This window comes from Sediminibacterium sp. KACHI17, assembly GCF_040362915.1.
In the GTDB taxonomy this organism is placed as follows: domain Bacteria; phylum Bacteroidota; class Bacteroidia; order Chitinophagales; family Chitinophagaceae; genus Sediminibacterium.
Genome location: NZ_AP029612.1, coordinates 2,537,543 through 2,768,228, shown reverse-complemented (window position 1 = coordinate 2,768,228; position 230,686 = coordinate 2,537,543). Strand labels below are relative to the sequence as shown.

Below are 230,686 nucleotides of genomic sequence, written 5' to 3'. Positions count from 1 at the left end.
GGTTTCTTCAGTTTGGAGATGAGTGCATCACAATTGGTTCAACGTATTCTTAGTGCCGAGAGTGAAATACCATTGGAGAAAATATCACGCGGTAAACTGGAAGATCATGAATATGAACAGCTCCTACATAAAGGCATCAAAGCTTTAGAAAACGCGCCGCTCTATATTGACGACACTGCAGCATTAAATATTTTCGAATTCAGGGCTAAGGCCAGAAGAATGGTGAACAAGTACAATGTCGGCTTGATCATCATAGATTACTTGCAGCTGATGAGTGGCAGTGCAGACAGAAACTCTAACCGTGAACAAGAGATCAGTACCATTTCACGAAGTTTAAAAGCACTAGCGAAAGAATTGAGTATTCCGATCATTGCATTGAGCCAGTTGAGTCGTGCCGTAGAAACCAGAAAGGAAAGCAAGATTCCACAGCTGAGCGATCTTCGTGAATCGGGTGCCATTGAACAGGATGCTGATATGGTAATGTTCATCTATCGCCCTGAATACTATGAGGTAAACAGCAACGAAATGGGTGAAAGCACTAAAGGTGAAACCCATATACGTATAGCCAAACATAGAAATGGTTCTCTTGAAAATATCATACTCAAAGCAAACCTTGCTATCCAGAAATTTGAGGTAGCCGGTGATGATTCCAAGTTTTTGGGAGGTGGCAATTACAGACCATTACCTCCGGGAACATTATCCAATTCAAACACTGAACCTGATGGAGGTAAACTCTTTATCCAAAAAGGAAGTAAAATGAATGGAGGAGATTTTGATGAAGGTTTTGATAACGATGTTCCTTTTTAATTGGTGAATGTTGAATAATCTTTGTCTTCATGGCTTTACCTTTTTTTTATGAATCAACAGTTGCTGCATCTGCTTCTTTATTCGAACTGAGTGAAGAAACAAGCAAACATTGTATTCAGGTACTAAGAATGAGAGCCGGCGAAAGATTACAGCTTACCAATGGCAGAGGCGGATTATACACCGCACGCATAGCGCACGAGGATAAAAAACATTGTACCGTCAATATCGAGTCTGAACAACAACAACCACCCGCTAAGAAAAAAACGATCATTGCTGTTTCATTACTTAAAAATGCCAGTCGCTTTGAATGGTTTTTGGAGAAGGCAACCGAAGTGGGTGTCACAGAAATCATTCCACTCATCTGTACAAGAACCGAACATACCCGTTTCCGTTTCGACAGGATGCAGCAGATCCTGATTTCGGCCATGTTGCAAAGTCAGCAAAGCTGGCTACCTATTTTACACGAGCCCATAAAATTCCAGACACTGGTGCAGGATCATTATGCAATGAAAAAATTGATCGCACACTGTGAAGAAGATAAGAAAACGCCTATTCAATCTATACCGGCTTCTGAATCAGTCATCATGCTGATTGGCCCCGAAGGCGATTTTACGCCTGAGGAAATCAAGTTAGCACTGGATCAAGGTTACCAGCCGGTATCGCTGGGCGATACACGCTTACGAACAGAAACCGCCGCTATAGTGGCCAGCACTTTCTTATCGATACAATAGAAAATTATTCTAAAAAACTACTCGAAGAACATCCCGGAGACCACTTCCTTTTGTAAATTCATTACATGAGCAGGCATTTCTTTTTTTATTGCATACTTTCTTTATTACTGATACAATCTTGTAAGAATGGCAGGAGTAGAAAACCTGTTTTCAGAGATACTTCGATCACGGCTGCAACTTCCTTCAATGATCTGTTCATGGACAGTCTCGAACTCGATCAGTTCCTGAAGAACAATGCTACTTATCAGGATTATTCACAACAATTCAATGATTTTTATAAGGATCGAAACTATGCTTATGCATGGTTTGATAGCAGTGGACTATCAGAACAAGCATCCAACTTCAGAAACCTACAATTGAATTATATCAGGAGTTTTGAAGACAGCAGTTTATATCATCCTGAAATGGAACAACTGCTGAATGACCTGATCGCATCCGGCAAAAAAAATAAACCGGCAGACTCATTGGTATTAAAGGCTGAATTGCTGCTGACAGGACAGTTTTTCCGTTATGCAGCCAAAGTATATAAAGGAAGTGATATCGATGTTGCTGAACTAGGCTGGTTCATCCCTCGAAAAAAAATAGACCTGCATGCGTTATTGGATTCCGCGATCCTTCATAAAAATGAAGAAGCCTATGCTCCACAAAATGAGCAATACAAGAAATTACAGCAATATGTAGAACGTTATTCTTCTTTGGCTAAGCAAGAGACATATGTTTCCATTCCATCATTGGAAAAATCATTACGCAAGGGAGACTCCTCTGCTATTATTTTACAGATCAAAAAACATTTACAACTCATCGGTGACCTGAATGAAAATACCGAAAGCCCTTTATTTGATACAGCCCTTGTTATTGCCACAAAAAAATACCAGCAAAGAATGGGATTGACTGTCGACGGCGTGATTGGCAATAAGATGATCACAGAATTAAATGTACCGTTCAAGCAAAGACTGCGTCAAATTCTTATCAATCTTGAACGTTTAAGATGGATGCCTCCCGAAAAAGATACCAATTATATTTTGGTGAATATTCCGGAATATAAAATGCATGTGTACGATAGTGGGCAACTTCAATTTGATATCAATGTTATTGTAGGTACTGCTGCGAATAATACCGTTATTTTCACTGACAAACTTCAATATGTGGTGTTTAGTCCTTATTGGAATGTACCTGAAAGTATTGTCACCGGAGAGATACTTCCTGCAATGAAGAAAAATCCGGAATATCTCAACAAACAAAATATGGAGATCGTAAAACAGGGAAAAGTACCTGTGATCAGACAAAACCCGGGTCCGGGCAACTCACTTGGATTGGTTAAATTTCTCTTCCCGAATAACTATAATATTTATTTTCATGACACCCCCAACAGAAATTTATTTTCGCAATCGAGTAGAAGTTTCAGTCACGGGTGTATTCGCATTGCAGAACCCAAAAAAATGGCTGCCTATCTTTTGCGAAATGACAGTAGCTGGAATGATCGTAAGATCGACAGCGCCATGCATTTGAAAAAAGAGAAGTGGGTAGCCTTAAAAAAGGCCGTGCCTGTATTCATTGTATACTTCACCGCCTGGGTTGATAAAAATGGAGAATTGAATTTTAGAAAAGATATTTACAAGCACGACGAAAAAATGGCTAAAAAATTATTCAGATCATAAAGATCATTCGAATCGTTAGAATTACTAACGGAAGGACTTAAACTACTTTCTTACCTTTGTTGTAAACCCGCGACCATGCATTTGATTGAAGTAAATGATGCTGCTACTAAGAAAGAATTCCTGGAAGTAAGTGCTAGGCTCAACCAACATAACCCTGCATATATCAGACCTCTAGATAATGAGGTGGAAGCTGTATTTGATCCTGAAAAAAATAAACAGTTCAAATATGGTACTGCCAAAAGATGGATCGCTGAAACGGATGATGGAGAAGTAGTGGGTCGTATTGCTGCATTCACAAGTTCTAAATACATCAATAAAGGAACAGATTTCCCTACCGGTGGTATTGGTTTTTTTGACTGTATCAATGATCAGGCTACCGCAAATCTTTTATTTGATACTGCTAAACAATGGCTGCAAGAACAAGGTATGGAAGCCATGGATGGTCCTATCAACTATGGCGACCGAGATAAATGGTGGGGATTGATGGTAGAAGGTTTTGACAAAGAGCCCATGTATGGCATGTCTTTCAATCCTGATTATTATGAATCACTCTTTACAGGATATGGATTCCAGAACTACTATAATCAGTATTATTATTCGATGAAGGTAGATGATCCATTACCTCCACGTTTTCCCGAGAGACATGCGAAATTCAAAGGAAAACCCGGTTATGAGGCAAAGCATGTGAAATTATCGGAACTGGAGAAATATGCGGGTGATTTTGCTACCGTCTACAATGCTGCCTGGGCACAACATGGAGAAAATAAAGAGATCACAAAAGAACAAGTGATCAAATTATTCAAAACCATGAAACCGATCATGGACGAACGGGTTGTATGGTTTGCTTATTACAAAGATGAACCGATTGCCATGTTCATCAATATCCCGGATATCAATCAGTACTTCAAGCATTTCAACGGAAAATTTGGCATCCTACAAAAGCTTCATCTTTTGTGGATGAAATATACAGGTGTTTGTAAACGATTGACCGGATTGGCATTTGGGGTTGTTCCCAAATACCAGGCTTTGGGTATCGATAGTTTCTTAATCTATGAATGTGGTTTACTGATCCAAAATAAAGGATGGTATTTCGAATATGAAATGGGATGGGCCGGAGACTGGAACCCTAAAATGTTGAACATTTACAAAAGCCTGGGCGGCTCACAAAGTCGACGAATGGTTACTTTCAGATACCTTTTTGATCAAAACAAAGCTTTTGAAAGGCATCCGGAGATGGAATACAAATAACTAGAAAAGCTGCAAGCAGCAAACTACCGGCCACAAGGTCGATAACTTTTTTTACACATTCTGTTTGCAGCTTGACGCTTGCGGCTTATAGCTAACGGCTTCTCCTTATATTGCACCACTGATATGGACAATAAATTCATCGTTTCGGCGCGTAAGTATAGACCTCAGAATTTTAGTACTGTGGTGGGTCAGTCGCATATCACAACCACACTCAAAAATGCGATCAAGAATAACCAACTGGCCCATGCTTTTTTATTTTGTGGGCCAAGAGGCGTAGGAAAAACGACTTGTGCCCGTATTCTGGCCAAAACGATCAATTGTACCAATCCAACACCTGACGGAGAAGCCTGTAACACTTGTAATAGTTGCGTTTCTTTTGATGCAGGTACATCGTTGAATATCCATGAGCTGGATGCTGCAAGCAATAACTCGGTAGAAGATATCCGAACACTGGTAGAACAAGTTCGTTTTGCTCCTCAGGCCGGTAAATACAAGGTTTATATCGTGGATGAGGTACATATGCTTAGTGCCAGTGCCTTCAATGCTTTCTTGAAAACGCTGGAAGAACCTCCCTCCTATGCAATTTTTATTTTAGCAACTACGGAAAAACACAAAATTCTTCCAACCATATTGAGTCGTTGTCAGATTTTTGATTTTAAAAGAATTACCAATAACGATACGGTTGAACACCTTCAAGAGATCGTAGAAAAAGAATCGATCAATGCAGAGAAAGCCGCACTACAAGTCATCGCTCAGAAAAGCGAAGGCTGTATGCGTGACTCACTGAGTATCTTGGATAAGATCGTAAGTTTTACCAATGGCACCCTCACCTACCAGAATACACTGGAACATTTGAATATTCTGGATGAAGATTATTATTTCCGTCTGCTCGAATCCTTACAAAAACAAGACATGGCCGCAGCCATGATGTTGTATGATGAGATCAACCGCAAAGGTTTTGAAGGAGATATGGTATTGAATGGATTTGCAGAGTTTATTCGAAATCTACTCGTGTGTAAAGACCCTAAATCAGCTGCCCTACTGGATGTGGTAGAAGGATTACAGGACAAATACATTCAAACAGCTGCCAGCACCAGTCTTTCATATTTGGTAAGCTCACTCAATATTCTGAATGAAGCAGAGATCCAGTTTAAAATGGCCCGCAATAAACGATTGCATGTAGAACTTGCTATCATTAAACTGAACTTCCTCCAACAAGCCATCGAGTTGTCTTCTGAAAACGGACAAGTCATTAAAAAAAAACGACTTGATGGTCCAATAGCATTTCGAACAAAGGCCGTTTCATCCTTACAGGTAAGAACAAGCGCAGAGCAGGCTGCACCGAAATTATTGATCCAGGAAGAAAAGAAAGTTTCGCCTAAGACGGTGGCACCAACGCCAACTGCGCAAACAAATACGACACAGTCAACTCCAATCACTCGACCAGCTGTTAAACCGGCTGCAACAAATACCGGCGGACCTAAAAAAAGCTTGCTTGATGCATTGAGAGAAAAAGTTGGTGATCAGTATGCGATCGAAGAAGTAAAAGAAGCTGAGGTCCTCAATCTTGAAAAACTTACCCGCTGCTGGAATGAATACACTCAGAAACTGGAACAACAACAAAAACATTCTTCGGTAGGAACCTTTAAAATCGCACAACTACAGATAGAAGATGATATTCATTTCTCTGTGACCGTTCCTGCACTCACTGCACAGAAATTTGTAGAACAGGAAAGAATGATGCTGATCGATTTCCTGCATACAGCCTTCAATAACAGAGCTATTACTTTTAATGTGCTGGTAGAAGCCACAGAGCGTGAAGATGTTCCTATACATCTGAAACTCAACAGTAAGCAAAAATTTGAACGCATTGCTGAACAATATCCACTCATTCGGGAACTCAGGGATCGATTGAAGCTTGAGATAGATTATTGATGCTAGCCAATAGCACCTAGTTAATAGCAAATAGCAACGTTTTTACTTGTAGCCTGCAGCTTGATTTTTAAAGCCAACCAGTATTATCTTTTTATGTAACTTACTAAGAAAATTCCATGCCTAAATCCACTTTCAAATACACCAATAATGAGGTAACTGTTGTATGGAAACCGGATACCTGTATCCATAGCAGGATTTGTTGGACGCAGCTAAGAGAAGTATTTGACCCCGCAAAAAAACCCTGGGTGAATATGGAAGCTGCCACTACCGATGCTATTATTGAACAAGTAAAAAAATGTCCGAGTGGCGCATTGAGTTATTTTATGAATGCTTCAGGTGAAAACAGCAATGAACAAGATGTTCAATCAGCATCAGCAAGTATCATGAACATTGAGATCAAACCGAATGGCCCGATACTGATCACAACCGATTGTGAGATCACACACAGTGATGGAAGAAAAGAAATCAAACAAGGAACCACAGCATTATGTCGCTGCGGACAATCTTCAAATAAACCCTATTGCGACGGAACCCATAGGAAAGTAGGCTTTGAAGCGAAATAAATAATGAATATCCAAATTGGTTATTCATTATTCATCATGCTACTGTTCTATATTTTTTTGCTTTTGGCATACCCATTCTTTAACAGCCATTGCAGTACTTTATCTCTTTGATCGCCTTGTATGATCACTTCACCGTCTTTGACCGAACCACCGGTTCCGCAAAAGTTTTTAAGCTGTTTCCCCAGCTGTTCCAGATCATCCGTTTTACCAATAAAGCCGGTAACAAGGGTCACCGATTTGCCGGCACGTTGTTTCTTATCCAATAAAATGCGTAGCAACTGTTGGGCAGGAGCCATTGTATCCGCTTCTTCTTGCTGCTCAGGCTGAAATTGAAAATTCGGATCTGTACTAAAAATAAAACCGTTGCTGTCAGATTTGAACTTCTTAGACATACTTAGATTTTGGCAAAGTAACGGAAAACTGAGAACCATTACCAGGTTCACTTTTCACAGATAATTTTCCATGATTCGCCTCTACAAATTCTTTACACAATAATAAACCTAGTCCGGCCCCCTTTTCATTCTTGGTACCCGAGGTCGTAAAATGTGTATTGATCTTGAATAGTTTTCCGATCTGATCATCGGTCATACCAATACCTGTGTCAATGATATCCAGTATCATCTCATGATCCTGTTCACGACATTGAACGGTGATACTACCTCCTTCTTCCGTGAATTTAATTGCATTCAGCAAAAGATTTCGCACAATGATATCTACATGATGTACATCTGCATAAGCTTTTGCCATAACAGATACATCATTATGTATGACAATTCTCTTTTGATTTGCAGCACTCGTAAGCAGAAGACGATTATTCTCTATGATATCATATAAAGCACATACACTTGCCTGAACATCTGTTACCCCTTCCATCTGATTACGTGACCATAACAGTAAATTATCCAGTGTGGTATTTAGTGAAGTGATCTGCTTTCCCAGCGCATGTTTGATCTTTGCAAAAGCTTCTTCAGATAAACTTTGCTTATCCAATAGCTGCAACACACCACTTAATGATGAGATCGGCATCCTTAGATCATGAGAAAGAATGGAAAATATTTTGTCTTTCTGATAAGAAGCTTCTTCCAGTGCTGCTTTCTGTGATCGCAACTGTTTATTGGCAACTTGTTTGAACTGATTTCTTCTCCATGAGACCAGCCAGAGAGCCATAACAAGACCCACCACAACCAGTAACAAAAAGGTATATAAACGCTGGTCTCTGATCTTTTCATTCTGGGCTTCATCTTCTTTCTTTAAAAGATTGATCTCAGCCTGTTTCTTTTCAGTTTCGAAGGCAACCTGCATCTGGGCAAATCTGGCACGACTTCTTTCCTCAAAAAGTGTATCATTCAATGCAATATGAACAGCTTGTGATTCATACGCTTTTTTATAATCACCGATCTGCGCATAAGAGAGAGCCAATAGTTTTTGTATGGTTGCCTGCTCTCCTTTTGCCCCAAGTATTTTCGATACAGCGATCGCTTCCTGCAGATATGCGACAGACTCTTTCCATTGTTTTTTTTCCTGGTACGCTTTTCCGAGTCGATAGAGTGAGGTTTCAATGATGAAATTACTTTTCGCGGCTCTTGCAGCCGTCAAAGAAGCCAGGAAATAATCAATAGAGCGATCAACAGAGCCTTCATCAAAATACACATCCCCGAGTGTTCGTAAACTAAAAGCAATAAGATACTGATCCCCTAGTTTGGAATTATGTTCTAAAGCTGTATGTCCGAAAATAAGTGCTGAGTCTTTGATCTTACCACGATGTGCAGAGAATGCAATATTATTCAGGCTTCTACCCACCCCTAAAGAATTATTCAACTGAGCATGGATATTCATTTCTTTATGAAAATAATCCATCGACTCTCTGTACTTGGCTTGAGAGTTATAGATAGCACCCACATTTCGATACGATATCGCTAGTTGAGGGAGATATTGTAATGAATCATTGATATGAAGTGCCTGAAGCGCATAATCGAATCCCTTTGAGTAATCACCTTTACGATAATAAGCCCAGCCCATATTATTCAGCGCATTCCCCAGTCCACGTAAGTCTTTGATCTTTGCTGCTTGCTCTTTTGCTTTGGTTGCAAAATCAAGAGAACGATCCGCATCTTTATCAGATAACTCTTCTGCGATCTGATTCAACAAACTCACATAATTACTATCCTTTCCAATTGTTTTAGATATACGAATCAGAGAATCAGCCTTTGGCGTTTGAGCATTGATGATCCCACAGAGGAATGAAAGGAATAATACCGGCAGTAATTTTCTCATCATGGGGAAAGAAGGCATATTGACCTCGATATAGTCATTTGATAATGAACAAGATAGTTCAAACCTATTTATTTTCCAACTAGCTTATCCAACAATTACTGCTTTCAGACTTAGGTCCAAGCTTTGTGCCTGATGAATGAGTCCGCCTACACTTACATAATCAACATGGGAAGCTGCATACGATACAATATTCTGTAGATTGATACCACCGCTCGCTTCTGTTTCAAAACGACCATTGATCAATGCTACCGCCTCTTTTACCTGTGCAGGGGTAAAATTATCTAACATGACCCTGAATACTTTGCCCATGGCTTTAGCACAAACCAATTCCACATCTGCCAATGTCCTGGTCTCTACTTCAATTTTCAAATGGGGATGATATTGAGTTACATAAGCATGTGCTTTATCGATCGCCTCAATAATACCTCCTGCATAATCAATATGATTATCTTTTAACATGATCATATCATACAGTCCAAAACGATGATTGACACCTCCACCAATTCTTACCGCTTCTTTTTCCAATAAGCGGAAGTTTGGAGTGGTCTTACGGGTATCCAGTAATCGCGTATGATAGCCCTTTAGTAAGTCGGTATATTGACGGGTTAAAGTTGCTATACCGCTCATTCGTTGCATACAATTGAGCACCAGTCTTTCACAGGAAAGGATGGTATGAATAGCAGCGGTTACTTCAAATGCTATTTCGCCATCATGCATGATTTCACCATCATGTTTATATACTTTGATGATAGCAGCGGGATCTTGCATATTGAATATTTTCTCAGCGATCGCTACACCCGCCAATATACCATTCTGCTTGATCTTTAAAACTGCTTTTCCTTTTTGATCCGAAGGAATACAACTTAAAGTGGAGTGATCTCCTTCACCAATATCTTCTTTCAGCGCAGCTGTTACCAATAGTTGTAACTGTTCATCAAAATGATTCATATTGTAAAGCTAAAATATATTCGTAGACCCTCTTGAAATAATCAACCCGTTGTCTTACTTAGAACAACGGGCTGATCAGTAGGCAAATTATATTAACTGATACGAAGTGAAATAATCCGGAATTTCCCCGATTGTTGTTTTATCAAAACCGTGATATTATATCCTTTGCTGTTCTTATCGGAGGTAAGCAGCTTTCCTGCCAAGTAAGTGGTAGTTCCAAGATCGCGAGTAGACACTTTTTCGAAGCCAGTGATCTTCAAATCAGAAAAAAAGGTCCTTAGCGCAATAGATGCTTGATTCCTACTGATATTCTTGATCTCATCTTTATCCAAAAATTTAATGTCTACATAGTCATCAAAAGATTGACCAATTTCTTCTGTATCAGCCTTTTTAAATGCATTCACGATCTGATCCAGACTATTCTCCTGTATCACAAAAGACATGGCCAAGAATGCCAATCCCACAGTCAGAAAAAATGTTTTCATACAGTTTATTTTGTATTCACTCTTATAATTTGCCAAAAACATGCCAACTTTGAATGCAAGCAGGTTGCCTGCTAAAGTTAATGCCTAATCAGCAATTAATAAACCATATCATTTTATAATATGAATAAAAAAGTTATTCTGGTAATCATGGACGGGTGGGGTTTAGGTAAAATACCAACTTCGGATGCCATTCAACAGGCGAATGTTCCATTTGTATCTTCTTTATATAATCAATACCCAAATACTACCTTGATCACTTGTGGTGAAGATGTGGGTCTCCCCGAAGGACAAATGGGCAACAGTGAGGTGGGTCACCTTAATTTGGGAGCAGGTAGAATTGTGTATCAAGAACTCCAACGCATCAATGTAGCCGTAAAAACCGGAGAATTGGCTGGCAATGCTAATTTTTTGGAAACACTTTCCTATGCAAAGAATCATAAAAAGGCTTTACACCTTATTGGACTTGTGAGTGATGGCGGTGTACATTCTCATATCGATCATTTAAAAGCTATTTGTGATCTCTGTCAAAAAAATGAACTGACAGAAGTATTCATCCATGTATTCACTGATGGCAGAGATACAGACCCCAAAAGCGGACTCGGTTTTGTGAAAGAGCTGGAAGCACATCTCAAACATTCTGCAGGTACCATCGCTTCCGTTAGTGGGAGGTATTATGCTATGGACAGAGATAAAAGATGGGAAAGGGTCAAACTGGCTTATGATTGTTTGGTACATGCTAACGGTCCAACAGCTTCTAGTGCCATAGCTGCTATTGAACAAGCTTACGAAAAAGGTACTACAGATGAATTCATTCTGCCCACTGTTATCACCAATGAACAGCATCAACCCATTGCTACCATCAAAGAAGGAGATGCAGTGATCTGTTTTAATTTTCGGACTGATCGTTGCAGAGAAATCACAGAAGTACTGACACAACAAGCTTTCCCGGAACATGGTATGCAGCCACTTGAGTTGTATTATACTACGATGACACAGTACGACCAGAAGTTCAAAAAAGTAAATGTGATCTTTGAAAATGATAATCTGACAAATACCCTTGGTGAAGTATTGGAAGCCCAAGGGAAAACACAGATACGCATTGCCGAGACTGAAAAGTATCCGCATGTAACTTTCTTTTTCAGTGGCGGAAGAGAAGTGCCATTCGAGGGTGAAAAAAGAATCATGGTTCCTTCACCCAAAGTTGCCACGTATGATCTTCAACCCGAAATGAGCGCTATAGAGATCACAGATCAACTGATTCCTGAAATAGAAAAAGCAGAGGCTGATTTTGTTTGCTTGAATTATGCCAATACAGACATGGTCGGACATACCGGTGTATTCAGTGCCGCCATGAAAGCTGCAGAAACAGTGGATGCTTGTGTAAAACGCGTGGTGACTGCCGGACTTGCATCAGGCTATACTATCTTTTTGACCGCAGACCATGGTAATGCTGACTTTATGATCAATGAAGATGGTAGTCCAAATACCGCTCACACCCTAAACCCCGTTCCTTTCTTTATTATCGACAAAGAATGGAAAGGAAATATTAAACCCGGAAAGCTTGGTGACATCGCTCCTACGATTTTAACTGTCATGCAGTTACCTATTCCTGCTGATATGACCGGAAATGTCTTAATTTAATAGCTTTAAATAACCCTTATCAATCATGAAAATCATCAAAAAAATTTTATGGGTCTTACTGATCGCTTTAGTAGTGATTCAATTCATACGTCCTGAGGCCAATGCATCTACCGACACTTCCGGTAATATTAAAAATTTATACGCTGTTCCGGAAAACGTTGATGCTATTCTGGTAAAAGCCTGTAACGATTGCCATAGTAATAACACCGTGTATCCATGGTACTCAAAAATACAACCGGTAGCATGGTGGCTGGATGATCATATCAAAGAAGGCAAATCACACTTAAACTTTGATGCATATACATCTTATAATCTGAGAAGACAATACCATAAGATGGAAGAGGTAATTGAACAAGTGAAAGAAAATGAAATGCCGCTCAATTCCTACACATGGGTGCACAAAGATGCCAAGTTAACAAATGATGAACGCGTAGTTCTTACCAACTGGGCGCAGTCTGTAATGGATACCATGAAAGCCAAATATCCATTGGACAGTCTGATCAGAAAAAAGAAATGAGTTGTCTTTACTGCGTAAATGTATAGCGATCTTTTTTTTATTGTTGGTGTTATCTCCGCTGACGGGATTTGTATTGTTTCATCATCAGCAAAAACAAATTCGCATCAGTATCAAAAAAGACTTTAAAGCAAAAGAGCTCTCTACCGTTCACATCCGGCAGTTACGCTGGTACAAAAAAAATAAAGAGATCATTATTCACGGAACCTTATTCGATGTAAGTTCTATTCGTAAAGAAGCGGATGGAACTTACACCGTAACAGGTTTATATGATCATCAGGAACAGCAACTACACGCATTGATGGATAAGGCTACGCGTAAAAATAAAGGCGCAAGTAGTCTCTTGTCTTTTTCATCCTGTTTCATTAGTGATCAAACCGATTGGCCTTTTCAGCCATTAGATTGTAGTTTTCTTCTTAGCACTTGTTATCCTACGGATATCGTTTCCTGGAAACCACAGTTTCAACCAGACTTACTCACTCCTCCTCCCCAAGAAATACTGTTTAGCGAATTATTTTCTTAATTATTAAACAGTAAATCCATGCGAATGATTATGGCATGGACATGTACTTTATTGTCATGTCTATTATTTAGTATAACACTACAAGCACAACAACAAAAAAAAGACAGCAGTTCAATTACCGATGAAACAGTAAAACTGAATGAGGTAACGGTATATGCTAACAAGTTTGCAGAGAGATCCGGACGTGTTGCGCAAACTGTAAAAAGCATCAGGGATAAGAATACGTTGAATATGCAGCCCAATACAGGAGATATCCTGATCAATACCGGAACCTTATTTGTTCAAAAAAGTCAACAAGGTGGTAGCAGTCCGGTGATACGTGGTTTTGAGGCAAGCCGTGTATTACTGACGGTTGACGGAATCAGAATGAACAACGCGATATACAGGGCCGGCCATTTACAAAACATCATTACCATCGACAATATGATCCTTGACAGAATGGAAGTATTGTATGGCCCTTCCTCTACCTTGTATGGAAGTGATGCATTAGGCGGTGTGGTGAGCATGTACACTCGTAATCCGAAATTATCCGGAAGTAAAAAAACAGAGATCTCCGGAAGCAGCACTTTACGGTATGGGAGTGCTATTGATGAACAGAGGGGCAATATCATTCTCAATATCGGAGGAACAAAGTGGGCATCATTGACATCTGTTACCTACGGATCTTTTGGAGATATGAAACAAGGAAAGAACAGAAATAGTAAATACCCTGCATTTGGGTTGAAACCTTTTATTGTTCAACGAGTAGGAAATACAGATGTTGCTATTCCTAACCCTAACCCCAATCAGCAAACGCCTTCCGGATATGATCAAATAGATGTGTTACAAAAGTTCTTATACAAACAATCAGAGAAAATAGAGCACATTTTTAATTTTCAGTTCTCGAACACTGGAGACGTGCCACGTTATGATCGATTGAGTGAAGGAACACTTGCAGCCCCTGTATTTGCAGAGTGGTATTATGGTCCACAATTACGTAACCTGGCTTCTTATCATTTGAATATATCAAAGCAGGATGGTTTTTTCCAAGATTTGAAACTCACCACTAGCTTTCAGGACATAGAAGAAAGCCGCATCACACGCCGCTTCAACAACAATAACAAGGATTATCGTTGGGAAAGAATCAATGTATTCGGATTGAACTTTGATGCCAAGCATTATAGTGGTAAACATGAACTTCATGTAGGCGCTGAAAGTTATACGAACTTTGTTCGCTCAACTGCTGAGAGACGAAACATTGTTTCCGGCGCATTGAGCAGGATCACGACCAGGTATGCAGATGGCCCTACAAAAATGGCATCCAATGCACTATATGCACAACATACTTATAAGATCAATGATGAATGGACTTTGAATGATGGTATCAGACTGAATCTGGTAAAACTGGATGCGCGATTTGCTGACACTACACTTATGCATTTCCCTTTCAATAAGGCACAACAAAATAATGTAGCCGTTACCGGAAATATTGGTTTGGTCTATGCCACCAAAGATAATTTCAGGCTGGCTATGATCTTAAGCAGTGGTTTCCGCGCTCCTAACGTAGATGATCTTTCAAAAGTCTTTGATACAAGAACCGGAATCGTAGTAGTGCCCAATACCAGTATCAAACCTGAATACACTTATAATGGAGAGATCAGTGTTGCCAAACAAACAAGGGCTTTTTCAGTAGGGGCTTCTTTCTTCTATACCATTTTTAGAAATGCACTTGTATTAGATAAATACAAGTTCAATGGACAAGACAGTATATTATACAGTGGTGTAAGAAGTGCTGTTTTTGCAAATCAGAACAAAGCCAGTGCTTATGTTACCGGATTTAGTTTGAATGGATCTCTTACCATTGCCAAAGGAACTGCGATCGACGGTGTTGTTACGTATACTTATGGGCGCTATACCGATCAAAACAAAGTAAAGATCCCATTGGATCATATTCCTCCTGTGTATGGAAGGATCGGCATTAAAACCCAACAGCATCAATGGAATGCTGAGTTCTATTCTTTATTCAATGGCTGGAAAAGATTGAAAAATTATAATCCCAATGGAGAAGACAACTTGCAATATGCAACCGCTGATGGCATGCCCTCTTGGCTAACATTGAATTTTAGAGCGGGTTTCCATTTCAGCAAAAACATTCAATCAGTACTGTTACTGGAAAATCTAACCGATAAGAATTACCGCTATTTTGCCAGTGGTATTTCTGCTCCGGGAAGAAATATATCCCTCTCCCTGAAAGTAGAATTTTGATCCTTATCACTAGCTGATTGTATTCTTTTAAAGCCCGCTGATCTTTCATCAGCGGGCTTTTAGTTACTTTGCAGTATGCAGATCCGAAAAGCTTCTTACCTGATATCTAGTCCGACCTTCGATAAATGCCCCAAACCGGATAAACCTGAATATGCGTTTATCGGAAGAAGTAATGTAGGCAAATCATCGCTGATCAATATGATCACCGGACAAAGAAGTCTGGCCAAAACCTCTGCCACGCCCGGAAAAACCCAGCTCATCAATCATTTTGTCATTGAAAGCAGTGCAGCCGAAAAAGGGCCTCGTGAACAATGGTATCTGGTAGATCTTCCCGGTTACGGTTATGCCAAAAGATCTCAGAGTGACAGAAGAAGATGGGAACAGATGATCGAAGGGTATTTCAGAAAGCGAAGTAATCTCACACAGATATTTGTATTGATCGACAGTCGTCATGGCCCACAGAAAAATGATTTGGAATTCATCAGTCAGTTAGACAAATGGGGTGTTACATTTTCCTTGGTATTCACTAAAACAGACAAAGAAAAACCGGCTGTTGTAGAAAGAAATATCAAAGCATTTTTTGATACCCTTAGAGAGAGCTGGCAATTTCTGCCAAGACATTTTGTAACAAGTGCAGAAAAGAAAATAGGCAGAGAGGAAATGCTGGAATTCATTGAGCATTGCAATCAGGAATTTCAGTCTTCTTAAAACAACTCGATGATTGAAGTCTTGATAAGAATGAGCGATAAAAAGATAACACTCGTAAAAACAAGTGAGTCAAGGATCAAAGATTAGAGAGACGAGTACTCACACGGAACAAATGCATCATTCCGTTTAGCTATTTCTTCAACCAACTCAGTTCACGACCTTATCTGCACAGCAACTGCTGGCAAAGGCTTCGGGCTTAGCTTTGAAGGCAAATCCCATACCCAGGATATAACCCATGGCTTCACGCAAAGCATCATTACTTTTGAATTGCGGATTGGTGTTGATATCGGCGTGTACTTCCATATCAACATGATGCTCGATAAAGAGATCACAGAGTTCATAAGCGATCTCAATACTCTTAGCTACTTCAACCAGCATTCTTTCTTTGATGTGGTATTTCTGTTTGGTCTTCTCATTATGAATGTACATGAACCCACCATTGTGCTCGCGTAGAAAAACGATGACCGTTGCAAATTCGGTATCATCGCCCTTTACCTGGCTGTCGGTTCCGATACATACTTTGAGTTTGGTTCCATTGGCAGATTCGCGTTGTATAGCTTCTGCTACGGCTTCTTTGATGGGAAGGTGAATAGGTTCACCATTGAATTTTCTCCAACGCATATGTGGAAGGTTTTTGTAAGTTACCGATTAATCTGCTTTCCTTTAGCGAGTTAAGAATTTCTTATTATTCACAAGTGTGGATTAGTCCATGGTTGATAGACCATAGTCAATGGTAATAACAATTCATTGATTTTATTCCTCCTACTATGAACTATTGACCTTGGACTATCGACTATGGACCATGGTCCATGGACTCCTCTCCCGCAACTTTGTCACATTTTCAACTTTTGTACGGAAATTGAAGGTTAATTGCACTCAAATCTTATACATGAAAATTCTCCTGCATTACCTGAAACCTTATAAATGGCTGGTAGTACTGGCTTTGGTGCTGGCGGGTGTCAATCAGACCTTCTCGCTTTTTGACCCGATGATCTTCGGAAAACTCATCGACCAGTTCGCCAATAGCCCTAAAATAAACCCGGATGGCAGTTTTCGTACAGAAAGTCAGTTTATCAATGGCATCATGTTCATGTTGTTATTATTGGTTGGAACTGCCATGATAAGTCGAATCGCCAAAGCCTTTCAGGATTATACGGTGAATGTCATCATCCAAAAATTCGGAGCTAAGATCTTTACGGACGGATTAAAACATTCCATGCGTTTGCCTTATCAGGAATTTGAAGACCAACGTAGTGGTGAAACATTGTCCATCCTCACCAAAGTTCGTTCTGATACAGAAAAATTCATCGGTTATGTTATCAATGTGCTGTTTGGGATCATTGTGAGTGTAGTCTTTGTTTCCATTTATGCTACAAGACTTCACTGGTCTATCGTTCCTATTTATCTGGGTGGTGCATTGATGATCGCATTTGTGACAAACCTGCTCAGTAAGAAGATCAAAGTGATCCAGAAAAATATTGTGAAGGAGACCACCTCATTGGCAGGTTCTACTACTGAGAGTCTTAGGAATATTGAATTGGTAAAAAGTCTGGGGCTTACCGATCAGGAGGTAAAGCGACTCAATACCAATACCTATAAAATTCTTGGTCTCGAATTGAAGAAGGTAAAAAGCATCCGTTCATTGAGTTTCATCCAGGGAACAATGGTGAACTTTCTAAGACAGGTCATCACTTTTACTTTAATGTGGTTGATCTATCGTGATGTTTTGACGGTGGGTCAACTGATCTCTCTGCAGTTCTATAGCTTCTTTATTTTCGGACCTTTACAGGAGATCGGTAGTATCATCATGAGTTATCGTGAGGCGGAAGCGTCTTTACAAAACTTTCATAACCTGATGGGCAAAAAAGTAGAACCAAGACCTGATCATCCAAAACAAGTGGGCACGATCGAAGAACTCTCATTTGATCAGGTAGTATTCAAACATCAGACTGCACAGTACAAGGCCTTGGATGGCATCTCATTTGATGTTAAAAAAGGAGAAACGATCGCATTTGTGGGTCCATCCGGTTCCGGAAAAAGTACACTGGTAAAATTATTGGTGGGATTGTATCGCCCGCAGGAAGGGCATATCTATTACAATCAAGTGAATGGTGGCGATATGAATTTCGACGAATTGAGAAATCAGATCGGCTTTGTAACACAAGACACCCAACTATTTGCCGGTACGATCAGAGAAAATCTAAGCTTCGTATATCCGGAAGCTACAGAAGCAGAATTACTGGAAGCCTTATCAAAAGCCAGCTGTAACAATTTGTTATCAAGAGCTGAGAAAGGGTTAGATACAATGATCGGAGAAGGAGGATTGAAGTTGAGTGGTGGAGAAAAACAACGTTTATCCATTGCCAGAGCACTGCTCAGACATCCGCGTCTATTGATTTTTGATGAAGCTACATCTGCACTGGATAGTATCACTGAAGAAGAGATCACTAATACCATTCGAAATATATCCAGCGAAAAAGAACAGATCACTGTTATGATCGCACACCGATTAAGCACCATCATGCATGCAGACCGTATTTATGTATTGGAAAAAGGTCAGGTTGTTGAAACGGGCAATCACAGCTCGCTCATCAATGAGAAAGGTTTGTATTATGCGATGTGGAGACAACAAATCGGTGAGAGAAAAAATTTATCAGTTACTGTTTAAACAGGAAAGAAGAAATAGGAAATACTAAATGAGAAAAAGTAGATTTTTTTATTTCCTATTTCTTGTTTCTCATTGCTTCAGTCTCTTCCAAATTTCTTTTTAAAATACTCGATCACGGAAGGATCTTCCAGTCCTTCTATATCACTTAATTCCAACTCCAGGGCTTTGGTGCTCAGTTGTATTTCAATCAGGGAAAGAAATAAGGATGCTGCAAAGCAAATCAGGCTTACCGCAAATACGATGTTTGCAGCGATCATGAATTGTGTATAGATCAGGTACATACAAATAATACATCCTAAAAAGGTAACCACCCCCAATGCCTGCATATTCTTGATCAGCTTCAAACGATAACGGAGATTCTTGATCTGTCCATGAATGATGTGTTTTTGTTCATGGCTTTGGTACTTATCATGAAGGTTACGAATTCGATTGGATAAAGAAAGGAATCGATTGGTATATGCCAACATGATCAGACTGATAGCAGGGAATAATAGTGCAGGTGTGTTTAAATTGATCTCCATACTTAAAATTAAGAAAGAAGATCTATTCCAATAAAAAAGTATCCCGATATATATCGGGATACTTAATGCTCAAACTAAAACAAAACCCTGAGAAAAATTATTGAATGCGTGCTGCAAAACTTACTTCTACATCTGTTTCACCAAGGGTTACAGGATCATTTGCTCCTTTGGTACCAGGCTTGTGCTTAAGGGTAACTTTCACAGTACCAGGACCGCTTACAGCACCACAATTCCATCTGCTGGTAACACCTAATGGGCGACCATTCGGATCGGTATTCAATCCATTCACTGTAATATTCACACCAGTAGGCTCGAAATAAAACTGATGATCGTTGGCTTCTGCAATTACTTCTGTAGTGATATCTTCTGCCGGTGATTTACTTTCATTCAACACCTGAACAGTACAGTTGTATTGTTTATTAGGAGATAAAATGATCTGTTCATTCTGTGTTGGAGGATTTCCACCCGGACCATCAGCATCTTTGAAAGTAACTGTTGAGGTGGCTGTTCCACCCACTTCTGTAAACGTTAACTTCAATGTGGTAATCAATTCTTCTTCATTCTCCGGTTCTTTATCATCTTTTTTACAACCGGTTGCCACAAAGGTCACCATCATTAACGCTGCCATCAAATAAGAAAGTTGCTTTTTCATACACACTTGATTTTTAGAAATTATGATTTGGTTTTTGGTTCTATGGGAATTTTTATTTTCAGTCCAATATTTCTACCCATTTCATCGGAGAAATATCGGAAAGCATTCATGTATTCTCTGTATACAACATTCAATGCATTACTTATGGTAAGTGTAATTTGAATTTTCTGTTGTTTCGTTTGTAAAACGGTTCCGGCCTCAACTCCAATTAATGTATAGGCAGGTGGTGGCATCAGATAATCTGATTGCATAGACGTAGTTCCGTCAGGATTTACTACCGGAATATTCCCTGTGGCAGGCACACGCGTTTGTCTGCTCACATATTGAACAGATGGTTTGATATAGGTTTCTTTCCAATTCTTGAAATCACCCAAACTATATTGTAGTCCTGCCTCAAATCTGTCTGCCGGCATTTGTATCATCCACTCTTTTGTACTTCTGTTTTTAGCTCTTACAATAGAAGATTTGGCATCCAGTTGAAAATGAGAACTGATGGTATAAGCTGCACTCAAATCAAAACCATGCATATTCACAGGTGCTTGTCCAAAGCGGAATGTAGGGAAAGCACCTCTGATCGTGAGCTCGGGAGGAAATACCGGAAAGAGATAAATAAATCCATCTATTCTTTTCATATATACACCCGCATCAATATGCCATCTACCTTTATTCAATACCGTATTGAACAATACACTATTCGATCTTTCTGGTTGTAAATTCGCATCTCCTTTCTCTATTCTTGCTGAACCATGATGTAATCCATCACTGTACAATTCATTTACCTGTGGTGCTCTCCACGCTGTAGATGCATTGATGGTGAATTGAAGTCCATCAGCTACTTCGTAAGAGATCCCGGTATTACCGGAGAAATTATTGAATGTACGATCCCTAAATTGTACGCCACCATTCGAATTTGTATTCACGATGCTTCGATGATCGAAACGAAGTCCGCCCTCGATCAACCATTTTTTATAATTCCATTTCTCCACGATGAAAGCACCCAGATTGAATGCTTCATAATTGGGTATGAATAGGCGGTATTCATAACTGTTCCGCTGATAGCTGCCGGTAATACCTGCAGTACCTCTGAAATGACCGGTATTAAAATGATCCCAGATCAGATCGGTACCTAATGTTGTCATTTTCAGATCGAGTTGCGGAACATTGGCGCTGCTTTGAAAACGTCTCACATCATATTCTCTGCGCCAATTGTGTTGTAACGATAAGATCATATTCAGCTTACCGATATCGCCCGTATTGCGAAAGGCTTTTACTTTCACCAACTGATGCTGTACTTGCTGATAAGGTCTGTTGATCTTATAAGTGAACCCGATATTTCGAATATAATCCGGTGGTTCTTTGCTACTAATTGCTTGTAACAGATCTGTTACATTACCAATATGTGAACCTGAGAAAATGGCCAGTCTTGTATTAAAAATGCTATAGAAAAATTCCAATCCTTTTGTGGCCGAACGCCAACCCATTGCAGCAGAACCATTGAATTCTTCATTACCTGAATTGGCCAGCCAGTAATTCGGCGTTCTTGCATTACCACCTCGCTTGGCTGTTCCTTGTAAGCGCCAGGAAAATGCTTCATTCTTTTTTGAATTGCCTTCAATGATCCCTGATATTGTACCCTGACGATTATTTGAAAAAGCTGCTATGTTCAATTCACCACTAATACCGGGAACCGATCTTAAGAGTTTGGGTTCTACCAATACCACTCCCCCGATAGCATCTCCACCATAACGGATGGTGCTGGCTCCTTTTATGACAGATAATCGATTGGCAACATAAGGATCGATTTCAGGAGCATGCTCACTCCCCCACTGCTGCCCTTCTTGTCTGATACCATTGTTAAGTATCAAAACACGATTACTATGCAATCCATGGATCACAGGTTTATAAATATTGGAACCTGTTTGCAATACACTAACTCCGGTAATTTTTTGTAAAGACTCCCCCAGTGAAAGTCCGCGCAGTGCTTCTAAATCCTTGCCTTTGATATCTTGAGAAATTGCCGCACCTTTTGTACTGATGGTTCCTCGAACGGTTACATCAGCGAGTTCATTACTGGTATGTGGAAGAAAAAAATTGTGTTTGATATCATCTTTGAAATGTAGATGTTCAGATACGGGTGTACAGCTAACATGAGAAATGTTCACATCATAATTACCCGCACAGATACCCGCTATTTTGAAATTACCTTCTGCATCAGTGGTCTTGCTGATCTTCAATGCAGGTATTTGTACCAAAGCACCACTCAGGGGTAAACGAGTATCTGCATCAATGACTTTTCCGGAAAAAACAAGCGTGCATTGCCCCAGAACCTGGGCAGCACTTCCCCCGATCAGTAATAGGAGACAGAATAGCTGATATCTTAATTTTTGAAACAACGTTGTAAAAATAATAGGATTTTTTCATTTTTACATCATTGTTGCAAAAAATTCACCGATTATCTCACTTTTAACATTGCGCGCACCTGTTGAACCACCATATTCTGGAATCGGATATAGTAAACACCGGGCTGCAAGCGAGCGCCATCAAATACCACATTGTAATTACCGGCTTCATATTCTCTATCGACCAGATTCTGCAACACCCTTCCCATCGTATCAATGATTTGAATCAGTGTATGTCCGCCAGCAGTTTTAAAACTGATATTGGTAGACTGCGTAAATGGATTGGGATAATTGGTAATAAAATTTTCTCCAGACAGGTTAACCGATTTATTGCAAGCCAATGAATTGACAATGGGTAGTACCTGAAAGTTTTTCAACATGATCTGTTCGAGGTCATCAGCATCAACACAAAGCCATTTATTCAAGATGGTAGCATACACACTTCTGAAATCATATTGAAAAGGAAGATTATCATTGAAAGATGCGGTCACAGGAATATTGGGTGTATCACCAATGACACCTGCATCCACATTTTTTCCAAATACAAACATGGGAGCTGCAGATCCATGATCAGTTCCTGTGCTTCCATTGCTTTTGATACGTCTTCCGAATTCGGAGAAAGTCATTCCCAGCACACGATCTTCTACTTTTTGTAATTTCAGATCATCCTGAAAAGCCTTGATAGAATCGCTTACATTTTTAAGCAGATTCGCATGTGTACCTGTTGTATGATCCGTTGAGTTTACTTGAGCAGAGTGTGTATCGAAACCACCATAACTCACCATGTAGATCCTTGTTTTCAATCCTCCTGCAATCAATCGAGCAACGATCTTTAATTGTGCGGCCAATGAATTGTTAGGATATTCAGACTGTTGGGTTACTTTGGCAGAAGCCGCTTTGATGACTTCCGCATATGCAGTGGTTTGTTGTGCTACTTTACGGATATAGGTCAATTCTTTACCTGCCGGTGTATTCGGAGCCGGGTCCTGAACACCTGCGATCAGGTTGTAAAAATTACTTGGGTTGGAAATACTCATACCCATACTTACAGCGGGGCCTTGTAAAGCCAATGATGTTGCTGAACCGATCTGTATCGCCAAGGGATCCGGCATACTGCTATTCGGATAACCATTGGGAAAATTCGGATATTCATAATTCAGGTAGCGACCTGTCCAACCGCTATTGACCACTTCTTTACTATCGCTGGCACTCATCCAAATATCAGTAGCTCTGAAGTGAGAGAAATTGGGTTGCGGATATCCCACTGAATGTATCACACTCATTTTACCATCATTGTATAAGGATTGCATACCTGTCATAGCAGGATGTAACCCTACTTTATCAGTACCGGATAAACCCAATACTTTTTGCTGCGGTATGTACATATTGGATCTGGCACGGATATAATTGGGGAAATATTCAATTGGTATGACCGTATTCAATCCATCATTTCCTCCATTGAGTTGAACGATCACGAGCACATGATCAGTATCAGTGGTAGCAGGAAATAGACCTTGCATGAGTAATGATTCTGCGCCGAAAGCCTTTACCGTCATACCATTGATCAGTGAGGGCAACATCACCCCTGCAGGCACTGTATTGCGTAAGAAATCCCTTCTTCTCATAGTATTGGATTTTAAGCGAGTTGATACTCGGCGAGGTTCATTAAATATTTGAGCAGATCGCGGATATAATTCCGAACGGTAGTGGTATTGGCCATATCACCGGGATTATTGACAAACTGATTCCATGCATTGGTCCAATAATAATCTTCTGATTGTCCGCCCAATAAAATATCCTTTTTGATCTGTGCCTTTGAAGCATCAGATATATCTAATCGATACATCAGCTTTGTAAGATCATTGATCAATTGATTGGGATCTCCAGGATTGGTTAATGTTTTAGCGAATTCAGCACCATCAATGATCATACGTTTACCGCCGAATGTAAATCCATTCATCACCATTGTATCTGTAAACTGGTTTCGCTTTGGAAGGGTGTCACTATTGATCCATATTTCATAGAACTGTGGTTCTTGATAATAGGCTTTCCATCCACTCACATCGGGAGGATCTCCGATATTTTGTTGCAGATTGGCACACTGATTTACCAGATAATTCCAATGACCATAATTGATAGTGTACTCAGGCGCAGGTTCAAATGATATTTCGAATTCACGGCATAATCCAACAGCCAGATCTACCGGACTCTTTATTTGACAACCTCTGGAAAGTATATCATAAAAATGTTCGCTCATGAGTAAAGTGCGAATTACCGGAGCTACTTCATAATTGGCATTTCGGAAAATGACTGCTAATGGTTTGATGATATTGTTCTCAACGGTTTCATCAATATCATAATATACAAACCAGCGATAAAAGCGGCGACACATGTATTCAGCCACTTCATTGGTGGCAAAGATCATGTTCAGCAATGCATCTAATTCTTCTTCACCGGCGGTTGGTCCGCTTTTACCTACGATAACGGTATTGTTATAAAAGGAAGAAAATTGTTTATTGGTTTTATCGTGTCGATTATTATCAAAAAAAGAGGAAATCGTATTGGCATTGTTACGCCATCCTGTAAGTACACGTGCAGATGCGTGAACATCTTCTTCGGTATATAAAGAGCCGGGACCTTTACCACAACAAAATAATTCCTGTAATTCACGACCATAATTCTCATCCGGGGCAACGGCTTGATTCAATTGACCATTCAAGTACACCAACATTGCCGGATCAATGGTCACTGCCTTCATCAAGGCTTTAAAATTTCCCAAGGCAAAACTCCTGAGCATGGAATGATGCTTGTATAAAAACTGAGCATTCACATCTGTGCTTTCTGTAGCGAGATGATTATGCCAGAAGAGGGTCATTTTTTCACGCAGGTTACGATCTTGATTGATCATTAAGCCCATCCACCATTTTTTGAAAGAGCTGCGTCGCAAACTATTGACAGTTCCATCATTACTAGGATCATTCACCCAGGTATCTCCTTGTAAAACATTGGTATCTGGATTGGTAGCATTAGCAGGTGTTGCATATTCTTTCACCGGAGGTGAAGGAGGGTCAACCGGCAAGGTTAAGAGTTGATCAACGGCCTGGGCACAAGTCAGTGTTTTGAAATACGCAATATCACTTCTTTTAGCCCCAAATAATGCACGCTTCAACAGGTGAATCACTTCACTCTCGGTCCAAGGACCGGTATAAGGTGCGAGTCCGGTAGTGGGTGTCGGAATATCATCTTTCGACTGTGATAATTTGCCGCCGGAGGGTTTAGTTAAGGTTGCTTCCATACTCAGGCTTTATATAGGATCTTGAAAATCAAATCTTTCTGTTAAAATATGCTTTTGTACGCTCTTTTTTACTTTTCAGAAAGTTTTAATAATCACTTAATAAAATACCAGATACAAATCCATTGCACAATGCAGCATCAGAAAGTAAAATATGTCTATATTTAGGGTAAATCTATTTTACCCCTCATGACCGAGCAGGCTATCATTGCAGGCTGTTTACAAAACGACGCTGCCGCACAGCGCGAATTGTACAATCGGTACAGTCCTAAAATGCTGAGTGTATGCTATCGATTTGCACCCAGCAGAGAAGATGCAGAGGATATGTTACAAGAGGGGTTCATTAAAGTATTTACCCAAATACATACGTTTCAGAACAAGGGCGCATTTGAAGGATGGATCAGGCGCATCATTGTACATACTTGTATCAACTTTCTGAAGAAGCACAAAAAGTTCAATGAAAGTTTGGATATCAGTTATGCGACATCGGTGCATATCAAAGAAGAAACCATTCCTTCGATCATGCAAGCCAGACAGATCATTGAATGTATCAGGTTACTGCCGGTAGGATATCGAACCGTTTTAAACCTGTATGCATTGGAGGGATATAGTCATAAAGAAATCGGCATGATGCTGGACATTGAGGAAAGTACGAGCAGAAGTCAGTACACCCGTGCCAAAGCCATGCTGGAAAATATATTGATCCGTAAAAAGATCATTGAAGCACCTAAACAGGATTATCAATGGCTTGCCGCCTTTAATAAATCCTAGTTGCGTTTGAATATGGAGAACCAGAAGTACCAGGACGAATTTGAGCAGTTTTTACACGATGAGGTAAAGCAGCACCGTATGTATCCATCCGATAGGGTATGGACCAATATACGTACTGAGTTACATGGACATCGCTCATGGCCTGCACTTACTTTCATCTCCTTATTTATCATTACTGCACTTACATTAAGTACGGTCTTAAGCACACAGCAAAACTTTCATCCTCAGCCTTTATCGATCCCCAATATTGCCAAGGTTGAGCAAGAGACCATTGCTGCGCATAAAGCATCTCGTGAAAAGAGCCACCATTATTTCAATACATTGGCTCCGGTTAATATCACCATGAATACCATCGCTGCGATAGATTATCCCGATACAGATATGTTTGCGGGTAATAATAGTCTTTCGCAAACGGATATTACAGTGCTGAAAGAAAATATTCAACAGCAGACCATCAACAGAACCAAAGCTGCAGGCATTTTATCACTCTTGCCGAATTCATCTCTTGAGCATCCTGTTACGAATGCATTACAAAATGATGAAAAGGTTTCTTCAGTAACAGCAGAGTCCACTTCAATGAATGAAGTAACACCCGCAAAAGATATCAGTTTATTCCACGAAAACGATCCCGCTGCTGATGATTATCTAAAAGATTTCCATCATACGAAGAACCAAAGAATACAGCGTCCATCGGTTTCAAAATTTGGATTTCAGTTTTATATCACACCATCTACTAGTTACAGACGTTTATCTGATGATAAAGTAAGGGAGATCATTCAACCTGCAGTTGCTGCACTACCTGTTAATGCTCCACTCAATCAGCCTTCCAATGTTAATGAAGTAGTACGCCATCGTCCGGCCGTAGGTTTGGAAGTAGGTTTTGCAGTTTTATACAATATTTCGAGCCGACTAAAACTCAAAACAGGATTACAGTTAAATATCAGACAGTATCATATTGAAACATTCCAATCGCGTACGTATGATCCTACAACCATTTCATTGATCAATTTCAATGGCGTAGAGAATATCACTCGTTTTTCTCCTTATAATAATAATGTTGGCTATAAGCAAACAGAATTGGAGAATAAAGTATATCAATTAGCCATTCCGATAGGTATTCAGTGGGATGTGATCAAAGGCAAACACGTAGGTGTTAATATGGAAGCTTCTGTTCAACCTACTTTCAACCTGAATAAAAGTGTTTATCTTCTTTCAACCGATTACAGACATTATGCCGAGGGAAATGATCTTGTTAGAAAATGGAATATCAATACCAGTGTAGGTCTCAACCTCAGCTACAAATCAGGAAAAACAAGCTGGCAGATCGGACCGCAGGTTCGTTACCAGCACTTGCCTACTTATTCCAATAAATACCCCATCAAGGAATACCTGATGGATTATGGCATGCGTATCGGCCTAACAAGGGCTCTACAATAACCAACTACTATCTGTTTATCGGCCATCCGTCTTAGGCGGGTGGCTTTTTTATGTATGGTTTGAATAATTTTACCCGATGAAACAATTAATGGCACTTTTGATCAGTTATGCATTATTGGCTTGCGGGGAAAATGTACATACGCAAAATCAATTACAACCCTCTCCGGATAGTACCAAATTCTATCCAACCGCTTCATTTTTTGAAAACCAGATGGCGATCATTCCAACGATGAAGAAAAACATCGTTGTGGTATATACTAAGGAAGGAAAAAAAGATTCTAGTTTACTAACAAAAACAGCATTCGAAGAATTGGTAAAAGAATTCATAGCGAAGGATATCACTGGTACTGACATAAAAAAACATTACCGTGAAACGGTTTTCCAGGATGCAGCAACCGGTAGTTATACCCTTAGCTATACCGCCGTAGATACTACCGTAACCATTAAAGGGATGGAAGTATTATTGGATGAACAAAGCAATCAGGTTCAGCGTGTATTTATTCGGAGCATCTATCGAAAAGGAAATACATCGATCATGGAACAACACAACTGGAATACGAACAAAGGCTTTCAGATCATTCGCTCATTCACGAATATTCAAGGACATACTACGAATGAACTTACAGAAGTCAGATGGGAAGAATGAACTCATTGACAGGGAATAGGCAATCAGGAATAAGAAAAGTTTTATGACGCAACAGGAGTTTCAGCAGATAGCACATACAATACCTCTTCAACCCGGCATCTATAAATATTTTGATGCGGATGACACATTACTGTATGTAGGGAAAGCGAAAGAATTACGTAAAAGGGTGAGTTCTTATTTCTCGAAAACCTTCACTTCTTATAAAACCCATGAACTGGTTCAACGAATTCGACGCATCGAATTCACCATTGTAGATTCTGAGCAGGATGCTTTTTTATTGGAAAACTCTTTGATCAAAGAATACCAGCCTCGTTTTAACATCAATCTGAAAGATGATAAAACCTATCCTTATATCGTCATCAAAAAAGAACCATTTCCCCGCATCTTTCTTACCAGAAAAAAAATCAACGATGGATCAGAATATTTAGGTCCATTTACATCCAGTGGTAAGGTCAGGGAGCTGATCAGTTTCATCAGACAATATATTCCTTTACGTACTTGTAAATTGAATTTGAGTGATACACAAATCAAAAGAGGCAAGTACAAAGTTTGTTTAGAATATCATCTTGGTAACTGTAAGGGCCCCTGCGAAGGACTCCAGGATACTGCATCATATGATGAAGGATTACAACAGGTACGAAATATTTTGAAAGGAAATCTTGGCTCGGTGATCAACCACTTTAAAAAACAGATGCAAGCATATGCGCTGAATCTTGAATTCGAAAAAGCCGAGTTGATCAGAAAAAAAATTGAACACCTTGAAAACTATCAGTCTACATCTGTAGTCGTTAGTAAACATCTCAGCAGCCTTGATGTCTTTGCCATTTTAAAAGATGGAGATACTGCTTATGTCAGTTATCTCATGGTACAGAATGGAACAATCGTTCAAACACATACAGTACCATTAGAAACAAAACTGGAAGAAACAGAGGAAGAAGTATTAAGTTTTGCGATCAATAGGATGCGGGCGGATTTCAATAGTTTATCCAAAGAGATCATCGTTCCATTTGAAATTGAATATCCTGACCCAACAGTATCATTTACAATACCCAAAGGTGGCGATAAAAAGAAACTGTTGGACCTGGCACTTAAAAATGTAAATTATTTCCAGGAAGAATTACGGCGAAAGAAAGTATTACACCTGGAAGGACGTACAGACATGGAAAAGAAAAAGGTCTTGTACGAATTACAGGAATATTTGCATTTGCAGGAAACACCTGTACATATTGAATGCTTTGATAACTCGAACTTTCAGGGAAGTTATCCGGTATCAGCTATGGTATGTTTCAGAGATGGCTTACCCAGTAAAAAAGATTACCGGCATTATAATGTAAAGACAGTAAAGGGTATCAATGATTTTGCCACCATGAAAGAAGTGGTATACAGAAGGTATAAGCGATTATTGACAGAAGAAACATCTTTACCGCAATTGGTGATCATTGACGGAGGAAAAGGGCAATTAAGTGCAGCCATGGAAAGTATTCATGAATTGAATTTACATGGAAGCCTAACGGTTGTTGGATTGGCAAAGAATGAAGAAGAGATCTTTTTTCCCGGAGATTCTGCATCCATCAAATTACCATGGGATAGTGATGCACTAAAACTGGTTCGAAGAATACGCGATGAAGTGCACCGATTTGGAATCACTTTTCACCGAAATCAACGATCGAAAGGAACATTCAAAAATGAATTGGAACAAATAGAAGGAATCGGGAAACAGACAATTACTCTTTTGTTAAAAGAATTCAAGTCAGTGAAGAATATTAAAAACGCTGATAAGGAGCAAATTATTGCCTTAATAGGCAACAAAAGAGCTGAGGCTATATTTTCTTTTTTCGACGGAAAAGAGGGTCAGGATTAAAATAAAAAAGGGGTCAGGATAGAAATCCAACCCCGTTTTTAAAATCCAATATCCTATGAAAAACCGTGGTAAAGTTAAGGAATCCCTTCAATTAACCAATATTCAAATTTGAAAAATCATATTATAAGGTATTTTTAATCGAAAAGGGAGCCCATGGACTCCCTTTTCATTATAACAAGTTGATTATTAAGTATTAATACTGCCAGAGATCTTGTTCATAGTTGAACAAACGTTCTTTAATATTCTCTCCTTCCAGCAACCTAAATAATGGATCTCGGATCAAGGCACTGAGGAAGCGATCGCTAGGATTATTGCTGCTTGTTTTCACAATATAGCTTCCAAAAAAGCGGCTTTCGAAGAGTTCTTCCCAGGTCATTCTACCGGCATAATTCTTTGTATTATAGACATTGTATTTGGTCAGGGTTTTACGCAGATCAGGGTAATAGATCCAGAAAAGGGTTCTGGGTGTTGACTTACCATTGATCACCAGTTTGGCTACAGGTGCGATACCGATGATTCGAACAAACATGCGGCTGGCTTCTTTATCAAAGATCCATTGTTCTTTTAAACGGAACGTATAGATAGAATCAGGATTCGGAGCAAACTTGGTATCATAAATCACAGCGGTGTCTACAACATTCGGATTGTCTGCATTCTGTACAAGCTGTGTATCCAGACGTCCTTTCAGCATTTTAGTGATATCCTCGTAAGACATGGGTTTTGTAAAACGATCATCCCCACCTTCTGCTGAAAAAGGAACAACGCTGTCGTTCTTGATTGCACTCAATAAGATCGAGAAGAAACGCTGATCACCCAGATCATCTTTACCGGGATACATGAATGGCTGGTTTACTTTCTCACGAGCATCGATCTCTCTCCAGATGAATTCACTGAATAACCAGTCATCTTCACGAAGGTGTTCATATTCCAGTGGACGTTTTTCTCTTGTCTGACTGCGATCTGCTGCTGTTTCATTACGAAGACTGCGCGGAACTACTTCACCAAAACCGCCAACGATAGTGGTATCAACGGTTTTACCGGGTTTAATCGTAGCCGGGTCTACAGCAGGTTTATTGGCATTAGCTGTCGCTGCAGGCTTAGTAGTATCTCGTTTGTTAGCGAGTGAATCGGCCGCATTTCTGGGGCGATTATTATTGGGCCGCAGATTGAATTGTGCCATAGCAGTAGTACCTGCCAGCAATGAAACGGTAATGCACAATAAAAATGTCTTTTTCATAACCACTGCTTTATTGCAATATGAATGTAATATTCTGATCTATTTTTCTGGTTCCTCCACCCGGTTGTTTCAATTTGATTTCACCGATCGTAACCGTTGTACCTGGTTGACAGCGTTTAATCAGATTTTGTGCGTCGCCGGTGAATGAAGGACCATTTACTTCCGCAAACTCTGGTTCATCAAATCCTTTTCCTGTACAGATCAACATGTAACTCAACACCTCAAATTTTACGCCTTCGAAAACGAAATCACGCAAGTCAGCGATCACCCCTCTTTGAACACGAAATACATTGGCATTCATGGTTCCGCCAGCACTTCCACCAACTATTGCGATCGGGTCGGGTACACGTTTAACAGGGATAGCAATTCTTTGTGTATTCTTACCATCAGTAGCCACAACATTCACTGTGCCCAGTTGATTACAGGTTACAATGTATTGACCTGCTCCTGATTTTGTAAGTGTTGCACCTGCACCTTCAATACTCACTTTTACTTTTTCATCACCACCACCACCGGTAACACTCAACGGATTTTCAAGACCTTGATAAAATACGCGTGTTTTGTCTGTTGAAACCACCAATCCTGATGGAACACCGACAGTATATCGAACTTCTTTTTCAACCACTGAAGAAGTACCATCCGGTTTCAGGTAAGAGATACGTACTTTCTTCACACCTGCTCCGGAATTACTTACACGTGTTTTATATTCAGCAGCACCTTCTGCATTCAAAGGAACTGCAACACCATCTACAGTGATATTAGGCTTCGCTGCTTTACTGAATGCACCGATACCGGCTGTGATCACAAGTTCTTCTCCTGGCATCAGGTATTGAGAATTGGTTCCTGCAAATGCCTGAAACTCGTCATAAATAAGTTCTACCTGTCCGATCTGACGATGACAAAATTCAACCGCTTGTGATTCACTGTTTTTCACGTCATTCTGAAACTTACTCAGAATGGTGATAGCAGCTACTGTTGGCGTCATATGAAAATATCCATATGCCCAATCACCTTTACCTGCTTCGCTGGAAGTAGGCAATGGAGTCAGGTCAAGTGGTAAAGAAGCACTGATCTCTTTTGCCATTTCCGGATCAATTGCCAGTAATTGTTTTTTGAACTCAGTCAATCGATTGAACAACTCCTTTCCTTTTCCTTTTCCATTGGGTGGCTCAGAAATGAACATACGAGTTGCGGCATCCAGATTATCTTCTTTGTATGATTCTTTTCCATCCTCACCTACTGTCAATCCAGATTCTTCTTTCAATTCTTTTTTCAAAGCCTCCATATAGTTATACAAATCAGCTGCCAGCTTCTTAGCTTGTTGCGCTTTGGGTAACCATATTTGAGCTTTTTCTCTTGTTTTTGGATCTTCTATTTTTGCCTGGAAAGACCTGAATATCTCTTCATTTTTCTTCTCCACAATTCCGCTGGCCGTCATAAGGCTCCTGTCTACCGTTTTAAAGGCGTTCAGGATCTCAGATGATACATTCAGTGCCAACAATGCTGTAAGCACGAGGTACATCATATTGATCATCTTCTGCCTCGGTTCCTTGGGTAATGCCATTTATATAAAGTTTTCTATACGGTTTATAATAGGTTTTGGTAACAGGATATATTATGCACGTCCTTGCATAGCTGTTAACATATTGCCATATACCTGATTCAATTTACCCAGGTTATTTGCCAAAGCAGCAATTTGCTCTTTCGCCTTCATGGCATCATCTGCACTGCTAGACATTGCTGCAGAAGCTTGTGCCAGTTTACCATAGAATTGATTCAATGCTTTCAAATGGTTATTGCTTTCCTGTAATTCCAATTCATAAATGGTATTCAGAGAAGACAAATTTTTAGTCAATACCTGTACCTGCTCATGGAATTGTTTGGTTCCTTCTGAAGCACTATTGAAACCTGACAATGATTGTGTTGCCTGATTAACAGCTCCAGAGATAGATGAGAATGCGGTAGTAGCTTCTTTGGCTTTCGCAGAAAAATCTCCTGTTGATTTAACCACATCGCTGATCTCTCCCATATTATCTACTGTAGCTCCCAATTTTTGAAAACTGGCACTCAACTTAGATAAATTAGCCGGAGTAATATCTGCTTGCTGCAACATATCATCCAAACTTTTCAAAGCAGGATTGCCAGCAGCAACTGGTGCAGCAGCGGGCGCGCCCATATCAGGAGGAGGTAAAATTGCGTATACCACGAAAATCAACGCCTCTGTTGTAAGACCGATTTTCAGTGCCCAATCAGCCCAAGACAGGTGAAGGATTTTTGCCATCGCACCAAAAATTACTACGGAAGCACCCAGACATACAATTACGTTTACAATTCGGTTTGTTGCGGGAGAAACACCTGAAGCCATAATCTTAAGTTTAGTTTTTAATAGTTATTTGGTCCTGTATCGTTTGGAGGATATGGGACGGATTTTATTTTTTTGATTTAGGAGCCAAGTCGATCACACAACGAAAACCGATGTATGATTTTGCGGTATCCTGATATTCATAATTACGAGTACTAACCTGGAGATAATAAGCAATATCTTTCCAGCTACCACCGCGCACTACTTTACGTTTCATTCGAGGTAAATCTGAATCAGTAGCTTCGATACGAACATCCGGGCTGAGATCTGACATAAAGTTGTAAGAACCTTCATAGAAATAAGAACCCGTCCATTCTGCTACGTTACCGGACATATTGTATAAACCAAAGTCGTTTGCCCAGTATGCATCAGCTTTCACAGTATAAAATCCACCATCTTCAGGATAGTTACCACGACCCGGTTTGAAGTTGGCAAGTAAACATCCTTTTTTGTTTCTAAGGTAATAAGCACCCCAAGGGAAAGGCGCATTGGTTCTGCCGCCACGTGCTGCATATTCCCATTCTGCTTCACTAGGTAAACGATAATCACCATCTACCGCAAACTTTTTCTTCTCCAACCAAGAGTTCTGATAGTGTGTACGCCAGTGGCAAAATGCTACTGCTTGTTTCCATGTCACTCCTACTACCGGATAATTACCATAAGAAGGGTGTGCGAAGTAGCGCTTGGTCATCGGCTCATTGTAGGAATAAGAGAAATCTCTGATCCAAACCAAAGTGTCGGGATATATTTTCTCATCATATTTTACGATGAAATCTTTTCTTGGTCTGTCAGCATTCTCACGCTTAGCAGCTTCCGGCAAGTTGAAATATTCAACTTTGTATTTGAGTTTACCTGGATCGATCTCATTTCTTCCAAATAAACGATTATCCGGAGCCAGATTCAACTCATTCAACTTTTCAATTGTTGCCTTATCATACCTGATCTGAGCTACTTTTCTCCAATCTACTGCAGAAGTATCATCTTCTTTATTGATACCACCACCGTATAAGATCTTAAAAGATAAAGAGTCACGCACCCAGTTTACGAACTGACGATATTGGTTATTGGTGATCTCAGTTGCATCCATCCAAAAACCCGGAATAGACATCGATCTATTCCTGTTGGTGTAATTGAAACTGATATCCTCATCACTGGGTCCCATATGAAAAGTTCCCGGTGGGATGTATACCATGTTTCTTGGCGTTGCCATACTAGGTCTGGCCGTTGGCGCTACTCCGTGCAACATACCGTCATCAGGTAGTCCTTTTGACTTCTTGCCCTTATTCAGAAAACATGAGCTAAGGCTCAGCGTGAATACGGCCAGGGTAATAGTAGTTAAATAACCTTTCATCTGTTCAACTTAATTTATGACAGTGACAAATATAAGTTTAGAAGTGCAGTTAAATGCAGCTTCTATTTTAAAACCAATAATTTCACAAGGCGGGTAAAGATGATTCCAGTAATGTCTGAATTTTTGTTTTCACTAACTGAATGAGGCTTTCAAGCCACTGTCAGTGAGCAAATTACCGTAATTCTTGTTACACAATTGCTAAAAAGTCAACTATTTTATCAGTAGTATAATCACTACAAGTAAAATTCTGACATACATACAACAAAACACCGCCGTTTTTGGGCATTTTTCCCATTAATAACGGGAAACTCTCTGTTTTAGTTTCCTCACATTGGAGTATTTTATAGGGACTATATTTCTCCAAAACCTGAGATAGGTATTGACCCGCTCCCTCACCCACTAAAGCAACCTCTTTCCAGCCTGTAACCTCTCCCTGTATCACCAATGCCCATACACCAAAAGAAGTAGGATATTTCACGATCGCCTGTGACAATGATCCTGTCATTCGCTCCATTCTTTGCAACCAATGCTTTTGGTCGAATACTCTTCCTAGGTATTGCAGATTGAAAGCCATAACGGCATTGCCGCTGGGTGTAGCCCCATCATAAACTTCTTTCTTCCGAACGATCACATCATTTTGCCCTGTTCTTGTATAGAAATAATATCCCGTTTCTTCCTCTCCAAATTCCTGATTCACTTGCTCCAGTAATGCTTTAGCTTTCAAAAGATACTGACCCTCTCCTGTTATCTCCTGTAAAAAAATATAGGCCTGTATCAGGTAGGCCAGGTCATCCAAAAATGCTGGGATCGTGGCTTTGCCGGCTTTATAGGTATGCTTCCAACTATTCTGGCTCACATCGTAAAACCTGTTCTCCAAAAAAGACATATTCCGAACAGCGATCTTTTTATAGACGTCATCGCCCAATGCCGCATATGCTTGCGAAAAAGCAATATTCATCAATGCATTCCAACCCAATAGTTGTTTGTCATCCAAAGAGGGACGAATCCTTTCGCTTCTTTTTTTCAGTAATGTTGACTTGATCTGCTCCAATTTCATCAACCACTCTTCCTCTTTCATACCATTTTCTTCTGCAAATGAAGAAGGTTGTTGTCGTACATGCAGGATATTGGTATGCTCCCAGTTTCCTTCCTCCGTTACACCATAGTATGCGCAACATAAGGCAGCATCTGCTTCAGACAATTCAGTCTCGATCTCTGTTTTTTGCCAGGTATAGAATTTCCCTTCTACGCCTTCGCTATCTGCATCGAGTGCACTATAAAAACCTTCTTCCGGATGCATGAGCTCACGCTGTACAAAGGTTAATGTTTCGCGAATGGCTCTTGCATATTTGGGCAACCGTGTTAACTGATAGGCTTCACACATGGTGCTTACCAGCAATGCATTATCATAGAGCATTTTTTCAAAGTGAGGCGCCAGCCACTCGGTATCAGTACTATATCGGGCAAACCCACCTCCTAACTGGTCATAAATACCTCCATCGATCATTTTATCGATACTTAACAATGCTTGTGTCAGTGATTCTTGATGATGGTTCAAATAATAGTGGCGAAGCAAGTATCGAATTGTAGCAGTCTGCGGAAATTTAGGCGCATTCCCAAAACCGCCCCATTCTGTATCTGCCTGCTTGAGCATGTTGGCACTGATATCTTCGAGCATTTCCTGATTGAATGCCCCTTCTGTTAGAACCGACCCAACTCCGAACTGATTTGATTTGAAAAGATGTGCGGTCAGTTTTTCTGCCTGCTGATCAATCTCTTCTCTTTTTTCTGTAAATGCTTTGTGTAATCCACTCAACACTTCCTTCCATGATGGTCTGTTATGTGCACGAACAGGCGGAAAATAAGTGCCTCCATAAAATGGTTTCGCATCCGGTGTCAGAAAAACATTCAAAGGCCATCCGCCACTGCCTGTCATAGCCTGAACCGCATCCATATAAATGTGATCAATATCGGGTCTTTCCTCTCTGTCTATTTTGATATTGATGTAGTGCTCATTCATCAATGCAGCTGTTTCTTCATCCTCAAAACTTTCTCTTTCCATCACGTGACACCAGTGACAAGCCGCATAACCAATACTCACTAAGATTGGCTTTTGTTCTTTTTTTGCCAATGCCAATGCTTCTTCTCCCCATGGATACCAGTTTACAGGGTTATGCGCATGTTGTAAAAGATAAGGACTCGTTTCATGAATCAATAAATTGGTATGCTGATGTGTCTTTGACATGAGTAGTATTTAAAATAGTGCGTAATGAATGTGCATCGTGAATGATCCGATGCTGATTCATGGTATACATTCTACAAAAAACCCCTTGACCATGCAAGGGGTTTATAAAAAAAGTCTGATTTATATTATTTTTTTGATACCGTTGAAGCAAGAAATTGATCCAACGCTGAAACCATACTTGGTTTTTGTGGCGATGGTACTTTGATCTCAAGTTTCAGCCCTGCATCTTCTACTGCTTTAGAAGTATTATTACCAAACGCTCCGATAACAGTTCCATTTTGTTTGAAATTAGGAGAGTTATCAAAGAGGCTTTTCACTCCACTCGGGGTGAAGAAACAGATCACATCATATTCTTTCCCTTCTATCACTTCTTTGATATCATTACTGATCGTTCTGTACATGAATGCCAGCTGGAACTCACAGTTGTTAGACTTCAACCATGTAACGATCTCATTGTCTTGCTGGTTCTCACTGCACACATAAAGGAACTTTTCATTCTCTTTATGCTTATTGATCACATCGAACATGCTCTTATTGGTACCATCAGCACCATAAAAAACCTTACGCTTGCGATATAAGATGAATTTTTGCAGATAGAGTGCTACCGCCTCGGTGATACAAAAATACTTGGTGTCTTGTCCGATGGTCACTTTCATCTCTTCACAAGTACGGAAGAAATGATCGATGGCATTCCTGCTGGTGAATATCACCGCAGAGTACTGCATAATATCGATCTTTTGTTTGCGAAATTCTTTGGCCGGTATCCCTTCCAGCTTAATAAAGGGATGAAATACCAACTCTACCTTGTACTTACGCTCAAGATCGAAATAAGGCGATTTATCGCTTTCGGGTCTAGGCTGTGAGATCAGGATTCTTCTTGCGGTTTTGGTCGCTCCTGATTGTTTGGATCCGTTCTTTACCATGCTTGCTTTCTGAGATTTTGCAAAATTAAAACCTTCCGCCGATATAATCAGCCATCAGTTTATATAAAACCAATAGTGGCAATATCTCCACAGCACAAAGGTATAGGAAAAAATGTAAAGCATTCACTTTCAATGTGTTCCTGATATTCGCAAAGGATACAACATAGCGATAAAGTAATAATACGCCCGTTAGCCCTACAGATATTGTAAAAGCCACTTCCCGTAGTGATGAGGTTGAAAATGCCATCAGGAAGAGAAAAGGGACCAAACTGATACCCAAAACCTTGTTCACCAAAAAAACGGTGAACGTGTAATTCATGGCTGCTTCTCTGGAATTGAATACCCAACCTGCAAACTGCAAAAACAGAAATTTACCGAAATACACAATGGCCAACAATCCTGCCCCAAAGAAGATCACATGCCAGAATGGGTAATCCAACCATTCGCGATGACGTATGATCAGTGCCCCATAAATACTGGTGCTAACAATAAATAAAAGATTAGCGAAAACAGATCCCAGGTTATCCTGTAATAATTGATCTCTAGTTTGTTTTTGTCGGAGTGAGGTTTGAAAAAACAACACAAACAGGTTCTTAAAATAACGAGGAAAAACAGATCGTATGAAAGCTAGTAACAATAACACTCCCATCAACAAATAAAATAAGTCGTCCAATGTTCGTGTTTCTCTGAAATCTGAGATCATGAACATGGGCTTTGCAGATAAAGGCAAATAAGGATGTGTCAGGTATTTGGCATATGTGCTGGTATCATTCGTTTTCACAGCGACTACCGGAATTGAAGATCGAAAGCTATCCGTAACAGTTGAATCTATCACTAAAGATGCAGAATCTGTATCACCGGTATTCACTAGCAAAGAATCTTGTTTCAGCTGACTGCCGGATACTTGTCTTGCGGAATCCAAACGAACCTTTTGTTGAGGTTTATTATTGCGTGCAGGCGTATCGCTCTGTGCAACAACCATTACCTGAAATAACAAGGTGAGAATAAATACAGTGAGTTGCTTTGTCAGGTTCATTGAATGCAAAAATAAGGGAGATTGGGTTATCGGGTGATTAGGTGATCGGGTAATCAGGTTATCGGGTACTAGGTACTGGGTATTGGGAATTTGGGGGAGTGTTTTTAAGTCACAAATAAAATACATCCCAATTCCCTGATCACCCGATCACCCGACTACCTGATCTCCCAACGACCTAGTATCTGAGAATCCTATCTTTGCATGATGGCAGGCATTTATATTCATGTTCCCTTTTGCAAGAAAGCTTGTCATTATTGCAACTTTCACTTTTCAACACTGCAACAGCTGAAGCCTGATCTGGTAGCAGCTATTTGCAAGGAGGCTTTACTTAGAAAAGAATTTATCAAGGAACCTATCAACACCATTTACTTTGGAGGCGGCACCCCTTCCTTGCTATCTGATTCGGAATTAGATCTTATCCTTGATACGATCAAAACCCATTATACTGTTTCACCAACTGCTGAAATAACCCTTGAAGCAAATCCGGATGATATTGATGATGAAAAACTGATCCACTGGCGCCAGGCTGGTATCACCAGATTAAGTATTGGCATACAGTCTTTTTTTGAAGAAGATCTGCAATGGATGAACCGTGCGCATACCGCTACACAGGCAAAACATTGCATCGAACTGGCACAGACAGCCGGATTTCATAACCTGACCATTGATCTGATCTATGGCACTCCAGGACTCACAGATGAAAGATGGAAACAAAATATTGAAACAGCTTTAGCGCTTGGTATTCCTCATTTATCGTGTTACGCATTGACGGTTGAACCCAATACAGCTTTAGATCACATGGTACGTAAGGGAACAAAGGAAGAAGTAGATACAGATCATCAGGCCACTCAATTCAATATACTTACGCAAACCTTACAGGATGCAGGTTTTGAGCATTATGAGATATCTAATTTTGCCAAACCCGGATTTAGAAGTCAACATAATAGTAGCTATTGGCAAGGCAAACCTTATCTCGGAATAGGTCCTGCCGCTCACTCTTTTGATGGTCATCTTATCCGACAATGGAATATTGCCAATAATCCATTATACATAAGTAGTCTGCAACAGGGAATGGTTCCATTTGAATCTGAAACGCTTACGCCTGTTCAAAGAATCAATGAATACCTAATGACGAGCTTAAGAACCTTAGAAGGAATTGCATTGGATTTTTTAGAAAAAAATTGGGGAGAAGAAAGAAAGGAGGCTGTTATGAAAGCAGCACAAATGCATTTAGATCAACAAAATATACAGTTGCAAAATCAACACATCGTCTTAACAGCACAAGGAAAATTTTTAGCCGATGGAATTGCGGCAGATCTTTTTGTTGAATGATAGCCATTGTATGATACCGGATACAAGAAAATTCGGGTCGTGAAAACATGGGTTGGATACTTACAATGAGTAATCCGAAGCTAATTACTCATGACGCAGCAGTTTCCTCAAAAGATTGATCCCTATCACTGCACCGAGCAGTATCAGTAGTACCATAGGGCTTAATAAGGTGAATGAAACTGGCATGGAATAAAGTTACCAATTTTGTCAAACTAAAAAGCCTTCTATTTTCTTAAATCCATCAGCGGCAGAACGGTATTCCCATAATATCTCATAAATGGCTGAAGCTATGGGCATTAGCGCTTGAACGCTCTGGTTTGTACGGTAAATACATTTAGCAGCGTTGTACCCTTCCGCTACCATATTCAACTCCAATTGAGCTGCTTTTACAGAATATCCTTTTCCGATCATGTTGCCGAACGTACGGTTGCGGCTATACAAAGAATAACAAGTCACCAGCAGATCACCTAAATAAACAGATGCGGCATAGTTGTGTCCGGCTGCTGTTTCCACTCCTTCTTTCTCATTGAGTTTGCGTAAAAATGCAACCATTTCATTGGCACTGTTAGCGATATATACACTAAGAAAATTATCCCCGTATTCCAATCCATGAGCGATACCCGCACCCAATGCATAAATATTCTTGAGAACGGCTGCATATTGAACACCCACAACATCGTTGTTTACAACTGTATTAATGTATTCTGTTCTAAATGCATCGGCGATCTGCTGAGTAGTTGCTGCATCTTTTCCCGAAAATGTGAGATAAGATAATTTCTCTGATGCTACCTCTTCCGCATGACAAGGTCCCAGCAAAGCAATATAATTTTCTACCGGAAATTGAAAATGATTGAACAGGTATTCGTGCAACAATCTGTTATCAGTAGGTAAAATACCTTTAATAGCAGAAATGATTTTTTTTCCTTGAAGATCTTCCGGCTGCAGTTGTTCAAATACTTGTTCTGCAAAGGCAGAGGGTACGGCTATTACCAAAGCATCTACTGCCTGCACTACATCTTTCAGCTGACTGCTAAGGACTAATTGTGATGGATTGAAGTATGCAGCACTGAGGTAGTGAGGATTGTGTTTTCTCTTTTCGATGTACTGAATGGTTTCTGCATTCCTGACCCACCAGTAAATATTGCTTCCATTATCTGTCAGAATTTTGGCCAACGCTGTAGCCCAACTTCCACTACCAATGATTCCATATCGCATGCATCAAAGAATTGTTCCTTTGCGAAGATAGGAATTGTAGGGAATGCGTGTGGGGTATCGCCCATTGATCATGAAATGCTGAATGCAAGATCATTATTGAGCGAACAAAATCAGTATAGCTGATATTATAAATTAATAGCTCCGGAAGATGTCCGGAGCTATTAAAATCTTTATTTTCTTTATTTCTTATCTACCTATTCTTTTTTCTTTTCTTCAAACAGCTTATCCTTCGGTACTACTTTTACAAGATTTCCGTCTTTTAAGATCTTACTTACTGTGTTAAAGGGACCAGTCACCACTTGATCTCCATCATTCAGTCCTTCAAGGACTTCAATATAGTTGAGATCCTGAATCGCAGTCTTGACTTTTACTTTTTTGACTTTATTGTCTTTCTGAACAACGAATACGACTTCTTCTACCGCTTCATCATCAATACCGGTTTTATCATCAGTTGATGAACTTGTCTTGGATTTATCATTCTTTTCATCACTGTTTTTTTCACGAGTGGTCACTGCATTCAATGGAACCGCCAGTACATTTTGTTTGGTATTGGTTTGAATATCAGCACTTGCACTCATACCCGGACGAAAAGGAAATGCTCTGCCGGGAATCATCATATCCTTGTAACTATCCGGAATAAGTCGGATATGCACTTTATAATTAGTGACTTCAGTACTGGTTACAGCAGTACCGGTTGATTGAGTATTTGGGTTAGCGATTTTATACACCAATCCTTTGAACTTACGATTGGTATAAGCATCTACTTCTACCAATGCGGTATCACCTAGTTTTACTTTTGGAATATCATTTTCACCGACATCAACACGGATCTCAATGCTACGCATATCAGCTACACGCATCATTTCTGTACCGGCCATTTGCGCAGTTCCTACTACTCTTTCTCCCTTTTTTACAGCTAATAAACTAATGACTCCATCCATAGGTGCTACCAGGGTAGTTCTGGATAGATCTTTATTAGCTCTTGCCAACTGCGCCTCAGCACCCATAATAGCAGCCTCAGTTCCTTTCAGACCTTCTGTTGCTGCTTTGTAATTTGCTTCTGCTGTACGATACGCCTGCTCTGCCTGATCATACTCCTGACGTGAAGTTACTTTCTCTGTATACAATTTTCTTTGACGTTCAAAAGCAGCTTTTGCATTATCCAATATTGCTTTCAATCCAGGGATATTGGCAGTGGAATTAGACAGCTGTGCTTTAGCCTGCTCAACACCTGCGGCAAACTGATCTCGCTGGGTAGAATAAATATCTGCATAGATACGTGCAAGAACCTGTCCTTTACGAACACTATCTCCTTCATTCACATTCAATTCAATGATCTCTCCACTCACATCCGGACTAACTTTCACCTCAATTTCTGGATATACTTTACCACTGGCATTCACAGTTTCGATGATGGTTCTGAGCGCTGCTTTTTCTGCAGATACATTCAATCCTTCATCTTTCCCGATGACGCCTGTTTTTTTCAGTCCAATAAATGTACCCACAACAACCACTAACCCCACAATTGTCCACAAAAGTTTTTTGTTCATAATGATTTTCTTTTAGATCTGCGATACGTATGCTTGGGTTACAGTTTTAGCCCTTGACCTTTATAAAATTCCAGTACTTTCATTTTAAACACATAATCATACTGGTTACTCAATTGTTGCACTTTGGCACGAAGCAAGTTATTTTGATTCGTGATCAGATCCAATGATCCTAATAAACCTACTTCATAGCGTCTCAATGCAAAATCATATGCTTTCTGTGCATTCTCAACTGCTTTCTTTCCGGCATTGAATTTTTGTAACGCTGCTGTAGCATTATTATATGCGGTATAAATATCTTGTTTCAGTTTAAGATCTGCCTGCGTTTTTTGCAATTCAACGTTTCTAAGATCTAGCTTCGAACGCTGATAGGCAATTTTACTTTGTCCATTGTTAAAAATCGGAACCGATAAATTGATGCCGACATTCTGTCCAAAGTTGTTACTGATTTGATTGCTCCACCCATCCCATAATCCACCAAAACTTCTGCTTTGCTGATTGAAGCGATAGAGCGGTTCCTGAACATAATAATCAACATTGCTCACTGTAACTTTTGGTTCTGCACCAGTCACAGGGCGGTATCCCAAGAAAGTAAATCCGGTTGTTTGTTTAAAAGAGTTGGAAAAGTTACTGGTCAGATTCCCTCCGAAAGTAAGCGTAGGATACATCTGTCCTTTTGCTGCCAAAACTGATTTCTGTGCTGCTTTGATTCTGAAATCATTGGCTTTTTGCAGTGGCTGGGAAGTCATTGCTAATTGGTACACCAATTCCGGTTGTAAATCACCAAAACTTTCCAGTGGAATACTTTCTACCGGTGGAGTATCAATTTCAAAAGCGATTGCCGGATCAAGATTCAGCAATCCTTTGAGGTTTAAAATATTCAATTCATAATTGGTAACGGCTGTAACATAATTACTGCTATCATTTGCCAATTGTGCTTCAATTTCAGCCTGGTTCAATTCCGGCAAAACACCGGCTTCTACTCTTTTCTTGGTTATATCCAACTGTGATTGTGATTGAGCGATCTGTACCTGTGTTATTTTCACTTGCTCGCGCGCTGCCAATATCTGCAAATAAAAATTAGCCACATTCAGGGATACATCATTTGCTGCTCTTTCTACTTCCGCCAACGCTGCTTTTGCATTCAGATCAGCAGCTTGTAAAGTGTAACGCAGACTTCCGTTGTTATACAATTGAATACTTGCATTCATCCCAAAGTTCTGATACAGAAATTGATTGGTAGAGAACTGGTTCGTGGTAGGATCGATTGATCGACCAAAACGTACACCGGTTCCAGAATTCATATTCAATGAAGGGTATTGGCTCAGCTTCGCCTGTCGTGCCTGCAAGGCACTGATCCGCGCTTGTATATCAGCTTGCTTTACAGAAATATTATTCTGTGTAGCATAATCCACACATTTTCGCAGGTCCCATTTCTCATTGGTTGTCTGAGCCTGTACTTGTAATAAGATACCACATCCAAGAAGGGTCAATAGCTTCTTCATATATAACAAAAATAGCGGTTTCCCGAGCAGATCGGTAAATTTCTGATGGACGGGGATAAGGCAATAGATTCCGTTAATAAAATGTTATGAAAGGTCGTTTATTACATCAAAAGCCTGTTTCAAATCGGCCATAATATATTCCGGTTCCTCCAATCCCACATACAAACGAAAACTCCTGTGCAATGCCAGCTCCGGATTAAAGTCTGCCCGCTGCAGCCCAGCACACTTTGGAATGATCAGGGATTCATGTCCGCCCCAACTCACTGCCATTAATATGTGTTTCAGGCTGTTACAGAATTTCTCGATGGTTTCACAAGATTGGGTTCGAATGGTAAAAGTCAGTAAACCACAACCGCCTTTCATCTGCGTTTTCGCCAATGCATATTGCGGAAAAGAAGGATGTAATGGAAAAATGACCTCTTCAACACGCGGATGAGATAACAGGAAATCTATTACTAATTGAGTGGTGCGAGTGATCCGCTCCAATCTTGCAGGCAAAGTTCTCAGCCCTCTGATCAGTAACCATGCATTGAATGGTTGGATCCCCGATCCTATATTATTGTATTCACTATTAAAAATGCGTTCGATTTGTTTGCTGCTGCCACTTAACACCCCCGCCACCACATCACTATGTCCACTAATATATTTTGTAGCTGATTGCAGTACCAGATCGATCCCTAATTCATACGGTTTTTGATACAAAGGCGTACAATAACTGTTATCACAGATGGTTACAATATTCTTTGACCGAGCCAGTTTTGCAACTGCAGTAAGATCCTGCAGATCGAACATCCAACTATTGGGCGACTCCAGATAAATGATACGTGTATTCGGCTGAATTGCATTTTCAAAATTCTCGATCAGCCGTCCATCAATATATGTCACTGTTATACCGAACCGCGGAAGGATCTCATCAAACATCTTTCTTGCCCATGTATAAGGATCTTTCACACTGACAATATGATCCCCCGTTTTCACATTCGCTAAAACCGATGCAAAAATGGCTGCAGCTCCACTATTAAAGACCAAACAATCTTCCGCTCCATCTAATGCTGCCAGTTTCTTGCGCAAGATCTCTACAGTTGGATTCAACCCTCGACTGTACAACCACCCTCCATATTCATTTTCGAAAGCCTTACGAAGATCGTCGACTGTTTTAAAAGCAAAATTGCTGGTTTGCACGATCGGTGGCGACACCGCACGAAAATATTCATCACGATCCTCTCCCAACTCATTCAAGATGTATGAAATATCCATGTTGTTATACTTGTTGTTCAGGATTTGTAGTCCTGAATTTTGAAGTGAGGAAATAAATCAACATAAATCCACCCAATACTGCCAATCCTACAAGCGCAGTATCCGGTGTTTGCAAAGCGATACTGATACCAACAAACAAATACGCACTCATAAAGATCAATGGCATGATCGGATATAACTTCATTTTAAATATACCTGTACCATCCAAATGCTTGGTTCTTTTACGCAAAATAAAAATCGTAGCACTGGACGCAACCATGCCAAAGCAATCAAGGAAGATGGTAAAGTTGAGTATCTTATCAAATGTTTGCGCAAAAAATAAAATGACGATACACATGGCCGCAAAAACAGTTAGTGAGATCGTGAAGACCTGATTCTTCGGGTTTTGTCTGGAGAAAAATGCCGGCAAGGTCCGCTCCTGACTCATCGCATACATCACCCTTGGATTACTCATTAATAACGCATTGACATAAGCCAATACGCCGAAGAACAAGAAGAAAGAAAAGATATCTGCACCCCTTGCTCCAAATGTTTTTTCCATCACTACATAAGCGATCTCTCTTTCCCCTTTCATTTGATCAAAACCTACGATGGTATAATAACTTAGATTCACCAACAGATATAATCCAATAATAATGGCAATACCAATGAATATACCCCTTGGAATATTTTTTGCAGGCTGATTTACTTCATTTCCAAAATTGATGGTCTGCTGATACCCACCGTATGTAAAAGATACCGCAATTAAACTGATCCCTAAACTTTGTATCCAACTCATGGATTCACCGGTACTGGTAACTGCGTTAGATACAGTTACTGCAGTACTGCTATCATGTGGAAAGAACAATGCGAGTATCAATACTACGATCATCCCAATTTTGATCAACATCAAAATATTTTGCGCACGTGAACTCATACGAAGTCCCATAAGATTGATGCCATAGAAAAAAATGATCGCTACGCAACTGATCAGTGCTTTATGGGTATCATTCCAATCAAATCCGGGAAATAATTTGGTGATATAACCACTGCCAATCAGTGCAACGGCACTCAAACTCGCTGCATTACTAATAAGGATGATACAGTTAATGGCAAAAGCAATACTTGGATGATAAGCATAAGAGAATACTTTATAATAACCACCCGTTACCGGATACCGACTCCCGATCTCAGCATAAGTCAATGCTCCGCAGAGTGCTACAAATCCGCCCAGTATCCAGGCTGTAAAGTAAACAGAGGGTTCGATCGCATCTTTGGCACTTGTAGCCGCGGTTCTGAATATCCCCATACCGATCACCAGACCTACCACGATCATAGTGAAACTGAACAGATTGAGTTTTTGGTTTCCCTGCATAATAAATTGATATGGTGATAAATGTAAGGAAAAGATGGGTTATAGTTCATGGTCCATGGTCGATGGCTTATGGTTCATAGTAAAGAAAATAGGTTGGTATTTTTTTATTCTCTACTATCAACTATGGACTATGCACCATGGACTACCTCCACTTATCCCCTTTGCGTGTAAAACTTAATTTTCCGAAAACATACCAGCCCCTACTTTTGCTCCTGTATTTGGTTCTCGCTATATGCGGGATTAAAAGGGAAGTCCGGTGTAAATCCGGCGCTATCCCCGTAGCTGTAAGTTCTTGAATAGTGAGGAGTGAATAGTCAGTAGTGAATAGTGAGTGATACATTTATCACCAACATTCTATCACTCACTATTCACTACTAACCACTCACTAGAAAACGCTGTTGTTTCTACTAACCACTGTCTCCATAAGCGGGATGGGAAGGTTCAACAACAGAGAACAAGCCAGAAGACCTGCCAGACACAAACGTTCATTCACGGCTTTCGGGTGAAAAGCATGGAATGTAAATGCTGTCTGCAGCAGCTATTTATATTTCTCCGTTTTTTAAAATTTCCTGAAAGCTCATTGTTCAACCTTTTAACAAACAACAATGAGCAGAAAAATTACGCTCCTAGCATGCCTGCTGTCTGGCACTCAGGTATTTGCACAAAAAGACACTGTTACCCTTGATGAAGTAGTGGTAACTGCCAACAAAATAGAACAGAAACAAAGTACTACCGGCAAAGTGATCTCCGTGATCACCAAAGCGCAGATCGAAAAAAGTGGTGGCAAGACCATTTCCCAATTACTCAATGAACAAGCAGGTATCACTATCAATGGTGCTTTCAATAACACCGGTAGTGTTCAAACCGTTTATATGCGCGGTGCTTCCCCCGGAAGAACACTGATCATGATGGATGGCATTCCTTTGAATGATCCCTCAACCATCACAACAGACTTTGATCTCAATTTATTTTCTATCAACGATGTAGAAAGAATTGAAGTGTGCAGAGGCGCCCAATCTACTTTGTATGGTAGTGATGCCATTGCCGGCGTGGTGAATATCATCACGGTAAAAAAAGATGCTCAAAAAGCATTCAATGTAAAAGCAACTTTGAGTCAGGGTAATCTCGGTACTTCACGGAATAATATTCAATTGTATGGGAAGAAAAATAAATTCACCTACACCGCTCGTTACGCCCGATTGTTCACAAATGGATTTTCTTCTGCTTATGACAGCACAGGTATTCGCAATTACGACAAAGACAAATATGATGGTTCTGTTGCCAATGCTCAATTGATGTACCAGGCAAATGATCATTTATTGTTCAAAACATTTGTTATGTACAGTCAATATAAAACAGCGATTGATGCAGGTGTTTTCAATGATGATCGAGATTATAATATCAATAATAAATCATTGATCACAGGTACCGGTTTTCAATACAAAAAAGGTGTGCTGGCATTAACAGGTAATTATCAGTACAGTGAACTTCGACGCAACTATCGCAACGACAGTGCGCATAAAACCAGTACCATTTTTGAAGACAATACCTATAACGCCATTTCTCAATTTGCAGAATTATACAGTTCAGTGAGATTAGGTGCTGGCTTCACTTTACTCACAGGAATTGATTATCGCTATGGCTCTTATAACCAAGACTATTTCGCTATCAGTTCATTCGGCCCATTCAGAAGCAGGTTTCGTGATACTTCTATGTCACAAACGGCATTGTATGGTTCTTTGATCTATAGCAGTGCTGATAAAAAACTAAATATTGAACTCGGCGGCAGATACAATGATCATTCTCGTTATGGGAATAACGCTACGTATACGTTCAACCCATCTTATAGTATCAATGATGCTGTTCGTGTATTTGGTAGTATTTCTAGTGGATTCAAAACACCTTCTTTGTATCAGCTCAGTCTGAATGCAAATTTGAAAGCAGAGAAATCTGTGAACTATGAAGCAGGTATCAGTTATCAAGAAAAATCATTTGGAAGCCGATTGGTGTATTTCAACAGAAGAATCAACAATGGAATCGACTACAACTATATCACGTTCAACTATTTCAATTATGTAAAACAGATCGTGAATGGTTTAGAATGGGAAATGAATGCTAGACTTGGGAAAAAAGCAGGTATCACTGCCAACTATACATTGTTACTGAGCGAAGAATTGACCCAAAATCGTTTGACCACAAAAGACACCATTACTTATAACTATCTATTACGCAGACCCAAACACCATATCAACATAAGTGCGAATGTAGATGTGTGTAAAGGACTCAACCTCGCTGTTACGGGTAAATACGTTAGTCAGCGTTTTGATATTGGTGGTTTCCGCAGAGCAGATGTTTCATTGCCTTCTTATTTTATTCTCGGCGCTTCAGCTGATTACGTGCTGAATAACAGCGTTCGCTTCTTTGCTGATGCACAGAATATCACCGGCAAAAAATTCTTTGACGCTCGCGGATTCAATGCCATTCCATTTTTATTCAATGCCGGGGTGACGTTTAATTGGTAATAAGTAAAAAATCAAAAGTCAAAAGTGAAAGAGCATAATAATTAAATAGATGATTTACGCTACTATTTGCTATAAACTATAAGCCATTAGCTATTGTCACTTTTGACTTTTTCATTTTAAATTTTTATTCCATGACACATAAACACGAGATCAAGCATTGCCCACGTTGCACCAAAACATTCGAGTGTAAAGTGGGTAATATTCCTGCGTGTCAATGTAGTGGCCCTAAACTCAGTTACGAAGAACGTGTTTATATTGAAAGTAAATACACGGACTGTCTCTGCAAAAATTGCCTTGAAGCTTTACAGTTTGAATATAAGTTAGTGAGGAATCATGTTTTTAGATTTTGATAGCTTGTAGTGCATAGTCAGTAGCGAGTTAGGTCCAAGCTGTAGTTCTTAAAAAATTACTCACTGCTCACTACTGACTACTCACTATTCCCTACCTTAGTCTAAACTTCCGCCACCATGACCTTCCAACTCGACCATCTGCTGACCATTACATTTACTTTATTTGCGGTGATTGATATTGTAGGGTCAATTCCATTATTGATCTCTTTAAAGGAAAAGATGGGTGGCATACGTTCTACACAAGCCACAGTAATTTCCGGCGCTTTAATGATCCTATTTCTCTTTGCCGGAGAAGCATTTTTAAAAATACTGGGATTGGATATTCGCTCTTTTGCAGTAGGAGGCTCTGTCGTGATCTTTTTACTTGGATTGGAGATGGTTTTAGGACATGAGATCTTTAAAGGAGACAAAGACGCAAAGTCTGGCTCAGTGGTACCTATTGCATTTCCTATCATTGCAGGTAGCGGTACACTCACTACAGTGATGTCATTGAAAGCCAACTACGAAGAGCTCTATATTTTGAGTGGTATTCTCATTAACCTGGTAGTGGTATATATTGTCTTAAAATCTTTGAAGGTCATCGAAAGAGCACTTGGACAAGCAGGGTTACTGGCTGTACGAAAATTTTTCGGGGTAATCTTATTAGCCATTGCCGTAAAGATCTTCAGCAGCAATATTGCCGCTTTCGGAAAGTAATCCGAACTTCATGGTATCCGATACTTACGTAAACATATTGAACTCATTTTCTGGGTAATAGCACTCATTCTATTATTCTTTTTACCAGACATTGATCGCGGTACATCACTATGTCCTTCTCAGTTATTGGGATGGGGTAAATGTCCGGGTTGTGGTATTGGGCATGCTATTCATGATGCCTTACATTTTCGTTTTCGCTCTTCCATTCATCATCATCCATTGGGAATTGTGGCAGTAATTATTATATTTATAAGGATAAAGCAACTTATACAACCTTTACCCAAACAACATGAAACCCAACCTGTACAATCTGATCCCCGCTCTTGAAGGCGAAGAGCTGGTGTATTTACAAAACCTCACTGCTGATCTATCAGAAGAAAGACTGCAGAATTTTATTGCGGTTTACAATGGTAAAAGAAGAAAGACCGATCAAATACTGCTAGGCTGTATTTTGGGTTTTGTATTAGTGGCCGGTGTACAAAGATTCATGGTGCGACAAAACGGTATGGGGTTATTATACCTGTTTACAGGCGGACTTTGTTTCATTGGCACGATCGTAGATACCATCAATCACAAACAACTCACATTTGAATACAATAGTCAAATGGCGAGAGAGAGTTTAGCGATGGTACATGCTATGTTTTAATAATGGCAAGTTCGATATAACATCCGTAACCGTTGCTATCTACATTCATCTAACCTTCAAATAGCTATGGCTACATCATTCTGGGTCATCTCGATTATAGTGTTTACTATGACCGTATTGATTTGCATTCCGCCTGTAATCCGTTACTATAAAAAGGAATCAGGAAAATCATGGGAAAGGGATCGTAAGTTGAGTATTATTACGATTTTACGCGGAGGGTTACCGGTTTGCGCCTTATTAACCATCGGTATCATGTTAGCCATGAAGTTTTTCTTCTATTGATCATCTATTCCTTGCATTATAAGGTGATAAATAAAAAAATTATGCGAAAAATTATCAGCTGTCTTGTAGTATTTGTTTGCATTTCAATGACTGCGCAATCTCAAAATATCAAAAAGGAACTACGTCATGTAGTCTTATTTGGCTGGACCGCTAAAGCAGACACTGTTGCAATTGAAAAAATAATACGTGCATTCAAAGAGTTACCCAATCAAATTAAGACGATCAAGAGATTTGAATGGGGTGAGAACAATAGCCCTGAGAAATTGAATAATGGACTCACCCATTGTTTCCTACTCACTTTCTCGAGTGAAAAAGATCGTGATGACTATTTAATACATCCCGCTCATACAGCTTTCACCAAACTATTACCCGGGCTGCTTGAAAAAGTAACAGTAGTAGATTATTGGGTACAGTAATTTTTGATTAAGCTATATGATGGAACACGGATTATCATGAAAATCATGATAATCCGTGTTCCACTTTTAATCCTACTGCGGAATTAACATATATTCCAATTAGCAATTTTAAAAACTTCTTACTTTTAGCTAAGTCGTTAAAAGTATCAGTCATGGAACTTAAGTTTCATCAAAAAATTTCATCCCGCTATTTAGCCATCTTATTTGTCTTGGGTGGATTTCTTTTTACGCTTGTAAAAGATTTTAGTCAAACAGTTTTTACTGACTCTGCCTACTATTTCTCTGAATCTTTTTTATTCAGTAGTTTCTGGTGGTGGTTTATTCCTTTTTGTATCCTTCAAAATAAACTATTAGAGAAAGAGCCATTAAGTTTTAAATACCAGTTACTACTCTACCTTTTCTTTATTGGCATGCATTTATTTGTAAGTGCATTATTCATTGATCTCATCTCAGCCATTTTTTATGAACAAAGGTTTGTCTTCTGGAAAGGGATAGGATTTAGTATTTCAGAAAATGGATATTCCTTATTACTGCTATATGGACTTCCATTCTTTTTCAAATTATTGAGATCTCAACAAGTTGCTGCCGGATCATCAGTATCTGTTGGAGAAGTGCAACCTCATATAACTTTATACAGCCCATCCCTTATTGTACAAGAAGGAAATCAAAAAATTTTGATTGCAAAACAAGAGATACGGTATATTCAGTCAAGCCCCCCTTATGTGGTAATACAAACTAACGCTAGAAAACACTTATATAAAACTACACTTGGAAAGATACAAGAGGAATTACCAACCAATCAGTTCTTACGCATCCATAAATCCACCATTGTCAATGTACAAGAGATCGCTTCTTTTCGGTCGCGACAAAATGGCGATTACGATGTGACATTGAAAGACCAGACGCTTCTTCGCCTCAGCAGAAATTATGCGGCTGATTTCAAACGGGTTATGGGTAATAGTACTCAGGATACGCTATGATAGACTCCTTTCACCTCATTGCATTTGTTATAAGCTTTAGCTGAATTGAATTTTGTTAAAAAAATCATGCAATTCAATTCTATCATTTCTATTGCTATATCGTGTCTCTTACTACTCAACTCATGTAAAGCACAGCCTTCTTCACCTAATAATTCTCGTGTAGGTGGTAATTGCGAAACTTGTGAACTCATGTTTGAAGGAATACCGGCAAATATCAGATCTTCTGACACCAGTGCCGGTTGGTATGAGAATGCTCAAAAATTAATGATCACTGGAACAATTTTTCAGGCTGATGGGAAAACACCGGCACCTAATATTCTTATCTACTATTGGCACACGGATGCCAAAGGTTTGTATAGCAGTCGATCGGGCACCAATGAAAAAGCTTCGCAACATGGTTATTTACGTGGGTGGGTAAAATCTGATAGTAATGGACGATATATGATCCATACTTTGCGACCTGCACCCTACCCAAAGGAAAAAACACCTGCTCATATCCATGTACTTGTAAAAGAACCCAACATCTCAAATCCGTATTATGTAGATGATCTTGTTTTTGACGAAGACCCCTTATTAATAGAATACAGAAAAAATTATCCCTTCGAAGAAAGGGGAGGAAATGGAATACTCCGTGTATTACTCAACGGAAAAATACAAGTAGCGGAACATGATATCATACTTGGACTCAATATTCCCAATCATCCTGCTACAAAAGACCTACCCAAAGAATCAGGATTATCGATTGGTCAAGATCAACCATCTTTTATCCCCTATCATGCATATGGGCCTGATAAAGGTAGCAGAGCTTGTCCGGTTTGTAAATACGGGCGTTATCACGGAGTCATTTTCTACACGGGTAATCAACCCAACTGGCCTTCTATTCGACAATGGCTACAATTTCTTGAACGCAGTGCGGAACAATACAAGGATTCACTGAAGATCTATTTCGTGTATGGTGATGAAAGAAATTATAATGCTTCTGATAGACAGCAATACTTGGAATCTTTGGGGAAAGAATTGCAGCTACAAAGAACAGCACTCACTTATGTTCCATCTATGCATGATGAAGAAACGGAAGTCTACTTAAATAAAATAGATCCGAATGTAGAAAATACGATTATCATTTATAAATATCGAAGAATCGTGGGCAAATTCATCAATTTATCACCAACTGAAAATAACTTCAAAAAAATCAAAACTGTAATTGAAACATCAAAAGGGAAGTATTTTGGATTGATGGGATTACCTCATGACTGATGATGACTTGTACTAAAAAAAGCTACCTGGATCTTGTTATTTCATTCTTACTTTTTCTTTTGTGGCCTCGCCAGGAATCGAACCTGGATCTGGAGCTTCGGAAACTCTTATACTATCCATTGTACTACGAGGCCATAATATGAATCACGATTAAAAGAACTTTTCTAAACCTGTAGTTTGAGCTTCGTCCCCACAGTATTGTGGGGATTATACTATCCATTGTACTACGAGGCCATGATCTGGCTCAGAAAACTTGCTTTATCCGACAAAAATAACTGAATCTATATTAACTACCTGAATATCTCTTGTATGGCAGCTTTAAGAAAGATACTTGTTGGTACACTATTCATGATATGAAGATCATCCCATAAGCTTGTTTCATTGTCTAAAAAACGCAGTACCCTTTGCGGAGGATTTTTTCTGAAGATATCTGCAAATATCTTGTCCCCATTAAGTTTCTTATAGTGTAATACATGTAGCAGAACACTATCATACAATCGAAACTTTTTTACACCAAAGCTTCGGTCAGTATGCAAGGAATGATTATTTTTTAAACTGTTCACAATTGCTTCGGTTCTCTTCTGAATAAACTGAAAAGCATACCCACTACTTCCTTTAGCTTGTCCACCTGCGATACCGATATAAATCACCCTGCCATCAACAGACGGAAAAGTATGATTGGTCATGGGAATAATTCCAAACTCTTCGTGTTCAATGGTAAATGAATCTATGCCAAGATATTGAGAGAGATATTGAACGAGTGCTTCTTCATATTTTTCTTGCGGCAGTAGTTTTTCTGTAAACAAAGTATATTCCACCAACGCTTTATTCGCCGCTACAGGTAATACATACATGAATGTTGTGCCTTCTTCTTGAGACACTCTGAAATCCATGAAAGTCGCTTTACCCGAATCGAATACAGGTGTTGATGTTTCAATGACCCAACCCTTAAAATGTTGCAGTAGCATGTATTCATGAGCTGCTATTTTAGGTTCATGAAACAAAATGCTATTGAATATATAATCAGCGCTGATCTTGCCGGAAGGCAATGTCAATACAGCTTTACCATTTTCATTTCCGATACTCTTCACTTCTTCATAATGAAAATGAACATTGCTTTTTGTGATCGCTTTTCGTTGTACGGTCTGATAAAAATCAATCCCACGGATCATTTTATAACAATAAGGATCGATTTGTAGGGTAGTACAAAAATCTTTCGAGAAAAAATCCAATAACTGCCACTGATGATGCACGATCGGCTCGAAGAGACCTTGTTCCCTTTCCCAAAAACACCAGGTTCTGTCATTCTGCTGCTTGGGAGCTTTATCTACAACAAGAATTTGTTTATCGTCAAAAAACGGTTCTTCCATCATGCGCATGAGTAAACTCATGCCCGCAAGCCCTGAACCGGAGATGATATAGTCGTAGTGCGTAGTCAGTAGTGAATCGTGAATGGTGAGTAGTGAAATTATCGCTTTTGCATCATTTCATCTTTCCGTACTTTATCCCAATATTTTTTGGCAACGATAAGCATACCAAAACTTTCACCTTCATGTTTATCCAAATGCTTGTGATGCATTTTATGTGCCCATCGTATAGCACGTATATATCTGTTATTACTTCTGGTGAATAATTTGATTCTTTGGTGAATGATGATCTCGTGCACCAGAAAATAAGCAAACCCATACATGGCAATACCTGCTCCTATACTCACTACCCAATACACTTCATTCATACTTCCCAACATGATACACAACCAACTGGGTATTGCAAAAATGATGAAGAAAGCATCATTCTTCTCAAAAAAACCGGGACCTTTTTGATGATGGTCTTCATGCAGATACCATAAAAAACCATGCATAATATACCGATGGGTAAGCCAGGTAATGCCTTCCATGACACAAAAAGTAGCGAGTGTGATCAATATATATATCATATTACAAATGCCATCTGAGTGTTAAGAAAAACAGTAGCTGTATAATAAACAAATGTACCGCAAAATGGTTGGTCTTTTCGAAACGGAGATAACGGAAAAGCACGAGTAATGCAGCACTGATCAGAAACCAGCACAGATAATTAAAGAACGGGATCACTCCTCCCTCCCATTGCCAAAAACCGAGTTTCACTGCTACAGGCTCCATCACCCAATCGAACAATACGGTCAACAATGCCCCGTCTACTACTAGTGAGATGGTGATGATGTGCTTGGATAATCTTCCACCCGACTCTTCGTATCTCAAGCTCATCCAGTCTATCGCTTTTTGCATGATAATACCTGAACAATATACCATCACGAACCAGTTAACACCGATCAACCAAGGAACACCATTAAAATGAGGCCCCAGGACTTGTCCGTATTGATAACAACCAAAAAGTTTCCCGGTATTCACTCCGATCATTTCAGAACCCATGCCAGTTAAAAATGCAGCGAGTAAAAAAAGTAAGAAGGCTTTATTGGGTTTAGATTGATTCCAGATCAGCAGTGCTGCCATCAAGATGAGATTCAGTGGCGTATTCGCTATAAACCAATCCTTGTGATCAGTGTACAACATACCAACCAATCCACTTACATGGAAGAGAATGGCTAAAAAAGCTGATATGGTCAGTTTATACTTACTCAATGTTTTCTTCGTTTACGTGTATCGTCCTGTACAATATCGCTCATGATCTTTGCACTTTTCAAACACAAAGGTATACCACCGCCAGGATGTACACTTCCACCAACAAAGTACAATCCTTCCAGCTGTCCTGAAAAATTTGGATGTCTTAGGAAAGCCGCCATTTTTGAATTAGAACTGGTGCCATATAAGGATCCTTGATAAGATCCTGTTTTTGTTTCGATCAGGACGGGATCAAGGACATCTTCCGTTTCAATGAGAGCTTCAACATTTGTTTGCAACATGCGATTTAGCTTGTCAATAATGGCTTTACGATATTGATTTTTTAAAGCAGGCCAATCCTGACCAACATTTGCAGGTGCATTCACCATCACAAACCAATTCTCTTTCCCATCCGGAGCTTGTTTACCCGGTTCACATTTGGAAGTGATATTGATGTATACAGTTGGATCATCATATGCTTTCTTCAATCGAAACAAATGATCGAATTCCCGTTGGTAATTATTGCTGAAAAAGATATTGTGCAATCCTAATTGCGAAAATGATTGATTGATACCCCAGTAAAAAATCAGTGCACTGCTGCTTCTTTCCTGTTTTAATATTTTTTTGGCTTTGTTGGGATCATTCAACAATCGTAAGTAAGTAAAATAGACATCTACATTACTTACGATAATATCAGCCGTGATATTTTTACCCGCAACAACTACACCAATAGCTTTTTGATTATGTCTGATGATCCTCTCTACCGGCTGATTGAAATGAAAAACCACCCCTTTCTTGATTGCCAATCGATATAATGCATTGGTGATACTGATCATGCCGCCTTCAGGATAGAAAGTACCTTCATTGTGTTCCAGATGCGGAATCAAACTCAGCATGCCCGGCGCTTGATAAGGGTTACTGCCATTATACGTAGCATAGCGATTGAATAGCTGTACTACTTTCTCACTCCGGAATATTTTTTGATTGACCTGGTGCATACTTTTCATGAGATGCGACAAACGAACGGTCTTGATTGCTTTTCCAATATTTGCTTTGATCAAAGTCTTTCGCTTGTGAAGCGAATGATTCAGAAAAATATTGGCCACCCCATCATACAATTTACCAGAAGTATGTAAGTATGTTTTTAAATGATGAGCAGGCTCTCCTGTCTTTTGTTGCAGCTCAGCAGCAAAAACATCTATATCCGCTGCTGCACGGATTATGGTGCCATCTTCATAGAAATAATGACATGAATGATCCATTTTTCTGTATTGAAAATATGCTGCAATGGGTTCTCCAGCCAGTTCAAATAACTCTTCTATGTTAGCAGGCTGTGTAAATAAACTGGGGCCTGTATCAAAATGATAGCCTTTTGTTTCGAAGTATCCCAACTTACCACCGGGCTGACCAGATTGTTCATATACCTGTACATCATACCCCTGAACAGCCAATCTGATCGCTGCTGCCATTCCTGCTACGCCAGATCCAATGATAATGGCTCTTGGAGATGATTGCATGATCAAATGTTTTGTTGTTTCAAATACCATTCACGCACTTTTGGAAATGCAATATGAAACCAGACAGTAAAATTATCGGGATCTTTTTGGAGCATTTCATCTATGACCGCTAAAGAATAATACGCATAGCTTTCAACTTCATCCGCATTCGGTTCAATCACCCCATTGTAGCTCCCTGTAAATACATGATCAAATTCATATTCTGTTAATCCATTACTGAATGGGGCCTTATAAGTAAAATCAAATGCTTTGGATAATACGGTTTCAAACCCCATCTCCTCTTTAAGTCTGCGAAGTGCGGCATCAGCTACGGTTTCGCCGGGACGAGGGTGACTACAACAGGTATTGGTCCAGAGTCCACCACTGTGATACTTGGTAACCGCTCTCTGCTGCAGTAGTAATTCATGGCGATCATTGAAGATGAATACACTGAAAGCACGATGTAGCAAAGCCTTTTCATGTGCCTCCATTTTTTCCATGACGCCCAGTTCAACATCCTGCTCGTTAACAAGTATCACCTGTTCCATACATTAAAAATAAGTCTTCCGGCTTTGTGAGGCTATAGTAAATTCAACTGACTACGGATACCGGCTTTTGCCAAAATGAATACTTTACCATAATCGGGTATTCTGATACGCTCTTCCATGATCTTTTGCGGCCGAACTTTTTTGATCTTTTTGAAGAGTGAGAGATAATATTTATACGCTACATAGACTCCGAAGCGCGCTTTCATTGGAAGCAGCAAGATTCCTTCATAAGCATGATCAAAATCTTTCTGAATATCCGCCTCAATAGCAGCTTTATCTGCTGAAGTAAAATTTCTGAAATCACAACCCGGAAAATAAACACGCTCTAGTCCTTCGTAATCAGCTTTCAGGTCGCGCAGAAAATTGACTTTCTGAAAAGCCGCACCCAGGCTCCTTGCATAAGGTTTGAGTTGCTCGTACATTTTTTTATCCCCTTCACAGAATACAAACAAACACATCAAACCAACTACTTCTGCACTGCCATATATGTATTGCTCATATCCTGCACGATCATACTTGCGTTGATCGAGGTCTAATTCCATGCTATACAAAAACGCATCGATCAGTTCTTTGTCGATACCAAATTGGTTCACGGTGATCTGAAAGCTATGGAGAATAGGATTCATGCTGATGCCTTTCTCAATGGCATCATAAGTTGCTTGTTTGAATTCTTGCAGTAATACTGCCTTATCAAAATCATGAAATGTATCAACGATCTCATCCGCAAAGCGAACAAAACCATAAATATTAAAGATGGGTGTACGCAGGTCTTTATGCAACAACCTTATGGCCGAAGAAAAACTAGTACTGTATTTTTCTGTCGTGATCCTGCTGCACTCCTGACTTACTTCATGAAACAGATTGATCATGGGTTGTGTTTTTGCTGATGACCATTGGTTTTGGTCTATTGAAATATATTTTATCCAAATGCTTTTATTACTTCTCCCGCCACAACTTCTCCGCTGATCAGGCTGGGGGGTACCCCGGGCCCTGGTACGGTCAGTTGGCCGGTATAGAACAGATTCTTCACTTTCTTGCTCCTACAGCCTGGTTTTAAAACAGCAGTTTGGCGTAAAGTGTTCGCTAAACCATAGGCATTTCCACGAAAGGCATTGTATTCAGATACGAAATCGCTGTGGGCAAAGGATTTTTTATAAATGATGGCCTCTCTGACTGATTGTCCAAGCTGTTTTTCCAGCCTGTCGATCACTTTATCGAAGTACGCTTCGCGTCTTTCTTCAGTATCGTCACTTAATCCGGTAGCCACAGGTATCAGCAGAAATAGATTTTCACAACCCTCTGGTGCCACCGTAGGATCGGTGACAGAAGTAGCACTCATATAAAACAGTGGATCTGAAGGCCACTCACGCGTAGTATAAATTTCTTTGCCATGCACTTCAAAAGAGGTATCAAAGAAAAGGGTATGGTGGTGGATATCATTCAGGCGTTTGTTCAGCCCTACATAATACAACAGACAACTAGGTGCCATCACACGTTTATCCCAATATTGTTTGGAATAAGTTTGAAATTCTTCCGGTAGTAATCCTGTTTCAATGTGATGGTAATCGGCACCTCCAATGACTACATCAGCAGTGTAATGACCTTTTTTGGTCACAACTTCTTTTACCGCATTTTTTTGGATCGAGATCGTAGTCACTTCTTCTTCAAAGCGAAATTCAACGCCCAATTCTACCGCCAGGTCATACATTGCTTTTACAATTTGAAACATACCGCCATCGGGATACCAAGTACCTCCTTTTATATCGGCATAATTCATAAGACTATACAAAGCGGGTGTATCTTCCGGTAAAGCACCTAAAAACAGTACCGGGAACTCCATCAACTCCTTGAGTTTCGGATTTGAGAAGTGTTTGGCAACATGTGATTTGATAGAATTGAAAACATCCAATCTGAACACACCGGTGATCAATTCCCAATCAAGAAATTCGGTGAGTGATTGTCCGGGTTTGTATACCAACTTTTGAATGCCCACTTCATATTTATACGCTGCCTCTTTTAAAAATTTATCCAACTGAACAGCGCTACCCGGTTCAATCTCGTCGAATAATTTTCTAAGTGCTTCATAATCGGCAGGAATATCTACCGGACCATCAGGCCAGTAAACACGATACGACGGATCAAGTCTTTTGAGATGATAGTAATCAGATACTTTTTTCCCGAACTGATTGAAATAACGTTCAAATACATCGGGCATCCAATACCAGCTTGGACCCATATCAAAGGTAAAACCAGCTTCAGAGAATTGACGGGCACGACCTCCGGGTGTGGTATGTTTTTCCAAAACGGTAACTTTCCATCCTGCTTTTGCCATGAAAGAGGCAGCAGAAAGACCGGCGAAACCGCTTCCGATAATAATGACAGACTTGCTCACTCGACTAGTAAATTAGACAAAAAAGTTAATACCGCTGTAATTGGTTTTTGAGCAGCTTTCGTGCAAAGTGGATACGACTTTTGATGGTTCCTAAAGGCTCTCCCAGCATATCCGCTATTTCATGGTATTTGAATCCGTCGAAATACAATAAAAAAGGATTGCGGAAAATTTCGGGAAGGTTGTGGATCGCCTCCTGCACTTCTTTGAGATTGATCTTCGCTACCGCATCATTGGCTACCGCACCTTGATTCAAATTCAGCAAAAACTCATTGGGAGTGCTGTCGAAAATGGTAGACTGTTTAGCCTTCCGGCGATAGTTATTGATGAAAATATTGCGCATGATCGTATACAACCATGCTTTGATGTTGGTACCTACATTGTATTTATCCTTATTCGCAAGCGCTCTGTACATGGTCTCTTGTACCAGGTCTTTTGCAGCTTCCGTATCACGGGTAAGTGTGATAGCAAAAGGCTTTAAGAACTCCGTATTGTTCAACAGCATCTGATTAAATTCCAATGTAGACATAAACAGTGTGTTTAATTATTTAGACTATAAAATTAAACATTAAAGTGCTACCCTTCCAAACTTTTGTTTAAATATTTCTTAAAAAAGATAAAACAAACCAAATCAATGGGTTACAAATGTTTAAACATCAAAAAAAGGGCCAGTTGCATGTTCAACTGGCCCAAATGCTATTAAAATACGATGAGAATCAGGAAAAAGTTGCTACATATTCCATCACTTCAGACAATGATTTCTTGAAACTGATATTGGAGGGAACACGTTTCTTATAAGTCTGCGTCAGCAAACCTGAAACAATGATAGGTATGTCAGGCATGCGGTTATGAGCATTGATCAAAAACTTCTCAAAATTGAAATTATGTGCCACAGAAGTGAGGTGTGAGTACAGAAAATCAGGTTTCTTTAAATTCACTACATATTCCACATCCTTCAAAGGAACATTCGCACCCAAATAATACACTTTCACACCCCTGCTCTTTAGTAAGAAGTACATGAACAATAATCCCAACTCATGGTGTTCACCTTCTGGCAGGAATAACAAAGTTGTTTTATTGAGAGAAACATGACTGCTTACCCCTTCAATACCAATGATCAACTTTTGTCTAATGATATTAGTCACCAAATGCTCTTGAGCAGGATTCACATGATTGGTAAGCCAGAGAATACCGATCCGTTCTAAGAAAGGAAAAATGATCTGAGTGATCGTTCTCTCTACCCCTTTAGCCATGATATGATTATCCAACACGGTTTCAAAGTCTTCCATTCTGAGATCAACCATGCAGTGAATCAGATCATTCACAATACGTTCTTGCTGCGCTTGTGCTTGGGTCAATGAAAGAATTTTTTCTTTCATTTCTACCGGCGACATTCGATCAATATGGGAGATCTTGTACCCATACTTATTCAGTAAGGCAATATTCAATACTGTCTTCAACTCGTTATTGCTGTAATAACGAATATTGGTTTGCGTACGTTGTGGGTTCAAGAATCCATAACGCTGCTCCCAAATCCTGATCGTGTGGGCTTTGATACCGGTCAGGTTCTCCAAATCTTTGATGGTAAAAGCGTCCATACCTAAATAAACAGGCAGAAAGCTTTTTTGTTTAAAAGAAAAAGATTAAAACTTGATCAAATAAATGTTGAAGTTATTGATAACCAAACCCTTTTGAGGTTCAACAAAGTGTATATGAAGTGCTATTTGAGATTCATGAGGTAGTTCCCATAACCACTTTTTTCATATTGTGCTGCCAGCTTTTTCAGTTGTTCAGTATTGATATAACCCATTCGCCAAGCGACTTCTTCAATACAGCCGATCTTCTGACTTTGCCTCTTTTCAATCACACGTACAAACTCGCTGGCATCACTTAATGAATCAAATGTTCCGGTATCAAGCCAGGCAGTGCCCCTATTCATGATACCCACTTTTAATTTTCCTTGTTTCAAATATTCATTATTGACCGTTGTGATCTCATACTCGCCTCTACTTGAAGGCTGAATTGATTTTGCAATACCTACAACCGAATTATCATAGAAGTACAGTCCGGGTACTGCATAATTGGACTTAGGCTGTGTTGGTTTCTCTTCAATGGAAATGACTTTTTTATTGGCATCAAATTCCACCACGCCATAACGCTCAGGATCATTGACTTCATATGCAAATACAGCTGCGCCTTCAACATCGTTAAAGGATTGTACGAGCTGACTGAATCCGCTACCATAAAAAATATTATCCCCTAAGATCAAGGCAACTTTCTCATTTCCGATAAAAGATTCGCCGATTACAAATGCTTGTGCCAGTCCATTCGGTGTTGCTTGTACCGCATACTGAAAATCACATCCCAGCTCTTTTCCATCACCAAGTAATCTTTTGAACTGATCGCTATCTTCTGGTGTAGTAATGATCAATATCTCCCGAATGCCCGCTAACATCAATATAGAAAGCGGATAATAGATCATCGGTTTATCATAGATCGGCATTAACTGCTTACTGATTCCTTTAGTGATCGGGTATAACCTTGTTCCTGAGCCACCTGCTAGAATAATACCTTTCATACTTTAAAATTTTAAGGAGTCAGCGATTTCCTGAAAAGTAGGCAGAACCTTATCCTTATCAGATAAAATCAAATCTGTATCTGCCAGACGCCAATCAATTGACAATTGTTTATCGTTGAAAATAATACCTCTTTCGGATGCTTTGTGATAATAATTATCACATTTATAAAAAAAGACCGCTGTTTCACTCAATACCACAAATCCATGGGCAAAGCCTCTTGGAATAAATAATTGCTGATGATTATCTTCACTCAACTCAACTGAGAAAGATTTTCCGAATGTAGCAGCGTTCTTTCTAAGGTCTACCACCACATCCAAAACACTTCCTTGTAATACCCTTACCAGCTTAGCTTGAGCATGTTCACCTTCTTGAAAATGCAGTCCGCGCAAAACACCTTTTTGTGATTTAGATTGATTGTCTTGTACAAAATCAATATCAATTCCTGTCTCAGTTAAAAATGTTTTCCGATTAAAGCTCTCAAAGAAATATCCACGATGATCACCATGCAGGGTATCATGAATGAGATAACAATCGGCCAAAGGTGTTTTTTCAATTTTCATAGTTACCGATTACCGTACATGGATTCGTAATAATGTTGATAAGCGCCTGATGTAACATGTTGTAACCATTCTGTATTCTTCAAATACCAATCAATGGTCTCAGATAATCCTTCCTCAAAAGTTACGCTAGGCTCCCATCCGAATTGCTTGTTGATCTTGCTTGCGTCGATCGCATATCTTCTGTCATGTCCGGGTCTATCTTTTACATAAGTGATCAATTGCTCACTTTCTCCTTTTACTCTTCCTAATTTCTCATCCATCAATGCACACAGCAATTTAACCAGATCAATGTTTTTCCATTCATTAAACCCGCCAATATTATACGTTTCACCAGCTTTCCCCTGATGGAAGATCGTGTCAATGGCTCTTGCATGATCTTTTACATAAAGCCAATCACGGGTGTACAATCCATCACCATATACAGGCAAGGGTTTCTTCTCAAGGATATTATGAATGAATAAAGGAATCAGTTTTTCCGGAAAATGATTCGGCCCATAATTATTGGAGCAATTTGAAACGATCGTAGGCAGATGATAAGTCTCATGATAAGCTCTTACAAAATGATCCGATGAAGCCTTACTTGCTGAATAAGGTGATCTTGGATCATAGGCAGTAGTTTCTGTAAAAAATCCGGTATCACCTAAACTACCAAATACTTCATCTGTTGAAATATGATAAAACAGATGCCCTTCCATATTTCCTGACCAAAACTTTTTGGCAGTATTCAAAAGATTCACTGTACCGATGATGTTTGTATATACAAAATCTAATGGCGATAATATTGAGCGGTCTACATGTGACTCCGCCGCCAAATGAATCACATCGGTAATCTGATATTCATTAAAGATCTGCTCTAAAAGCGACGCATCTAATATATTAGCCTTTACAAAACGATAGTTTGACTTCTCTTCTACATCTTTCAGATTCTCCAGATTACCGGCATAGGTCAGTGCGTCCAGATTAACGATGGTATAGTCCGGATACTTATTGACAAATAATCGAATCACATGAGAACCAATAAATCCAGCACCACCGGTAATCAATATCTTTTTGCTCATATACGTTTTTACTGAATGGCTGCAAAATAAGCAAATGAGCCGATATCATTCAGTTACGGGTCATTTAGCTTAACACAAATTTCGCTTGTTGGGTAACTGATTGAATTCATGAAAGAATATCCCGTATTTATTATCTTTCACTCCCAAATAACTGCTATGAACCAACGTTACTACTCACTTGATGTTTTCCGTGGGGCTACCGTAGCCTTAATGATACTGGTGAATAACCCCGGAAGCTGGTCACATATCTATGGACCCCTCGAACACGCTCCCTGGCATGGTTGTACCCCTACCGATCTCGTCTTCCCTTTTTTCTTATTTGCAGTTGGTAACGCTATGGCTTTCGTAATGCCAAGGTTTGAGCAATCCGGACCTGCTTTGTTTTGGAAAAAAGTGATCAAAAGAACAGCGCTCATCTTTTTGATCGGTTTATTGTTGCATTGGAGTCCCTTTGTAAAATGGGAGGAGGATAACCTGGTTGCAAAAAGTCTTGACAATCTTCGCATCTTCGGTGTATTGCAGCGCATTGCACTTTGTTACTTCTTTGCTTCTATCATTGTATTTTATGGAAAAACAAAGGGTGCTTTTGTTATCAGCGGTATTCTCTTATTACTTTATTGGTTCATCACACTTTGGTTAGGCGCACCCGGAGATCCCTTTAGTTTAGAAGGATATTTTGGCACCGGTATCGATAAAGCTGTTTTAGGTGAAGCCCATATGTATAAGGGAGAAGGCGTTCCTTTTGATCCCGAAGGCATTACCAGTACCATGCCGGCTATTGTTCAGGTGGTATTTGGATTTATGGTAGGACAATACATTCAGCAAAAAGGTAAGAGCTATGAAATGTTAGCTAACCTAATGATCGCAGCGGTTGTATTGATCGTGGCCGGATTATGTTGGGATCTTGTATTCCCAATCAATAAAAAAATATGGACCAGTAGTTATGTCTTGTATACAACAGGACTCGCTATGCTTACCATCAGTGTATTGATCTATCTCATTGAATTCAAAGAGATCAAAGGAGCTTGGAGTAAATTCTTTGATGTATTCGGAAAAAATCCTTTGTTCATATTTGTATTGAGTGGTTTCTTACCCAGATTACTCGGACTGATTCGTTTTGCTGACGGAGAAGAAACTACCACACCGCTTTCATGGTTTTGGCATCATATCTGTAAGCCTATTTCAGATGATCTTAGAAACGGATCATTGTTATATGCATTACTAATGATCGTATTTTATTGGCTGATCGTTTATTGGATGGATAAGAAGAAATGGTATGTGAAAGTGTAGCTTATCCTTGATAGCTTATGGTTCATAGCTTTTAGTTAGCAGTAACAATGGGCGCTAGGTTGTGAACTATAAGCCATATATCATTAACGCAAGCGAGTGGCGGGATTTCCTGCATAAACACCCGGCTCTGTGATATCTTTTGTCACCACAGCCCCCGCACCTATTACAACGTGATCACAAATATTGACCGGAAGAATAGTTGCATTACTACCAATGCTAACATGATTGCCGACTACTGTCTTTTGCCATTTTGATACGTCTCCACCTGCAGGTTTACCATAGTGAAACTTATCATTCACAAACATGACACCATGGCCGATAAAGCAATCATGTCCTATGGTTACGAGTGAACAGATAAAACTGTGGGATTGCACTTTTGTTCTGCTGCCCACCACCACTTCTTTTTGAATTTCTACGAATGGTCCGATAAAGCATTCATCCCCAATCTCGCACTCATAAAGATTACAAGGTGCTACAATGGTTACCTGATCACCAAATTTTACATCCCGTACAGTTGATTGTATCGATTTAAATGTCATGGCTGATTAGGATTTTTTTCTTGCTGCAGCATACATACGCTCAATAAGCGCAATTGTATGCACACTCTCTTGAGGATCTACATAAAAGGGTTCTCCGAACTGTAAGGTACGTAGTATTGAATGATATACTTGTTGTAGTGACTGACGCGTATCTGTTGATCCTGAAATGATGGGAGTTGCTGTTTCTTGATATGTGATCTCATTCAAATAAGATCCTCCGATCTTTATCGTTCCCTTCTCTGCAATGATTACAACAGCCCCCTCCATATTTTTTTGATAGGTATTGGTTGAAAATTGTATGGCGCCAATGATACCATTTTCAAATTGTAACAATACCGCTCCTTCATCCTCTAATAATTCTGTTTGAGGGTGATTTATATTGTGCATGATCGCATTTACTTCTTTTACAGGTCCGAAATACCAAAGTAGGAGATCTATAAAATGACTGAACTGCGTAAATAAAACGCCCCCATCCATTGTTTTACTTCCATGCCAAGGATGTTGGTAATAAGTGAAATCCCGATGCCAAAAACAACTCACCTGAACACTAAACACTTTACCAAGTTCGCCAGTACGAATAGCCTGATGAACAGCCTGCACAGGTGCATTGAATCTGTTTTGTAAAACTGTAAACAAATTTCTTCCGGATTCAATTGAAGTCTCTATGAGCGCTAAAGCATCAGAAGATGTGAGGGCCATTGGTTTTTCAATCAAAACATGATATCCAGCCTTCAAACATAGTTGAGCCTGGGATGCATGTAATCCATTCGGGGTACAAATAACAACAACATCGATAGGCAGATTTGCTGCTAATAAAGATTCAAGAGAGGAGAAACAAAGTACATCACTTGAATGAACGAGAGATTTTGCTTGTTCCGGATCAACATCACAAACAGCCACTAAAGTTCCTATTGTATGAATTTGAGTCAGATGCTTTTTGGCGATCTGTCCACATCCTACTATAGCGAACTGTATTTTTTTCATCTTATGAAAAGATTGTTTCTGCTTTGATGATACTTTCAGGCTTACCAACATCAACCAAAACCGCTCCAGTATGATCATATCCAAGAATAGAATGCTTATCGCAGAGATCCAGATAAACATCTACCATGGAGAATTTTCCGGTACGTTCCATCAATGTCAACAGTGATGGATCAATGATATGAATACCACTAAAAGCCATTTGTTTGAGATCAGCGATCTTTTTTGAAATATCAACAGGCTTCTCTTCACCTGTCACAACATTACGCCAACCTTTTAACTGCTGTTGACCATCAAATAAAAAATAACGGGAAGTTGTTCTTTCTGAAATGGCAAGTGTAGCGAGTGGTTTATTTGATGTATGAGCCTGTATCATTGCATGCATGTCTAATGATGTGAGTATATCAACATTCATCAAAACAAAAGAAGAGGTTCCTTCAAAATACCATGCTGCTTTTTTTAGGCCACCTCCTGTTTCTAAGACCTCATCGGTTTCATCTGAAATCGTGATCTTACTTCCCCATCCGTTATTCTTTTGAACTGCCTCAATGATCTGATCAGCAAAATGATGCACATTCATCAAGACTTCAGTGATACCGAATTGTTGCAGGTACTCAATATTTCTTTGCAACAAACTTTTTCCATTCACTACTGCCAATGCTTTTGGATGATGGTCTGTCCATGGTTTCAAACGAGTACCCAAACCTGCCGCCAATATCATTGCTTTCATAAGATGCTTATTTAACCCAGTTCTCGCGATTGGTATGTTGTAATTCCACTTTCACTTTATACTTGTTTCGAAGATGTCGGGCCGTTTGTTCTGCAGCATACACACTTCTGTGCTGCCCCCCAGTACATCCGAAATTGATCATCAAGTGTTTGAAATCTCTTTTCAGGTAATCTTCTACCGTAATATCAATCAGATCCCACACACTATTCAGAAACTCATTCATTTTGGTCCGCTGCTCCAGAAAATCCTGAACCGGTTTATCCAAACCACTTAATTTTTTATAATCATCAAATCTTCCTGGATTGAGAATGCCGCGCATATCAAATACAAAACCTCCTCCATTTTCACTTTCATCAACAGGGATTCCTTTTTTATAACTGAAGCTACTGATCTGTATCACCAAGGGCGTCTGTGCGTTGGCCTGCGGTGGTTCAAAACGTGCGATCATTTCATCGGCTACAACCAATTTCAATACCCGGTCAAACTCCGGCGTGATGATCCCGATGCGTTTATGCTCGATAAAAAACTTAAGGTTTCGCAAAGCCAAAGGAATACTTGCCAAGAAGTGTGCTTTTCTTTCAAACAATCCTCGGAAACCATATGCCCCCATTACTTGTAATAAACGAATCAAAACATAACCATTGTATTGACTTACAAATGTGATCCGATCTACCGGCTCTTTCAACAATTGATCGATCTGATCCATGTAATATTCCAGTAAACTATTTTTCCATTCTTCGCTTAGTTCTGCTTTTGCCTGCCAGAGTAAAGAAGCCACATCATATTGAAGTGCTCCTTTCATTCCCCCCTGAAAATCAATAAAACTTACTTCTCCATCTTTCACAATGATATTCCTGCTCTGAAAATCTCGGAACATAAAATATTTGTACTGTGTATGGGTGAGATAAGTACTCAATGCTTCAAAATCATCCAGCATGGCTTGTTTATCGTAAGGAAGCTGAAGAGTATCGAGAAAATAATATTTGAAATACAACAGATCACTTAAAATAGCCTGTTTACCAAATTCCTTGGCTGTGATACACCAATTGTAATCAAGTCCTTTATCTCCTTTGATTTGAATTTGCGCCAGAGCAGCTAAACTTTTCTGAAACAACTGATACGGTATATCAGTATGCCCATGTTTTTCCAATTGATTCAACAACGATTCTGTACCTAAGTCTTCTTGGATATAGATCGTATTGTCTTCATTCACTCCCAATATTTCAGGAACAGGCAGATCGGCTTTCTTAAAATGTCTGCTGAACTGAATAAAAGTGTTTGTTTCCTTTTGATTGATGTTATAGGTAGCAATAAAACTTTCTGTACCGGCATAAATTCTGAAATAAACCCTGTCACTTCCACTCTGAGGTAATTTCTCAATACGATCAGCTGTTTGATTTTTTAATGAACTAAAAAGAGTATGGATACCTTGTATCACCGCTTCCATGTTGGCATTGATTTGTGGCGAAAATAGTGAATAGTCCATGGTCTATGCCTGATGAACCATGGATAATTATTTTTTTCTTGAAATATAATAGATCGGTACTCCTACAATGGTTATGAGTATCCCTAAAACAGAGTGAATAACCTGAGTTTGTCCATTCTGATAATGATGGATATCATTCATCAATGTAACGATCAGGAAAAAAGCAGTAAAAGCAACAAAGATTGCAGGCACAACAGGGTAGCCCCAAACTTTATAAGCCCTGTTTACATTTTTCATTTTTTTTCTCAGCAGGAAAACACCCAATGCACTCATGCCATAAAAAAACCAGCTCACAAAAATGAGAATATCTGTCAGCATATCAAATGAGCCACTGATGATCAGACAAATGGTCCATAGAGCATTGAGCCAAAGAGCATTACCGGGGGTCTTGTATTGCGGTTGCACTTTCCCTGCCCATGCGAATAATTTACTATTGTCTGCCATCGCAAAAGTAACCCTTGATGTAGCCAGTATATTGGCATTGGTAGTACCTAAAACAAACAGCATGACCATGAGTGTAATTAGTATGCCGCCTATACTTCCCCAGGCTATATTCGCTGCATCTGAAGCAATAAAAGAAGAAGCAGCTATTTGTTGAACAGGCATCAAGTATACAAATGCGAGGTTTACCAATACATAAACAACGATACAGAAACTTAATCCCATGAATAAACTCTGCGGGATATTTTTTTGTGGTTCTTTGATCTCACCGGCAACAAAAGAAATATTGTTCCATCCATCATAAGCCCAGAAGGCTCCTGCTAATGCAGCGATGTACGCACTCACCATCATCCAGCCGCCAGGCATTGATGAGGTGTTCTGTACAATATTAGAAGCCTCTCCTTTACCTGAGAAAAAAACACCGCCGATCAATAACACAATTGCTACTGCTTTCAAAGCGGTGAGAATACGTTGCACTCTTCCACCATACTGAACACTTCGATAACTGATGGCAGTAAATACGATGATCACAACAATGGTCAATAATTTCACCCCGATATTTTGTAAAGGGAAAAATGTTCCGATATAAGGAATGGATAAGGTGAAGGATTGTTCAGTAGCATTACTAAGTCTGGGTAAATCGATCAAATAACCCATGTATTGAGAGAATACATAAGCAATAGAAGCGTTGCCGGCAGTATTAAAAACAGCAAATGCAGCCCAGCCATATACAAAGGCAAAACTATGTCCATACATTTTTTGAAAAAAAACATACTGTCCTCCTGTTTCCGGAAACATAGCTGCCACTTCTGCATTGGACAATGCCCCAAATAAAGTAATGATCCCTGCAACCACCCAAACACTTAACAATAAAATCGGTGATTGCAACTGAGCCGCCATCAATGAAGGCTTCATGAAAATACCCGACCCGATGACCCCTCCTACCACTATAGCAATAGCAGTATTTCGATTGAGTTGGCGGATGAGTTTGGGCATATTTAAAGATAAGAGAGATTTGCCGAGAGTTGATAGGAAGCTTATGGCTAATGGATCATAGCATGTAGTTAATGGAGCAATACCGATTTGCCATGAACCATAAGCTAAAACAACTTCCCCTGCTCGCCAGGCCGCCTAAAACGTGTTGCATCTAGCTCCCATCGCTCTGCGTTGAGTTGATAGAGCTTGTTGTATTTGATGAATTGTTGTCGTACCATATCTGCAATCGGACCTTCGCCTCGCATTCTCACACCATAGCGACTGTCATTTACTTGTCCGCCATGTCCATTTTGTATCAGGTGCCATACTTTATCTGCCCTGTCTGGAAAATTTTTATAGAGCCAGTCATGAAAGATCAGTTTGATGGCACCATTCAGGCGAATGAATGTATACGCACTAAAGACCGCACCATGTTCGCTGGCAGCTTTCATGATACGTTGCATTTCATGATCATTCAAACCGGGTATCATTGGACCTAACATAACCCCCATTCTTACCCCAGCATCACTTAATTCCTTGATCACACGTAATCTTTGCTTTGCAGTTGTTGTTCTGGGCTCCATGGCTCTTCGCAGGTCTTCATCAAATGAAGTGATACTTACCAGTATACTCACTAAATTTTTTCCGGCCATTTCACGCAACAATTCCTTATCACGCAATATGCCTGCATTTTTTGTGATCATACCTACGGGCTGATTGAACTCATTACATACCTCTAACAGTTGTCTTGTTAATCTAAATTTTTTTTCTGCCGGTTGGTAACAATCTGTATTACCGCTTAAACTAATGGGTACCGGCTCCCAGTTTTTGTGCATCAAAAATTTTCGAAGCAGTTGCGGTGCATTTTTCTTGACGATGATCTTTCGCTCAAAATCCAATCCCGCACTATACCCCCAGTACTCATGTGCATTTCTCGCATAACAATAAATACAACCATGCTCACAGCCCTGATATGGATTCATGCTGTACCACATGCCTACATCAGGACTGTCTACTTTATTGACAATACTCTTGGCCTGATCTTCCAGATAAACAGTCTCTACATTGGGTTCTGTCCAGTCATCGATCCCTTCAATATGTTCCCTGATACGCTCATTTTTCAGGAAACGATTTCTCGGATTGAATTGTGCGCCACGCCCTTTGAGATAGGATGATTCCTCTTCCATAGCTTTTCTTTCTTCTCTTGTGATGAGATTTTTAAATTGTCAGACCGATCATTTCTCACCAATCAAAAAGTGAGTTTTGTTCAATGGTTTGCTTTTGTCCAAGTAGTTGGAATCGTTTTATTACTTCATACTTTTTCTCATCCATCTGTTTTCTCATCAACAATACATGATCGGCCATGAATCTGCCTGAAAACTCGCTGTTACTATATTCTAACCATCCCTTTTCATATTGCCAGGGTAATAATTTTCTTGCGATGGTCACATGTGGATCCATGATAAAATGAGGTTTATGCGCTTTATCTGTTTTGATCATTGGTTGTAATGGTCGTAATGATCTCACCAATTCAATGATCGGATTCTTGGTTTTCACCTGGATAAAAATGGTATGTGTTGGGAAGCTGCCAAAATCACTTAACTCTACCAGAAAAGGATCTGTACCGTTGATGATACGTTCCAATCTGGGTAACCATCTGCTTTCTGCCATTGTATATTGTAAACATCTGAGTAAAGTGATGTGAGGCTTTGAGTAGACTGCTGTTGGACAATCATACGTGTCTGCAAAATGTTGTTTCAACTGCAATATCTTTTGTTGCAGTGCCTCATTGGGTTCCAGTACCAACAAGTATTCAGAGAGATGATATCCATTTAAAGAAGTAAACATAGAAGATGCAAGTTTCAAGCTTCGAGATTCAAGAATGATTATTAAGCGGGCTGTAAGCGGAATACGTTGATCTGCCTGCCCGTTTCTTGTTCATGATTGCGTCTGACCAGTAAGAGTTCTTTTACTTCAAAAGAAAGATCCGTTTTTCGCGAAGCATATTCCGCTTCCAATGCACCAAACAAATGATCAGACACTTTTCCTGTTAAGGGTAAATAAGGATGCGTATATCTTTTAACAGGTGGACAATCATAACTTCTTACATACTGATCTACCACTTGCAATGCAGTAGCCAGTTCCTGAAAGGGCTCTTGCTCCTGTACACGCAGGTAGATCTGTCCGGATGATAAAGCCCCAAAACCAGACATACTGACCCTAAAGCTTTGTTGTGCACTAATGATGCGATGCATCCATCGGATAAGGGTAGATTCCATTTCTTCTCTTGCCATAAACTGTGCTACCATAATGCCGGTAGGTTGTGGTGGCAGAACGGTTTGGTATCTTCTTACCAAATACTGTTGCTCTGCATGGATGCCTGCACCGGTCATTGCATCGGGATACGCCATCAGTTGATAGCTATTCAATAAAGTGCCTGCCGTAGCTGTCCACCTTTCGCTGATTACAGTGTGTATTTCCATAAACAAAATTTTATCGTGTCAATTATTTTAGCATAAATTTACTAAAATATTTAGCTAAACAAAATTTATTTATATGGATGGGGAACAGTGGTACGGAGCCGCCTACAAAGGCTCCAAACAATACAGTCAGTGGGAAGTTCCTACTGCCAACGCCACCGGTTTTGGTGCCGCTGCAGATGATTATATGGAAAGAGGTATTGACCTCAATGAGCAACTCATCCGCAACAAACCGGCCACTTTTTTTTTCCGGATGAACAGCGAAGCCATGACAGGTGCCGGTATTTATCCGGGGGATATCCTGATCGTCGACAGAAGTATTCGTAATGCCAATGGGCGTATCATCGTTGCGATTCTGAATGGCGAATTATTGGTCAGAAGATTTCAGGATGCGTTCAATAAAAAAAGATTACTCGCCGAAAACAAAAAGTTCGGTGATATTGAACTGGATCCGTATGGAAGTTTTGCGGTATGGGGAGTCGTGACGTACAGCATTCATTCGATATAATCACCCCCTCCACGGATATGAAGGCAATAGTCGACTGTAATAGTTTTTACTGCTCCTGCGAGCGATTATTCAGACCTGAGCTGAAAAATCGCCCTGTAGTTGTATTGAGCAATAATGACGGTTGTATCATTTCACGCAGCGATGAAGCCAAACAATTGGGCGTAGAAATGGCCGGACCTTATTTCAAAGCCAAACCACTGATCGAAAAATATGGTGTGGCTACTTTTTCTTCCAATTACAACTTGTATGGCGATCTAAGTTGGCGTGTCATGGAAACATTACGTATGTCATTACCACCCGGTTGTGTGGAAGTGTATTCAGTGGATGAAGCTTTTCTCAACCTCGATCATATTGCACCGGAAAACTTAACAGCATTCACGATACAGTTAAGAGAAACCGTAGAAATGTGGACAGGCATTGCTGTATCTATCGGTGTAGCACCTACCAAAGTATTGAGTAAAGTAGCCAACCGGCTTGCGAAAAAAAACAAAGCTGTCACCAATTGTGTACTCGTGTTAGATACACCGCGTAAAATTGAACAGGCATTGAAAAAAACACCGATAGAAGATGTTTGGGGGGTGGGATATCAGTATGCCGTAAAACTTCAGCGCATGAATATTGCAACAGCCTATGACCTTAGTATCAAGGATATCAACTGGGCCGGTAAACAATTGGGGGGCGTTACAGGTGTGCGTTTGGTGAGAGAATTGAAAGGACTGATCAGCAGAGAGATGGAAGATGAAAGGATCAAGAAAAAAATGATTGCCACTACCCGAATGTTTGGCGCTCCGGTATCTGCTTTGAAAGACATCAAAGAAGCGGTGGCTACTTATACATCTCGTGCTGCTGAAAAACTACGCCGACAATACTCTGCAGCTAATACCATCAGTGTGTTTGTGGTTCCCAAACAACCTTCTACTGAACCTTATTTCAAACATGGACCTACCCTCAGCAGGTATACGATTTTACCTATTGCTACTTCTTTTACACAAGAACTGATCAAGCCCGCGATGGAACTGGTAGAACAATTGTATGAAGAAGGACAACTCTATAAAAAAGCCGGTGTGATCTTAAGTGGAATTGTACCGGATGATTCTGTTCAAGGTAATCTCTTCAAAACACCATCACAAAATCACAATCGACTGTTGATGGACATGATGGACAATGTCAACTTTGCCATGCGTGATGATATACTCAAGTTCGCATCCTCCGGCACCACCCGCAACTGGAAAATGCGCCAAGAATTACGCAGTCCACGTTATACAACGAGATGGGAGGAGTTGTGTGAAGTGGAGTGAGGAGTCCATGGTCGATGGCCCATAGTCTATAGTTAAGCAGGCATTTTTTCTACCATGGACTATGGACCATCAACCATAAACTATATACCAACCCCAGCCCTAAATGGATACTTCTCAAATAACTTCTTCATTGCCTTCCCGGCTGTATTGTTTTTTGTATCCGGTTTTTCGGGAACTATTCCTGACATCGATCCTTGCCAGATCATTTTATTTCTGGCTGTTTCTACAATATGCAATGTCAATGTGCCTTCTTTATAGCGGCCTACTTCTATCTCTTCACTTTTCCATGTGTAATTCCGTTGTCCCATGTACGTAAACCGACCATCATTTTGCCAATTCGTTTGACGGGTTTGAATCTGTTGTTTGACCAGTATACCAATATTGATGAGTAGATCCGGACGAGTAGGTACAAACTGATACCCCCTCGCATTCATTTCTGCTTTGATGACATTCTTCAAAATTTCAACTCGTAATTGAAACGTGGCGCTATTGGTATCACCTGCAGCGGTAAATTCATAAAATCCATACGTTTTGTAGGATGCAGGTGTAGCATCAGTGGCAGCATCTGTATTAAATACACGAGTCGTAGAACACTGCGTAAAAATCAACACAGTGAAGACTAGCACTATTAGTTGTTTCATAGATCAGCTTTTAGGAAAGGTATAGCGATCGATCTATTGAAAGAATGATATTGGTCATGTCGCACTTCAGAACAAGGACTGCTGCTGCTGCACAAATACCGGCTTTTGCAGGTCAAGCCCACAGGTGGCATTGAGCTTATCTACCATATACACTGTAAGCTCAGGAGAAAACGCTTCATCATGCATATGCATAAAGAAATAGATCTCTTCAATGCCTTGCTCAATCCAGTAGCGCATTCGATCGATCCATGCATCTACTCGGGTGTAATCAGTCGAATGCAAACTATTACCCACATAACGAATAAAAGTTTTGGGAACGGTCAGGTGCATGTGTGCGCAATCTCTTCTACCACTGGTATCTGTGATCACAGCACCGATATTCATTTCTTTGAGTTTCGCAAATAATTCTTCGCTGATATCCGGTTTTGTAAACCAATCGGGATGACGCACTTCCATGAAGAATTGCATATCAGTAGGTAGTGATCGGAGAAAATCGTACAACTCTTCTTTTCGTTTTGGAGAAAAACTATCACTCACCTGTACAAACACCGGACCTAGGTGTTCTTTGAAAGCAATGATGCCGCGTAAAAATTCAGTAGTAATAAAATCTTTGCCTTTCAGATTTCCACGATGGGTAACGCCCTGGTACATTTTCGGACAAAATTTAAAATCCTTTCCTTCAGCCTTGGCTGCCCATTTTTCAATACCTGTTGCTCCATACACTTTGTAATGGGTGGCATTCAGCTCGATGCTATTGTAATGTTTTACATAATGCTCCAGAAAATCTTTTTCCTTGGTTTTGGGTGGATAGATCTTTCCTATCCATTCGGTACGTCCCCATTTAGCACAGCCTAAGTATACTTTAGGATGTTTTTGTTGCTTACCTTTCAATACATATTGATTGAATGCAGGCTCGGCAGATAGTGTAAAATCGATCGTATTCAATTCCGATTCGGGTACGCGGCCAAATTCCATGGCAATGAATTTTATACAAAGCTAATTGGTTTGCGGGCTTATTAATTTGATCAACACTTGAAATAAATAGTAAACCGATCCTACTAATAAATAAAAAAAGAACCCTTACAATATATTCAACCCTCGCCCGTCTACCCATTTGTATGGATCAGGCATGGCAACTACCGGCTAACATGAGCGACTCGCGCGGCAAGCATATCACCGAGGTCATCAATACCTACAGTAAGCGATTGATGGGGTTTATCCGTAAACGGGTGAGCAGTGAGGCCGATGCGGAAGATATTCTCCAGGATGTCTTCTATCAATTCATTGGGAATACCACCCCTATTGAACAACTGACCAGTTGGCTGTTCACGGTTACCCGGAATAAGATCACCGATAAACAAAGGAAGAAAAAGCCTGAATTATTAGAAGACCTCTATGTATCCAATGATGATGAAGGATTTGAATGGTCAGATCTTTTCTTTGATGATAAGAACAACCCCGAATCAGAATACATGCGTTCTTTATTTTGGGATGCCCTATACACAGCCTTGAATGAATTACCTGCTCCGCAGAGAGATGCTTTTGTATTGAATGAAATTGAAGGCATTCCTTTTAAAGAAATTGCGGAACAAACGGGTGATACCATCAATACCCTGATCAGCCGAAAACGTTATGCAGTACTGCATCTGCGTGAACGACTAGGCAGTTTGAAAAATGAATTATTGAACCACTCATAAACAGAACATGATGAATAAGAAATTTTGGATCAAAAAAATAGTAGGGTTTAGCATCCTTGCCATCGCAGGAATAGCCTTACTCACCTGGGTGGTAATGTTATTGTGGAATGGCGTACTGGCTGAAGTCGTATCCGTTTCCACCGTTACCTACTGGCAGGCATTGGGTTTACTCGTATTAAGTAAAATATTGTTTGGCGGCTTTCGTGGTAAGGGTGGCGATTACAAAAAACGCTGGAAAGAAAAGATGGAAGCCAAATTGGAAGGATTGAGTCCGGAAGAAAGAGAAAAAATAAAAGAGGAATGGCGCAACCGATGCAACATGTGGAAGCGAAATAGTGTCGAACCAGATGCCTAAAACAGATATACGACCATAACCTAACAACTGTAAGCATGCAAGTTCTTGTTTTTAAAACCAACCTGGAAGATCAAAGCCAGCTCCTTCATGCAGGGCAATTATTGCATCCCATTAGGGGCATACATCGGTGGAACGTAGATATGCATGATATTGACAATATTTTGAGAATAGAAGCAGATACGACTTTATCGCCCCGGATCATTGAAAACACCCTTCAAAACGCCGGTTTACGATGTGAAGAACTGACCGATTGATCACATCATTTCCAACTATTCTGCGATTATTCGAAAAATAACGACGGTAAATTCTTTCAACCCCTTATTTTTGCGCAATTTGTCGCAAATGAGCCATCCTACCTTATCATCCAACGAATCAATTCCTTCCGGTAAAAAAAAGATCATTGTTTTAGGCAGTGGACCTAACCGTATCGGACAAGGTATTGAATTTGATTATTGTTGTGTACATGGTCTTTTGGCCATTAAAGAATGTGGTTACGAAGCCATTATGGTGAACTGTAACCCCGAAACAGTCTCCACAGATTTCGATATGGCCGATAAGCTGTATTTCGAACCGGTTTTCTGGGAGCACCTGTGGGAAATCATTGAACTGGAACAGCCTTATGGTGTGATCGTTCAGTTGGGCGGACAAACAGCTCTCAAACTGGCGAAGCGTTTACACCAGAAAGGTATCCGCATCATCGGTACATCATTCGACAGCATGGATATCGCCGAAGACCGTGGTAGATTCAGTGATCTCTTAAAAGAACTCAATATTCCTTATCCTGAATATGGTACCGCTTACACTGCTGAAGAAGCTATTGAAGTGGCGAATAAAGTTGGGTATCCCGTTCTGGTACGTCCAAGCTATGTATTGGGCGGACAAAGAATGCGTATTGTGATCAATGATGAAGAGGTAGAGAAAGCTGTAATTAGCTTATTGAAACATATTCCCGGTAACACCATCCTGATCGATCATTTCTTAGATCGTTGTCAGGAAGCAGAAGTAGACGCCATTTTTGATGGAGAGAATTTCCATATCATGGGTGTGATGGAACATATTGAACCGGCTGGTATCCATAGCGGCGATAGTAATGCCGTGCTACCTGCTTTCAATCTTACACCATTGGTTGTTGAGACGATGGAATATTACAGTGAAAAAATTGCGAGAGCTCTCAATATCAAAGGATTGATCAATATTCAATTTGCGATCAAAGATGGTAAAGTGTATGTGATCGAAGCCAATCCAAGAGCTTCTCGTACCACTCCATTCATCGCAAAAGCATATCAGATCCCTTACTTGAATATTGCTACCAAAGTAATGTTAGGTGCGAATAAACTCACCGATTTCACCATGGAGAAAAAACTGGAAGGGTATGCGATCAAAGAACCTGTTTTCAGTTTTGAAAAATTCCCCGGTGTCAACAAAGAACTGGGACCTGAAATGAAAAGTACCGGTGAAGCCATTCGTTTCATCAAAGATCTGAGAGATCCTTACTTCAGAACCTTGTACAAGGAAAGAAGTATGAATCTTTCAAAATAACAAGTATAAACACGTAGTATTCTTACTTGAATAGACAGACCGCGTTTCACGACGCGGTCTTTTCATGTAGGTTTAAACATGCGTGTTTCCTCTATTCCTTTTTTCAGAAAAGTTCCCTTCGTTCGGATACTGCCTCCTTTTATAGCGGGCATTCTGATCCAATACTACTTCCCGCATACATTCGTTCTGCCACTGGTTATTCTTCTTATCTCGCTACTACTGCTTCTCCTTCATACATTCACTAGTATAAGATTGAAATTTCGCTTTCGAAGACTGACAGCAACACTTTTATACACCTGTTTATTTTGCTTAGGCTCTATTCTTACCAGAGAAAGAAATATTCGTTATCAAAAAGATTGGATAGGTCAATACAACATCAAAAAACAAGCGCTTGTATTGCAGTTTACAAGTCAGCCGATCGAAAGAGATAAAACATGGAAGATCGAAGCTACGGTACTCGCTATTCAGGATAACCAAGTGTGGCAGAAAGCTTCTGGCAAAATTTGGTTATACATCCATAAACAGCTAAAGGGATTAGAGAAAGACCAGTGGATCATTACTCGCAAATCGTTGCAACCTATCAATCGAATACAAAATCCCGGAAGCTTTGATTATGCCGCACATTGTGCCAGACAAGGTATCTATCACAGCTTGTACCTTGAAGAAAAAGATTTTTATGTGATCAAAAGAGTGACTGATACAAGGAACCTACTGATCCGAGCACAAGAATATGTCAGAACTGTTTTTCACAAATACATCCCAGGACAACAAGAAAAAGCGATTGCAGAGGCGTTGGTGATTGGTTATAAATATGATCTGGAAGATGATCTTTTACAAGCCTATAGTAATACCGGTGTAGTACATGTGATTGCGGTCAGCGGTATGCATTTAGGATTGATCTATGGCTTTCTCCTACTACTCACAAAATTCCTCCAACGCAATCTGATTTCCAGATGGATCAGAGCAATATTGATATTACTGTTCATTTGGGTGTTCACAGGTTTAACAGGTGCAGGTCCATCAGTATTAAGAGCTGCGGTCATATTTTCTCTCATGATATTGGGTGAATTATTACTGCGTAAGAACAATACCTATAACACACTTGCTGTTTCTGCTTTTTTATTGCTTGTCATCAATCCATTTTATTTATGGGATATCGGATTTCAGTTATCCTATCTGGCAGTATTGAGTATTGTTTGGATATCAGGTCCGCTTTACAGATCGGTATACATCTCATTTCGTCCGATTCGTTATCTATGGCAATTGACCGCTGTCACTCTCAGCGCTCAGGTACTAACAACCCCGGTTATTGTATATCACTTTCATCAATTTCCCAATCTTTTCCTCCTCACCAACTTACTCATCGTGCCTTTATCTGGTTTGGTGATGTATGGCTGTATTTTTCTATTACTCATCTCTCCATTACATGATATAGCAAGACTTTCAGGTTTAGTGATTCAAAAAATATTAGCGATCATGAATCAATGTATTCGCATTTTTGACCAACTAGACTTTGCAGTCACAAACCATATCGATCTTCATTTGATTCAAGTCTTACTGTATTATATCATAGTAGCAGCCATCGGTTGTAGAATTGTGTATAAGAGGTCCCAATGGACGATGATCGCGATGTGTAGCGCTATTGTGATCGTGGCTTTTCATAGCTATCGTCAAATTAATATCCGGGATACCGTTCGGCTGGCTGTGTATCAAATGGGTGCACAAACGGTGACCGACATCGGCAGCAGTGGGCATTATTTTTCATGGGTCAGCGGCAATACGGACCAAGCAGCAAGATTTCTCTCAAGTGCTCGAACCAAACTTGGTTTTGTGCAATCTCATGGAACAGTATCAACCAAACAATATCCGGTTGTTTCAATGAAGGGGCATCATTGGGTCTTTACAGGTGAAGTGCCAGGTCATGGATCTTTCCCGGTTGATATTGTCGTGATACAAAAAGGTTCTTTTTTGAATATGAGTGATTTACACCGTGTTTTCAAAGCCCGGCAATACATATTTGACGGAAACAATGCTTTGTGGAAAATCCGAAAGTGGAAAAAAGAGGCAGACAGCCTACATTTGCGCCACCATTCGGTACCTGAACAAGGTGCTTTTGTAATGGAGTACTGACGATTGCGCCAACCATTCACTCATACCGCCGGAATCCCGGTGATAAATAGAACTGTTCATCATGCAAAAGAAGATCCAATCTGCACTCATTTCCGTTTTTTACAAAGATGGCCTTGAACCTTTGGCCAAACGCCTTCAGGCAGAAGGTATCACGATTTATTCTACCGGTGGTACACAACAATTTTTAGAAGGTTTAGGGGTTCAATGTGTTGCAGTGGAAAGTCTGACCACTTACCCCTCTATTTTAGGCGGAAGGGTAAAAACATTGCACCCTGTTGTGTTTGGCGGTATTCTGGGTCGCAGATATGAGGTGCAGGATTTGGAAGAGATGAAACAATACAGTATTCCGGAGATCGATCTGGTGATCGTAGATCTGTACCCTTTTGAAGAAACATTAAAAAACACCAGTGAAGAAAAAGCGATCATCGAAAAGATCGATATCGGCGGTCCATCCATGATACGCGCTGCCGCTAAGAATTTTAAAGATGTAGTTGTGATTGCTGCTAAAGATGATTACGCAGTACTGGAGACAATCCTGGCTGACCAAAAAGGCGCTACAACCATCGAGCAACGAAAAGCATTTGCCGCCAAAGCATTTGAAGTAGTGATGCATTATGATATTGCTATTAGTAATTACTTCAATCCCGGACATCAGCAAGCTTTGCGTTATGGTGAGAACCCACACCAACAGGCTATTTTCCATGGTGATCTTACACAATTATTTGATCAGTTGAATGGTAAAGAGCTTTCTTACAATAACCTGGTAGATGTGGATGCAGCTGTGCAATTGATCGGAGAATTTACAGATACCACATTTGCTATCATCAAACACACCAATGTATGCGGCATTGCTGCACGTGCTACCGTGAAAGAAAGCTGGGACGCTGCTTTGGCAGGTGATCCGGAAAGTGCATTCGGTGGTGTTCTGGTAACCAATGGCACAGTAGATAAAGCAACTGCCGATGCGATCAACGAAATTTTCTTTGAAGTACTCATCGCTCCTTCTTTTGATGCTGATGCATTGGAAGTATTAAAAAGTAAAAAGAATAGAATTTTATTACAGCTTAAACCCGGTACTCCTGCATTGAAAGCACCATCTAAATCGATCTTGAATGGAGTGTTGGAACAGGGTGCTGATGAAGGAAATTTTGAAAAATGGGAAGAAGTAGGCGGAAGAACTACCACTTCTTCTGAACAAGAAGATCTCCGCTTTGCCAACCTTGTATGCAAACACTTAAAGAGTAATGCCATTGCTTTAGTAAAAAACAAGCAATTGGTTGGAAAAGGATGCGGACAAACCAGTCGAATAGATGCACTGCGACATGCTATTGAAAAAGCACATCAGTTTCAGTTCGATCTAAAAGGAGCAGTGTTGGCATCAGATGCATTTTTCCCATTCAATGACTGTGTTCAGATCGCACATAAAGAAGGAATTGAAGTATTCATTCAGCCCGGAGGTTCAGTAAGAGATAAAGACAGTATTGCCTATTGCGTTGAACACCAACTGGCAATGGTAATGACGGGTATGCGTCATTTCAGACATTGATCATGACGATAAAACAAAAAGCATATATCGGTTTAGTAGCTACCAGTATCCTGTGGGGCACTAGTTGGGTTGCCAGTAAAATCGCTGTTCAACAAGGTGTACCCGGATTAGAAGTAGCAGCTATTCGTCAGTTTTTAGGTGGCAGTTTATTTGTACTATTCTTCCTCATCAGAGGAGAAAAGTTTCCCACCCCCAAACAACTGCTTTGGCTGACCGGAATGGGTATGCTTTTATTCGTGATCGCTAATGGATTTGCCACTGTTGCATTGTTATACATCCCCAGTGGATTGGCTGCTTTGATCGCTGCACTTTACCCTTTGTCGGTAGTGGTCATTGAAAAACTGTTCTTTAAGAATACCAAGATCACGGCCATTACTTTTATTGGGATGTTATTAGGCATCACCGGCATCGGCTTTGTTTTTTATGATAACGCTTTTCACAATTATACAGAAGGCTATATCTGGGGATTATTACTATCAGTGATCGCCATGCTGAGCTGGAGTGTAGGAACGATCATCATTGCAAGAAACAAAGTAAAAATGAATGCCTATAATGCTACAGGCTGGCAAATGTTGATGGGTTCTTTTGTACTGATGATCATGGTGCTTGTTTCAGGTAAAAGCGTTCCTATTACCAGCGTCCCTGTAAATACTTGGCTGGCCATCTCATACCTGGTGCTTGCAAGTTCTATCGTTGCGTTTGTTGCCTTCATCTATACCATGAAACATCTTGAGCCAGCCATTGCATCTTTATATGCATATATCAATCCACTGGTTGCTATTTTATTAGGCACACTGATCACGAATGAAAAATTAACGATCAATATTTTCATTGGCTCATTGATCACACTGATAGGAGTGTTTCTTGTAAATAGAAGTCTGAAAAAACAAAGAGAACAAGCACTGACCGATCCGGATGCCATGTAAGATCAACAGTACTTCTTTAAAAAATCCTCATACAATTGTCTCCAGATCATCCATTCGGACTGCTCTGCTAAAAAATGATTGTGGAGTATGAAAGAAAACGTTCCGTTCACTTTTTTAACCGTTTCATATAAACCACTCATTCGCTCCATTGCCATTTCTGCATTGAGTCGCTCATGAAAAATTGCAGTGCTATCCATATAGCAAAATGGATGTATGCGTAAGTTAGTAGTTTGCTCATTCAACAGATCATACCAGTAAAAAGAATGAGCTATGGATGCCCTAAAACCATTGACAGCTCCGTATCCCATAGAATAATCGTGTAAAATACCTGACTGTATCAATCTTCGATATGTATCCGGAAAATCCATGATGACATAATGCTGCCTTGATCTTTCGATCTTTTGATCTGCATGGTATTGCAGCAGTTGACATTCTCGATTAAGGCGGTCTATATCGGAATTACTTTGTGCGGAAGGATGAATACCGATCGTATACTTTCCGGCATGCCTAGATATGAGTTGTTGCATACCCCTGGTATACGGATCTATATTCTTATCAATAGAATTCCTTTTCTCAGCCATCAGAAAAAAATAGATCGGATCAAGCTGATATTGGATATGCAATGCATCTAGCCAATCATAGATATCATAACTATCTTTTTGTTTTCCTGACAATACCTTCATCCTTGTGGTGACATGATCGAATTGTCCTTGAAACAGATCAAAAAAATAGCCACGAATATTTCTAAAAGGCGATAACCATAAATACCGATAGGCTTGATCAATATCATAAGTAGGTTCTATCGAAAAGATCCGTATGGGTAAATGCCATGATGATTGTTGTTGCTTAAGAACCAACTCTAATTGTTTCATCCATAGATCCAAAACCGGCTGATCCAGGAATTGATATTTCCATGCTATACTGTTGGTATAAGCATAACGTCCGTATGGATCTTTTTCATGGGGAAGATATTCTTCATAGCGAGACAATACATAAAATGCAGCTGAAAAAATATCAAAGGGTATCGATCCTTTTGTTGAGAAGAAAACCGGTAGTTGTTGCCAGTATGTTATTTCGATGGATTGATCCCGAATATTTTTCTCTTGCAGCAATCCTGAAGGAATGATCCACAATTCAGAATCAATCATCTTAGTGTTAGAATAATTGATCTTTACACCGATTGTATCATGGTATTCTTCTATCGAAGTAGTAATACCGGCTGATCCCTCAAACAGATGTGCAACAATATATTGCAGACGTGGGCTAATATGTGGCGTATATATAACCGTCACAATAATTTGCGGGATCTATTTATTTTTCTGTTTTTCCTTCCACAACTCATTAAAGGTCTTCTGACTAAAATCCAGTTCAGATCTGTGCATCGACCATCCTTTGAAGACTTTATTCACTACCCAATTTTTCATTTTACCATTACCCATATTCATCATCATACGGTTGAGGCTTGCCATTTTCCAGGCTTTCCATGCAACACGTTCTGCGATGGTACTAGACCCTTGTACAACTGCTTCATGACGGTTATCTAATAACAATTCATGCAAATTGATTCTTACCGGACATACTTCTGTACAGTTACCACAGAGTGATGAAGCATAGCTCAGGTGTTTATAATCTTCTACGCCACGTAAGTGTGGAGTGATCACTTTTCCGATCGGACCACTATAAGTAGTTTCGTAGGCATGTCCACCTATGTTTTTATATACCGGACAAGCGTTCAAACAAGCGCCACAACGAATGCAGTACAATGCTTCGCGGCTGGTAGGATTGGCGAGGAGATTGGTTCGTCCATTATCTAATAATATCACGATCATTTCTTCAGGCCCATCGGTTTCATCAGCCTGTCTGGGACCTGAGATAATGGTATTATAAACAGTTACTTTCTGACCGGTACCAAAAGTGGACAGCAGCGGCCAGAAAAGAGAAAGATCTTTGATCGAAGGAATCACTTTCTCGATACCAACGATCACAATATGTGTTTTGGGCCAGGCACAACTTAATCTTGCATTTCCTTCATTCTCTGTAACTGCAATACCTCCGATATCAGCAATGATAAAATTAGCACCGGTAACTCCTATCTCTGCTTGTACATATTTTTCTCTGAGTTTTTGTCTTGCAACCAGTGTTAGTTGCTCCGGTGTAAGATCAGGTCTGGTACCCAGTTTATTTGCAAATAATTTCGCCACATCTTCTTTGCTTTTGTGCATAGCAGGTGTAACGATATGGTAAGGAGGCTCTCCGTCTAATTGTTGAATGTATTCACCTAAATCTGTCTCCACACTTTCAATTCCTCTTTTTTCAAGAAAATCATTGAGGTGAATTTCTTCGGTCACCATGCTTTTACTTTTCACCAGCGTTTTGCAACGTTTTTCATCACAGATCTTTCCTATCTCTTCCAGTGCCTGCGCTGTATCTTCAGCCCATACCACACGCGCCCCTCTTGCAGTGATCTTTTTTTCAAACTCCAGCAGATAGCGATCCAGATGTTCAATGGCTTCCCATTTGGCATTTTTAGCTCGCTCACGTGCATCCATCAGATTGGTGAACTGTTGTTTACCAATAGGTACCACTGCATTGTATTTACCAATGTTAAAATTGATCTTTCTTCTGTGTTCCAGATCAGCAGCTTTGATCGTACTTTTTGCAATAAATGAGGCGGCAGTATCTGTCATAATTGGACGTTATGCTTTTTTCATATGCTCAGCAGTAGCTGATAATGCTTCATAAAACTCTTCCCCGTATTTTCTGATCAGTGAATCTTTCAAAAAAACATATACAGGTACTTTCAATTTTTTACCCAATGAACATGCGGCTTTACACAGATCTTCACGCGGCTCATAGTTCACATATTCGATATCAGGGTCTCTTTTGCTCTTTTTCGTTTTGATCGGGAAGAGATGACAACTCAAAGGTTTTTTCCAATCCAATTTGCCATCATTATACGCTTGTTCTATGCCGCACTTGATCACTCCTTTTTCATCACGATATCCGTATGCGCAAATACCCCCATTGATCGTAGGCGTAACCCAGCCAAATTCTTTATCATATAAATATTTTCCCTGACGTTCCACCTCTTTAATGCCTTCCGGTGTCATATAAGGTTTGATGACCGCATAGTATTCCTTTAGCTTTTCAAGTTCCCATTTTTCCATGGGAGCGCCAGCATCCCCATCTTCACAACAACCGCCTTTGCATTTGGTAAGATCACATACAAATTGTTCTTCCAGCACCTCGTCGCTGATCAATTTATTATCAATGGCTATCATGAAAACGGGTATTTAATATGAGTGCGAAGATAACCAGATTTAATGGGGTATCTATCTTTTGTATAACCTAAGATTTAACAGGGTAAATGGTAACATTCATCTGTTTTCAGCGTATACGTATTATACTGGTTACCGAAGGGTAGTTCAGTGTTTGCCTGAGAGCCGCCTATTCCTAGGCGGCTATATTATTTTTTCCATCGAAAACTATTGATCAAATGACGCATATCCTGAAGGATGAATGCATTTACAATTCCCAATGAATCTGCATTTGGAGTAGCATCAAAATACATTGCTCCGCGTAAAAAATGATGTGTGGAATCTGTAAGATAGAATTGATTGGCAGTTGCCACATCTCCCCCTACAGAAAAGAACATACCACTGATACCATTAGGTGTTACTATTAAGGAATCATCAATGGAATATGCTTTAGCTGAATGTTTCCCCGTTAATACAAAAGCGTGTTTTACCAATGTATCAAACCGATTCGGACCGATCTCTTTATAACTGATATAGATACGTCCATTGAATTGAGGAAATTCAATATTGATCCACCATGGATTCTCTGTAGCATCTCCAAAAAAGGTACTGTCTTTTACCACTCTTGCGTATACGGGATATTCAAATGCATACGGGTATCCTGCTGTATCAAATGACCTATAAGCTTTTTCAGGAAAATCGATTTTGAAATAACCATTGGGTTTAGGCGTGAAAGAGCTGTTGCAAGCGGAGAGTAGGATGAAAGTCAATAGTCCATAGACCATGGACCATAGTTGAATATTAGTGAATCGATTTTCAGTTTTTTTTCGCATAAATAAATCCCGACACTTTAAATTTTTCTCCAACATACTCTTTCCTTACTATGGCCATCCGCCATTGATTATCCCCCAACCAACTCTCTCTTGATCGTGAGTTTGATCTTTTGGATCCTATTCTTTTCAAGTTCCAGAACGGTGAATTCAAAGTCTCCACTTAATAATATGGCACCTGCTTTCGGAATATCTCCGGCGATCTCGAGTACGAGTCCGGCGAGTGAATCACTTTCTCCTTTTACTTCATCAAATGTTTCTGCGGGTATGTCCATGATCTTACAAGCGTCATGGATCATGGTACGACCTTCGAAAATATAGTTATTGTCATCTATCTTTTTAAACCCGCTATCTTCTTCATCAAATTCATCTTTGATCTCACCGATTACTTCTTCCAGAATATCTTCCAAGGTTACGATACCGCTGGTGCCCCCAAATTCATCTACAACTACAGCGAAGTGGATTCTTTTCTGTTGAAATTCCTGTAACAGATCTTCAATAGGTTTTTGCTCATGTACAAAAAAAGGTGGACGCATTAACGCGTGCCAATTGTAATCATTGTACTCGTGTAGATGTGGCAATAGATCTTTGGTATGGATCATACCAAGCACTTCATCCAGGTCTTCTTTGTATACCGGCAATCTGCTGTAGTTCAAATCTTTGACCATTTCGATCAGTGCTCCAAATGAAGTTCCATATTCTACGCCATGAACATCCATCCGCGTTTTCATGATCTGTTTCACCGAAATATTACTGAACTTGACGATACCCTTGAGTATATTTTTTTCATTTTCAGAAGCGGTTTCATTGGTAGTTAGATCGATGGCATGATCCAGTTCTTCCAGGCTATATGCACTTCCGGTTTTGCTGGCTAATTTTTTTTCGATGATATCAGAATATTTTACCAGCCATTTGCTCATTCCGGCAAATGTGTAAGCAACACCTTGTACTACACCCCCAAAGTCTTTGGCGAAACGAATATTGTTTTGTGTGGCCAATACTTTCGGCATTACTTCACCGAAGAGTACCAATAAAAATGATACTGCTAAAACCTTGATGAGGAACTCTACCCATACTGCATTGAATTGCTCAAAATTGAACATGTTATCAATGAGCAGATTTGATATGATGATGATAGAGATATTAATAAAACTATTAGCGATCAATAAAGAAGCCAATAAAGTTTTAGGCTGTTCCAACAGATCTACAATTCTCTTGTAAGAGGGGATCTGTTTCGATTTTAAGTTATTGATGTCTTTATAAGTAAGCGAAAAGAAAGCCACTTCAGATCCTGACAAAACAAAAGAAAGAAAAAGTAAAACAACAAGTATCATCACAAGTACCGTTGTGCCTTGTGGATGAATGGCTGATAAAAGTTGGGCATTCAATACCGAGTGATAATCCAAAACAGGTGTTTTTAATTAACAATGAATGACGATGTCATTCTTTTCCTCACAAAAATACGTTGAGCGGAGTTATCAAAAGGGCAATGATTCTCCTGGATCAGATAATGGGGGTATATCATCACCTGTATAACCTTCAATTCCATCTCCGGAAACATGTCCGCCGGAACCATCACCTCGTTTATCCAGCATGATCAGGTTATCACCCACCACTTCTGTAGCAAATTTTTTATTGCCTTCTTTATCTTCCCAGCTACGGGTACGTAAACGACCTTCTACATAGATCAAACTGCCTTTGTGCAAATATTTTTGTGCCAATTCCGCCAGTCCGCGCCACAGAACAACGGTATGCCATTCGGTTTGGGAGATCAGTTTTCCCGAGCGGTCTTTGTACGTTTCGGTAGTGGCAAGTGGGAACTTGGCTACAGCAATATTACCTTCTAAATGTTGAACATCAGGGTCTTTCCCAAGATTTCCAATGAGCATCACTCTGTTAACACCTCTCATACGATTGATTTTTTGTTCGTCGCAGATTAATCACTCTTAAAAATAACTTTTTTTGAGCAACAAAAGAACAGCTCTAAAAAAATTAGGATTTTAAATGTTTCAGGTATGATGTGATGAGCTTAGGAAACGCCAATTCCTGTATCTGGACTGTATTTTTCCAGTCCCCGGTCTTTATGGAGGCGGGCTTTTGACTCAATTCTATATGTATGAATTGCCCTTTGATTTGTTGATGGGTCAATTGCTGTACAACTGGCTGCGAGATCTTTCCAATCCTTGCATCATAGATATTCAACTGATCCTTTAGGTAGTTTTGGATCAATGACGTATCCCAACGAAGCTGTTTTTCTGTTTCTACGAGATAAAATTCAAATAAGTGTTGCCAAATATCCTTTGCAGTTCTTTGTTGTATCCAAATCTTTTGCCGGTATTGCAGGATGAAATAGTTAAAGTATCTCGTTTTTCTCTGTAATGTTTTTTCCTTGACAGGGAGTTGATTCACTTTACCTGTTGCCAAAGCTGCGCAACCATGTTGAAGCGGACAGGCAGAACAGCGTGGGGCCATGGGTTTGCAAACGGTGGCGCCAAAGTCCATGATTGCCTGATTATACAAAGCCGGTTCTTTTTTATCCAGCATCTCGTAAGCCAGGTCGTCGAATATTTTCTTGCCTTCAGTACTATCAGTAGCTGTATCAATACCCAGATAACGGGCCAATACCCGAAATACATTCCCATCTACTACAGCGTACGGTAAGTTATAAGCAAATGAAGCAATGGCAGCCGCTGTATATGGACCAACCCCTTTTAATGAGAGGAGGTCTTCATAAGTAGAAGGGAAAATTCCGTTTCGCTTTTCTACAATTTCTCTGGCTGTATATAGGAGATTTCGGCATCTATTATAATAACCCAAACCTTCCCATAATTTAAATACCTGTTGATCGGGCGCTTGGGCAAGATCCTGTATCGTAGGATATTGTTCAACTAATCGATGGTAATACGCCATCCCCTGTTCAACACGAGTTTGCTGTAGAATGATCTCACTCAACCAGATTCTGTAAGGTTTTTTTTCTCCCTTCCAAGGCATTTCCCGGTCATTTTGATGCCGGTGCCAGTCCATTAATATCGAGGTAAAAGATTTTTTCATCCGATTAAACAAAGATGCTCAAAACAACGCATGACTGGTAATAAAGTTGATAAACTATAATTATATTTATAATATGAACAAATCTTAACCAATTGTTGCCCGTTTGAATCATTTATCTATCAATTAGTAACGCACATAAAATTTACACTATCTTTCTTGCAAATACCAGTTTTTTTGTCGTACTTTAAATCTGATTTATAAAATAACTTTATACAAATGAGAAAGTCAGATCTCATCAACCAGATTTCCGATAAAACGGGTATACCGAAAGTGGATGTACTGGTCACGCTGGAAACCATGTTCAAAGAAGTAAAGGAGAGCCTCTCCAACGGACAAAATATTTATATCCGTGGCTTTGGCAGTTTTATTACAAAAAAGCGTGCCGCCAAGATTGGTCGCAATATCAAGAAAAATGTAGCCGTAGAAATACCTGAACACTATATTCCTGCCTTTAAGCCGGCAAAAGAATTTGTGAGTGAAGTAAAAAGCAAACGGAAGTCGGACTAACTTCGCCGAAATTTCCGATCAGTGAAGAAACAGCAACTTCTGTTAGCGGGTGGTGGTTTGGTAATATTCATTCTGTTGTACTTTTTTAGTCCAACCATCTCCCCCAGTAAACACGTTCATAAAGAAGGCGAAGCGCCTCACAGCACTGTAAATCAATCTATTAAGTTTGAAGACTTGCTTGTTAAAGCGAAAGAACGGATCAGTCCGGAGCAAGTCGCCCGTCTGGGTGCCCTCGAGAATGCTGTTGTCAGGGGCGATATCAATGAGCAAAAGATCCATGTATATCATCAGTTAGCCAGGTTCTGGGCCGATTCGGCGCGGATTTTTGAACCCTATGCCTGGTATACGGCTGAAGCCGCCAAGTTGGAAAATTCTGAAAAAAGCCTCACCTTTGCCGCCCATCTGTTTTTAGACAACCTGATGACAGAGGGGGAGCCTGCCATGCAAAACTGGCTGGCTTCACAAGCGAAAGTTCTTTTTGATCAGGCATTGAGCATCAATCCGGCCAATGATTCGAGTAAGATCGGATTGGGGGCATGCTATCTTTTCGGAAACATTTCAGATAACCCGATGCAGGGTATTATGAAGATCAGAGAAGTGGTGGAGAAGAATCCGGGTAATGTATTTGGACAAATGATGCTTGGATTAGGCAGTAAGAAAAGCGGTCAGTATGATAAAGCCATCGAACGTTTTCTGAATGTATTGAAAGTAGATCCTGAAAATTTGGATGCCATTTTCAATTTGGCTGAGTCTTATGATATTCATAATGAAAAGGCCAATGCGATCAAATGGTATGAGGAAGCAAAGAAAAGAGTGGCGATACCGGAAGCTAAGCAAGCGCTGGAAAAAAGGATCGCTGAACTGAAACGATAAATTTATTTTTTAACTGTATAAAATTACTTTGGTATGCCTTGTGGTAAGAAGAGAAAGCGTCATAAGATCGCTACACACAAACGTAAAAAGCGTCTGAGAAAGAATCGTCATAAGAAGAAGAATAAATAATTCTTCGGATTACCGATCATGATACTAAACGGGTTTAATCTCGCTTCGGCCTGATTAAACCCGTTTAACACTTATCTGGAAGCAGCCTTACCTTCCTCCTTTTCGCAACTTTACCTTTTCCTTTCCCTGGGCTGCCTCAACAGATGTTGTGGATGTTGATCTACCGAATACCGGTATGTGATTTTGTATTTAAAAGTTGCACTTTGTGAACAAAGAACTAATTATTAATGCTGCTCCAACAGGTGTAGAAATTGCATTGTTGGAAGATAAAAAACTGGTGGAGCTGCACAACGAAAAAACGGACGCCAATTTTGCAGTGGGTGACCTATACCTGGGCAAAGTCAAGAAATTGATACCCGGACTGAATGCTGCGTTCGTGGATGTGGGTTTTGAAAAAGATGCATTTCTACATTATACGGATCTAAGTCCATATGCTCGTTCTATTATCAAGTTCACGCAAATAGCGATGACAGATAAAGGAGAACAGCCTTTCGATTTTTCCAGATTCCAGTCTGAACCTGAGATCGTAAAAACAGGAAAAATCAATGAAGTACTAAATGGCAAACCTCATGTACTGGTTCAGATATTAAAAGAACCGATTGCAGCGAAAGGCCCGCGACTGAGTTGCGAGATATCACTACCCGGACGATTTGTAGTTGTAACCCCTTTCAATGAAATTGTAGCTGTATCCAAAAAAATTCATTCTTCAGATGAACGCAAGCGTCTGCATAAGATCGTAGAAGCTATCCGTCCAAAAAACTTTGGTGTGATCGTACGTACGGCAGCTGAAGGAAAGAGTACTGCAGAACTGCATCAGGATATGTTGGCACTGGTTGAAACCTGGAAAACCATTCAACACAATTTGAAAGGTGCTGTTGCTCCTGTGAGAATATTGAGTGAAGAAACCAAAACAACCAGTATACTCAGAGATCTGTTGAGTGCAGATTTCAATCGTATCGTGGTAAATGATAAAAATTTATTTCAGGTCACACAATCTTATATCCAACGTATTGCACCTGATAAAACTGATATCGTTTCTTTCTATCATAACGGGCTTCCGATTTTCGATCAATATGGTGTAACGAAACAGGTGAAATCATCTTTCGGAAAAACCGTGAACCTGCCAAGTGGCGCATACCTGATCATTGAGCATACTGAAGCGCTACATGTAATAGATGTAAACAGTGGTTATAAAAGTGTAAGCAATAATCAGGAAGAGAATGCACTCGAGACAAATCTAGAAGCAGCTGAAGAAATTGCCCGACAGCTTCGTTTACGTGATATTGGCGGCATCATCGTTGTCGACTTCATTGATATGAAGTTGCCCGATAATAAAAGAAAGGTACAGGAAGCCATGGAGCAATTCATGAAAGCGGATCGTGCAAAACATTCTGTTCTTCCTATTTCTAAATTCGGATTACTGCAGATCACGCGTCAGCGTATGCGTCCTGAAGTAAATATTAATACTGCGGAAAGCTGTCCGGCATGTAATGGCACCGGAAAGATCACTTCTACATTATTACTGGAGGATGAGATCGAAAAGAAATTACATTATCTCGTAACACATTCACACAAAAATCTCACGATCGTGGTACATCCGATCGTACACTCCTATCTCACGAAAGGATTCTTCTCTTCTATCATTAAAAAGTGGAGAAAGAAACACAAAGTGAAAGTAAAGGCCCAAGCCAATACTAATTATCATCTCACAGAGTTCAAGTTCTTTGATGAACGAGAAGAGGAGATCAAATTTTAATGTGAATGGTCAATGGTGAATTGTGAATTGTCAATAAAAAGGAGCTTACTATAATTGACAATTCACAATTCACCATTCACTACCACTTAATCATCATTTCTTGACCCACTCAAAAAGATCAATACATATTGAATTAATGTAGCAACAGAAGCTAATGCTGCTACTACATATGTCATTGCGGCCCATTTCAAAGCATCTTTGGCTCCTTCCTGTTCCTTACTCACCAATACGCGTTTATTTTCCAACCAAGCCAATGCTCGGTTACTGGCATCAAATTCTACCGGTAATGTGATCACTGAGAAAACTGTGGTGATAGCAAATAGAATGATGCCTCCCAATAATAACATCGGAAATGTATTCAACAGCACAATTCCTGCCAGCAACACCCATTGAACAATAGAACTACTGAACTGAACGAAAGGTACCAGCCTGCTTCTCAACATCAGCCAGTTATAAGCGGTTGCATGTTGAACAGCATGACCACATTCATGGGCTGCCACTGCTGCTGATGCGATACTGGTTCCACTATACACTTCCGGACTCAGGTTTACAGTTTTATTCATGGGATTATAGTGATCGGTGAGAAAACCCTCAACAGATATAACTTTTACATCATATATTCCGTTGTCGCGGAGCATTTGCTCAGCCACCTCTTTACCACTCATTCCATTGGTGATCGGTAAATGGCTGTAATGGGTAAATTTTGACTTTAACCGCATCGAAACCAGGAAACTGATCCCGATAAATAATAAAGACAATAACATGATAGAGTTCATACGACTAATTTCGGATAGAGCAGCAAATTGCCTACCAATCCGAAAAAAAGGGAATTGACGCCTTAAAATCCCCGATTTCTGACAAAAAGCACCAAAAAAAATGACATTTTTCCCCACTTCGACAAAATGACTGTAACCCTTTTGATTAACAAACTGTTAAGGTCATCTACGAATAATTTCGGGGTTAAAAAATTATTCACAGAACCCAAAAATTATTTTGCCATGTGGCTCGGTTTTGTAACTTAGTGGTAGAATTTAATGGGTTAGTAAGTAAACAGGGTCAACAGCAATGTTGGCCCTTTTACATGCCCGTCACTGCTGCGTTTCAGCGTTTTTTGTCTTTTTTGAATTGCGAATTTTTTATCCAAATTATGGATGATTTTACACAAGATTTCATCATTTCTTTTTGCGCATTTTTTTCCTGAAAAGAACTCATCATTTCAACAGTACCTTTAGCAAATGAGTAAGATTAAAACAGCTTTTTTCTGCAGCAATTGTGGCTATGAAAGTGCGAAGTGGATCGGAAAATGTCCGGCCTGTTCTCAGTGGAATACTTTTGTTGAGGAAGTATTGGATAAAGGAAATGTGAAAGAAGAAAAATGGGATGATTACAAAGAAGAAAAAAGAAAAACTAAAACGATTTCTTTAAATGAGGTACAAACAACCGAAGAAAAAAGAATCCAAAGTCGAGATCCGGAATTAGATCGAGTATTGGGAGGAGGCATTGTTCCGGGTAGCATCATTTTAGTGGCAGGCGAACCTGGCATAGGTAAGAGTACTTTGTTTTTGCAAAATGGTTTACTGCTCAATCAACTCAAAGTTTTATATATCAGCGGGGAAGAAAGTGAGCAACAGATCAAAATGAGAGCGGATCGATTAAAGATCAAAAATGAAAATTTCTATCTGCTCACAGAAACATCAACACAAACGATTTTTCAGGAAATCAAAAAACTGAAACCCCAGTTAGTAATCGTTGATTCGATTCAAACATTACAGTCCAATCTGATTGATTCATCTGCAGGAACCGTTTCTCAGATCAGGGAATGTGCAGCTGAATTTCAACGCTTCGCAAAAGAAACCAGCACCCCTGTTTTTTTGATCGGACATATCACTAAAGATGGCGCCATTGCAGGACCAAAAGTGCTGGAACACATGGTAGACACGGTTTTGCAGTTCGAAGGTGATCGACATTATGCTTATAGGATCTTAAGAACTTTGAAAAATCGCTTTGGCAGTACCGCCGAGTTGGGTATTTATGAAATGACAGGTGATGGTATGCGAGTAGTATCCAATCCTTCAGAAATTTTGATCGCTCAACGAGAGGATCAGTTAAGTGGTAGTGGTATTGCTGCAACCCTTGAAGGTATGCGTCCATTACTCATTGAAGTACAAGCATTGGTGACACAAAGTGTTTACGGAACCCCACAGAGAACTGTGACCGGTTTTGATACCCGAAGACTTCAATTGTTATTAGCCGTACTTGAAAAACGAGGTGGATTTCAATTTGGAATGAAAGATGTTTTTGTAAACATTGCAGGGGGTATTAAAGTAGAAGACCCATCGATTGATCTCGCTGTCATCTGCGCTTTACTCTCTTCCTATGAAGATATTCCGCTTCCGCCTCATGTGTGTTTTGCAGGTGAAGTAGGATTGAATGGCGAGATCAGAGCTGTTAATAAAATAGAACAACGTATTGCTGAAGCAGAGAAACTCGGATTTGAAAAAATATTCGTTTCGAAGTACAACAAGAAAAGTTTCAATCCACAAGCCTACAAGATCCAAGTAGTTGCGTTGAGTCGGGTAGATGAGGTATATCAGCAACTTTTTTAAGGATGTAAAAGTGAAAGGTGAAAAGTGTAAAGAAACAATTTCACCTTTCACTTTTACATTCAACATTTCTGCGGAAAATACGCATGTGATCCTGTTTAGTTTAGGGGGATGATATCTATAACCCGATCTTTATTACAGCTTGTTTATCCGCATTACTGTTTGGGTTGCGGTAGCGATCATTTAGGGCTCAGCCAGCAACTGTGCAGCCGATGTATCCACCAACTGCCTGAAACGGGGTTTTTCGGAAAAATGAATAATCCGGTCGAAAAAGCCTTTTTTGGCCGGATTCGGGTAGAACAGGCCGGCGCCCTATACTATTTTACCAAGCATTCACTGGTACAGGAGCTGATGGTACAGCTTAAATACCGGCAAAATAAGCATGCCGGACTCTTTTTAGGCAGAATGATGGGGTATGCCCTTAGATCTGAACCTCGTTTCGCTGACATCGATCTGCTTCTGCCACTCCCGTTGAACCCAAAAAAAGAATTTAAAAGAGGGTATAATCAGGCCGAAGTCATATGTGAGGGTATCAGAGAGGTCTGGTCAAGGCCCCTAAAGACCCAACTGTTACAAAGAGAAAAGTTTACGGATAGTCAAACCACCCAAAACCGGCTATCCAGATGGCAGAATATGGAAGGCGTATTCAAAATATCAGCATCTGAGCAGTTGATAGATAAACATGTATTGTTAGTAGATGATGTGATCACAACAGGTGCTACTTTGGAAGCTTGTGGACAAACGCTGATGTCAATACCAAACTGTAGACTTAGTCTTGCAGCTGCCGCTTATACATTGTAAACTGCAATTTTCATCCATTCACCGAAAAGCCATAACAATTCCCTTATTTAAGTGTTATTTTGAAAAAAATCTATTGTATGAAATACGTTCTCTCATTTGTAGCACTGGTCATCATGTCTGCCTTCACCTTACCTGACAATGGCAGCATTCATTCTTTTAAAGTAAAATCGATCGAAGGTGGAACCATCGATTTCGCAAAATTCAAAGGAAAGAAGATTTTGGTTGTGAATACCGCTTCTAAGTGCGGCTATACACCACAATACGAAGCATTGCAGAAAGTATATGACGAATACAAAGACAAGCTGGTGATCGTAGGTTTCCCTGCAAATAATTTTGGCGGACAAGAGCCGGGTAGCGATGGAGAAATTCAGCAGTTCTGTAAAGCACGTTTTGGCGTGAAATTTCCATTGGCAAGTAAAGTGAGTGTTAAAGGAGAAGACATGGCACCTATTTATCAGTGGCTGACCAGCAAAGCCAAGAATGGCGTTTTAGATGCAGATATCAAATGGAACTTCAATAAATTTTTATTGGATGAAAATGGAAAGATGATCGCTTACTTTCCAAGTAAAGTAACACCTGATAGCGAAGAAATTTTGAAGTACGTGAAATAATTCAACCAACTTCTTAAAAAACCGACCACTTACCTGGTCGGTTTTTTTGTATGAGATATTTATACAAAACATTCACAAATTAAGGAATGGCATACAGTATATTTATAGCCTAAAATTCACTGGTATGTCATACCCCTATCAGATCAAAAGTTTTGAAGCCTATCAGGAAGCATATCAAAAAAGTATTCAGGACCCTGAAGGATTCTGGGGCTCCATTGCTGAACACTTCACATGGAAGAAAAAATGGGATACCGTACTTGACTGGAATTTTACTGCTCCGAAAGTAGAATGGTTCAAAGGTGGAAAACTGAATATCACTGAAAATTGTTTAGACCGTCATCTTGCTACCAAAGCCAATCATCCTGCCATCATCTGGGAACCCAATGCTCCGGATGAGAATCATCGGATACTTACTTATAAAAAATTACACGAGAAGGTTTGTCAGTTCGCACACGTACTCAAAAATAATGGCGTTCAAAAAGGAGATCGTGTTTGCATCTATATGGGGATGATCCCCGAATTGGCGATCGCTGTATTGGCATGTGCTCGAATCGGTGCCATTCACTCAGTAGTATTTGGAGGCTTCTCAGCACAAAGTATCGCTGACAGACTAGAAGATGCCAAAGCAGCATTCATCGTTACCTGTGATGGTGCTTACCGTGGTGCTAAAGATATTCCTTTAAAAAGCGTGATCGATGATGCACTCATTGGTAATAAAACCGTAAAGCGTGTGATCGTTGCTACACGCACTCGCACTCCGGTATCCATGATCAAAGGAAGAGATGTATGGTGGGAGGATGAGATGAAACAAGTAGAAGAAAAAGGAATCACTTTTATTGAGGCAGAAGAAATGGATGCAGAAGATCCATTATTCATCCTTTATACATCCGGATCTACAGGAAAACCCAAAGGTGTCGTACATAGTGTAGCAGGTTATATGATATACACCAATTACACTTTCGTGAACGTATTTCAATATGAACCCGGACAAGTTCATTTCTGTACTGCAGATATTGGCTGGATCACTGGACATAGTTATATCGTATACGGACCTTTAAGCGCTGGCGCTACTTCATTATTATTTGAAGGTGTTCCTACCTGGCCCGATGCCGGTAGATTCTGGGATATTGTAGACAAGTATAAAGTCAACATTTTGTATACTGCCCCAACAGCCATTCGTAGTCTGATGGGTTTTGGATTAGGTCCTTTACAAGGAAAGAATCTCTCCTCATTAAAAGTATTGGGTACCGTTGGTGAACCGATCAATGAAGAAGCTTGGCATTGGTATGATGAACATGTGGGTAAAAGAAAGTGTCCGATCGTTGACACCTGGTGGCAAACAGAAACAGGTGGATGCCTGATCTCGAATCTGGCAGGTATTACCCCGGCTAAACCCGGATGGGCAACATTGCCAATGCCTGGTCTGCAAATGGTTTTAGTAGATGAAAATGGAAAAGAGATCATTCAGGAAGGCGAAGAAACCATATCCGGTAATCTCTGTATCAAAGCTCCATGGCCATCCATCTTAAGAACCACTTATGGTGATCATGAAAGATGTCGCACCAACTATTTTGCTACTTACGAGAACATGTACTTCACAGGCGACGGAGCACTGAAAAACAAGGATGGTTTCTTCCGTATCACTGGAAGAGTGGATGATGTATTGAATGTTAGCGGACATCGTATCGGTACTGCAGAAGTAGAGAATGCCATTAATATGCATGCTGGCGTGGTAGAAAGTGCAGTAGTAGGTTATCCGCATGATATCAAAGGACAAGGCATTTATGCTTATGTGATCTACCAAGGCTCACATGCTCAAGACACGCATGGAACAGGTGATCTGGTAAGAAAAGATATTTTGCAAACTGTTACCAGAATCATTGGTGCCATTGCAAAACCTGATAAAATTCAGTTTGTAAATGGATTACCCAAAACAAGAAGCGGAAAGATCATGCGTAGAATCCTTCGTAAGATTGCAGAAGGTGAAACTGAAAATTTAGGTGATACCTCTACCCTTTTAGATCCCGGTGTGGTTGAAGAGATCCGGAACGGAAGATTATAACTTATCTTTATTCGGATGAGAGGTATATTCTTTGCTGTCTTGTACACGCTGATCTTTTGTTCCTGTTTACAGGCACAGCATCTTATACCATTTATCGAGAAAAACAGATTTGGCTTTTTGCACAAGAACAACGGAAGAACCGTAATACCGCCTCAATTCGTATTTGCAAGTTCATTTAAAGACAGTATTGCTGTAGCTGCCATCGGCAATCATATTGTATCTGCTCAATACGGTTTCATTAATGATAAAGGAAAATGGATCATTACCCCACAATTCAGCGCTGTCGATCAGTTTTCTGAATATAAAGCAAGGGTACAAAAAAATGGGAAATGGGGATATATCAACAAAAAAGGGATCATGATCATTCCTCTTCAATTTGCTCATTGCTATAATTTTTCAGAAGGACTTGCACCGGCATCATTCAAAAACAATCTGTGGGGACTGATTGATACCCTTGGGAAATTTGTGATTCAACCCAGTTACTACAATATCACTTCTGTTTTCTCAGGAGTGGTGTGTACACAACAAAATATGACCGATCCTTGGGAGATACTCACACTCAAAAACAAAACAAGTATCAAGACATCATTCACACGCATGAATGGTTTTGCAGATAGTTTGTCTGCTGCACGTGATACCAGCAACAAGTGGGGGTTTGTTGACATGAGCGGACAATGGGTGATTGCCCCTACTTATACCAATGCAGCATCTTTCAGTGAAGGACTAGCAGCTGTTCAGAAAGATTATAAAAGCTGGGGCTTTATCAATAAAAAAGGGGAATGGGTCATTGAGCCTCGTTTTGATCGTATCGGTACTTTCAAAGATGGATTGGCGATGATGGAACTAGGTAATGATATCGTTTATATCAACAATGAAGGATCGATATTATTTCGTTTTCAGCGATGATGTGCACGCTTAAAAATCATCCCTTCATTATTTTCAATGCTTTACCATCCCAGCCGGGAAATAGTCCTTTTGTTTGTTTCAGCTTCAGATGGCCCAAAGCCACATCACTGAATACTGCCCTGAAATCTGTTGATACAGGCAGGTCTCGTCCATCTTCCAGATCTGATTTGGCCAGTGATTTTATTTGATGGTATACTTTACCTCCTGCAACATCATTTCCCAATACAAATAAACAACTCGCTCTTCCGTGGTCTGTTCCGCCCGTTCCATTCTGGTGTGCGGTTCTGCCAAATTCTGTCATGGTCATTACCGTTACATCATCCTGATAAGTTCCCATATCTTTCCAAAAAGCAGCGATACTATCACTGAAATCGCGCAGATTACGGGCGAATGCACCATTCAGGGTTCCTTGATTGAAATGTGTATCCCAACCACCGCTTTCAGCAAATGCCACTTCCATACCCACATCCATTTTGATCAGTGTAGCGATTTGTTTCAATGAATTTCCTAATGGAGAATTAGGATATACAGCACCATTCGCCGGTTGATAATTTTTGATATCGGTAGACTTCAAAATACGTATGGCTTCAAAACTCTCTTTACCGGTTTTATTCAATAACTGATTACTGGTTTGATCATACAAAGACTCAAATGATTTGGCCGCCATATTACCTGCCATCGGATTTCCCTGCATCTGTATTGCAAAATCTTGAAGGTTACTGATCGCCAATGCTTCTCGATCACCATACAAACTGCGTGGCAATGCATTGGTAATACTTACCGCACTGAATGGTGTTGCCTCGTGTCCGGTTAATCCTACCGCTCTGTTCAGCCATCCGCTTGTAGTACCTTTATTAAAAGGTGTTCCACTCTCCATGAAATCCTGTGCATCAAAATGACTTCGAGTATTATTCGGACTACCTACACCATGCACGATCGCCATTCTTCCTTCTGAAAAAAATGAAGACAAACTCTGAAGAGATGGGTGTAATGCAAATTGTCCATCAAGATCCATCATGCTACCTTGTGTTTGTGCAGGGCTCATATACAAAGTAGGGCGAAGAGTTTTTAGGTTTGGATCCGCAAATGGACTCACCGCCATCAATCCGTCCATTGCACCTCTTTGAAAGATGCATACCAATACTTTATTTCTTTTATAAGGTGGAATGATCTTACCACTCTCTGCTGCACGTGCAATAAAATTAGGGACGCCGCCAAAACCCGCCGCAAACAAGGCCATAGCCCCTGATTTCATAAATGCCCTACGATGAACCATATGTTTGATTTTTTCAGTTGTAAGTTTTTAGCTGCAGGCTTCTGGCCACGAGCTAGAAGTAAGAAGTTGGCCAACCATTCGCGCCCTTTCCTCTTTTGCATTTCTCCTACTCACTTCCGTTGAAACTCCGGTGAGCCAATGATTATTCCTACGACCTGCGCCATACTCGTCACTTCTTTCTTTCCCTCTTCCTTATCTCTTGTTATTTGTGACTTTATGTCCTCTTCCAACTCTTCTTCCATCTTATTATTTTTCGTCTTAGCTGCTGCTGCAACTATTTTTTGCTCTACATTCACATCTCTTACCATTGCTGTTAGCCTTCTGATATTTTCTTCATGATCTCTCTCGGGTAATAATATTTTACTGAAAGCCCGCAAAGCTTCATCAGCACTTTCTGGTTCATGATAATTGTTGAGTGCCAACAGATTCACCCGAACCCCCGGAATTTTTTGTGTGGCCAATGCCAATCCAAAATTCATTCGATTCAACAATGCACCACTATTGATCCAGAAATTAGCACGATCAGGAAAACCGGTTGGTGCCTGGTAATAATAAACCCTTTGTCCCATTTTACTACACCAGTTAAATACCTGAAAAGGCTGCATCACTTGTGCTTTTGTAGCTCTCAGTGCGCTGATAGCAAATTCAAATGGAGATTTTATTTTTTCTCGTAACGCATTCTTTGACCAGAAATCAGGATGATTCACCATCGCAATGATCATGGCTTTGATATTGCCATCTGTTTGTTGATAGGTATTTGCAAGTGTTTTGATCAATGCTTGAGATGGCTCATCCGATACAAAACGTATCGCCAATTTTGTTGCAATGAATTTTGCCGTAGATGTATGTGATGCTAATGTATTCAATACTGCGACGCCTTCTTCATACCCATCTTTCCCATTGTATTTTTTTCCGAGAATAAGTTTTTCCCCTTCATCATGTTTATCCCCTCGAAATAAAAAATCTCCATCGACCATCAATCCCCTTCTTTTCATTTGCGTTTCATCAAGATTTTCAATCAAACGCATCGCAGGGCCATTTTTATACATAGGCCTTACACTCCATCCGGTCAATGCCCGTGCTACTTCTGTAACATCTTTTTGTGTATATCCGCCATCTACACCCAGTGTATGCAACTCCATAACTTCACGTGCATAATTCTCGTTTAACCCTTGTGTTCTTCTTGCAGCCACTGCTTGTTGTACTAAAGCATTTCCGGGCATAGATGTATCATTCAATCTGGCTTCTGCTCTTTCTCTTGCAGCTCGAAACATTGCATTGTTTTGTTGCCTGCGCGCGCGCTCATTATCATTACTTACACTTAATGCATTATCCAGATATTCCAACATTGCGGGATGTTTTGCGGTAGCCAAGAGCATATCTTTAAAATTCCCGAATACATAGGGTCTGATCGCATCACGTTCATAGCTCATCACATATTGCTGTGATTGTCCTTTGGTCAGTGACACATTAAAATGATTGAACCAAAAGTCTGTCAGCACTTCTTTGAGTTGGTTATTACTGTATAAGGCTCGTAATACTTTCTGATTTACCAATTGTCGATGTAACTCTTGTACAGGTTTTACACCGGATGCCCTCATCACCTTCGCAAGCTCTTCCCGATATTTCTCGCGGTCAGCATTATTGATCGAATCATTACGAATGATCTTTTCCCGTACACCCAGCCTTATGATCTGAGCAGGAGTGAGATAGGTGTTTACGATCACTTCATTGTTCATTTTCAATGCATCAAACACATTGAGTCTTTTTTCCAGTTCCGTATCAGGTAAGGACGCTTCAAGTTGCTGTTGCAGCCAATTCTCTAAGCCCATCTTTACTACTTCTTCGATTTGTCCGGGTTGTATTCCGAAACTGAATCGATTCAATAAATGAGCTGCTGCTTGTTCTTGGGTAAGACCTGCCTTTTGATAAGGCATTCGAATATTGAATGTGTGTGGACCTGCAGGAATGAATGCCGTGGATGCAATCAATAAAAAAACAACTATTGAGCGTTTCAGCCACATGGTTTTTCTTTTGCTTTTGGACGAATAGATGGATCAAAAGTTTAAACTGTTCAAAAGAAAAAAATTGCCACTGAGAGCACAGATGAACACAGTAATGTCTTTTTCTGTGCGATCCTGTGCCTTCAGTGGCAATAAAATATACTTACGATATCAGCTATTCCGTTTTTTTCATCGCTACCCTGTATAGGATCAGTCCCATCAACGCAAAGAACAATGTACCTAATAAGAAGTATCCATTTTCAGATAACAGTTCTATCAGTCCATGTTCCATACTCACATTCTTTAAGAATTGTTCTCCGCCGGAAGTTCCCGTAATAAACGCAATGACCACGCCAGCTACAGCTCCGCCTGCTACAAGTCCGGTTGCAAATAAGCTTCCTTTACTCAATTCCTCTTCTTCTGCACTCACTTCTTTTTTATGTTTCTTCTGACGACTCTCAACCAATCCGCGTACCGCACCGCCAATAAATATCGGAAGTGTAGTAGCCAAAGGCAGATACACCCCAATAGCAAAGCTGAGTGATTTGATACCACAAAGTTCCATCACTACTGCAAGGAACATCCCTACGATAACATATTGCCAATCCAGGTTTTGAGAAAGAATCCCTTTGATCAATGTTGCCATCAAAGTAGCTTGAGGGGCAGGATATTTTTCTGTTCCGATAGCGTGCTGCACACCTTGTTGTAGCATTTCAGTAGTAGGCTTGTCAAGAAACTTAACCGTAATTCCAATTACGATGGAAGAAACGATTGCACCCACAAATAATGCGATCTGCTGGTTGCGCGGTGTTGCACCTACGATATAACCACTCTTCAGATCCTGAGAAGTTGCACCTGCATTGGCAGCGGCGATACAGATCATACCGCCCACAACTAATACAAGAGGTTCATATGCTTGTCCGGACCAACCCAGACTCAGGAAAATCAAACTTGTTCCCATCACAGTAGCGATGGTCATACCACTGATCGGATTATTTGAAGAACCGATCAATCCAACAATACGTGATGAAACGGTTACGAACAATGCACCGAACAGCACCACCAGGATACCGATCAGGATCTTCTGAAGGAACCCGTCGCCCGGTAAATTTGGAATGATTGAGATAATAGCAATCAGTGCTAAACTACCTAATCCTACCACTTTCAAACTAAGGTCCTTATCTGTTCTCGATACTGAGCTTTCTGCTGTAGCAGATCCGCCACGCAAAGAAGCCATACTTCCCTTCACAGATTTAACAATAGTAGGAATGGTTTTAACCAATGTAATGATACCTCCTGCTGCTACTGTTCCCGCGCCAACCTGACGAACATACGCGTAGTAAATTGCAGCGGAGTAGTCATTGAAAGTATGCGTAACCGGATCCCATCCACCCTTACCTCCTGCATTGGCGATATCTGAGAGATAACCCAACTTCACCAGTTGAATGGCAATAACATCCGGCGGCACCAGCGTTGATAATAATGGGATGAATACCATCCAGCTTAATACACTACCTGCAACTAAAACACCTGCGATCTTAGGACCAATGATATAACCAACACCTAAATATTCTGGTGTGATCTCACCGCTAACTCTTGCGGAAGGAAAAAATTTATTGATCTGTTTCGTTGCATAAAAAGGAGTTTCAGCAATCACATGCATCACTTTTTGTAGAATAGCATATACAAAAGCAACACCCAAACCCCAAAAAGCAGTTTTTGCAAAATCACCGCCACGCTCACCGGCTTTTAATACATCGCCACAAGCTGTTCCTTCGGGGTAAGGTAAATTTTCATGTTCATTTACAATTAATGCTTTACGCAATGGCACCATCAAAAGTGTACCCAGCAAGCCACCAACAATCGCCAGTATCAAAATGGTGAGGTAATTAAAATATTCCGCACTACTGGGAGAAGAAAGAAAAAGAAAACCGGGTAAAGTAAAGGCCACACCTGCTGCAATACTTTCTCCTGCAGATCCTGTTGTTTGAATGATATTATTTTCAAGGATCGTAGTCTTTAAAAACTTTCTTCCTAAGGTAATAGCGATCACTGCAATGGGAATAGATGCCGATACTGTTAACCCTGCTTTTAACGCCAGATAAACTGTAGCAGCTCCGAAGATGACACCAAAAAGACTCCCCACAAGGATCGATTTGACTGTGAGTTCTTTCATGTTTGTTTCAGAGGAAACAAAGGGTTTGAATGATTTTTGGGGTTGAGACATGAGTTGGTTTTTAGATGAAGCAAGCAATTTTTTCGGTAAACAGATGAATCTTTACCGATAGTTTCCGATACTTTTAAATTTCAAAATACGATTTATGTCTGATATACAAAATGAGTCGAATAAAGTCGGAATGCCAAAATCAATTCCGTACATCATTGGCAGTGAGATAGCGGAACGATTCAGTTTTTATGGGTTACGTTCCATCATGGTAACTTTTATGGCAGTTACTTTTTTTAATCCTACTCTTAATCCGGCACTTACGGCAGAAGCCGACGCGAAGGCCAATGAAATGTCGCATCTCTTTGTTACACTGGCTTATTTCATGCCTATGGTTGGCGCAATCATGGCTGATTGGTTTTTTGGGAAATACCGTGTTATCCTGCTTGTATCCATTCTATATACGTTTGGTCACCTGATACTTTCAATTTCAGGGGATAGTTATACAATCTTCAGTCTGGGACTTATCGTTATTGCCTGTTGTGCCGGTGGTATTAAATCATGCGTATCTGCCAACGTAGGCGACCAGTTCAATAAATCGAATGAGCATCTACTTTCAAAAGCCTATGGTTGGTTTTATATGAGTATTAACCTAGGTGGAACACTAGCACCTTTATTTATTCCTTTACTCAAAAAGTATTACGGTCCGGAAATAGCATTTGGTGTACCAGGTATACTAATGGCGCTGGCTACTATTGTATTCTGGCTCGGTCGAAAAAAATACGTTCGAGTTAAACCGGCAGGTATTAAAAAAGAGAATTTTTTCTCTATTTCTACTTATGCTTTACTTAAACTATTTAGCAAAAAACCTGGCCAAAAAGTTTGGGAAGCTGTATCAGAAAAATATTCAGCTGCATCTATTGATGGTATCAAAGCCGTATATCGTGTATTGGCCGTATTTGCCTTTACCCCTATTTTCTGGGCACTTTGGGATCAAAACCTTTCAGAGTGGGTCTTACAGGCAACACGACTGGACCTAAGACTATCCGGAGATTTTTCCATTTTACCAGAGCAGATCAATTTCATCAACCCTCTTTTTTTAGTACTATTGATTCCTGTTTTCAACTCCTTTCTTTTCCCCTATCTCGATAAAAAAGGGATAAAAGTGACGCCTTTGAAAAAAATTGGGGCTGGACTGGTAATTATTGGACTTTCATTCACCATTATCGCATTCCTACAAGAAAGTATTGATGCCGGAGGTAAACCTTCAGTATGGTGGCAGATACTAGCTTATATTTTATTGGCAGCATCTGAGATACTTGTTTCAGTTACCTGTCTTGAATATGCATACACCCACTCTCCAGTATCGATGAAAAGTACAATGAGTGCACTATACTTACTCGGTATTTCAGCAGGCAATCTGCTCGTTGGGCTTATCAATGGAAATATTGTAGATAAAGGCTTTTTCAGTCAATTTACCGGAGCTCGATATTACTGGCTATTTATCGGCATATTAGCCGTTTCCTTTGTCTTATTTCTTTTGGTAGCGAAGCGTTTACCAGAGAAACGCTATGTGGGCGCTGCTGAAGAAACAGAAAGCTAATTTTTCGGCATGAGCAGGGACTTTACAAAAAAGTACCCTACTCATGCTGAAAATCGGACATAGAGCCTACTTTCGCCACTCCAAGCAATCATTATGAATATTTTACTCTTAGGAGCCGGTGGAAGAGAACATGCACTGGCATGGAAAATGTCGCAAAGCCATCATTGTGATGCACTTTTTATTGCTCCCGGCAATGCCGGAACATCTCAGTTTGGCACCAATTTGCCCATTGGTGTCACTGATTTCGAAGCCATCAAACAAGCTTGTATCGAATATAAAATAGACATGCTGGTGGTTGGACCAGAAGAACCATTGGTAAGAGGGGTCTATGATTTTTTTGAAAAGGATACAGCATTACAGCAAATTATAGTAGTAGGTCCTTCTGCAAAAGCTGCTCAATTAGAAGGTAGTAAAGCCTTTAGTAAAAAATTCATGCAGCGTCACCACATACCTACTGCTGCCTATGCAGAATTCACTGCTGACAATTTTGAAGAAGGAAAAGCATATATCGCAAAACATAGTTTACCTGTTGTTTTAAAAGCTGACGGACTCGCTGCCGGCAAAGGCGTTGTGATCGCAACTACACACACAGAAGCATTACAGACATTCGAAGAAATGATCTTGCACAAACAATTTGGTGATGCGAGCAGCAAGGTAGTGATCGAAGAATTTTTAAAGGGAATTGAAGTGAGTGTTTTTGTTTTGACCAATGGCTCCGACTATCAGATCATTGGTCACGCAAAAGATTATAAAAGAATTGGTGAAGGTGATACTGGCTTAAACACAGGTGGCATGGGCTGTGTAAGCCCTGTACCTTTTATGGATGATGCTTTCATGCGTAAAGTAGAAGAGCGCATCATTGCCCCAACTGTAAGAGGATTGGAACAAGAAGAACTCATCTATCATGGATTCATTTTCTTCGGACTCATGAATGTAAATGAAGAACCTTTTGTGATCGAATACAATTGCAGAATGGGTGATCCTGAAACAGAAGTAGTGATGCCGCGTTTACAAACAGATCTTGTTGCATTATTTGCTGCGATGGACAATGGTACACTTGCCGATGCCAATATTGCTTATGATGAAAGATACTGTGCTACGGTAATGGCAGTGAGTGGTGGTTATCCGGGCGATTATCAAAAGAACAAGATCATTCAAGGATTGGAGCATGCAGGAGCCTCTAAAGATGTGATCGTATTTCATGCAGGTACGCAACAAAACGAAAACAATGTCTTAACAAATGGTGGCAGGGTTTTAGCAGTAACCGCGTACGGAAATAATATTGCAGATGCTGTTGACAAATCAAAAAATAAATTGAAAGAAATATCGTTTGAAGGAATGTATTTTAGACGGGATATTGGGTTTGAGTTTGGGGATAGTGAATAGTCGATGGTCCATAGTCCATAGATCATGGGAAACCATTTCAGGAAATCAAATACAATGGACTATTGACCATGGACCATGAACTCTTCCCCGACCCGCGAAAAATCAGTATTTTAGGCTTTGTTATTTCAAGTAATTTCAGCCACCTTTGCAATCATTGACGAACAAATAAGAACTTTTTCTATACAATGGGATTATTCAACTTTTTTACGCAGGAAATAGCCATGGATCTGGGTACCGCCAATACCCTCATTATCCATAATGATGAAGTAGTGGTAAACGAGCCATCGATCGTGGCCCTGAACCGTAACAATATGAAAGAAGTGTTGGCTGTGGGGAAGAAAGCCCTCATGATGCACGAGAAAACCCATGAAAGTATTCGTACGGTTCGTCCGCTGAAAGACGGTGTAATTGCCGACTTTAACGCTGCTGAGTTGATGATCAGGGAGTTGATCAAGATGATCTATCCCAAAAAACCATTGTTTCCGCCGAGTTGGAGAATGGTGATCTGTATCCCCTCTTCTATTACCGAGGTAGAAAAGCGTGCCGTTCGCGACAGTGCTGAACAAGCCGGAGCCAAAGAGGTATACATGATCCATGAACCCATGGCAGCTGCTTTGGGTATTGGTATCGATGTAGAAGAACCCGTTGGAAACATGATCATTGATATCGGAGGTGGTACTACCGGTATTACTGTGATCGCCCTTGCAGGTATTGTGTGCGACCAGAGTATTCGTGTTGCGGGTGATGAGTTCACAGCCGATATCATGGAAGCTCTTCGTCGTTACCATAGCTTATTGATTGGTGAACGTACCGCAGAACAGATCAAGATCAATGTTGGTGCTGCCATGAAAGACCTGGATAATCCACCCGATGATATGCCCGTAAATGGCCGAGATCTGGTAACAGGTATCCCTAAACAAATCATGGTAAGTTATCAGGAGATCGCTGAAGCATTGGATAAAAGTATCTTCAAAATTGAAGAAGCGATCCTGAAAGCCTTGGAAACAACGCCACCTGAACTGGCTGCTGATATTTACCGCAGAGGTCTGTACCTCACAGGCGGTGGTGCTTTGTTACGCGGATTGGATAAGCGTTTAAGTGCAAAAATCAAATTACCGGTTCATGTAGCTGATGATCCTTTGAAGAGTGTGGTACGTGGTACCGGATTAGCATTGAAGAACTATCAGCGTTTTCCATTCATTATGAGATAAGTCGGAACTCCGGTATACTTATCCGATCATTTTGAATGCTCTAATCAAACTTTGCGTTGAAGAATATATTTCTGTTTATACGGCGTTATTTTACTTTCCTGAGCTTTTTATTGCTTCAGGTCTTCGCCATCGTTTTATTGTCTCGGTCCAGCAAAACACATGAGGCCTTCTTTTCAGATGCTACCAGCGAACTGACCGGAAAACTCAATGAACGTTATAGCAATCTTCGCAATTACTTCAGTCTGGCAGAAACCAATAGACAATTGGCAGAAGAAAATAATCGTCTGAGAAACTTACTTGCCAGTAATCAAATTGCTCCCGATAGCAACACCATCCATTATACAGACACTACTTTCCGTGATTCTACAGGTCGTTATCGTAAGTTCACTTGGCTTCCTGCGAAAGTCATTGGCAATACGGTTACCCTTCAAACCAATTTCCTGACCCTGGAAAGAGGTAGTAACCAAGGGGTGAAAAAAGGAATGGCTGTTATCGGACCACAAGGTATCGTTGGGGTTGTTGTGGAAACCAGTGCCAATATCAGTAAGGTAATGAGTTTATTGCATCGCAATAGCCGTGTAAGTGCCATGCTGAAAAAAGACAATAATGCCGGTAGTATTGAATGGGATGGAAGCGATCCATCTATCCTGACCCTTCGCAATGTTTCCAAGAGTGCTAAAGTAGTTAAGGGAGATACCGTAGTTACCAGTACCTACTCAGCAAATTTTCCGTCGAACTTAATGGTAGGGACAGTAGCCTCGATTGTTGAAGACCCTTCCAGCAATTTTTATACTTTGAAGATCAAAACAGCCACCAATTTTTTCAGCATACAATATGTTTATCTGGTAGAAAACGTACGTTTTGCTGAACAGGTGCAACTTGAAAATACACCGCAGACCAACCAATGAGTAGCCTCGTAAAAAATATCGTCCGTTTTATCCTGTTCATCTTTTTACAGGTGTTCATACTCAATGAGGTTCCACCTTTACATCGCTTCATCGTTCCTTATATTTATTTCCTGTACATACTCTGGCTGCCTTTCAACATGAACAGGGTATTACTAATGATCATCGCTTTCCTATTTGGTATCACCCTCGATTCCTTTACCGGAACTTTAGGCTTACATGCTGCACCCTGTGTGTTGATCGCATTTATTCGTCCTTTTATTCTTAGTGTATTACTTCCTCAGGAAACCATCGAACAGAGCTACAGTGAGCCGGGTAGTAAAAGCATGGGCTGGGCTCCTTATAGTTTATATGTGGGTCTCCTCACTTTTATACATCATTTCTATCTTGTACTAATAGAATGGCTTCAATTTGGAGACTTCCTTTATTTCTTAGGAAAAGTTCTAGGTACTACGGCTATTAGCTTACTGATGATTTTCCTCGCCGAACTATTGTTCCTACGTAAAGGCAAGTATAGAACGAACGCCGCTTAGCAATCAAAAGTAAAAAGTCAAAATTCAAAACTTCCCTTTTTTACTTTTGATTTTTGACTTCTACACACTTTTGCAAAATTTTTTTCGTTTGATCCATAACAAAGCATCAAATTTGTAGTACACTTCACTTTTAAGTTTAGTCCCAAGATTTATGCCTGTCTTCAATCAGAGTCGCAGCCGTGTGATACAGTTTATTTTTGCAGGTGTTTTCATTGCTATCACGGGGCAATTGATCAACCTGCAATTGTTTTCAAGTCAGTATAAATTGGCTGCTGATAACAATGCCTTTTACCGTAAAGTCATTTATCCTGACCGTGGTATCATTTTCGATCGTAAGAAAAGAGGCATTCTTGAAAATACCATCAGTTATGACCTTGTTGTCATACCATCAGAAGCACGTGGCACTGACACCATGACCTTGTGCAGGTTACTGAATATTGATACCGCTACTTACAAAAGAAGGATGCGAGACCTCATCTTCAAAAACACCAGCGTGAAACCCAGTGTTTTCGAGGCCTTACTGACACCGGAGATGTTTGCTAAGTTGAATGAGAATATGTATCGATTCCCGGGTTTCTCATTGAATGAACGCTCTGTTCGAACTTATCCATACAATGTAGGTGCTGCAGTATTGGGATATATGGCTGAAGTAGATACTGGATTTTTACGTCGTCATAAAGGAGAAGGGTATGAAATGGGAGACTACTTTGGCAGTACCGGTCTGGAAAATATTTATGAGAAAGTGTTGATGGGACAAAGAGGGATCAAACGATACATCCGCGATAATAAAGGGCGTTTGCAGGGATCATGGGAAAATGGTGCATATGATACAGCCGCTGTTGCAGGTAAAAATCTATACTCCAGTATTGATGTAGAGCTACAGGAATTGGGTGAAAAATTGATGCAGAATAAGGTGGGTAGTATTGTGGCCATCGATCCAAAAACAGGAGGAATCCTTTGTATGGTAAGCGCCCCTACCTACAATCCCAACTATCTAACCGGTAACCAAAGAAAAAAACACCTGGTGGATATGTTGTACTTCGATCCCAGGCTTCCGTTGCTGAACAGAACAGTGGGTACCTTCTACTCTCCGGGTTCTACCTTTAAAACCATGGTGGGCATTATCGGGATGAATGAAGGTGTGATCGATGATAATTTCACCGTAAGCTGTGGCGGATCATATTATGGTTGCGGAAGACCGATGGGCTGCCATGCAGCAGGTACTTTCACATTGAAACCGGCTATTTCAAAATCTTGTAATAGTTATTTTGCCGCTACTTACAGACGTATCCTTGAAAATAACAAATACCCTAACCGCGATAGTGCTTTAAGCTCATTCAATCAGTATGCCTATTCATTCGGACTGGGTAGAAGATTGGGAGTAGATTTACCATCCGAGAAAATGGGGAATATGCCTACCCCCAAATACTATCATGGCATTTTTGGTAAGAACTGGCAGTCATGTAATATCATCTCAAATAGTATTGGTCAGGGTGAGATCACCACTACCCTAACACAATTGGCAAATGTAATGGCCATCATTGCTAACAAAGGTTGGTATTATACCCCTCACTTGATCGATTCGATTGAAGGGGGTGATGAATTTGGGATGCTGGATAAATTCAAGACCAAGCACAGAACGAAAGAGATCCCTGAATTTGTATGGGAAGAAGTACATGAAGGTATGCAGGGTACCATGGAATTCGGTACAGGCTTTTATGCGAAAGTACCTGGCATCAATGTATGCGGCAAAACAGGTACTGTAGAAAATGCATATCGCGGAGAAAAATTAAAAGACCACGCATTCTTTGGTGCTTTTGCTCCCAGAGAGAATCCACGCATCGCTATTGCAGTGATGTGTGAGAATGCCGGTTATGGTGCTACATCTGCTGCGCCTATTGCCAGTTTGCTGATCGAAAAATATTTGAATGATTCTATTAGTGGTAATGATCGAAAAGCTAAAATTGAACAGTTGGCCAAAATGGATCTGATACCACCACAGATGAAAAGACAAATGGCAAAAAGAGATTCATTGAGACAGGCACAACAAATGGCAGCAGCCAAAAAAGCTGCTCGTGATACTTCAGGTGTGGAAGAAGCTCCCGAGGAAATGGAAACAGACAGTACGCCTAACAAACCGGCGCCTGCAAAAGCTCCCAAAAAAGACAGTGGCAGAACGGCAGCCGTTCTACCCGAAGAACTGCGTAAATCAACCACTGTAAAAAGAAAAACTGCTGCCTAACAATGAACAGAAGAAATCAAAATATTGTCACACAGGGGGTTGATTATGTTGTCATTTGGTTATACGCGATTTTAGTAGCCATCGGTATTCTCTGCATTTTTATGGTTGAATACCGTCCTGAAACTGATTGGCTGGCTTCATTTCTGGATGGCAAGACAAGCTACAGTAAGCAATTGATCTTTGCCGGCGTATGCGCCATCGCAGCAACTTTTATTTTATTGACCGACAGTAAACTGTTCACTGCATTTGCGAATCTGTTTTATCTGTTAGGTATCCTTTTAATGATCGCCACTTTCGCCATTGGTAAAAATATCAATGGATCAAAAAGCTGGATACCACTGGCCGGCGGCTTCAATCTACAACCTGCTGAACTCTGTAAGATATTTGTATCACTGGCTTTGGCGAAATACTTATCCAGGCAAGAGATCGATTTTTCAAAAGTCCGCTCGCAATTGGTAGCAGGAGCCATTACCATGGCCCCCGCTGTATTATCGATTCTACAACATGAATTGGGTCTTGCCTTGGTATATACAAGTTTTGTCATTGCCATGTATCGTGAGGGATTACCAGCTCAAATTTTGATCATCGGTTCTTCCTTTGGTGTATTAGTTGTTGCGACACTTATTTTAGAACCCAACATATTGGCAGTTATTCTGACCATCATTGCTGCTGCTGTTATTTTTGTTTTACGCAAACAGATCAAAAAGAAAAAACGATTATTGACAATCATCATTACCATCTGGCTTGTTTGTGTTGGCGTTCAGAGATTTGTTGTTCCTTATATTTTCAATAATGTGCTGGAATGTTACCAGAGTACACGTATCTATAGCATGGTGGGTAAAGAATATAATTGTGAAGACAATAAACATGCACAAGACAAATCGAGCTCCAATAAAAATGTTCGTAAACCGGATGATTATAATGTAAGACAGAGTAAGATCGCGATCGGTTCAGGAGGTTTCTTTGGCAGAGGATTTTTGAAAGGCACACAAACACGCGGGAAATATGTACCAGAACAACGTACCGATTTCATCTTTACATCCTTAGGAGAAGCGTTTGGATTTGTGGGCTGCTTATTGTTTCTACTATTATATCTTTTCCTGTTATACCGTATTGTGATGATCGCCGAACGACAGCGCAGTACGTTCAGTAGAGTCTATGCCTATAGTGTGGTCAGTATATTTTTCTTCCATATTGCTGTAAACGTTAGTATGACCATCGGTCTATTTCCTATTGTTGGTATTCCATTACCGCTTATTAGTTATGGAGGATCTTCTTTACTTACTTTTACAGTGTTGATTTTTATTCTGCTTCGCTTGGATGCAGACAGACAAATGGTTTTACGTTAAACAGTGCGTATGCAGATCATTCCACTTTCCGAGGGAAGCTTTACCATCGATAAAACAAAAATTTTTGTTCCATTCGATACAGAAAAAGAAGAACTGAATAACAGGCCTATCGGTAGCTTACTGGTAGAAATACAACCTTTTGTTGTTATCACTGAAAAAGATGTAATACTGCTGGATAGCGGTCTTGGTTATAATGAAACAGACGGCACGCCACAACTGTATAACAACCTACAACGTGCAGGCATCAACCCCTCTCAGGTTACTAAAGTATTGATGAGTCACTTGCACAAAGACCATGCTGGAGGCGTAACAATCGATAGCAATAATGGTCAAGATAGATTCATTGCTTTTCCTTATGCTACTTATTATGTGCAACAAAGAGAAATGGAATTTGCACTAGGAATCGGTTCTGCATCCTATATACCCGAAGATTTTAAACTATTGGAAGAGTTTAGTCGCGTTGAATGGTTAACACAAGATGAAGGAGTGATCGACGGCTATATCCGTTATCAACTCACCGGTGCACATAGTAAATATCATCAGGTATTTTGGATCGAAGAAAATGGACAAACCATTTTCTTTGGCGGTGACGACGCTCCTCAACTACAGCAAATGAAAAGCAGATTCGTTGCGAAATACGACTATGACGGAAAAAAATGTATGGAACTTAGAAAACAGTGGTGGGAAGAAGGTCAGGAAAAAGGCTGGACCTTTTTATTCTACCACGACATACAATCCCCGGTATGGGGCCCTCTGAAATAGAATTATTATTGCCCGTCGTCTTTCTTTTCTCTTGCTTTACGGCGCATTTCCATACGATCCTGAAGTTCTCTGCGAACAACGTTCATGAACTCACGCTCGGCAAGCAGGGCTTTGTTCACCCTTTCATCTGATACCAATATCTTTTTCAAGTCTACGCGATAACGCTTGCGAATATTTAATGCCGCTTCTTCAAAAGCGAGGATATCTTCTTTACTCTCCTGTCGGGCCTTACGTATCTCATCGGTATAACTATTATACAAAGGCCAGAATTTTTCGGCTTCCTCAGTGGTCAAAGAAAGGTGTTTCGTGAAATAAGCCACTTTCAGTACCTCTATATTTTCACGAGGTCCGCGCATTCTTTCACCGGGAGGCTGTGCCTCAATATGCATAAACGCTGTAAGGAGCAATACAAAAGAAAGGGTAAAAAGTATTCTTGTTTTCATGATCAGCTATTTATATCTACGGTTTCGGTTGAAGCCGATTCAGTAGATTCTTTTAAGTATTGATTTAGTTCATCATCAGACATATAATCCAGATGATCGTTCACATCAGGTAATTCTTCGATCAGTAAAGATTCTCTATCGGCAGTAACGGTCACCAGCTTCTCAGCACTGGTCAGATAACTATTCAACTCATCTTCACTCAATTTTGATATTTCATTAGAAACATCAATTTGAGCATAGCTACCCACATTGGATACTGCCACATCTTTACTTCCGTTGTATATAAAAGCTGCAGTGATCAATACTCCGGTCATGATAGCCGCAGCAGCATAACGCATCCATAAATGTTTTTTTGGAGCAGCCATCGCAACGATCTTACCGGAATCTTTCTGCTGTCCTTGAATGATCGTTTGTACATCTAATGCCGGTAGCTCATGCACATAATAAGGATCTTTTTTAGGGATCGTACTTAAGAATGGCGCTACTTCCTGTAACTCATCACTGACTTCCGCATGTCTTATTGCTTGTAATACATGCGCAGGTAATTGATCAAAATAGTTGTCTGGTAAAGTATATACATTGGACTTACCGGGCAAATTAGTCCGCACACGATCCAGGATAATGTCTGACAGTTCATTGAAATAACCGGCAGGAACCCGATAGGGAACTGCTACAGGCCAAACAACATCTGCTGTTAATATGGCTGCCAATTCAACGGTTATTTCATTTCTATTTTGCATGTTCTTTAGATAGTTGCTGTATGCTTAAGTTTAATTTTCCAAGATAAAGGCTTCGATTTTTTTGGCTGCATGATGATAGCTAGCCTTTAAAGCACCCTCACTGGTATCCAAAATCCGGCTCATTTCTTCATAAGGCATTTCATCATAGTATCGAAGATTGAAAACAGCACGCTGCTTTTCCGGTAATTGCTGAATAGCGAGTTGAAGCTTCCACTCCAATTTATTGGCATCAAAATTAGTATCTGCTTTTACTTTGTTACTCAATACATCCCCTACTTCGTCTAAACTCACGGATGCTTTTCTTTTTTGTTGCTCAATAAAACTCAAACTCTCATTGGTGGCTATTCGGTAAAGCCAGGTATACAATCTGCTGTCTTCTCTAAAATTCTCCAACCCCTTCCATACCTTGATGAACATATTCTGCAGTACATCATTAGCATCTTCATGATCAACCACTAGTCTTCGGATATGCCAATACAGTTTCTCCTGATATTTTTTCAGGATGCCTGTAAATGCCTGCTCCTTTGTAGCCGGTTCCCGAAACTGTTGCAGTAATACCAAATCGTCTGATTGCATGCAGGACCTTTTTTCGCTAATATAATCGCTCCTAGATTTTAGACCACTGTTTTATAGGAAAGTTTAATCCGCGCATTAACTAACATTTGTTTCATAATCATCTAAAAATCATTAGTTTATTAACTGAAATCTGTTAGTTTTTAGTAGAAAAATGTATATTAGGGTATGTCTTCCCGTCATTATATCCAACAATTCAGGCGTAACGTAACGGATAAATATACCATTTATAACAGCCTTTTTGCGGCTTTACCTTTTTCCGGTATCGCCAATGTAGGCGCTTTATTACCGATTCTTTCGCAAACCTGTGAGGATGATTATAAGTCTGGAAAGGATCCGGTTCAGATCATCAATGATTTTTTTCATCAGCATACACAAGTCCATGATGAAAAAGAGAAAATTGACCGCTTATTCAAGTTTGTTCAATACATCGAGCGACAAGTAGTATTGTTTGATGCCATCGAAGATGCTGCTTTTGCAAACGTGAATAATATAGAAGGCCCCGGCAGCTTAAAATCTTTATACAATGAAGCGGTCTTTGCAGGCAAAACGCAGGCATTAAAAAATAAGTTGAAGAAGTTCAGGGTGAGAGTGGTTTTAACTGCACACCCAACACAGTTTTATCCGGGTAGTGTATTAGGGATCATTCATGACATGAGTGAAGCGATCGCCAAAAATGACTTTCATACCATCAATGAATATATCCAACAGCTTGGGATCACTCCATTTTTCAACAAGAAGCAACCGACACCTTATGATGAAGCATTAAACCTGATGTGGTATCTCGAGAATATTTTATACCACTCCATCGGCAATATTTACAATTTTATAGAACGGGATATCTTCGATCATGCCTATGATGGTGAGAATCCTTTTATCGAATTAGGCTTTTGGCCCGGAGGTGATCGTGATGGTAACCCTTTTGTAAATGCATCAACAACGATCAAAGTAGCCGAGGCATTACGCAGCTCAATCATTGTTTGTTATTACCGCGATATACGAAAACTAAAAAGACGACTGACTTTCTCTGATGTAGACGTACTGCTTCAAGAACTCGAAGCAATCTTGTATGAAAATGTTTTTCGCCCAACAGAATCAGAGCCTGTACATGCTTCACAGCTACTTCAAAAACTACTGACCATTCAACAGTTGGTGAAAGAGAAACATCATTCCCTTTTTTTACAAAGACTGAATAGTCTGATCCATAAAGTAAAAATTTTCGGAACTCATTTCGCCACGATCGATATCAGACAGGATAGTCGTATCCATACACAGGTGATTCAAACAATTCATGAAAGCCTTGTAAAAACAGAGGGTAAAGGATTATTGCCCGATCATTATCAAACAATGTCTCCCTCAGAAAAGATCTCGGTACTTTGTTCCCTTAAGGGCGAATTGAACCCCGCATGGTTTGATTCGATCACCAGAGACACACTGGAAAGCATTTATGCTATTCAAAATATTCAGCAACGCAATGGAGAAGCAGGTTGTAACCGTTATGTGATCAGTAACTGTCAGGGTAGTTTGAATGTAATGGAAGTGTATGCATTATTCAGGTTATGTGGCTGGAAGGAAGATAACCTGCAAGTGGATATTGTTCCTCTTTTTGAAACCATTGACGATCTCGCTCATGCGGAAAAGACAATGGACGAATTATACCAATTACCTACTTATGCAGATCACTTGAAGAGAAGAAAAATGCAGCAGACCATCATGCTTGGTTTTAGTGATGGAACTAAAGATGGCGGATATCTTCAAGCGAACTGGAGTATCTATACTGCCAAAGAAAATCTGACAGCTATTTCCAGAAAATACAATATCAAGGCAAAATTTTTTGATGGCAGAGGCGGACCACCCTCACGTGGAGGAGGTAAAACACATAAGTTCTATGCTTCCATGGGCTCCAATATTGAAAATGAAGAGATCCAACTCACCATTCAAGGACAAACCATTACTTCAAACTTTGGAACCATTCAGTCTTCTCAGTATAATCTCGAACAGCTGATGAGTGCCGGTATCAGTAATGAATTGTTTGCAGATGCTAGAATTCAATTATCACAACATGACCGTTACCTGATGGAGGAGCTGGGAAGTATTAGCCATGCTACGTATCAACAATTCAAAACACATCCATTATTTCTAGCGTACCTGCAACAGTTCAGTCCCCTGAACTATTATAGTAAAAGTAATATAGCAAGCAGGCCTGCTAAACGAGGTACCGGAGGTGCTTTACGTTTTGAAGACCTACGTGCGATCCCATTTGTTGGCAGTTGGAGTCAACTGAAACAAAATGTACCCGGTTTTTTTGGTGTAGGCACCGCATTGAAAACCATGAAGGAAAAAGGATTGTGGGAAGATGTAAAAGCGATGTTTAGAAATGTATTATTCTTCCGCACTTTAATCGACAATAGCATGATGAGCATGCTCAAATCTTTTTTTCCATTAACCCAATACATTAAAGAAGATCCTGAATTCGGAACGGTTTGGAAACTTGTGAAAGATGAATTCAATCTTACGTGTAATATGGTTCTTGAATTGGCAGAAGCAGCTCAGTTAATGGATGATGATCAACCGGGGCGGGCATCTATCCAAATGCGCGACAAAATTGTACTGCCGCTGCTCACCATACAACAATATGCACTATATCAAATCAGAAATCATGTGAGTGATGGTCCGGAAAAAGAAGTGTATGAAAAACTCATCACACGCAGTATGTTCGGAATCATTAATGCCGGCCGGAATTCAGCCTAGAGAAATGATCCATCAGCAACATTGAATTTTCCATTTCGAAGTTGGACATTGGAGATTCATGATTCATTACTGTCCCCCGTCTTTCCAATTCCAAAGATGGAGACAGGCATAGGTTCTATAAGGACTCCATGCCGCAGATATCTTGAGCATCTTTGTTTTCATTTTCTTTTTATCTGTAGAACTGATCTTATATAGTTTACACATTGCCTGTTGGATACCCAGATCATCCACTGCAAAAACATCTTCGCGACCCAGGGTAAACATAAGCAACATCTCTACCGTCCACTTACCAACACCTTTGATACTCGTGAGCATTTCAATGATATCCTCATTATCCATCTGTAGCAATTTTTTGTCGGTGATCTTATGCTCTATACAGAATCTGGCAACATTTTGTACATAACTCACTTTGGCATTGCTCAATCCGATGCCACGTAATGTTTCAAATGGTGTATCCAATACCTGCTCAGGTTTAGGCTCCTTGCCATTATACAATCCCAAGAATCTATGAAAGATGACTTTGGCTACTTTGGTACTCAATTGTTGACTCATGATACTTGCCATTAAGCGTAAAGGGATATTCTTATGCAGCTTGAGTTCATGAACAGTGCCGTCTAAAATGGTTGCAAATTTCGGATCTTTCTTTAGGTGTTTCAGGTATTCCATACAACCAAGTTAGACAATCAGATTCATCCCGAAAACTTACCTTGCAAACAATTTCAACTTGGTTAAGACGATAGTATTCTATTATCCGCATCAATAACTCAATTCTATGAATAGGCAAGTGCAACTGACCGCTGACGGCTCTCATACGGTTCAGGTCCATGATATGAATGTGACCTACCACAGCAAACACGGGGCTTTGCAAGAAAGTCGTCATGTGTTCATTGATGCTGGCATTGCATACTTGCATCAACTAAAAAACCGATCGGAATACCATATTCTAGAAATGGGATTCGGCACCGGACTCAATGCTTTACTCACTGCAAGCTTTTCAACAGAAAAAAATATACAGATCCGCTATCACAGTATTGAAGCATTTCCGCTGACTACAGAAGAAGCAGCTTTACTGAACTATGGACACATTCTTCAACAAGACTCACTTTTTTTACAGATACACCAAGCATCATGGGATATTCCGGTACCTGTTCATCCGAATTTTGAATTATACAAACACAATACCTCGCTAGACAGTTTTACAACAAAGAAAAAATTCGACATTATCTATTACGATGCATTTGCACCTACAGCTCAGCCCGAATTATGGACTGTTGAGGTCTTTGAAAAGTTATACCAAATGTTAGCACCTGAAGGAATACTGATCACCTATTGTAGTAAAGGTGTTGTGAGAAGAGCAATGCAAACAGCAGGTTTTAGGGTCACCAAATTACAAGGACCACCGGGAAAAAGAGAAATGGTACGCGCTTTCAGAGACCAGTAATTTTCAGTAGCTTTCTGAAAATTATCTGCATGAGAAAGCTATTTTTTTATCTACTCCTTTTTCAGTGTATCAGCTCATATGCACAAAATAAAGATGAGCAGATCATTCGTAGCATTTTAAACCGCCAGACACAAGACTGGAACCGTGGAGACATCCAATCCTTTATGCATGGTTATTGGGAAAATGATAGCCTGATGTTCATAGGGAAGAATGGTGTGACATATGGTTATCAAACCACATTGAATAATTACAAGAAGAATTACCCGGATACCACTGCAATGGGAAAACTGCAGTTTCAGATCCTGCAAGTAAAGCCGCAGGGTGAAGGGTACTATTTTGTATTGGGCAAATGGATGTTAAAAAGAAGTATTGGGGATCTAAACGGACATTACACATTAATATTCAGAAAGATCAAAGGTGAATGGGTGATCATATCAGATCATAGCAGTTAAGTGTAATATTTTATACAGACTTCCGACTAACAATAAAATCAATAAAAAATGATAGCGATTATTTTAGGGGTGATCACACTTGTTATAGGTATCGTCCTCAAAAACCAAGAAAGAGAAGAGTTGCGTAAACTTGCAACAGGTATTAGAATATTAGCATTGATCATTATCATCGTTGGATTTCTTACTTCCTGTATCAAACAAATTGATGCAGGTCAAATTGGTGTGAAGAGTTTATTCGGTAAGGTGTCAGATGATATTCTTACCAGTGGTTTAAATATGGTGAACCCATTGGTAGACGTGAAAACCGTTGATATCAAAACTCAGAACTATACCATGAGTGGTGTTCATGATGAAGGAGAACAGGCAGGAGATGATGCGATTCGCGTATTAACAGCCGATGGATTGGAAGTGATCATTGATCTTACAGTATTATATCGTGTGATCGGGCAAGAAGCACCGAGGATCGTAAAAGAAACCGGATTGGATTATAAAGATAAAATCGTTCGACCACTTACAAGAACAAAGATTCGAGACAATGCTGTATACTTTACTGCTATTGAGTTATACTCCAATAAAAGAGATCAATTCCAAAACAGGATATTCAAAAGCATTGAAGATGATTTCAAAAAAAGAGGGCTGATTCTTGAGCAATTATTGGTGCGAAACATTACGCTTCCCAATAACGTAAAGACATCTATTGAAGAGAAGATCAAAGCAGAACAGGAAGCACAGAAAATGGAGTTCGTATTACAAAAAGAAAAGCAGGAGGCTGAAAGAAAACGTGTTGAAGCACAAGGTATTGCGGATTATCAGCGTATCATGAGTAGTGGATTGACCGATAAGCAATTGCAGTATGAACAAATTCAGGTGTTGAAAGGACTGGTCACATCACCAAATTCAAAAGTGATCGTAATGGGTAAAGGAAATACACCTGTGATACTGGATACGAAAGATCAAAAAAATTAAGTTGTGGTTTTTTGAGGAATCACTGCATATCGGACCATCAATCTGCGAAATGAAAGATGTCCGAAGAACACTCCGATTACAGAGGATAATATATCCAGATAGTCGAATGTTCTTCCAAAAACAGGAATCAGTTGCAGGTATTCATTAATGACTACCAGTAATAATCCAAAGCAGCAAGTGATATTGAGATCTCGATCATTTTCGAGTCTGAAAAAGCGCTGAAAAAACCAACAAGCGCCAAATGGAAGTAAAAAAGAACCGATCAAATTAGGCGCCAATCCGATCAGTGGCTTAAAAGCAGGATCAATATGTAGAAAAGGGCGGACCAAAAATTTGATCGTCCAGATCACCAGTGTGCCGATGATCATGATCTGCTTGGAGATTTTTTTTAAGGGCATTCCGTTCTGTTTCAATGATGAATATAAGAAAATAGCGATGTAAAACACTACATCGCTATTTTTATACTACGAATCAATGCGATAAAAGTTACTCTTCGAAATTCAAAGGTTTGCTCCACAGACGAATGATATACCAGAGATAAGCGGTAAGACTCGCAACAAAAAAGCAGTAAAAAAGAATATTACCTAATTTGATCGTATCATGGATGAACGCATAATCATACATGATTCCAAAAGTGGAATTCAAGGCCAGCCAAAGAAGTCCTAATGATAGGGTATTGACAATCCTCAGTAAATATTTTCTTACAGCAGGTTCCAAAATGAAGGTTTTGTAATCTAAATACAAACGCGGTTCCCTGATTGTTCTCAAATCCGCATTATTTCAGGAAAGAAACTCATTAATCCATGCTCTGGTTGCTGGCAGCAGCGATCTTCAATAAACGGTCAAACTGCGCTGGTGTAAGGTCATTATAGAAATAATAAATAGGATTCACAGGATTACCATAGCGATGTACCTCATAATGACAGTGCGGACCCGAGCTCTTACCGGTATTTCCAACATAGCCGATCACTTCTCCCCTCTTCACGCGTTGCCCAATCCTTGCTTTGATACGATACATGTGTCCGTACAAGGTCTCATAACTATTTCCATGGTTGATCACGACCCTGTTTCCAAATCCGCCGGTATTAAATCCTGCATCTGTTACCACCCCATCTGCAGTAGCATAAATAGGTGTACCATGTGGCGCTGTAAAATCCATTCCTAGATGTGCTCTTCTATCTTTATAAATAGGATCAATACGATAGCCAAAGCCGGATGCAATACGGGTAAGGTTTTTATTACTAATGGGTTGAATCGCAGGGATCGATGCAAGGAATTTTTCCTTATTCTTCACCATCTGCGTGATCTCATCAAATGATTTTTGTTGATACGCCATTCGCAGTGCGAGGTTATTCAACTGTGATGTCATATTCTTGATCAACTCAGTAGAGCCCATGGCCTGTAACAATTGGATCTCTTTTCGTTTTTCCATCTCACGGATGCGGGCACTATCCGGAATAGGCTTGGATTCGAAAATGGAACGATACACTTCATTATCGCGATTGGCCAATTCATCCATTTGAAGTGTCAATTGCTTTAATCGCTCTTCCAATACACCATAATTCTGCTTGAGATCCTCATTCTGCTGACGCAGGAGTTTTTCTTTCGGGGAATCTATATAACGAAAAGCGATAGCAAAAATGATCATGCCTGTAACAATGGAAGCAGCGATAAAACCAAATAATTGCAATAACCGCACCCGAAGGGGGGTCTCCAGCTTCTCATACCGGAGTGTATGGGTATTGTAATAATATTTGATCTTCTTCATATCCTGGGGGGCCGCTCCAAACGGCAAAAATGCTCTTTTTGGGTATTTTTTGCTCTGGTTGAAGGCAAATCCTTAGAAATCTTATCACTTTCCAAGAAAGGTCAATTCCTTACCTTTGATGCCCTTAAAAAGCGCTCAAAGATAGCTTCTGAGCAACTAAAATACAGTTTTTAAAATATATACCCAGATGATGACCAGCGCCGAGATCAGAAAGAAGTTTCTGGATTTTTTTGCCTCCAAGGAACACCAGATCGTGCCATCTGCACCGATCGTGGTAAAAAATGACCCTACCCTTTTGTTTACCAATGCAGGGATGAATCAATTCAAGGATTATTTTCTGGGTAATAAAAAAGCGGCTTCTCCACGAATCGCTGATACACAAAAATGTTTGCGTGTGAGTGGTAAGCATAATGATCTGGAAGAAGTAGGGGTGGACACCTATCATCATACCATGTTTGAAATGCTCGGCAACTGGAGTTTTGGCAACTACTTCAAATCAGAAGCCATTGCCTGGAGCTGGGAATTATTGACCGAAGTATATAAACTAGATAAAGATCGTTTGTATGTGACCATATTTGAAGGCGATGATAAGGAAGGCATTCCAAAAGATGAAGAAGCATTTTTGGAATGGAAAAAAGTGATACCGGAAGACAGGATATTATTGGGAAATAAAAAAGATAATTTTTGGGAAATGGGTGATACAGGGCCTTGCGGACCTTGTACAGAAATTCATGTGGATTGTAGAACAGCAGAAGAAAGAAAAGCTGTGGATGGAAAAACATTGGTGAATAACGACCATCCTCAAGTGATTGAAATATGGAACAATGTATTCATTCAATTCAATCGATTAAAAGATGGAAGTCTAGAATCATTACCCGCTAAACATGTTGATACTGGAATGGGTTTTGAAAGACTTGTACGTGTGATTCAGGGGAAGCAAAGTAATTATGATACTGATGTATTCACCGGAACCATCACTGCTGTAGAAAAGATCTCAGGGAAGAAATATGATTACAGCGATAGCAAAGAAGCCATTGCATTCCGTGTACTGGCAGATCATATCCGTGCGATTTCGTTTACCATTGCTGATGGACAACTTCCTTCAAATACCGGAGCCGGATATGTGATCAGAAGAATTTTAAGAAGAGCGGTTCGTTATTATTATTCATATCTCGATTATAAGCAACCATTATTGTATCAACTGGTTCCAGTGATCGCTCAGCAATTCGAAACCGTATTTCCGGAATTATACCAGCAACTGGACTTTGTTAGTAAAGTCGTGAAGGAAGAAGAAGATGCTTTTCTTCGTACCCTTGATAAAGGTTTAAAGAGAATTGATGATATCATTCATGCTGCATCAGATAAAACTATACAGGGTAAAGCTGCTTTTGAGTTATTTGATACCTATGGTTTTCCGTTAGATCTCACTCGACTGATCGCTACCGAAAACGATCTCACAGTTGATGAAAAAGGATTTGAAGCAGAAATGCAACAACAGAAAGATAGAAGTCGCGCTGCTACAGCTGTTGATACCGAAGACTGGATCACTTTAAAAGAAACAACCAACAATGGTTTTGTGGGATACCATGCTTTAGAGACCAATACCATTGTTACACGATACAGAAAAGTAAAAGCCAAAGGAAAGGAAGCTTATCAACTTGTATTGGAAAATACACCTTTCTACGCAGAAAGTGGTGGACAAACAGGTGACCAGGGTATACTTGATTTTAGTGGCGAGTTGATCCCTGTGATCGATACCAAGAAAGAGAATAATCTTATCATTCACTTCTGCGAACAGTTACCTGCGAAGATCGATGTTGCTGTGGTTGCAAAAGTTGATCCGGCAAGAAGACAATCTACTGCCATCCATCACAGTGCCACACATTTATTACACGCGGCATTAAGACAGGTATTAGGAAATCACGTTGCGCAAAAAGGAAGTTTGGTCAATGATACGCAGTTGCGTTTTGACTTTTCACATTTTGCAAAAGTGACGGATGAGGAGATCTCGCAAATTGAAAAGATCGTAAATCAGAAGATCCGAGAAAATATTCCTGTGGTCATCAAAGAGATGGCGAAAGATGATGCAGTTCAGTTAGGTGCTATGGCATTATTTGGAGAGAAATATGGCGATGTTGTTAGGGTTGTGATCATCGACCCCGCCTACTCTATTGAATTATGCGGTGGTACACATGTTGGCGCAACAGGTGAATTGGGAACATTTAAGATCAAATCTGAATCAGCAGTAGCTGCGGGAGTAAGACGTATTGAAGCTTTGAGTGGTGCAACTGCTGAAGCATATATCAACGAACAATTACAACAACTATCAAGTGTTCGAGAAGCTTTAAAAAATCCGAAAGAGATCATCAAAGCGGTAGAGAATCTATTCGCAGAAAATAGTGACTTAAAAAAGAAAGTAGAAAGTCTGGAAGCCAAACAGATTCAGGTTCTCAAACAAGAACTCTTGTCTAAGGCAGAATCAATCGGCAACGTCACTTTTATAGGTGCAGTAACAGAACTCAGCAGCGCTGATGCACTTAAGAAATTATGCTTCGATCTAAAAAATGATCTTACTACTTATCTGGTAGTATTGGCTGCAAATACAGATGGAAAAGCCAATGTAGCAGTTATGGTATCAGAAAACCTCATCACTGAAAAAGGACTCGAAGCTCCAAAAATCATCAAAGAACATATTGCCGGCCTCATCAAGGGGGGAGGTGGCGGACAAAAAACACTTGCAACCGCTGGCGGACAAGACGCCAGCAATTTGGTACAGGTGGTGGATAAGGTGAAAGCGTTGCTTTTGTAGTGTATAGTCGATGGTCCATAGTCCATGGGAAAGCAATGTTCTACCATGGACTATGGACCATCAACCATACACCAAGTATTAACCTTATTTAACATTTCCGAAAGTCTTCGTAAATAAATTTTTACTGTACATTTGACTACCAAACATTTCGTACACTAAAATTTTATGGTTATGTATCGCAAATGGATAACAATCGCTTTGATGGCTGTAAGTTTAACAGCTACTGCACAAACCGATCGAAAAGAAAAATCAGAGGACAGTAAAGACAAAAGCACTAAGCTCACAATTGTGGTTGACGGAGACAATGTCATCGTCAACGGTAAAAATATGAAGGACATGTCTCCGGAAGAGAAAGAGAAACTGAGAGATATGAATTTAAGAATTGCACCTTCGATTCGTCTTAGAAGTCCAAGAAACGGCGATAGACTTTTTGATCTGGATGAGATCAGAATAAAGAAGCCGGAAGGAACCCCACGCGCTTTTTTAGGTGTAATGAGTGAAAAAAATGAAAAGGGTGCAAAGATCACTGCTGTAACAAAAGAGAGCGCTGCTTCTAAAGCGGGGCTTGAGAAAGACGACATCATCACCAAAGTAAATGATCAGACCATTACAGATAGTGAAGACCTTTTTGAAACCATCCGAAAATATAAGCCGGAGGATAAAGTGACCATCACTTATTTACGAGATGGTCAACAGAAATCTGTGACCGCAGTACTTGGTAAGACCATGGAAATGGATCTTGATTTCAACTTTGATGTTCCTTTTGAGAGAGGTTTTAATTTCAATATGCCAGAACTGAGGGAGTTGGATAAACTCGATTGGAATTTTTCACGCAAACCCAGATTGGGGATCGAGATTCAGGATACAGAAGAAAGCAACGGGGTAAAAGTAACTGAGGTAGAAGATGAAACACCTGCTCAGAAGGCCGGTATTCAGGAAAACGATGTGATCACAAGTATCAATGGCAAAGCAATAAAGTCGGTAGATGAAATAAAGAGCGTTTTGAAAGATGTGAAAGAGGGAGACCTGATCAAAGCCGGTATTATCCGATCCGGAAAAAGCCAGACACTGGAAATTAAAATCCCGAAAAAATTAAAAACAGCGGATCTCTGAACCATTCGTTCTAGAATATTGTTATAAGTTTTCTCATGTGCATTATACCGCGTCACCCAGATTATCAAAGGGTTGGCGCGGTTTTTTTATTCGTACATTTAAACTAAAACGAAATATGAGAATTCTTACAGGGATCGCTTTTCTCTTTCTCAGCATTCAAAATTTTGCTCAGGTCTATCGGGTTAAAGAACCGCTCGTGCATACTTACTCTATTGTTGCAAGAGATGAACAAACAGGTGAAATGGCCGTAGGTGTTCAAAGTCATTGGTTTAGTGTAGGTACATCTGTGCCATGGGCTGAAGCAGGTGTAGGTGCAGTGGCTACACAATCTTTTGTAGATAAATCTTATGGTCCAAAGGCATTGGCATTATTGAAAACCGGATTATCGGCACAGCAGGTATTGGATAAACTAATAGCGGATGATCCGGGCAGAGATGTAAGACAAGTGTCGATCATTGATGCCAAAGGAAATGTGGCAACACATACCGGCAAGAAATGTATCCAGGTAGCCAGTCATATCAAAGGCAGCAATTACAGTGTACAAAGTAATATGATGTTGGGTGATCAGGTAGATGAATATATGTCTGAAGCATTTGAGAAGAGTAAAGGAAAGCCTCTTGCAGAAAGAGTATTACTGGCATTGGAAGCCGCTCAAAAGGCCGGAGGTGATATTCGGGGCATGCAAGCTGCAGCAGTTATTGTGGTTCCGGGAAAAATTACAGAATCATGGAATAATAAAACAGTTGACATAAGGGTTGATGATGCCAAAGAACCCTTAAAGGAATTACGACGTATTTATACCGTGCATCTTGCGTATCAGCACATGAATGATGGTGATCTTGCAGTAGAAAAAAATGATATGGCAAAAGCCATGGCTGAATACAAAGCAGCGATGCAATTATTTCCGGATAACCTGGAAATGCAATTCTGGACTGCCATCACATTGGCCAATAACAAGGAAGTGGAGAAAGCGATTCCCATGTTAAAGAAGATCTATGATCAGGATAAAAACTGGAAAGAACTGACCAGAAGATTACCTGCGGTGAATTTACTGACCGTTTCAGAAAAAGATCTCCAACGAATCCTTTCCTTATAATTATCTCATAAAACCCGCATAAAGCACCATTAGCTGAACAATGAGCAGTATTTTTGCTGCTCATGTCGCTTTTGGAAAAATACGAACCGGTAATTGGATTAGAAGTCCATGCACAACTCTCCACGAAAAGCAAGTTGTTTTGTGGAGACAGCACTCAATTTGGTGCAGCTCCAAATACACAAGTGAGTCCGATCACACTCGGGCATCCGGGAACACTTCCAAAGACCAATAAGAAGGCTGTAGAATATGCCATTAAAATGGGACTGGCTTGTCATTGTGAGATTGAACGCGATAATTATTTCGCGAGAAAAAATTACTTCTATCCAGATCTTCCAAAAGGATATCAGATATCACAACATACCACTCCAATTTGTAAAGGGGGCTATGTAACCATTCATACTTCCAGCGGAAGAAAGGATGTACAACTGAACAGGATTCATATGGAGGAAGATGCCGGCAAAAGCATCCATGATCTGAATGAGCATAACACCTGCATCGATCTGAACCGTGCCGGCACACCGCTCATTGAAATCGTTACTGAACCTGATATGCACAGTGCTGAAGAAGCATGGCATTATGTTACTGAGATTCGTAAACTCGTACAATGGTTGGGTATCTGTGATGGCAATATGGAAGAAGGCAGCTTACGCTGTGATGCAAATATTTCAGTTCGCTTAAGAGGAACCACAACACTAGGTACCAAAGTAGAAGTGAAAAACCTGAACTCAATTCGGAATGTGAAGAAAGCCATTGAGTTTGAAATAGATCGAATCATTCAATTATTAGAGAAAGGAGATGTGGTCAAACAGCAGACCCGAAGTTTTGATGCATCCAATGATACCACATTCGCTATTCGGGATAAAGAAGAAGCCAATGATTATCGCTATTTCCCCGATCCCGACCTCTCCCCTTTTCATTTGACCGATGTTTTTATTGCTGACATCAAACAACAATTGCCTGAACTGCCCGCAGAATTGCAAGGACGATTGATGAGCTCCTATGGATTGAATGAATATGATGCATCACAACTCTGTGATGACCTTTCTACGGCCCATTATTTTGAAGCGGTGGCAAAACATACAAAGCAATACAAAGCCATTGCCAACTGGATATTAGGCCCCATCAGACAATATCTGAATGAACAGCAAAAAGAACTTACTGCATTTCCGTTATCGCCATCCTCTCTTTCGGCTTTAATAGAATTGGTGCAAACTGGTAAGGTTAGTTTCTCTGTTGCGTCTTCAAGACTATTACCCGCATTGCTAGAGAAAGAGGTTGATCCACTACAATTAGCTACTGATATGAATTTGATCATGGTGAACGACGGCAATATGTTGGAGAAATGGATAGATGAAGCGATCGCCGCAATGCCTGATAAAGTAAGCGAATACAAAAAGGGTAAAAAGGGATTAATTGGTTTATTTGTGGGCGAAGTAAAGAAGAAAAGCAAGGGGCAAGCAGATCCTAAAATAGTAACAGCATTACTTGAACAAAAACTCAATCAATAAAAACAGATACATGAAACCATTGGTATACATCGCAGCTGCTGTTGCATTATTGAGCAGCTGTCAGGAGAAAAAATATGGTGCATTTACCGTTAGCGGTAAGATCACAAATGCGCCATCAAAGAAAATTTTTTTACAGGAACTTCCTTATGGTGGAGAACAACCGGTAATTCTCGATTCAACTACTTTAAAGGAGAACGGCAATTTTGAATTAAGAGCTGTGGGTACTGAGGAATCATTGTACAGATTGGTCATAGAGAATGGGCCTGATGTATTACTCGTAAATGATGGCAAAAGTATTCGCGTTAATGTAGATGTCAACAATTACAGAGCTTATACCGTTGAGGGATCAGATGCCAGTGAAAGTCTACACAAACTCTTTGAAGACTTTCGCGTGAAGGATTCGGTTTTATACTTGACCTTCTCTGCATTAGACAGCTTGCAACAAACAGGAAATGATAGTTTAATTACAGTAGAAAGAGCCAAGCGTGATATCCAGCTCAAAGACATCAATAAACTGATTACCGATTTTGTCAATGCATCTGAAAGTCCTGCAGCCCGTTATTATGCGATGGGAATGGGATCAAGAACCATGCAACCCGAAGAACTGAAAGCATTGGCTGATGCATCTGCCAATAAATTCAAAGAGCATAGCGGATTGGCAAAGATCAAAAGCTTGATGGCCGTAAGTACACAAGCAGCGCCATCAAACAGTTTATTGAACCAGCCAGCGCCAGAGATCAGTTTGCTTGATACAGAAGGCAAAATATTCTCGTTGAGTAGTTTAAAAGGTAAATATGTATTGGTTGATTTCTGGGCTAGTTGGTGTATGCCTTGCAGAAAAGAAAATCCAAATGTAGTAGCAGCTTACAATAAATTCAAGGATAAGAACTTTACCATATTAGGTGTTTCATTGGATCAGGATAAAGAAGCTTGGCTTGAAGCCATTGCAAAAGACAAATTAACATGGAAACACATCAGCGACCTGAAATATTGGGAAAGCGTTGTAGTTCCAATGTATAAAATTGAAGGCATTCCATTTAATGTGTTATTAGATCCAACCGGTAAAATCATTGCAACAGATTTAAGAGGAGAAGCTTTAGAAAAGAAGTTGGCTGAAGTCATTCAATAATCAACAATGAATACAAATAAAAAGGCCCATGTAATTCATGGGCCTTTTTTATTTGCGTCTCACTAAAGAGGAATCAAATCATAAGAACATCATAAAGATCCGCTCCTTATCCAACAGGTTCAATAAAGCAATTGCTACATCTCAATTAGGTACAAACAAAGAGGTCAGCTCAAATGAGCTGACCTCTTTTAATATCAATCAATATGTATTGATTAGTTAGTGTAACCAGGATTCTGCTGAATCAACGGGTTAGCCTGGATCTCAGTATTAGGGATCGGTAACAAGAAACGGAAGTTTCCTGCTGGCAATGTTGGTGCAGCATTCGGGTTAGGCAGATCCGCTGTAAGTCTTGTTACAGGCAGGTTTCTACGCTTCAGATCCCAGAAACGATGACCTTCATATGGTAACTCTTTGAAACGCTCTTCTACGATCGCTGTAATAGCGGCATCTTTAGAAGCCAGGATCACAGGAGTATAACCATTGATACGTGCAGCACGCAGAGCATTTAAGTCTGCAGCAGCTCCTACCAGATCATTGTTCTCTGCACGTGCTTCAGCACGGATCAGATACATTTCACCGGTACGGAACACTTTTGCATCTGCTACGTTCTCGTTAGGTGTACCATAGGTAGTTCCTTCATACTTCTTGATCAAACGTGTGTACTTACGTGATCCACCAGCCAGCAATGGCTCGTTCTTGTAGTATGATGTGAAACGTACATCATTCGCCTGATCATATGAATCCCACAACTTCTGTGATACTGTCCAAGTAACAGTACCAATGTTTGACGCATTAGCAGAAGTACCACGGAACAATGATCCGATACGACCACCCAATGATGCTGTACGGCTCAATTTGAAAGTCTGCTCTGCTCTGTTCGCATCTGTCCAGATTCCAGGGAAATCTGTACGTGATGCCAGAGGAATTGCATTGATGTATTCAGTACTGAAAGTAACTGCATCATTCCACTCTCTCAAATACAATGCAACACGTGCTTGTAATGCTGAAGCAGCCAGATTAGTTGCACGATAGATATCGCTTGTCGCAGAATGAACAGGCAACAATGGCTTAGCTGCTGCTAAGTCTGCCTTCAACTTCTGGAAGTATGGCGCTACTGTGATACGTGCCTGTGGCTGCAATGATGGAGTCTCCATGTATGCCATCGCCAGATCTGTTCCTACTGCACTGTTGCTGTAGTAACGATACAGTTCGAAGTGGCAGAACGCACGCAGGAACAATGCTTCTCCACGAATACGTGAACGAAGTGCTTCCTGTGTTGCATTCGCTGCTGTTGCATTAGGTAATGCCTGCAATACACGGTTTACACGGTCAATGATACGATAGTACAGGTTGAACGCTGTAAAGTTATCACGGATAGAAATATCCGTTGAACTGTACTGCCACTCATGCACTGTCGCTGCATTGTAGAAATCTGCGGTTACTACTTCATCAGCAAAAACGGCGTTCAGCAAAATGCCCATCTCTACGTTCATCGCTGCATATGCACCGATCAATCCCTGTTCATTGTTCAGAACAGTCTTCAGGGCCACATCTCCACCGATAAAGTCTGTTTCTTTAATCTCTATCAACTTCTGGCAAGAGAACAACGTCACCAGCGCAGAAGAGAGGATTAATATTTTTATTTTTTTCATCATGATTGTTTTTGAAATTCTCAAATACGAATATTAATACTGTTTGATTAGAAATTAATATCCAGACCTACCACAAACATTTTAGGGTTAGGATACTCGTTCAAGCTGATATTGTTATCATCTTCAGGATCCAAACCTCTCCATGGACTCCAGATAGCCAGGTTCTGACCCTGGATATAGAATCTTGCTCCACGGATCAGGTTGTTACCATTACCCAATTTGATAGCAGGGATCTGATAAGAGATATTCAGGTTACGGAAACGCAAGAACTTAGCATCTTCCAAATCAGCTGAAGTAAAGTCTCTGTCGTAGATAGATGCCTGGAATGGTTTTACATCACCCGGCTTCTGCCACTGACCATCGATCAACTCACGTGACGCACGTACAGCACCATGATAACCTGGAGTACCACGAGTGATCCAGTTACGGGTATTGTTGCTACGTACTACATCAAACTGATAAGAGAAGAGTGCAGATACAGTGATCGCCTTATAACGAACTTCTAAGGTAGTACCACCCTGGTGTACCGGTAAGAAGTTACCAAACTTAGCGAAACGACCTGCTTGTGCAATGTTGTTTGTTGTTTTACCATCTTGTGTCTCATATACAGGACGACCAGTTGCAGGATCTGCTCCTAAGTAGTTGTAAGTAAAGTGAGAACCATATGGTAAGCCTTTACGGATCACGAATGTTCCAAGGAAGTATTCGTTCACCAGACCTAAATCATCAATGTTGTTTCTGTTGATAGAGTGGTTAGCAGAGATGTTCAAATTGAAATCTTTCTGCTTGATCACATCAACACTTGCACTGAACTCGAATCCTTTGTTGCTCATCTGACCAGCATTGATACTCAAGCTTCCGAAACCGGTAGTTCCTGACAATGGCTGGTTTACGAATAAGTCTGTTGTGCGGTTGATATAGTATTCAACTGTGAACTTAGCGCGGTTCTGCCACATAGCGAAATCAACACCAAAGTTCCATTTTTTGATCTTCTCAATACGCAACTCTGGGTTACCTGGGTTAGTTGGAGCTTGACCGGTAATGGTTGAACCAGCATAGTTGGTTACACCGAATACAGGCTGCTGAGGACCCTGATAGTTAGGAATACCACCGAATGATACACCGTTACCATAAGAACCTGAAGGAATAGAACCAATATTAGGAACGATACCATAACTAGCACGAACTTTCAGATCAGTGAAGATCTTCTGGTCAGCTAGGAATTTCTCTTGTAATGCATTCCAAATCACACCCGCAGACCAAGTGGTGATCTCACGGTTTGCAGGATTCACGATTCTTGAAGTACCATCACGACGAACGTTAGCAGTTAAAGTATAACGGTTGTCATACGTGTAACGTAAAGTTCCAAAGAATGAACGGATACCAAAACCACTCTTCGCTGAAGAAGCATTCTGAGGGTAAGTAGTTTGTCCGACACCCACTGGTAATGTACCTGCACCCTGACCAGTTTCTGTCAAACGTGGATCTAAGTTGAACAAGGTAAATCCAAGTGTTTTATTATACTGACGCAGTGCTTCAAAATAAGCACCTGCTTCTACTTCATGAATACCGGCAAAACGCTTGTTGAAGATCAAGCTGGTGGTGTTGATGATCTGAGTTCTCATTCTGTAACCTTCCTGAGCCAAACCAGACTGGAATTGCTGGTTAGAACCCACAAATGAGTTAGGATTGATGAAACGTGATGTTTGATCACTTCCTACGTCAATACCGAAAGTATTGTTCAAAGAAAGAGAAGGCAGGATCTTGTATCCTAATTTCAGACCAGCATTGATCTTCACCTGATTCAGGGTCAGATTTGCATTCTGGATACGCTCTAACAAGTTCGCAACCTGACGCAATGCCAATGAAGTACTTGCACCAAAACGAAGCGATCCATCCGCATTGTATGGATTCTCATAAGTCTTAGCACGGTATGTCATCTGGAATGGGTTCAGTGGGCTGTTACCCAACTGCTCACCTTCAGAGAATTTAGTTTTAGAGAAACCAACTGTAGCATTCAATCCAACAGTTAATTTATCAGCAGTATGATCAATATTGAAACGAGTAGTGTAACGCTTCAGACTTGATCCAAGGTCAATACCTTCCTGATCAAAATAAGAACCAGACAGGTAGAAACGAGTTTTCTCATTACCACCAGACATGTTCAACTCATGTGATTGAGTTAAACCCTGACGATAGAAAATATTTGCATAGTCGATATCGATCGCTGCAATACTATCCAATACCTGCTGCTTACGAGCCGCAGTCATACCTGCAGGGATCGCAGGGTTCAATGGAGAGTATACCCAACCTGGTGTACCACCGATCTTCTCACGCTCTTCATAAGCAAGCATTTCACGGGTGTTCATCAGATTCATACGATCGAAATTCGGACGCTGTGTAAAACCTACTTGTGTACGATACTGGAAGTTCGTTACACCTGCTTTACCACGCTTAGTGGTAATAACGATCACACCAGTACCACCACGAGCACCATACAATGCTGCTGCACTCGCATCTTTCAATACTGTGATCGATTCAAAATCGTTAGGGTTCAAGGTCTGGAAATCACCATCAGGAGTAGGAACTCCATCGATGATATACAGTGGCTGAGCGCCGGCACCCTGAATAGATTGTGTACCACGGATTCTGATGCTTGGGCTTGAACCTGGCTGACCAGTACCCGAGTTAACCAGCATACCCGGTGCACGACCTTGTAATGCCTGATCAAAAGATCCAACTGGCACAGTCTCTACTGCTTTACCACTAATCAATGTAGCAGCTCCCGCAAACTGTGTTTTTCTTTCGCGGCTATAACCTGTTACTACCACTTCTTCCAGAGACTTGGTCTCAGGATTCAGTGTAGCATTCACCACATTACCTCTGATCGGTAACTCGATGCGGTCATAACCTACAAACATAAAGGTGATTGACTTAGCAGCAGACCCTACACTGATGCGGTAATTACCCGACTCATCAGTAAGAGCATTCGTGCCGCTGGCAGATACTGTAACACCAACTAGGGCTTGCCCTGTTTTCTGGTCTGTTACTTTACCTGTGATGGTTCGGTTTTGAGCCCAAACCTGCGCAATGCTGAGCAATGCACACAGAACAACTGTGACGAATTTTCTCATATTTCAGTTTTTAAAGTAAAAATGCGAGACGCAATTTAAGTTAAAGAAAACATAAATGCACACTATTGACATCAATTGAACATAAAATGCTGCGTTTTGTACATTGAAAATTAAAAAATATATAAATTACTAATTTGTTAATTATTGATTATTAATTATAAATGATAAAGATTAGAATTAAAATTATGTAATGAGCGCTCGTTTGTTATTCTAATTTTTCGGTGACCAATGGGAATTTGACGGTATAAAGATGGTCTGAATAAGTGTGTAAAATTTACATCTTAATTAAAAAAGGGATGGCTTTTCAGCCATCCCTTGGACTATTTATGCGTGTATTGATTAGTTAGTGTAACCAGGATTCTGCTGAATCAACGGGTTAGCCTGGATCTCAGTATTAGGGATCGGCAACAAGAAACGGAAGTTTCCTGCTGGCAATGTTGGTGCAGCATATTGTGAATAGCTGCAAAAAAAGCCGGTCTTTTCAGACCGGCTTTCCATGTTTAAAATCTATCCTTATTAGTTATTGTCTACGCAAAGCGGATTCAATAACAATTCAGTAGAAGAAATAGGCCAGATATACTGCTGTGCAGTTGGGGCGATTGCTCCTACACCTGGTTTTGCAGGCAATGGCAGTCCCAATCTGGTAAGATCTGTTCCTCTTAATCCTTCTCCGAGGAACTCAATACGTCTTTCATTTACGATCGCATTGGCTAACGCATCTGCATTAGCAAAATTAAGCGCAGTGAAAATAGTGGTTGCATCTGAACGCCCACGAACTGCATTTAACAATGCAATTGCTTGTGCATCTACTGTATTGGTAGAACGAACACGCGCTTCAGCTAAATTCAACAATACTTCTGCATAACGGATTACCGGAGCAGGATCAATGAAAGTAGATGGAACGCTGTATTTAGTTAAGTAGCTCTTACCACTAAATACTTGTACAAAACTTCTTCTTCTGTCAGTAGGTAACCATCCGGCATCACCGATGATTCCTGAAGGCAATAAAGAGTATTCACCATTACCACCGTTGAAAGCAGAAGGACCATAATAATAACCCAACTGATTTTGTGTACCAGGTTGCTCATTAGAAGCAAACGGCATTGACAAAATAGATTCAGTTGTGAAGTAGTTTGTAGTAAACATTGTTCTGTAGTCTGCTTGCAATGCATGTGCAACACCAGATGAAGCAACGAATGGAGCAGTTGCGCTCACAATTTTATTGGCTTCAGTGATCACATCTGCATAACGACGCATGCTCAATAATACTCTTGTCTTTAAGGCAATAGCAGTATTTCTGTGTGCACGAGTGGTATTCAGTGTAGCATTCGCATTGGTTAATGGCAGGTTCTGCTCAGCAAAGTTCAGATCAGTTAAGATCTGATTGTATACTTCGGCAACAGTAGCGCGCGCCAATGCATAATCACCAGAACCTGTATTACCTGTCAAACGTAAAGGCACACCCGGTTTACTTCCGTTGCCATCCCAAAATGGACGAGCATACAACTGAAGCAGTGAATAATAACTCAAAGCTCTCAGTAAACGAGCTTCACCTAAATAATTGTTCGACAAACTAGCACCTACGACTGCGGTTCCTTTTGCAGCCATACCATCAATGAATACATTCGCCAAATTGATCACATAGTATGCACGAGACCAATGGTTGAGTACACTGTTGGTAGAACTATTACTAGGCGTATAGTTCCAAACATCAAAACCGGTAACAACGTTGGTACGATCGTTCATGAATTCTTCACCTCTGATATCATTGAAGATCTGATAACGACCGCCGTACATACCGGCATTCTTAATAGAGGCATAAATAGCACGTACCTGACCTTCTACTCGGTCTTTACTGTCAAAAGCAGTCAAGTCTGAGATCGCATTCGTTGGTACAGGACTGATGAATTTATCCTTGGCGCAGGAGGTCAATTGAACCACCGCTGCGGCCATGATTACATATAATATTTTCTTTTTCATTTTCTGCTACATTAATAGTTTAACAATTAGAAGCCAATATTCAAACCTATGGTTAAGGTTCTTTGGTTTGCTACTGTATTTCTGTCTACACCAAAGTTGGTAGTACCATTACCGTTGGATGAAACCTCAGGATCTGGACCAGGATATTTAGTCAGGATCAACAAGTTGTTTCCATTCACATAGAAACGAGCGCTGGTGATCTTGATCTTATCCAATAATGACTTCGGTAGATTATAACCAACTGTTAATGTTCTCAGCTTAACGAAATCACCTCTGAATACGTTGATGTCAAGTGGGAAAGATGAACCGTTAGATACGTTATCACCAAAGATTGGTTTTGGAATCTCGGTAACATCTCCTGCTTTCTGCCATCTGTTCAGTACAGCTACTTCATTGTTCCAGAAACGCTGATCTCTTAAACCGGCTTGTGTTCCAAAATAAATCCAGTTACCAAACTGATAGGTCAACAATGCAGTCAGTTCAAATCCTTTGAAACGAACTGTGTTTTCCCAACCACCAAAGATCTTCGCATGTGTATTCTTATAAACCACCGCATCAGCATTACTTACTGTAGGTGCAGTTGTTCCATCAGCATACATGAAACGTGCTTGTCCTGCAGGAGCCACGTGCTGGAAGAATACTTCACGACCTTGTGCGTTGATAAAGATTCTGCGACCAGTAGCAGGATCAACTCCTTTTGTACGGGTTACAAAGATCATTGAGATAGGCTGACCCGGAACAGTGATACTAGGATTTTCTAATCCACCGGTAGAACCGATGATACTATTGATACCAGGAGCCAGAGAATTTACTTTGTTATCGTTGGTAGAGAGGTTGAATGAAGTATTCCAGCTGAAATCTTTCTTCTGAACTGCTGCAAAATTCATTGAGAACTCTAAACCTCTGTTATACATACTACCAATGTTCTGAGGAATAGTAGAAGGTAGACCTGCAGAAGGAGGCTGTGGTACGAACAATAACAGACCGTTGTTATTACTGTTATAGTAACCGATCTCGAAAGTCATACGATCCTTCAGGATACCAAAGTTGATACCCACATCTGTTTTCTTACTGGTTTCCCAAGTAAGGTTAGGGTTACCTGCCTGACTGTAAGCAACAGTACCATTACCGCCATACAGTCCAGAACCGAACTGAGACAGTGAAGCAAAGTTACCCAGACCACCGATATTACCTACTTTACCATAGCTAGCTCTTACTTTAAAGCTGCTGAAGATGCGATCCAATTTAGCTGAGGTCCAGAACTTCTCGTTCATGACTTCCCAACCAACAGATGCTCCCCAGAAAGTACCGTATTTAGAGTTAGCACCTAATTGTGAAGCACCATCTCTACGTAGGTTACCAGTCACATAGTATTTCTTGTCGAAATTATATTGAACACGACCGAACTCTGAATACAGATAATTCTCACCAATGCTCAAACCAGAAGTGTTCGGAGTAGTCCAACCACCCTGAATATTTGTAAACGCAGGGTCGTTCACCGTAATACGATTCAGACCGAAGCCATTGTTGTCAGACTTCTGATGCTCGATACCGGCTAATGCACTTACGTTGTGTTTTTCGCCAAAAGTTTTATCGAATTGCAAAGTGGTTGTCCAAACCCATCTTTTATTCTTGCTGTAAGTAGCTGTAACAGAACCATTCGATGCAAAACCTTCACCTGAAATAGGGTGAAAATAAATGTCGTTATCAGACAGTACATAGTCAATACCATAAGTAGTACGACCAGTTAACCAACTAACAGGTTTGATCTGCGCATATACGTTACTGATAACGTGCTCGATGTAGTTATCGTTTCTGTTCAGATCTAATTGAATAACCGGGTTGTTGAAACCTACTTGTCCTTGCTTATTACCCATTACACCGATCAAAGCACCACTGTAGTTGTAAGTACCGTCGTTGTTATATGGAGAAATATTTGGTGCAGTTACAAGTACAACACGACCTAAACCAGCGGTTGCAAATGCATCACCCAAAGAACCTGAACTTACTGCCGCAAGGTTCTTTTCACTAGAATACTGGATCTTACCTCCGATATTCACAGCTTTACCTACTTTATGATCAACGTTCATTGTTAAAGAAAGACGCTTATAGTCGTTTCTTTTGATGATACCTTCTTGCTCAGTATAACCTGCAGAGAAGTAATAGTTAGTTGATTCATTTGCGCCAGAGATACTGATAGTATTACTGTGTTGTACACCAGTGCGATATACATAATCATACCAACGAGTGTTGATTGGCTGTCCATCAGGACCATTGGTCAAAGCAAATGCGTTGGTTGCAGCATTGAATGTACCTGCATTACGCAAAGCTTCATTTTTGTAATCAGTATACTGGAATGCATCCAATAACGTTGGTAAACGCTGAACCTGACTAAAGCCAACCCAGCTGTCCAATGTTACTTTTGAACGACCTGCTTTACCTTTTTTAGTGGTGATAAACAATACACCATTTGCAGCACGGCTACCATAGATAGCTGTTGCAGCCGCATCTTTGGCAACGTCTACACTTTCAATATCATTTGGATTGATACTAGCTAAAATGTTACCAGCAGAACTAGTAGCACTAAAGTCACCGGTAAACATTGGTACTCCATCCAATACGATCAATGGATAAGATGAAAGAGAAATAGAGTTGGTACCACGGATACGGATAACAGGAGGTGCGTTCAATACACCGTTTGGAATGTTTACCTGTACACCGGCAGCACGACCACCCAATGCCTGATCAAAGCTCTGAACAGGTTTGTTGGCTAATGCTTCACCTTTTACACTGGCGATGCTTCCTGTAATTTCCTTTTTCTTTTGTGTACCATAACCAACCACAACCACTTCAGACAAAGATTTGTCTTCTTCGGTCATGCTAACGGTTATAGAGTTTTTGTCGGAAATGCTGGCATCTAAGATATTATAGCCAACATAAGTGAAACGAAGCGAACGGACATTTGCTCCTACCTGAAGGGTAAAATTGCCCGCATTGTCTGTAACTGTTCTCCTGTCGGAGCCAGCGGAAACGGTAACACCTGCAAGTGGTGCTCCTTTTGCGTCCGTTACCTTTCCTGTGAAGGTACGACTCGTTTGTGCCTGGAGTTGTGTCATCAATAACACAACACTGACAAAAAGTGCCAATAGTTTTCTCATTGCATTAGTTTAAGGTTTATAGAAGTGTTAAATTTAGACAGCAGCGGGCAAAAAAACGCTGTTTGGCAGAGAAAAAACAGGGTTTGAAACACAGATTTTTTTTATTTATCTATGTAATGAGCTGTAAATTAAATTGAAATGATTTTGTTTACGATTTCAAAATTTACCGACTGAATTTCCTGCTGTTGGTTCAACAAGTTTTCTCCGATTTCTACTTTTTCCTTAAATGTAAGATCAAAACAGGCAACAGTATTAGATTGGTAAGTGTTCCGGTAACCAACGTTAATGAAGTGAGCCAACCAAGTGCCTTGGTACCACCAAAATCGCTGATACAAAAAATAATAAAGCCTGCGATCAACACCAACGAAGTGTAGATAATACTGATACCCGTATGTTTGATCGTTTGCACCAAGGTTTGTGGTACTTGATAATTATAGTGCGGCAATTCCTGTTTATAGTTGATCAGAAAACGAATGGTTACATCAATGGCTATTCCCAATGCCACGCTGAAAACCAGTACTGTTGAAGGTTTCAAAGCAATACCTGCCCAACCCATCACTCCCGCAGTAATGAGTAGCGGAATTAAATTAGGGATGAGAGAACAAAACAATATTCTGATCGAACGAAACAGATACAGCATACAAAGTGTGATCAACAAAAAGGCCCAGAAAATACTTTCTTTCAATCCTTTGATAATAAAACTAGAGCCCTCCAAAAAAGTGATACTACTGCCGGTAAATGTGATATGATATGAAGCAGTATCAAATATTTCTCTCGCCTTTTTTTCATAGTCAGCGATCAACAATGGCAACTTCACACTGCCAACATCTTTCATGTTAACAGTAATGCGAGCTACTTGCTTACTACTATCCATAAAACTGCTGATGATCTTGCCCACACCTGTCTCTGAGGCTTTGCCACTATCAGATGATTGACGCAGATAAGGACCCATGAAAGCAAGATCTCCTTCATAAGGAATATCATAACTCAAAATATCTCCATCATAATATGCTTGCTTGGCAAACTTTAATCCTTCCGCAAATGACAGTGGTCTGGCTGCCTCCGGACTTGCACCAATATAAGCAGAAAGTTCATCGATCTTTGAGATGGGTCTGGTAGTTCTGAGTAAACCATTTTTCTTTTTCGTATCAATCAAAATCTCCAGTGGCATCACACCCCCAAAATTTTGTTCAAACCATTTCAGATCGGTATATATTTTATCTTGTTTCGGAAGATCATCTACAATAAACCCTTCGCTCTTTAATCTGAATAAGCCCGCTATTGCAACTAAGCTTAAAACGATCGTGACACCATATACCCAACGTGCATGATGGAAGGTCCATCTTTCAATTCTTACTAATAACTTTTCTAAAAATTTATTATCAAGATAACGTACATGTTTTGGTTGAGGAGGTTTTGTATAACTGAGAACAACCGGTATAAAGATCAGTGATATAAGAAACAACGCCATGATATTGATACCAGCTACAGCACCAAATTCTTGTAACAATGCACTTTTCGTTAAAGCAAATACTGCAAAGCCAATCGCTGCTGCAATATTGCAAAACAGTGTTACGATACCCATTCTACCAACCATCGTAACCAAAGCCTTTTCTTTATCACCTGTATCACGATAAGCAGTATGATACTTATTGAGAAAGTAAATACAATTCGGAATACCAATGACTACAATCAAAGGTGGTATCAATGCTGTAAGCAAAGTGATCTTATAACCTAACAGAACGATCGTACCCAAACTCCATACTACACCTATTCCTACAACGATCAAACTCATGAGCATCGCACTAAAAGATCGAAAGAACAGAAGTAAGGTAATAGCAGATAATAACAATGAACCGATCAAAAACCAATTCATTTCATCTTTGATCCGATTACCGATCGTTGTTCTGATGTAAGGAAGTCCACTTACATGTAATTCCGAATGTGTTTTTTCTTCAAACAACTTCAATTGTGCAGTAATATCATTGATGAGTCTGGTTCTGCTTTTACTGTTGATGGTATCCGCATTTACAGAAACTCCCATTAAATACGCATTGGAAGAGTCACTGTATAAAAGTGTTTTATAAAAAGGAAGATTCTCAAAGATCATTCTGCTACTATCCAGTAATGCCTGATCAGTATAAGGCGTATTGAATATTTTTTCAGGTACCAGTTTTGAATTTTCACGATCGTTTCTAAGACTCACTGCATCGGGAATACTCAGAACACCTGTAACACCTTTTATCTTTTTTATTTCCTGATGAAGTTTTGCTACTTCATTAAAATAATTTGTTTGATAAAATGAATCAGTATCAAAACCAACCACCATCATGTTTCCATCTCCGCCAAATTTTTTGAGGAAAGATTGATAGTCTTGGTATTTCGGATTATCAGTAGGGATGGCTCGGGTAAACTCATAACTTAATTTCACCTGTGTCGAATAATAAGTCATGATTCCCGTTGCGAGGATCAACAATAACAATAATGAAAATCTATACTTTAAAATAAATTGACCAAGTCGATACCACATTTTGCAAATAGTCTTTTTCTTAATATATAATCAATAGATCGTGTGTGAATAATATTGTAGTAATAGCTCTACAAAGAAAAGAAGAATCTGTCACATAGAAATAACATCACAGAGCGCCTTTAGTTATGTAGATTGCATTGTCCTATGAAAGCTGTTGCAGAAAATCGGAATCCTATCCGCCCGATTTCTGATTAACATCTTATATCCAATATCCATGACTCCCCAAAGGTACACATACCATGTTGTGCTCTTGCTTTGTTGTCTATATACCTCTTCTATGGTAAAAGGGCAAGGCACTTGTTCAAGCAGTGCGTTAGCGCCTGTTTTTTCACAGACATTCGGACAAGGTGCTAATTCTTCTTCCAAGACAACAGTTCCTTCTGGTTTTACTACCAATTATTCATTCCAAAGCAGTGGCGCATTAGATGATGGCAGATATATTGTAACACCTCGTGTTCAAAACTCCGGAAGAGGTGATTGGGCTGTAGGCACAGACCATACCGGCAATTCCAATGGTAATATGTTTCTGGTAAATGCAGGTACCGGTGGTTCTGTTTTCTTTACACAACAGGTCGATAATCTTTGTCCAGGTTCTACGTATAATTTTTCTGCATGGCTTGCGAATGTTAATACAACAAGTAATACACTACCCATTTGTGGAAGTGGTTATGTGTATCCGAATGTTACTTTCAATATCAAAAATACTTCAGGCACCATACTGGGCACGTATAATACAGGAAATCTTCCACTTACAGCCAATCGTTCTGTAGCGCCCAACTGGCAGCAATATGGTTTTAGTTTTGCTTTGCCTTCAGGTACTACTTCATTGATCCTAGAAATGGTGGACGCATATGGAGGTCAGCCTCAGTGTGGTAATGATCTTGCAATTGATGATATTCTTTTTACTGCCTGTACTCCCACTGCTACTATTTCATTCAGCAATGGAACTACTGTTTGTGCAGGAACAAGTACAACCATCAATGCGTCTATTGTCAACAACCCTTTTACATCACCTGCCTATCAATGGCAGAAAAGTACAGATGGTGGCACTACTTGGTCAAACATCGGAACTGCCGGTACTTCTAACAGCTATACGATCAATAATATCACTAGCACCGATGGGGCTGCATATCGTGTGATAGTTGGTCCGGATGTAGCCAGTTTATCTTCTAGCACCTGCATCACAGCATCGGCTGCTGTATCACTTACCGTTGCATCTGTAAAACTGAATGATGATGTGATTGAATGTAATAATGGTATTACCAGCTATTCTTCTTCTGATCCATATTATAAGGTTACCTATAGCAATAATAATGTAGGCAATACTTATCTATGGTCAGTGTCCAGTTCTGGTTCATGGAGTTTTCAAGGTGCACACAATCCTTCTTCACAATATCCCCGTTTTCAATTCAACAGTTCAGCTGCTTATGCTGTGAGCGTTCAGTTCACAACCAATGGTGTGAGTTGTAGCGACACACAGGTTGTATTTAAAAATGCGGTGGCACTTGCGAGTATTTTGAATTCAAAAGACACGTCTATTTGTTATAATACAAATTCAGTACCACTGTCGGGCAGTGTTTCCTATGTTACCAATAACTATTCGTGGAGTACATCAGGTACAGGTACATTTTCAAATGCCAACTCGCTTAATCCAACGTATACACCCAGTCTTGCAGATAAAGTAAGTGGTTTAGTAAAACTTTACTTCACAGGTACTTCTACTTATAATGCTACCGGCAACTGCGGAAGCAATACCAGCAAGGATTCTATGATATTGCGCATTTATCCGAATAATACAGGAACCAACACAACTACTGCTATTTGCTCTAATCAATTGTTTACACATAATCCATCATCTACTCAGCCCGGCAGTACTTTTTTATGGAGCTCTGCTTTTACGAGTGGTACGGGTAGTGGAAATACTGCAAGCGGTTCGGGTAGTATCAGTGACCGTTTGGTTAATGCTTCTTCATCAAGTGCAGCGGTAGTAACGTATACCATCACTCCGTATTATGGAGGTTGTGCAGGAGTGCCTTATACAGTGACAGTTACTGTGAATCCGAATCCTGCCCTTACCATTACGAACAATACAACTGAAATATGTTCTGGTATTGCTACTAATATTCAATTGAGCAGTTCTTTATCGGGGTCTTTATTTTCCTGGACATCTTCCATTGTTTCTGGTAGTGCAAGTGGCCAGTCATCTAGTGGTGCTGCATCATCGGTTAATACAATTGCAGATATCATTACAAATACATCTACATCAAATGCAATTGTTCGCTACCGTATTACAACCGTTTCTCCAAATGGCTGTACAGGTATTGATTCAACAGATATCACTATCAAACCCAATCCAACAATCGCTGCTGCGGGTATTGATCAACAACTATGTAATCTTGCATCTACACAACTCAATGCCAATACACCTGTTGTTGGAACCGGAATATGGAGCATGGCATCTGGACCTTCAACAGTAACATTCAGTAATGCTTCACTTGCCTCCAGTACTGTCAGCGGATTGGTTCCTGGAACTTATGTATTTGTTTGGAGTATTGCTAATAGCCCTTGTACTGTTTCAAGAGATAGTGTAAATGTGATCATTAGTCCGGAAACAGTTGCAGGTACACTTTCCAGTAATATGAATGTTTGCTTTGGTACTAATTCAGGCACACTTACACTTTCAGGTTATACCGGTACTATTATTCGCTGGGAGTCTTCAACTAATAATGGTGCAAGCTGGACATCCATTACCAACACAAATAATTCGCATTCATTTAATAACCTTACCACATCTACGATCTTCAGAGCCGTTGTTCAAAGTGGCAGTTGCAGTATTCAGTTTTCAAATACGATCACTGTTACAGTTGACCCACTGACAGTGCCGGGCACACTCAGCGGTACTACAACAGTTTGCTCTGGTAGTAATTCAGGTATTCTCACACTCAGCGGATATACTGGAAATATTATTCGTTGGGAAGCTTCTACAGATGGCGGTCTTACTTGGCCTATAAGCTATGCAGTCAATACAAATACCTATACTTTCAGCAATCTCACTCAGACCACTACATTTAGAGCAGTTGTACAAAGCGGTAGTTGTACAACAGAATACAGCAATGCTATTACCGTTACTGTTTCTCCACTTACAGTTCCTGGTACATTAGCCAGCAATGCCACTGTTTGTTCAACTGCAAACAATGGCTCACTGACACTGAGTGGTTATAATGGTACTATTTTGCAATGGGAGTCTTCAGTGAATAACGGAAGTAGTTGGTCTGTTATCTCAAATACCAGTAACACACAGAATTATAATAATCTAACTACAACAACACAATATAGAGTTAGTGTACAGAGTGGCGTTTGTGCTCCTCAGTATTCCAATACAGTTACCATTACAGTTATTCCACCTGTTGAAACACCAAATGCGGGAAATGATTTTGGTGTATGTAATGTAGCTGCAATCACTTTGAATGCCACACCCCCTTCCTCAGGGAGTGGAAGCTGGTTACTGATCAATGGTCCATCAGCGGTAAGTTTCACCAATGCAGCCGATGCTCATACCACAGTGAATGGCCTGATTGCAGGTACTTATCAGTTTGAGTGGACAACCAGCAATGGTGTTTGTACAAATTTAAAAGACACTGTTATTGTTACTGTTTATCCCGCTACTGTTCCGGGTACGTTATCCGCCAGCACTACTGTTTGTGCAACAGCTAATAGCGGCACTTTATCTCTTGCTGGTTTTACAGGTAATATCCTTCAGTGGGAAGCTTCTACTGATAATGGAACTACTTGGGCTACTATTCCTAATACTACCAATACCCTTAATTTCACCAATCTTTCAGCAACTACTCAATACAGAGTGTCTGTACAAAGTGGTGTTTGTACGCCTCTGTATTCTAACATCATTACTGTTACTGTATTACCTGCTGTTACTACCGCTAATGCAGGTACTGATACACATGTTTGTTTCACTACAGCTACTATCCTTGCTGCCAACACTCCGGTGAATGGTACAGGTACATGGTCTGTTCTTACTGGAGCTCCTTCAACCGTTACTTTTACCAATCCTAATAATCCCAATTCAACTGTCAATGGATTAGTAGTTGGTACTTATCAGTTTGTATGGACCATCTCAAATGGCTCTTGTGTGGATTCAAGAGATACTGTTGCCATTACTGTTGATCCTCAAACTGTACCCGGTACTTTATCTGCCAGCACTACTGTTTGTGCAACAGCTAATAGTGGTACATTATCTCTGGCTGGTTTTACAGGTAATATCCTTCATTGGGAAGCTTCTACTGATAATGGAACTACTTGGGCTACTATTCCTAATACTACCAATACCCTTAATTTCACCAATCTTTCAGCAACTACTCAATACAGAGTGTCTGTACAAAGTGGTGTTTGTACGCCTCTGTATTCTAACATCATTACTGTTACTGTATTACCTGCTGTTACTACCGCTAATGCAGGTACTGATACACATGTTTGTTTCACTACAGCTACTATCCTTGCTGCCAACACTCCGGTGAATGGTACAGGTACATGGTCTGTTCTTACTGGAGCTCCTTCATCCGTTACTTTTACCAATCCTAATAATCCCAATTCAACTGTCAATGGATTAGTAGTTGGTACTTATCAGTTTGTATGGACCATCTCAAATGGCTCTTGTGTGGATTCAAGAGATACTGTTGCCATTACTGTTGATCCTCAAACTGTACCCGGTACTTTATCTGCCAGCACTACTGTTTGTGCAACAGCTAATAGCGGCACTTTATCTCTCGCTGGTTTTACAGGTAATATCCTTCAGTGGGAAGCTTCTACTGATAATGGAACTACTTGGGCTACTATTCCTAATACTACCAATACTCTCAATTTCACCAATCTTTCAGCAACTACTCAATACAGAGTGTCTGTACAAAGTGGTGTTTGTGCGCCTCAGTATTCTAACATCGTTACTGTTACTGTATTACCTGCTGTTACTACCGCTAATGCAGGTGCCGATCAGTCAGTTTGTAATGTTACCGGAATCACTTTGAATGGTAATAATCCCACATCAGGAGCAGGTATGTGGTCTGTTCTTCCAGGAGCACCTTCAACTGTTACTTTTACCAATGCTGCCAGTCACAACACGACTGTAACAGGAATGGTTGCAGGAACTTATCAATTTGTATGGACCATTTCGAATGGTACTTGTATAGATTCAAAAGACACTGTACAAGTTGTGATTCACCCTCCTACAATACCTGGAAACATTACTGCAGAAGCAACCGTTTGTGCCATCTCTAATAACGGAACACTCACTTTGAGTGGTAACACCGGTAATATTGTAAGATGGGAATCTTCCATTGATTATGGTGCATCTTGGACTACGCTGAGTAATACTACCAATACGGTGAATTATAACAACCTTAGTTCAACAACTACATTTAGAGCTGCTGTTCAGAACCAGAATTGTCCGACATTATATACCAATCTCAATACCATTACAGTTTTACAACCTGTAACACCAGCCAATGCAGGACCTGATACGACCTTCATTAATGGTGTATCAAGTTATACGCTCAATGGCAATATGCCTTCTTCTGGAACAGGTGTATGGTCGGTTGTACCAGGTGCTACTTCACCACTCAATTTTTCAGGTATTACAAATCCAAAAGCTACTATTACAGGCCTAGACTATGTGCATGGAACGCCACCTACAGATGGAAAATATTTGCTGGTATGGACGATCTCTAATGGTTATTGTCCTGTTTCGAGAGATACCATGCAGATCACAGTGCAGCCTCCTACGAATCCAGGTGTTATTGGTCCGGATGCCGTTGTTTGTACAGGTAATAACAGTGGTACATTACAGCTAACTGACTATCTGGGAACCATTCTGCAGTGGGAGTTATCCGTTAACAATGGTGTTACATGGAATGTAATTTCTTCTACGATAGGCACCAATCAAGATACATATACTTACAATAATCTTACCCAGACTACCCTATTCAGAGCGCTGGTAAAAAATGGTGTAGGAGCAGAATTATATTCAGGTATTGCTGCCACTGTTACAGTACTTGAACTGGTAACTCCTGCCAATGCCGGTCCAGACCAATTATTATGTAATACAACATCAACAACACTTGCAGGTAATACGCCTACATCAGGAATGGGAACCTGGTCTGCACTTCCAGGTAACCCTACCGTTGCTTCTTTCTCAAATGCTGCAGACCCTAACAGTGTTATCAGTGGTTTAAGTTTTGGTACTTATTATTTTGTATGGACTATTTCGAATGGTATTTGTTCAGATTCACAGGATACAGTAGCCATCACTATACAACAACCAACTGTTGCCGGTACTATCAGTGCGGATAATACTGTATGTGTCACCAGCAATAACGGAACCTTACAGCTTACCGGCTTCTTCGGAAGTATTGTACAAACTGAATATTCTACAGATAATGGTATCACATGGACAGGTATTACGAATACCGCCAACCAAAGCACTATCAGCTATACCAATCTTACACAAACGACACAGTATCGCAGTCAGATAAAAAATGGTGTTTGTCCTGCTCTTGCTACGAATATTGTTACGGTTACTGTATTGCCAGAAGTTACTCCGGCCAATGCAGGTGCTGATCAGGTACTATGTAATACAACTGCTGCTACACTAAATGCTAACAATCCATCATCAGGAACAGGCATGTGGACAATTCTTCCTGGTGCACCGTCTATTGTAAGTTTCACCAATGCCGCAAATCCGTCAACAACGGTGAATGGACTTAGTTCTGGTACTTATCGTTTTGCATGGACTATTTCAAATACGCTTTGTTCCAGTTCTTCTGACACTGTTGAAATACGTATCATCCCTCCGACTGTTGCAGCCAACCTAGTAGCTTCTGCCACTGTTTGTGCTACCAACAATACTGACATACTCACGCTAGCTGGTCATAATGGCAATATCATCCGTTGGGAATATTCAATCAATAACGGCGGATCATGGACCAATATTTCCAATACAACGAACACCTATACTTACAATAACCTTAATACTACGACTACTTACAGAGCACTTAACCAGAATGAAATTTGTCCGGCATTGTATTCCAATGAAGTAACGGTGACAGTGATTCCTCCTGTTACGACAGCCAATGCAGGAACAGATCAAGTATTGTGTAATGTAAATGCAGTAACACTCAATGGTAATACACCCGTTTCCGGTACAGGTACATGGACCCTTGCCACTGGTGCACCTTCGAGCATCACTTTTACCAATGCAAATGATCCAAACACTACCGTGAATGGACTTACATATGGAACTTATTATTTCATCTGGACGATTGGCAATGGAATGTGTGCTCCTTCAACTGATACTGTTGCTGTAAGAATTGTATCTCCAACCATTGCTGGCAACCTCGTGGCATCTGCCACTGTTTGTGCTACCAATAATACCGATATACTCGCGCTGTCTGGTCATAATGGCAATATCATTCGTTGGGAATATTCAATCAATAATAGCGGATCATGGACCAATATCTCCAATACAACGAATACCTATACTTATAATAATCTCAATACTACGACTACTTACAGAGCACTTAATCAAAATGAAATTTGTCCGGCATTGTATTCCAATGAAGTAACAGTTACTGTTATCCAGCCCGTTACTACTGCTAATGCAGGTAATGATCAGGTATTGTGTAACGTAAATACTATTACACTGAATGGTAACTCACCTGTATCAGGTACCGGTACATGGACCCTTGCTGCCGGTGCACCATCAACTATCAACTTCACCAATGCTAATGATCCGAATACAACAGTGAATGGACTTACACATGGTATTTACCATTTTATCTGGACTATCGGTAATGGAATGTGTACTCCTTCTGTTGATACCGTTATCGTAAGAATTGATCCACCAACCATTCCTGGATCATTGGTCGCAGATGCTACTGTATGTGCTACTGCTAATAGCAATATACTTTCTCTTAGTGGAAATACAGGTGCGATATTGAGATGGGAGTTTTCTGTTTTAGGTAGTAGTTCATGGACAAGTATTGCCAACACTACGAATACACTGACTTATAACAACCTGAATACCACCACCAGTTATCGCGTTGCAGTACAGAGTGGTTCATGTAACACGCTTTATTCAAACAATGTAACTATTACTGTTTTACAACCTGTTACTCCTGCCAATGCTGGTATGGATCAGGTACTGTGTAATGCATCGACTACTGTATTGGAAGGCAATATGCCGGTATCTGGTACAGGTACATGGACATATATATCAGGACCAACTACTCCTGTTTTCGCGAATGCAGCAGATCCTCGTACAGCTGTAAATGGACTCACGGTTGGAACTTATGCTTTTGTATGGACCATCACCAATAACCTTTGTGTGGATTCAAAAGATACAGTTCAAGTTACGATTGCACCACTAACTGTTCCCGGAGTGTTGTCATCAAATGCTACTGTATGTACAGGAACCAATAACGGTTCTCTTCAATTAAGCGGAACAACAGGGACCATTTTACATTGGGAATACTCTACTGATAATGGAGTTTCATGGACAGTATTATCAAATACATCCAATACATACACCTATAATAATCTAACAGTGTCTACACTATTTAGAGTGTTGGTACAAAATAGTGTTTGTGCAACAGCGTACTCAAACCCTGTACAGATCACAGTAATGCAGCAAGTAACCACTGCTGTTGCAGGTTTATCACAGGCTTTGTGTAATACCACTACCGGTAGACTAGAAGGTAATACTCCTTCTTCAGGTGTGGGTATGTGGAGTCAGGTTGCAGGACCCACAACAGCCATCTTTAACAATGCAGGACTTGCTGCAACGAATATTTCAGGGCTTAGTACAGGTACGTATCGTTTCGCTTGGACCATTTCAAATGCTGTATGCCCTTCTTCGAGCAATGAAGTTGACATCAGAATTGATCCTTCTACTTCTGCGGGTGTATTATCTGGTAATGATACTGTTTGTACCAATATCAATACAGGTACTTTATCCATCACCAATTATACAGGAACCATCATCAGATGGGAAAGCTCAATTGATAATGGCGCAAACTGGAACCCGATCAATACCACACAGAATACTTATAGCTATACCAATCTAACTACAACTACCCGATTCAGGGTATTGGTACAAAGTGGAGTTTGTGCTTCCCTCTATTCAAATACAGTTACCATCACTGTAAATCCGTTAACAGTGGGTGGACATATCGCAGCGAATGATACTGTTTGTGTTACATCTAATAACGGCACATTACAACTTACCAATTATGTAGGAGATCTTATCCGCTGGGAATCTTCCATTAATAATGGTGATAGTTGGACATTGATCAATTATACAGGTGACCAATACAGTTTTAATAACCTGCTTTCAACAACCCTGTTCAGGGTAATGGTACAAAGTGGTGTTTGTTCTGCAGCATTTAGTGATACTGTGAACATAGTTGTTGATGCAGCTACCGTAGCAGGAACCATTAGTGGTGCCGATACAGTTTGTTATAACAACAATTCGGGACTGATCATTTTATCAGGCAAACTGGGAAGCGTTGTTCAGTGGGAATCTTCTGAAAATAGTGGTATTACCTGGAACTCGATCAATGCTCAGCTAGCTGATACAATTCGTTACACCAATCTCCAACGTACTACTTTATACCGGACCATGGTGAAAAATGGTACTTGTGGAGTGATGTACACTGCTCCTGTAGAAATAGCCGTTGTTGCACCTGTGACTACTGCTGATGCAGGCTCCGATATAATCGTTTGTAACGCTGCTAACTTTACAAGCCTGAGAGCCAATACTCCTTTATCAGGAACTGGCATGTGGAAGCAAATAGCAGGACCGAATGATGTATCAATTGCAGATCGAACAAACCCCAATACTGCTATTTCAGGATTGATACCAGGTACCTATGCATTCGCATGGGAAATATCCAATGGTATTTGTGTAAGTTCTTCTGACACAGTATCTGTAAAAGTGGATCAAACAATTGCAGACTTTACTTTGTCAGGAGTCAATAACTGCGGAAACACGATTTACAAGTTCAATGATCGTAGCCGTTCCAATTTTGATATCGCAACTTGGAAATGGAGCATCGCTCCGGGTGATACTGTTTATCAAAAAGAGAACAGTATCAGATTTACGACTGAAGGCACTTATACAATGAGCCTGAGTGTAGTAAGTAATATTGGTTGTGTAAATACTTTACAGGCACAGTTCACAGTCAATGTCTTTGAATTTCCACAGGTAGATATTGATGCCATCAGGGATGTGTGTAAGGGACAATTAATACAAATGTCTCCTATCCTAAATTCAAAAGATACCATCGCTATGTTATTATGGAATTTAGGTAATGGTACCAGAAGTACTGATTCATTGATTGCTGTTCGTTATCTCATCGATGGAAAATATACAGTTCGATTGACTGCAACAACTGTAAACAATTGTTTTGATTCTGCTTACAAAGCAATGACGGTGCATCCACTTCCTGTTATTAATATCACACCTAATAGTACTATTTGTAAAGGCGATTCTATTCGCCTGGTTGCATCAGGTGCTATGAATTATATCTGGTTCGATCAACTTAACAATATCACTTCAAGCGGCCCGAATACAAATATTGTTCGCCCTTCCAGAACTACTTCAGTACGCGTAATAGGTTATGACGAACATGGTTGTAGCGAAGTGAAGTCAACCAATATCCGTGTCATACAACCGTTGAAAATGTTCACTGCACAAGGAGATACCTTATGCATAGGCGAAAGCAAACAGCTCATTGCTACAGGCGCCAACAGTTACAAATGGTATCCCGAAACCGGATTGAATAATACACAGGTAGCCAACCCTATCGCAAGACCGGTTGAAACAACTGTGTACAATGTGATTGGTAAAGATGCTTATAACTGTTTTACAGACACTGCACAGATCAAGATAGTGGTTGGCCGCCCTACACCTATCAATATTGGTAGCGATACCATTATCACAGCAGGTACCAGTTTACAACTAAGGGTTTTATCAACCAATGCTATCAATGCAGGTAATGATCAAATTAAAAAGTGGCGCTGGGGTGGCGATGTATCGATCAGTTGTCCTACATGCCCCACTCCAGAAGTGAAACTTTCCAATGATGCCTGCATATCCTGTACGGTAGTGAATAACTACGGTTGTGTAAGCACCGATACTCTTTGTATCAAAACACTTTGTCCTACCACTGAATTATTCGTTCCAAACGCATTCTCTCCAGATGGCGATGGAGTAAACGATGTATTGCTGGTTCAGGGTAAGGGTATTAAAATGATCAAAAGCTTTAGAATATACAACCGATGGGGACAGCTGATTTTTGAAAAGGCAAATTTCTTACCCGGTGATCCTGCCTATGCATGGAATGGAACAGCATTCGGCAAAGCAGTAACACCGGATGTATTTGTATATGTATCTGAAGTCATCTGTGAAAAAGGATTACCAACCATATTTAAAGGAAACATAACCATACTCAAATGAACAGAAATTCTACCCTTCGCTTTATTGCCATCATAGCAATATTCATCTCTGGTAAAGTTTATGGACAAGATTTTACCTTCTCACAATTTTATGAACAACCTTTGCTACGCAACCCTGCTTTAGCAGGTGTTTTCACTGGTGATATCAGGGCTTCCCTAGCACACAGAAGTCAGTGGGGCAGTGTTACTGTTCCGTACAAAACATCGTCAATGAGTATAGAACATAAAATTCCAATGGGTGGGAAAAACGATTTTTTAACCATTGCCTCCCAGATGAGTATTGATGTTGCGGGAGATCTTCGCTTGAGAAGAACACAAATACTTCCCGCAATCAATTATCACAAATCATTGAGTAACGATGCTGATACTTATCTTTCATTGGCCTTTATGGGTGGACCTGTCTCCAGTCAGTTCGATGCCTCTAAACTAAAAATGGGTGACCAGTTTCGTGGTGGAGAATATAATGCGTCCAACCCTACTGCACAGCGAATCACAAATTCCGGTTATTCATATTGGGATCTCAGCACCGGTTTATCATTGAGCACTTCTTTTAACGATAAAACCAGGGTATATGTAGCTGCTGGTTTATCACATGTAACCAATCCTACCATCAAATCCGTTACAGGATCTACAGAAAATTTTCTTTCACCCAGACTCTCTTTTAATGCAGGTATCAACGCACCATCAGGTGAGCGCAGCAGAATCATGGGTTTCATAGATTATTTTACCCAAAACAGTAATAAGCAAATACTTGGAGGTGTATTATATGGAATGACGATCAGAGAATATGATGATGGCAATGAACCTGATCTGTTCTACATTGGAAGTTTTATGCGTTGGGGTGATGCCTTAATACCTACTGTAAAAATGGAGTTTGAGCATTTCAGTATTGGTGTCAGTTATGATGTGAATATATCGAAACTAAAAGTAGTATCGAACTGGAGAGGCGGGCTTGAATTAACAGCAACCTATCGCGGATTTCTGAAAATCAGAAACTCTACCGTAGATAAAACAAGATGCGTTAGATTTTAGTGGCATCACATAACAAACAAATACGAGATCAACTGACAACCGGCTCCTACCAAGAGACCATAATAGATTTCCTGATGGGTATGATCACTTACCAGTAATCTGGATGTACAGATCGAACCTGCAAGAAGTATCGCAATACTGATAAAAAATCCGAAAGGAAGCTCATAATAATAAGAAAAGAGAATCATTGCCATTACAGCCCCACCTGCAGCCATTGCGTGCAGACTGATTTTAATAAAATTGTTGAATACCAATCCGATTGATGTTGCAATAAATATACCCATGAAGAAAAACTTCAGCACGACAGGCTGATCTGTAAAATTCCGGCTTAAATAATACATCCACCAGTAAAAAAACATCGTGATAACAAAAGGAATAATTCTTTCCTTTTGTGTTCTCAAAAAAATACTTTCACTGAATTTCAATCGCCACAAAAGAAAAACTGCAAAAGCCGGAAAAAAAGCAGTTAACCAGAATAAGCCAAACAAACGCATATTGAGTTGCCAAGGTGAAATACCGGCAAACTCATATGGCACTTGCTTCATTAAAAAGAAGAAAATATAAGTTGGGATAAAAAGAGGGTGGAATACATACGAAATGACCTTCGCAGGTATTACTAACAATAATCCTTGTTTATCATTTTTTTCAGCAACTTCATTCATGATCATCCTTATTTCGGTGCATGATTTTTTTCGACACCGCAATACTACAACTACTTATTGACTTTGATGAAGTATACCACCGTATTAAAGTTGAAATCGCTTGAAATATTCACTTCTGTACGCTTATTTTCACCATCCGTAATGACCATCAGTGCCGAATTCGGTGGTGTAATACCCAGGCTCTCTGCAAAAAAGATCATTTCATTTTTACTTTGATCACTGCTGAGCTTTACATAGAAAGTAACTGGTTTATTGGTACGGAGCAATTGCTTGTAAACAATAATTTCTTTATTGTAAATGACAGATAAAGAGTCGTAATCAAAGGTCCCGTTATCAAACAGATCCACTCGTACAGAGTCAGATGTAGTATAAACGAATAGCGGTTTACTGGGTATTCGCATCTTCATTTCATCAACCAGATTGGTCGCCTTTACCTTCGGAACAAATTCAAGTAAATCACCAATATCTAGCTTATTCTGCTGACTAATACTTCTGTTTACATTTGATTGCCCCTCAGGTATCAATCGCTGTCGTTGAACCACTGTTTTATTGGAAGCCTTTTCCTCGCTGATTTTTTGTTTTGCTTGCGGCGTAGTATCAGCCTTATGCATGTTTTCCTCTGCGATAGTTGTCTTGTTATTATTTTTCTGTGTTTTGGAACGTCTGTTTACAACGCGTTTATTTACAGAAGATGCTTCTGATTGCACATTCGATAATGTAACATTCGTTTCGACCGTAGATTTATTTTCATAGGAAGCTGCATCTATTTCTTCGCCTGATGGAGTCCAATGCGGATTTTTATCGGTTGTAAGAATAAGATCGGATCTTCTATTAGCAATTTGCGCAGCTTTATCATAAGAAGCATCTTCCTTACATGCCATCAAGAAATATTTTTTCGCATAATAATCAGTATTGATTCTAGCAGGATCAATACCTTTCTTTATCAAGTAAGCGCGTACCGATGCCGATCTCTTTTTCGACATATTGATATTGGCTTCACGAGAACCTATACAATCTGTAAAAGAAGCCACCGCAACATTCAATTCAGGATTATCCTTTAACTGCTTCACCACTTCATCCAATACCGGAACATCAATACTTCTGATCTTCGCACTGGCAAAATTGTAATTCACATACATTCTCTTCACTGAAATGGCTTCAATAGAATCCGGCGCTGGTCTACTGATCCGGCTCGTATCTTTTTGAATGAATACCGGTTCGATCTGCGCTGTATCCTGTTTAGCTTGTTGTTGTTTAACTATAACGGGTGACGCTGTATCTTTTTTAGGAATATAAGGTAGTAGTAAAGCATTAAATATTTCAAGACAACAGGAAGACTCTCTGTCTGAACTAAAATATACTGTATCAGAATCTTTATATTTTTTGTAGTACAGATCATTCTTCCCGGAATTGATCGGATACCCCAGATTAGTAATTTTTGACCAGTTATTTTGAAAAGGAGTGCCTTGTACTTTATAAATATCCATTCCACCCATACCGATCGCACCATCTGAACTAAAGTATAAGCTACTGTCCCCCGCATCAAAATAGGGCGATACTTCTTCTCTGGTTGTATTCACATGCACACCAGCATTGATAACATCACCTTGCGGTGTTTTACCATCCATTTTTACCAACCATATATCAAAGCTACCCTTAGTGCCGGGCTGATTGGATGAAAAGAAAAGATATTGTCCATCTGTAGTAATAAAAGGTTGTTTTGAACTATATCCTTTAACATTGACTGGAGCCGGCAACAATATTGGTTTCCCCCACTGCGACGATACCGAGCTGCGTTCTACATAATAAATCTGATACTCTTCTGTTGTGCTGCTTTTATTTTTTAGCCAGCCGGTGAAATAGAGAGTTAATCCATCTGCAGATAAAGAAGAAGCTCCCATATTTAACTGATCATCTGCCCCCGATTGCATTTTTTTCACACCCCCACTATATTCATTTCCTGTGTAAAGACGTACAGGGTAACTTTTTTGCTTTTTGATCATCTCATGTCGTGAACTGGTAAACCAAACTATACTGTCGTTTACTTTTTCAAGTGCGAAATTGGATCCATCAGAAGAACCGGTAACAATATTTTTTGTGACTGTTGCTCGTGGGTATTCTTTTAACTCTTGAATGGTATACAAACAAGATGCAATTCCCAAGCGGGCCATACTTGCATACTCATCCTCTTTTGGATATCCACTTAAAAAAGCATTGTAAGCAATCTGTGCCTGAATCGGATCATTGTTTGCTAAGAGTGTATGAGCATACCACAGTTGAGCCAACGGGAATTTGTTATCCCTGAAATTCAGATAATTTTTATATGCTAATAAGGCTGCCCCATTATTATTATGTAAACGATAAGATTCCCCCAACTGATAGGTAGCCCTTACAATTTCTGCTGGTTTTAGTTTTCCTCTTCTACGCACAACCTGATGAGGATATACAAGACCCGGTGTTGATTTTACCAGCGGGCTATCATACAAAACAACTGTATACAACTTAGAAGCCTGATAATAATCTTTCTCTTTAAATGCTGCATCAGCTGTTTTCAAAACTTTTTTTGCACGCTGTGCATACAATGCCTGGTTACGCTGCACGAGTGACAGCAATACGATAATAGCAAAAAGTAAATAATATCTGGGGCTTACAATCTTGGGCATACAAACTTTGAATCTGTAATTTTTCTTCTACCAATAAAACTGATAGATAATTCATATCCTCCGTTACCAGAGGAAGCACTTTTCATTTTTGACATATTGATATCATAACTGAACCCTATTGTTAGTCCATTAAGATGAATACCAATATTGGGTGCAACTGCATCATTCAAGCGATAGGTAGTTCCTAAAAGCAAATCAGCTCCATCTTGGAGTTGCATATTCATAGATATCCCACCTGTGATTTCACTGGCATCTCCTTGTTTCAGCAAAACTGCATGAGGAGTAAGATCTACCCGATCACTCATCCGCATTCTCAATCCGCCATGAAGCGCATATCGCATCGGAATCTTATTGTTATTACCGTTGGCGAGAAATTGATTACGGGGTTGAGTAGGATGATATGCACTCACTCCAAAAAATGCATTGGTCGCTTTATCGGGCTCTGCATCAAAATATACAAGACCCAAGCTTCCATCCAAAGCAGTTGCATTGGTTCTTATGAACTGTTCGTTTGATGGTATCGTGGGGTCATATCCTATCAATGGATTGTACTGATTACCATACTGAAACTTACCAGGATCAATTCCTCTATTCAACATCCCTATCTGAAATCCACCACTGATGATCTTATATTCTGTTAGTCTTGCTTTGTAGGAAACCGATACATACCCATTGTTATAGTAGTATCCTCCATCACCTGTAGTTTGACTCAGCACTGTCATTCCAACTGAAAAAGCATCTGATATACTCATATCACCGGAAACACCTTTGGTAATGAATGGAGATGAAATAGTAGGCCACTGATAACGATAATTGGCCGTTACCCTATAGAAACCATCGTTCACTCCTGTAAGCGCCGGATTCAGCCATAATGGATGCGCATAATACTGTGTAAAATGTGCATCGATCTGCGCTGCTGATCTGTTGATGAATAATACCATCACCAGATTCACTATGAGTAAAAATCTACGCATGCATTCATCTGTTTTACGGGTGTAAAATTTTATCTGACCAGGTTAAAAGAACCTGCTTTTGTTATTTTATTACCACTTTGTGTTTTTACTTCTAAAGCATAAGAATACCTTCCTGCTGGTGATTGATTGCCTTTATAGGTTCCATCCCACCCCTTCTGTCTGTCGGTACTAATGAAAAGTTCTTGCCCCCACTGATTATAAATAACCAACCTCATCGTTTCAATCGTATTCCCAAACACCAGCAAGAGATCATTTACGCCATCTCCATTCGGAGTAAATGCATTTGGCACATAAATACCATCACCAAAAGGATTAAGTGATGTGGCAACTGCTTTCACACTATCACTGTTCTCACATGTATTTCTACCTATGGCTTTTACCCATATCTTAACGGTTTGATTGGGCTGTAATCCGCTGATCGTATGCTGTAGTCCCTGAAAACCTGAAGAAGGATCATTGTACACAATACCACTATCCACACTTTGTTTGTAGCCAATTGCATTTTCAACACTATTCCACCTAAATCGAACAGAGCTTCCAGTAATGTTATCTGATTGAACGATCGGTGCTGAGATCTTTTTTCTGACCACTACTGTTGCATTAGCGGATTTTGCAGGACATATATCCGGATTACCTGTTGCACGCACCATAAAAGTGGTATCTGTCACCACTGAATTTAATTTAAGGTGTTCACCAGTATTTACGGGCGAAGGATTACCGGTAACATACCACTTATACGTAACCCCATTTTGCGGAGATACGATAAACAAAGAATCAGACTCTCCATTACAAACAGAATCTTTTTCAAGTCTGATGATAAAATCATTGATCAAAGATCCCAGCAAAACTTCAGTTGTATCTTTTATAGAACAAGTACCATCAGATGCGGTAACCACATATCTGCCACTTTGTTTTGCCCAGATGCTTTGTGTTGAAGAACCATCATTCCATAGATAAGTAGTGAACCCGCTACCTGCATCCACCAAAGTACTGTCAGCACAAACTTTTACAGTATCGCTCAAAGATGTAGTCAGGTTTTTGACTGTGATGAGAATACTGTCTTTTGAAATGTTTGTACCGATGGTTCTTGTAACCGTATACCTGGTCGTCTGCAATGGTTCTACCTTGATATTTTTTGTAGTAGCGCCATTGGACCAGCTATAACTGGTATCGGGGATAGGCGCTGTAGAAGAGTCTGGATAATACGCCCAGATACCATCGAACCGAGCCCAGATAACACGTTTACCTATTTCATCATAATAGGCATAATTGGGTAATGTGGTTCTGGCCATTGCCGGAGGCTGTACAGAACCTTCTGCCTGAAACTCTGTAAAGCCGGCATCTTTTGATGGACGAAAGCGAAAGGTTTTATTGGTATTATTCAGAAACTGATTGCGGATATAATCTCCTGTTGGCTGAAATCCTCCAAAAAGGAAAAATCTTGATTTATCATAATCATAAGCCAATGCCCCTTCATATTGAATAGAAGGATCATTCACAGGCAGTATGTTTTTGAATTGATAGGTGGTGAGATCCAACTCCCACAAATCTTTGAGCCAGCAGAAAATTCCTGTAGCAGTTGCCCATGGACTTCCAAGTGTACAAGTTCCCGTCAATTCACTACCACTATAATTACCTTGTCCGGAAAAAAGATAAAGCTTAGAACCATCTTTATTTCCGGCAACAATATTTCCACCTTTAGGTGGTGCTACATCAATTGCAGGATTATTTTTTTTCATCTGCCATGCTGTACCATTGTGTTCGAAAATCCAACTCTTCACCTGTGCAGAACCATACCCACCATAAATGCCCGGCTGATTCAGCATCGGATTCCAATATGCAGAAGCTCCATAACACTCATTATCTGTTACACCGGCTCCGATTTGTGTCCAACTGCCGCCATTTGCAGGTAATGCATAAATATTATCTCGCCCACTTCTCCAGCATAATAAACGGTTATTGGTAAAATCATATACAAACTCAGAATAATCACCCGGCCAGTTCGTGGCTGGAATAATGGTTACTTCATTTTTGTTAAGATCGTAACGTGTAACGGTTTTATTGATGATGGAATAGAGATACTGGTTTACCTTATCATATCCAAACGGTTTGATATTAAAAGAAGATGGATTGATCTGATTACCGGTAATAAGTTGTTTCCATACACCAGGTAATACCGTGTCTTTGGGTAGCGGATCCCTAAGTTCGAGTTGTACAGATACTCCTTTACAAATGGTCGTGTCAGATTGAATAATAAACCGGGTAGTGTCTGCAACAGAAGATGCATGCAGATGTAAGGGAGACATGGCTATACACAAAGCCATGAATAAAGCAAATAATAGATTTCGCTTTTTCACTTGGTTGGATATTGAATTTTAACTGCCCTTGCAGATGAAATAAAGATAGACAAAAGCACTAAAAATCAATAAGATTATTCCCTTGAAATAGGGAAAAATCAAGCATTTCTGAAGATTCTGTAAAAAAGTAGGGATATCACTACAACTCTTTGCGCAATCTCGCCACAGGTATATTCAGTTGCTCTCTGTATTTAGCTACTGTTCTGCGCGCAATATTGTATCCTTTTTCCTGAAGCATTTCTGTTAACACTTCATCACTGAGTGGTTTACGCTTGTCTTCGGCTTCTATAATGTCGCTTAATATTTTCTTCACTTCTCTGGTACTCACTTCTTCACCGCTGTCTGTACTGAGTGATTCACTAAAGAAAAATTTCAGTCGATACGTTCCGAATTCCGTTTGTACAAATTTACTATTGGCAACACGACTCACCGTAGAAATATCTAATCCCGTAAGCTCTGCAATGTCTTTTAGTATCATTGGTCGCATGGTGGTTTCATCCCCCGTCAGGAAAAACTCTTGTTGATGTTTCATGATAGCACTCATCGTCCCGATTAAAGTATCCTGACGTTGTTTGATCATATCAATGAACCATTTTGCGGAATCGATCTTCTGTTTGATGAACAATACCGCTTCTTTCTGACGTTTGTCTTTCTTACTCCCCTTGTCATATTCCTTGAGCATATCTCTATAACCCTCACTGATACGAAGATCCGGAGCATTTTTTGCATTAAGTGTCAACTCCAGCTTTCCATTATTATTGAGGATAAAGAAATCAGGAACGATATAACTCTCAGCCTTATTGATCTCGCCAATATTTCCACCCGGTTTAGGATTCAGTTTGATGATCTGATTGATCACATCACGAATTTGATCATCAGTCAGATTCAAACCACGCTGTATTTTTTCGTAATGCTTTTTTGTAAACTCATCAAAATATTTGGAAAGTACCTGTACTGCAAGTTCAACTGAGATACCTTCACTTAATTTTCTTTTCAGCTGTAACAATAAACATTCTTTCAGATCTCTGGCACAAACTCCCGGTGGATCGAACTGTTGGATCTGATGAATGATCTCTTCAATTTCTTTTTCTTCTACACTCAATCCCTGACGAAAAGCAAGATCATCTGCGATAGATGTCAACTCACGACGCAAGTAACCATCATCATCCAAACTACCGACAATCTGTTCTGCGATCTTATAATTTCTTTCATCCAATTCCAGCATTCCGAGTTGGTTCAAAACCAATTCATGAAAACTGGTCTCTACCCGAATTGGGATCACTTTTTGATCATCCATTTCTGGATAGTTATCATCCTTCATTTTATAGTCCGCTATTTCACCGTCATCATCTACCACATATTCACTGATATCTACATTATCGTACTCATCAGAACTTCCGTCAGGATCAAGATCATCTTCAGGAGAGTTTTCAAACTCATCTTTCATATCGTCCCCAAAATCATCCGTATGTCCTTCTTCATCCATTTCTAATGCAGGGTTCTCTTCCAATTCCTCTTTGATCCGTTCTTCCAGATTGGCAGTAGGTATCTGCAACAGCTTCATCAACTGAATCTGTTGTGGAGATAACTTCTGTAATAGTTTCTGTTGTAACGACTGACTTAACGACATATCTTCCTCAAAATACAAATGAACAATGCCATTCAGAATTTTCTGATGCTTGTTTTTGTTTAACATCTTATGATGCTAAAACGCTGTAAATTTACATACAATCAAAGCAAGATGTTAGCTAAACGGATTTGTTTGTTTGTGAATTTATTCCTAATAACTGCAGTTTCTACAAAAGCGCAGTTATCGCTCACGTCTGCTCCTTCAAAAATATTTTCTACAGATAGTTTACGAGGTTCAGGTTTTCGTTTATTACCGGAAGACTATTACAGCAAGAATTTATCTTTTTTCTGCAAAAAAGAATTACAGATCGAAAAGATCACTAAAGTACCACTTCGTTTTCGATTGGGGAGTTTGGACCATGTAAATCAACTGGAAGGAAAACAGGCTGCTTTTATACCTGCTTCATTCAAGCGGCCATCCGGTTCTCGTAAGGAATAGATCTGAATTGAATCTGATCATTCAAGGCTTCGATCAATAAGGCCTTATCCTCTTCGATAATGGTTTCAAAAGGAATGGTATCAGAAAAATAAGTAGACATATATTTTACCGTAACCTTTTTTTCATCGACCACGATTTTTTTGATATCACTCCAAACAATGATTTCTCTTTCTTTGGCACCCATTGCCGGTTTTGGTAAACGCCAGCTGATTCCCTCATCATCAACTTTTATAAAACAATTGTTGATCTTACTGTTTTTATACTGCTGATACAATCTTTCTAAAAATCCGTATAAAATTATCAGTTGAGCAGAAGTAAATACCCATCGGCTAAAAAAATCCTCGTCGCCTTCAAATGGAAATACCATTCTGAAAACATTTAATCCTGCAGCGATTGGAACTATGATGATCCAGAAATAAAACCAAAAGCCCAAGGGCACAGGTTTATAATAAGCAGTATATGATTTAGGCTCAGGCATGAACTGTGGCGCTTGTTAATACTTTTTTGATAGCTGCTACCATTTTCTCACCCTTCTCTTTAATCTGTTCTTCTGTCCACAACAAACTAATGGCAGTTGAAATACATCTGCTCATCACCGCATCACTCGCAGCAAATGAAGTGTCTTTCAATTTTAACAATGCTTGCTGTTGTACATCACTTAATCTATTTAAAGTGGTAGCATTTTTAAGATGATCCCATTTGCTGATGTAATGCCAATTATTGGCATACCAATAAAAATTACCCGCCAGTATACCCTGCTCTTTCATTTCTGCGATCACCGCTTTGGTCAATTCTTCACTAGGCAAAAACCAGCTGAGAAAACTGCAGCTGTCACCCGCTTCATCTGGCACTTTTCTAAAACTCACTTCAGGTATGGTTTCTAGATATGCACGTAAAGCCTTGTTATTTTTGCGCTGCAAGCTCAGGAATGTATCCAGCTTTCTGATCTGTGCCAATCCAACCGCAGCATGTAATTCACTGATCCGAAAATTATATCCAATGAACGGATGCAAATCTGCACCACGATCTACTCCTTTATGATCATGACCATGATCTGTATAGCCATCACATTTGGTCCACACATCTTCACTATTGGTCATTACCACACCACCTTCACCACAAGTAATGGTCTTTACAAAATCAAAAGAGAAAGTACCTGCATGACCAATCGTACCCAACGCTTTTCCTTTATAAGTTCCGCCGATACTCTGACAAGCATCTTCTAATAATATCAGGTTATGTTCCGTACAAATCGTTTTCAAAGCATCCAGATCTGCCATGCTACCACACATATGTACCGGCATCACACATTTTGTTTTGGGAGTGATCGCCGCTTTTACGGCAGCAGGTGAAAGTGTTAATGTTTCATCCACATTTACTAATACCGGCACAGCACCTACACTTAATACGGCTTCAAAACTGGCTACAAAAGTGAAAGAGGGCATGATCACTTCATCACCCGCACCGATATTTAATGCTGCCATCGCAGTAGTGAGTGCTGCTGTTCCACTTGAAGTCAGATGTGCATATTTACACCCAAACACTTCAGTGATCGCTTTTTCCAACTCCTGGGCTTTCCATATCCCTTTACGTGGACCATCAAATCCATAACGCATCAGGATGCCTGTTTCCAGCACATCATTCACTTCTTTTCTTTCTTCGGTACCAAATAGTTCAAATCCAGGCATAGTTGCAAAGTTTGATGCAAAAATAAGGAAGAAGTTGACAGTTGATGATTGACAGTTAAAGGAAGAAAAAAGATTTTCGCCAACTGTCAACTATCAACTGTCAACTATATTTGCATATGACTCCTACTCTCTTCTACTGCTACGATGCTTATTGCGGCTGGTGTTATGGCTTTAGTCCGGTAATGAAACAAATTCAGGAAAACTATCCTCAACTACCAATTGAGGTATTATCTAGTGGCATGATCTTACCGGAAGAGCCTGTTTCCATTGCCGTTACAGCCGGTTACATTCAGAAAGCATACAAGACGGTAGAAGAATATACCGGAATCACATTCGGACCTGATTATCTATGGCATATCAACAATCCTGACCTTAGTGATTGGTTTCCACATTCCGAAAAACCAGCGATCGCACTTTGTATTTTCAAAGAATTTTATCCTGACCAGCAGGTCGCATTTGCATCGGATCTACAATATGCTTTACACTTTGAAGGTCGCGACCTTACTGATGATGAAGCATACAGACATTTACTGGAAAAATACAGTATCAATCCTGAGACCTTTTATGAGAAACTCAAAAGCGATACTTATAAGGAACAGGCTTATTATGAATTCTCATTGGTGAAGCAGTTACAAGTGACCGGTTATCCATGTGTGCTGATACAGATCAGCGAATCAAAATTTCATTTGCTGGCAAGAGGATATACTGATTACGAAACGCTGAAAAGCAGACTGGATAATGTTTTAAATGAGATCGGCCAGACTTCGTAATAGCACAAAGAAACGTTAAGATATAAGAATGGTCGTTGCGTATCGGATCATCACAATAGTTTCCGTTCTCAAATCATATACACATGAAGTCGATTTTTACGATCGCAGCAATTTGCTGTACTTTTTTTTCAATGGCCCAGAATGTCAAAATGGATTTTGAAAAGTATGAGCCGAATAGTACACTCGTCGTTCCCGAACATAAGCTCACCAGCGCTAAATTTCCTTTTATTGATGTTCATAATCATCAATTCAATATGCCTTCACAAGATGTAAAAGTATTATTGAAACAAATGGATGAGTTGAATATGCGTGTGATGGTAAACTTAAGTGGCAGAGGATTCAAATCTGTGAATGGACAATTCGGTTTGCAGGATCCTCAGTATTTGGCTGATGCCATTGCCAATGCCAAGAGAGCAACTCCCAACAGGATCATTCATTTTACCAATGTTTCATTCATCGGTGTAGGAGAACCGGGGTGGACTGAAAAAGCGGTTAAAGAATTAGAGAATGATGTAAAAGCTGGCGCGAATGGTTTAAAAGTATATAAGAATTTGGGGTTCTCTTTCAAAGACAATACCGGCAAATTATTACGCATCGATGATCCCAGATTGGATCCGATCTGGGCAAAATGTGGTGAACTGAAAATACCGGTACTCATCCATAGTGCAGACCCTGAACCATTCTGGCAGGCTTTGGATGATAAGAACGAACGCTGGCTGGAACTCGCTACCAGACCTGATCGTAAAAGAAGTGATACAGATCCTGCTCCATGGGCAGACCTGATACAACAACAACATAATATCATCAAGCGTCATCCAAAAACCAATTTTATAGCCGCACATTTTGGATGGTATCCAAATAACCTGGCCAAATTAGGCAGCCTGCTTGATGCCATGCCCAATATGTATGTTGAATTTGGCGCTGTGATAGCAGAACTGGGCAGACAACCCAGAATGGCCAAAGCATTTTTTGAAAAGTACCAGGACCGAATCATGTTTGGCAAAGACAGTTGGGTACCCGAAGAGTATGCTACGTACTTCCGTGTATTAGAAACAACGGATGAATATTTCCCTTACCACAAAAAGTATCACGCTTTTTGGAGAATGTATGGAATAGGATTAAGTGATGATGTATTGAAGAAAGTGTATTACAAAAATGCACTGCGATTGATCCCGAATATTGATAAAACTTTATTTCCTGATTAGATGATTAAGCCACAGATGACAATCAATGCATCTGTGGCTTAATTTACTCCTTTGAATCCATCAATGGGTTTTTCTCCTTTCGTTTAAATCTTTCAAACCATTTTTTAGGGAGTAATAAGTAGGCCTCTCCCATAATAAGTGTCATTATAATTGCATACACCCAATCGCCTCCATCTGATCTTGCGATCAGGAAAAAAATTAAAATGACCAAAGCAATCACAACTGTGAAAGCAATACGAATCATCCATTTTTTATTCATATGCTCAAAATACTAAAACAATCTTTCATTCGGAGGTGTCACGCCTTGTAAACGAATGTAAATAGTACATTGTCCACGATGATGCGACTGATGTTCAAAGCCTTTCATGATCCAACTTAATCTTGACTCATTGAGATTACCGCGCTTTACCAATTCCCCAAGTTTATTGGCATCCATCGCTTTGATACCATCGATGGCAAAATCATAACTCGCATTCACGTAATAACTCACTGAGTCTTTGGTTTGAGCCGTCGCTGATTTTTCCATGTTATAACCCGGGAATATTCTCGCTTTACCAGTACCATTCGCCGACAACCCAATACTGCCTTGTGCCAAATGCAGCATTTGTTCTGCAAAACTTCTGATACCTTCTACTGGTTTGGCAGTGTATTTATCTGCAGGCATCGCAGCAAGATATTCAGCAGTATATATTTTAGCTCTTTCCCAGTCTTTGATCAATTGTGCTTTCAAAGAATCAGGTGCTACAGTTTGTGCAATACTAACCGTTGTACAAAACAGGGTCAGTAGAAAACTGATCATGATACATTTTTTCATGTGTTTGGTTTTATGTAATAAGAATTAGGGTCTTTGAGGAATGCTGTGTAAAGCAACTCTGTTTCCTTCAGAATCAATGAATACAGCCATGAAGCCATATTCAGGAGAAATTTCCGTTTTAGGAACGGTGATCTTTCCACCTGCCGCTTCAATTCTATCCAAAATGATCTGAACATCAGGATTCCCATTCAGGTATACCAACGGACCATCTGTAGCGGAAACCTGATGAAAACCACCACTGTCACAAAGTGCTCCTCCAACTGCAACACTATTATCTACTGGAAACATCCGCATCTTGATATTGGGAAGATCCAGTGGAATCATTTTGAAATGAAAGATCGTTTCATAAAACTGTTGTGCTCGGTTGATGTCCTTAACAGGAATTTCAAACCAACTGATGGCATGTTCCATATGGATTGTTTTGAGGGGTGATCACTAGAGACAAATAAATCTTCTGATTCAAGGCTTCGTTCATCACAAGTTATGACCACCTATCGATCATTACAACCTTTGGCTGTGAAATCTTTAGACCGTAGATGAATTTTTTCGTCGGAATAGCCATAAGAAGTTAGTTTTATAGAGCTGCAAACTCTGATGCTTTTTCCCTTACTTTGCAGCCCTAACATTTTGTATATGGTGTATAGTAAATTGATATCGATCACCGGACTTCCCGGATTGTTTGAAATGGTTGGCAGTAAGACCGATGGTGCTATCGTACGTTCACTGGAAGATAAAACTACCAAGTTCGTGAGCAGCCGTGTTCATAATTTCTCTCACCTGGAGAGCATTGAAGTATATACTGTGCGTGAGAATGTAAACCTGGTAGAAGTATTTCAGGCGATGGACAAAAGCAAAGAAAAAGTTCCTGCTGAGAATGATGCAAAAGCAGTAAAAGCCTACTTCGAAAAAGTATATGCAGACATGGATTTTGATCGTGTCTATGCTAGTGATATGAAGAAAATGGTAAAGTGGTTCAATATACTGAAAGCCAATGCAGTAGAGCTGAAACTCTCTGAAGAAGAAACCGAAGAAAATGAAGGATAATCCATCCTCACTTCTTATTGACCCGCAGCCAATCACTGCGGGTTTTTTATGCAGTTTTATTTAGTCTATTTTTAAAACCCGCAAAAAAACGCAAATTCAGTAGATTCCTTAACTTGTGCCCAGAACCTCTTCCATATGAAAAAAATTTTCTTCTTTTTCTTTTCTGCATTGATTTTCACAAGCATCACTGCGCAGCAATTTTATGAGCATACGCCTGAAGCTGATAAATGGGTTAGAAAACAATTCCGCAAATTATCGAAAGACCAGCGCATCGCACAACTCATGATCATACGTGCGCACAGTAATCTAGGGGAAGAACACGTGCAAGAGGTCACAGAACTTATTAAAAAATACAATGTTGGTGGACTTTGTTTTTTTCAGGGTGGACCTGTAAGACAGGCCAATCTCACCAACTTCTATCAAAAGATCGCTAAAACGCCATTGATGATCGCAATTGATGGTGAATGGGGATTGGGTATGCGCTTAGATAGTGTGATCAACTTTCCTCGCCAATTAATGATGGGTGCTGTTCCGGATGCAAAGCTGATCTACCAGTTTGGATTGGCTGTAGGTGAACAATGTAAAAGATTAGGAATTCATGTGAACTATGCACCGGATATTGATATCAACAACAATCCCATGAACCCTGTCATTAACGACAGAAGTTTTGGAGAAGATAAATACAAGGTTGCACTCTTTGGCGTACAATACATGAAGGGTATGCAGGATGTAGGTGTGATGGCATGTGCCAAACATTTTCCCGGTCATGGTGACGTAAGTGTGGACTCACATTATGATCTGCCTGTTATCAATAAATCACGCGCACAACTGGATCAGCTGGAGTTATATCCTTTTCGTGAGCTGATCAAAGCAGGTGTAGGCAGTATGATGATTGCACATTTGGCTATTCCGTCGATTGATACCACTGCAAATCTTCCAACTTCTTTATCGCCGAAAAATGTAACAGACCTGTTACGCAATGAACTTGGCTATCAAGGTATTTCATTTACAGATGCTTTGGAAATGCAGGGTGTTGCTAAATTTTTCCCGAAAGGAGACGCCTCAGTGATGTCACTCATCGCAGGCAATGACATGCTATGTTTACCAGGTGATGTGCCGGGTAGTATTAAAAAGGTTAGAAAAGCCATCAAAGAAGGGAAGCTTACTTGGGAAGATCTGAATGCACGCGTCAAAAAAGTATTATTGGCAAAATACCATCTAGGTCTAAACAAAAAACAAGTGATCAATACTGAGAACTTAGCAGAAGACCTGAATGCAAAAACCAATGAGATCAAAAAAGCGCTTGCTGCCAATGCTTTGACCTTGCTTCGCAAGAATAATGAGAACCTTTTACCACTGCGCAGTAATAAAGTGGCTTTTGTTGGTATTGGTATCAGCAAAGCAAATGCTTTTGCAACAAGAGTACAGCAGGATCTTAAAGCTGATCTTTTCTTTTTCGAGAATAAAGACACAATCACTAAAATCAACAGTATCCTTGAGCAGCTTAACAATTATGATGCGGTTGTCGTAGGATTTCACAATTATAATCGCAGACCTGCCAATCAGTTTGGTCTGAGTAAAAACAGCCTGGAACTATTGAACAAGCTACAAGGCAATAAAACGATCACATTTGCATTTGGTAATCCCTATGCAGTTCAATATATCTGTAACAGCAGCAATCTGGTCGTATGTTATGAAGATGACGAGATCACGCAACTGGCAGCTGCTGATCTACTTGTAGGAAAAATAAACGCCAAAGGAAAATTACCGGTTACTGTTTGTGAAGGATTTCGTTTTGGCGATGGCATTGTGTATGATAATAGTCTACCCGTTGCTAAACCCGAATCCGTTGGCATACGTAGTGAATCTTTAAAACAGATCGAAGTCATTGCCCAAGCTGCAATCGACAGTGGTGCCGCTCCAGGAATGGTAGTACTGGCAGCAAAAAATGGCAAAGTGATTTATCACCAGGCATTTGGTCATACAAATACTGATCGTACCACACGTATGACCAATGATATGGTTTTTGACCTGGCATCTGTTACTAAGATCTCCGCCACGACAATGGGAATCATGAAATTGTATGAAGAAGGAAAAATCGATCTGAATAAAACATTGGGTGATTACCTCAACTGGACAAAGGGCACAGATAAAGCGCCACTAAAGCTTGTGGACATTTTACTGCATCAGGCAGGATTGAATCCTTTTATCCCCTTTTATCGCGAAGTGATCGATACCGCAACCGGAATTCCGTTCCCACAATATTTTACGCAAACACAAACACCTCAATACGCATATCGGGTTGCTGAAAATGTATACCTGCGTAATGACTGGAATGATACGATGTTCAGCAGAATTTTATCCAGCAAGTTATCAGAGCAAGGTAAGTATGTGTATAGCGATAATGATTTCATTTTTTTAGGTAAGATCATTGAAGCTGTAAGTGGAATGAGTTTGGATCATTATGTCCGTAAAACTTTTTATGAACCACTGGGCATGACTACAACCATGTATAAACCTCGCGAGTCGATGCCTTTGAGCAATCTGGTACCCACAGAAGTAGAAACCCATTTTCGCAGACAACACATTCATGGCGATGTACATGATGAAGGCGCGGCTATGTTTGGAGGTGTTGCAGGACATGCCGGTTTATTTAGTAATGCATATGATCTTGCAAAACTCTACCAGTTATTACTTAACGGAGGTGAGCTGAATGGCGTACGATTACTGAATAAAACTACCATTGATAAATTCACAGCTTACAATAGTGAGGTAAGTCGCCGAGGATTGGGTTTTGATAAACCTGAAAAAGACAATGCCACCAGAAAAGAGCCTTATCCATCCCTGAGTGTTTCACCTGCAACTTTTGGTCATACGGGCTTCACTGGCACTTGTGTCTGGGTCGATCCCGCACAGCAACTGGTTTACATTTTTCTTTCAAATCGGGTAAATCCAACCCGAAATGGCAATAAGTTGGGCCGTTTAAATGTGCGTCCAAACATACAGGAAGCCATTTATGGAGCTATTGTGAAGTAAAACCAGATTTCCTCGAATTTTACCCCGTAGGCTTTAACTTCGTATACTATAATCATTAATGTATACATATGAAGTCTGCTCTGCAATCCATTTTAGCCGTAATTGTAATTGCGGTTATATTCACATCCTGCTCAGGCGGTGGCCCGAAAGAGGCTCGCTTTATTCCTAAATCATCCAGTGCCGTGATCGTTTTAGATCCGGGTGCTATGCAGGATAAGCTTACCAAAGGGGGTATCAGTGTTGATACATTGCTAAGCCGTGTGTTTAAAAATGATTCAATCGATACAAAAGACAAAGAAAAGATCAACGAGTTCAGAACGAATGCCGGAATGAACTGGCAAAGTCAGTTCTTCTTCTTCCTATCACAGAAAGGAAATCCTTCAACTCCAGAAGGCGGCACCACAGTCATGAATCTGATGGCTGGTTTGACCGATGCAACCAAGTTTGAAGCATGGCTCAAGAAGCAAGACGATCTCAACAAGAAGACAGTAGTAAAGGAAAAAGATTATTCATATTTGGTAGCAGAAGACAATACCATTATTTCCTGGAGCGAAAAAAATGTAATCGTTACGATCTACAATTTCTCTCAGCAGCCTACTTATGATACTGTTACAATGCAATTTAAGATCCCCGAAAAAAAGAATGTAGAAGCAGAAATGAAAGAGCAGGTAAAGGTCTACTATACTCAGGCGAAAGATGCTTCAATGGCGGGCGTGAAAGAATTCACCGGAATGTTTAAAGAGAAAGCAGATGGTTATGCATTTACTTCATCCAACAGTTCTTTATCGGCCTTAAGTATGTTACCGGTTTCATTACCTAAAGTAGAAGAATTATTAAAAGACAACTATTCAGCTTCTACACTCAGTTTTGAAGATGGAAAAATCATAGCTAAATCTACCACCTATACCAATCCATTGGTAAGTAATATCCTCAAAGAATATGCAGGCCCCACTGTAAACTTATCCATGATTGAAAGATATCCTTCAGATAAGATCAATGGTATTGTACTGGCTTCTTTTAATCCTGAGATCTTTGGTGGATTTTTAAAACAACTGGAAGTAGAAGGATTGGTAAATGGCATGATGGAAAAAACAGGGTTCTCCGTACAGGATCTGTATAAATCTTTAAAAGGAGAAATCGCTGTGATTGTATCAGATCTTGGTTCTTCACAGCCTGAGCCTCAGGAAAGAAATGATGAGAAAGAGATGACGGTTAAAAAACCAATGGGCAAAATGATCCTGAATGCTCCGGTTGGAGATAAAGCAAGCTTTACAAAACTGATGGATAAAGCAACAGAACTCGGGTACTTTAATAAAGAAGGTAATAATTATAAAAGTGGTGATCTGATGAAAGCATTTGGCATCTTCATGGTAGCTGATGATAAAAATTTCGTGATCGCAAGTGATTCACTCACTTATACGCAGTACATGTCTGGTAATAACAAAGCTGTTATCAATACCGAAACACTCAATCGATTCAAAGGAAAATCAACTGTGATCTATTTTGATATCGCCAATACCATTGGTGGATTCTATAATAATGGCGGAGATTATAACCAGTCCATGAAGACTGCAAAAGAAACATTCAAAGACATCATCGGTACTTCAGATAATTTTGATGGAAAGAGCATCAAAGGAGTATTTGAAGTTCGCATGCAGAATGAAAAACAAAATAGTCTGGTTACACTCACCAGTCTGATCACAGATATCGCAGTAGACATGCGGGTGGCAGCGCGCAGACAAAAGGAAATGGAAGAAAAAATGTTTCCTGGAGGATTTCCCGCCATCATACGTACTAACTAATTGAATATTTTAAGTCGATAAAAAGTCCTGTTACAGCAGGACTTTTTATTTGACCCTATTGAATGATAACTTAGAGCAATGATCCTATCACTACATAACGTTGTGCCACTGCCCTTAAAAGATAAGGTGCAGTTGCAAGGTTCTGATATTTGGAATCGTACGGTTAGTTTTACAGCAGGGCAATGGACCAAAATCAAAGCACCGAGCGGTACAGGCAAAACAACATTGATCCATTCATTGTACAAACTACGCGAAGACTATTCCGGAAAAATAGAATGGGATGGAGTGAGCTTACAGCAATTGCCAGCAGAGCAGCTATCAAGATACAGACAGGAAAAGATCAGTATCGTTTTTCAGGACCTGCGTTTATTTCCCAACCTTACTTCATTTGAAAACATTGAACTGAAAAGAGTTTTACAGAAACCTTACTGTGATCGGGAAAAGATATTTAGTATGGCTGAGGAATTAGGTGTGCAACATATTCTTCAACAGAAGGCAAGCATTTGTAGTTATGGAGAACAACAAAGAGTTGCGATCATCAGAGCATTGATTCATCCTTTTTCGATGTTGGTGATGGATGAGCCATTTAGTCATTTAGATCAGACCAATACTGCAAAAGCTGCTGCACTGATCATGAAAGAATGCAAAGACAGAAATGCAGGTTTTATCATTACCGATCTCGATGATGATCATCATTTTCCGTATGATCAAATATTGAATTTATAAGAAGTCCTTTATGAATGATCTGAATATTCTTCTAAAAAAACTGATCAGAACTGCTACCGGCAGAACCAGGTATGCAATGTCCATCATTGGCTTGTCTGTTGCATTGTTATTGATCTTAGCAGCAGTGCAGATACAGGTCAATTACAATGAACTGCTACAGGGAAAACAGAACAGAGATAGTGTAGCGAATTTTTTGGTTGTCAATAAAATACTAACTGATCAAAATATTGGAAAAGCAGTACTCTCAGAAGAAGAGATTAATGATATCAAAGCGCAACCTTTTACCGAAGCCATAGGGGTTTTGCAAACCAGTAGATTCAAGGCTTCCATTCAAAGTAGCAGTGATGTTTTTCCGTTCTATACAGATATCGCTTTTGAAAGTGTGCCCGATGCTTTTTTAGATATTAACCCCAAAGAATGGAATTGGAATGAAAACAGTGGGTATGTCCCGATCATCGTACCAGGTATGTTTCTGGATATTTATAACTTTCAATTCTCTTTCTCACAAGGTCTGCCACAGTTAACCAGAGAAGTGGTAAAAATGATATTCTTCAATATAAATGTGTATGGCGCTGATGGAACAACACGGGTATTTAAAGGTAAGGTAGTAGGGTTCAGTGATAGAGTTTCATCGTTGTTGATCCCTCAATCATTTATGAACCATGCAAATCAATTGTATGGAAAAAATATTGGCAGTGCTCCATCAAGAATCATTATCAGAACCAAAGATCCTGGACATCCTGAATTGATCAGTTACTTGAAGCAAAAGCAATTAACAACAGACCAGGATAAAACAAGATTCAGTAAGTACAGACAGATCGTGGAAATGGTCGTTAATATTACCGGTGTAACAGGACTACTGATGTTTTTATTTGCGATGTTGATCTTTACATTGTTCATACAGCTGACCATCAGCTCATGTAAAGAGGAAATAAAATTGTTGCTCACTTTGGGCGCTTCGCCTTCGCAATTACGCTCCTTTTTGATACGACAATTTTTTCCATCGAACATATGGATCGTATTATGTTCATTGCTGATCATATCGCTTGTGCAATATGGATTTGCGCTGTTTTTACAACAACAATCCGCATTTATTTCATACTTCATTTCTCCTATTACGATGGGGATTTCATTCTTTATATTATTGATTATCTATATTCTTAATAGAAGAAATATCAACACGAGTATTCGAAATTATTGATTCAAAAAATTGTTTATCAATTATTTTACGAATAATATTTAAAAATATTCGTTTAAAACACCGAACTTAAATTCAGTGAAAACACCTAAGCAGATTCCGTGAATAAATAGTGTCTACATAAGAAAAAAAGCAGAACTTTGTACTTGATGGGAATAAAATTTGGATAAGTCTCATCTAACAACTTGTAACACCTATTAAGTTAAACCTTGGTCAAAACCTATTAAAAAACAGATTAGATGAAAAAGTTTCAAATCTTAGGCACAGTTTTACTACTGTCAGTAGTTACCATCCTTCTGGTAGCCTGCCAGAAAGAACAGGATGGTGTTACCAATGAAGTTAATAACAGAAATACTTCTGAAACAATTACAGCTATCGAAGTGAATGCTTCTGATATCCCAGGTATCATTGATCGTGACGAGGCTGCAAAAATGGCTGCTAGATATGCTAATTCTGGAGTAAATAAATCACTCGCAGTTTCTTTCGATATAAAAGATATTCAAAACTACCTGAGTGTATTGAGAAGAAGTGGTTCTTCTAAAATCTATGTCAACTTTGGTATGTATGAGAATGGTCGTATGACCGTTTTCTTCTCAGGTGACAAGAAAACTAATAATGGTAATGTAAGAGGTAACTTTGATGATGCTGCTGAAAGATTCTTAAACCATGGTGGATTAGTCCCTTAATAGATATTAACTATTAATAAATAGTTTGATTTAAAAAATTAGATAAACCCCTTCCAATGTGGAAGGGGTTTATTCCTTAATTTAGGTACATGCTCGAATTTTTTCGTCTTTATCTACACTTATTCCTTGAAATAGCAAGTCTTTTAACCGGACTCATTTGCCTTAAGTATTTAAAGAACCATAAGGGATTTATTTATTTCATCCCTTTTCTTTTAACGACAGTTGTTGTAGAATGTATAGCTAAATATTTGCTAACAAGCCCTAATATCGACAGATCTGTCCGTTATATGCTTTTCAATATTTTTACCACTTGTGAATTTGTCTTTTATTCATTGATTTTCTTAATTTATTTAAAGAATAAAACACTTCGAAGAATCATCACAATGGTAATTCCAATATATATAACGCTAGTAATTCTAAATATTAGTTTTATCCAAGGCACACAAAAGTTCCATAGCTATACTTTTTTATTGGGATCATTCTTTATGGTAGTGTATAGTTGCTTTTTTTTGTATGAATCCATTTTGCCAGACTCTATTAATATTAAGTTATCGCAGCATCCTTTTTTCTGGGTCACTATTGGTCTTTTAATCTTTTATTTGGGTTCTGTTATTATTAATGCACTTTTTGAATATCTTACAAGCGCAGCATTAGGAAAGCAAGGAACTGCTATATATTCTTTTATTAATAACAGTCTGAACGTAGTATTATACGGCTCATTTATCATAGCATTTATTCTATGCCGAAAGAACAAGAAGATATCCTTATCACCATCGTTATAGCATCAGTATTTCTGGTTTTAATCGGATTTTTCTTGTTACTGATTGTCTTTATCTTCTTAAGAAGACAACGAAAATTTCAGCAAGAAAGAGATGAGATGAAAAATAGATTTGAGCAAACAATTCTTAAATCTCAACTGGAGATACAAGAACAAACATTTACTCATATCAGTAGAGAAATACACGATAACATTGGTCAGGTATTAAGCCTCGTAAGATTAAACTTAAGTACCTTTAGTAATATCGCTGATCATGAGAAAATGGAACATACTGATGAGCTGCTGGGAAAAGCGATCAAAGATTTGAGAGACCTAAGCCATAGTTTACAAACCAATAGAATACAGGATATCGGAATCGTTGAATCAATCAGGCAGTTATTAAATAACTTGCATAAGAGTGGTCGATATAAAACAGATCTTAAAGTAGCTGAAAATTTCACAGGTATTGATAAAAATACGGACCTGATCATGTTTAGGATGGTGCAGGAAATTATCAACAATATCATGAAACATGCGAAAGCGGATCAAATTGCAGTAGATATTGAAGGCAACGAAAATGAAGTGCAATTGATCATTAGGGATAATGGGATTGGATTTGACATGGAAAAATTTAAAACTGCCGGGCCGGGTATCGGTTTACAGAACATATTTAACAGAGCAAAAATGATTAACGCCACTGTTGATATAAAAAGTGAGCCGGGAAACGGAACAGCCATTATATTGCAGGCAAAATCGAAATAACTTTTGTATGACCTTTGTAGCACTTGTGGACGATCATGAATTACTTCGTAGCGGTCTCGCTTCAATGATCAATTCATTTGAAGGCTTCAAAGTAATTATGGAAGCCGGGAACGGAAAAGAGTTTATGGAGGCTTTGAAAACCAATAAGCCACCGGCCATTGTCTTGTTAGACATCAATATGCCTTTGATGGACGGCTTTGAAACTGCTGAATGGATCAAAGCAAACATGCCTGAAACCAGGGTACTTGTTTTAAGCATGCTGGAAAATGATATTGCTATTATTCGCATGTTAAAAAATGGTGCACGTGGTTACTTACTCAAAGACAGTAAACCCAAAGTTTTCAAACAAGCACTCGAAAATATTCGTGATACAGGTTATTTCATCAATGAACTGGTGAGTGATAAACTCATGCACTATATCAGTAATGAAGATTCATTCCTAGGCGATGGCTCTCCGCTTAGTAGTCTTACCGAGAATGAAACCATTTTCTTACAATGGATCTGCTCAGATAAGACCTATAAAGAAATCGCTGAAGAAATGCATATCAGCCCACGTACCGTGGATACCTATCGCGATAACCTCTTCAAGAAACTGGATATTAAAACCAGGGTCGGGTTAGCCATCTTTGCGATTAAGCATGGTATCGTAAGTGTATAAATTTTACCGCTGATCCCACATGGTTGCATATAGACCGAGTTGCTGTATCAACTCATCATGTGAACCTCTCTCAATTAGTTTTCCGTCTTGTAAAACTAAAATTTCATCACAGAATTGAAGTGTGGTTAATCGGTGTGCTACAATCATGATCGTTACGCCTCTTCGGCGATAATATTGTAAACATTCCTGCACTGCTGATTCACTGATCGTATCCAACGATGCCGTTGCTTCATCCAGTAATAAGACCGATGGACGTCGGTATAACGCCCTCACAATTCCTATCTTTTGTTTTTGTCCACCGGATAGGTCTGACCCCTGCTCCTGTAAAACCGTATGATATCCTTCCGGTAAACTGCGAATGAAATCATCCAGTCCTACTTGTTGACAAAGTTGTATCACGTCATCGATAACTATATTTTTATTGAGACAGATATTTTCCAAGACGGTTCCGGAAAGTATATCAGTGTCTTGTGGCACAACAGCGATCTTCTCGCGTAATACAGGAAGACTTATGTCATTAATATCAACCCCACCAATATATATATGACCTTTCTGAATTGGATATAAGCGCAGTAAAAGATGTAATAGTGTGGATTTACCTGATCCACTTTCACCGGCTATGCCAATACAAGATCCTACTGTTATCTGAAACGATAACTCGTTGAATACCGTTTGCCTGCTTCCATACCTGAAGCCTACCTGATCAAATACAATATCCCCTTCGTTAAAAGACTGTGGTAGACGGCCTACTTGTGAAGCTTCTTCCGGTTCCAATTCCATGATCTCAAATAACCGATCTGCTGCGATCATCGCTTCCTGAAAACTTTTTGTAGTACCAATCAATACCAATACCGGACCGGTGAAATATCCGATGATGCTATAAAAAGAAAGTAATGTACCCGGGGTAAGTGCCTTTTCGATGACAAGTATCGATCCGATCCACAATATCAATAGTGTAAAAAATCTGGTTACAAATTCTGCAACAGAAGAAAGAGCAATATTCCTGATGCCTGTATCATACACTGTACGTAATAAAGCGATCAGGCCAGATTCATTTTTTTCTATCATCACTTCTTCAAGTCCGAAACGCTTGATGGTTGTAGATGCCTGCAAAGTACCAACTAGCTCCGTCTCCATCGTCGCTCCCTTCTCCATCAGTTTTCGTTGCCAATAACGATTGATTTTATTACTTAAATAGTATAAAATACCATAGATTGGCAGTAACAAGAGCATCATCAGTGCTAGTTTGATGCTATACAAAAACATAACCAGAAAAGAGCAAATCAATATTAATAAGTTCACTACAATTTGCATCACAGTATCACTTACAAAGTTTCGGATCATGACAGCATCATTGATGCGACTCAACACTTCTCCCTTGCGCATTGTATCAAAAAAGAATTGCGGAAGTTTTAATAAATGTCTTAGATAATGGCTGATGAGTGTTGCATCCATTCGTTGTCCTACCTGCAACCCCAATAAGGTCTTAAACGTTCCTGTATACTGTTGAATACACAATAGAAATATCATCATGATACTCACCAAGTTTAAGAGACCCAAATCTCCATCCACCAAAATGGTATCTACCAATTTTTGGATATAGATACTCAGTGAAAGTCCTAAAAGTGTATATACCAATGCTCCAATAAAACCTTGTAATAATAATGATCCATTGGCAGTAAGTAGATCATAGATCCTTTTCTTTGTCGATTTCGTTTTATGAGCGATTAAGATCGACCCGGATGGTTCCAGTAATAACAATACCCCTGTCCATATTTTACTGAAATCACTATGCCTGCTTTTGACCAGTGTTCCCGTCGCTGGGTCCATGTATACCAATTGCTCTCTTTTGATACTATACAGTACGACAAAATGCTGCAATCCATTTTCCAATAACACATGTGCAATAGATGGCAGTGGAATTTGTCTGATAACTTCTATGCCTGCTCGAACAGCTTTGGCATTAAATCCCATTTTAGTGGCTGCTTCTACCATTCCTAACATACTGGTACCGCACTTATCTGTACCTGCTGTTTGTCTGACCTTACTCACAGAAAAATTAGTTCCATAACTAGCTGCTATAGATACTAAACAGGCTGCTCCACAATCTGTAACATCTCGCTGTTTTACACAGACCATTTTTACACTCATACAGTTGATTTAGTAAGTGTAGCAGGATTGAACCAATCATACAACTGTTGGTAAAGTAGTTCCCAACAACTCTTCCTAGCAAGTAAAAATCTTGTTTCGAGTAGTAAACCCTTGCCAAGCAAGTAAGAAAATCCATTTTTTAACTCAACTTGCTTTTGGTTCAAACTGCATCTAACCTTGAACATAGGTCTGTTATTGATCAGCGTATAATCTTTTGCGATTGAGATCACTTTTCCTTGTAAAACACTTGACATCTGATTGCGAATCTCAGGAATGGTATAGGTTACATTTTGATCCTGGTATAGGGTAACCAATGCTGCTGGTGGCATCCAGCACTCAACAATTAGATCGTGTTCTGGAGAAATTGATAACAATTCGGAAGAAGCTTGTATAGAACTACCAACATATAAAGGATCTTGTATGAGTATCGTTCCACTGATTGGCGACTTGATCACAAAAGATTGTGTAGTTATAAGCAGATTGCGCTTTTCAGTTTCCGCATCAGTCAACTGTTTTTGTTCTTCTAGCAACTCAGACTCCCAACGACTGATCTGTTGACTGATATATGATTGAAATCCTGCAGACGATTGTAATAACTGATAACCGATATCAGCCAACTCATTAGCCGCTATTATTTTTTCTCGAACCAGAGGATCATATAAACGCATGTCTTTTTGCAGCTTTTTATTGATTAAGTTTTTTTCCTGCAGCTGATCTTTGAAATGCAGGTATTGCGATTGATACAATGATGTTTTCAGATTCTGAAGGATACTAGAATCACTCCATGGTTCATGCTGAGTCAGTAATTTCAAATCATTGATCCTTGCTTTACATTGAAGAATCTTTTGTGTGAGATACTTTTTTTGTCCTTGATAATTAGGTTGTTCTAATATCAATAAAGTATCGCCTTTCTTCACCCTGCCCCCATCTTTGCAATAGACGAACTGAATAGTTCCACTGACCAGGCTCCGAACAACGGTACGTTCTTCAAAAGGTCGAATGATTCCTTCAGTTCTAGTGATTACGTTTACATAACAAAATGGAAGTATTCCAATGCTACACAGAAAGATGCCTATAAATGACCAATAGAAGAGTTTAGTATAAGGAGAAAATCCTGAAAGGTAAAATTGAATGTTGTGATTGATATCCAACAACTGATCATATTGTTTATGCATCAATAAAATAATTAACGATCAGCACTGTAAAATTATACAGCATATGTACACATGAAGTATATAAAAATCCATTCCACTTTCTTATCATACAAACAAAATAAACAGAAGTATAAACTGTTCCTGAAATAAGAGTTTTGAGCATGTAGGGTACTGAATAATGATGTAAAGCAGAAAAAACTACAATACTCAGTACAAAGCCAGGCCAATACTTTTTTGTCCACTTATAACCATATTCCATTATGGTGTATTGTACCAACCATGTTTCAAGAAATGGTCCCACAAGTACCCCAGCAATAAAGAAAAAACCTATTGATAAATTATCAGGATTTGCATTCTCATCTGGAAATAGCACATAACCAAATAAAATAGCGGTAGAAAGATTAATGCAATACGCTATCAAAATAAGTTTACGAATGGATATTTTATTTACCCAACTTAGTTTTCTATCAATTATAGACATAATACAGGTTGTTAGTTGCAGAGTATAAAATGGCCTCGCTAAAGCGAGACCATTGATCTGTTCTTTATTTTTTAAGACTTGGAGGTAAAGATGCTTGGTATTGTACAGCACCTTTAGTAAACTCACGAAAACATCTTAATGTTGCTCCAAATAAATAAGCCAAATCACCATAAATACTGCCGCCATCTATAGATGTGAGCTCATTAAATGAAAGCGGAGTACATTCAAAAGAATGTTCTAAAGCTTGATTTTTCTTTTTCATAGTTTTTAGATTTAAAGGTTAATGACTATGTTTTTCAGGAAAATGCCATCCATTACGGAACTCTCGCTTGATCTCATCCCAGTGTTTTATGGCATCCATTACTAGACTACCCCATCCGAAATTTTTCAACCAAGACGGAATAGCACCACCTTCAATACTGATGAGCTCTTGCTCTGACAAGGGCTTCAGTCCTACAATTTGATTGTTCATAACAATGGTTTTAGTTTTTAATATCGCGTCTTCTGTACCTGCGCGAGATACAAGGCTTACCGACAATACTCCCATTCATGGCCATGAATCTGATGCTAAACTAATCACACTTCATACGAGACATGCGGAGTATGAAAAAAACTTTATTTCGGAACGAACCCGATCACAAAGTTTCCCTCCTCCTCATAGTAATAAGTCTGCTTAAATTTATTATACTGAATAGGTGCTCCCATCGTTCGCATCATCGCGAGATAAGTGAATAAGGTAGTAAGCGAACAATCAAGTTTAACAGCCATTTCAGCCGGTTTACCTGTATTCTTTTTAATGATCAGCTGATTGATCTTCCGTATTTGCTCAATAGCAATTCTAGTCGACATATTGTATCATTTAGACCGCCAAAATAGACTGCTTTCTCATCCATAAAATCCGTAAAAACACCTGATTTTTATGATAGAACTTCGTGGTAGAAATACCTATATTTTTATCCTGTAACTTTACTTATGAAGATGAAGGATCACTTGTTTACTTATAAAAGAGTACTACCCTTAGTTATTGGGTTGATGAATTATCTCTTCATTTGTGATACCGTTACTGCGCAAGTTCCTCCCATTGGACAATGGCGTGAACACCTGAACTATCAGCAAACCATTCAGGTAATAAAAGGGGATCGACTGTATTGTGCAGCCACCAAGGCCTTATTTTCCATTGATGATAAAAATGAACCCTCTCGCTATTCCAAAGTAACCGGGCTTAATGATATTGGTGTTCGTTGTATCGGATGGGATGCTACGACTAGCCAATTGATCATCGCCTATAATAATAGCAATATCGATCTGCTCAAGGGAAGTATTGTATACAACATCCGTGATATTGCCAGTAGCACCATTGCCGGTGATAAATCTATCCAACAAATTTTTTGTCAAGATGGACTGGCATATTTGTCTAGTGGACTCGGCATCATCGTCGCCGATCTTACACGCAGAGAAATCAAGGATACCTGGATCATTGGCAACAATGGCACTCAGGTTAAAGTGAATGCATTTACGATCCACAACAATCTATTTTATGCAGCTACAGAAGATGGATTAAAAACAACGAGTGCAAACATCAATAATCCTGCTAACTACAGGAACTGGATTCTAGTTAGCGGCAACCATCAACTTCCTTCAGGTAGTATCAAAAACGTGATCGTAGCAAATAATAATATCATTGTTCAAAAAGGAGATTCCCTATTCATTCAAAATGGTACGAACTGGCAGCTATTATACCACGATGTCAATTGGCCCATTGTATCTATCACACCTGCAGGTAATCAATTCACCGTTTGTCAACGAACGGCTTCCGGAAGTGCGCGGGTATTGATCATGAACACCAACGGAACGATCGCAAGAACGATCAGTGCTGGTGGTATCATTTCATTTCCATTATCTGCAATAGTTGATAATGGGCAGATCTGGGTGGCAGATCGTTTTGGTGGTTTATCCAGGACAGGTAACGCAACCGATAGATTCATCCCTAACGGACCTCCCGGTGTTGCTACCGGTGAATTGGCTTCCAACGGAAACATCACTGTTGCTGCTGCAGGTAGTGTTAATGACGCCTGGAATTATTTATTCAACAGAGATGGTTTTTATCTGCTGAAAGAAAATACATGGAGTTCAAAAAGTTTCTTCAACACTCCCGTACTGGATTCAGTATTGGATTTTATTACGATCACTATCGATCCCCGAGATGAAGCTGTTTGGGCAGGAAGTTATGGAGGGGGACTGGTTCGTTTTGCAAATGATCAGTTCAGTATTTTCAAACAAAACAATAGTAGTTTAAGAGCTGCCATCGGCGATCCGGGAAGTATTCGCGTGAGTGGATTGGCCTTTGACAGTAAACAACAACTTTGGGTAGCCAATTATGGTGCCGCACAAAACTTGAGTGTTCGCAAGAGAGACAATAGTTGGAAATCATTCTCCATTCCATTTACGCATACAGAAAATGCACTATCACAATTGATCACTGACGATCTTGACCAGATATGGGCCATGAGTCCGAAGGGCAATGGACTATTTTGTTTCAACCCGGGTAATGACATTGATAATATTGCCGATGACCGATGGAAATATTACAGACAAGGTGCCGGAAATGGTAATCTGCCTTCTTCTAATGTATACAGTATTGTAAAAGACAGAGATGGATCAATATGGGTGGGAACAGATAGAGGAATCGGTATCATTCGTTGTCCTGAATCAGCATTTACTCCTGCAGGATGTGAAGCCATTCAACCCATCGTACAACAAGATCGCTTTGCCGGATTATTGTTTCGTGATGAAGTTGTACAATGTATGGCAGTTGATGGCGCTAACAGAAAATGGGTAGGCACTCGAAATGGTTTATGGCTGCTCTCTTCGAATGGAGAGAAAGTGATATATCGATTTACAGCAGAAAATAGTCCCCTCTTAAGTAATGATGTTCGAAAATTAAGCATCGATCCTGTCAACGGCGAATTGTTCATCGCTACTTTTGAAGGTTTATGCAGCTTTAGAAGTACTGCCACTACTCCTGTTGAAACTCAAAGCAAGGTATTGGTATTCCCCAATCCTGTTCCACCCTCTTTCAATGGTACCATTGCCATAAGAGGTTTGGTAGATAAAGCATTGGTAAAGATCACAGAACTGAATGGGAGACTTGTCTATCAAACAAGATCCTTAGGTGGACAAGCAATTTGGGATGGAAGAAATTATCTCGGAGCTAAAGTGGCTAGTGGCGTGTATTTAGTATTGATCAGAGATGATTCTGGTCAAGAACGCATTGCTACTAAGATTGTGATCACTTCAAACAGATAAATAAATACTACTGTTTCACATAATCGTAAGTACGAGATACTTGAAATTTGAATCCGCTTTTTTCAGCAGGTACAACACGATACATCACTTGTCGCATTTTTCCAGTTGGCTGTGCACCAAGACTATCTGGTGTAAAAAGCGGGAATCTTCGGGTAACGACTCCTTCCATGACCCTGAATTCATCAAACCCACGATATCCTTCCCTTAATTTAGGATCATCAACGATATCGGGAAACCCAATAGGAACAACATTGTTATTGGCTTCTGAACTAATACAAATAATATTTCCTTTATTCAGTGTATCCCCATAATAGATATACAATAAAAGATCAGGGTAATTATCTCTGTTCACATCATCTACCTCAGCTCTGAGAATACGACCTTTGATCTCAAAACTAAAATCACGCACTTCATTACTGAATCCTATGGGTGAAATATTGATGGTATTCTTTTCCGGATTACGATTGTTACAGGTTACCTTATAACCCGCCTTACCGATCTTCATAGAACTATCATACCTTCTGGCAGGAACTTGTGCTGATGCACTAATATGCATACCAAATAAACAGCAAAGCAAGAGGACTAAAGAATACTTCATACCAGTAAATTTATAGCAGATTTTACAGAAATGTATGCATGTATTACATATTCCTTCTGTATTGTCCACCCACTTCATACAATGCATGTGTGATCTGACCCAATGAACAATATTTCACTGTTTCCATCAAAGCCTCAAACAGATTACCATTCTGAATCGCTGTTTGTTTCAGTTGTGCCAATGCTGCTGCTGATTTTCCTTCATTTCTTTTCCAGAAAGCATGGAGGTTTTGGATCTGTTGTTCTTTTTCTTCTGTTGTAGAACGGATCACTTCTCCGGGTAATACGGTCGGGCTTCCTTTTTTATTCAAGAAGGTATTGACACCGATCAATGGTAACTCACCGGTATGTTTCAGTGTTTCATAATGCAAACTTTCTTCCTGTATCTTATTACGCTGATACATTCTTTCCATCGCTCCCAATACACCACCACGTTCACTGATGCGCTCAAACTCAATCAATACCGCTTCTTCCACCAGATCGGTCAGCTCTTCGATGGCAAAACTTCCTTGTGTGAAGTTCTCTGTTTTTGCACTGCCCAATTCTCGGTTAATGATCAACTGAATGGCCATGGCCCTTCTCACACTCTCTTCTGTAGGGGTAGTGATGGCTTCATCATAAGCATTGGTATGAAGGCTATTACAGTTGTCATAGATCGCATACAATGCCTGCAATGTGGTTCTGATATCGTTGAAGTCGATCTCCTGTGCATGCAGACTTCTTCCACTTGTTTGGATATGATACTTTAGTTTTTGTGAGCGATCATTACCCTTGTATTTATTCTTCATCGCTTTGGCCCAAATACGTCTTGCTACACGACCGATCACACTGTATTCAGGATCCATCCCATTGCTAAAGAAGAAAGATAAGTTCGGGGCGAAATCATCGATATGCATTCCCCGACTCAAGTAGTACTCTACATAAGTAAAGCCATTCGCCAATGTGAAAGCCAGCTGTGTAATCGGATTAGCGCCTGCTTCCGCAATATGATAACCACTAATACTTACACTATAAAAATTTCTCACTTTCTGATCAATGAAATATGCTTGCACATCTCCCATTAATTTCAAAGCAAACTCTGTAGAGAAGATACAAGTGTTTTGTGCCTGGTCTTCTTTTAAAATATCTGCCTGCACCGTTCCTCTCACTTGTGATAATGCTTCGGCTTTGATTTTTGCGTATACCTCTGCCGGCAATACTTCATCACCACTCAATCCTAAAAGACGAAGACCTAATCCGTTATTTCCTTCCGGCAATCTTTCCGGTGAAGATGGGTTATAATAAACAGGCTTGGTTACTTGCTTGTATTTTTCAGCAAAGGCTTTATCTACCTGTGCCCACATACCATTCGCATCAATGTACTTTTCACATAACTGATCGATCGCTGCATTCATGAAAAATGCCAATAAGATCGGTGCAGGACCATTGATCGTCATACTTACAGATGTCTTTGGGTCACAGAGATCAAAACCACTGTAAAGTTTTTTAGCATCATCTACTGTTGCAATACTCACACCACTATTACCGATCTTACCATAAATATCCGGACGTACAGCAGGATCTTCTCCATATAGTGTCACACTGTCAAATGCTGTAGACAAACGAATGGCCGGCTGTCCAAGTGATACGTAATGGAAACGTTTATTTGTTCTTTCCGGACCACCTTCACCTGCAAACATTCTGGTAGGATCTTCTCCTTGTCTTTTTAATTCAAATACACCAGCCGTATATGGAAATGTACCCGGTACATTTTCCTGTAATTGCCAGCGTAAGATATCACCCCAGTCTTTGTATTTAGGTAATACTACTTTAGGTATTCTGGTATTGCTTAATGAAGTGGTAGTGAGTGGCTGACGAATGATCTTATCCCTTACTTTATATTCAAAGAAATCAGCTGCATACTGCTGAACCAATGCCGGCCATTGTTCAATCAATTGCTGACACTCAGTATGTAATTTTTTCTCAAAAGATTTTTTTACTTCCAATAATCCTGCAGCTACTTCTCCACTCACAGACTCCATCGCTCCATTGATCTGATACAGCTTACTTGCGATCGTTACTTGTTCATTTACCCACTGATCATATCCGCGATTATTTTCTGCGATCTCTGCCAGGTAACGAACACGTTTTGGCGGAATGATCTGAGATTTGGTTGTGGTCTCTTTTGTATGTCCTTCTTTGGAGAAATTCCCAAACGATACTTTTGTTTTTTGCTCGATGGTCAGCATCAGCTTTTCAAACAGCTCATTTACACCTGCGTCATTGAATTGTGCTGCGATGGTTCCCACAACAGGCAGGTCTTCATCCTTCGCCGTCCATAAGTTATGATTACGCTTGTATTGTTTACGTACATCATGTAATGCATCCAATGCGCCTGCTTTATCAAACTTATTGATACAAACCACATCAGCATAATCCAACATATTGATCTTCTCTAATTGAGAAGCTGCACCATATTCCGGCGTCATAACATACAAACTCACATCACAGAAATCCAGGATCGATGCATCGCTTTGTCCTACACCTGCTGATTCCAGAATGATAAAATCAAATCCTGCATTTTTACAGATATCGATCGCATCCTGGACGTGCGCACTCAAAGCTGTATTATCATCACGCGTTGCTAAACTACGCATGTAAGCTCTGGGATGTGATATGGCATTCATACGAATCCGGTCTCCCAATAAAGCACCTCCTGTTTTTTTCTTAGAAGGATCTACAGAGATAACGGCGATCGTTTTGTCTTCAAACAACTGCAGGTATCTTCTTACGATCTCATCGGTCACTGAACTCTTACCTGCACCACCCGTACCGGTAATACCTAATACAGGTGCTACTGCATTGGCTTTCTCTTGATCAGCTTGAACTCCATTTTCTGCGTTGGTAATCTTTCGTGCAATGGTTCTGATATCTTTCACCTCACCAAGTGTCATCGGTTTTTGATAGACACCTGTTCCATTCAAGTTAAAATCACATTGACGGATCACGTCTTCGATCATACCCTCTAATCCCATTTTTCTTCCGTCATCCGGACTATAAATTCTGGTGATACCATAATTGTGTAGTTCACGGATCTCTTCGGGGAGAATGGTTCCACCACCACCGCCGAATATTTTGATATGGCCACAGCCATTTTGATCCAACAGATCACGCATGTATTTAAAAAACTCCACATGTCCGCCCTGATAGCTGGTAATGGCAATGCCTTGGGCATCTTCTTCAATAGCACACTCCACGATCTCAGCCACACTTCTGTTATGTCCAAGATGAATGATCTCTGCTCCTTTTGACTGTAAAATCCGACGCATGATGTTAATGGCAGCATCATGTCCGTCAAATAAACTGGCAGCAGTAACAATTCTGATTTTGTGCTGGGGTTGGTACGACATATCCTTACTTTTCACTGAGGTGCAAATTTAGCAGTTTTATGCCGAATGGTTAACAATCGTTAGTTTTTTGAGGGGTAAGTTTACATAAATATCAATATGCCATTTTCGATTCTTACATCAGGAGAAGGAAGTCAACTGACCATTCATTTATCCGATACCACCACAGGTACTGAGGCTGAAATTTTTGCATTCGGCGGCTTATTGAACGCTTTCCGAGTACAAACTGCAAATGGCCCTTTAAATGTAGTGGATGGATTCAATGACCCCGAAGATGCGATCACGCACATCACAGATGCTTTTAAAAGTGCGAAGATGAGCCCCTTTGCCTGCAGACTGCAAAATGGCTGCTATCATTTTGATGATCATACTTATACTTTGGATAGTTTTTATCTGGGTGATCATGCATTGCATGGATTTTTATATGATGCAGTATACACGCTAAAAAATACGGCTGCAGATGAAGCAACTGCCAGTGTGGAACTGGAACATCAATATAAAGGTCATTTTAAAGGGTATCCTTTTAATTATACACTGCTGGTCAGATGGGAGCTGACATCCGGTAACAGTTTAACGGTTACGACCACAGCGCTGAACCATAGTGCAAAAGCGATTCCTTTTAGTGATGGCTGGCATCCGTATTTTACAGTAGGTACTCCTGTAGATGAGTGTGAGCTGAAATTCAATAGTAGCAGAAGATTGGTCTTTGATGAGGCATTGATACCTACGGGGAAAGAAGAATCGGATGACCGTTTTTTAAAAGGTCATTCTTTACGATCTGTTTTTCTGGATAATTCATTCATACTACCAACTACAGAGCAAGGCTATTGTGCTTTAAAAAATAAACAGGTAAGAATAGTGATCAAACCATTGATGAACTATCCTTACCTGCAAATTTATACACCATCGCATCGGAAAAGTGTAGCGATTGAAAACCTCAGCGCTGCACCAAATGCATTTAATAACGGATTGGGACTGCTGTACCTGTTACCCAATAAACCTGTTTCTTTTAGTACAAGTTATCAGGTGGAGGCATTATAGATCTACAACAGCGATCATACTGATCTCTACATTCACGCCACGCGGTAATTGCTTTACCGCTACTGTTTCACGTGCCGGGTAATCTCCATTGAAGTAAGATCCATACACTTCATTCACCTGCGCAAAATGTGCCATATCACTCAAAAAAATACTGGTCTTCACTACATGTTCAAAAGTGATATGTGCTTCTTCCATCACCGCTGCCAGATTTTTCATGACCTGATGGGTTTCTGTCTGCAGATCCCCAGTACGCAGCTCTCCTGATACAGGATCAAAAGCAACCTGACCACTCAAAAACACCATACCATTGGCTTTCACCGCCTGACTGTAAGGACCGATGGGCGCTGGTGCCTTATCGGTTTTAATGATTTGTTTAGACATAATAACTTCTTTAGTGATTGGCAAATTGCTGTATTTCTATCAACCTGCCAACCTAAATTTGCAGGATGCAAATAGTGTTGAATGCGAGTCCGCAACAAGCTGCTGTTTTTCTCTCCAAATCCATCCCGGATACGGTCACCATTTACCGTAAAGGAGTAGATATCTTACCCGCTCATGCCGATGCCTGGTTTGATCTATGCTTTGAAACAGAAGGTGCTGCCTTTCCCGAGATCACCACAGCTCCCGTTTTTGTCAATGCAGTATTGTCTACTACTGATTCCTTACCTGATAATTATATCCGTATCAATGCATGGAATAGTTTTTTGGAACGTCCGGTTCTGGAAGTAGTTCCTGCAAAAGGCAATAGTTCATTTGAACAAATACTTTCATCACTTGGATGGAATTATCAAATCGTACCTGATGTTCCCGGAATGATCGCTGCAAGAGTTATTGCGATGATCATCAACGAAGCATACTTTGCATTGGGTGATGAAGTAAGTACAAAACAGGATATTGACACGGCCATGAAATTAGGTACCAATTATCCCTATGGACCGTTCGAATGGTCCGATATCATTGGAATACAGCCTATTCTTCATTTATTACAGGTACTGGCAAAAGAAGATGACAGGTATACACCGGCTCCCGCTTTAACAGCAGAAGCATTATCCAAAACAAATGCACAATGAGTTATTTCCTCAACATTGATACCGCCACTGAACAGGCCAGTGTTTGCTTGAGTGAAGATGATCATGTATTGGATATGCTGATCAGTACCGATCAAAAAAATCATGCTTCTTTTTTACAACCTGCTATTCAAACACTGGTCCAACGAACAGGTATCCAGTTAACACAGATAGATGCCGTAGCTGTTACCGGTGGACCAGGCAGTTATACCGGATTGCGTGTAGGTTTGGCGAGTGCCAAGGGAATTTGTTTCACATTGAATAAACCACTGATCATCGTCAATACCCTGGAAGTAATGGCAGTAGCGGCCTTAGAGAACGAAAGTACAGCAGAAGCATTTTTAATTTGTCCGATGATCGATGCCAGGAGAATGGAAGTATTTACCGCAGTGTATGATCAATCGCTACAAACAATCATGGAACCACAGCCGATGATACTCGATCAACATTCCTTTTCTGAACTTCTCGAAAAGCAGTCTGTTTTGTTCTTTGGAAGCGGTGCTGAAAAATTAAAGGGAATTTTAAGCCACGCCCATATGCGGTTCAAAAACGGGCATCACAATGCTGGCCATTTAGCTCGGCTAGCCTTGAAACCCTTTGCAGATCAATCCTTTGCGGATCTCGCTTACAGTGAACCCATTTATTTAAAAGCCTTTTTTGATACTTCGGGAAAAACGAAAAACTAAAGTGGCTGCGGGTTGTATATAAATTTTATACAATAAATCGACAAAGATTTTCGTATCTTTATTGACACAATTTTAGTTTGTTAACCCCCCATCAACTTAATTGTCATGAGTCAATCATTACAATCCGTTGTTCTAAACAATGGCAAATCACCGATCAAGGTAGATTTTCTTCACACTAAGAAAGCTGCTTTGATACTCAGGTCTATCAATCACAAACTCCGACAGCAAATCATCAAATTACTTGACGATCATCAAAAAATGACGGTTACAGAAATTTATGTAAAACTTCGACTGGAGCAATCTGTAGCCTCACAACACCTCGCAATTCTCCGCAGAGCAGGTATTGTTAGCACTACACGTGATGGTAAATTCATCTTCTATTCCGTAAACTACGCACGCCTGACAGAGGTCGTTGGTTTTGTGGAATCGCTCGTAGGCTGATATTTTAGCTGACATATTGCCCTTTTTCAATGAGATCTGCTTCTCTGGCTTGATCATTGAACTATCTTTGCCTTAAACTCAGGAATATGTTTGTAAAACAACTATATACCGGCTGTTTGAGTGAAGCAGCTTATTACATTGAAAGTAACGGCATTGCAGCAGTGATTGATCCGCTCAGAGATATTGATGAGTATTTACAACTTGCGAAAGAAAGAAACAGTAGCATCCGTTATATTTTTGAAACACATTTTCATGCTGATTTTGTTAGCGGACATCTTGACTTAGCCGCTGCCACCGATGCTACGATCGTATACGGTCCGGGAACTGCCACTAATTTTCCCGTACATGTAGCAAAAGATGGTGAGATATTTAATATCGGCGACTTAAGTCTGCAAGTATTACATACTCCCGGACACACACTCGAAAGCAGTTGTTATTTACTAAAAGACGCAACAGGAAAAGACCACGCTATTTTCACAGGAGATACGTTGTTTGTAGGGGATGTAGGCAGACCTGATCTCGCACAAAAAGGAAAAGAGATCACAATGGAAGATCTTGCTGGCATGATGTATGAAAGTTTACAAAGCAAGATCATGCCACTGTCTGATGATGTGATCGTATATCCCGCACATGGTGCAGGTAGCAGCTGCGGAAAAAATCTTGGTCCCGAGACTTTCAGTACCATCGGTGAACAAAAAGCTTCGAACTATGCACTGCAACAACAAAGCAAAGAAGATTTTATCAAAGCAGTGACCGACGGACTTGCAGCTCCTCCTCAATATTTTCCGATCAATGCGAAAATCAATAAAGAAGGATATGAGAGTCTGAACGCAGTATTGGAAAAAGGAATGCAAGCGTTGGATATTCCTGCTTTCAAACTGAAACTCAAAGACGATAATATTGTTGTACTAGATACACGCAAAGCATCCGTTTTCACGGAAGGATTTGTACCCGGGTCCATTTTTATTGGTCTAGAAGGACGTTTTGCAGAATGGGCTGGAAGTTTATTGCCGTTTGATAAAGAGATCTTATTGGTAACTGAGCCGGGTAAAGAAAAAGAAAGTATTGTTCGTTTAGCAAGAGTAGGTTTTGAAAACTTTGGTGGCCATTTGGCAGGCGGATTCGAACATTGGAAAAACAGTGGAGAAGTTACTGATATGATCATTGATGTAGAAGCGGATGAATTGGCGATGGACATGCCATTCGATCCGCAATTGGTGATCGTGGATGTGCGAAAAGTGCCTGAATACGCTGACGGACACATCAAAGAAGCCCTCAATATTCCGCTAGATGAGCTCACAGATCCGGGTAGTATGGCACACCTAGAAGACAACCATAATATTTATGTGCATTGTGCCGGCGGTTACAGAAGTGTGATCGCAGCATCACTGATGAAGAAACAAGGCATTCATAATCTTAGAAATGTGCTTGGTGGTTGGGGACAGATCAAAGAATTAAAAGACAAATTCAGTATCGAGAAAACAACAGCAGTGTTGAATTGATCGCAGATATCAGATGGCAGATTTTTTAAATCAAATCTGCCATCTGATATATTAAACCATCAGGTGCTTATACTTCTCAGCCTGATTGCTGTGTTTCCATCTTCTGTGACTCCATAAATAATTATCCGGGGTCTTACGAACAGAATCTTCCACCTTTTTCACCAATAGCTTAGTGAGCTCACCTTCTGCGAACTTATGTGGGTTTGTAGTGATCAATTCAAAATCCAATCGATAGTAGCCACGTTTCACCTTATAGAAATGCGCATACACTATGGCCGTATTATTCATCTTGGCTCCTTTCTCTGGACCTCGCGCAAAAGGAGCCGGCTTTGAGAAGAAGTTTGTCCAATAAGCTTTTGCAGGGTTACCCGGATTCTGATCTGCTACCAATGCTAATGCATATCGATTTCGGGCATATTGATGAAAATTTTGTTTGAACTCACTCGCAGGTACTAATAAAGTGCCAAAGCGACTCCTGAATTTGTAGATCAGCCGATCAAATACTTTATTACTCAACGGCATGTAAACGGCTACAAAAGGAAACTTGCTATCCAAGGAAACCCCAAGATTCGCATACTCCCAATTGAAATAATGACCACTTATAATTTGAACGTTTTGTTCACCTGCGTATAAATCATTGAGTACTTCAATATTACAGCTAAAGCGCTTTCGGAATTCTTTTTCTGAAACAGAAAACAGCTTAATGGTTTCAATAAAAGTATCTACAAAATTGTGATAGAATTTTTTCTCGATTGCTTTTCGCTCAGCATCTGTTTTCTCTGGAAATGCGATCTGCAGATTCGCTGCTACTACTTTCTTCCGATATCCAAATACATAGTAAAGCAATACATAAATACCATCACCGATCAGGTACAATAACCACCAGGGCAATCGAGAGAGTAAGTAGAACAAACCTGATACGATAGTGTACATGGATCTTTGATTTTTTGATCTGTGATTTCTTGATCTATGATGTGTTGACTTTTGATTTCCAAACCATCAAATCACAGATCAAAAAATCAAAGATCACAATATAATATTTTGCAACAAAGCACTTTTCTCCTGATGATCGGTATTATAATGCAATCCTCTGCTTTCTTTTCTGAACTGTGCTCCTTTAACGATGAGATATCCTACTGTGATGAGATTTCTCAACTCACATAACTGTGGAGAAACTTTGGTGGAACGATACAGCTCTTCTGTTTCTGCATACAAAAGATCCAAACGTTTCATCGCTCGCTCCAGACGAACATCGGTTCTTACGATACCGACATAATCACTCATGATCTGCTGCAATTCTTTCAAGCTTTGCGTGATCAAAATCATTTCACGAGGTTCTGTGGTACCGGTTGTTTTCCAATCAGGGATACTGTGTTGAAGATCGATCTTTGCTACTGCTTGGATACTGTCCAGATAACAGCGATGGCCGAATACCATGGCTTCTAATAAGCTATTACTCGCCAATCGATTAGCGCCATGCAACCCTGTGCTGGCACACTCTCCACAAGCATACAGGTTTCGAATGGAAGTGCGTCCGAATTCATCTGTTTTGATTCCACCACAACTATAATGAGCTGCCGGCGCAACCGGAATCATATGTTGCATCACATCAATTCCCATACTTCGGCACTTCTCATAAATATTTGGAAAATGATGGATGAACTTTTCTTTGTCCATATGTCGGCAATCCAGATACACATATTCAGTACCGGTGCGTTTCATCTCATTATCGATCGCACGGGCAACGATATCACGTGGTGCCAGATCTTTGCGGGCATCATAGCGCTCCATGAATGCCTCTCCATGTTTGTTACGCAAAATACCGCCATCCCCACGTACTGCTTCTGTGATCAGAAAAGAAGGCGATGTTCCGGGTTCATATAATGCAGTGGGATGAAACTGAATGAATTCCATATTTTCAATTCTTCCCTTCGCTCGGTATACCATCGCAATACCGTCTCCGGTTGCGATCTTCGGATTGGTAGTGGTTCTATAGGCTTGTCCACAACCACCCGTTGCCAATAGTGTGATCTTGGATAATATCTTCTCAATACGATTTGTATTCAAATTGAGTACATACACACCATAACAAGTAATATCGGTGGTTGATTTGGTTACCAGGAAACCAAGATGATGTTGTGTAAGAATATCAACAACAAAACAATGGTTGATCAATTCAATATTGGTTACACGTGCCATCTCATCCAGTAATGCACGCTCCATTTCTTGTCCGGTCACATCTTTGTGATGCAAGATCCTGTTCTCACTATGTCCGCCTTCTTTACCTAAACTGTAATCACCCTTTTCATCTTTATCAAATTCTGCACCATAAGAAATGATCTCACGAATTCTTTCCGGACCTTCTTTCACCACGATCTCAACTATAGATTCATTACACAAGCCATCTCCAGCGATCAATGTGTCTTCAATATGTTTTTCGTAACTATCGCGATTTTCATCCCATACACCGGCAATGCCTCCTTGGGCATATTTGGTATTGGTTTCATCGGCTTGTGTTTTGGTGATGACCGTCACTTTTTTATCCGGAAAATGACGCGCCGTCTTCAATGCATACGTAAGCCCTGCAATACCTGAACCGATAACGAGAAAGTCTGTTTGCATAAAATATCCCCTTCCATGATTATTTAAATAGCTATGGGCTTGAGTCCGTGCTATTTAAATAATCATGTTTTATGACGCAGGCTCAACCCACGCATCATTTTCTTTTAATAAATTGATCAGCTCATCCACCGCTACTTCACTGTCTACATTTCGCTTCACTACTTCTTTTCCCTTGTACAAAGTGATCTTACCTACACCACTTCCAACATATCCGAAATCGGCATCGGCCATTTCACCCGGACCGTTTACAATACATCCCATGATAGCGATCTTCACACCTTTTAAATGATTTGTTACAGAGCGGATCTTTGCTGTGGTCTCTTGCAGATCAAACAATGTTCTTCCGCAACTTGGACAAGAAATATATTCTGTCTTGGAAATACGTGTTCGGGTGGCTTGCAGAATACTGAAGGCCGTACTGTTGATGAACTGTTCTACTGATGTATTGGTGATATAATTTCTGCCACTGGTATCAGCATTACCTGCTTCCGATTGTTTCAGGTAACTGTTCACAGACATACCAAAACAAACTCCATCACCAAAACCGTCGAGCAATAATGCACCCGCTTCTGTTGCATAATGAATGAGGTGTTCATCGGTTGTTTGCCAATTGCTATCAACGATCAGTATCATCGGATTTTTCACTTGCTGCTGCATCAACTCCACAAACGCTCTACGCACAGAAGGCATAGCATGATCATTGGTACTGCTCAAACAAAGCACTACGGTTTTATCTGCAGCCAGTTGTTGCAATTCCTCTTGACTTGCCAGTGTGCCGTCATTGTAACAATCCAGCATCACAAAATTCAGCTTATCACTTTTAGTAGTTCCATTGAGATAATTTCTCACATCATCAATGGGAAAATATTTGTCATGATCAGTTGCATTTTTCCAGGTAGCACTATCAACGATCACTTTCAATGTACCGGGTAATGCAAAGTTTGGAACCTGGTCTCCCGTAAAAATATAATCAGCAGCCATGTCACTGATATTCCACTTGTCTGTAGCTGCATCATATGTATAACCCACAGCACTGAGCTTTTCAGGTGTGAGTGTATCCAGCTTACTAAGGTCTGCGATGACCACCGGTACTTGTTTTCCGCCGATATTACTTACTTCAAAACTTTCTCTGCGCTGATAATTGAAGGGATCATAAGTGATCTTTTCAATGGCAGGAATATGTTGTGTTTGTCTTGTAGATGCGGTATAACGTTTCACCAGATCACGACAAACCGGAATTTCAAATTCAGGATCTTCTGTCAAACTCACACGAACGGTATCACCAATACCATCTTCCAGTAAGGTGCCGATACCTGCAGCACTTTTCACACGACCATCTTCACCATCTCCCGCTTCTGTTACGCCCAAATGAAGCGGATAACATTCACCAAATTCAGCATCCATTTGTTGGATCAACAAACGATAAGCCTGTACCATTACTTGTGGGTTACTGGCTTTCATGCTCAATACAATGTTGTGAAAACTTTCATAGCGGGCAATACGCAAAAACTCCATTGCACTTTCTACCATACCCATGGGTGTATCGCCATAGCGACTCATGATGCGATCACTGAGAGAACCATGATTGGTACCGATACGCATAGCTGTACCATGTTCTTTACAGATACGTACGAGTGGTGTAAATTTTTCCTGGATACGTTCGATCTCTTCTGCATAATCCGCATCCGTATATTCAATGAGTTCGAACTTCTTTTTATCGACATAGTTACCCGGATTCACACGCACTTTCTCCACGATTCGTGCAGCAATTTCTGCAGCATTGGGTGTAAAATGAATATCGGCAACCAATGGTGTATGATATCCTCTTTTGCGGAGTTCATTTTTGATATTCAGTAAATTCTCCGCTTCTTTTTTACTGGGAGCCGTAATACGTACCAATTCTGCCCCCGCTTCAATACAACGGATGCTTTGCTCCACTGTAGCCATGGTATCCATTGTATCAGTGGTGGTCATGGTTTGTAGGCGTATCGGATGGAAATTACCCAGTAAAAGATCACCAATACGCACTTCTCTGGTCTTCAATCTTTTATACTGTGTAAGGGAATGGCAGTATGCTTGCATAAATGAGATATGAGGTACAAATTTAACGTGAAATCACCTGACTTGGTGTTTAAAACGGATAGGGTTTGGGACTTGTTCACCCTTTTTCGAATTTCTCAATATCTCTTCGTCCTGACATTAAGCTCACAACTTATATCTTCCCTTTGTAATTGGCATCATAATCAATCATCCACTCAATACCATATTTATCTCTGAACATACCGAAATATGAACCCCAGGGACTCTCCGAAATAGGCATTTCGATTTGTCCTCCTGCTGAAAGGCCATTAAATAGATGATCGGCTTCTTCCTTACTGGATGCACTGATGGCAATCTTACTGCGGTTCTCGTTTTCATTGGTACGCCCTAGTATTTCAGGAACATCATTTGCCATCAACACATTGTTACCGATGGGTAAGGCAATGTGCATGATCTTATTGGCTTCATGCGCAGCCACTGGAAATTCGTCACTAGCAAGGTCTTTGAAACGCATCACTTTTGCGAACTCTCCTCCAAACACAGATTTGTAAAAGTTGAAAGCTTCTTCGGCATTACCATTGAAGTTAATGTGGGGATTGATTTGGGGCATACGATTGTTTTAAGGGTAAATAGCTAGGGTATGCATTGCTGCTTGATAAATATACAAAAGCTTTTAACTTTTTGTAGTGTCTTATAATACCCTTTCATTATCATTAAGACTTACGCCAATGCGCTCCTGAGTAAGAAGAATACCCAACAAACCATCATTTAGTTTCAAGAAAAAGGCCTGCATTCTCGCGAATACAGGCCTTAAACGATATACATCAAAAAATTAAACACTTATTTCTTAGGTCCTTAGAGACTATGAGGAAAAAAGAATTTACTCATTATAAAATCTCCAATTGGTTTTAAAATTCTCCGTCAATGGCTGCTTGGTGAGAATAGCTCTTACCATTTCAACAGGCATACTGTTCAACGACATTACTGCATCGTGATATTGTTTGTATGTCATCTTACCGCTATCCACCAGTTCTTTTTTAAGCGCGTAGAATTGTCTGCCGCCTGTTAAATAAGCCAGCTGATATAAAGGCGGATAACGACCCGTAAATGAACGACGTACTTCACCTTCTGCATTGGCTCTCTCATGACCTACCCTGTCGACAAGAAAATCAATACACTGTTGAGGTGTCCATTTACCCATGTGATAATTCAAAGAGAAAATAATTCTGGCGCAACGATGCATGTGCCAGAAGAGCATACCAATTCTGTCTTCCGGTGTTTTAGCAAACTGCATATCCCATAAAATCAATTCCCAATACAATGCCCATCCCTCACCCCAGAAGGGTGTACCGAAATTGCGATAGGTTCTGGTTCTGGTATTCACAAACTGTTGCAGGTTATGTCCGGCAATCAATTCATGATGTACTGTTGCTTTTGAAAAATGCGGATTATTACCGCGCATACTCATCATCCTGTCTTCATAAGCCATGGTATTGGTGGGATAAGAGATGATGATATCAGCACCTCCTAAAAAGAAAGGGGCTATTAATTGTCTTTCCGGAGACATCATCATCATACCCCAGGTTTCTTCAGCTAATGGCGGAATGGTGATAAGGTTATTCTTTTTTAGAAAATCGATCGACTCTGTGTAAAGTTTCAAAATAGCTTCAGGTTGTTTCCCCGGAGGAACATATAAGGTCTTTACTTTTTCTAATGCCGCTTTCCAATTATCACCAAAACCCATTTCTCTGGAGGCTTTCAACATTTCAGCATCACACCATGCAAATTCTTTATTCGCGATATCAATCAACTCTTCAGGGGTATAAGGAATCATTTCACTTTGCAACTGCTTCACCAAATTCTCCCTTCCGGCACGTACTCCTACAATACCACTGTTATCACTTGCCGTCAATGCACTATTGGCTTTTGTTTTCCATACGCCTGCATAAGCTGTTAAAGCATCATCCAAAGATTTGTGTACAGTTGGTACCCACCAAGTAAACATGGGGTCATACCCGTTGTAGAAATCAAATACACTTTGTAAAGTTTGACGAAGATTATTGATCACTTCTCCGGCAGTATATACTGATTCTGGCTCAATTACTTTTTCATCTTTCAATTTGGATTGTAATGACTTCACTTCAGTGATCATAGAAGCCCAATCCTTCGCTACTTCTTCTGCATTGGGTTGATATCCTCTTCTTCTTTGTTGTTCCAGCGCATAGACCTTTGCTGCAAATGGCACCCACTTATTGATCTTAGCAACTTCATTCGCTTCTGTTACCAACTGTTCCATTCTTTCAGTCAAGTCTCGCCTGAATAAGATATAATCGACCTTACACTCCTGTGAAAGATTTTTAAAATCAACAGCAGCTAATTTTTTCTGGTATTCCTGTATCAACTGTTGCAGACGTTTGTTTTTCTCAGGTGAACCAATACTGGCATCTGCCCCACCTCCAAAGCCGCCACCCCTTGAAGAAGCAGGACTATAATACCGGCTCAGTGTACGATTATCAGCTGCATACTGCTGAATCAGTGTCGGCATTTCCTGACAAGGAACATAACTTTCTTTTGAAACCTGTGCATGAGCGCCTTGTGGCAATACACAGAACATACTGACTGCTATCAGCAGTGCAAGGGTGATGTGTTGTTTTTTCATATAGCTGTTTTGCTAGTTCGTTTCAAAACTCTGAATGACTCAATATTTATATTACCTGAAATCCATGCGCATATGGATCATCATCATCAATAATGATCGTATTATATCCTGTAACTCTTGCCCATCCTTCAATACTAGGAACAATAGCCGGTTTCCCTGCAACAGCTGTTTCAGCTTCTATCCTTCCTGTAAAAGTGGATCCAATGATACTCTCATGAATAAATGCATCTCCTTTTTTCAACTTACCTTTTGCATACCATTGCGCCATACGTGCTGATGTTCCGGTACCACAAGGAGAACGATCGATTGCTTTATCACCATAGAACACTGCATTACGTGCAGTTGATGTTGGTGCGATCGCCTTACCGGTCCATAGCAAATGACTCAGTCCTTTGATGTTTTCATTTTCAGGATGAATGAATATATACTGTTCATTCAATAATTTTCTGCAAACCCTGCTCCATGAGATCAATTGATCTGCAGTATAATGTTCAAGACCCTGAAAATGCTCCTGGGGATCTACAATAGCATAAAAATTACCCCCATAAGCAACATCTACTTTTATCTTTCCCAGATCAGGACATACTACTTCCAAATCAGTTGCATATAAAAATGCAGGAACGTTGGTAAGCTTTACAGACAATACTTTTTTACCCTCTTGCTTATACTCAATCAACACCAGACCCGCAGGCGTCTCAATTCTTAAATGACCGGGAGTTTTTGGAGTTACCAATCCTTCTTCAATGGCTATTGTGATGGTACCGATCGTTCCGTGTCCACACATGGGTAAACAACCGCTGGTTTCGATGAACAATACACCAATATCATTTTGAGGGTCATGCGGTGGATATAAAATACTTCCACTCATCATATCATGTCCGCGCGGCTCAAACATCAATCCCTTTCTGATCCAGTCATATTCTCGAAGAAAATGCAATCGCTTTTCCATCATGGAATTACCTTCCAGCAGCGGTCCACCGCCTGCTACCAAACGAACAGGGTTACCACATGTATGTGCATCAATGCAAAAGAATTTTTTATGTGCCATTATATTATGATCATTTGTCGATCCATTTTAATCAGATAGCATCACGTGTATATATTCCATTGACTTTCCGCATGATACCTGCTGTATTTTCATTCTGCAAATACAGAGGCAGTAATTCCTGCGGACAATCCTGATAACAAACAGGTCTTACAAATCTCCTGATCGCTTCTGTTCCAACAGAAGTGGTTCGTGCATCTGTAGTAGCCGGGAATGGACCTCCATGCACCATTGCATGACATACCTCTACACCGGTTGGAACATTATTAAAAATAAGTCTTCCTGTTTTCTGTTGTAAAATATCGATCACTGAAGAATATCGCAGTAATTCATCGGTACTTCCGAATACAGAACCGGTCAATTGTCCATGTAAAGTTTGTAATGCTGTTTCCAGTTGTGTTGTATCATCGCATATTACTATTAGCGTGCAGGGACCAAAGACTTCATCCTGCAATGAAGGTTCAAGCATGAAATCAGCTGCATTCACAGCCAATAATGTCGGACTTCCTTTGTATTCATTACCCTGATCATTCCCACAGAACAGTGTTTTCACTCCCTTGGTTTGTATAACCCTGGATCTGTCGGTATAATATGCCTTACAAATTTGCTGATTCAACATCGTTGCAGCGGGTACATTCGATAAAGCTGCGACCAATGATTCAATAAAAGCATCCGACGCTTTTGATCGGATCAGAAATAGCAAACCCGGATTGGTACAAAACTGACCAACACCAAGAGTAACAGATCCGGCCAATACTGTAGCGATTTCTGATGTTTTTAGCGACAATGTTTCAGGCAATACAACAACAGGGTTGATACTACTCATCTCTGCATATAGCGGAATAGGTTCTTTTCTTTTTTGCGTAACGGTTGCATACAATGACATCCCTGCACGGTATGAACCCGTAAACCCAATGGCTTTGATAGATGACTCCATAGCAAGTCGCTGACCCAATATTGCACCTTCACCATTCAGTGAAGAGAATACCCCATCAGGCATGCCCGTTCTTTCTGCTGCCTTTTTAATAGCATTGGCCATAAGTTCATTGGTGCCGGCATGAGCGCTATGCGCTTTTACAATCACCGGACAACCAGCTGCCAATGCAGAGGCCGTATCGCCTCCTGCAGTAGAGAAAGCAAAAGGAAAATTACTTGCAGCAAATACTGCTACCGGCCCAAGCGGCTGGAGTATTCTTCGCAGATCTGATCGGGGAAGGGGTTTTCTATCGGGCATAGCTGTATCAATCACCGCATCCGCCCACGAGCCCTCTCTCAGCAATGTTGCAAAGAGCTTCAACTGATTCATCGTTCGATCTCTTTCACCCGTTAATCTAGGTAAAGGCAATCCGGTTTCTAGATGGGCACGCTCCAATAAAAAATCTCCGATATTCAATATTTCTTCAGCGATTGTTTCTAGAAAAACAGCTCTTTGTATAAAAGAGATTTTACTGAAAATTACAAAAGCAATAGTTGCTTTTTTTATAGCCAGCTTGATCTCTTCATCTGTTGCAATATGGAAATGTTCTGGTAAGTAAGCTCCTAACGGTGTACTGAAAGATCGAAATGTTTGTTCCCCTTTAGCAGAAACTTCGAAACCAATGATATTACGCCCTTGTAGCATCTTTCTTATGTTTCAGGTTCAAATAATCAGGCAATTCCGGACGATTGGCCAATGCCGTTTCTATAATGGTTGTAACACGTTTCAATTCCTCTCCCTCTAATGGAAGTCTCGGTGCTCTTACATGTGTAGATCCAATACCGGTGTGTGTAGCCGCAAGTTTGATATACTGAACCAGTTTGGGATGAATATCCAATTCTAATAATGGTAAGAACCAACGATAAATTTTCAATGCTTCATCGATCATACCTGCTTTCACCAAACGGTAGATCGCCACTGTCTCTTGCGGGAAAGCATCTACTAATCCTGCTACCCATCCATGTGCACCCATACAAAGACTCTCCATTGCAAGGGTGTCAACCCCACAAAGAATATGGAATCGATCACCAAAACGATTGATCATTCTGGTGACATTGGAAATATCTCGTGTAGACTCTTTTACAGCTTGTATGTTTTTATAAGGCAACATCGCTTCAAACATATCCAGTGTCACATGGATTTTATAATCAACCGGATTATTATAGATCATGATAGGCAAAGATGTAGAAGAAGCGATTGCTTTAAAATACTCAAGTGTTTCTTTGCTATCAGCATAGTATCGCATAGGAGGTAATAACATCAGGCCATCCGCACCGTTTTTCTCAGAATCCTGCGCCAACTGAATCGCTGCTTTTGTGGTTTGCTCTGCAATATTGATGATCACCGGAAAGTCTTGTGGGATATGCTCTTTAGAATAGAGCAGCAGATGCCTTTTTTCTTCATTGGAAAGAGAACTTGCCTCACCAAGTGAGCCGCCAAGAATGATACCATCAACACCTGCATCAAGCTGTGCCTGCAGATTTTTTTGGTATACCTCAAAGTCAACAGCATCATCCTGTTTAAATGGTGTTAGAAGAGCAGGATAAACACCCTTCCATGTTACATTGGCCATACTGAAAATTTTATAAGTATAAAGCTAATAGCGTATCCAAGGAGTCGGTTTTCGTCGATTAATTAATTATTTACAGATTTTAACTGCTTTTTATTTTACATTATTTGATCTATGATCATTCATCCATAGATAGATCAAAGGAAATAAAAATCATGATCGAGTAATGATCAAGTAAGCTATTCATCAGTATGCTGATAAATTTACTCTTAAAAAGAAAAATGGCAATCACATAATTTGTCTGTTCTTAAACAGATTTTAACCGGTATCACTCTCCTTATCACTTTTATGTAAAAAAATGCAGCATTTCAAGTATCTTACCTGTCTTTTACCTAAATCAAGTCATTTTAAGTGAAAATTGGTATTCATTAATTGGATATTACCTGACACATGCTTTTGCTATGAAAGTTCTACAATTCACCATTCCTGTTCCCGGAGATAAAAACATCATTGTGCAGCATGATGTATTACCTTATTTCTATCAACACTTACACAGGCATGATGAGATCCAGCTTACCTGGATTCAAAAAGGAGAAGGCACTTTAGTGGTCGATAATAATATGTATCCGTTTGGTCCAAATGAAATTTATTACCTGGGAGCCAATCAACCCCATGTTTTTAAAAGTGACCCTTCTTATTTCTCTCCTAAAAGTAAAAGAAAAGTACAGGCCATTACTATTCACTTTAATCCTCATGGAAAATTGGCCGGCCTTTTTGAGTTGGCTGAAATGAAACATATTCAAACCTTTCTTCAAAAACATAACAATGGATTTGTGATTCCTTCAGAACATATTTCTGATGTTGCACACAAAATGCAGATCGTCAGCAAAAGCACCGGAGCCGATCAGATGATTGCATTCATTGATCTCCTGAAAAAATTTACAAGTATCCCTAAACTCAAAGAACTTTCCAGCATTTCTAACCTGACGACTGTCAGCGAGCATGATGGTATCCGACTCAGCCATATCTACCATTATATCATGGCCAACTATGCAAAGAATATCACGCTTGAAGATGTAGCGCAGCAAGCCCATATGACACCTCAGGCATTTTGCCGTTATTTTAAAAAGAGAACCTTACACACATTTGTCTCTTTCCTGAATGAGGTTCGTATCAATGAAGCCTGTAAAAAATTGATCACGGGTGATAGTGATGGCGTAAGTATTTCTACCATTGCTTACACTTGTGGATTTAATACCGTCACCAATTTCAATCGTGTGTTCAAATCAGTTATAGGTAAATCCCCGAGTGAATATGTTGATGATTATTTCAAGAGCACATATGAAGAAGTAAGTCTTGTTTAGCAAGCAATCAATACCGGATCGCATCCTTCACTACTTATTTAACATTGGAAGTAGATCAGTGTAACTTTTAGTGTAAGTAATGATATTAGTATACTTATGAAACTCCTCTTTCTCATGCATCGTAGTTAATACGACACATTTCATCCCTGCATTATAGGCTGCTTCCACGCCTTTGGGAGCATCTTCAAAAACAATACAATCTGCCGGATCTACCCCCAATTCACCAGCACCCTTTAGATAGGTTTCGGGATCAGGCTTACTGTCTTTTACATGTTCTGCCCCGATCACAGAATCAAAATAGTGCCTGATATTGAGACCATCAATTGCAAAATCAATATTGAATAGTATCGCAGCAGAACCGATACCCATCTTAACTCCTTTCTGCTTGGCCGTTTCCAGAAATGTTTCTAGTCCTGCAATGCCTTTTAATTCAGGTCTATACAGTGCCTGGTATTTTTTTTCTTTTTCTATAGATATATGATCCATTTCTTCAGCAGTGAAACGATCTGGACCAAAAATGCGAATCAGTAATTCTGTATTCTTTCCATACATCTGATGTGCTACTTCATCCCAAGTTAAATTAGCACCCAGATCTTTGGTCAAAACATCAAACCATACTTGTTTGTGATAATGCATATCATCAATCATGGTTCCATTCAAATCAAAAAGAAAGGCTTTGGCAGTATGTAACATCCATTAAAATTTGATGCGCAAATTAACACATCCATTGCTCAACAAACGAAAAACCTTTATCAGGATATCTTCTTTACCATTGCTGCATTCTGCTTTAACATAGCCAGTCCCTCTGCTCTTGTCATATAGGGAACTCCTTTTGCATGATTGATCATACTGATCTCACACATAATATGCCAGTGACGAGTGATCTCACGCCATGCAAAAAATACAGAATGTTTAGGATCGTACATATGAGTTGGTTCACTCCCCGAACCGTTGAGTTCTACGATCATGAAATTTTTTCCTTCCCGAAGTAATTCAATCGTTTCATATCGTATATCCATTCTACCGTAATAAAATCCATCGATCTTCTTGGCGAGTTCATCAATCATCTGATTTAGAGAGATATCAGCTAAATGAGTCAGGTCAATAAACTTAGCTCCCCGTGCATGGTTCCCATAAGGTACCAGGATTTTTTGTTCCTCTTTTTTGAGAACGATAGAAAGTTCTTCCGCCATTGTCCGGCGAAGTACCGGTAATTGTAAAATATATCTGGGATCTAGTTGTAGTAATTGATCAACAGTAGAAACTCCATCACCAGTAACGGAAAGAAATTCTTTTCCAACAATACCCGTGATCTTACCCTTTTCTTGTCCGGGAATACGATAATAAAATATCCCAACTTCCTCTTCAAAAGGTATATACGCTTGAATCAAAAAATCAAAATCAGCTTGCTCAACATAGGCTATTACTTCTGCATTGCTTTCCAGCTTTTGTACACTCATCCCCCTCATACCAATATCCGGCTTACCGATCAATGGGAAGTTCAGTTGCTTATGCTGAATAGCTGCTAATACAGTTGCCGCATCTGTACCTACCGGAAAAAAAAACGTTGTAGGATACGTGCCTACCGGAAGGATATCATAGATCTCTTTTTTACTCTCCATCAAAAAGCCTCCATTACGTATACCCGGATTTGCTGCGTTGATATAAAAAAAAGCTCTTGCTTTTAGACATAGCCAAAACCAATAAGGATATAAAGGTGCATAGAGCACATTGAAAGACCAATACTCCCAGTTAAAGAGCTTAATAAAAAACGGATGGAACTTTAGCTTCTTGATGAAAGACATGCCTGAAAGTTAAGAAACAGGCTGTTGCTGTACAAAAGAAAGAGATAACTGATGCTGCTCTTGATGAATGATATCCTTGTAAAACATAGTAGCAGACCGATCATCGCAAATTATATTCGTCACACTCACAGTGAGCATTTCATTGTTTCGATTCATTCTTATACCATTTTCCGGATCTTCATGTCCTCCAAAAAGATGAAATGATAAAATATCTTTTGATTCAGGATATGGATACTGCTTTAACCATACATTGAACCAGTCTTCTCTTTTTTGAATCATCTCTTGCGTATATAAGGTAACTGATGACCAGATATGTGGCTTTGTTGGATCTACTTCACGAATGTATTTTTCTTCTCCGCTCCATCTACATTCATATAAATGACCGCCCTCCCAAATGATCAGGGTAAAAGGTTCTATACCCAGCAAATTGATTTTCCTGTAAGCATTTAATGTATTTGTCTGAGACAATATATCCAGGAATATCAGCCCCCTGCTTTTTCGATAAGCTGCCGCAGGTTCATGCTTAATAAAGCCTCCGTTTAATAAAACCATGACAGTACCCGTCTCTGCAACTCCGATCCAGGTTCCACCAGCTTGTGCATCCTGAGGAAACAATAGTTTTGTTTGACCGACCATTTGTATCACAGGAGCCACGGCTTTTTTCCTAACACCCTTTTCATCTCTATTAGAGGTTAGTAATACTTTACCTTGAAGAGGTATAAAAGTTACTGTGCACATGTATCGCGGTGTTTCATAGTAGAAGAAGCTACGCCAAAGCTATCCGGGAGAATAAGATCAGATACTTCTGAAACGCCTACTCGAATTAAAGCCATATGATGAACAGTATGTTCTAAATTATATACCACCTCGCGATAATAATTACTGTTGACAACTACTGTTTCATTAGAAAGATCATCATAATTCATTTCCAGCTGAATACTCTTGTCTTCACGAATCAGTCGGCTACTGATCTCATGCAAGAGTTGAATTGCCAGCTGCTTATTGGTTTCAATATTTTTATCTCTTTTTCGATGCTCGTAATTCACAATGCCATTCTCGTACCCGTTTTCCAAACATTGAAACAATTCAACAATATGTCGAACATGTTGACCAATAGTAGCATTAAACAATGCCTTGCTGGGTTGTGTATATTGCTCGTGATTGAGTTTATCCAAAGTTTCATGCAGTTGCATAAAAATATTTCGGATGGCTGCGGCAATTTGCATAAATAAATTTTCTGTATACTATTTATCACTATATGTGAAAATAATGTTCTTTTTTGAAACCATTGCTATCGATCAAACATATCCGTTGATAAACCGACCACACTCGATCACCCACCGATCAGCAACCGTTAAGTTTTAAATTCAATTTACGCTATTTACCTTTCACGTTTTTGCCTGTAATTCTCTCCAATAAAGTGATCAGCTGCTGTCGGTGCATAATACTTAAGATCATACAGGAGATCCATACTACTGCTGCATAGATGAACAGTTGTCCTCCATCCTGCTGGATCTCAATCCCTAATACGATAATATGCGAAAGAAGAGCACCTGTCATAATACCCACTCCGAAAATAGCGCCAATGAATAGCGTAGGCCGATAGAGTATGAATAGTGCTGTTATCAACTCAGCAATACCTGTTGCTATTCTTCCCCAAGGTTCTATACCCATTTCAGTAAAAATGAAAACCGATTCTTCTGCTGCAGTAAACTTGAAAAATAGCGTTTGCAATAAGATGATAGCAGCAAGTAATCTTAGAATCCATGAAAAAATGATCGAGCGTTTCATTGATGGTGTTTATAAGGTTAACGAATAAATTTTTGCCATGACTGGTCTGCCCTCGTCTTTAATCTAGCTTCATCTTTATTCCAATCTTTAAGGGTATTATTGAAAAAACGATTATAAAAAAGGTACAGCTTCTGATCAACGATCTTAAATGTTTCAGGATCGATTTGTACTTTCTCTCCTGTTGCACCCATAGCATAAGCACACCATCCACCATATTGAGGCTCATAAGCACCAGGATTTTTTTGAAAAATCTCTAAATAGCTTCTTGATGAAAAATGATAAATTACACCTTGATATGTATAAGCTAAATCTCTCTTACCTTTTACTGCTTTCTTTTGAACAAAATACGCCACTGGGTCATATCCCTGAATCGCTACTTGATCAGATAGGTTATAATGCTTCTTCCGCAGATCAATATCTTGTGCGAGGGTAGTGACTGAAAGTGTCAAAAGGCTCCAAAACAGATACAATGACTTCATATATTCAAGACTGGCTTTTTAACAGTCTTAAGGGAAGACGCAATACTTATGCATGCCTTACAATCGCTTAATCAAATTTTTCTTCTTTATTTCCTTGCACAACAGCCTGATTTTAATACTAATTAAATGTTTCAATAATGTACTTGACCATCTAAATAATTAATTTTAAATTCAATATTTAAATCCCTCCTTTCGATCAGATGAGCCAGGAAAGAATGATATCCATTATGAAATACACTGCCATTTCCATATTTCTGTTGGGTATTATGGTATTATTAGGATGGCTCTTCAAGATACCGGTTTTAACAAGCATCATTCCTGAATATGCAAATATGAAGGTCAACACCTCCATTCTTTTCATATTATCATCCATCGAATTATACAGGCTCCTCTTTCAGAAATGGAAATTTTTAAACGGTATTCTCTGTTTCGTCATTACAGTATCAGGCATATTGATACTGATTCAGTACGAACTACATCTGAATCTAGGCGTTGATGAAATGATCATTAAAGATTTTTTATATAACCCGTCAATTGATTCTTATCCGGGCAGAATGGCCAGAGGTACTGCCTTATCCTTTTCATTGTTGGGAATTGCCTTCTGCTTTATAAAAAGCTCAAATCTGGGCTTAAGAAAAACCGCTCAATATTTATTACATACGATCACACTGATTTCATTTCTGGCTGTGATCGGTTATATGTTAGGTGTGCCTATCTTTTATAAACTATCAGCTATAGGCTCAATGGCTATTCATACGGCTATTGGTTTTTTGACCCTATCCATTGCTGCGTCACTTATTAACAGTGAACTGGGTATTACTGGTTTATTTACAGGTAATAAGATCGGAAATCAGATGGCACGTCAGCTATTCCCTACACTGACAATCTCTGTTATTATTCTTGGCTGTATCCGCATCTATTTGCATAGATATAATTTTGTGAGTGTTGAGTTTGGAATCGGAATGTTTGCTACTTCATTTATTCTCGTAGGGCTTTTATTGATCAGCATATCTGCGAGACAACTCAATAAAATCAATTATGGAAAAACACAAGCGGAAGAGAAGCTTGAAGCACTGAATAAGAATCTTGAACTTACAATTCTTCAAAGAACAAATGAGCTCAGAAATAAGGAACAGCTGTTAAATGCCATCATTAACAATACTTCTGCTGCCATCTTCGTGAAAGATATTTCGGGCAATTATATTCTTGTCAATAAAAGATTTGCCGGCGACTTTGATGTAGAGCCTGAATACATGATCGGAAAGAACGCCTATGATATCTTTCCAACAGAAACAGCCGATAGTCTTACCCAAGACGAAAAACAAATTATCGAATCAGGAAAAGGATTAACAAGAGAAGTGAATATCCAGACGAGTGAGATTCAGAAAACCATGCTGACCAATAAATTTCCCTTGATCGATGAAGACAATAAAGTATTTGCTATTTGTTGTGTTGCCACGGATTTTACTGAAATGAAAAATGCCAAAACCGAGCAAGAGATATTATCAATACAACTACAAAAGAAAAATCAGCAATTACTGAATTTTGCTCATATCACTTCACATAATCTTCGTTCGCCGGTAAGCAACTTAAATTCATTACTATGGCTATATAAAGAAAGTCAAACGAATGAAGAAAAAGCCCTTCTGTTTGAAAAATTTGAAACAGTCATTCATAATCTCTCTGAAACCCTGAATGAACTTGTTGATGCATTAAAGATCCAAGAAGATACAGATAGAAAAAGGGAAGTTCTGCTATTCGAAGAGGTATTTAAAAAAGTAAAAGAAAGCATGGCTGGCAAGATATTGGAAACAGAAGCAGTCGTGAGTTATAACTTCACTAAAGCTCCTACAATAGAATATCCACGCTTGTACCTGGAAAGTATTTTACAAAATCTGTTATCGAATTCTTTGAAATATAAATCGCCCATCAGAACACCGGTAATACATGCTGAAACCCTTTTTCAAAATGGAATCCTTACGCTGAAATTCAGTGATAACGGTATCGGGATAGATCTTAAAAGACATGCAGATAAACTCTTTGGCCTTAACAAAACATTTCATAAACATGCTGAAGCAAAGGGTGTAGGACTCTTTATTACCAAAACACAAGTAGAAGCAATGGGCGGATCAATCACTGCTAGTAGTGAAGTAGATAAAGGCAGCGTTTTCACCATCTTCTTTAATAAGAAAGAGTCATAAGGGTCAATTAAGAACGGTACAAAATCCATTCTTTAAAATGCATGTACGACGCGTCTATGTCGATCACCTTCTGAGATAGTGTATACAATAGCTCAATTGATGGCGGTACCGGAATAGATGCACCAATAGCATCTTCCATTACTTCAGGAAATTTTACCGGATGAGCAGTGGCTAAGAAAAATCCTTTCTCTCCCTTTTTTAGATTTTCTTTCAATGCATTATAGCCAACCGCTCCATGTGGATCGAGTATATAATTATTTTTTTGATACACAGATCGGATAGTTTTTAGGGTGCTTTCATCTGTTTGTACAGAACTGGTAAGGTCTTCTATTAGCTGACCTAGATCTTGCTGATACATTTCAAAGATTCGAATCAGATTACTTGGATTTCCGACATCCATTGCATTTGAAACAGTCATCACTGCTTGTTTGGGAGTATGTACGCCGGTTTTTAAAAAATCGGTAATCGTATCATTGATATTACAAGCTGCAATAAAATTATTGGTTACCAAGCCTGATTTTTTTGCCAATAATCCTGCAGCAATATTGCCCAAGTTGCCACTTGGAACTGCAATGGAAGGTGCGATTTGCTTTTCAGCCCATTGCTGCATCGCTAGAAAATAGTAAAGCTGTTGTGGCAGCCATCGGGCGATATTGATGGAATTTGCAGAAGTCAGTTGTAACCGATCTCTTAAGGTTTGATCCATGAATGCTTCTTTCACGATTTGCTGACAATCATCAAAACTCCCATTGACACGTAATGCAGTAATATTATTTCCGCAAGTGGTCAGTTGCAATTCCTGTACACGGCTGACTTTCCCAGCCGGATATAGAATAATGACTTCTACTCCTTCTACATTTAAAAATCCATTGGCTACAGCACCGCCTGTATCACCGGATGTTGCTACCAAGACCGTTGTTTTTGTGTCTTTGTCATTTGAGAAATGACCGAGGCAACGACTCATAAATCTAGCGCCAACATCTTTAAATGCCAGTGTTGGTCCATGAAACAATTCTAACACGTATATATCATCTTCCAATCGAATCAATGGAAATTCAAAAGCAATTGTTGCATGAATGATCTCATACAACTTCTCTTCTGATATATCCTCCTGCACATAAGGATACATAATGTGAAACGCCAATTCTTCTTTTCGGATAGATGACAGACGCTTCAACCATTCCTGATCCATTTTTGGGATCGATTCAGGAAAATAAAGTCCTTTATCAGGTGCCTGTCCTTTTAAAGTAGCATCTTTAAAGCTTACGATCGGTGATTGTCTATTCGTACTATAATATCTCATCTTCCATATTTATTCAGAAACTATCTGTACTCCTCCTGAGCTAACAGTAGTAACATATGTGTAATGAAGCAAATTCATTTTTTGAAACACTTGTTGCATCTGTTGCTCAACCGATACAGCAGTTTCCAGACTTTGACTTAGCATAAAAATCGATGGCCCAGAACCGGAAATGCCACCTCCTAATGCCCCTGCAGATTTTGATCTTTCTTTGATTTCGTCGAATCCGGGAATCAAAATACTTCTAACAGGTTCAATGATCACATCTTCTAATGATCTTGAAATAAGTGCATAATCACTTTGAAGTATTCCTGATACCAAGCCGGCTATATTACCCCACTGCTTGATCGCATCTTTTAAATACACTTGCTTCTTTAAGATACTTCTGGCATCTGCTGTTTTAACCTCGATCTGAGGATGTACGATCGTCACAAATAATTGAGGTGATGGTAGTGATATGATATCAAGCGGAAAAATAGACCTGATCAATGTGATACCACCATATATACAGGGTGTAATATTATCAGCATGCTTAACACCGGATGCTAATTTCTCACCATTCATCGCAAATTGAACCAGCAATTCTTTATCGAATAACTCACCCAATAAATGATTCGCAGCAACGGCTACGCCTGCTGCACTTGCTGCACTTGAACCCAAGCCACTACCTGGTTTGATATGTTTATGAATTGTAACATCAAAACCTACCGGTATAGTGAGCTCGGATAACATTGCTTGCAATGTAACCCCTGCAACATTATTATCCGGATCAGTTGGTAACCCATGATCATCAGTATGCGTAATAGAAATACCCGGTTGCTCTCTCAAAGTCACAATCATTTCATCATAGGGTTCTGCAACAGCAAAGCCAAGTATATCAAATCCACAAACCATATTTGCAACGGTCGCCGGGGCTTTTACTTTTATTGATTGTTCAAATCTCATAACTTAAATTCTTGCTACTCGAATAATATCTGCGAACACTCCAGATGCCGTTACTTCAGCCCCTGCACCCGCGCCTTTTACTACTAAGGGTTGGTGTTGGTATCGATGTGTATGAAATAACACAAGATTATCCTTGCCATACAAATGATAAAAATCAGACTCAGGAGCTACGGTCTCTAATCCAACCTTAGCGACTCCGTTTTCATAAGTGGCTATGAATTTCAATTTTCTGTTTTGTACTGTTGCTGCTTGATATAGCTTTTGAAAATGTTCCTCCTGCTTAGCCAACTCTTCATAAAAATCAGCTACTGATCCTTCAAAACAACTGTCAGGAAGAAAAGGAACATTGATGATGTCTTGCATCTCTAATGATTGTCCTATTTCTCTCGCCAGGATCATTATTTTACGCATTACATCTGTACCACCAAGATCTAAACGAGGATCTGGCTCTGTGTATCCTTCCTCTTGTGCGCGCCTTACTACTTCTGCTAAAGGAACAGACGCATCATAATGATTGAATACATAATTCAGTGTACCTGAAAGAACCGCTTGTATTTTTTGGATTTGATCTCCACTTCTTAAAAGATCATTTAAAGTTCCAATGATCGGAAGACCGGCTCCAACATTGGTTTCAAAAAGAAATAATGCATTATAGGACTTGGCCAAAGCCTTTAATCGCTGGTAAGCACTATAAGAAGACGAGCAAGCAATCTTATTACAAGCAACAATGGATATACTCTTTATTAAAAGTGATTCATAAACACCTGCTACAACTTCACTTGCTGTGACATCAACAAATACACTGTTTCGAAGGTTTCGTTCTTTTATAGAGGAAACATACGCTTCAATTGAGCTCGATGGTGCATTTTGCAATTGAGTCTGCCAGGTTTCCAGATCGATTCCATTTTCGTCTATCAATGCTTTCCTACTATTAGCTATTCCAACAACCCTGATTTGTAAATGAAGCTGATCTTTGAGGATAGATTGTTGCTTTCTGATTTGTTCCAATAATTTACTTCCTACATTTCCTGCACCTGCAATAAATACATTGAGTTGTTTATAGCTTGTTTCGAAAAAAGTTTCATGCAAGACATTGATCGCTTTTTTCACATCACGTGAAGCGATCACTGCTGAAATATTTTTTTCCGAGGAACCTTGTGCAATAGCTCGAACATTGATACCATTACGTCCCAGTGATCCAAACATTTTTCCGCTGATACCGGGATGACTCTTCATTTGCTCACCCACCAATGCTAAGATCGATAGATTGGTCTCAACAATTACCGGCTCTACTTTACCGCTGATAATTTCAACATGAAAAGCTGTATCGATAGCTCTTTTGGCTTTTAGCGTATCTGATTCATTGATAGCGACACAAATAGAATGCTCTGATGAACTTTGTGTGATCAATATCACATTGATCCTTTCATTTGCCAATGCCTCAAATAATCTTTTTGAAAAACCCGGGATACCGATCATACCACTTCCTTCCAAGCTCAATAAACTGATGCTATTGATACTGGATATTCCTCGAATAAAGTCTTCAGAAGGAGCCGAATAATTCTCGATAAGGGTACCTTGCTCTTCAGGTGCAAAAGTGTTCTTTAGCCATACAGGTATTTTTTTATGCATGACCGGCTGTATGGTTGGAGGGTAAATAATCTTAGCACCAAAATGCGACAATTCCATAGCTTCCTGATAAGAGATCTGTGCAATAGGTTTAGCATTTGTGACCAATCTCGGGTCTGCTGTCATCATACCACTTACATCGGTCCAAATTTCCAATACATGTGCGTCTAAAGCTGCTGCATATATAGCTGCAGAATAATCAGACCCACCTCTTCCCAATGTTGTAGTGTGTCCGGATATACTTGAAGCGATGAATCCGGGAGCGATATAATATGTATGTATATTTTTTTCAAAATACGCCTGCACTTTTTCATTGGTAGCAGAAAAGTCTACAGCAGCATTGGCATGTTGTGCATCTGTAATAATCAATGATCTAGAATCGACCCAATGTTGATCCAACTCAAGTGACTGAATTTTTGCAGACAAGATGATAGATGATAGCAACTCACCAAATGAAACGATTTTGTCTTGTATTCGAGGCGATAATTCTTTGAGTCGATATACGCCATCTAATAACTCATCCAATTCATTGCAGTATTGTTTAACCTTACTGAGTAATGCACTCTGCTGCTCTAATGGCAATAGTTCTCTCACGGCTGTGAGATGCTGAAGAGCGAGAGATGCTGCGTCGTTAGTGTATGTCTCATCAGCATTGGCTGCCTTAGCTGACATATGGAGTAATTGATCTGTAACGCCACTCATGGCTGAAACCACGACCAGTACAGTATTTGAATGAGGCTGGCTGAGTAAAATAGATACTACTTTTTGAATATGAGCGGCATTCGCCATTGAGGTTCCGCCGAATTTGAGCACTTTCATGATAGTGATTTGAAAAACAATTAAAATAGGATAACCCTTGAAAACGATCCTTAGATCCTTGGATAATATAAAAGTAATTAACCCCTTACAGGGTCGTAGTAGTAGTGGTAATAATAGCAGCCTTATTCGCTGTTGATGCGAAGAAAGAAGAGATCATATATGACTGCATTTGATTCATTACTGATTAAAGATAAGGAGTTATTGGATCACTAAACCAAATAACCAAAAAGATTATCGTTCTTATTCAACTCTGTATAATTGATTTGATATGCAATAAGATTATCGACTAACGACTGATAGTCTTTTTTGGATTTCAATTCAATTCCTACCAAAGCTGGTCCTGTTTCTTTATTGTGTTTTTGCATGTATTCAAATCGGGTGATATCATCATTGGGACCTAAGACATCATTCACAAACTGTTTTAATGCACCCGGTCTTTGTGCAAATCGAATGAGGAAATAATGTTTTAATCCTTCATACTGTAATGACCTTTCCTTGATCTCCTGCATACGATCAATATCATTATTACTGCCGCTAACCACACATACCACTACTTTCCCTTTTATTTGGGATGCATAGTCATCAAGTGCAGCTACTGATAAAGCACCGGCAGGTTCTGCAACAATGGCATCTTCATTGTATAGCTTAAGAATAAAGGAGCACACTTTTCCCTCCGGTATCAGACATACATCATCTAACACATCTTTACAAATATCAAAAGTGATATCGCCTACTCGTTTTACGGCAGCTCCGTCCACAAATCGCTCAATGGCTTCAAGTTCAACCGGCGCTCCGGCTTTTAGTGCGGCCATCATAGAGGGCGCTCCTTCAGGTTCTGCACCAACAATTTTTGTACGAGGAGAGAGTGTTTTAAAAACGGATCCCACACCAGCACTCAAACCGCCTCCGCCAATCGGCACAAACAAATAGTCAATATCACTCTGATCTTCCAGTATCTCCAAAGCAACTGTTGATTGTCCTTCAATGATCTTTACATCATCAAAGGGCGGAATAAAACTCATATCATTCGCTGCCGTATATGCTTTGGCGGCTATTGCACAATCATCGAAAGTATCTCCAGTGAGTATCACTTGAATGGCATCACCACCAAACATTTTAGTTTGGGTTATTTTTTGATTCGGTGTAATTACTGGCATGAAAACAACACCACGAATACCTAGCTTTTTACAACTATATGCAAATCCTTGTGCATGATTTCCCGCGCTTGCACAAACGACACCCTTTGATAATTTTTCAGGATCTAAACTACTCATCATGTTATAAGCTCCCCTCAACTTATAGGATCGAACTATCTGAAGATCTTCTCTTTTCAGATATACATGACAGTCATACTTCCTTGATAAAGAGTAGTTATAGGTAAGCGGCGTCTTAACAACGACATCTCTCAACCTTTCAGCAGCTGCTGTAAAATCAATGGAATAGCGGGTTGTTTTCATACCTATCATTTTAAGAAAGCGCTACCGCTTCTTCTACTTTCTGATTTTCAGGACGAAGGCTTCTTACCGTTTTACCAGCTTGCCATAATTCACTTTCACGCAGTTCTTTTAACTCTTCTTCTAGCTTTTCTCTATAATCTGCTTTACTATTACTTTCAATAGATTTAGCGGCTTCTTTTCCGGTTGCCACACTCTCATATAATTCTGTGAATACGGGTAATGTAGCATCTCTAAACTTCTTCCACCAATCCAATGCACCTCTTTGAGCAGTAGTTGAACAATTTGCATACATCCAATCCATACCATTTTCTGCTACTAATGGCATTAATGACTGTGTTAACTCTTCTACTGTTTCATTGAATGCTTCTGACGGTGAATGTCCTTTAGAGCGTAAAACCTGGTATTGAGCTGCAAAAATCCCCTGAATAGCTCCCATCAGTGTTCCGCGTTCTCCTGTTAGGTCACTATATACTTCTTTTTTGAAATCCGTTTCAAACAAGTAACCGCTACCAATAGCGATACCTAACGCGATCACCCTATCAAAAGCTTTACCTGTTGCATCCTGAAAGATCGCATAGCTACTATTCAGTCCTCTTCCCTGTAAAAACATTCTGCGCAATGAAGTACCGGATCCTTTAGGTGCTACAAGAAACACATCTACATCTGCCGGAGGTACGATGCCAGTCTGGTCTTTATACGTTACACCAAATCCATGAGAAAAATATAAAGCCTTCCCAGGTGTAAGATATCGTTGTACAGTTGGCCATAATTTTATTTGTGCAGCATCACTTAACAGATAACAAATGATGGTACCTCTTTGCAATGCCTCTTCGATCTCAAACAAAGATTCACCGGGAACAAAACCATCTCTAACAGCTTTATCCCAGCTCTTTGAGTTTTTCCGCTGACCAACAATCACATTGATACCATTTTCTTTTTGGTTCAACGCTTGTCCCGGACCTTGAACACCATATCCAATAACCGCTACTACTTCATCTTTTAATACTTCTTGTGCTTTTTCTAAAGGGAATTCTTCTCGGGTAACTACATTTTCTACAACGCCTCCGAAATTTAACTTTGCCATGTTGCTTGTTTTATATTTTAATAGATTGGGTTGATTACATACTAAATACTTCCTGGTGTTTTCCCAGATACTCATTTTCGATCAGATCATCACTTGGATCAGTTGCTTCAAACTCTTTGATCTTCTCGTGAAAACCTCTGCTCGCTTTAATGATGGCTACACGCGCACTTCGAACAAACTCAATAAGTCCATAAGGCTCCAGTACAGCGATCAGCCTATTTGTTTCTTCCCGATGACCACTGGTTTCAAAAATGGTATAGTCCTTTCTGATCACCACTGCTCTTGCACCATACTCTCTCAGTAATCGCTCAACTTTTACCTTCTCGGCTATTTCATCAGTAGATACTTTATAGAGAGCCAACTCCTGCCAAATGATCTCGTCATTGGTATTGTAATACGCTTTTAATACTTCTACTTGTTTTTCGATCTGCCTTACCAGCTTCCTTACTACTTCTTCCAATTCATCAATGACGATGGTAAATCGATGAATGCCTTCTACTTCAGAAGGAGAAGTATTCAAACTCTCGATATTGATCTTTCTTCTAGAAAAGATGATAGCAATACGATTCAGTAAACCAATATGATTCTCTGTATAAACGGTTATGGTAAATTCCTGTTTTTGCATACAATTATTTTAATCTGATTTCACTGACGCTACATCCTTGAGGCACCATTGGGAATACATTGTTTTCTTTTCCAACCATCACCTCTAATAAATAAGACCCTTTATGTGCGAGCATTCTCTGTAATCCATCTTTTAAATCGGTTCGCTCTTTTACTGTTTCGCCTGTGATACCGTATCCTTTTGCAACTGTTACATAATCAGGACTAGCGATGTCTACAAAAGAATATCGCTTATCATGAAACAGTTGTTGCCATTGGCGAACCATTCCTAGAAATTGATTATTGAGGATCAGTATTTTCACATCAATCCCTGTTTGCATAATGGTTCCCATTTCCTGAATAGTCATTTGTATGCCGCCGTCACCAATGATGGCAACCACAGGTCTATCAGGTGCGCCAAATTTGGCTCCAATCGCTGCCGGTAATGCAAATCCCATGGTTCCTAATCCTCCGGAAGTAATATTGCTTCTCGTTTGATTGAATTTCGCATATCTGCAAGCCACCATCTGATGTTGACCTACATCTGATACTATGATGGCCTCTCCTGCTGTTAACTCATTTAATACCCGGAGCACTTCACCCATGGATATTTGTCCTTCAGCAGGATATAGTTCATTTACGATCACTTCTTTTTCTTCCTCATTTTGATAAGCCCTGAACTTTTCTACCCATTGAGGATATACTTTGGTTTGTATCAAGCGTGTAAGCATTGGTAGCGTCTCCTTACAGTCTCCCCAAACACCCACTGTTGCTTTTACATTTTTATCGATTTCAGATGGATCAATATCCAGGTGAATCACTTTTGCCTGTTTTGCATATTTATCCAACCTGCCGGTTACACGGTCATCAAATCGCATACCGATGGCGATCAATACATCACATTCATTCGTTAATACATTAGGACCATAATTCCCATGCATACCCAACATCCCCATATTCAATGGATGATCTGTAGGCAATGCACTCAATCCTAAAATGGTCCATGCAGCAGGTATACCTGACTTTTCCAGAAACATTTTCAACTCCTGTTCTGCATTACCCAGTATTACACCTTGGCCGAAAATCACAAATGGTTTTTCAGCTGTATTAATAAGTTCAGCTGCCGCTTCAATAAATTCTTTTCTGATATATGGCTTTGGACGATAACTTCTGATATGATCACAAACCTGATACCCGCTGTATTCAAATTTTTGTAGTTGTGCATTTTTAGTGATATCGATCAATACAGGACCAGGTCTTCCACTTCTTGCGATATAAAAAGCTTTTGCCAATACTTCCGGAATTTCACAAGCATCTGTAATCTGATAATTCCATTTCGTCACCGGTGTTGTTATATTGATCACATCTGTTTCCTGAAAAGCATCTGTTCCCAAAAGATGAGCAAATACTTGTCCAGTGATACATACCAATGGTGTACTATCAATCTGCGCATCTGCCAAACCTGTAACCAAATTGGTAGCACCCGGACCGCTCGTTGCAAATACTACACCCACTTTTCCGGATGCCCTAGCAAATCCTTGTGCAGCATGTATCCCACCTTGTTCATGTCGAACAAGAATATGTTTTAGTTGCTCGTGATAATCATACAATGCATCATAAATAGGCATGATAGCTCCGCCCGGATATCCGAATATGGTATCTACATGCTCTGTAATCAAAGCCTCGAGCAAAGCTTGTGATCCTGTAAGCTGTATTGTTTTTTTTACCGGTTGCTCTAATATGTCTATAGCTGTTTCCATGATCATAGCTTATTCATGAATAATTAAATTTCGTCGGTCACACATCCTTCTGATGCATCTTTTACTGTTCGTGCATATTTGAATAGTAAGCCCTTTGTGACATTCAATGAAGGTTGTCTCCATTGTTGCTTTCGCTGTTGTATCTCTTCTGCTGAGACTTTTAAATTGATAGATCTTGTTGTGACATTCAGTTCTATGATATCATCGTCTTTCACAAAAGCGATCAATCCGCCATCATAAGCTTCGGGAGTAATATGTCCCACTACAAATCCATGTGTACCTCCGCTAAATCTTCCATCTGTGATCAATGCAACTGATTTACCTAAACCCGCTCCAATAATAGCTGAGGTAGGTTTCAACATTTCAGGCATACCTGGTCCACCCTTGGGTCCTACATACCGAATCACCACAACATCTCCTTTTCTGATCTTTCCGCTATTGATACCTGCTATCAATGCATGCTCACCATCAAATACTCTTGCAGGACCTGTAAACAGCTCCCCTTCTTTACCTGATATTTTTGCCACACTGCCTTTCTCTGCAAGATTTCCATATAGTATTTGCAAATGACCCGTAGCTTTTACAGGATGTTCTAGCGGATAAATGATCTTTTGCGCTTCGAAATCCAAATCAGGAACGGTAGAAAGATTTTCTGCTACTGTTTTCCCTGTAACAGTCAAACAATCACCATGAAGTAACCCTTTTGATAAGAGATATTTCATCACTGCAGGCAGTCCACCATATTGGTGTAAATCTTGCATCAGGTATTTTCCACTCGGCTTAAAATCAGCAAGTACAGGAATGCGATCGCTGATCTTTTGAAAATCATCCTGTGTCAATGAAACATTGACTGATTTAGCCATAGCGATCAGATGTAAAACCGCGTTGGTACTACCCCCAAGTACCATGATCACAGTCATTGCATTTTCAAATGCTTTACGTGTCATGATATCACTCGGTTTGATATCTTTTTCAAGTAATAATCTGATGGCTTTTCCTGCTGCGATACACTCTTGCTTTTTTTCCTCACTCAACGCAGGGTTAGAGGAAGAATAGGGTAAACTCATACCCAAGGCCTCAATAGCTGATGCCATAGTGTTCGCAGTATACATGCCTCCGCAAGCACCTGCACCCGGACAAGCATGTTGAATAATTCCCTTGAAATCTGCTTCTGAAAGTTCTCCTGCTATCTTTTGCCCTAATGCTTCAAATGCGGATACGATATTCAGATCTTGTCCATTATAATGTCCCGGAGCAATGGTTCCACCATATACCATGATCGCCGGGCGATTCAATCTACCCATTGCGATCAATGAACCTGGCATATTTTTATCACATCCTGGTAAAGCGATCAATCCATCATAATACTGTGCTCCGCAAACTGCTTCAATTGAATCTGCAATGACATCACGGCTTACCAAGGAATACCGCATACCATCTGTTCCATTACTCATGCCATCACTTACGCCGATGGTATTAAAGATGAGTCCTACCAGATCATTATCCCACACGCCCTGCTTTACCAGTTTTGCTAAATCATTCAGATGCATGTTACAGGTATTACCATCATACCCCATGCTTGCAATTCCTATCTGTGCTTTTTTTAAATCATCTTCAGTAAGGCCTATGCCATAGAACATTGCCTGGGCTGCAGGTTGTGTAACATCCTGTGTAATGGTTTTCGAGTATTTATTCAGCTCATTCATAATGCTTATTTGTAAACAGTTGCCATGACTTAAGCCTCTGCCATTTCCTTTCTAAATTCTTTTTGTAAAACTTTTGCCTTATACGCTTGTTGAAGAATAAAACCCAAAGATTCGCTCCACTGCTTCCTGAAAGGAATATTATCCAGTGATTCAAGTGCAACGACTTCAGCAGCCGTTCCGCAATAGAAAGCACTATCAGCGTCATGTATTTCTTCCGGTCGGATATTTTTTTCTACTACTGAAATATTCAACTCATCACATAATTCCAATAAAGTAGCTCTTGTGATACCGGGTAGGATATTTCCAACAGCAGGAGTATAGAGCACTCCTTCTTTTTCGATAAAAACATTTGCACCAGGCCCCTCTGCTACATGCCCGTGAATGTCTAACAGTAATGCTTCATCAAATCCGTTATCTTTTGCTTCCTGACAAGCCAATATTGAGTTTACATAATGACCTGATACTTTGGCATTGATCTTAAATCCACTCGGATTGGGTCTTCGATACGATGAAGTCATGACACGCATTTGATTACTCAAATAGCCATTTGTCCATTCCCATGCTGTGATTGCGAGATAACTTTCCTTTCCTTTTGATAAAGACATATTAGGGGAACAAAGAACGATCGGTCTTATATATGCATCTGTAAATTGATTGCGCTTGAGCAGCTCATATGTGAGATCTATCAAGTCCTCCACAGAAAACGAAAAAGGAATGCCCATTACTTGTGCGGAATAGCAAAGCCTTTCATAATGCTCTT

General features: G+C 39.9%; 192 protein-coding genes, 1 tRNA gene and 1 riboswitch (2 of these 194 cut by a window edge). Of the genes, 82 read left to right on the top strand and 111 right to left on the bottom strand.

Annotation, left to right across the window (positions count from 1 at the left end; all coding sequences use genetic code 11):
* The 6 genes from dnaB to ABXG83_RS12250 form a co-directional block, all read left to right on the top strand.
* A protein-coding gene (dnaB, locus tag ABXG83_RS12275; protein ID WP_353549160.1) for a replicative DNA helicase crosses the window boundary here: on the top strand, positions 1 to 807 show its 3' portion. The gene continues 765 nt to the left of window position 1, outside the view; 807 of the gene's 1,572 nt are visible here — the last part of the coding sequence; its start codon lies beyond the left edge, outside the window; its stop codon occupies positions 805 to 807.
* Positions 808 to 836: 29 nt separating this feature from the next.
* Positions 837 to 1,538: an RsmE family RNA methyltransferase gene (locus tag ABXG83_RS12270; protein WP_353549159.1), complete on the top strand. Its 702-nt coding sequence runs from the start codon at positions 837 to 839 to the stop codon at positions 1,536 to 1,538.
* A 65-nt stretch (positions 1,539 to 1,603) separates the two neighbouring features.
* Positions 1,604 to 3,196, top strand: a complete 1,593-nt coding sequence (locus tag ABXG83_RS12265) for a L,D-transpeptidase family protein (protein ID WP_353549158.1) — start codon at positions 1,604 to 1,606, stop codon at positions 3,194 to 3,196.
* Between the two features lie 75 nt (positions 3,197 to 3,271).
* Positions 3,272 to 4,444, top strand: coding sequence for a hypothetical protein (locus ABXG83_RS12260; RefSeq protein ID WP_353549157.1), 1,173 nt, complete (start codon positions 3,272 to 3,274; stop codon positions 4,442 to 4,444).
* Positions 4,445 to 4,567: 123 nt separating this feature from the next.
* A complete protein-coding gene (locus ABXG83_RS12255; RefSeq protein ID WP_353549156.1) occupies positions 4,568 to 6,379 on the top strand; it encodes a DNA polymerase III subunit gamma/tau in 1,812 nt (603 codons plus the stop codon).
* A gap of 116 nt (positions 6,380 to 6,495) precedes the next feature.
* Positions 6,496 to 6,942, top strand: a complete 447-nt coding sequence (locus ABXG83_RS12250) for a (4Fe-4S)-binding protein (protein ID WP_353549155.1) — start codon at positions 6,496 to 6,498, stop codon at positions 6,940 to 6,942.
* Between the two features lie 47 nt (positions 6,943 to 6,989).
* On the opposite strand, the gene ABXG83_RS12245 is transcribed toward ABXG83_RS12250, so the two are convergent.
* The 4 genes from ABXG83_RS12245 to ABXG83_RS12230 form a co-directional block, all read right to left on the bottom strand.
* A complete protein-coding gene (locus ABXG83_RS12245; RefSeq protein ID WP_353549154.1) occupies positions 6,990 to 7,334 on the bottom strand; it encodes a translation initiation factor in 345 nt (114 codons plus the stop codon).
* Positions 7,327 to 9,216, bottom strand: a complete 1,890-nt coding sequence (locus tag ABXG83_RS12240) for a tetratricopeptide repeat-containing sensor histidine kinase (RefSeq protein ID WP_353549153.1) — start codon at positions 9,214 to 9,216, stop codon at positions 7,327 to 7,329. Before ABXG83_RS12240 ends, ABXG83_RS12245 begins: the two co-directional genes overlap by 8 nt.
* Before the next feature lie 84 nt (positions 9,217 to 9,300).
* A complete protein-coding gene (gene nadC, locus ABXG83_RS12235; RefSeq protein WP_353549152.1) occupies positions 9,301 to 10,164 on the bottom strand; it encodes a carboxylating nicotinate-nucleotide diphosphorylase in 864 nt (287 codons plus the stop codon).
* A gap of 92 nt (positions 10,165 to 10,256) precedes the next feature.
* Entirely contained in the window at positions 10,257 to 10,649 is a 393-nt protein-coding gene (locus ABXG83_RS12230; RefSeq protein WP_353549151.1) for a DUF4783 domain-containing protein, read from the bottom strand.
* A 120-nt stretch (positions 10,650 to 10,769) separates the two neighbouring features.
* Here ABXG83_RS12230 and gpmI point away from each other — a divergent pair, with 120 nt between their 5' ends.
* The 5 genes from gpmI (at position 10,770) to yihA (ending at position 16,279) form a co-directional block, all read left to right on the top strand.
* Positions 10,770 to 12,290, top strand: a complete 1,521-nt coding sequence (gene gpmI / locus ABXG83_RS12225) for a 2,3-bisphosphoglycerate-independent phosphoglycerate mutase (protein WP_353549150.1) — start codon at positions 10,770 to 10,772, stop codon at positions 12,288 to 12,290.
* A 25-nt stretch (positions 12,291 to 12,315) separates the two neighbouring features.
* The gene (locus ABXG83_RS12220; RefSeq protein WP_353549149.1) at positions 12,316 to 12,807 is read left to right on the top strand and encodes a heme-binding domain-containing protein; all 492 of its coding nucleotides are present in this window, start codon (positions 12,316 to 12,318) and stop codon (positions 12,805 to 12,807) included.
* 1 nt (position 12,808) lies between these two features.
* The gene (locus ABXG83_RS12215) at positions 12,809 to 13,327 is read left to right on the top strand and encodes a hypothetical protein (RefSeq protein WP_353549148.1); all 519 of its coding nucleotides are present in this window, start codon (positions 12,809 to 12,811) and stop codon (positions 13,325 to 13,327) included.
* An 18-nt stretch (positions 13,328 to 13,345) separates the two neighbouring features.
* On the top strand, positions 13,346 to 15,571 hold the full coding sequence (locus ABXG83_RS12210) for a TonB-dependent receptor (RefSeq protein ID WP_353549147.1): 2,226 nt from the start codon (positions 13,346 to 13,348) through the stop codon (positions 15,569 to 15,571).
* A 75-nt stretch (positions 15,572 to 15,646) separates the two neighbouring features.
* On the top strand, positions 15,647 to 16,279 hold the full coding sequence (gene yihA / locus ABXG83_RS12205) for a ribosome biogenesis GTP-binding protein YihA/YsxC (RefSeq protein ID WP_353549146.1): 633 nt from the start codon (positions 15,647 to 15,649) through the stop codon (positions 16,277 to 16,279).
* A 147-nt stretch (positions 16,280 to 16,426) separates the two neighbouring features.
* Here yihA and ABXG83_RS12200 read toward each other — a convergent pair whose 3' ends face one another.
* On the bottom strand, positions 16,427 to 16,900 hold the full coding sequence (locus ABXG83_RS12200; protein ID WP_353549145.1) for a ribonuclease H-like YkuK family protein: 474 nt from the start codon (positions 16,898 to 16,900) through the stop codon (positions 16,427 to 16,429).
* A gap of 268 nt (positions 16,901 to 17,168) precedes the next feature.
* Here ABXG83_RS12200 and ABXG83_RS12195 point away from each other — a divergent pair, with 268 nt between their 5' ends.
* On the top strand, positions 17,169 to 18,947 hold the full coding sequence (locus ABXG83_RS12195; protein WP_353549144.1) for an ABC transporter ATP-binding protein: 1,779 nt from the start codon (positions 17,169 to 17,171) through the stop codon (positions 18,945 to 18,947).
* A 77-nt stretch (positions 18,948 to 19,024) separates the two neighbouring features.
* On the opposite strand, the gene ABXG83_RS12190 is transcribed toward ABXG83_RS12195, so the two are convergent.
* From ABXG83_RS12190 to ABXG83_RS12170, 5 genes are all read right to left on the bottom strand, one after another.
* Positions 19,025 to 19,468, bottom strand: coding sequence for a DUF2721 domain-containing protein (locus ABXG83_RS12190; RefSeq protein ID WP_353549143.1), 444 nt, complete (start codon positions 19,466 to 19,468; stop codon positions 19,025 to 19,027).
* 97 nt (positions 19,469 to 19,565) lie between these two features.
* Positions 19,566 to 20,120, bottom strand: coding sequence for a hypothetical protein (locus ABXG83_RS12185; protein WP_353549142.1), 555 nt, complete (start codon positions 20,118 to 20,120; stop codon positions 19,566 to 19,568).
* 20 nt (positions 20,121 to 20,140) lie between these two features.
* Positions 20,141 to 22,513: a TonB-dependent receptor gene (locus ABXG83_RS12180; RefSeq protein WP_353549141.1), complete on the bottom strand. Its 2,373-nt coding sequence runs from the start codon at positions 22,511 to 22,513 to the stop codon at positions 20,141 to 20,143.
* Between the two features lie 59 nt (positions 22,514 to 22,572).
* A complete protein-coding gene (locus tag ABXG83_RS12175) occupies positions 22,573 to 24,144 on the bottom strand; it encodes a DUF1501 domain-containing protein (RefSeq protein ID WP_353549140.1) in 1,572 nt (523 codons plus the stop codon).
* Between the two features lie 11 nt (positions 24,145 to 24,155).
* Positions 24,156 to 25,814 carry a DUF1800 domain-containing protein gene (locus tag ABXG83_RS12170; RefSeq protein ID WP_353549139.1) on the bottom strand — a complete coding sequence of 553 codons (1,659 nt, stop codon included), beginning with the start codon at positions 25,812 to 25,814 and terminating at the stop codon, positions 24,156 to 24,158.
* Between the two features lie 186 nt (positions 25,815 to 26,000).
* Here ABXG83_RS12170 and ABXG83_RS12165 point away from each other — a divergent pair, with 186 nt between their 5' ends.
* The 4 genes from ABXG83_RS12165 to uvrC all read left to right on the top strand — a co-directional run bounded on the left by ABXG83_RS12165 (position 26,001) and on the right by uvrC (position 30,526).
* On the top strand, positions 26,001 to 26,582 hold the full coding sequence (locus ABXG83_RS12165; RefSeq protein ID WP_353549138.1) for a sigma-70 family RNA polymerase sigma factor: 582 nt from the start codon (positions 26,001 to 26,003) through the stop codon (positions 26,580 to 26,582).
* Between the two features lie 78 nt (positions 26,583 to 26,660).
* Complete coding sequence (locus ABXG83_RS12160) at positions 26,661 to 28,019, top strand: outer membrane beta-barrel protein (RefSeq protein WP_353549137.1); 1,359 nt, start codon at positions 26,661 to 26,663, stop codon at positions 28,017 to 28,019.
* A 76-nt stretch (positions 28,020 to 28,095) separates the two neighbouring features.
* The gene (locus tag ABXG83_RS12155; protein WP_353549136.1) at positions 28,096 to 28,665 is read left to right on the top strand and encodes a hypothetical protein; all 570 of its coding nucleotides are present in this window, start codon (positions 28,096 to 28,098) and stop codon (positions 28,663 to 28,665) included.
* Positions 28,666 to 28,708: 43 nt separating this feature from the next.
* The gene (uvrC, locus tag ABXG83_RS12150) at positions 28,709 to 30,526 is read left to right on the top strand and encodes an excinuclease ABC subunit UvrC (protein ID WP_353549135.1); all 1,818 of its coding nucleotides are present in this window, start codon (positions 28,709 to 28,711) and stop codon (positions 30,524 to 30,526) included.
* 193 nt (positions 30,527 to 30,719) lie between these two features.
* Here uvrC and gldN read toward each other — a convergent pair whose 3' ends face one another.
* The 7 genes from gldN to ABXG83_RS12115 form a co-directional block, all read right to left on the bottom strand.
* The gene (gene gldN, locus ABXG83_RS12145; protein WP_353549134.1) at positions 30,720 to 31,763 is read right to left on the bottom strand and encodes a gliding motility protein GldN; all 1,044 of its coding nucleotides are present in this window, start codon (positions 31,761 to 31,763) and stop codon (positions 30,720 to 30,722) included.
* A 10-nt stretch (positions 31,764 to 31,773) separates the two neighbouring features.
* The gene (locus ABXG83_RS12140) at positions 31,774 to 33,327 is read right to left on the bottom strand and encodes a GldM family protein (RefSeq protein ID WP_353549133.1); all 1,554 of its coding nucleotides are present in this window, start codon (positions 33,325 to 33,327) and stop codon (positions 31,774 to 31,776) included.
* Between the two features lie 51 nt (positions 33,328 to 33,378).
* Positions 33,379 to 34,128 carry a gliding motility protein GldL gene (gldL, locus tag ABXG83_RS12135; protein WP_353549132.1) on the bottom strand — a complete coding sequence of 250 codons (750 nt, stop codon included), beginning with the start codon at positions 34,126 to 34,128 and terminating at the stop codon, positions 33,379 to 33,381.
* A gap of 64 nt (positions 34,129 to 34,192) precedes the next feature.
* Positions 34,193 to 35,476: an SUMF1/EgtB/PvdO family nonheme iron enzyme gene (locus ABXG83_RS12130; protein WP_353549131.1), complete on the bottom strand. Its 1,284-nt coding sequence runs from the start codon at positions 35,474 to 35,476 to the stop codon at positions 34,193 to 34,195.
* A 187-nt stretch (positions 35,477 to 35,663) separates the two neighbouring features.
* Positions 35,664 to 37,721: a thioredoxin domain-containing protein gene (locus ABXG83_RS12125; RefSeq protein WP_353549130.1), complete on the bottom strand. Its 2,058-nt coding sequence runs from the start codon at positions 37,719 to 37,721 to the stop codon at positions 35,664 to 35,666.
* 125 nt (positions 37,722 to 37,846) lie between these two features.
* The gene (locus tag ABXG83_RS12120) at positions 37,847 to 38,644 is read right to left on the bottom strand and encodes a uroporphyrinogen-III synthase (RefSeq protein WP_353549129.1); all 798 of its coding nucleotides are present in this window, start codon (positions 38,642 to 38,644) and stop codon (positions 37,847 to 37,849) included.
* 25 nt (positions 38,645 to 38,669) lie between these two features.
* Positions 38,670 to 39,680 carry a DUF4271 domain-containing protein gene (locus ABXG83_RS12115; RefSeq protein ID WP_353549128.1) on the bottom strand — a complete coding sequence of 337 codons (1,011 nt, stop codon included), beginning with the start codon at positions 39,678 to 39,680 and terminating at the stop codon, positions 38,670 to 38,672.
* A gap of 204 nt (positions 39,681 to 39,884) precedes the next feature.
* Here ABXG83_RS12115 and hemW point away from each other — a divergent pair, with 204 nt between their 5' ends.
* On the top strand, positions 39,885 to 41,012 hold the full coding sequence (gene hemW / locus ABXG83_RS12110; protein WP_353549127.1) for a radical SAM family heme chaperone HemW: 1,128 nt from the start codon (positions 39,885 to 39,887) through the stop codon (positions 41,010 to 41,012).
* A 207-nt stretch (positions 41,013 to 41,219) separates the two neighbouring features.
* On the opposite strand, the gene ABXG83_RS12105 is transcribed toward hemW, so the two are convergent.
* The 5 genes from ABXG83_RS12105 to ABXG83_RS12085 all read right to left on the bottom strand — a co-directional run bounded on the left by ABXG83_RS12105 (position 41,220) and on the right by ABXG83_RS12085 (position 47,890).
* On the bottom strand, positions 41,220 to 42,227 hold the full coding sequence (locus ABXG83_RS12105) for an NAD(P)H-dependent glycerol-3-phosphate dehydrogenase (RefSeq protein ID WP_353549126.1): 1,008 nt from the start codon (positions 42,225 to 42,227) through the stop codon (positions 41,220 to 41,222).
* A gap of 194 nt (positions 42,228 to 42,421) precedes the next feature.
* Positions 42,422 to 43,777, bottom strand: a complete 1,356-nt coding sequence (locus tag ABXG83_RS12100; protein WP_353549125.1) for an efflux RND transporter periplasmic adaptor subunit — start codon at positions 43,775 to 43,777, stop codon at positions 42,422 to 42,424.
* 38 nt (positions 43,778 to 43,815) lie between these two features.
* The gene (locus ABXG83_RS12095; RefSeq protein ID WP_353549124.1) at positions 43,816 to 45,279 is read right to left on the bottom strand and encodes a TolC family protein; all 1,464 of its coding nucleotides are present in this window, start codon (positions 45,277 to 45,279) and stop codon (positions 43,816 to 43,818) included.
* Positions 45,280 to 45,363: 84 nt separating this feature from the next.
* Complete coding sequence (locus ABXG83_RS12090) at positions 45,364 to 46,536, bottom strand: PLP-dependent aspartate aminotransferase family protein (protein WP_353549123.1); 1,173 nt, start codon at positions 46,534 to 46,536, stop codon at positions 45,364 to 45,366.
* Positions 46,537 to 46,540: 4 nt separating this feature from the next.
* Entirely contained in the window at positions 46,541 to 47,890 is a 1,350-nt protein-coding gene (locus ABXG83_RS12085; RefSeq protein ID WP_353549122.1) for an APC family permease, read from the bottom strand.
* 202 nt (positions 47,891 to 48,092) lie between these two features.
* A riboswitch (cobalamin riboswitch) is annotated at positions 48,093 to 48,381 on the top strand.
* Positions 48,382 to 48,495: 114 nt separating this feature from the next.
* Here ABXG83_RS12085 and ABXG83_RS12080 point away from each other — a divergent pair.
* The 9 genes from ABXG83_RS12080 to ABXG83_RS12040 all read left to right on the top strand — a co-directional run bounded on the left by ABXG83_RS12080 (position 48,496) and on the right by ABXG83_RS12040 (position 55,039).
* Positions 48,496 to 50,412, top strand: a complete 1,917-nt coding sequence (locus ABXG83_RS12080; protein ID WP_353549121.1) for a TonB-dependent receptor — start codon at positions 48,496 to 48,498, stop codon at positions 50,410 to 50,412.
* Positions 50,413 to 50,543: 131 nt separating this feature from the next.
* On the top strand, positions 50,544 to 50,762 hold the full coding sequence (locus ABXG83_RS12075) for a cysteine-rich CWC family protein (RefSeq protein WP_322196495.1): 219 nt from the start codon (positions 50,544 to 50,546) through the stop codon (positions 50,760 to 50,762).
* Between the two features lie 117 nt (positions 50,763 to 50,879).
* Complete coding sequence (locus ABXG83_RS12070; RefSeq protein WP_353549120.1) at positions 50,880 to 51,458, top strand: MarC family protein; 579 nt, start codon at positions 50,880 to 50,882, stop codon at positions 51,456 to 51,458.
* Positions 51,459 to 51,473: 15 nt separating this feature from the next.
* Entirely contained in the window at positions 51,474 to 51,785 is a 312-nt protein-coding gene (locus ABXG83_RS12065; RefSeq protein WP_353550766.1) for a DUF2752 domain-containing protein, read from the top strand.
* On the top strand, positions 51,748 to 52,104 hold the full coding sequence (locus ABXG83_RS12060; protein ID WP_353549119.1) for a TM2 domain-containing protein: 357 nt from the start codon (positions 51,748 to 51,750) through the stop codon (positions 52,102 to 52,104). Before ABXG83_RS12065 ends, ABXG83_RS12060 begins: the two co-directional genes overlap by 38 nt.
* Positions 52,105 to 52,212: 108 nt before the next feature.
* Positions 52,213 to 52,386 carry a hypothetical protein gene (locus ABXG83_RS12055; RefSeq protein ID WP_353549118.1) on the top strand — a complete coding sequence of 58 codons (174 nt, stop codon included), beginning with the start codon at positions 52,213 to 52,215 and terminating at the stop codon, positions 52,384 to 52,386.
* A gap of 41 nt (positions 52,387 to 52,427) precedes the next feature.
* Entirely contained in the window at positions 52,428 to 52,802 is a 375-nt protein-coding gene (locus ABXG83_RS12050; RefSeq protein WP_353549117.1) for a Dabb family protein, read from the top strand.
* A 152-nt stretch (positions 52,803 to 52,954) separates the two neighbouring features.
* The gene (locus tag ABXG83_RS12045) at positions 52,955 to 53,782 is read left to right on the top strand and encodes a LytTR family DNA-binding domain-containing protein (RefSeq protein WP_353549116.1); all 828 of its coding nucleotides are present in this window, start codon (positions 52,955 to 52,957) and stop codon (positions 53,780 to 53,782) included.
* Positions 53,783 to 53,971: 189 nt separating this feature from the next.
* Positions 53,972 to 55,039 carry a hypothetical protein gene (locus ABXG83_RS12040; protein ID WP_353549115.1) on the top strand — a complete coding sequence of 356 codons (1,068 nt, stop codon included), beginning with the start codon at positions 53,972 to 53,974 and terminating at the stop codon, positions 55,037 to 55,039.
* A gap of 62 nt (positions 55,040 to 55,101) precedes the next feature.
* On the opposite strand, the gene ABXG83_RS12035 is transcribed toward ABXG83_RS12040, so the two are convergent.
* From ABXG83_RS12035 to rfbB, 13 genes are all read right to left on the bottom strand, one after another.
* Positions 55,102 to 55,173, bottom strand: a tRNA-Arg gene (locus ABXG83_RS12035).
* 156 nt (positions 55,174 to 55,329) lie between these two features.
* A complete protein-coding gene (locus ABXG83_RS12030) occupies positions 55,330 to 56,454 on the bottom strand; it encodes a lycopene cyclase family protein (protein ID WP_353550765.1) in 1,125 nt (374 codons plus the stop codon).
* Between the two features lie 53 nt (positions 56,455 to 56,507).
* Positions 56,508 to 56,975, bottom strand: coding sequence for a beta-carotene hydroxylase (locus ABXG83_RS12025; protein WP_353549114.1), 468 nt, complete (start codon positions 56,973 to 56,975; stop codon positions 56,508 to 56,510).
* 1 nt (position 56,976) lies between these two features.
* Positions 56,977 to 57,660: a carotenoid biosynthesis protein gene (locus ABXG83_RS12020; protein ID WP_353549113.1), complete on the bottom strand. Its 684-nt coding sequence runs from the start codon at positions 57,658 to 57,660 to the stop codon at positions 56,977 to 56,979.
* A complete protein-coding gene (gene crtD / locus ABXG83_RS12015) occupies positions 57,657 to 59,156 on the bottom strand; it encodes a 1-hydroxycarotenoid 3,4-desaturase CrtD (protein ID WP_353549112.1) in 1,500 nt (499 codons plus the stop codon). The genes ABXG83_RS12020 and crtD overlap by 4 nt, the downstream gene beginning before the upstream one ends.
* Positions 59,157 to 59,158: 2 nt before the next feature.
* A complete protein-coding gene (gene idi, locus ABXG83_RS12010) occupies positions 59,159 to 59,683 on the bottom strand; it encodes an isopentenyl-diphosphate Delta-isomerase (protein WP_353549111.1) in 525 nt (174 codons plus the stop codon).
* Between the two features lie 32 nt (positions 59,684 to 59,715).
* Positions 59,716 to 60,552: a phytoene/squalene synthase family protein gene (locus ABXG83_RS12005; RefSeq protein WP_353549110.1), complete on the bottom strand. Its 837-nt coding sequence runs from the start codon at positions 60,550 to 60,552 to the stop codon at positions 59,716 to 59,718.
* A 50-nt stretch (positions 60,553 to 60,602) separates the two neighbouring features.
* Positions 60,603 to 62,075, bottom strand: coding sequence for a phytoene desaturase family protein (gene crtI / locus ABXG83_RS12000; RefSeq protein WP_353549109.1), 1,473 nt, complete (start codon positions 62,073 to 62,075; stop codon positions 60,603 to 60,605).
* A 25-nt stretch (positions 62,076 to 62,100) separates the two neighbouring features.
* Complete coding sequence (locus tag ABXG83_RS11995) at positions 62,101 to 62,601, bottom strand: RNA polymerase sigma factor (protein WP_353549108.1); 501 nt, start codon at positions 62,599 to 62,601, stop codon at positions 62,101 to 62,103.
* A gap of 187 nt (positions 62,602 to 62,788) precedes the next feature.
* Positions 62,789 to 63,670, bottom strand: coding sequence for a MerR family transcriptional regulator (locus ABXG83_RS11990; protein WP_353549107.1), 882 nt, complete (start codon positions 63,668 to 63,670; stop codon positions 62,789 to 62,791).
* A 122-nt stretch (positions 63,671 to 63,792) separates the two neighbouring features.
* The gene (gene rfbA, locus ABXG83_RS11985; RefSeq protein ID WP_353549106.1) at positions 63,793 to 64,650 is read right to left on the bottom strand and encodes a glucose-1-phosphate thymidylyltransferase RfbA; all 858 of its coding nucleotides are present in this window, start codon (positions 64,648 to 64,650) and stop codon (positions 63,793 to 63,795) included.
* Between the two features lie 3 nt (positions 64,651 to 64,653).
* Complete coding sequence (gene rfbC / locus ABXG83_RS11980; protein ID WP_353549105.1) at positions 64,654 to 65,211, bottom strand: dTDP-4-dehydrorhamnose 3,5-epimerase; 558 nt, start codon at positions 65,209 to 65,211, stop codon at positions 64,654 to 64,656.
* Positions 65,212 to 65,213: 2 nt separating this feature from the next.
* On the bottom strand, positions 65,214 to 66,269 hold the full coding sequence (rfbB, locus tag ABXG83_RS11975; protein ID WP_353549104.1) for a dTDP-glucose 4,6-dehydratase: 1,056 nt from the start codon (positions 66,267 to 66,269) through the stop codon (positions 65,214 to 65,216).
* 156 nt (positions 66,270 to 66,425) lie between these two features.
* On the opposite strand from rfbB, the gene ABXG83_RS11970 reads away from it, so the two are divergent.
* Positions 66,426 to 67,559, top strand: a complete 1,134-nt coding sequence (locus ABXG83_RS11970) for a DUF5009 domain-containing protein (protein ID WP_353549103.1) — start codon at positions 66,426 to 66,428, stop codon at positions 67,557 to 67,559.
* An 83-nt stretch (positions 67,560 to 67,642) separates the two neighbouring features.
* Here ABXG83_RS11970 and ABXG83_RS11965 read toward each other — a convergent pair whose 3' ends face one another.
* From ABXG83_RS11965 to ABXG83_RS11930, 8 genes are all read right to left on the bottom strand, one after another.
* Positions 67,643 to 68,098, bottom strand: a complete 456-nt coding sequence (locus tag ABXG83_RS11965) for an acyltransferase (protein WP_353549102.1) — start codon at positions 68,096 to 68,098, stop codon at positions 67,643 to 67,645.
* A gap of 6 nt (positions 68,099 to 68,104) precedes the next feature.
* A complete protein-coding gene (locus tag ABXG83_RS11960; protein ID WP_353549101.1) occupies positions 68,105 to 69,082 on the bottom strand; it encodes a Gfo/Idh/MocA family oxidoreductase in 978 nt (325 codons plus the stop codon).
* A gap of 1 nt (position 69,083) precedes the next feature.
* Positions 69,084 to 69,809, bottom strand: coding sequence for a sugar phosphate nucleotidyltransferase (locus ABXG83_RS11955; protein WP_353549100.1), 726 nt, complete (start codon positions 69,807 to 69,809; stop codon positions 69,084 to 69,086).
* 7 nt (positions 69,810 to 69,816) lie between these two features.
* Positions 69,817 to 71,295, bottom strand: a complete 1,479-nt coding sequence (locus ABXG83_RS11950) for an RNase adapter RapZ (protein ID WP_353549099.1) — start codon at positions 71,293 to 71,295, stop codon at positions 69,817 to 69,819.
* A gap of 27 nt (positions 71,296 to 71,322) precedes the next feature.
* Positions 71,323 to 72,732 carry an amino acid permease gene (locus ABXG83_RS11945; protein WP_353549098.1) on the bottom strand — a complete coding sequence of 470 codons (1,410 nt, stop codon included), beginning with the start codon at positions 72,730 to 72,732 and terminating at the stop codon, positions 71,323 to 71,325.
* 104 nt (positions 72,733 to 72,836) lie between these two features.
* On the bottom strand, positions 72,837 to 73,898 hold the full coding sequence (locus tag ABXG83_RS11940) for a PA0069 family radical SAM protein (RefSeq protein ID WP_353549097.1): 1,062 nt from the start codon (positions 73,896 to 73,898) through the stop codon (positions 72,837 to 72,839).
* Positions 73,899 to 73,953: 55 nt separating this feature from the next.
* Complete coding sequence (locus ABXG83_RS11935) at positions 73,954 to 74,559, bottom strand: 2'-5' RNA ligase family protein (protein WP_353549096.1); 606 nt, start codon at positions 74,557 to 74,559, stop codon at positions 73,954 to 73,956.
* A gap of 41 nt (positions 74,560 to 74,600) precedes the next feature.
* Positions 74,601 to 75,194 (bottom strand): 2'-5' RNA ligase family protein, encoded by a 594-nt coding sequence (locus ABXG83_RS11930; protein WP_353549095.1) that lies wholly within the window; start codon positions 75,192 to 75,194, stop codon positions 74,601 to 74,603.
* A gap of 73 nt (positions 75,195 to 75,267) precedes the next feature.
* On the opposite strand from ABXG83_RS11930, the gene umuD reads away from it, so the two are divergent.
* On the top strand, positions 75,268 to 75,699 hold the full coding sequence (umuD, locus tag ABXG83_RS11925; RefSeq protein ID WP_353549094.1) for a translesion error-prone DNA polymerase V autoproteolytic subunit: 432 nt from the start codon (positions 75,268 to 75,270) through the stop codon (positions 75,697 to 75,699).
* A 17-nt stretch (positions 75,700 to 75,716) separates the two neighbouring features.
* Positions 75,717 to 76,997 (top strand): Y-family DNA polymerase, encoded by a 1,281-nt coding sequence (locus ABXG83_RS11920; protein ID WP_353549093.1) that lies wholly within the window; start codon positions 75,717 to 75,719, stop codon positions 76,995 to 76,997.
* 80 nt (positions 76,998 to 77,077) lie between these two features.
* Here ABXG83_RS11920 and ABXG83_RS11915 read toward each other — a convergent pair whose 3' ends face one another.
* Both ABXG83_RS11915 and ABXG83_RS11910 read right to left on the bottom strand, forming a co-directional pair.
* The gene (locus ABXG83_RS11915; RefSeq protein WP_353549092.1) at positions 77,078 to 77,638 is read right to left on the bottom strand and encodes a DUF4136 domain-containing protein; all 561 of its coding nucleotides are present in this window, start codon (positions 77,636 to 77,638) and stop codon (positions 77,078 to 77,080) included.
* Positions 77,639 to 77,704: 66 nt separating this feature from the next.
* Entirely contained in the window at positions 77,705 to 78,613 is a 909-nt protein-coding gene (locus tag ABXG83_RS11910) for a DUF72 domain-containing protein (RefSeq protein ID WP_353549091.1), read from the bottom strand.
* Positions 78,614 to 78,786: 173 nt separating this feature from the next.
* Here ABXG83_RS11910 and ABXG83_RS11905 point away from each other — a divergent pair, with 173 nt between their 5' ends.
* The 6 genes from ABXG83_RS11905 (at position 78,787) to ABXG83_RS11880 (ending at position 85,831) form a co-directional block, all read left to right on the top strand.
* Positions 78,787 to 79,335, top strand: a complete 549-nt coding sequence (locus ABXG83_RS11905) for a sigma-70 family RNA polymerase sigma factor (protein WP_353549090.1) — start codon at positions 78,787 to 78,789, stop codon at positions 79,333 to 79,335.
* A gap of 10 nt (positions 79,336 to 79,345) precedes the next feature.
* Positions 79,346 to 79,690 (top strand): hypothetical protein, encoded by a 345-nt coding sequence (locus tag ABXG83_RS11900; RefSeq protein ID WP_353549089.1) that lies wholly within the window; start codon positions 79,346 to 79,348, stop codon positions 79,688 to 79,690.
* 342 nt (positions 79,691 to 80,032) lie between these two features.
* Complete coding sequence (locus tag ABXG83_RS11895; RefSeq protein ID WP_353549088.1) at positions 80,033 to 81,229, top strand: ATP-grasp domain-containing protein; 1,197 nt, start codon at positions 80,033 to 80,035, stop codon at positions 81,227 to 81,229.
* Between the two features lie 78 nt (positions 81,230 to 81,307).
* Entirely contained in the window at positions 81,308 to 83,359 is a 2,052-nt protein-coding gene (locus ABXG83_RS11890) for a ComEC/Rec2 family competence protein (protein ID WP_353549087.1), read from the top strand.
* 61 nt (positions 83,360 to 83,420) lie between these two features.
* On the top strand, positions 83,421 to 84,905 hold the full coding sequence (purH, locus tag ABXG83_RS11885; RefSeq protein WP_353549086.1) for a bifunctional phosphoribosylaminoimidazolecarboxamide formyltransferase/IMP cyclohydrolase: 1,485 nt from the start codon (positions 83,421 to 83,423) through the stop codon (positions 84,903 to 84,905).
* Positions 84,906 to 84,907: 2 nt separating this feature from the next.
* Positions 84,908 to 85,831, top strand: a complete 924-nt coding sequence (locus ABXG83_RS11880; RefSeq protein ID WP_353549085.1) for an EamA family transporter — start codon at positions 84,908 to 84,910, stop codon at positions 85,829 to 85,831.
* A 2-nt stretch (positions 85,832 to 85,833) separates the two neighbouring features.
* Here ABXG83_RS11880 and ABXG83_RS11875 read toward each other — a convergent pair whose 3' ends face one another.
* The 7 genes from ABXG83_RS11875 to mutY form a co-directional block, all read right to left on the bottom strand.
* Entirely contained in the window at positions 85,834 to 87,123 is a 1,290-nt protein-coding gene (locus ABXG83_RS11875) for a polysaccharide deacetylase family protein (protein ID WP_353549084.1), read from the bottom strand.
* Positions 87,124 to 87,138: 15 nt separating this feature from the next.
* Positions 87,139 to 88,518 (bottom strand): LutB/LldF family L-lactate oxidation iron-sulfur protein, encoded by a 1,380-nt coding sequence (locus tag ABXG83_RS11870; RefSeq protein ID WP_353549083.1) that lies wholly within the window; start codon positions 88,516 to 88,518, stop codon positions 87,139 to 87,141.
* 9 nt (positions 88,519 to 88,527) lie between these two features.
* A complete protein-coding gene (locus ABXG83_RS11865) occupies positions 88,528 to 89,112 on the bottom strand; it encodes a DUF3109 family protein (RefSeq protein ID WP_353549082.1) in 585 nt (194 codons plus the stop codon).
* A 185-nt stretch (positions 89,113 to 89,297) separates the two neighbouring features.
* Complete coding sequence (locus ABXG83_RS11860; protein ID WP_353549081.1) at positions 89,298 to 89,873, bottom strand: hypothetical protein; 576 nt, start codon at positions 89,871 to 89,873, stop codon at positions 89,298 to 89,300.
* 116 nt (positions 89,874 to 89,989) lie between these two features.
* Positions 89,990 to 91,324 carry a gliding motility-associated protein GldE gene (gene gldE / locus ABXG83_RS11855; RefSeq protein ID WP_353549080.1) on the bottom strand — a complete coding sequence of 445 codons (1,335 nt, stop codon included), beginning with the start codon at positions 91,322 to 91,324 and terminating at the stop codon, positions 89,990 to 89,992.
* A gap of 72 nt (positions 91,325 to 91,396) precedes the next feature.
* Positions 91,397 to 91,828, bottom strand: a complete 432-nt coding sequence (gene ssb, locus ABXG83_RS11850; protein WP_353549079.1) for a single-stranded DNA-binding protein — start codon at positions 91,826 to 91,828, stop codon at positions 91,397 to 91,399.
* 82 nt (positions 91,829 to 91,910) lie between these two features.
* Complete coding sequence (gene mutY, locus ABXG83_RS11845; RefSeq protein ID WP_353549078.1) at positions 91,911 to 92,969, bottom strand: A/G-specific adenine glycosylase; 1,059 nt, start codon at positions 92,967 to 92,969, stop codon at positions 91,911 to 91,913.
* A gap of 216 nt (positions 92,970 to 93,185) precedes the next feature.
* Between mutY and ABXG83_RS11840 the strand changes: the two genes are divergently transcribed.
* The 4 genes from ABXG83_RS11840 to ABXG83_RS11825 all read left to right on the top strand — a co-directional run bounded on the left by ABXG83_RS11840 (position 93,186) and on the right by ABXG83_RS11825 (position 96,234).
* Positions 93,186 to 93,476, top strand: a complete 291-nt coding sequence (locus ABXG83_RS11840) for an HU family DNA-binding protein (RefSeq protein ID WP_133474522.1) — start codon at positions 93,186 to 93,188, stop codon at positions 93,474 to 93,476.
* A gap of 21 nt (positions 93,477 to 93,497) precedes the next feature.
* The gene (locus ABXG83_RS11835; RefSeq protein ID WP_353549077.1) at positions 93,498 to 94,349 is read left to right on the top strand and encodes a tetratricopeptide repeat protein; all 852 of its coding nucleotides are present in this window, start codon (positions 93,498 to 93,500) and stop codon (positions 94,347 to 94,349) included.
* Between the two features lie 33 nt (positions 94,350 to 94,382).
* On the top strand, positions 94,383 to 94,478 hold the full coding sequence (locus ABXG83_RS11830; protein ID WP_225975540.1) for an AURKAIP1/COX24 domain-containing protein: 96 nt from the start codon (positions 94,383 to 94,385) through the stop codon (positions 94,476 to 94,478).
* Between the two features lie 205 nt (positions 94,479 to 94,683).
* Positions 94,684 to 96,234, top strand: coding sequence for an Rne/Rng family ribonuclease (locus ABXG83_RS11825; protein ID WP_353549076.1), 1,551 nt, complete (start codon positions 94,684 to 94,686; stop codon positions 96,232 to 96,234).
* 86 nt (positions 96,235 to 96,320) lie between these two features.
* Here the strand turns inward: ABXG83_RS11825 and ABXG83_RS11820 are convergent, their stop codons facing one another.
* Positions 96,321 to 97,010, bottom strand: coding sequence for a zinc metallopeptidase (locus tag ABXG83_RS11820; RefSeq protein WP_353549075.1), 690 nt, complete (start codon positions 97,008 to 97,010; stop codon positions 96,321 to 96,323).
* Between the two features lie 459 nt (positions 97,011 to 97,469).
* On the opposite strand from ABXG83_RS11820, the gene radA reads away from it, so the two are divergent.
* From radA to ABXG83_RS11795, 5 genes are all read left to right on the top strand, one after another.
* The gene (gene radA / locus ABXG83_RS11815) at positions 97,470 to 98,840 is read left to right on the top strand and encodes a DNA repair protein RadA (protein ID WP_353549074.1); all 1,371 of its coding nucleotides are present in this window, start codon (positions 97,470 to 97,472) and stop codon (positions 98,838 to 98,840) included.
* A 108-nt stretch (positions 98,841 to 98,948) separates the two neighbouring features.
* Positions 98,949 to 99,638 (top strand): phosphoribosyltransferase family protein, encoded by a 690-nt coding sequence (locus ABXG83_RS11810; RefSeq protein WP_353549073.1) that lies wholly within the window; start codon positions 98,949 to 98,951, stop codon positions 99,636 to 99,638.
* Positions 99,639 to 99,715: 77 nt separating this feature from the next.
* The gene (locus ABXG83_RS11805) at positions 99,716 to 100,249 is read left to right on the top strand and encodes a glutathione peroxidase (RefSeq protein WP_353549072.1); all 534 of its coding nucleotides are present in this window, start codon (positions 99,716 to 99,718) and stop codon (positions 100,247 to 100,249) included.
* A gap of 124 nt (positions 100,250 to 100,373) precedes the next feature.
* Positions 100,374 to 102,311, top strand: coding sequence for an acetate--CoA ligase (acs, locus tag ABXG83_RS11800; RefSeq protein WP_353549071.1), 1,938 nt, complete (start codon positions 100,374 to 100,376; stop codon positions 102,309 to 102,311).
* 15 nt (positions 102,312 to 102,326) lie between these two features.
* A complete protein-coding gene (locus ABXG83_RS11795; protein WP_353549070.1) occupies positions 102,327 to 103,217 on the top strand; it encodes a WG repeat-containing protein in 891 nt (296 codons plus the stop codon).
* A 16-nt stretch (positions 103,218 to 103,233) separates the two neighbouring features.
* Here the strand turns inward: ABXG83_RS11795 and ABXG83_RS11790 are convergent, their stop codons facing one another.
* The 3 genes from ABXG83_RS11790 to ABXG83_RS11780 form a co-directional block, all read right to left on the bottom strand.
* Positions 103,234 to 104,457 (bottom strand): DUF1501 domain-containing protein, encoded by a 1,224-nt coding sequence (locus ABXG83_RS11790; RefSeq protein WP_353549069.1) that lies wholly within the window; start codon positions 104,455 to 104,457, stop codon positions 103,234 to 103,236.
* Positions 104,458 to 104,603: 146 nt separating this feature from the next.
* The gene (locus tag ABXG83_RS11785) at positions 104,604 to 106,517 is read right to left on the bottom strand and encodes a DUF1800 domain-containing protein (protein ID WP_353549068.1); all 1,914 of its coding nucleotides are present in this window, start codon (positions 106,515 to 106,517) and stop codon (positions 104,604 to 104,606) included.
* A gap of 154 nt (positions 106,518 to 106,671) precedes the next feature.
* Complete coding sequence (locus ABXG83_RS11780; protein ID WP_353549067.1) at positions 106,672 to 108,723, bottom strand: OPT/YSL family transporter; 2,052 nt, start codon at positions 108,721 to 108,723, stop codon at positions 106,672 to 106,674.
* A 94-nt stretch (positions 108,724 to 108,817) separates the two neighbouring features.
* Here ABXG83_RS11780 and ABXG83_RS11775 point away from each other — a divergent pair, with 94 nt between their 5' ends.
* From ABXG83_RS11775 to ABXG83_RS11740, 8 genes are all read left to right on the top strand, one after another.
* Positions 108,818 to 110,263, top strand: coding sequence for an MFS transporter (locus tag ABXG83_RS11775; protein ID WP_353549066.1), 1,446 nt, complete (start codon positions 108,818 to 108,820; stop codon positions 110,261 to 110,263).
* Between the two features lie 93 nt (positions 110,264 to 110,356).
* Complete coding sequence (purD, locus tag ABXG83_RS11770; RefSeq protein ID WP_353549065.1) at positions 110,357 to 111,649, top strand: phosphoribosylamine--glycine ligase; 1,293 nt, start codon at positions 110,357 to 110,359, stop codon at positions 111,647 to 111,649.
* Positions 111,650 to 111,834: 185 nt separating this feature from the next.
* Positions 111,835 to 112,860, top strand: coding sequence for a rod shape-determining protein (locus ABXG83_RS11765; protein ID WP_133473547.1), 1,026 nt, complete (start codon positions 111,835 to 111,837; stop codon positions 112,858 to 112,860).
* A gap of 56 nt (positions 112,861 to 112,916) precedes the next feature.
* Positions 112,917 to 113,768 (top strand): rod shape-determining protein MreC, encoded by an 852-nt coding sequence (mreC, locus tag ABXG83_RS11760; protein WP_353549064.1) that lies wholly within the window; start codon positions 112,917 to 112,919, stop codon positions 113,766 to 113,768.
* Positions 113,765 to 114,298, top strand: a complete 534-nt coding sequence (locus ABXG83_RS11755; protein WP_353549063.1) for a rod shape-determining protein MreD — start codon at positions 113,765 to 113,767, stop codon at positions 114,296 to 114,298. The genes mreC and ABXG83_RS11755 overlap by 4 nt, the downstream gene beginning before the upstream one ends.
* A 151-nt stretch (positions 114,299 to 114,449) precedes the next feature.
* Positions 114,450 to 116,540 carry a penicillin-binding transpeptidase domain-containing protein gene (locus ABXG83_RS11750; protein ID WP_353549062.1) on the top strand — a complete coding sequence of 697 codons (2,091 nt, stop codon included), beginning with the start codon at positions 114,450 to 114,452 and terminating at the stop codon, positions 116,538 to 116,540.
* Positions 116,541 to 116,542: 2 nt separating this feature from the next.
* On the top strand, positions 116,543 to 117,889 hold the full coding sequence (rodA, locus tag ABXG83_RS11745) for a rod shape-determining protein RodA (protein WP_353549061.1): 1,347 nt from the start codon (positions 116,543 to 116,545) through the stop codon (positions 117,887 to 117,889).
* A 9-nt stretch (positions 117,890 to 117,898) separates the two neighbouring features.
* Positions 117,899 to 118,651, top strand: coding sequence for an MBL fold metallo-hydrolase (locus tag ABXG83_RS11740; RefSeq protein WP_353549060.1), 753 nt, complete (start codon positions 117,899 to 117,901; stop codon positions 118,649 to 118,651).
* 5 nt (positions 118,652 to 118,656) lie between these two features.
* Here ABXG83_RS11740 and ABXG83_RS11735 read toward each other — a convergent pair whose 3' ends face one another.
* The 3 genes from ABXG83_RS11735 to ABXG83_RS11725 are packed head-to-tail and all read right to left on the bottom strand — an operon-like array spanning position 118,657 to position 120,410.
* Entirely contained in the window at positions 118,657 to 119,094 is a 438-nt protein-coding gene (locus ABXG83_RS11735) for a hypothetical protein (protein WP_353549059.1), read from the bottom strand.
* 2 nt (positions 119,095 to 119,096) lie between these two features.
* Positions 119,097 to 119,834, bottom strand: coding sequence for a hypothetical protein (locus ABXG83_RS11730; protein WP_353549058.1), 738 nt, complete (start codon positions 119,832 to 119,834; stop codon positions 119,097 to 119,099).
* Between the two features lie 30 nt (positions 119,835 to 119,864).
* The gene (locus ABXG83_RS11725) at positions 119,865 to 120,410 is read right to left on the bottom strand and encodes a sigma-70 family RNA polymerase sigma factor (protein ID WP_353549057.1); all 546 of its coding nucleotides are present in this window, start codon (positions 120,408 to 120,410) and stop codon (positions 119,865 to 119,867) included.
* 165 nt (positions 120,411 to 120,575) lie between these two features.
* Here ABXG83_RS11725 and ABXG83_RS11720 point away from each other — a divergent pair, with 165 nt between their 5' ends.
* The gene (locus ABXG83_RS11720) at positions 120,576 to 123,158 is read left to right on the top strand and encodes a phosphoenolpyruvate carboxylase (RefSeq protein ID WP_353549056.1); all 2,583 of its coding nucleotides are present in this window, start codon (positions 120,576 to 120,578) and stop codon (positions 123,156 to 123,158) included.
* A 66-nt stretch (positions 123,159 to 123,224) separates the two neighbouring features.
* Here ABXG83_RS11720 and ABXG83_RS11715 read toward each other — a convergent pair whose 3' ends face one another.
* On the bottom strand, positions 123,225 to 123,824 hold the full coding sequence (locus ABXG83_RS11715) for a DNA-3-methyladenine glycosylase 2 family protein (RefSeq protein WP_353549055.1): 600 nt from the start codon (positions 123,822 to 123,824) through the stop codon (positions 123,225 to 123,227).
* A gap of 106 nt (positions 123,825 to 123,930) precedes the next feature.
* Here ABXG83_RS11715 and mnmD point away from each other — a divergent pair, with 106 nt between their 5' ends.
* The 3 genes from mnmD to ABXG83_RS11700 are packed head-to-tail and all read left to right on the top strand — an operon-like array spanning position 123,931 to position 126,017.
* Positions 123,931 to 124,599, top strand: a complete 669-nt coding sequence (gene mnmD / locus ABXG83_RS11710) for a tRNA (5-methylaminomethyl-2-thiouridine)(34)-methyltransferase MnmD (RefSeq protein ID WP_353549054.1) — start codon at positions 123,931 to 123,933, stop codon at positions 124,597 to 124,599.
* 29 nt (positions 124,600 to 124,628) lie between these two features.
* Positions 124,629 to 125,051 carry a nuclear transport factor 2 family protein gene (locus ABXG83_RS11705; protein WP_353549053.1) on the top strand — a complete coding sequence of 141 codons (423 nt, stop codon included), beginning with the start codon at positions 124,629 to 124,631 and terminating at the stop codon, positions 125,049 to 125,051.
* 48 nt (positions 125,052 to 125,099) lie between these two features.
* Complete coding sequence (locus tag ABXG83_RS11700; RefSeq protein WP_353549052.1) at positions 125,100 to 126,017, top strand: prohibitin family protein; 918 nt, start codon at positions 125,100 to 125,102, stop codon at positions 126,015 to 126,017.
* Here the strand turns inward: ABXG83_RS11700 and ABXG83_RS11695 are convergent.
* The 3 genes from ABXG83_RS11695 to ABXG83_RS11685 all read right to left on the bottom strand — a co-directional run bounded on the left by ABXG83_RS11695 (position 126,014) and on the right by ABXG83_RS11685 (position 127,785).
* Positions 126,014 to 126,415, bottom strand: a complete 402-nt coding sequence (locus ABXG83_RS11695; RefSeq protein ID WP_353549051.1) for a hypothetical protein — start codon at positions 126,413 to 126,415, stop codon at positions 126,014 to 126,016. The two genes, ABXG83_RS11700 and ABXG83_RS11695, sit on opposite strands and share 4 nt — an antisense overlap.
* An 88-nt stretch (positions 126,416 to 126,503) precedes the next feature.
* The gene (locus ABXG83_RS11690; protein WP_353549050.1) at positions 126,504 to 126,734 is read right to left on the bottom strand and encodes a hypothetical protein; all 231 of its coding nucleotides are present in this window, start codon (positions 126,732 to 126,734) and stop codon (positions 126,504 to 126,506) included.
* A gap of 79 nt (positions 126,735 to 126,813) precedes the next feature.
* Positions 126,814 to 127,785 carry a peptidoglycan DD-metalloendopeptidase family protein gene (locus tag ABXG83_RS11685; RefSeq protein WP_353549049.1) on the bottom strand — a complete coding sequence of 324 codons (972 nt, stop codon included), beginning with the start codon at positions 127,783 to 127,785 and terminating at the stop codon, positions 126,814 to 126,816.
* A 187-nt stretch (positions 127,786 to 127,972) separates the two neighbouring features.
* On the opposite strand from ABXG83_RS11685, the gene alaS reads away from it, so the two are divergent.
* The 5 genes from alaS to ABXG83_RS11660 all read left to right on the top strand — a co-directional run bounded on the left by alaS (position 127,973) and on the right by ABXG83_RS11660 (position 135,440).
* A complete protein-coding gene (gene alaS, locus ABXG83_RS11680; protein WP_353549048.1) occupies positions 127,973 to 130,594 on the top strand; it encodes an alanine--tRNA ligase in 2,622 nt (873 codons plus the stop codon).
* Between the two features lie 171 nt (positions 130,595 to 130,765).
* A complete protein-coding gene (locus ABXG83_RS11675) occupies positions 130,766 to 131,707 on the top strand; it encodes a PDZ domain-containing protein (RefSeq protein ID WP_353549047.1) in 942 nt (313 codons plus the stop codon).
* A gap of 115 nt (positions 131,708 to 131,822) precedes the next feature.
* Positions 131,823 to 132,803: a DUF1028 domain-containing protein gene (locus ABXG83_RS11670; protein ID WP_353549046.1), complete on the top strand. Its 981-nt coding sequence runs from the start codon at positions 131,823 to 131,825 to the stop codon at positions 132,801 to 132,803.
* Positions 132,804 to 132,865: 62 nt separating this feature from the next.
* Positions 132,866 to 134,311 (top strand): Asp-tRNA(Asn)/Glu-tRNA(Gln) amidotransferase subunit GatB, encoded by a 1,446-nt coding sequence (gatB, locus tag ABXG83_RS11665; protein WP_353549045.1) that lies wholly within the window; start codon positions 132,866 to 132,868, stop codon positions 134,309 to 134,311.
* 10 nt (positions 134,312 to 134,321) lie between these two features.
* Positions 134,322 to 135,440 carry a TlpA disulfide reductase family protein gene (locus ABXG83_RS11660; protein ID WP_353549044.1) on the top strand — a complete coding sequence of 373 codons (1,119 nt, stop codon included), beginning with the start codon at positions 134,322 to 134,324 and terminating at the stop codon, positions 135,438 to 135,440.
* Between the two features lie 212 nt (positions 135,441 to 135,652).
* Here the strand turns inward: ABXG83_RS11660 and ABXG83_RS11655 are convergent, their stop codons facing one another.
* From ABXG83_RS11655 to ABXG83_RS11630, 6 genes are all read right to left on the bottom strand, one after another.
* A complete protein-coding gene (locus ABXG83_RS11655; protein ID WP_353549043.1) occupies positions 135,653 to 137,092 on the bottom strand; it encodes a RagB/SusD family nutrient uptake outer membrane protein in 1,440 nt (479 codons plus the stop codon).
* Between the two features lie 47 nt (positions 137,093 to 137,139).
* The gene (locus ABXG83_RS11650) at positions 137,140 to 140,226 is read right to left on the bottom strand and encodes a SusC/RagA family TonB-linked outer membrane protein (RefSeq protein WP_353549042.1); all 3,087 of its coding nucleotides are present in this window, start codon (positions 140,224 to 140,226) and stop codon (positions 137,140 to 137,142) included.
* A gap of 339 nt (positions 140,227 to 140,565) precedes the next feature.
* Positions 140,566 to 140,724, bottom strand: coding sequence for a RagB/SusD family nutrient uptake outer membrane protein (locus tag ABXG83_RS11645; RefSeq protein ID WP_353549041.1), 159 nt, complete (start codon positions 140,722 to 140,724; stop codon positions 140,566 to 140,568).
* Between the two features lie 18 nt (positions 140,725 to 140,742).
* Positions 140,743 to 142,206, bottom strand: coding sequence for a RagB/SusD family nutrient uptake outer membrane protein (locus ABXG83_RS11640; protein ID WP_353549040.1), 1,464 nt, complete (start codon positions 142,204 to 142,206; stop codon positions 140,743 to 140,745).
* Between the two features lie 26 nt (positions 142,207 to 142,232).
* Positions 142,233 to 145,364 (bottom strand): TonB-dependent receptor, encoded by a 3,132-nt coding sequence (locus ABXG83_RS11635; RefSeq protein ID WP_353549039.1) that lies wholly within the window; start codon positions 145,362 to 145,364, stop codon positions 142,233 to 142,235.
* Positions 145,365 to 145,575: 211 nt separating this feature from the next.
* Positions 145,576 to 147,816: an MMPL family transporter gene (locus ABXG83_RS11630; protein WP_353549038.1), complete on the bottom strand. Its 2,241-nt coding sequence runs from the start codon at positions 147,814 to 147,816 to the stop codon at positions 145,576 to 145,578.
* A 355-nt stretch (positions 147,817 to 148,171) separates the two neighbouring features.
* Between ABXG83_RS11630 and ABXG83_RS11625 the strand changes: the two genes are divergently transcribed.
* Together ABXG83_RS11625 and ABXG83_RS11620 are read left to right on the top strand one after the other, a co-directional pair.
* Complete coding sequence (locus ABXG83_RS11625) at positions 148,172 to 159,418, top strand: PKD-like domain-containing protein (protein ID WP_353549037.1); 11,247 nt, start codon at positions 148,172 to 148,174, stop codon at positions 159,416 to 159,418.
* A complete protein-coding gene (locus tag ABXG83_RS11620; RefSeq protein ID WP_353549036.1) occupies positions 159,415 to 160,449 on the top strand; it encodes a PorP/SprF family type IX secretion system membrane protein in 1,035 nt (344 codons plus the stop codon). The genes ABXG83_RS11625 and ABXG83_RS11620 overlap by 4 nt, the downstream gene beginning before the upstream one ends.
* A 5-nt stretch (positions 160,450 to 160,454) precedes the next feature.
* Here ABXG83_RS11620 and ABXG83_RS11615 read toward each other — a convergent pair whose 3' ends face one another.
* The 5 genes from ABXG83_RS11615 to rpoN form a co-directional block, all read right to left on the bottom strand.
* Positions 160,455 to 161,111 (bottom strand): hypothetical protein, encoded by a 657-nt coding sequence (locus ABXG83_RS11615; protein WP_353549035.1) that lies wholly within the window; start codon positions 161,109 to 161,111, stop codon positions 160,455 to 160,457.
* Between the two features lie 50 nt (positions 161,112 to 161,161).
* Entirely contained in the window at positions 161,162 to 163,774 is a 2,613-nt protein-coding gene (locus tag ABXG83_RS11610; protein WP_353549034.1) for an OmpA family protein, read from the bottom strand.
* A complete protein-coding gene (locus ABXG83_RS11605) occupies positions 163,759 to 164,748 on the bottom strand; it encodes a PorP/SprF family type IX secretion system membrane protein (protein WP_353549033.1) in 990 nt (329 codons plus the stop codon). Before ABXG83_RS11605 ends, ABXG83_RS11610 begins: the two co-directional genes overlap by 16 nt.
* Before the next feature lie 29 nt (positions 164,749 to 164,777).
* Entirely contained in the window at positions 164,778 to 167,105 is a 2,328-nt protein-coding gene (locus tag ABXG83_RS11600) for a gliding motility-associated C-terminal domain-containing protein (RefSeq protein ID WP_353549032.1), read from the bottom strand.
* Between the two features lie 139 nt (positions 167,106 to 167,244).
* Positions 167,245 to 168,801 carry an RNA polymerase factor sigma-54 gene (gene rpoN / locus ABXG83_RS11595; RefSeq protein WP_353549031.1) on the bottom strand — a complete coding sequence of 519 codons (1,557 nt, stop codon included), beginning with the start codon at positions 168,799 to 168,801 and terminating at the stop codon, positions 167,245 to 167,247.
* A gap of 45 nt (positions 168,802 to 168,846) precedes the next feature.
* Here rpoN and ABXG83_RS11590 point away from each other — a divergent pair, with 45 nt between their 5' ends.
* Positions 168,847 to 169,173 (top strand): hypothetical protein, encoded by a 327-nt coding sequence (locus ABXG83_RS11590; RefSeq protein ID WP_353549030.1) that lies wholly within the window; start codon positions 168,847 to 168,849, stop codon positions 169,171 to 169,173.
* Here ABXG83_RS11590 and ABXG83_RS11585 read toward each other — a convergent pair.
* A complete protein-coding gene (locus ABXG83_RS11585) occupies positions 169,142 to 169,651 on the bottom strand; it encodes a hypothetical protein (RefSeq protein ID WP_353549029.1) in 510 nt (169 codons plus the stop codon). The genes ABXG83_RS11590 and ABXG83_RS11585 overlap by 32 nt on opposite strands.
* Positions 169,644 to 170,861, bottom strand: coding sequence for a DegT/DnrJ/EryC1/StrS family aminotransferase (locus ABXG83_RS11580; protein WP_353549028.1), 1,218 nt, complete (start codon positions 170,859 to 170,861; stop codon positions 169,644 to 169,646). The genes ABXG83_RS11585 and ABXG83_RS11580 overlap by 8 nt, the downstream gene beginning before the upstream one ends.
* A 116-nt stretch (positions 170,862 to 170,977) precedes the next feature.
* Between ABXG83_RS11580 and ABXG83_RS11575 the strand changes: the two genes are divergently transcribed.
* Together ABXG83_RS11575 and ABXG83_RS11570 are read left to right on the top strand one after the other, a co-directional pair.
* Positions 170,978 to 171,631, top strand: a complete 654-nt coding sequence (locus tag ABXG83_RS11575) for a DsbA family protein (protein WP_353549027.1) — start codon at positions 170,978 to 170,980, stop codon at positions 171,629 to 171,631.
* A gap of 83 nt (positions 171,632 to 171,714) precedes the next feature.
* Positions 171,715 to 172,836, top strand: coding sequence for an amidohydrolase family protein (locus ABXG83_RS11570; protein WP_353549026.1), 1,122 nt, complete (start codon positions 171,715 to 171,717; stop codon positions 172,834 to 172,836).
* Positions 172,837 to 172,879: 43 nt separating this feature from the next.
* Here ABXG83_RS11570 and ABXG83_RS11565 read toward each other — a convergent pair whose 3' ends face one another.
* The 3 genes from ABXG83_RS11565 to ABXG83_RS11555 are packed head-to-tail and all read right to left on the bottom strand — an operon-like array spanning position 172,880 to position 174,061.
* On the bottom strand, positions 172,880 to 173,095 hold the full coding sequence (locus tag ABXG83_RS11565; RefSeq protein ID WP_353549025.1) for a hypothetical protein: 216 nt from the start codon (positions 173,093 to 173,095) through the stop codon (positions 172,880 to 172,882).
* Positions 173,096 to 173,107: 12 nt separating this feature from the next.
* The gene (locus ABXG83_RS11560; RefSeq protein ID WP_353549024.1) at positions 173,108 to 173,650 is read right to left on the bottom strand and encodes a DinB family protein; all 543 of its coding nucleotides are present in this window, start codon (positions 173,648 to 173,650) and stop codon (positions 173,108 to 173,110) included.
* Positions 173,651 to 173,674: 24 nt separating this feature from the next.
* Positions 173,675 to 174,061 (bottom strand): VOC family protein, encoded by a 387-nt coding sequence (locus ABXG83_RS11555; protein WP_353549023.1) that lies wholly within the window; start codon positions 174,059 to 174,061, stop codon positions 173,675 to 173,677.
* Positions 174,062 to 174,283: 222 nt separating this feature from the next.
* Here ABXG83_RS11555 and ABXG83_RS11550 point away from each other — a divergent pair, with 222 nt between their 5' ends.
* The 8 genes from ABXG83_RS11550 to ABXG83_RS11515 all read left to right on the top strand — a co-directional run bounded on the left by ABXG83_RS11550 (position 174,284) and on the right by ABXG83_RS11515 (position 184,319).
* A complete protein-coding gene (locus ABXG83_RS11550; protein ID WP_353549022.1) occupies positions 174,284 to 174,694 on the top strand; it encodes a DUF5606 domain-containing protein in 411 nt (136 codons plus the stop codon).
* A 135-nt stretch (positions 174,695 to 174,829) separates the two neighbouring features.
* Entirely contained in the window at positions 174,830 to 177,730 is a 2,901-nt protein-coding gene (locus ABXG83_RS11545; RefSeq protein WP_353549021.1) for a glycoside hydrolase family 3 N-terminal domain-containing protein, read from the top strand.
* Between the two features lie 68 nt (positions 177,731 to 177,798).
* Positions 177,799 to 179,532, top strand: a complete 1,734-nt coding sequence (locus tag ABXG83_RS11540; RefSeq protein ID WP_353549020.1) for a DUF4836 family protein — start codon at positions 177,799 to 177,801, stop codon at positions 179,530 to 179,532.
* Positions 179,533 to 179,610: 78 nt separating this feature from the next.
* Complete coding sequence (locus ABXG83_RS11535; protein WP_353549019.1) at positions 179,611 to 180,258, top strand: ATP-binding cassette domain-containing protein; 648 nt, start codon at positions 179,611 to 179,613, stop codon at positions 180,256 to 180,258.
* 10 nt (positions 180,259 to 180,268) lie between these two features.
* On the top strand, positions 180,269 to 181,459 hold the full coding sequence (locus ABXG83_RS11530) for a hypothetical protein (RefSeq protein ID WP_353549018.1): 1,191 nt from the start codon (positions 180,269 to 180,271) through the stop codon (positions 181,457 to 181,459).
* 236 nt (positions 181,460 to 181,695) lie between these two features.
* The gene (locus tag ABXG83_RS11525; protein WP_353549017.1) at positions 181,696 to 182,142 is read left to right on the top strand and encodes a hypothetical protein; all 447 of its coding nucleotides are present in this window, start codon (positions 181,696 to 181,698) and stop codon (positions 182,140 to 182,142) included.
* A gap of 739 nt (positions 182,143 to 182,881) precedes the next feature.
* A complete protein-coding gene (locus ABXG83_RS11520; RefSeq protein ID WP_353549016.1) occupies positions 182,882 to 183,661 on the top strand; it encodes a sensor histidine kinase in 780 nt (259 codons plus the stop codon).
* A gap of 7 nt (positions 183,662 to 183,668) precedes the next feature.
* Positions 183,669 to 184,319: a response regulator transcription factor gene (locus ABXG83_RS11515; RefSeq protein WP_353549015.1), complete on the top strand. Its 651-nt coding sequence runs from the start codon at positions 183,669 to 183,671 to the stop codon at positions 184,317 to 184,319.
* 3 nt (positions 184,320 to 184,322) lie between these two features.
* On the opposite strand, the gene ABXG83_RS11510 is transcribed toward ABXG83_RS11515, so the two are convergent.
* From ABXG83_RS11510 to ABXG83_RS11485, 6 genes are all read right to left on the bottom strand, one after another.
* Positions 184,323 to 186,470, bottom strand: a complete 2,148-nt coding sequence (locus ABXG83_RS11510) for a peptidase domain-containing ABC transporter (protein ID WP_353549014.1) — start codon at positions 186,468 to 186,470, stop codon at positions 184,323 to 184,325.
* Complete coding sequence (locus tag ABXG83_RS11505; RefSeq protein ID WP_353549013.1) at positions 186,467 to 187,645, bottom strand: HlyD family efflux transporter periplasmic adaptor subunit; 1,179 nt, start codon at positions 187,643 to 187,645, stop codon at positions 186,467 to 186,469. The genes ABXG83_RS11510 and ABXG83_RS11505 overlap by 4 nt, the downstream gene beginning before the upstream one ends.
* Positions 187,638 to 188,105 carry a CPBP family glutamic-type intramembrane protease gene (locus tag ABXG83_RS11500; RefSeq protein ID WP_353549012.1) on the bottom strand — a complete coding sequence of 156 codons (468 nt, stop codon included), beginning with the start codon at positions 188,103 to 188,105 and terminating at the stop codon, positions 187,638 to 187,640. Before ABXG83_RS11500 ends, ABXG83_RS11505 begins: the two co-directional genes overlap by 8 nt.
* 64 nt (positions 188,106 to 188,169) lie before the next feature.
* Positions 188,170 to 188,367, bottom strand: a complete 198-nt coding sequence (locus tag ABXG83_RS11495; protein WP_353549011.1) for a hypothetical protein — start codon at positions 188,365 to 188,367, stop codon at positions 188,170 to 188,172.
* 18 nt (positions 188,368 to 188,385) lie between these two features.
* The gene (locus tag ABXG83_RS11490; RefSeq protein WP_353549010.1) at positions 188,386 to 188,577 is read right to left on the bottom strand and encodes a hypothetical protein; all 192 of its coding nucleotides are present in this window, start codon (positions 188,575 to 188,577) and stop codon (positions 188,386 to 188,388) included.
* A 143-nt stretch (positions 188,578 to 188,720) separates the two neighbouring features.
* Complete coding sequence (locus ABXG83_RS11485) at positions 188,721 to 188,954, bottom strand: hypothetical protein (protein ID WP_353549009.1); 234 nt, start codon at positions 188,952 to 188,954, stop codon at positions 188,721 to 188,723.
* 123 nt (positions 188,955 to 189,077) lie between these two features.
* On the opposite strand from ABXG83_RS11485, the gene ABXG83_RS11480 reads away from it, so the two are divergent.
* Complete coding sequence (locus ABXG83_RS11480) at positions 189,078 to 191,411, top strand: two-component regulator propeller domain-containing protein (protein WP_353549008.1); 2,334 nt, start codon at positions 189,078 to 189,080, stop codon at positions 191,409 to 191,411.
* 7 nt (positions 191,412 to 191,418) lie between these two features.
* Here ABXG83_RS11480 and ABXG83_RS11475 read toward each other — a convergent pair whose 3' ends face one another.
* Positions 191,419 to 192,009: a hypothetical protein gene (locus ABXG83_RS11475; RefSeq protein WP_353549007.1), complete on the bottom strand. Its 591-nt coding sequence runs from the start codon at positions 192,007 to 192,009 to the stop codon at positions 191,419 to 191,421.
* A gap of 43 nt (positions 192,010 to 192,052) precedes the next feature.
* Positions 192,053 to 195,397 (bottom strand): methylmalonyl-CoA mutase family protein, encoded by a 3,345-nt coding sequence (locus ABXG83_RS11470; protein WP_353549006.1) that lies wholly within the window; start codon positions 195,395 to 195,397, stop codon positions 192,053 to 192,055.
* 96 nt (positions 195,398 to 195,493) lie between these two features.
* Here ABXG83_RS11470 and ABXG83_RS11465 point away from each other — a divergent pair, with 96 nt between their 5' ends.
* Positions 195,494 to 196,435, top strand: coding sequence for an aldose 1-epimerase (locus tag ABXG83_RS11465; protein WP_353549005.1), 942 nt, complete (start codon positions 195,494 to 195,496; stop codon positions 196,433 to 196,435).
* Here the strand turns inward: ABXG83_RS11465 and ABXG83_RS11460 are convergent.
* A complete protein-coding gene (locus ABXG83_RS11460; RefSeq protein WP_353549004.1) occupies positions 196,430 to 196,816 on the bottom strand; it encodes a RidA family protein in 387 nt (128 codons plus the stop codon). The genes ABXG83_RS11465 and ABXG83_RS11460 overlap by 6 nt on opposite strands.
* 65 nt (positions 196,817 to 196,881) lie before the next feature.
* Between ABXG83_RS11460 and ABXG83_RS11455 the strand changes: the two genes are divergently transcribed.
* The 4 genes from ABXG83_RS11455 to ABXG83_RS11440 all read left to right on the top strand — a co-directional run bounded on the left by ABXG83_RS11455 (position 196,882) and on the right by ABXG83_RS11440 (position 200,131).
* Positions 196,882 to 197,505: a 3-hydroxyacyl-CoA dehydrogenase family protein gene (locus tag ABXG83_RS11455; protein WP_353549003.1), complete on the top strand. Its 624-nt coding sequence runs from the start codon at positions 196,882 to 196,884 to the stop codon at positions 197,503 to 197,505.
* A complete protein-coding gene (tsaB, locus tag ABXG83_RS11450) occupies positions 197,502 to 198,188 on the top strand; it encodes a tRNA (adenosine(37)-N6)-threonylcarbamoyltransferase complex dimerization subunit type 1 TsaB (RefSeq protein WP_353549002.1) in 687 nt (228 codons plus the stop codon). Before ABXG83_RS11455 ends, tsaB begins: the two co-directional genes overlap by 4 nt.
* Before the next feature lie 105 nt (positions 198,189 to 198,293).
* Positions 198,294 to 198,629 carry a metalloregulator ArsR/SmtB family transcription factor gene (locus ABXG83_RS11445; RefSeq protein WP_353549001.1) on the top strand — a complete coding sequence of 112 codons (336 nt, stop codon included), beginning with the start codon at positions 198,294 to 198,296 and terminating at the stop codon, positions 198,627 to 198,629.
* 86 nt (positions 198,630 to 198,715) lie between these two features.
* On the top strand, positions 198,716 to 200,131 hold the full coding sequence (locus tag ABXG83_RS11440; protein ID WP_353549000.1) for a rhodanese-like domain-containing protein: 1,416 nt from the start codon (positions 198,716 to 198,718) through the stop codon (positions 200,129 to 200,131).
* 51 nt (positions 200,132 to 200,182) lie between these two features.
* Here the strand turns inward: ABXG83_RS11440 and ABXG83_RS11435 are convergent, their stop codons facing one another.
* The 8 genes from ABXG83_RS11435 to ABXG83_RS11400 all read right to left on the bottom strand — a co-directional run bounded on the left by ABXG83_RS11435 (position 200,183) and on the right by ABXG83_RS11400 (position 211,046).
* The gene (locus tag ABXG83_RS11435) at positions 200,183 to 201,064 is read right to left on the bottom strand and encodes a lysophospholipid acyltransferase family protein (RefSeq protein ID WP_353548999.1); all 882 of its coding nucleotides are present in this window, start codon (positions 201,062 to 201,064) and stop codon (positions 200,183 to 200,185) included.
* Between the two features lie 93 nt (positions 201,065 to 201,157).
* On the bottom strand, positions 201,158 to 202,753 hold the full coding sequence (gene nadB / locus ABXG83_RS11430; protein ID WP_353548998.1) for an L-aspartate oxidase: 1,596 nt from the start codon (positions 202,751 to 202,753) through the stop codon (positions 201,158 to 201,160).
* A 69-nt stretch (positions 202,754 to 202,822) separates the two neighbouring features.
* Complete coding sequence (ispG, locus tag ABXG83_RS11425) at positions 202,823 to 204,835, bottom strand: (E)-4-hydroxy-3-methylbut-2-enyl-diphosphate synthase (protein WP_353548997.1); 2,013 nt, start codon at positions 204,833 to 204,835, stop codon at positions 202,823 to 202,825.
* A gap of 130 nt (positions 204,836 to 204,965) precedes the next feature.
* Complete coding sequence (locus tag ABXG83_RS11420) at positions 204,966 to 205,403, bottom strand: VOC family protein (protein ID WP_353548996.1); 438 nt, start codon at positions 205,401 to 205,403, stop codon at positions 204,966 to 204,968.
* 270 nt (positions 205,404 to 205,673) lie between these two features.
* On the bottom strand, positions 205,674 to 207,452 hold the full coding sequence (locus ABXG83_RS11415; protein WP_353548995.1) for a DUF885 family protein: 1,779 nt from the start codon (positions 207,450 to 207,452) through the stop codon (positions 205,674 to 205,676).
* A 46-nt stretch (positions 207,453 to 207,498) separates the two neighbouring features.
* Positions 207,499 to 208,500, bottom strand: a complete 1,002-nt coding sequence (locus ABXG83_RS11410; protein WP_353548994.1) for a 4-hydroxyproline epimerase — start codon at positions 208,498 to 208,500, stop codon at positions 207,499 to 207,501.
* Positions 208,501 to 208,531: 31 nt separating this feature from the next.
* On the bottom strand, positions 208,532 to 210,118 hold the full coding sequence (locus tag ABXG83_RS11405; RefSeq protein ID WP_353548993.1) for an aldehyde dehydrogenase (NADP(+)): 1,587 nt from the start codon (positions 210,116 to 210,118) through the stop codon (positions 208,532 to 208,534).
* Positions 210,102 to 211,046: a dihydrodipicolinate synthase family protein gene (locus tag ABXG83_RS11400; RefSeq protein ID WP_353548992.1), complete on the bottom strand. Its 945-nt coding sequence runs from the start codon at positions 211,044 to 211,046 to the stop codon at positions 210,102 to 210,104. The genes ABXG83_RS11405 and ABXG83_RS11400 overlap by 17 nt, the downstream gene beginning before the upstream one ends.
* A gap of 398 nt (positions 211,047 to 211,444) precedes the next feature.
* On the opposite strand from ABXG83_RS11400, the gene ABXG83_RS11395 reads away from it, so the two are divergent.
* Entirely contained in the window at positions 211,445 to 212,347 is a 903-nt protein-coding gene (locus tag ABXG83_RS11395; protein WP_353548991.1) for an AraC family transcriptional regulator, read from the top strand.
* Positions 212,348 to 212,377: 30 nt separating this feature from the next.
* On the opposite strand, the gene ABXG83_RS11390 is transcribed toward ABXG83_RS11395, so the two are convergent.
* The 6 genes from ABXG83_RS11390 to ABXG83_RS11365 form a co-directional block, all read right to left on the bottom strand.
* Positions 212,378 to 213,040: an HAD family phosphatase gene (locus tag ABXG83_RS11390; RefSeq protein WP_353548990.1), complete on the bottom strand. Its 663-nt coding sequence runs from the start codon at positions 213,038 to 213,040 to the stop codon at positions 212,378 to 212,380.
* 59 nt (positions 213,041 to 213,099) lie between these two features.
* On the bottom strand, positions 213,100 to 214,152 hold the full coding sequence (locus ABXG83_RS11385; RefSeq protein ID WP_353548989.1) for a hypothetical protein: 1,053 nt from the start codon (positions 214,150 to 214,152) through the stop codon (positions 213,100 to 213,102).
* 9 nt (positions 214,153 to 214,161) lie between these two features.
* Positions 214,162 to 214,890: an NRDE family protein gene (locus ABXG83_RS11380; protein ID WP_353548988.1), complete on the bottom strand. Its 729-nt coding sequence runs from the start codon at positions 214,888 to 214,890 to the stop codon at positions 214,162 to 214,164.
* The gene (locus ABXG83_RS11375; RefSeq protein ID WP_353548987.1) at positions 214,878 to 215,378 is read right to left on the bottom strand and encodes a hypothetical protein; all 501 of its coding nucleotides are present in this window, start codon (positions 215,376 to 215,378) and stop codon (positions 214,878 to 214,880) included. The genes ABXG83_RS11380 and ABXG83_RS11375 overlap by 13 nt, the downstream gene beginning before the upstream one ends.
* A gap of 151 nt (positions 215,379 to 215,529) precedes the next feature.
* Positions 215,530 to 215,943, bottom strand: a complete 414-nt coding sequence (locus tag ABXG83_RS11370) for a DoxX family protein (RefSeq protein ID WP_353548986.1) — start codon at positions 215,941 to 215,943, stop codon at positions 215,530 to 215,532.
* Positions 215,944 to 215,960: 17 nt separating this feature from the next.
* Entirely contained in the window at positions 215,961 to 216,422 is a 462-nt protein-coding gene (locus ABXG83_RS11365) for a YHS domain-containing (seleno)protein (protein WP_353548985.1), read from the bottom strand.
* A 200-nt stretch (positions 216,423 to 216,622) separates the two neighbouring features.
* On the opposite strand from ABXG83_RS11365, the gene ABXG83_RS11360 reads away from it, so the two are divergent.
* A complete protein-coding gene (locus ABXG83_RS11360) occupies positions 216,623 to 218,623 on the top strand; it encodes a PAS domain-containing sensor histidine kinase (RefSeq protein ID WP_353548984.1) in 2,001 nt (666 codons plus the stop codon).
* Between the two features lie 7 nt (positions 218,624 to 218,630).
* Here ABXG83_RS11360 and thrC read toward each other — a convergent pair whose 3' ends face one another.
* The 9 genes from thrC to ABXG83_RS11315 all read right to left on the bottom strand — a co-directional run.
* On the bottom strand, positions 218,631 to 219,926 hold the full coding sequence (gene thrC / locus ABXG83_RS11355; RefSeq protein ID WP_353548983.1) for a threonine synthase: 1,296 nt from the start codon (positions 219,924 to 219,926) through the stop codon (positions 218,631 to 218,633).
* Positions 219,927 to 219,935: 9 nt separating this feature from the next.
* On the bottom strand, positions 219,936 to 220,868 hold the full coding sequence (locus ABXG83_RS11350; RefSeq protein WP_353548982.1) for a homoserine kinase: 933 nt from the start codon (positions 220,866 to 220,868) through the stop codon (positions 219,936 to 219,938).
* Between the two features lie 3 nt (positions 220,869 to 220,871).
* Positions 220,872 to 223,316, bottom strand: coding sequence for a bifunctional aspartate kinase/homoserine dehydrogenase I (thrA, locus tag ABXG83_RS11345; RefSeq protein ID WP_353548981.1), 2,445 nt, complete (start codon positions 223,314 to 223,316; stop codon positions 220,872 to 220,874).
* Between the two features lie 209 nt (positions 223,317 to 223,525).
* The gene (gene ilvA, locus ABXG83_RS11340; protein ID WP_353548980.1) at positions 223,526 to 224,773 is read right to left on the bottom strand and encodes a threonine ammonia-lyase; all 1,248 of its coding nucleotides are present in this window, start codon (positions 224,771 to 224,773) and stop codon (positions 223,526 to 223,528) included.
* A gap of 10 nt (positions 224,774 to 224,783) precedes the next feature.
* On the bottom strand, positions 224,784 to 225,857 hold the full coding sequence (gene ilvC / locus ABXG83_RS11335; protein ID WP_353548979.1) for a ketol-acid reductoisomerase: 1,074 nt from the start codon (positions 225,855 to 225,857) through the stop codon (positions 224,784 to 224,786).
* Positions 225,858 to 225,891: 34 nt separating this feature from the next.
* A complete protein-coding gene (ilvN, locus tag ABXG83_RS11330) occupies positions 225,892 to 226,482 on the bottom strand; it encodes an acetolactate synthase small subunit (protein WP_353548978.1) in 591 nt (196 codons plus the stop codon).
* Positions 226,483 to 226,486: 4 nt separating this feature from the next.
* A complete protein-coding gene (ilvB, locus tag ABXG83_RS11325; protein ID WP_353548977.1) occupies positions 226,487 to 228,220 on the bottom strand; it encodes a biosynthetic-type acetolactate synthase large subunit in 1,734 nt (577 codons plus the stop codon).
* Positions 228,221 to 228,243: 23 nt separating this feature from the next.
* On the bottom strand, positions 228,244 to 229,926 hold the full coding sequence (gene ilvD, locus ABXG83_RS11320) for a dihydroxy-acid dehydratase (RefSeq protein WP_353548976.1): 1,683 nt from the start codon (positions 229,924 to 229,926) through the stop codon (positions 228,244 to 228,246).
* A 29-nt stretch (positions 229,927 to 229,955) separates the two neighbouring features.
* A protein-coding gene (locus ABXG83_RS11315) for a branched-chain amino acid transaminase (RefSeq protein WP_353548975.1) crosses the window boundary here: on the bottom strand, positions 229,956 to 230,686 show its 3' portion. Its footprint extends 313 nt past the window's final position; only the last 731 of its 1,044 coding nucleotides appear in the window; the start codon falls outside the window, past its right edge; it ends in the stop codon at positions 229,956 to 229,958.

What these genes read in the sequence shown, in the direction of transcription:
- ABXG83_RS12270 (WP_353549159.1), top strand. Translation starts at nt 837, where the DNA reads ATGGCTTTACCTTTTTTTTATGAATCAACAGTTGCTGCATCTGCTTCT.
- ABXG83_RS12265 (WP_353549158.1), top strand. Translation starts at nt 1,604, where the DNA reads ATGAGCAGGCATTTCTTTTTTTATTGCATACTTTCTTTATTACTGATA.
- ABXG83_RS12260 (WP_353549157.1), top strand. Translation starts at nt 3,272, where the DNA reads ATGCATTTGATTGAAGTAAATGATGCTGCTACTAAGAAAGAATTCCTG.
- ABXG83_RS12255 (WP_353549156.1), top strand. Translation starts at nt 4,568, where the DNA reads ATGGACAATAAATTCATCGTTTCGGCGCGTAAGTATAGACCTCAGAAT.
- ABXG83_RS12250 (WP_353549155.1), top strand. Translation starts at nt 6,496, where the DNA reads ATGCCTAAATCCACTTTCAAATACACCAATAATGAGGTAACTGTTGTA.
- ABXG83_RS12245 (WP_353549154.1), bottom strand. Translation starts at nt 7,334, where the DNA reads ATGTCTAAGAAGTTCAAATCTGACAGCAACGGTTTTATTTTTAGTACA.
- ABXG83_RS12240 (WP_353549153.1), bottom strand. Translation starts at nt 9,216, where the DNA reads ATGAGAAAATTACTGCCGGTATTATTCCTTTCATTCCTCTGTGGGATC.
- nadC (WP_353549152.1), bottom strand. Translation starts at nt 10,164, where the DNA reads ATGAATCATTTTGATGAACAGTTACAACTATTGGTAACAGCTGCGCTG.
- ABXG83_RS12230 (WP_353549151.1), bottom strand. Translation starts at nt 10,649, where the DNA reads ATGAAAACATTTTTTCTGACTGTGGGATTGGCATTCTTGGCCATGTCT.
- gpmI (WP_353549150.1), top strand. Translation starts at nt 10,770, where the DNA reads ATGAATAAAAAAGTTATTCTGGTAATCATGGACGGGTGGGGTTTAGGT.
- ABXG83_RS12220 (WP_353549149.1), top strand. Translation starts at nt 12,316, where the DNA reads ATGAAAATCATCAAAAAAATTTTATGGGTCTTACTGATCGCTTTAGTA.
- ABXG83_RS12210 (WP_353549147.1), top strand. Translation starts at nt 13,346, where the DNA reads ATGCGAATGATTATGGCATGGACATGTACTTTATTGTCATGTCTATTA.
- yihA (WP_353549146.1), top strand. Translation starts at nt 15,647, where the DNA reads ATGCAGATCCGAAAAGCTTCTTACCTGATATCTAGTCCGACCTTCGAT.
- ABXG83_RS12200 (WP_353549145.1), bottom strand. Translation starts at nt 16,900, where the DNA reads ATGCGTTGGAGAAAATTCAATGGTGAACCTATTCACCTTCCCATCAAA.
- ABXG83_RS12195 (WP_353549144.1), top strand. Translation starts at nt 17,169, where the DNA reads ATGAAAATTCTCCTGCATTACCTGAAACCTTATAAATGGCTGGTAGTA.
- ABXG83_RS12190 (WP_353549143.1), bottom strand. Translation starts at nt 19,468, where the DNA reads ATGGAGATCAATTTAAACACACCTGCACTATTATTCCCTGCTATCAGT.
- ABXG83_RS12185 (WP_353549142.1), bottom strand. Translation starts at nt 20,120, where the DNA reads ATGAAAAAGCAACTTTCTTATTTGATGGCAGCGTTAATGATGGTGACC.
- ABXG83_RS12175 (WP_353549140.1), bottom strand. Translation starts at nt 24,144, where the DNA reads ATGAGAAGAAGGGATTTCTTACGCAATACAGTGCCTGCAGGGGTGATG.
- ABXG83_RS12170 (WP_353549139.1), bottom strand. Translation starts at nt 25,814, where the DNA reads ATGGAAGCAACCTTAACTAAACCCTCCGGCGGCAAATTATCACAGTCG.
- ABXG83_RS12165 (WP_353549138.1), top strand. Translation starts at nt 26,001, where the DNA reads ATGACCGAGCAGGCTATCATTGCAGGCTGTTTACAAAACGACGCTGCC.
- ABXG83_RS12160 (WP_353549137.1), top strand. Translation starts at nt 26,661, where the DNA reads ATGTATCCATCCGATAGGGTATGGACCAATATACGTACTGAGTTACAT.
- ABXG83_RS12155 (WP_353549136.1), top strand. Translation starts at nt 28,096, where the DNA reads ATGAAACAATTAATGGCACTTTTGATCAGTTATGCATTATTGGCTTGC.
- uvrC (WP_353549135.1), top strand. Translation starts at nt 28,709, where the DNA reads ATGACGCAACAGGAGTTTCAGCAGATAGCACATACAATACCTCTTCAA.
- gldN (WP_353549134.1), bottom strand. Translation starts at nt 31,763, where the DNA reads ATGAAAAAGACATTTTTATTGTGCATTACCGTTTCATTGCTGGCAGGT.
- ABXG83_RS12140 (WP_353549133.1), bottom strand. Translation starts at nt 33,327, where the DNA reads ATGGCATTACCCAAGGAACCGAGGCAGAAGATGATCAATATGATGTAC.
- gldL (WP_353549132.1), bottom strand. Translation starts at nt 34,128, where the DNA reads ATGGCTTCAGGTGTTTCTCCCGCAACAAACCGAATTGTAAACGTAATT.
- ABXG83_RS12130 (WP_353549131.1), bottom strand. Translation starts at nt 35,476, where the DNA reads ATGAAAGGTTATTTAACTACTATTACCCTGGCCGTATTCACGCTGAGC.
- ABXG83_RS12125 (WP_353549130.1), bottom strand. Translation starts at nt 37,721, where the DNA reads ATGTCAAAGACACATCAGCATACCAATTTATTGATTCATGAAACGAGT.
- ABXG83_RS12120 (WP_353549129.1), bottom strand. Translation starts at nt 38,644, where the DNA reads ATGGTAAAGAACGGATCCAAACAATCAGGAGCGACCAAAACCGCAAGA.
- ABXG83_RS12115 (WP_353549128.1), bottom strand. Translation starts at nt 39,680, where the DNA reads ATGAACCTGACAAAGCAACTCACTGTATTTATTCTCACCTTGTTATTT.
- hemW (WP_353549127.1), top strand. Translation starts at nt 39,885, where the DNA reads ATGGCAGGCATTTATATTCATGTTCCCTTTTGCAAGAAAGCTTGTCAT.
- ABXG83_RS12105 (WP_353549126.1), bottom strand. Translation starts at nt 42,227, where the DNA reads ATGCGATATGGAATCATTGGTAGTGGAAGTTGGGCTACAGCGTTGGCC.
- ABXG83_RS12100 (WP_353549125.1), bottom strand. Translation starts at nt 43,777, where the DNA reads ATGAACAAAAAACTTTTGTGGACAATTGTGGGGTTAGTGGTTGTTGTG.
- ABXG83_RS12095 (WP_353549124.1), bottom strand. Translation starts at nt 45,279, where the DNA reads ATGAAGAAGCTATTGACCCTTCTTGGATGTGGTATCTTATTACAAGTA.
- ABXG83_RS12090 (WP_353549123.1), bottom strand. Translation starts at nt 46,536, where the DNA reads ATGGATATTTCATACATCTTGAATGAGTTGGGAGAGGATCGTGATGAA.
- ABXG83_RS12085 (WP_353549122.1), bottom strand. Translation starts at nt 47,890, where the DNA reads ATGCAGGGAAACCAAAAACTCAATCTGTTCAGTTTCACTATGATCGTG.
- ABXG83_RS12080 (WP_353549121.1), top strand. Translation starts at nt 48,496, where the DNA reads ATGAGCAGAAAAATTACGCTCCTAGCATGCCTGCTGTCTGGCACTCAG.
- ABXG83_RS12075 (WP_322196495.1), top strand. Translation starts at nt 50,544, where the DNA reads ATGACACATAAACACGAGATCAAGCATTGCCCACGTTGCACCAAAACA.
- ABXG83_RS12070 (WP_353549120.1), top strand. Translation starts at nt 50,880, where the DNA reads ATGACCTTCCAACTCGACCATCTGCTGACCATTACATTTACTTTATTT.
- ABXG83_RS12060 (WP_353549119.1), top strand. Translation starts at nt 51,748, where the DNA reads ATGAAACCCAACCTGTACAATCTGATCCCCGCTCTTGAAGGCGAAGAG.
- ABXG83_RS12055 (WP_353549118.1), top strand. Translation starts at nt 52,213, where the DNA reads ATGACCGTATTGATTTGCATTCCGCCTGTAATCCGTTACTATAAAAAG.
- ABXG83_RS12050 (WP_353549117.1), top strand. Translation starts at nt 52,428, where the DNA reads ATGCGAAAAATTATCAGCTGTCTTGTAGTATTTGTTTGCATTTCAATG.
- ABXG83_RS12045 (WP_353549116.1), top strand. Translation starts at nt 52,955, where the DNA reads ATGGAACTTAAGTTTCATCAAAAAATTTCATCCCGCTATTTAGCCATC.
- ABXG83_RS12040 (WP_353549115.1), top strand. Translation starts at nt 53,972, where the DNA reads ATGTTTGAAGGAATACCGGCAAATATCAGATCTTCTGACACCAGTGCC.
- ABXG83_RS12025 (WP_353549114.1), bottom strand. Translation starts at nt 56,975, where the DNA reads ATGATATATATATTGATCACACTCGCTACTTTTTGTGTCATGGAAGGC.
- crtD (WP_353549112.1), bottom strand. Translation starts at nt 59,156, where the DNA reads ATGCAATCATCTCCAAGAGCCATTATCATTGGATCTGGCGTAGCAGGA.
- idi (WP_353549111.1), bottom strand. Translation starts at nt 59,683, where the DNA reads ATGGAACAGGTGATACTTGTTAACGAGCAGGATGTTGAACTGGGCGTC.
- ABXG83_RS12005 (WP_353549110.1), bottom strand. Translation starts at nt 60,552, where the DNA reads ATGATCAATCTGTTTCATGAAGTAAGTCAGGAGTGCAGCAGGATCACG.
- ABXG83_RS11995 (WP_353549108.1), bottom strand. Translation starts at nt 62,601, where the DNA reads ATGTCTACATTGGAATTTAATCAGATGCTGTTGAACAATACGGAGTTC.
- ABXG83_RS11990 (WP_353549107.1), bottom strand. Translation starts at nt 63,670, where the DNA reads ATGGACGCTTTTACCATCAAAGATTTGGAGAACCTGACCGGTATCAAA.
- rfbA (WP_353549106.1), bottom strand. Translation starts at nt 64,650, where the DNA reads ATGAAAGGTATTATTCTAGCAGGTGGCTCAGGAACAAGGTTATACCCG.
- rfbC (WP_353549105.1), bottom strand. Translation starts at nt 65,211, where the DNA reads ATGAAAATTGAAAAAACACCTTTGGCCGATTGTTATCTCATTCATGAT.
- rfbB (WP_353549104.1), bottom strand. Translation starts at nt 66,269, where the DNA reads ATGAGCAAAAAGATATTGATTACCGGTGGTGCTGGATTTATTGGTTCT.
- ABXG83_RS11970 (WP_353549103.1), top strand. Translation starts at nt 66,426, where the DNA reads ATGAACCAACGTTACTACTCACTTGATGTTTTCCGTGGGGCTACCGTA.
- ABXG83_RS11965 (WP_353549102.1), bottom strand. Translation starts at nt 68,098, where the DNA reads ATGACATTTAAATCGATACAATCAACTGTACGGGATGTAAAATTTGGT.
- ABXG83_RS11960 (WP_353549101.1), bottom strand. Translation starts at nt 69,082, where the DNA reads ATGAAAAAAATACAGTTCGCTATAGTAGGATGTGGACAGATCGCCAAA.
- ABXG83_RS11955 (WP_353549100.1), bottom strand. Translation starts at nt 69,809, where the DNA reads ATGAAAGCAATGATATTGGCGGCAGGTTTGGGTACTCGTTTGAAACCA.
- ABXG83_RS11950 (WP_353549099.1), bottom strand. Translation starts at nt 71,295, where the DNA reads ATGGACTATTCACTATTTTCGCCACAAATCAATGCCAACATGGAAGCG.
- ABXG83_RS11945 (WP_353549098.1), bottom strand. Translation starts at nt 72,732, where the DNA reads ATGCCCAAACTCATCCGCCAACTCAATCGAAATACTGCTATTGCTATA.
- ABXG83_RS11940 (WP_353549097.1), bottom strand. Translation starts at nt 73,898, where the DNA reads ATGGAAGAGGAATCATCCTATCTCAAAGGGCGTGGCGCACAATTCAAT.
- ABXG83_RS11935 (WP_353549096.1), bottom strand. Translation starts at nt 74,559, where the DNA reads ATGTTTACTTCTTTAAATGGATATCATCTCTCTGAATACTTGTTGGTA.
- ABXG83_RS11930 (WP_353549095.1), bottom strand. Translation starts at nt 75,194, where the DNA reads ATGGAAATACACACTGTAATCAGCGAAAGGTGGACAGCTACGGCAGGC.
- umuD (WP_353549094.1), top strand. Translation starts at nt 75,268, where the DNA reads ATGGATGGGGAACAGTGGTACGGAGCCGCCTACAAAGGCTCCAAACAA.
- ABXG83_RS11920 (WP_353549093.1), top strand. Translation starts at nt 75,717, where the DNA reads ATGAAGGCAATAGTCGACTGTAATAGTTTTTACTGCTCCTGCGAGCGA.
- ABXG83_RS11915 (WP_353549092.1), bottom strand. Translation starts at nt 77,638, where the DNA reads ATGAAACAACTAATAGTGCTAGTCTTCACTGTGTTGATTTTTACGCAG.
- ABXG83_RS11910 (WP_353549091.1), bottom strand. Translation starts at nt 78,613, where the DNA reads ATGGAATTTGGCCGCGTACCCGAATCGGAATTGAATACGATCGATTTT.
- ABXG83_RS11905 (WP_353549090.1), top strand. Translation starts at nt 78,787, where the DNA reads ATGAGCGACTCGCGCGGCAAGCATATCACCGAGGTCATCAATACCTAC.
- ABXG83_RS11900 (WP_353549089.1), top strand. Translation starts at nt 79,346, where the DNA reads ATGAATAAGAAATTTTGGATCAAAAAAATAGTAGGGTTTAGCATCCTT.
- ABXG83_RS11895 (WP_353549088.1), top strand. Translation starts at nt 80,033, where the DNA reads ATGAGCCATCCTACCTTATCATCCAACGAATCAATTCCTTCCGGTAAA.
- ABXG83_RS11890 (WP_353549087.1), top strand. Translation starts at nt 81,308, where the DNA reads ATGCGTGTTTCCTCTATTCCTTTTTTCAGAAAAGTTCCCTTCGTTCGG.
- purH (WP_353549086.1), top strand. Translation starts at nt 83,421, where the DNA reads ATGCAAAAGAAGATCCAATCTGCACTCATTTCCGTTTTTTACAAAGAT.
- ABXG83_RS11880 (WP_353549085.1), top strand. Translation starts at nt 84,908, where the DNA reads ATGACGATAAAACAAAAAGCATATATCGGTTTAGTAGCTACCAGTATC.
- ABXG83_RS11870 (WP_353549083.1), bottom strand. Translation starts at nt 88,518, where the DNA reads ATGACAGATACTGCCGCCTCATTTATTGCAAAAAGTACGATCAAAGCT.
- ABXG83_RS11865 (WP_353549082.1), bottom strand. Translation starts at nt 89,112, where the DNA reads ATGATAGCCATTGATAATAAATTGATCAGCGACGAGGTGCTGGAAGAA.
- ABXG83_RS11860 (WP_353549081.1), bottom strand. Translation starts at nt 89,873, where the DNA reads ATGGTCTATGGACTATTGACTTTCATCCTACTCTCCGCTTGCAACAGC.
- ssb (WP_353549079.1), bottom strand. Translation starts at nt 91,828, where the DNA reads ATGAGAGGTGTTAACAGAGTGATGCTCATTGGAAATCTTGGGAAAGAC.
- mutY (WP_353549078.1), bottom strand. Translation starts at nt 92,969, where the DNA reads ATGAAAAAATCTTTTACCTCGATATTAATGGACTGGCACCGGCATCAA.
- ABXG83_RS11840 (WP_133474522.1), top strand. Translation starts at nt 93,186, where the DNA reads ATGAGAAAGTCAGATCTCATCAACCAGATTTCCGATAAAACGGGTATA.
- ABXG83_RS11830 (WP_225975540.1), top strand. Translation starts at nt 94,383, where the DNA reads ATGCCTTGTGGTAAGAAGAGAAAGCGTCATAAGATCGCTACACACAAA.
- ABXG83_RS11820 (WP_353549075.1), bottom strand. Translation starts at nt 97,010, where the DNA reads ATGAACTCTATCATGTTATTGTCTTTATTATTTATCGGGATCAGTTTC.
- radA (WP_353549074.1), top strand. Translation starts at nt 97,470, where the DNA reads ATGAGTAAGATTAAAACAGCTTTTTTCTGCAGCAATTGTGGCTATGAA.
- ABXG83_RS11810 (WP_353549073.1), top strand. Translation starts at nt 98,949, where the DNA reads ATGATATCTATAACCCGATCTTTATTACAGCTTGTTTATCCGCATTAC.
- ABXG83_RS11805 (WP_353549072.1), top strand. Translation starts at nt 99,716, where the DNA reads ATGAAATACGTTCTCTCATTTGTAGCACTGGTCATCATGTCTGCCTTC.
- acs (WP_353549071.1), top strand. Translation starts at nt 100,374, where the DNA reads ATGTCATACCCCTATCAGATCAAAAGTTTTGAAGCCTATCAGGAAGCA.
- ABXG83_RS11795 (WP_353549070.1), top strand. Translation starts at nt 102,327, where the DNA reads ATGAGAGGTATATTCTTTGCTGTCTTGTACACGCTGATCTTTTGTTCC.
- ABXG83_RS11790 (WP_353549069.1), bottom strand. Translation starts at nt 104,457, where the DNA reads ATGGCCTTGTTTGCGGCGGGTTTTGGCGGCGTCCCTAATTTTATTGCA.
- ABXG83_RS11785 (WP_353549068.1), bottom strand. Translation starts at nt 106,517, where the DNA reads ATGTGGCTGAAACGCTCAATAGTTGTTTTTTTATTGATTGCATCCACG.
- ABXG83_RS11780 (WP_353549067.1), bottom strand. Translation starts at nt 108,723, where the DNA reads ATGTCTCAACCCCAAAAATCATTCAAACCCTTTGTTTCCTCTGAAACA.
- ABXG83_RS11775 (WP_353549066.1), top strand. Translation starts at nt 108,818, where the DNA reads ATGTCTGATATACAAAATGAGTCGAATAAAGTCGGAATGCCAAAATCA.
- purD (WP_353549065.1), top strand. Translation starts at nt 110,357, where the DNA reads ATGAATATTTTACTCTTAGGAGCCGGTGGAAGAGAACATGCACTGGCA.
- ABXG83_RS11765 (WP_133473547.1), top strand. Translation starts at nt 111,835, where the DNA reads ATGGGATTATTCAACTTTTTTACGCAGGAAATAGCCATGGATCTGGGT.
- ABXG83_RS11755 (WP_353549063.1), top strand. Translation starts at nt 113,765, where the DNA reads ATGAGTAGCCTCGTAAAAAATATCGTCCGTTTTATCCTGTTCATCTTT.
- ABXG83_RS11750 (WP_353549062.1), top strand. Translation starts at nt 114,450, where the DNA reads ATGCCTGTCTTCAATCAGAGTCGCAGCCGTGTGATACAGTTTATTTTT.
- rodA (WP_353549061.1), top strand. Translation starts at nt 116,543, where the DNA reads ATGAACAGAAGAAATCAAAATATTGTCACACAGGGGGTTGATTATGTT.
- ABXG83_RS11740 (WP_353549060.1), top strand. Translation starts at nt 117,899, where the DNA reads ATGCAGATCATTCCACTTTCCGAGGGAAGCTTTACCATCGATAAAACA.
- ABXG83_RS11735 (WP_353549059.1), bottom strand. Translation starts at nt 119,094, where the DNA reads ATGAAAACAAGAATACTTTTTACCCTTTCTTTTGTATTGCTCCTTACA.
- ABXG83_RS11730 (WP_353549058.1), bottom strand. Translation starts at nt 119,834, where the DNA reads ATGCAAAATAGAAATGAAATAACCGTTGAATTGGCAGCCATATTAACA.
- ABXG83_RS11725 (WP_353549057.1), bottom strand. Translation starts at nt 120,410, where the DNA reads ATGCAATCAGACGATTTGGTATTACTGCAACAGTTTCGGGAACCGGCT.
- ABXG83_RS11720 (WP_353549056.1), top strand. Translation starts at nt 120,576, where the DNA reads ATGTCTTCCCGTCATTATATCCAACAATTCAGGCGTAACGTAACGGAT.
- ABXG83_RS11715 (WP_353549055.1), bottom strand. Translation starts at nt 123,824, where the DNA reads ATGGAATACCTGAAACACCTAAAGAAAGATCCGAAATTTGCAACCATT.
- mnmD (WP_353549054.1), top strand. Translation starts at nt 123,931, where the DNA reads ATGAATAGGCAAGTGCAACTGACCGCTGACGGCTCTCATACGGTTCAG.
- ABXG83_RS11705 (WP_353549053.1), top strand. Translation starts at nt 124,629, where the DNA reads ATGAGAAAGCTATTTTTTTATCTACTCCTTTTTCAGTGTATCAGCTCA.
- ABXG83_RS11700 (WP_353549052.1), top strand. Translation starts at nt 125,100, where the DNA reads ATGATAGCGATTATTTTAGGGGTGATCACACTTGTTATAGGTATCGTC.
- ABXG83_RS11695 (WP_353549051.1), bottom strand. Translation starts at nt 126,415, where the DNA reads ATGCCCTTAAAAAAAATCTCCAAGCAGATCATGATCATCGGCACACTG.
- ABXG83_RS11685 (WP_353549049.1), bottom strand. Translation starts at nt 127,785, where the DNA reads ATGAAGAAGATCAAATATTATTACAATACCCATACACTCCGGTATGAG.
- alaS (WP_353549048.1), top strand. Translation starts at nt 127,973, where the DNA reads ATGATGACCAGCGCCGAGATCAGAAAGAAGTTTCTGGATTTTTTTGCC.
- ABXG83_RS11675 (WP_353549047.1), top strand. Translation starts at nt 130,766, where the DNA reads ATGTATCGCAAATGGATAACAATCGCTTTGATGGCTGTAAGTTTAACA.
- ABXG83_RS11670 (WP_353549046.1), top strand. Translation starts at nt 131,823, where the DNA reads ATGAGAATTCTTACAGGGATCGCTTTTCTCTTTCTCAGCATTCAAAAT.
- gatB (WP_353549045.1), top strand. Translation starts at nt 132,866, where the DNA reads ATGTCGCTTTTGGAAAAATACGAACCGGTAATTGGATTAGAAGTCCAT.
- ABXG83_RS11660 (WP_353549044.1), top strand. Translation starts at nt 134,322, where the DNA reads ATGAAACCATTGGTATACATCGCAGCTGCTGTTGCATTATTGAGCAGC.
- ABXG83_RS11655 (WP_353549043.1), bottom strand. Translation starts at nt 137,092, where the DNA reads ATGAAAAAAATAAAAATATTAATCCTCTCTTCTGCGCTGGTGACGTTG.
- ABXG83_RS11650 (WP_353549042.1), bottom strand. Translation starts at nt 140,226, where the DNA reads ATGAGAAAATTCGTCACAGTTGTTCTGTGTGCATTGCTCAGCATTGCG.
- ABXG83_RS11645 (WP_353549041.1), bottom strand. Translation starts at nt 140,724, where the DNA reads ATGGAAAGCCGGTCTGAAAAGACCGGCTTTTTTTGCAGCTATTCACAA.
- ABXG83_RS11640 (WP_353549040.1), bottom strand. Translation starts at nt 142,206, where the DNA reads ATGAAAAAGAAAATATTATATGTAATCATGGCCGCAGCGGTGGTTCAA.
- ABXG83_RS11635 (WP_353549039.1), bottom strand. Translation starts at nt 145,364, where the DNA reads ATGAGAAAACTATTGGCACTTTTTGTCAGTGTTGTGTTATTGATGACA.
- ABXG83_RS11630 (WP_353549038.1), bottom strand. Translation starts at nt 147,816, where the DNA reads ATGACTTATTATTCGACACAGGTGAAATTAAGTTATGAGTTTACCCGA.
- ABXG83_RS11625 (WP_353549037.1), top strand. Translation starts at nt 148,172, where the DNA reads ATGGTAAAAGGGCAAGGCACTTGTTCAAGCAGTGCGTTAGCGCCTGTT.
- ABXG83_RS11620 (WP_353549036.1), top strand. Translation starts at nt 159,415, where the DNA reads ATGAACAGAAATTCTACCCTTCGCTTTATTGCCATCATAGCAATATTC.
- ABXG83_RS11615 (WP_353549035.1), bottom strand. Translation starts at nt 161,111, where the DNA reads ATGAATGAAGTTGCTGAAAAAAATGATAAACAAGGATTATTGTTAGTA.
- ABXG83_RS11610 (WP_353549034.1), bottom strand. Translation starts at nt 163,774, where the DNA reads ATGCCCAAGATTGTAAGCCCCAGATATTATTTACTTTTTGCTATTATC.
- ABXG83_RS11605 (WP_353549033.1), bottom strand. Translation starts at nt 164,748, where the DNA reads ATGCGTAGATTTTTACTCATAGTGAATCTGGTGATGGTATTATTCATC.
- rpoN (WP_353549031.1), bottom strand. Translation starts at nt 168,801, where the DNA reads ATGTTAAACAAAAACAAGCATCAGAAAATTCTGAATGGCATTGTTCAT.
- ABXG83_RS11590 (WP_353549030.1), top strand. Translation starts at nt 168,847, where the DNA reads ATGTTAGCTAAACGGATTTGTTTGTTTGTGAATTTATTCCTAATAACT.
- ABXG83_RS11585 (WP_353549029.1), bottom strand. Translation starts at nt 169,651, where the DNA reads ATGCCTGAGCCTAAATCATATACTGCTTATTATAAACCTGTGCCCTTG.
- ABXG83_RS11580 (WP_353549028.1), bottom strand. Translation starts at nt 170,861, where the DNA reads ATGCCTGGATTTGAACTATTTGGTACCGAAGAAAGAAAAGAAGTGAAT.
- ABXG83_RS11575 (WP_353549027.1), top strand. Translation starts at nt 170,978, where the DNA reads ATGACTCCTACTCTCTTCTACTGCTACGATGCTTATTGCGGCTGGTGT.
- ABXG83_RS11570 (WP_353549026.1), top strand. Translation starts at nt 171,715, where the DNA reads ATGAAGTCGATTTTTACGATCGCAGCAATTTGCTGTACTTTTTTTTCA.
- ABXG83_RS11565 (WP_353549025.1), bottom strand. Translation starts at nt 173,095, where the DNA reads ATGAATAAAAAATGGATGATTCGTATTGCTTTCACAGTTGTGATTGCT.
- ABXG83_RS11560 (WP_353549024.1), bottom strand. Translation starts at nt 173,650, where the DNA reads ATGAAAAAATGTATCATGATCAGTTTTCTACTGACCCTGTTTTGTACA.
- ABXG83_RS11555 (WP_353549023.1), bottom strand. Translation starts at nt 174,061, where the DNA reads ATGGAACATGCCATCAGTTGGTTTGAAATTCCTGTTAAGGACATCAAC.
- ABXG83_RS11550 (WP_353549022.1), top strand. Translation starts at nt 174,284, where the DNA reads ATGGTGTATAGTAAATTGATATCGATCACCGGACTTCCCGGATTGTTT.
- ABXG83_RS11545 (WP_353549021.1), top strand. Translation starts at nt 174,830, where the DNA reads ATGAAAAAAATTTTCTTCTTTTTCTTTTCTGCATTGATTTTCACAAGC.
- ABXG83_RS11540 (WP_353549020.1), top strand. Translation starts at nt 177,799, where the DNA reads ATGAAGTCTGCTCTGCAATCCATTTTAGCCGTAATTGTAATTGCGGTT.
- ABXG83_RS11535 (WP_353549019.1), top strand. Translation starts at nt 179,611, where the DNA reads ATGATCCTATCACTACATAACGTTGTGCCACTGCCCTTAAAAGATAAG.
- ABXG83_RS11530 (WP_353549018.1), top strand. Translation starts at nt 180,269, where the DNA reads ATGAATGATCTGAATATTCTTCTAAAAAAACTGATCAGAACTGCTACC.
- ABXG83_RS11525 (WP_353549017.1), top strand. Translation starts at nt 181,696, where the DNA reads ATGAAAAAGTTTCAAATCTTAGGCACAGTTTTACTACTGTCAGTAGTT.
- ABXG83_RS11520 (WP_353549016.1), top strand. Translation starts at nt 182,882, where the DNA reads ATGCCGAAAGAACAAGAAGATATCCTTATCACCATCGTTATAGCATCA.
- ABXG83_RS11515 (WP_353549015.1), top strand. Translation starts at nt 183,669, where the DNA reads ATGACCTTTGTAGCACTTGTGGACGATCATGAATTACTTCGTAGCGGT.
- ABXG83_RS11510 (WP_353549014.1), bottom strand. Translation starts at nt 186,470, where the DNA reads ATGAGTGTAAAAATGGTCTGTGTAAAACAGCGAGATGTTACAGATTGT.
- ABXG83_RS11505 (WP_353549013.1), bottom strand. Translation starts at nt 187,645, where the DNA reads ATGCATAAACAATATGATCAGTTGTTGGATATCAATCACAACATTCAA.
- ABXG83_RS11500 (WP_353549012.1), bottom strand. Translation starts at nt 188,105, where the DNA reads ATGTCTATAATTGATAGAAAACTAAGTTGGGTAAATAAAATATCCATT.
- ABXG83_RS11495 (WP_353549011.1), bottom strand. Translation starts at nt 188,367, where the DNA reads ATGAAAAAGAAAAATCAAGCTTTAGAACATTCTTTTGAATGTACTCCG.
- ABXG83_RS11490 (WP_353549010.1), bottom strand. Translation starts at nt 188,577, where the DNA reads ATGAACAATCAAATTGTAGGACTGAAGCCCTTGTCAGAGCAAGAGCTC.
- ABXG83_RS11485 (WP_353549009.1), bottom strand. Translation starts at nt 188,954, where the DNA reads ATGTCGACTAGAATTGCTATTGAGCAAATACGGAAGATCAATCAGCTG.
- ABXG83_RS11480 (WP_353549008.1), top strand. Translation starts at nt 189,078, where the DNA reads ATGAAGATGAAGGATCACTTGTTTACTTATAAAAGAGTACTACCCTTA.
- ABXG83_RS11475 (WP_353549007.1), bottom strand. Translation starts at nt 192,009, where the DNA reads ATGAAGTATTCTTTAGTCCTCTTGCTTTGCTGTTTATTTGGTATGCAT.
- ABXG83_RS11470 (WP_353549006.1), bottom strand. Translation starts at nt 195,397, where the DNA reads ATGTCGTACCAACCCCAGCACAAAATCAGAATTGTTACTGCTGCCAGT.
- ABXG83_RS11465 (WP_353549005.1), top strand. Translation starts at nt 195,494, where the DNA reads ATGCCATTTTCGATTCTTACATCAGGAGAAGGAAGTCAACTGACCATT.
- ABXG83_RS11460 (WP_353549004.1), bottom strand. Translation starts at nt 196,816, where the DNA reads ATGTCTAAACAAATCATTAAAACCGATAAGGCACCAGCGCCCATCGGT.
- ABXG83_RS11455 (WP_353549003.1), top strand. Translation starts at nt 196,882, where the DNA reads ATGCAAATAGTGTTGAATGCGAGTCCGCAACAAGCTGCTGTTTTTCTC.
- tsaB (WP_353549002.1), top strand. Translation starts at nt 197,502, where the DNA reads ATGAGTTATTTCCTCAACATTGATACCGCCACTGAACAGGCCAGTGTT.
- ABXG83_RS11445 (WP_353549001.1), top strand. Translation starts at nt 198,294, where the DNA reads ATGAGTCAATCATTACAATCCGTTGTTCTAAACAATGGCAAATCACCG.
- ABXG83_RS11440 (WP_353549000.1), top strand. Translation starts at nt 198,716, where the DNA reads ATGTTTGTAAAACAACTATATACCGGCTGTTTGAGTGAAGCAGCTTAT.
- ABXG83_RS11435 (WP_353548999.1), bottom strand. Translation starts at nt 201,064, where the DNA reads ATGTACACTATCGTATCAGGTTTGTTCTACTTACTCTCTCGATTGCCC.
- nadB (WP_353548998.1), bottom strand. Translation starts at nt 202,753, where the DNA reads ATGCAAACAGACTTTCTCGTTATCGGTTCAGGTATTGCAGGGCTTACG.
- ispG (WP_353548997.1), bottom strand. Translation starts at nt 204,835, where the DNA reads ATGCAAGCATACTGCCATTCCCTTACACAGTATAAAAGATTGAAGACC.
- ABXG83_RS11420 (WP_353548996.1), bottom strand. Translation starts at nt 205,403, where the DNA reads ATGCCCCAAATCAATCCCCACATTAACTTCAATGGTAATGCCGAAGAA.
- ABXG83_RS11415 (WP_353548995.1), bottom strand. Translation starts at nt 207,452, where the DNA reads ATGAAAAAACAACACATCACCCTTGCACTGCTGATAGCAGTCAGTATG.
- ABXG83_RS11410 (WP_353548994.1), bottom strand. Translation starts at nt 208,500, where the DNA reads ATGGCACATAAAAAATTCTTTTGCATTGATGCACATACATGTGGTAAC.
- ABXG83_RS11405 (WP_353548993.1), bottom strand. Translation starts at nt 210,118, where the DNA reads ATGCTACAAGGGCGTAATATCATTGGTTTCGAAGTTTCTGCTAAAGGG.
- ABXG83_RS11400 (WP_353548992.1), bottom strand. Translation starts at nt 211,046, where the DNA reads ATGGCCAATGTAACATGGAAGGGTGTTTATCCTGCTCTTCTAACACCA.
- ABXG83_RS11395 (WP_353548991.1), top strand. Translation starts at nt 211,445, where the DNA reads ATGAAAGTTCTACAATTCACCATTCCTGTTCCCGGAGATAAAAACATC.
- ABXG83_RS11390 (WP_353548990.1), bottom strand. Translation starts at nt 213,040, where the DNA reads ATGTTACATACTGCCAAAGCCTTTCTTTTTGATTTGAATGGAACCATG.
- ABXG83_RS11385 (WP_353548989.1), bottom strand. Translation starts at nt 214,152, where the DNA reads ATGTCTTTCATCAAGAAGCTAAAGTTCCATCCGTTTTTTATTAAGCTC.
- ABXG83_RS11380 (WP_353548988.1), bottom strand. Translation starts at nt 214,890, where the DNA reads ATGTGCACAGTAACTTTTATACCTCTTCAAGGTAAAGTATTACTAACC.
- ABXG83_RS11375 (WP_353548987.1), bottom strand. Translation starts at nt 215,378, where the DNA reads ATGCAAATTGCCGCAGCCATCCGAAATATTTTTATGCAACTGCATGAA.
- ABXG83_RS11370 (WP_353548986.1), bottom strand. Translation starts at nt 215,943, where the DNA reads ATGAAACGCTCGATCATTTTTTCATGGATTCTAAGATTACTTGCTGCT.
- ABXG83_RS11365 (WP_353548985.1), bottom strand. Translation starts at nt 216,422, where the DNA reads ATGAAGTCATTGTATCTGTTTTGGAGCCTTTTGACACTTTCAGTCACT.
- ABXG83_RS11360 (WP_353548984.1), top strand. Translation starts at nt 216,623, where the DNA reads ATGAGCCAGGAAAGAATGATATCCATTATGAAATACACTGCCATTTCC.
- thrC (WP_353548983.1), bottom strand. Translation starts at nt 219,926, where the DNA reads ATGAGATATTATAGTACGAATAGACAATCACCGATCGTAAGCTTTAAA.
- ABXG83_RS11350 (WP_353548982.1), bottom strand. Translation starts at nt 220,868, where the DNA reads ATGAGATTTGAACAATCAATAAAAGTAAAAGCCCCGGCGACCGTTGCA.
- thrA (WP_353548981.1), bottom strand. Translation starts at nt 223,316, where the DNA reads ATGAAAGTGCTCAAATTCGGCGGAACCTCAATGGCGAATGCCGCTCAT.
- ilvA (WP_353548980.1), bottom strand. Translation starts at nt 224,773, where the DNA reads ATGAAAACAACCCGCTATTCCATTGATTTTACAGCAGCTGCTGAAAGG.
- ilvC (WP_353548979.1), bottom strand. Translation starts at nt 225,857, where the DNA reads ATGGCAAAGTTAAATTTCGGAGGCGTTGTAGAAAATGTAGTTACCCGA.
- ilvN (WP_353548978.1), bottom strand. Translation starts at nt 226,482, where the DNA reads ATGCAAAAACAGGAATTTACCATAACCGTTTATACAGAGAATCATATT.
- ilvB (WP_353548977.1), bottom strand. Translation starts at nt 228,220, where the DNA reads ATGGAAACAGCTATAGACATATTAGAGCAACCGGTAAAAAAAACAATA.
- ilvD (WP_353548976.1), bottom strand. Translation starts at nt 229,926, where the DNA reads ATGAATGAGCTGAATAAATACTCGAAAACCATTACACAGGATGTTACA.